General features: G+C 70.7%; 220 protein-coding genes, 1 tRNA gene, 5 pseudogenes and 1 riboswitch (1 of these 227 cut by a window edge). Of the genes and pseudogenes, 81 read left to right on the forward strand and 145 right to left on the reverse strand.

The features are described 5' to 3' along the window. Positions 1–67: 67 nt before the first annotated feature. The 5 genes from thpR to BMY89_RS16805 form a co-directional block, all read right to left on the reverse strand. Positions 68–649, reverse strand: coding sequence for an RNA 2',3'-cyclic phosphodiesterase (thpR, locus tag BMY89_RS16785; protein ID WP_092380938.1), 582 nt, complete (start codon positions 647–649; stop codon positions 68–70). A 21-nt stretch (positions 650–670) separates the two neighbouring features. Beyond that, complete coding sequence (locus BMY89_RS16790; RefSeq protein ID WP_092380939.1) at positions 671–1180, reverse strand: hypothetical protein; 510 nt, start codon at positions 1178–1180, stop codon at positions 671–673. Between the two features lie 129 nt (positions 1181–1309). Beyond that, complete coding sequence (locus BMY89_RS16795) at positions 1310–2587, reverse strand: MFS transporter (RefSeq protein ID WP_092380940.1); 1278 nt, start codon at positions 2585–2587, stop codon at positions 1310–1312. A gap of 79 nt (positions 2588–2666) precedes the next feature. Beyond that, a complete protein-coding gene (locus BMY89_RS16800; RefSeq protein ID WP_092380941.1) occupies positions 2667–3116 on the reverse strand; it encodes a MarR family winged helix-turn-helix transcriptional regulator in 450 nt (149 codons plus the stop codon). Between the two features lie 129 nt (positions 3117–3245). Next, positions 3246–4724, reverse strand: a complete 1479-nt coding sequence (locus tag BMY89_RS16805) for an NCS2 family permease (protein WP_092381204.1) — start codon at positions 4722–4724, stop codon at positions 3246–3248. Positions 4725–4855: 131 nt separating this feature from the next. On the opposite strand from BMY89_RS16805, the gene BMY89_RS16810 reads away from it, so the two are divergent. Then, positions 4856–5056: a DUF2530 domain-containing protein gene (locus BMY89_RS16810; RefSeq protein WP_232521401.1), complete on the forward strand. Its 201-nt coding sequence runs from the start codon at positions 4856–4858 to the stop codon at positions 5054–5056. A gap of 13 nt (positions 5057–5069) precedes the next feature. On the opposite strand, the gene BMY89_RS16815 is transcribed toward BMY89_RS16810, so the two are convergent. Continuing rightward, positions 5070–5906 (reverse strand): DUF3027 domain-containing protein, encoded by an 837-nt coding sequence (locus BMY89_RS16815; RefSeq protein WP_092380943.1) that lies wholly within the window; start codon positions 5904–5906, stop codon positions 5070–5072. Between the two features lie 87 nt (positions 5907–5993). Between BMY89_RS16815 and BMY89_RS16820 the strand changes: the two are divergent. Both BMY89_RS16820 and BMY89_RS16825 read left to right on the forward strand, forming a co-directional pair. Next, positions 5994–7395, forward strand: a pseudogene (locus tag BMY89_RS16820) (MFS transporter); the annotation flags it as partial. 268 nt (positions 7396–7663) lie between these two features. Next, a complete protein-coding gene (locus BMY89_RS16825) occupies positions 7664–8314 on the forward strand; it encodes a futalosine hydrolase (protein ID WP_092380945.1) in 651 nt (216 codons plus the stop codon). A gap of 34 nt (positions 8315–8348) precedes the next feature. Here BMY89_RS16825 and BMY89_RS16830 read toward each other — a convergent pair whose 3' ends face one another. Continuing rightward, positions 8349–9041 carry a GNAT family N-acetyltransferase gene (locus BMY89_RS16830; protein ID WP_111313831.1) on the reverse strand — a complete coding sequence of 231 codons (693 nt, stop codon included), beginning with the start codon at positions 9039–9041 and terminating at the stop codon, positions 8349–8351. 622 nt (positions 9042–9663) lie between these two features. On the opposite strand from BMY89_RS16830, the gene BMY89_RS16835 reads away from it, so the two are divergent. Then, complete coding sequence (locus BMY89_RS16835) at positions 9664–10512, forward strand: 1,4-dihydroxy-6-naphtoate synthase (protein WP_092380947.1); 849 nt, start codon at positions 9664–9666, stop codon at positions 10510–10512. On the opposite strand, the gene BMY89_RS16840 is transcribed toward BMY89_RS16835, so the two are convergent. Together BMY89_RS16840 and BMY89_RS16845 are read right to left on the reverse strand one after the other, a co-directional pair. Continuing rightward, positions 10473–10859 (reverse strand): cold-shock protein, encoded by a 387-nt coding sequence (locus tag BMY89_RS16840; protein ID WP_092380948.1) that lies wholly within the window; start codon positions 10857–10859, stop codon positions 10473–10475. The genes BMY89_RS16835 and BMY89_RS16840 overlap by 40 nt on opposite strands. Positions 10860–10887: 28 nt before the next feature. Further along, complete coding sequence (locus tag BMY89_RS16845) at positions 10888–11520, reverse strand: HAD family hydrolase (RefSeq protein WP_092380949.1); 633 nt, start codon at positions 11518–11520, stop codon at positions 10888–10890. Positions 11521–11602: 82 nt separating this feature from the next. Here BMY89_RS16845 and BMY89_RS16850 point away from each other — a divergent pair, with 82 nt between their 5' ends. Beyond that, positions 11603–14077, forward strand: a complete 2475-nt coding sequence (locus BMY89_RS16850) for a helicase-associated domain-containing protein (RefSeq protein WP_092380950.1) — start codon at positions 11603–11605, stop codon at positions 14075–14077. 9 nt (positions 14078–14086) lie between these two features. Here the strand turns inward: BMY89_RS16850 and BMY89_RS16855 are convergent, their stop codons facing one another. Beyond that, positions 14087–14326, reverse strand: a complete 240-nt coding sequence (locus tag BMY89_RS16855; protein ID WP_092380951.1) for a hypothetical protein — start codon at positions 14324–14326, stop codon at positions 14087–14089. A 471-nt stretch (positions 14327–14797) separates the two neighbouring features. Here BMY89_RS16855 and BMY89_RS16860 point away from each other — a divergent pair, with 471 nt between their 5' ends. Beyond that, positions 14798–16477: a DNA repair helicase XPB gene (locus tag BMY89_RS16860; RefSeq protein WP_092380952.1), complete on the forward strand. Its 1680-nt coding sequence runs from the start codon at positions 14798–14800 to the stop codon at positions 16475–16477. A gap of 11 nt (positions 16478–16488) precedes the next feature. On the opposite strand, the gene BMY89_RS16865 is transcribed toward BMY89_RS16860, so the two are convergent. Both BMY89_RS16865 and BMY89_RS16870 read right to left on the reverse strand, forming a co-directional pair. Next, a complete protein-coding gene (locus BMY89_RS16865; RefSeq protein WP_092381205.1) occupies positions 16489–16833 on the reverse strand; it encodes a type II toxin-antitoxin system HicB family antitoxin in 345 nt (114 codons plus the stop codon). Next, complete coding sequence (locus tag BMY89_RS16870; RefSeq protein WP_232521389.1) at positions 16833–17078, reverse strand: toxin HicA; 246 nt, start codon at positions 17076–17078, stop codon at positions 16833–16835. The genes BMY89_RS16865 and BMY89_RS16870 overlap by 1 nt, the downstream gene beginning before the upstream one ends. A gap of 235 nt (positions 17079–17313) precedes the next feature. Between BMY89_RS16870 and BMY89_RS16875 the strand changes: the two genes are divergently transcribed. Further along, positions 17314–19632: an esterase-like activity of phytase family protein gene (locus tag BMY89_RS16875; protein ID WP_092380954.1), complete on the forward strand. Its 2319-nt coding sequence runs from the start codon at positions 17314–17316 to the stop codon at positions 19630–19632. A gap of 23 nt (positions 19633–19655) precedes the next feature. Here the strand turns inward: BMY89_RS16875 and BMY89_RS16880 are convergent, their stop codons facing one another. Beyond that, positions 19656–20408: a TIGR03089 family protein gene (locus BMY89_RS16880; protein ID WP_092380955.1), complete on the reverse strand. Its 753-nt coding sequence runs from the start codon at positions 20406–20408 to the stop codon at positions 19656–19658. A gap of 137 nt (positions 20409–20545) precedes the next feature. Here BMY89_RS16880 and BMY89_RS16885 point away from each other — a divergent pair, with 137 nt between their 5' ends. Continuing rightward, complete coding sequence (locus BMY89_RS16885) at positions 20546–21553, forward strand: hypothetical protein (protein WP_092380956.1); 1008 nt, start codon at positions 20546–20548, stop codon at positions 21551–21553. A 54-nt stretch (positions 21554–21607) separates the two neighbouring features. On the opposite strand, the gene ligD (BMY89_RS16890) is transcribed toward BMY89_RS16885, so the two are convergent. Next, positions 21608–22519: a non-homologous end-joining DNA ligase gene (gene ligD, locus BMY89_RS16890; protein ID WP_092380957.1), complete on the reverse strand. Its 912-nt coding sequence runs from the start codon at positions 22517–22519 to the stop codon at positions 21608–21610. Then, positions 22509–23450: a non-homologous end-joining DNA ligase gene (ligD, locus tag BMY89_RS16895; RefSeq protein WP_092380958.1), complete on the reverse strand. Its 942-nt coding sequence runs from the start codon at positions 23448–23450 to the stop codon at positions 22509–22511. The genes ligD (BMY89_RS16890) and ligD (BMY89_RS16895) overlap by 11 nt, the downstream gene beginning before the upstream one ends. Before the next feature lie 85 nt (positions 23451–23535). On the opposite strand from ligD (BMY89_RS16895), the gene ku reads away from it, so the two are divergent. From ku to BMY89_RS16920, 5 genes are all read left to right on the forward strand, one after another. Further along, the gene (gene ku / locus BMY89_RS16900) at positions 23536–24540 is read left to right on the forward strand and encodes a non-homologous end joining protein Ku (RefSeq protein WP_092380959.1); all 1005 of its coding nucleotides are present in this window, start codon (positions 23536–23538) and stop codon (positions 24538–24540) included. Between the two features lie 193 nt (positions 24541–24733). Further along, positions 24734–25390: an FKBP-type peptidyl-prolyl cis-trans isomerase gene (locus BMY89_RS16905; RefSeq protein ID WP_092380960.1), complete on the forward strand. Its 657-nt coding sequence runs from the start codon at positions 24734–24736 to the stop codon at positions 25388–25390. 70 nt (positions 25391–25460) lie between these two features. Continuing rightward, a complete protein-coding gene (locus BMY89_RS16910) occupies positions 25461–26282 on the forward strand; it encodes an SCO6745 family protein (RefSeq protein ID WP_092380961.1) in 822 nt (273 codons plus the stop codon). A gap of 158 nt (positions 26283–26440) precedes the next feature. After that, positions 26441–27091: an HAD family hydrolase gene (locus BMY89_RS16915; RefSeq protein WP_092380962.1), complete on the forward strand. Its 651-nt coding sequence runs from the start codon at positions 26441–26443 to the stop codon at positions 27089–27091. A 41-nt stretch (positions 27092–27132) separates the two neighbouring features. Next, entirely contained in the window at positions 27133–28143 is a 1011-nt protein-coding gene (locus tag BMY89_RS16920) for an NADPH:quinone reductase (protein WP_092380963.1), read from the forward strand. Positions 28144–28325: 182 nt separating this feature from the next. Here BMY89_RS16920 and BMY89_RS16925 read toward each other — a convergent pair whose 3' ends face one another. Continuing rightward, complete coding sequence (locus BMY89_RS16925; protein WP_092380964.1) at positions 28326–29975, reverse strand: long-chain fatty acid--CoA ligase; 1650 nt, start codon at positions 29973–29975, stop codon at positions 28326–28328. 55 nt (positions 29976–30030) lie between these two features. Between BMY89_RS16925 and BMY89_RS16930 the strand changes: the two genes are divergently transcribed. Continuing rightward, positions 30031–30522, forward strand: coding sequence for an NUDIX domain-containing protein (locus BMY89_RS16930; protein ID WP_092380965.1), 492 nt, complete (start codon positions 30031–30033; stop codon positions 30520–30522). 48 nt (positions 30523–30570) lie between these two features. On the opposite strand, the gene BMY89_RS16935 is transcribed toward BMY89_RS16930, so the two are convergent. Then, entirely contained in the window at positions 30571–32247 is a 1677-nt protein-coding gene (locus tag BMY89_RS16935) for an MDR family MFS transporter (RefSeq protein WP_232521390.1), read from the reverse strand. A 110-nt stretch (positions 32248–32357) separates the two neighbouring features. Between BMY89_RS16935 and rfaE2 the strand changes: the two genes are divergently transcribed. Next, the gene (rfaE2, locus tag BMY89_RS16940; protein WP_092380966.1) at positions 32358–34163 is read left to right on the forward strand and encodes a D-glycero-beta-D-manno-heptose 1-phosphate adenylyltransferase; all 1806 of its coding nucleotides are present in this window, start codon (positions 32358–32360) and stop codon (positions 34161–34163) included. Beyond that, the gene (locus tag BMY89_RS16945) at positions 34160–35032 is read left to right on the forward strand and encodes a glycosyltransferase family 2 protein (RefSeq protein WP_092380967.1); all 873 of its coding nucleotides are present in this window, start codon (positions 34160–34162) and stop codon (positions 35030–35032) included. The genes rfaE2 and BMY89_RS16945 overlap by 4 nt, the downstream gene beginning before the upstream one ends. 91 nt (positions 35033–35123) lie before the next feature. Here the strand turns inward: BMY89_RS16945 and BMY89_RS16950 are convergent, their stop codons facing one another. From BMY89_RS16950 to BMY89_RS16960, 3 genes are read right to left on the reverse strand one after another with little or no spacing between them, the layout of a single operon-like run. After that, the gene (locus tag BMY89_RS16950; RefSeq protein WP_092381207.1) at positions 35124–36230 is read right to left on the reverse strand and encodes a glycosyltransferase family 9 protein; all 1107 of its coding nucleotides are present in this window, start codon (positions 36228–36230) and stop codon (positions 35124–35126) included. Positions 36231–36239: 9 nt separating this feature from the next. Then, a complete protein-coding gene (locus BMY89_RS16955; RefSeq protein ID WP_092380968.1) occupies positions 36240–36773 on the reverse strand; it encodes an Hsp20/alpha crystallin family protein in 534 nt (177 codons plus the stop codon). Next, on the reverse strand, positions 36770–37276 hold the full coding sequence (locus BMY89_RS16960; protein WP_092380969.1) for a DUF2231 domain-containing protein: 507 nt from the start codon (positions 37274–37276) through the stop codon (positions 36770–36772). Before BMY89_RS16960 ends, BMY89_RS16955 begins: the two co-directional genes overlap by 4 nt. Positions 37277–37428: 152 nt before the next feature. On the opposite strand from BMY89_RS16960, the gene BMY89_RS16965 reads away from it, so the two are divergent. Further along, a complete protein-coding gene (locus tag BMY89_RS16965) occupies positions 37429–38046 on the forward strand; it encodes a pyridoxamine 5'-phosphate oxidase family protein (protein WP_092380970.1) in 618 nt (205 codons plus the stop codon). Positions 38047–38163: 117 nt separating this feature from the next. Here BMY89_RS16965 and BMY89_RS16970 read toward each other — a convergent pair whose 3' ends face one another. The 4 genes from BMY89_RS16970 to BMY89_RS16985 form a co-directional block, all read right to left on the reverse strand. Continuing rightward, on the reverse strand, positions 38164–38574 hold the full coding sequence (locus BMY89_RS16970; protein WP_092380971.1) for a VOC family protein: 411 nt from the start codon (positions 38572–38574) through the stop codon (positions 38164–38166). 216 nt (positions 38575–38790) lie between these two features. After that, a complete protein-coding gene (locus BMY89_RS16975; protein ID WP_092380972.1) occupies positions 38791–39516 on the reverse strand; it encodes a GOLPH3/VPS74 family protein in 726 nt (241 codons plus the stop codon). Further along, the gene (locus tag BMY89_RS16980; protein ID WP_092380973.1) at positions 39513–40232 is read right to left on the reverse strand and encodes an ABC transporter permease; all 720 of its coding nucleotides are present in this window, start codon (positions 40230–40232) and stop codon (positions 39513–39515) included. The genes BMY89_RS16975 and BMY89_RS16980 overlap by 4 nt, the downstream gene beginning before the upstream one ends. A gap of 42 nt (positions 40233–40274) precedes the next feature. Continuing rightward, entirely contained in the window at positions 40275–41156 is an 882-nt protein-coding gene (locus BMY89_RS16985; RefSeq protein WP_092380974.1) for an ABC transporter ATP-binding protein, read from the reverse strand. Between the two features lie 108 nt (positions 41157–41264). Here BMY89_RS16985 and BMY89_RS30420 point away from each other — a divergent pair, with 108 nt between their 5' ends. Genes BMY89_RS30420 through BMY89_RS29920 form a run of 3 tightly spaced genes read left to right on the forward strand, consistent with a single transcriptional unit; the run spans position 41265 to position 42270 of the window. Further along, a complete protein-coding gene (locus BMY89_RS30420; protein WP_170147705.1) occupies positions 41265–41405 on the forward strand; it encodes a hypothetical protein in 141 nt (46 codons plus the stop codon). After that, positions 41402–42004: a response regulator transcription factor gene (locus BMY89_RS16990; RefSeq protein ID WP_092380975.1), complete on the forward strand. Its 603-nt coding sequence runs from the start codon at positions 41402–41404 to the stop codon at positions 42002–42004. Before BMY89_RS30420 ends, BMY89_RS16990 begins: the two co-directional genes overlap by 4 nt. A 38-nt stretch (positions 42005–42042) precedes the next feature. Next, a complete protein-coding gene (locus BMY89_RS29920) occupies positions 42043–42270 on the forward strand; it encodes a hypothetical protein (protein WP_139217960.1) in 228 nt (75 codons plus the stop codon). 141 nt (positions 42271–42411) lie between these two features. Here BMY89_RS29920 and BMY89_RS16995 read toward each other — a convergent pair whose 3' ends face one another. From BMY89_RS16995 to BMY89_RS17025, 7 genes are all read right to left on the reverse strand, one after another. After that, complete coding sequence (locus BMY89_RS16995) at positions 42412–43173, reverse strand: ABC transporter permease (RefSeq protein WP_092380976.1); 762 nt, start codon at positions 43171–43173, stop codon at positions 42412–42414. Between the two features lie 2 nt (positions 43174–43175). Next, the gene (locus tag BMY89_RS17000; RefSeq protein ID WP_092380977.1) at positions 43176–43937 is read right to left on the reverse strand and encodes an ABC transporter ATP-binding protein; all 762 of its coding nucleotides are present in this window, start codon (positions 43935–43937) and stop codon (positions 43176–43178) included. Positions 43938–44062: 125 nt separating this feature from the next. Beyond that, positions 44063–44593 (reverse strand): EXLDI protein, encoded by a 531-nt coding sequence (locus tag BMY89_RS17005; RefSeq protein ID WP_092380978.1) that lies wholly within the window; start codon positions 44591–44593, stop codon positions 44063–44065. A gap of 43 nt (positions 44594–44636) precedes the next feature. Further along, the gene (locus tag BMY89_RS17010; protein ID WP_092380979.1) at positions 44637–44942 is read right to left on the reverse strand and encodes a DUF1048 domain-containing protein; all 306 of its coding nucleotides are present in this window, start codon (positions 44940–44942) and stop codon (positions 44637–44639) included. Position 44943: 1 nt separating this feature from the next. Next, complete coding sequence (locus BMY89_RS17015; protein ID WP_092380980.1) at positions 44944–45300, reverse strand: DUF1048 domain-containing protein; 357 nt, start codon at positions 45298–45300, stop codon at positions 44944–44946. Continuing rightward, positions 45297–45623 (reverse strand): PadR family transcriptional regulator, encoded by a 327-nt coding sequence (locus BMY89_RS17020; protein WP_092380981.1) that lies wholly within the window; start codon positions 45621–45623, stop codon positions 45297–45299. The genes BMY89_RS17015 and BMY89_RS17020 overlap by 4 nt, the downstream gene beginning before the upstream one ends. Positions 45624–45997: 374 nt before the next feature. After that, positions 45998–46071: transfer RNA gene (locus BMY89_RS17025), tRNA-Thr, on the reverse strand. Between the two features lie 122 nt (positions 46072–46193). On the opposite strand from BMY89_RS17025, the gene BMY89_RS17030 reads away from it, so the two are divergent. Beyond that, a complete protein-coding gene (locus BMY89_RS17030) occupies positions 46194–47978 on the forward strand; it encodes a metallophosphoesterase family protein (protein WP_092380982.1) in 1785 nt (594 codons plus the stop codon). A gap of 166 nt (positions 47979–48144) precedes the next feature. On the opposite strand, the gene BMY89_RS17035 is transcribed toward BMY89_RS17030, so the two are convergent. Further along, complete coding sequence (locus tag BMY89_RS17035) at positions 48145–48648, reverse strand: AAA family ATPase (RefSeq protein WP_092380983.1); 504 nt, start codon at positions 48646–48648, stop codon at positions 48145–48147. 98 nt (positions 48649–48746) lie between these two features. Continuing rightward, positions 48747–49607, reverse strand: a complete 861-nt coding sequence (locus tag BMY89_RS17040) for a PSP1 domain-containing protein (RefSeq protein ID WP_092380984.1) — start codon at positions 49605–49607, stop codon at positions 48747–48749. On the opposite strand from BMY89_RS17040, the gene BMY89_RS30425 reads away from it, so the two are divergent. Further along, positions 49606–49746: a hypothetical protein gene (locus BMY89_RS30425; protein ID WP_170147704.1), complete on the forward strand. Its 141-nt coding sequence runs from the start codon at positions 49606–49608 to the stop codon at positions 49744–49746. The genes BMY89_RS17040 and BMY89_RS30425 overlap by 2 nt on opposite strands. A 208-nt stretch (positions 49747–49954) precedes the next feature. Here the strand turns inward: BMY89_RS30425 and BMY89_RS17045 are convergent, their stop codons facing one another. From BMY89_RS17045 to tmk, 5 genes are all read right to left on the reverse strand, one after another. After that, positions 49955–50659: a hypothetical protein gene (locus tag BMY89_RS17045; RefSeq protein ID WP_092380985.1), complete on the reverse strand. Its 705-nt coding sequence runs from the start codon at positions 50657–50659 to the stop codon at positions 49955–49957. Continuing rightward, complete coding sequence (locus BMY89_RS17050) at positions 50659–50964, reverse strand: hypothetical protein (RefSeq protein ID WP_092380986.1); 306 nt, start codon at positions 50962–50964, stop codon at positions 50659–50661. Before BMY89_RS17050 ends, BMY89_RS17045 begins: the two co-directional genes overlap by 1 nt. A gap of 1 nt (position 50965) precedes the next feature. After that, positions 50966–51295 carry a YbaB/EbfC family nucleoid-associated protein gene (locus tag BMY89_RS17055; protein WP_092380987.1) on the reverse strand — a complete coding sequence of 110 codons (330 nt, stop codon included), beginning with the start codon at positions 51293–51295 and terminating at the stop codon, positions 50966–50968. A gap of 155 nt (positions 51296–51450) precedes the next feature. Continuing rightward, positions 51451–52665, reverse strand: coding sequence for a DNA polymerase III subunit delta' (locus tag BMY89_RS17060; protein ID WP_092380988.1), 1215 nt, complete (start codon positions 52663–52665; stop codon positions 51451–51453). Beyond that, entirely contained in the window at positions 52665–55040 is a 2376-nt protein-coding gene (gene tmk, locus BMY89_RS17065) for a dTMP kinase (protein ID WP_372433248.1), read from the reverse strand. Before tmk ends, BMY89_RS17060 begins: the two co-directional genes overlap by 1 nt. 148 nt (positions 55041–55188) lie before the next feature. Between tmk and BMY89_RS17070 the strand changes: the two genes are divergently transcribed. Further along, positions 55189–56397, forward strand: coding sequence for an amino acid deaminase/aldolase (locus BMY89_RS17070; RefSeq protein ID WP_092380989.1), 1209 nt, complete (start codon positions 55189–55191; stop codon positions 56395–56397). A 3-nt stretch (positions 56398–56400) separates the two neighbouring features. Here the strand turns inward: BMY89_RS17070 and BMY89_RS17075 are convergent, their stop codons facing one another. Further along, positions 56401–57045: a TetR/AcrR family transcriptional regulator gene (locus BMY89_RS17075; protein ID WP_092380990.1), complete on the reverse strand. Its 645-nt coding sequence runs from the start codon at positions 57043–57045 to the stop codon at positions 56401–56403. A gap of 224 nt (positions 57046–57269) precedes the next feature. Between BMY89_RS17075 and BMY89_RS17080 the strand changes: the two genes are divergently transcribed. Then, positions 57270–58586, forward strand: coding sequence for a D-arabinono-1,4-lactone oxidase (locus tag BMY89_RS17080; protein WP_092380991.1), 1317 nt, complete (start codon positions 57270–57272; stop codon positions 58584–58586). Positions 58587–58660: 74 nt separating this feature from the next. On the opposite strand, the gene topA is transcribed toward BMY89_RS17080, so the two are convergent. The 6 genes from topA to BMY89_RS17110 form a co-directional block, all read right to left on the reverse strand. After that, positions 58661–61456, reverse strand: a complete 2796-nt coding sequence (topA, locus tag BMY89_RS17085; protein ID WP_092380992.1) for a type I DNA topoisomerase — start codon at positions 61454–61456, stop codon at positions 58661–58663. Between the two features lie 312 nt (positions 61457–61768). Further along, positions 61769–62554, reverse strand: coding sequence for a hypothetical protein (locus BMY89_RS17090; RefSeq protein ID WP_092380993.1), 786 nt, complete (start codon positions 62552–62554; stop codon positions 61769–61771). After that, positions 62545–63090, reverse strand: coding sequence for a hypothetical protein (locus tag BMY89_RS17095; protein WP_092380994.1), 546 nt, complete (start codon positions 63088–63090; stop codon positions 62545–62547). Before BMY89_RS17095 ends, BMY89_RS17090 begins: the two co-directional genes overlap by 10 nt. A 115-nt stretch (positions 63091–63205) precedes the next feature. Continuing rightward, a complete protein-coding gene (locus tag BMY89_RS17100) occupies positions 63206–65584 on the reverse strand; it encodes a sodium-translocating pyrophosphatase (protein WP_092380995.1) in 2379 nt (792 codons plus the stop codon). Positions 65585–65865: 281 nt separating this feature from the next. Then, the gene (locus BMY89_RS17105) at positions 65866–66300 is read right to left on the reverse strand and encodes an ATP-binding protein (RefSeq protein ID WP_092380996.1); all 435 of its coding nucleotides are present in this window, start codon (positions 66298–66300) and stop codon (positions 65866–65868) included. Then, on the reverse strand, positions 66300–66641 hold the full coding sequence (locus tag BMY89_RS17110; protein ID WP_092380997.1) for an STAS domain-containing protein: 342 nt from the start codon (positions 66639–66641) through the stop codon (positions 66300–66302). Before BMY89_RS17110 ends, BMY89_RS17105 begins: the two co-directional genes overlap by 1 nt. 234 nt (positions 66642–66875) lie before the next feature. Between BMY89_RS17110 and BMY89_RS17115 the strand changes: the two genes are divergently transcribed. From BMY89_RS17115 to BMY89_RS17125, 3 genes are all read left to right on the forward strand, one after another. Further along, entirely contained in the window at positions 66876–69185 is a 2310-nt protein-coding gene (locus BMY89_RS17115; RefSeq protein WP_372433258.1) for a DEAD/DEAH box helicase, read from the forward strand. A gap of 121 nt (positions 69186–69306) precedes the next feature. Beyond that, on the forward strand, positions 69307–69513 hold the full coding sequence (locus tag BMY89_RS17120) for a hypothetical protein (RefSeq protein ID WP_092380999.1): 207 nt from the start codon (positions 69307–69309) through the stop codon (positions 69511–69513). Positions 69514–69618: 105 nt separating this feature from the next. Next, positions 69619–70197, forward strand: coding sequence for an LURP-one-related family protein (locus BMY89_RS17125; protein ID WP_092381000.1), 579 nt, complete (start codon positions 69619–69621; stop codon positions 70195–70197). A 230-nt stretch (positions 70198–70427) separates the two neighbouring features. On the opposite strand, the gene BMY89_RS31355 is transcribed toward BMY89_RS17125, so the two are convergent. The 6 genes and pseudogenes from BMY89_RS31355 to BMY89_RS17155 all read right to left on the reverse strand — a co-directional run. Next, entirely contained in the window at positions 70428–70883 is a 456-nt protein-coding gene (locus tag BMY89_RS31355) for an Rv3654c family TadE-like protein (protein ID WP_092381209.1), read from the reverse strand. 47 nt (positions 70884–70930) lie between these two features. Then, positions 70931–71299, reverse strand: coding sequence for a TadE family type IV pilus minor pilin (locus BMY89_RS17135; protein WP_092381001.1), 369 nt, complete (start codon positions 71297–71299; stop codon positions 70931–70933). Further along, entirely contained in the window at positions 71296–71463 is a 168-nt protein-coding gene (locus BMY89_RS17140) for a DUF4244 domain-containing protein (protein WP_092381002.1), read from the reverse strand. Before BMY89_RS17140 ends, BMY89_RS17135 begins: the two co-directional genes overlap by 4 nt. 22 nt (positions 71464–71485) lie before the next feature. Further along, on the reverse strand, positions 71486–72205 hold the full coding sequence (locus tag BMY89_RS17145; RefSeq protein WP_232521405.1) for a type II secretion system F family protein: 720 nt from the start codon (positions 72203–72205) through the stop codon (positions 71486–71488). Positions 72206–72261: 56 nt separating this feature from the next. Further along, the gene (locus tag BMY89_RS31475; RefSeq protein ID WP_307818711.1) at positions 72262–73431 is read right to left on the reverse strand and encodes a type II secretion system F family protein; all 1170 of its coding nucleotides are present in this window, start codon (positions 73429–73431) and stop codon (positions 72262–72264) included. Further along, positions 73428–73877: pseudogene (locus BMY89_RS17155) on the reverse strand (TadA family conjugal transfer-associated ATPase); the annotation flags it as partial. The pseudogene BMY89_RS17155 and the gene BMY89_RS31475, both read right to left, overlap by 4 nt. On the opposite strand from BMY89_RS17155, the gene BMY89_RS17160 reads away from it, so the two are divergent. Continuing rightward, the gene (locus BMY89_RS17160) at positions 73859–75484 is read left to right on the forward strand and encodes a recombinase family protein (RefSeq protein WP_170147703.1); all 1626 of its coding nucleotides are present in this window, start codon (positions 73859–73861) and stop codon (positions 75482–75484) included. The pseudogene BMY89_RS17155 and the gene BMY89_RS17160 sit on opposite strands and share 19 nt — an antisense overlap. Here the strand turns inward: BMY89_RS17160 and BMY89_RS29925 are convergent. Further along, positions 75414–76163 carry a hypothetical protein gene (locus BMY89_RS29925; protein WP_139217961.1) on the reverse strand — a complete coding sequence of 250 codons (750 nt, stop codon included), beginning with the start codon at positions 76161–76163 and terminating at the stop codon, positions 75414–75416. The two genes, BMY89_RS17160 and BMY89_RS29925, sit on opposite strands and share 71 nt — an antisense overlap. 156 nt (positions 76164–76319) lie before the next feature. On the opposite strand from BMY89_RS29925, the gene BMY89_RS17165 reads away from it, so the two are divergent. Together BMY89_RS17165 and BMY89_RS17170 are read left to right on the forward strand one after the other, a co-directional pair. Continuing rightward, the gene (locus tag BMY89_RS17165; RefSeq protein ID WP_092381005.1) at positions 76320–76538 is read left to right on the forward strand and encodes a hypothetical protein; all 219 of its coding nucleotides are present in this window, start codon (positions 76320–76322) and stop codon (positions 76536–76538) included. After that, on the forward strand, positions 76535–76789 hold the full coding sequence (locus tag BMY89_RS17170; RefSeq protein WP_092381006.1) for a hypothetical protein: 255 nt from the start codon (positions 76535–76537) through the stop codon (positions 76787–76789). The genes BMY89_RS17165 and BMY89_RS17170 overlap by 4 nt, the downstream gene beginning before the upstream one ends. A gap of 28 nt (positions 76790–76817) precedes the next feature. On the opposite strand, the gene BMY89_RS17175 is transcribed toward BMY89_RS17170, so the two are convergent. Beyond that, complete coding sequence (locus tag BMY89_RS17175; RefSeq protein ID WP_092381007.1) at positions 76818–77102, reverse strand: hypothetical protein; 285 nt, start codon at positions 77100–77102, stop codon at positions 76818–76820. Between the two features lie 489 nt (positions 77103–77591). On the opposite strand from BMY89_RS17175, the gene BMY89_RS17190 reads away from it, so the two are divergent. After that, positions 77592–77792 carry a hypothetical protein gene (locus BMY89_RS17190; RefSeq protein ID WP_092381010.1) on the forward strand — a complete coding sequence of 67 codons (201 nt, stop codon included), beginning with the start codon at positions 77592–77594 and terminating at the stop codon, positions 77790–77792. Between the two features lie 65 nt (positions 77793–77857). Here BMY89_RS17190 and BMY89_RS17195 read toward each other — a convergent pair whose 3' ends face one another. From BMY89_RS17195 to BMY89_RS17250, 13 genes and pseudogenes are all read right to left on the reverse strand, one after another. Then, the gene (locus tag BMY89_RS17195) at positions 77858–78058 is read right to left on the reverse strand and encodes a YegP family protein (protein ID WP_092381011.1); all 201 of its coding nucleotides are present in this window, start codon (positions 78056–78058) and stop codon (positions 77858–77860) included. 874 nt (positions 78059–78932) lie between these two features. Further along, a complete protein-coding gene (locus BMY89_RS29930; RefSeq protein ID WP_139217962.1) occupies positions 78933–79505 on the reverse strand; it encodes a hypothetical protein in 573 nt (190 codons plus the stop codon). After that, positions 79502–79873 carry a hypothetical protein gene (locus tag BMY89_RS17200; RefSeq protein WP_139217963.1) on the reverse strand — a complete coding sequence of 124 codons (372 nt, stop codon included), beginning with the start codon at positions 79871–79873 and terminating at the stop codon, positions 79502–79504. The genes BMY89_RS29930 and BMY89_RS17200 overlap by 4 nt, the downstream gene beginning before the upstream one ends. 11 nt (positions 79874–79884) lie before the next feature. Next, positions 79885–80409, reverse strand: a complete 525-nt coding sequence (locus BMY89_RS17205) for a hypothetical protein (RefSeq protein WP_092381013.1) — start codon at positions 80407–80409, stop codon at positions 79885–79887. A 171-nt stretch (positions 80410–80580) separates the two neighbouring features. Beyond that, positions 80581–81198 (reverse strand): plant Invertase/pectin methylesterase inhibitor family protein, encoded by a 618-nt coding sequence (locus BMY89_RS17210; protein WP_092381014.1) that lies wholly within the window; start codon positions 81196–81198, stop codon positions 80581–80583. Beyond that, positions 81198–81413 carry a hypothetical protein gene (locus BMY89_RS17215; protein WP_092381015.1) on the reverse strand — a complete coding sequence of 72 codons (216 nt, stop codon included), beginning with the start codon at positions 81411–81413 and terminating at the stop codon, positions 81198–81200. The genes BMY89_RS17210 and BMY89_RS17215 overlap by 1 nt, the downstream gene beginning before the upstream one ends. Further along, a complete protein-coding gene (locus BMY89_RS17220) occupies positions 81410–81631 on the reverse strand; it encodes a hypothetical protein (protein WP_092381016.1) in 222 nt (73 codons plus the stop codon). Before BMY89_RS17220 ends, BMY89_RS17215 begins: the two co-directional genes overlap by 4 nt. A gap of 1115 nt (positions 81632–82746) precedes the next feature. Beyond that, positions 82747–84873: a hypothetical protein gene (locus BMY89_RS17225; protein WP_092381017.1), complete on the reverse strand. Its 2127-nt coding sequence runs from the start codon at positions 84871–84873 to the stop codon at positions 82747–82749. Next, on the reverse strand, positions 84870–85037 hold the full coding sequence (locus BMY89_RS30430; RefSeq protein ID WP_170147702.1) for a hypothetical protein: 168 nt from the start codon (positions 85035–85037) through the stop codon (positions 84870–84872). The genes BMY89_RS17225 and BMY89_RS30430 overlap by 4 nt, the downstream gene beginning before the upstream one ends. A gap of 419 nt (positions 85038–85456) precedes the next feature. Continuing rightward, positions 85457–85711, reverse strand: coding sequence for a helix-turn-helix domain-containing protein (locus tag BMY89_RS17235; protein ID WP_092381019.1), 255 nt, complete (start codon positions 85709–85711; stop codon positions 85457–85459). 1192 nt (positions 85712–86903) lie between these two features. Further along, positions 86904–87728: pseudogene (locus tag BMY89_RS17240) on the reverse strand (TadA family conjugal transfer-associated ATPase); the annotation flags it as partial. Continuing rightward, positions 87725–88828, reverse strand: a complete 1104-nt coding sequence (gene ssd / locus BMY89_RS17245; RefSeq protein WP_092381020.1) for a septum site-determining protein Ssd — start codon at positions 88826–88828, stop codon at positions 87725–87727. The gene ssd and the pseudogene BMY89_RS17240, both read right to left, overlap by 4 nt. 491 nt (positions 88829–89319) lie before the next feature. Then, positions 89320–89676 (reverse strand): hypothetical protein, encoded by a 357-nt coding sequence (locus BMY89_RS17250; protein WP_092381021.1) that lies wholly within the window; start codon positions 89674–89676, stop codon positions 89320–89322. 64 nt (positions 89677–89740) lie between these two features. Here BMY89_RS17250 and BMY89_RS17255 point away from each other — a divergent pair, with 64 nt between their 5' ends. Further along, positions 89741–89974, forward strand: coding sequence for a VHL beta domain-containing protein (locus BMY89_RS17255; RefSeq protein ID WP_092381022.1), 234 nt, complete (start codon positions 89741–89743; stop codon positions 89972–89974). Between the two features lie 383 nt (positions 89975–90357). On the opposite strand, the pseudogene BMY89_RS17260 reads toward BMY89_RS17255, so the two are convergent. Continuing rightward, positions 90358–90992: pseudogene (locus BMY89_RS17260) on the reverse strand (methyltransferase domain-containing protein). A 104-nt stretch (positions 90993–91096) separates the two neighbouring features. Next, positions 91097–92968: a DUF2075 domain-containing protein gene (locus tag BMY89_RS17265; RefSeq protein ID WP_198414031.1), complete on the reverse strand. Its 1872-nt coding sequence runs from the start codon at positions 92966–92968 to the stop codon at positions 91097–91099. A 165-nt stretch (positions 92969–93133) separates the two neighbouring features. Here BMY89_RS17265 and BMY89_RS17270 point away from each other — a divergent pair, with 165 nt between their 5' ends. The 4 genes from BMY89_RS17270 to BMY89_RS31545 all read left to right on the forward strand — a co-directional run bounded on the left by BMY89_RS17270 (position 93134) and on the right by BMY89_RS31545 (position 95852). After that, positions 93134–93490, forward strand: coding sequence for a nucleotide pyrophosphohydrolase (locus tag BMY89_RS17270; RefSeq protein WP_092381024.1), 357 nt, complete (start codon positions 93134–93136; stop codon positions 93488–93490). A gap of 258 nt (positions 93491–93748) precedes the next feature. Further along, complete coding sequence (locus tag BMY89_RS17275; RefSeq protein ID WP_092381025.1) at positions 93749–94333, forward strand: hypothetical protein; 585 nt, start codon at positions 93749–93751, stop codon at positions 94331–94333. Positions 94334–95028: 695 nt separating this feature from the next. Continuing rightward, positions 95029–95346: a hypothetical protein gene (locus BMY89_RS30435; RefSeq protein WP_170147701.1), complete on the forward strand. Its 318-nt coding sequence runs from the start codon at positions 95029–95031 to the stop codon at positions 95344–95346. Continuing rightward, on the forward strand, positions 95343–95852 hold the full coding sequence (locus tag BMY89_RS31545; RefSeq protein WP_170147700.1) for a sigma factor-like helix-turn-helix DNA-binding protein: 510 nt from the start codon (positions 95343–95345) through the stop codon (positions 95850–95852). The genes BMY89_RS30435 and BMY89_RS31545 overlap by 4 nt, the downstream gene beginning before the upstream one ends. Before the next feature lie 871 nt (positions 95853–96723). On the opposite strand, the gene BMY89_RS17285 is transcribed toward BMY89_RS31545, so the two are convergent. Beyond that, positions 96724–97119 carry a hypothetical protein gene (locus tag BMY89_RS17285; RefSeq protein WP_092381027.1) on the reverse strand — a complete coding sequence of 132 codons (396 nt, stop codon included), beginning with the start codon at positions 97117–97119 and terminating at the stop codon, positions 96724–96726. A gap of 1085 nt (positions 97120–98204) precedes the next feature. On the opposite strand from BMY89_RS17285, the gene BMY89_RS17290 reads away from it, so the two are divergent. Then, the gene (locus BMY89_RS17290) at positions 98205–99542 is read left to right on the forward strand and encodes an AAA family ATPase (protein ID WP_092381028.1); all 1338 of its coding nucleotides are present in this window, start codon (positions 98205–98207) and stop codon (positions 99540–99542) included. 1529 nt (positions 99543–101071) lie between these two features. Here BMY89_RS17290 and BMY89_RS17295 read toward each other — a convergent pair. Beyond that, positions 101072–101335: a GNAT family N-acetyltransferase gene (locus BMY89_RS17295; protein WP_332455100.1), complete on the reverse strand. Its 264-nt coding sequence runs from the start codon at positions 101333–101335 to the stop codon at positions 101072–101074. 53 nt (positions 101336–101388) lie between these two features. On the opposite strand from BMY89_RS17295, the gene BMY89_RS17300 reads away from it, so the two are divergent. The 4 genes from BMY89_RS17300 (at position 101389) to BMY89_RS17320 (ending at position 104564) form a co-directional block, all read left to right on the forward strand. Continuing rightward, complete coding sequence (locus BMY89_RS17300) at positions 101389–101841, forward strand: replication initiator (RefSeq protein ID WP_408631993.1); 453 nt, start codon at positions 101389–101391, stop codon at positions 101839–101841. A gap of 17 nt (positions 101842–101858) precedes the next feature. Next, positions 101859–102149, forward strand: coding sequence for a helix-turn-helix domain-containing protein (locus BMY89_RS17305; RefSeq protein WP_232521393.1), 291 nt, complete (start codon positions 101859–101861; stop codon positions 102147–102149). Then, a complete protein-coding gene (locus BMY89_RS30960; RefSeq protein ID WP_232521394.1) occupies positions 102146–103585 on the forward strand; it encodes a site-specific integrase in 1440 nt (479 codons plus the stop codon). Before BMY89_RS17305 ends, BMY89_RS30960 begins: the two co-directional genes overlap by 4 nt. A gap of 172 nt (positions 103586–103757) precedes the next feature. Next, a complete protein-coding gene (locus BMY89_RS17320) occupies positions 103758–104564 on the forward strand; it encodes an HAD family hydrolase (protein ID WP_092381029.1) in 807 nt (268 codons plus the stop codon). A 10-nt stretch (positions 104565–104574) separates the two neighbouring features. Here the strand turns inward: BMY89_RS17320 and BMY89_RS17325 are convergent, their stop codons facing one another. Then, positions 104575–105321, reverse strand: a complete 747-nt coding sequence (locus BMY89_RS17325) for a Fic family protein (protein ID WP_092381030.1) — start codon at positions 105319–105321, stop codon at positions 104575–104577. A gap of 332 nt (positions 105322–105653) precedes the next feature. Between BMY89_RS17325 and acs the strand changes: the two genes are divergently transcribed. The 4 genes from acs (at position 105654) to BMY89_RS17345 (ending at position 111862) form a co-directional block, all read left to right on the forward strand. Further along, on the forward strand, positions 105654–107648 hold the full coding sequence (acs, locus tag BMY89_RS17330) for an acetate--CoA ligase (RefSeq protein WP_092381031.1): 1995 nt from the start codon (positions 105654–105656) through the stop codon (positions 107646–107648). A gap of 263 nt (positions 107649–107911) precedes the next feature. Then, positions 107912–110317, forward strand: a complete 2406-nt coding sequence (locus BMY89_RS17335; protein ID WP_092381032.1) for an immune inhibitor A domain-containing protein — start codon at positions 107912–107914, stop codon at positions 110315–110317. Between the two features lie 120 nt (positions 110318–110437). Next, a complete protein-coding gene (locus tag BMY89_RS17340; RefSeq protein ID WP_092381033.1) occupies positions 110438–110872 on the forward strand; it encodes a DUF5818 domain-containing protein in 435 nt (144 codons plus the stop codon). A gap of 57 nt (positions 110873–110929) precedes the next feature. Further along, on the forward strand, positions 110930–111862 hold the full coding sequence (locus tag BMY89_RS17345; protein WP_092381034.1) for an alpha/beta fold hydrolase: 933 nt from the start codon (positions 110930–110932) through the stop codon (positions 111860–111862). A gap of 16 nt (positions 111863–111878) precedes the next feature. On the opposite strand, the gene BMY89_RS17350 is transcribed toward BMY89_RS17345, so the two are convergent. Both BMY89_RS17350 and BMY89_RS17355 read right to left on the reverse strand, forming a co-directional pair. Further along, positions 111879–112244, reverse strand: coding sequence for a hypothetical protein (locus BMY89_RS17350; protein WP_092381035.1), 366 nt, complete (start codon positions 112242–112244; stop codon positions 111879–111881). Continuing rightward, entirely contained in the window at positions 112241–115168 is a 2928-nt protein-coding gene (locus BMY89_RS17355) for an SseB family protein (RefSeq protein ID WP_232521395.1), read from the reverse strand. Before BMY89_RS17355 ends, BMY89_RS17350 begins: the two co-directional genes overlap by 4 nt. Positions 115169–115319: 151 nt before the next feature. Between BMY89_RS17355 and mycP the strand changes: the two genes are divergently transcribed. Beyond that, entirely contained in the window at positions 115320–116540 is a 1221-nt protein-coding gene (gene mycP / locus BMY89_RS17365; protein WP_092381036.1) for a type VII secretion-associated serine protease mycosin, read from the forward strand. 38 nt (positions 116541–116578) lie between these two features. Here the strand turns inward: mycP and BMY89_RS17370 are convergent, their stop codons facing one another. Together BMY89_RS17370 and BMY89_RS17375 are read right to left on the reverse strand one after the other, a co-directional pair. After that, positions 116579–116872 (reverse strand): WXG100 family type VII secretion target, encoded by a 294-nt coding sequence (locus BMY89_RS17370; protein WP_092381037.1) that lies wholly within the window; start codon positions 116870–116872, stop codon positions 116579–116581. A gap of 25 nt (positions 116873–116897) precedes the next feature. Continuing rightward, complete coding sequence (locus tag BMY89_RS17375; protein ID WP_092381038.1) at positions 116898–117218, reverse strand: WXG100 family type VII secretion target; 321 nt, start codon at positions 117216–117218, stop codon at positions 116898–116900. Positions 117219–117456: 238 nt separating this feature from the next. Here BMY89_RS17375 and eccE point away from each other — a divergent pair, with 238 nt between their 5' ends. The 4 genes from eccE to rarD all read left to right on the forward strand — a co-directional run bounded on the left by eccE (position 117457) and on the right by rarD (position 121349). Continuing rightward, on the forward strand, positions 117457–119337 hold the full coding sequence (gene eccE, locus BMY89_RS17380; RefSeq protein ID WP_092381039.1) for a type VII secretion protein EccE: 1881 nt from the start codon (positions 117457–117459) through the stop codon (positions 119335–119337). Between the two features lie 45 nt (positions 119338–119382). Beyond that, the gene (locus tag BMY89_RS17385; RefSeq protein WP_092381040.1) at positions 119383–119769 is read left to right on the forward strand and encodes a phage holin family protein; all 387 of its coding nucleotides are present in this window, start codon (positions 119383–119385) and stop codon (positions 119767–119769) included. A gap of 150 nt (positions 119770–119919) precedes the next feature. Beyond that, positions 119920–120417, forward strand: a complete 498-nt coding sequence (locus BMY89_RS17390; protein WP_092381041.1) for a GNAT family N-acetyltransferase — start codon at positions 119920–119922, stop codon at positions 120415–120417. Further along, positions 120414–121349 carry an EamA family transporter RarD gene (gene rarD / locus BMY89_RS17395; protein WP_092381042.1) on the forward strand — a complete coding sequence of 312 codons (936 nt, stop codon included), beginning with the start codon at positions 120414–120416 and terminating at the stop codon, positions 121347–121349. The genes BMY89_RS17390 and rarD overlap by 4 nt, the downstream gene beginning before the upstream one ends. Positions 121350–121375: 26 nt before the next feature. Here the strand turns inward: rarD and BMY89_RS17400 are convergent, their stop codons facing one another. Next, positions 121376–122068, reverse strand: coding sequence for an anti-sigma factor family protein (locus BMY89_RS17400; RefSeq protein ID WP_092381043.1), 693 nt, complete (start codon positions 122066–122068; stop codon positions 121376–121378). Then, positions 122065–122559, reverse strand: coding sequence for a sigma-70 family RNA polymerase sigma factor (locus tag BMY89_RS17405; protein ID WP_232521407.1), 495 nt, complete (start codon positions 122557–122559; stop codon positions 122065–122067). Before BMY89_RS17405 ends, BMY89_RS17400 begins: the two co-directional genes overlap by 4 nt. Before the next feature lie 246 nt (positions 122560–122805). Here BMY89_RS17405 and BMY89_RS17410 point away from each other — a divergent pair, with 246 nt between their 5' ends. Then, a complete protein-coding gene (locus tag BMY89_RS17410; RefSeq protein WP_092381044.1) occupies positions 122806–124926 on the forward strand; it encodes a PhoX family protein in 2121 nt (706 codons plus the stop codon). A gap of 76 nt (positions 124927–125002) precedes the next feature. Here BMY89_RS17410 and BMY89_RS17415 read toward each other — a convergent pair whose 3' ends face one another. Continuing rightward, positions 125003–125785: an IclR family transcriptional regulator gene (locus tag BMY89_RS17415; RefSeq protein ID WP_092381213.1), complete on the reverse strand. Its 783-nt coding sequence runs from the start codon at positions 125783–125785 to the stop codon at positions 125003–125005. 154 nt (positions 125786–125939) lie between these two features. Here BMY89_RS17415 and BMY89_RS17420 point away from each other — a divergent pair, with 154 nt between their 5' ends. Continuing rightward, a complete protein-coding gene (locus BMY89_RS17420; RefSeq protein WP_092381045.1) occupies positions 125940–127178 on the forward strand; it encodes an MFS transporter in 1239 nt (412 codons plus the stop codon). An 89-nt stretch (positions 127179–127267) separates the two neighbouring features. Here BMY89_RS17420 and BMY89_RS17425 read toward each other — a convergent pair whose 3' ends face one another. The 27 genes from BMY89_RS17425 to paaA form a co-directional block, all read right to left on the reverse strand. Next, on the reverse strand, positions 127268–128341 hold the full coding sequence (locus tag BMY89_RS17425) for a polyprenyl synthetase family protein (RefSeq protein WP_092381214.1): 1074 nt from the start codon (positions 128339–128341) through the stop codon (positions 127268–127270). A gap of 102 nt (positions 128342–128443) precedes the next feature. Continuing rightward, on the reverse strand, positions 128444–129994 hold the full coding sequence (nuoN, locus tag BMY89_RS17430; RefSeq protein ID WP_092381046.1) for an NADH-quinone oxidoreductase subunit NuoN: 1551 nt from the start codon (positions 129992–129994) through the stop codon (positions 128444–128446). Between the two features lie 88 nt (positions 129995–130082). Further along, positions 130083–131615, reverse strand: coding sequence for an NADH-quinone oxidoreductase subunit M (locus BMY89_RS17435; RefSeq protein WP_092381047.1), 1533 nt, complete (start codon positions 131613–131615; stop codon positions 130083–130085). Between the two features lie 79 nt (positions 131616–131694). Continuing rightward, positions 131695–133653 carry an NADH-quinone oxidoreductase subunit L gene (gene nuoL, locus BMY89_RS17440; RefSeq protein WP_092381048.1) on the reverse strand — a complete coding sequence of 653 codons (1959 nt, stop codon included), beginning with the start codon at positions 133651–133653 and terminating at the stop codon, positions 131695–131697. Positions 133654–133665: 12 nt separating this feature from the next. Continuing rightward, the gene (nuoK, locus tag BMY89_RS17445; RefSeq protein ID WP_092381049.1) at positions 133666–133983 is read right to left on the reverse strand and encodes an NADH-quinone oxidoreductase subunit NuoK; all 318 of its coding nucleotides are present in this window, start codon (positions 133981–133983) and stop codon (positions 133666–133668) included. Then, positions 133980–134750 carry an NADH-quinone oxidoreductase subunit J gene (locus tag BMY89_RS17450; RefSeq protein ID WP_092381050.1) on the reverse strand — a complete coding sequence of 257 codons (771 nt, stop codon included), beginning with the start codon at positions 134748–134750 and terminating at the stop codon, positions 133980–133982. Before BMY89_RS17450 ends, nuoK begins: the two co-directional genes overlap by 4 nt. After that, positions 134747–135388 carry an NADH-quinone oxidoreductase subunit NuoI gene (nuoI, locus tag BMY89_RS17455; RefSeq protein WP_092381051.1) on the reverse strand — a complete coding sequence of 214 codons (642 nt, stop codon included), beginning with the start codon at positions 135386–135388 and terminating at the stop codon, positions 134747–134749. The genes BMY89_RS17450 and nuoI overlap by 4 nt, the downstream gene beginning before the upstream one ends. A gap of 1 nt (position 135389) precedes the next feature. Continuing rightward, entirely contained in the window at positions 135390–136742 is a 1353-nt protein-coding gene (gene nuoH, locus BMY89_RS17460) for an NADH-quinone oxidoreductase subunit NuoH (RefSeq protein WP_092381052.1), read from the reverse strand. Beyond that, positions 136739–139207: an NADH-quinone oxidoreductase subunit G gene (locus tag BMY89_RS17465; RefSeq protein WP_092381053.1), complete on the reverse strand. Its 2469-nt coding sequence runs from the start codon at positions 139205–139207 to the stop codon at positions 136739–136741. The genes nuoH and BMY89_RS17465 overlap by 4 nt, the downstream gene beginning before the upstream one ends. After that, positions 139207–140523, reverse strand: a complete 1317-nt coding sequence (gene nuoF / locus BMY89_RS17470; RefSeq protein WP_092381054.1) for an NADH-quinone oxidoreductase subunit NuoF — start codon at positions 140521–140523, stop codon at positions 139207–139209. The genes BMY89_RS17465 and nuoF overlap by 1 nt, the downstream gene beginning before the upstream one ends. After that, on the reverse strand, positions 140520–141560 hold the full coding sequence (nuoE, locus tag BMY89_RS17475; protein ID WP_092381055.1) for an NADH-quinone oxidoreductase subunit NuoE: 1041 nt from the start codon (positions 141558–141560) through the stop codon (positions 140520–140522). Before nuoE ends, nuoF begins: the two co-directional genes overlap by 4 nt. Further along, entirely contained in the window at positions 141557–142882 is a 1326-nt protein-coding gene (locus BMY89_RS17480) for an NADH-quinone oxidoreductase subunit D (RefSeq protein WP_092381056.1), read from the reverse strand. The genes nuoE and BMY89_RS17480 overlap by 4 nt, the downstream gene beginning before the upstream one ends. Next, on the reverse strand, positions 142879–143610 hold the full coding sequence (locus tag BMY89_RS17485; protein WP_092381057.1) for an NADH-quinone oxidoreductase subunit C: 732 nt from the start codon (positions 143608–143610) through the stop codon (positions 142879–142881). Before BMY89_RS17485 ends, BMY89_RS17480 begins: the two co-directional genes overlap by 4 nt. Further along, the gene (locus BMY89_RS17490) at positions 143607–144284 is read right to left on the reverse strand and encodes a NuoB/complex I 20 kDa subunit family protein (protein WP_092381058.1); all 678 of its coding nucleotides are present in this window, start codon (positions 144282–144284) and stop codon (positions 143607–143609) included. The genes BMY89_RS17485 and BMY89_RS17490 overlap by 4 nt, the downstream gene beginning before the upstream one ends. A 13-nt stretch (positions 144285–144297) precedes the next feature. Continuing rightward, positions 144298–144663, reverse strand: a complete 366-nt coding sequence (locus BMY89_RS17495) for an NADH-quinone oxidoreductase subunit A (RefSeq protein WP_092381059.1) — start codon at positions 144661–144663, stop codon at positions 144298–144300. A 109-nt stretch (positions 144664–144772) separates the two neighbouring features. Next, a complete protein-coding gene (locus tag BMY89_RS17500) occupies positions 144773–146047 on the reverse strand; it encodes a geranylgeranyl reductase family protein (RefSeq protein WP_092381060.1) in 1275 nt (424 codons plus the stop codon). A gap of 194 nt (positions 146048–146241) precedes the next feature. Beyond that, positions 146242–146451 carry a DUF2267 domain-containing protein gene (locus BMY89_RS17505; protein WP_092381061.1) on the reverse strand — a complete coding sequence of 70 codons (210 nt, stop codon included), beginning with the start codon at positions 146449–146451 and terminating at the stop codon, positions 146242–146244. Between the two features lie 60 nt (positions 146452–146511). Next, positions 146512–147222 carry a demethylmenaquinone methyltransferase gene (locus tag BMY89_RS17510; RefSeq protein ID WP_092381062.1) on the reverse strand — a complete coding sequence of 237 codons (711 nt, stop codon included), beginning with the start codon at positions 147220–147222 and terminating at the stop codon, positions 146512–146514. Positions 147223–147357: 135 nt separating this feature from the next. Then, on the reverse strand, positions 147358–148527 hold the full coding sequence (locus tag BMY89_RS17515) for a hypothetical protein (RefSeq protein ID WP_092381063.1): 1170 nt from the start codon (positions 148525–148527) through the stop codon (positions 147358–147360). 301 nt (positions 148528–148828) lie between these two features. Beyond that, positions 148829–150019, reverse strand: coding sequence for a cyclic dehypoxanthinyl futalosine synthase (gene mqnC / locus BMY89_RS17520; protein WP_092381064.1), 1191 nt, complete (start codon positions 150017–150019; stop codon positions 148829–148831). Positions 150020–150111: 92 nt separating this feature from the next. Next, positions 150112–150522, reverse strand: a complete 411-nt coding sequence (locus BMY89_RS17525) for a type II toxin-antitoxin system VapC family toxin (protein ID WP_092381065.1) — start codon at positions 150520–150522, stop codon at positions 150112–150114. Continuing rightward, a complete protein-coding gene (locus tag BMY89_RS17530; protein WP_092381066.1) occupies positions 150519–150797 on the reverse strand; it encodes a type II toxin-antitoxin system Phd/YefM family antitoxin in 279 nt (92 codons plus the stop codon). The genes BMY89_RS17525 and BMY89_RS17530 overlap by 4 nt, the downstream gene beginning before the upstream one ends. A 31-nt stretch (positions 150798–150828) precedes the next feature. Then, positions 150829–151986 carry a 1,2-phenylacetyl-CoA epoxidase subunit PaaE gene (gene paaE, locus BMY89_RS17535; protein ID WP_092381067.1) on the reverse strand — a complete coding sequence of 386 codons (1158 nt, stop codon included), beginning with the start codon at positions 151984–151986 and terminating at the stop codon, positions 150829–150831. Then, positions 151983–152459 (reverse strand): 1,2-phenylacetyl-CoA epoxidase subunit PaaD, encoded by a 477-nt coding sequence (gene paaD, locus BMY89_RS17540; protein ID WP_092381215.1) that lies wholly within the window; start codon positions 152457–152459, stop codon positions 151983–151985. The genes paaE and paaD overlap by 4 nt, the downstream gene beginning before the upstream one ends. Positions 152460–152484: 25 nt before the next feature. Beyond that, a complete protein-coding gene (gene paaC, locus BMY89_RS17545) occupies positions 152485–153210 on the reverse strand; it encodes a 1,2-phenylacetyl-CoA epoxidase subunit PaaC (protein ID WP_092381068.1) in 726 nt (241 codons plus the stop codon). 55 nt (positions 153211–153265) lie between these two features. Next, on the reverse strand, positions 153266–153586 hold the full coding sequence (gene paaB / locus BMY89_RS17550) for a 1,2-phenylacetyl-CoA epoxidase subunit PaaB (protein ID WP_092381069.1): 321 nt from the start codon (positions 153584–153586) through the stop codon (positions 153266–153268). Then, on the reverse strand, positions 153583–154644 hold the full coding sequence (paaA, locus tag BMY89_RS17555; protein ID WP_092381070.1) for a 1,2-phenylacetyl-CoA epoxidase subunit PaaA: 1062 nt from the start codon (positions 154642–154644) through the stop codon (positions 153583–153585). Before paaA ends, paaB begins: the two co-directional genes overlap by 4 nt. A 360-nt stretch (positions 154645–155004) precedes the next feature. Between paaA and BMY89_RS17560 the strand changes: the two genes are divergently transcribed. Both BMY89_RS17560 and BMY89_RS17565 read left to right on the forward strand, forming a co-directional pair. Beyond that, the gene (locus BMY89_RS17560) at positions 155005–155982 is read left to right on the forward strand and encodes a hypothetical protein (protein WP_092381071.1); all 978 of its coding nucleotides are present in this window, start codon (positions 155005–155007) and stop codon (positions 155980–155982) included. Continuing rightward, positions 155982–156926, forward strand: coding sequence for a serine hydrolase (locus BMY89_RS17565; protein ID WP_092381072.1), 945 nt, complete (start codon positions 155982–155984; stop codon positions 156924–156926). Before BMY89_RS17560 ends, BMY89_RS17565 begins: the two co-directional genes overlap by 1 nt. Before the next feature lie 6 nt (positions 156927–156932). Here BMY89_RS17565 and BMY89_RS17570 read toward each other — a convergent pair whose 3' ends face one another. Genes BMY89_RS17570 through BMY89_RS17580 form a run of 3 tightly spaced genes read right to left on the reverse strand, consistent with a single transcriptional unit; the run spans position 156933 to position 159775 of the window. Then, complete coding sequence (locus BMY89_RS17570; RefSeq protein ID WP_092381073.1) at positions 156933–157784, reverse strand: menaquinone biosynthetic enzyme MqnA/MqnD family protein; 852 nt, start codon at positions 157782–157784, stop codon at positions 156933–156935. 34 nt (positions 157785–157818) lie between these two features. Next, entirely contained in the window at positions 157819–159153 is a 1335-nt protein-coding gene (locus BMY89_RS17575; RefSeq protein ID WP_092381074.1) for an MFS transporter, read from the reverse strand. Between the two features lie 40 nt (positions 159154–159193). Next, positions 159194–159775, reverse strand: coding sequence for a helix-turn-helix domain-containing protein (locus BMY89_RS17580; protein WP_092381216.1), 582 nt, complete (start codon positions 159773–159775; stop codon positions 159194–159196). A 171-nt stretch (positions 159776–159946) separates the two neighbouring features. On the opposite strand from BMY89_RS17580, the gene BMY89_RS17585 reads away from it, so the two are divergent. From BMY89_RS17585 to BMY89_RS17600, 4 genes are all read left to right on the forward strand, one after another. Next, positions 159947–161992, forward strand: a complete 2046-nt coding sequence (locus tag BMY89_RS17585; protein WP_092381075.1) for a HelD family protein — start codon at positions 159947–159949, stop codon at positions 161990–161992. 80 nt (positions 161993–162072) lie between these two features. Next, positions 162073–162957 (forward strand): ABC transporter ATP-binding protein, encoded by an 885-nt coding sequence (locus tag BMY89_RS17590; protein WP_092381217.1) that lies wholly within the window; start codon positions 162073–162075, stop codon positions 162955–162957. A 12-nt stretch (positions 162958–162969) separates the two neighbouring features. Beyond that, the gene (locus BMY89_RS17595; protein ID WP_092381076.1) at positions 162970–163707 is read left to right on the forward strand and encodes an ABC transporter permease; all 738 of its coding nucleotides are present in this window, start codon (positions 162970–162972) and stop codon (positions 163705–163707) included. A gap of 45 nt (positions 163708–163752) precedes the next feature. Further along, a complete protein-coding gene (locus tag BMY89_RS17600) occupies positions 163753–164580 on the forward strand; it encodes a VOC family protein (protein ID WP_372433247.1) in 828 nt (275 codons plus the stop codon). A gap of 50 nt (positions 164581–164630) precedes the next feature. Here the strand turns inward: BMY89_RS17600 and BMY89_RS17605 are convergent, their stop codons facing one another. The 7 genes from BMY89_RS17605 to mqnE form a co-directional block, all read right to left on the reverse strand. Continuing rightward, positions 164631–165431 carry an ABC transporter ATP-binding protein gene (locus BMY89_RS17605; RefSeq protein ID WP_092381077.1) on the reverse strand — a complete coding sequence of 267 codons (801 nt, stop codon included), beginning with the start codon at positions 165429–165431 and terminating at the stop codon, positions 164631–164633. Continuing rightward, positions 165428–166522, reverse strand: a complete 1095-nt coding sequence (locus tag BMY89_RS17610) for a FecCD family ABC transporter permease (protein ID WP_092381078.1) — start codon at positions 166520–166522, stop codon at positions 165428–165430. Before BMY89_RS17610 ends, BMY89_RS17605 begins: the two co-directional genes overlap by 4 nt. Before the next feature lie 35 nt (positions 166523–166557). Further along, positions 166558–167493 carry an ABC transporter substrate-binding protein gene (locus BMY89_RS17615; protein ID WP_092381079.1) on the reverse strand — a complete coding sequence of 312 codons (936 nt, stop codon included), beginning with the start codon at positions 167491–167493 and terminating at the stop codon, positions 166558–166560. Between the two features lie 110 nt (positions 167494–167603). Further along, a riboswitch (cobalamin riboswitch) is annotated at positions 167604–167664 on the reverse strand. 169 nt (positions 167665–167833) lie between these two features. Next, positions 167834–169714: a M14 family metallopeptidase gene (locus BMY89_RS17620; protein WP_092381080.1), complete on the reverse strand. Its 1881-nt coding sequence runs from the start codon at positions 169712–169714 to the stop codon at positions 167834–167836. Positions 169715–169936: 222 nt separating this feature from the next. Next, entirely contained in the window at positions 169937–170275 is a 339-nt protein-coding gene (locus BMY89_RS17625) for a DUF4229 domain-containing protein (protein WP_092381081.1), read from the reverse strand. A gap of 95 nt (positions 170276–170370) precedes the next feature. Further along, positions 170371–170793, reverse strand: a complete 423-nt coding sequence (locus BMY89_RS17630; protein WP_092381082.1) for a hypothetical protein — start codon at positions 170791–170793, stop codon at positions 170371–170373. 24 nt (positions 170794–170817) lie between these two features. Continuing rightward, positions 170818–171987 (reverse strand): aminofutalosine synthase MqnE, encoded by a 1170-nt coding sequence (mqnE, locus tag BMY89_RS17635; RefSeq protein WP_092381083.1) that lies wholly within the window; start codon positions 171985–171987, stop codon positions 170818–170820. A 248-nt stretch (positions 171988–172235) separates the two neighbouring features. Here mqnE and BMY89_RS17640 point away from each other — a divergent pair, with 248 nt between their 5' ends. From BMY89_RS17640 to BMY89_RS17660, 4 genes are all read left to right on the forward strand, one after another. Then, positions 172236–173792, forward strand: coding sequence for a C40 family peptidase (locus tag BMY89_RS17640; RefSeq protein WP_092381084.1), 1557 nt, complete (start codon positions 172236–172238; stop codon positions 173790–173792). A gap of 1636 nt (positions 173793–175428) precedes the next feature. Then, on the forward strand, positions 175429–175647 hold the full coding sequence (locus BMY89_RS17650; protein WP_092381086.1) for a hypothetical protein: 219 nt from the start codon (positions 175429–175431) through the stop codon (positions 175645–175647). Positions 175648–175848: 201 nt separating this feature from the next. Continuing rightward, a complete protein-coding gene (locus BMY89_RS17655; protein ID WP_372433246.1) occupies positions 175849–177450 on the forward strand; it encodes a DEAD/DEAH box helicase in 1602 nt (533 codons plus the stop codon). 330 nt (positions 177451–177780) lie between these two features. Then, complete coding sequence (locus BMY89_RS17660; protein WP_092381088.1) at positions 177781–178410, forward strand: putative glycolipid-binding domain-containing protein; 630 nt, start codon at positions 177781–177783, stop codon at positions 178408–178410. A 31-nt stretch (positions 178411–178441) separates the two neighbouring features. Here BMY89_RS17660 and cds1 read toward each other — a convergent pair whose 3' ends face one another. Then, entirely contained in the window at positions 178442–179533 is a 1092-nt protein-coding gene (gene cds1 / locus BMY89_RS17665) for an L-cysteine desulfhydrase Cds1 (protein ID WP_092381089.1), read from the reverse strand. Between the two features lie 74 nt (positions 179534–179607). Next, complete coding sequence (locus tag BMY89_RS17670; RefSeq protein WP_092381090.1) at positions 179608–180066, reverse strand: Lrp/AsnC family transcriptional regulator; 459 nt, start codon at positions 180064–180066, stop codon at positions 179608–179610. A 269-nt stretch (positions 180067–180335) separates the two neighbouring features. On the opposite strand from BMY89_RS17670, the gene BMY89_RS17675 reads away from it, so the two are divergent. Beyond that, entirely contained in the window at positions 180336–180602 is a 267-nt protein-coding gene (locus tag BMY89_RS17675) for a BldC family transcriptional regulator (protein WP_092381091.1), read from the forward strand. Positions 180603–180636: 34 nt separating this feature from the next. On the opposite strand, the gene BMY89_RS17680 is transcribed toward BMY89_RS17675, so the two are convergent. Next, positions 180637–181266: a UbiX family flavin prenyltransferase gene (locus BMY89_RS17680; RefSeq protein ID WP_092381092.1), complete on the reverse strand. Its 630-nt coding sequence runs from the start codon at positions 181264–181266 to the stop codon at positions 180637–180639. Between the two features lie 136 nt (positions 181267–181402). Here BMY89_RS17680 and BMY89_RS17685 point away from each other — a divergent pair, with 136 nt between their 5' ends. Beyond that, positions 181403–182443 (forward strand): terpene synthase family protein, encoded by a 1041-nt coding sequence (locus tag BMY89_RS17685; RefSeq protein ID WP_092381093.1) that lies wholly within the window; start codon positions 181403–181405, stop codon positions 182441–182443. Here the strand turns inward: BMY89_RS17685 and mqnP are convergent. Beyond that, on the reverse strand, positions 182394–183296 hold the full coding sequence (mqnP, locus tag BMY89_RS17690) for a menaquinone biosynthesis prenyltransferase MqnP (RefSeq protein WP_092381094.1): 903 nt from the start codon (positions 183294–183296) through the stop codon (positions 182394–182396). The genes BMY89_RS17685 and mqnP overlap by 50 nt on opposite strands. Further along, on the reverse strand, positions 183296–184756 hold the full coding sequence (locus tag BMY89_RS17695; RefSeq protein ID WP_092381095.1) for a menaquinone biosynthesis decarboxylase: 1461 nt from the start codon (positions 184754–184756) through the stop codon (positions 183296–183298). The genes mqnP and BMY89_RS17695 overlap by 1 nt, the downstream gene beginning before the upstream one ends. A 176-nt stretch (positions 184757–184932) precedes the next feature. On the opposite strand from BMY89_RS17695, the gene BMY89_RS17700 reads away from it, so the two are divergent. Then, on the forward strand, positions 184933–186345 hold the full coding sequence (locus tag BMY89_RS17700; RefSeq protein ID WP_139217964.1) for a hypothetical protein: 1413 nt from the start codon (positions 184933–184935) through the stop codon (positions 186343–186345). Positions 186346–186407: 62 nt separating this feature from the next. On the opposite strand, the gene BMY89_RS17705 is transcribed toward BMY89_RS17700, so the two are convergent. The 7 genes from BMY89_RS17705 to hemL all read right to left on the reverse strand — a co-directional run bounded on the left by BMY89_RS17705 (position 186408) and on the right by hemL (position 193046). After that, positions 186408–186599, reverse strand: a complete 192-nt coding sequence (locus BMY89_RS17705) for a DUF397 domain-containing protein (protein ID WP_092381097.1) — start codon at positions 186597–186599, stop codon at positions 186408–186410. A 274-nt stretch (positions 186600–186873) separates the two neighbouring features. Then, positions 186874–187875, reverse strand: a complete 1002-nt coding sequence (ccsB, locus tag BMY89_RS17710; RefSeq protein WP_092381098.1) for a c-type cytochrome biogenesis protein CcsB — start codon at positions 187873–187875, stop codon at positions 186874–186876. Beyond that, on the reverse strand, positions 187875–189527 hold the full coding sequence (locus tag BMY89_RS17715; RefSeq protein ID WP_092381099.1) for a cytochrome c biogenesis protein ResB: 1653 nt from the start codon (positions 189525–189527) through the stop codon (positions 187875–187877). The genes ccsB and BMY89_RS17715 overlap by 1 nt, the downstream gene beginning before the upstream one ends. Then, positions 189527–190420, reverse strand: coding sequence for a cytochrome c biogenesis CcdA family protein (locus tag BMY89_RS17720; protein ID WP_092381100.1), 894 nt, complete (start codon positions 190418–190420; stop codon positions 189527–189529). The genes BMY89_RS17715 and BMY89_RS17720 overlap by 1 nt, the downstream gene beginning before the upstream one ends. Next, the gene (locus BMY89_RS17725) at positions 190420–190995 is read right to left on the reverse strand and encodes a TlpA family protein disulfide reductase (protein ID WP_092381101.1); all 576 of its coding nucleotides are present in this window, start codon (positions 190993–190995) and stop codon (positions 190420–190422) included. Before BMY89_RS17725 ends, BMY89_RS17720 begins: the two co-directional genes overlap by 1 nt. A gap of 1 nt (position 190996) precedes the next feature. After that, positions 190997–191644 carry a histidine phosphatase family protein gene (locus BMY89_RS17730; protein ID WP_092381102.1) on the reverse strand — a complete coding sequence of 216 codons (648 nt, stop codon included), beginning with the start codon at positions 191642–191644 and terminating at the stop codon, positions 190997–190999. A 64-nt stretch (positions 191645–191708) separates the two neighbouring features. Further along, a complete protein-coding gene (hemL, locus tag BMY89_RS17735) occupies positions 191709–193046 on the reverse strand; it encodes a glutamate-1-semialdehyde 2,1-aminomutase (RefSeq protein WP_092381103.1) in 1338 nt (445 codons plus the stop codon). A gap of 140 nt (positions 193047–193186) precedes the next feature. On the opposite strand from hemL, the gene BMY89_RS17740 reads away from it, so the two are divergent. Further along, positions 193187–193522 carry an STAS domain-containing protein gene (locus BMY89_RS17740; protein ID WP_092381104.1) on the forward strand — a complete coding sequence of 112 codons (336 nt, stop codon included), beginning with the start codon at positions 193187–193189 and terminating at the stop codon, positions 193520–193522. Positions 193523–193539: 17 nt separating this feature from the next. Here BMY89_RS17740 and BMY89_RS17745 read toward each other — a convergent pair whose 3' ends face one another. Further along, positions 193540–194100: a response regulator gene (locus tag BMY89_RS17745; protein WP_092381105.1), complete on the reverse strand. Its 561-nt coding sequence runs from the start codon at positions 194098–194100 to the stop codon at positions 193540–193542. Further along, positions 194097–198467 (reverse strand): HAMP domain-containing protein, encoded by a 4371-nt coding sequence (locus tag BMY89_RS17750; protein ID WP_092381219.1) that lies wholly within the window; start codon positions 198465–198467, stop codon positions 194097–194099. The genes BMY89_RS17745 and BMY89_RS17750 overlap by 4 nt, the downstream gene beginning before the upstream one ends. 154 nt (positions 198468–198621) lie before the next feature. Between BMY89_RS17750 and BMY89_RS17755 the strand changes: the two genes are divergently transcribed. Continuing rightward, positions 198622–200691 (forward strand): SpoIIE family protein phosphatase, encoded by a 2070-nt coding sequence (locus BMY89_RS17755; RefSeq protein ID WP_092381106.1) that lies wholly within the window; start codon positions 198622–198624, stop codon positions 200689–200691. A 21-nt stretch (positions 200692–200712) separates the two neighbouring features. Here the strand turns inward: BMY89_RS17755 and BMY89_RS17760 are convergent, their stop codons facing one another. Then, complete coding sequence (locus tag BMY89_RS17760; RefSeq protein WP_092381107.1) at positions 200713–202059, reverse strand: FAD-binding oxidoreductase; 1347 nt, start codon at positions 202057–202059, stop codon at positions 200713–200715. A gap of 82 nt (positions 202060–202141) precedes the next feature. Here BMY89_RS17760 and BMY89_RS17765 point away from each other — a divergent pair, with 82 nt between their 5' ends. Beyond that, positions 202142–204238, forward strand: coding sequence for a S9 family peptidase (locus tag BMY89_RS17765; RefSeq protein WP_092381108.1), 2097 nt, complete (start codon positions 202142–202144; stop codon positions 204236–204238). 146 nt (positions 204239–204384) lie between these two features. Here the strand turns inward: BMY89_RS17765 and BMY89_RS17770 are convergent, their stop codons facing one another. Next, on the reverse strand, positions 204385–205035 hold the full coding sequence (locus BMY89_RS17770) for a DUF998 domain-containing protein (RefSeq protein WP_092381220.1): 651 nt from the start codon (positions 205033–205035) through the stop codon (positions 204385–204387). A gap of 132 nt (positions 205036–205167) precedes the next feature. Here BMY89_RS17770 and BMY89_RS17775 point away from each other — a divergent pair, with 132 nt between their 5' ends. Together BMY89_RS17775 and BMY89_RS17780 are read left to right on the forward strand one after the other, a co-directional pair. Then, complete coding sequence (locus BMY89_RS17775; protein WP_092381109.1) at positions 205168–206460, forward strand: sensor histidine kinase; 1293 nt, start codon at positions 205168–205170, stop codon at positions 206458–206460. Then, a complete protein-coding gene (locus BMY89_RS17780) occupies positions 206460–207110 on the forward strand; it encodes a response regulator transcription factor (RefSeq protein ID WP_372433324.1) in 651 nt (216 codons plus the stop codon). The genes BMY89_RS17775 and BMY89_RS17780 overlap by 1 nt, the downstream gene beginning before the upstream one ends. A 13-nt stretch (positions 207111–207123) precedes the next feature. On the opposite strand, the gene BMY89_RS17785 is transcribed toward BMY89_RS17780, so the two are convergent. The 9 genes and pseudogenes from BMY89_RS17785 to BMY89_RS17825 form a co-directional block, all read right to left on the reverse strand. Then, a complete protein-coding gene (locus tag BMY89_RS17785) occupies positions 207124–208551 on the reverse strand; it encodes an ABC transporter permease (protein WP_092381111.1) in 1428 nt (475 codons plus the stop codon). Further along, complete coding sequence (locus BMY89_RS17790; RefSeq protein ID WP_092381112.1) at positions 208548–209249, reverse strand: ABC transporter ATP-binding protein; 702 nt, start codon at positions 209247–209249, stop codon at positions 208548–208550. Before BMY89_RS17790 ends, BMY89_RS17785 begins: the two co-directional genes overlap by 4 nt. Next, positions 209246–209781 (reverse strand): annotated as a pseudogene (locus BMY89_RS17795) (PadR family transcriptional regulator). Before BMY89_RS17795 ends, BMY89_RS17790 begins: the two are co-directional and overlap by 4 nt. Positions 209782–209924: 143 nt before the next feature. Beyond that, on the reverse strand, positions 209925–211460 hold the full coding sequence (locus tag BMY89_RS17800) for a SpoIIE family protein phosphatase (protein ID WP_092381114.1): 1536 nt from the start codon (positions 211458–211460) through the stop codon (positions 209925–209927). 1 nt (position 211461) lies between these two features. After that, positions 211462–212808, reverse strand: coding sequence for a sensor histidine kinase (locus tag BMY89_RS17805; RefSeq protein ID WP_092381115.1), 1347 nt, complete (start codon positions 212806–212808; stop codon positions 211462–211464). Next, entirely contained in the window at positions 212805–213827 is a 1023-nt protein-coding gene (locus BMY89_RS17810; protein ID WP_372433323.1) for a SpoIIE family protein phosphatase, read from the reverse strand. The genes BMY89_RS17805 and BMY89_RS17810 overlap by 4 nt, the downstream gene beginning before the upstream one ends. Further along, the gene (locus BMY89_RS17815; protein ID WP_092381116.1) at positions 213815–214234 is read right to left on the reverse strand and encodes an ATP-binding protein; all 420 of its coding nucleotides are present in this window, start codon (positions 214232–214234) and stop codon (positions 213815–213817) included. The genes BMY89_RS17810 and BMY89_RS17815 overlap by 13 nt, the downstream gene beginning before the upstream one ends. After that, positions 214231–214644 (reverse strand): STAS domain-containing protein, encoded by a 414-nt coding sequence (locus tag BMY89_RS17820; RefSeq protein ID WP_092381117.1) that lies wholly within the window; start codon positions 214642–214644, stop codon positions 214231–214233. The genes BMY89_RS17815 and BMY89_RS17820 overlap by 4 nt, the downstream gene beginning before the upstream one ends. Further along, a complete protein-coding gene (locus BMY89_RS17825; protein ID WP_092381118.1) occupies positions 214644–215504 on the reverse strand; it encodes an STAS domain-containing protein in 861 nt (286 codons plus the stop codon). Before BMY89_RS17825 ends, BMY89_RS17820 begins: the two co-directional genes overlap by 1 nt. A 164-nt stretch (positions 215505–215668) precedes the next feature. Between BMY89_RS17825 and BMY89_RS17830 the strand changes: the two genes are divergently transcribed. Further along, positions 215669–216025, forward strand: coding sequence for an STAS domain-containing protein (locus BMY89_RS17830; RefSeq protein ID WP_092381119.1), 357 nt, complete (start codon positions 215669–215671; stop codon positions 216023–216025). A 10-nt stretch (positions 216026–216035) separates the two neighbouring features. Here BMY89_RS17830 and BMY89_RS17835 read toward each other — a convergent pair whose 3' ends face one another. After that, the gene (locus tag BMY89_RS17835) at positions 216036–217325 is read right to left on the reverse strand and encodes an MFS transporter (RefSeq protein WP_092381120.1); all 1290 of its coding nucleotides are present in this window, start codon (positions 217323–217325) and stop codon (positions 216036–216038) included. Between the two features lie 50 nt (positions 217326–217375). Here BMY89_RS17835 and BMY89_RS17840 point away from each other — a divergent pair, with 50 nt between their 5' ends. The 4 genes from BMY89_RS17840 to BMY89_RS17855 all read left to right on the forward strand — a co-directional run bounded on the left by BMY89_RS17840 (position 217376) and on the right by BMY89_RS17855 (position 219427). Continuing rightward, positions 217376–218059, forward strand: coding sequence for a FadR/GntR family transcriptional regulator (locus BMY89_RS17840; protein ID WP_092381121.1), 684 nt, complete (start codon positions 217376–217378; stop codon positions 218057–218059). Positions 218060–218097: 38 nt separating this feature from the next. Beyond that, the gene (gene mscL / locus BMY89_RS17845; RefSeq protein WP_092381122.1) at positions 218098–218559 is read left to right on the forward strand and encodes a large conductance mechanosensitive channel protein MscL; all 462 of its coding nucleotides are present in this window, start codon (positions 218098–218100) and stop codon (positions 218557–218559) included. An 81-nt stretch (positions 218560–218640) separates the two neighbouring features. After that, a complete protein-coding gene (locus tag BMY89_RS17850; protein WP_092381123.1) occupies positions 218641–218892 on the forward strand; it encodes a hypothetical protein in 252 nt (83 codons plus the stop codon). Positions 218893–219067: 175 nt separating this feature from the next. Further along, positions 219068–219427 carry a hypothetical protein gene (locus tag BMY89_RS17855; RefSeq protein ID WP_170147714.1) on the forward strand — a complete coding sequence of 120 codons (360 nt, stop codon included), beginning with the start codon at positions 219068–219070 and terminating at the stop codon, positions 219425–219427. Here BMY89_RS17855 and BMY89_RS17860 read toward each other — a convergent pair whose 3' ends face one another. After that, positions 219428–220576, reverse strand: a complete 1149-nt coding sequence (locus BMY89_RS17860) for a benzoate/H(+) symporter BenE family transporter (protein ID WP_092381125.1) — start codon at positions 220574–220576, stop codon at positions 219428–219430. It abuts the gene before it with no gap. A 173-nt stretch (positions 220577–220749) separates the two neighbouring features. On the opposite strand from BMY89_RS17860, the gene BMY89_RS17865 reads away from it, so the two are divergent. Then, a complete protein-coding gene (locus tag BMY89_RS17865) occupies positions 220750–221262 on the forward strand; it encodes a helix-turn-helix domain-containing protein (protein ID WP_092381126.1) in 513 nt (170 codons plus the stop codon). 95 nt (positions 221263–221357) lie between these two features. On the opposite strand, the gene BMY89_RS30970 is transcribed toward BMY89_RS17865, so the two are convergent. Beyond that, entirely contained in the window at positions 221358–222617 is a 1260-nt protein-coding gene (locus BMY89_RS30970) for a response regulator transcription factor (RefSeq protein ID WP_232521396.1), read from the reverse strand. Positions 222618–222680: 63 nt separating this feature from the next. On the opposite strand from BMY89_RS30970, the gene BMY89_RS17885 reads away from it, so the two are divergent. The 5 genes from BMY89_RS17885 to BMY89_RS17905 all read left to right on the forward strand — a co-directional run bounded on the left by BMY89_RS17885 (position 222681) and on the right by BMY89_RS17905 (position 226560). Next, the gene (locus BMY89_RS17885) at positions 222681–223400 is read left to right on the forward strand and encodes a PP2C family protein-serine/threonine phosphatase (protein WP_092381127.1); all 720 of its coding nucleotides are present in this window, start codon (positions 222681–222683) and stop codon (positions 223398–223400) included. 72 nt (positions 223401–223472) lie between these two features. Next, complete coding sequence (locus tag BMY89_RS17890; RefSeq protein WP_092381128.1) at positions 223473–223811, forward strand: PadR family transcriptional regulator; 339 nt, start codon at positions 223473–223475, stop codon at positions 223809–223811. Next, the gene (locus BMY89_RS17895) at positions 223808–224626 is read left to right on the forward strand and encodes an ATP-binding cassette domain-containing protein (protein ID WP_092381129.1); all 819 of its coding nucleotides are present in this window, start codon (positions 223808–223810) and stop codon (positions 224624–224626) included. Before BMY89_RS17890 ends, BMY89_RS17895 begins: the two co-directional genes overlap by 4 nt. Continuing rightward, complete coding sequence (locus BMY89_RS17900; protein ID WP_092381130.1) at positions 224623–225315, forward strand: hypothetical protein; 693 nt, start codon at positions 224623–224625, stop codon at positions 225313–225315. The genes BMY89_RS17895 and BMY89_RS17900 overlap by 4 nt, the downstream gene beginning before the upstream one ends. Before the next feature lie 39 nt (positions 225316–225354). Next, positions 225355–226560: a hypothetical protein gene (locus BMY89_RS17905; RefSeq protein WP_372433322.1), complete on the forward strand. Its 1206-nt coding sequence runs from the start codon at positions 225355–225357 to the stop codon at positions 226558–226560. Between the two features lie 97 nt (positions 226561–226657). On the opposite strand, the gene BMY89_RS17910 is transcribed toward BMY89_RS17905, so the two are convergent. Both BMY89_RS17910 and BMY89_RS17915 read right to left on the reverse strand, forming a co-directional pair. Then, positions 226658–227707, reverse strand: a complete 1050-nt coding sequence (locus BMY89_RS17910) for an NAD-dependent epimerase/dehydratase family protein (protein WP_092381131.1) — start codon at positions 227705–227707, stop codon at positions 226658–226660. Between the two features lie 197 nt (positions 227708–227904). Further along, positions 227905–227972: the end of an anthrone oxygenase family protein gene (locus BMY89_RS17915; RefSeq protein ID WP_092381132.1), read on the reverse strand. The gene runs 418 nt beyond the window's last position; the window shows 68 of its 486 coding nt (coding positions 419–486); its start codon lies off the right edge, out of view; it ends in the stop codon at positions 227905–227907.

A 227972-nucleotide genomic window follows, 5' to 3' on the forward strand; every position in this document is an offset into this window, starting at 1 on the left:
TCGACGCACATGTCGATTTGCCGGGCCCTTGTGTCGGTGTCCTCGGTCGAGGAGGTCGGCACAAGGGCTACCCGAGCGGCCAGGCCGCGAGCCGATGGTAGGCGGGGTGCGGGCCGGGTTCGCTGTGGGTGAGGACGAGCTCTCCTGCCGGCCACTCCGGGCCCTCGTAGTCCGCCAGGGCAGCGAGGTCAGCCTCGATGTCGGCTGGCGGTAGCCGATCTCCGGGGCGGGCGATGGTCAGGTGCGGGCGGAGCGGCCTCTCGTCGTACGGGAGGCGGGCGTGGCGCAACCGGGAGCGAATCAACCGGCTGAGCACCTGCAGCGCCTCGACGTCACCACCCACGTCGGCCCAGAGCACGGTGAACCGGTCGCGTCCGAACCGCCCACCCCCGGTCAGTCGCAGCCGGGGCGCGGCGGTACGCGTGTCACGTGACCATCTGGCGGCCAGCCCGAGGGCGCTCTCCACCTCGACCAGCCGCCCAGGGGCGACGTCGCCGAGGAAGGCGAGGGTGAGATGGGCCTGGGCCGGGTCCACCATCCCGACTTTCGTCCCGGCGGCCGCGGCCGCACCGAGCCGCAGGCCGGCCACCCGGGTGGTCAGGTGCTCGACCGCCTCGGCCGGCGGGTAGATCGCGGTAAAGAGTCGCACCTGCCACAGGGTCGCAGGTAGCTAGTGGTGCCGCTCGTGTTGCCCGGGGCGGGCCGCCCGCAGCCTTAGGCCCGCGGCGTCCAACTCAGCCTCGACCCGTACCCGCTCGATCTGCCGGTCGAGCCCGGTCAACTCGCCGAGATGCTCGGTGATGCCCAGCGCTCGGCAGGCCAGCCGGAGCCGGCCGTCGTACGCGTCCAGCACGCTGCTGTGCCACACCACCGCAGGCCCGGCACCGCCGGCCCGTTCTCGGCGCAGGCAGCGCAGGTCGGCGGCGATCTGTTCCAGCGGACGCCGGTCGACTCGGTCGAGGGCGTCGAGGGCGATCCGGGTCGCGACCTGGTCCGCGTCGACCGCCTGGTTCAACCGGGCGATCAGACGCCGCGCCCGGCGCCGCTCCCGCCACTCGGTGTATCCGCAGTTCAGCCGGTCGACAACCTCGTCGGCGCAGACCACGAGCGCGATCAGCACCGGCAGGGCGACCACGGCGGCCAGCGCCAGGGCGAGCAGCAGTAAGCGTAGGACCTCCACCCACCGAAGCTATGCCGACGCGTAGCGTCACGTAACCGATTTTCCCGCATCCACCCGGAGCCCCGGCGCGGACACGGGCAGCGGCGCGGACACGGCGCGGGGCGGCGACACGGACACGACGCGTCCGGCTCACGCCTCGGTTACGTAGAAGCGGGGCATCGGCAGGATCCGGAACCGCAGTCGGGCCCCGGCCCGGCGTAGTTGCCAGGCCAGCGCGAGCAACGCGGTGGTCAGGGAGAGCAGGCCGCCCGCCCAGATGCTGGCGCCGGCACCGAAGGTCTCCGCGATCCAGCCGATGATCGGCGCGCCGACCGGGTTGGTACCCAGGAACACCAGCACCCACAGCGCCATCACCCGTCCCCGGAAGGCGGCGTCGGTGCCGAGCTGGACCCGCTGGTTGGCCGCCTGGGCGAAGTAGACCATGCAGAAGCCGGTCGGGGGCAGCAGGACCAGCACCATCCAGTACTCGGGCGCGAGCCCGACGAGCGTGCCGAAGGCGGCGCAGGCGATCGCGGCACCGAGCACGAGCCAGACCGAGGGGCGGCTGCGCCGCCCGGTCCCGGCCAGCGCGCCGACCAGCGCGCCAGCGGCGAGGGTCGTGCTGAACAGGCCGAACGAGGCCGCGCCGGTGTTGAACACGGTCTTGGCCAGGGCGGCCAGGGTGAGCTGGAAATTGAACAGCGACATCCCGATGACCGACATCACCACCATGGGCAGCAGCAGGTCGGGACGGCGGCCGACGTAGCGCAGCCCGTCGAGCACGGTCGCCGCGGCCCGCTCGTCGCGCGGCAGCAGGGGCTCGCGGTGCAGCTCGGCCGGACGCATCTGGATCACCGTGATCAGGGGCCCGATCGAGCTGAGCGCGGTCACCATGAAGACCGGCCCGACGTCGACCAGGGCGATGGCGAGGCCCGCGATGGCCGGGCCGACGATGCGGGCCGAGTTGAACACGGCCGCGTTGAGCGAGAGCGCGTTGGGCAGCAGCGACGTGCCGACCAGTTCGGAGACGAACGCCTGCCGCACCGGGGTCTCCACCGCGTTGGCCACGCCGAGCAGGGCGGCGAAGACGAACACGTGCCAGAGCTGAACCAGGCCGGTGAGCACGAGCACGCTCATCGCCAGCGACAGCACGGTCCAGAACGCGTTGGCGACGAAGAGGAGCATCCGCTTGTCGTACCGGTCGGCGAGCCGGCCCGAGAGCAGGGTGAGCAGCAGGACGGGGGTGAACTGGAGGGCAACGACCACACCGAGAGCGGTGGCCGAGTCATCGGAAAGCTCGAGGACCAGCCAGTCCTGCGCGATGAACATCATCCAGACACCGATCAGCTTGACCAGTTGCCCGGATGCGAAGAGCCGGTAGTTGCGGACCTGTAGGGACTGGAACATCGTGCTCAGCCTCGCGTGCACGCTTGGTGCGCCTCCTCGCGGTCGTACGCGTCGTCAACGACGGACGGCACGGCGCGGGGCACACCAGGTGTGCGCGGCGTCAGGCTCGGGAGAGTCGCTGGAGAATCTCCGCGGCGTGGTGCAAGGTCTCCCGGTCGGCATCGCTCAGTTCGGTCAGCCGGCGAGCCAGCCACTCGTCCCGGACCCGCTCGAACTGGTCGAGCACGGCCCGGCCCCCCTCGGTCGTCGCAAGGATGACCTGCCGGCCGTCGGTCGGGTGCGGGGTCCGCTGCACGAGGCCGCGTTCCTCCAGCTTCGCGACGATCTTGGTCATCGTCGGTGGCTGTACCCGTTCGACGTCGGCGAGCTCTCGCGGCGTGAGCGCGCCCGCCAGCCGAAGGCTGGTGAGCGCGGACAACTGGGTGACCGTGAGGTCACCGACCGGCCGGGCCTGTCGGACCCGCCGGTTCAGCCGGGTGATCGCATCACGCAGCTGAATGGCCAGCTGCGCCGGTGGCATGCTCTGAGCCGTCACCGTCCGCTCCGTCACGATAGTTAGCCTAACTAATTAGCTGACCGGGCGCAGCGAATATGAGCATGCTCACCCCGACGTTCCCCCTGCTCCGGGCCGGGATCACGAACCGCCTGACGCGGCTCACCCACCCGGCCCGGGCTGGCGTCAGAAGAGCAGCGCCTCGATCGGACCGCGCAGGAAGTACACCACGAACAGCGCCGCCACCGCGTACAGCAGTGGGTGGATCTCCCGCGACTTGCCCTTGGCGAGCTTCACCACCACGTACACGATCAGGCCGGCGCCGATTCCGTTGGAGATCGAGTAGGTGAACGGCATCAGCACGATGGTGAGGAAGGCCGGGATGGCGATCTCGTAGTCGGACCAGTCGATGGTGCGCACCGCGGTCATCATCAGGAACCCGACCACCACCAGCGCGACGGACGCCGCCTCGAACGGCACCACCACCACCAACGGCGCCAGGAACATGGCCAGCAGGAACAGCACCCCGGTGACCAGGTTCGCCACCCCGGTCCGGGCGCCCTCCGCGACACCGGCGGCACTCTCGATGTACGACGTGTTGCTGGAGACGCTGGCCGCACCACCGCTGGCCGCGGCGATCGAGTCCACCAGCAGGATCTCCCTGGTACGCGGCGGGGTGCCCTGCTCGTCGAGCATGCCGCCCTCCTGACCGACGGCCACCATCGTGCCCATCGTGTCGAAGAAGTCGGTGATCAGCAGGGTGAAGATGAACATCAGCACGACCAGCCAGCCGGCCCGCTCCCAGGAGCCCAGCACGTTGAACTGGCCGAGCAGCGACAGGTCCGGCACGCCGAACGGGTTGCTCGGCAACGTCGGGACGTTCAGCGACCAGCCCTTCGGGTTGGGCTCGCCGTCAACGAAGGACGGGCCGATGTTGCCGAGCGCCTCCACCACCATCGCCAGCGCCGTGGAAGCCAGGATGCCGACCAGGATGGCGCCCTTCACCCGCCGCACCACCAGCACCAGGGTCACCAGCAGACCCACCACGAAGACCAGCATCGGCCAGCTCACCAGCTTGCCGCCGATGCCGAGACCGACCGGGACGGTGGTGTTCGCGTCGTCCGGGATCCGCCGCACGAAGCCGGCGTCCACCAGACCGATGATGGTGAGGAACAGGCCGATGCCGACGCCGATCGCCGTCTTCATCTGGGTCGGCACCGAACGGAACACGGCGGTACGCAGCCCGGTCAGCACCAGCACCGCGATGATCAGACCCTCGATCACCACCAAACCCATCGCATCGGCCCAGGTCATCTCCGGCGCGATCTCGTACGCCACCAGGGCGTTCACGCCCAGACCGGCGGCGACGGCCAGCGGGAACCGGCCGACCACGCCCATCAGGATGGTCATCAGGCCGGCGACCAGGGCGGTCGCCGCCGCGATCGCCGGGATCGGTAGGGAGTTCCCGTCACCGTCGAGTGCGCTACCGAGAATGAGTGGGTTGAGCACCACGATGTACGCCATCGTGAAGAAGGTGGCCAGACCACCGCGTACCTCGCGGCTCAGCGTCGAGCCACGGGCCGAGATCTCGAAGTACCGGTCGAAGCCGTTCCGCGGCCGGCTGGAGTCGGGTGGGGTGCCGTTGTCGGGCGGCGCTACTGCCATCAGGAACCTCACAGCGGATCATCGGGTTGACGCGCGCATCGTCGCAGATGACCGACCGGCGGGGAAGCACGGTCGCGTACCCTGGCCGGGTGCCGACGCAGCAGCCCCGCCCCGAGCCGCTAGACCCGCCGATGGTGCCGTTTGCGCTCGCCGGCATGGTCGCCTGGGCGGCGGCCGGGCTCGTGCTGCTGCTGTTCCGCGACCGGCTGGTCGCCGACGGCCATGAGAACTGGCTCTGGATCTGCCTGGCCGGCTTTTTGTGGGGTTTCCCGGGACTGGCTGTGATGATGCGCCACGACGCCCACCGACGTCGCCGTCGCGCCGCAGGTTGAGCGACCGCGGCGCTCAGGAGTGGCCGTACGGCTCCGCCGGCTCGCCCGCCTCGACCGAACCGAGCGCACGGCTGACCGACATCGGCTCCATCGCGCTGTCGTCGTACACGGTCGGCATCTCCTCCACCGCCGTCTCGGCATCCACCAACGTCTCGGAGTGGGCGCCGCAGCCATGGTCGACGCTCACCACCCGGCCGTCGTCGGGGGCGTAGAAGTTGCCGCAGACACCGAAGCACTGCCGCAGGTTGCCCGCGAGCGGCAGGTAGAAGCCGCAGGTGCCGCAGCGGGCGGCGGTCGGCGCGGCGGTCGAGATCGGCGCCGACGGGCCGTGGTCGCCGTCGTACCAGCGCTGGGCCGTCTCGATGCGCCCTTCCCGCGACATCACCCGGGACCGGCCGAGCCCCAACTCCCAGGCGAGATCCTCGACGGCCGGGTCGTCGGACTGGAGGTAGCCGGGCTGGAGCCGCTCGTCGTCCGCCGGCGTCGGCAGCAGGTCGCCCGGGCCGAGGTCGCCCGGCTTGAGACGCTCCTGCCAGGGCAGCCAGCCCGGTGCGAGCAGCGCGTCCGGCCCGGGCAGCAGCACGGTCTCGCAGATCGTCACGGTACGGCTGCGCGCGACCCGGGTGACGGTGACGGCCCACCGCCAGCCGCGATAACCGGCCAATCGGCACTCGAAGTAGTGGGTGACGGTCCGGTCACCTTCGGCGACCACCTGGAGGTGATCGCCGACGTCGTCGGGCCCCACCTCGGTGATGCCGGTGCGCGCCACCTCGACGGCGGCGGCGCAGACCTGGTCGAGACGAACGGCGCGGGCGGAGGCGGGCCTGGTCACCCGACCATTGTCCCCCATCGGTGCGGTCGGCTGTGAGGCACTCCCCAGAGGTGTTCTGCGGAAGTGGCGCGGCATCTGTCGGGCCGATGGTTCAGGATGGTTCCCATGCCGCTGTTCTCCCGCTCCGAGCGGTCCCTCCTCGGGCGGACCGTCGGCACCGGCATCCGCGCCGTTCGGCTGCTGCTGCGGGGTTCGCTCAGTGGGGGGCGCTGGGCGACCCGCAGTGCCGCCCGGGCCCGGGCCCGGGGCGCCGGCGGCGAGACCGGCATGGTCCGCCTGTTCGATCTGCACGCGGTCTCCTGCGCCGGGGACACGCTGATCGCCATCGGACTGGCCGGCACGATCTTCTTCAACGTGCCGCTCGGCGAGGCGCGGAGCAAGGTGGCGCTCTACCTGCTGGTGACCATGGTGCCGTTCGCGATGCTCGCCCCGGTGGTCGGGCCACTGCTCGACCACTTCCGGCACGGCCGCCGGTACGCCCTGGCCACCACCATGCTGGGCCGGGCGTTTCTGGCCTGGTTGATCTCCGATTACATCCACGGCTTCGGGCTGTACCCGGCGGCCTTCGGCGTGCTGGCGCTGTCCCGGGCGTACGGAGTGGCCCGCTCCGCGGCCGTACCCCGGCTGCTGCCGGAAGGGCTCGGCCTGTCCCAGGTCGGCGCGAGAGCCAGCGTGTACGGCACGGTCGCCGGGGCCCTGGTCGCCCCGATCGGCCTGGCCGCGTTCTGGTTCGGACCGCAGTGGCCGCTACGGGTCGCCTCGGTGATCTTCCTGGTCGGCATGGTGATCTCCCTCCGACTGCCGCCGAAGGCCGATTCCGAACCACCGGAGCGGGTGCCGCGACCGCTACGGGCGCTGCGGCGCGGCACCGGCGAGCGACCACTGGGCCGGGGCCGCCCCGCCGGACGGTTGGTGATCTCGAACCTGATCGGGGCGGCCACGCTGCGCGCGGTCTACGGCTTCCTGCTGCTCTTCCTGGCCTTCACCATCAAGGCCGGCGACCTGACCACCGTGGTGTTCGGGCGCGACCTGGGTGACGAGGGAGCACTCGGCCTGGTGGGCGGGTCACTGGCCATCGGCACCTTCCTGGCCACCGCGATCGGTACCCGACTGCGAATCCACCGGCCAGCCGCCCTCCAGTCCAGCGGCATGGTCATCGTCGCCGGTGTGGCCGTGCTCACCGTACTGAGCTTCTCGCTGCCGATGGTCGCCCTACTCTGCGTGGTCGCGGCCATGATGAGCGGCATCGCCAAGCTCGCCGTGGACGCCTCGATCCAGGAGCGCATCCCGGAACGGCTACGGGCCAGTTCCTTCGCCCACTCCGAGACGGCGCTGATGCTCGCCTTCGTGGCCGGCGGCGGTCTGGGGCTCGTACCCTTCGACGGCCGGGTCGGCATAGCCGTCGCCGCCGGTGTCGGCACGCTGGCCGCCGCCCGTGCGCTGGTGATGGCCCGACGGCTGCGGTCCGAGCGGCTGCGCGGCCGGCCGCTGACCGATGACGAGCGGGCCGCCGAGGAAAAGGCCGCCGACGAGCGCGCCGCCGAGGAAAAGGCCGCTGACGAGCGGGCCGCCGAGGCACGGGCCGCCGACGAGCAGGCCGCCCGGGATCGGGAGGCCGCCGAGGCCGCCCCCACCTCCCCGGCGCCCTTCCACGGCGGAGCGAGCACCGAGGAGCCCGGCCTCGCGCCGCCCGGCTTCCACATCTACCGCCCGTCGTCGGCGGTCAGCGGGGCCGGCGACGACGAGACCCGGCGCAGCTCGCCTGGTTCCATGAAGTGACCGGCCTGCTCGTGGTCACCGCGGTCCCCGCCGAGGCGGAGGCGATCCAGGCCGGCCTCGCCGATCCGACGGTGGCGGTGGTGCCGGTGGGTGTGGGCCCGGCCGTCGCCGGGGCGGCGACGGCCCGGTTGCTGGCGCTCGCCGAGATGGCCGACCGACCGTACCGAGGGGTGATCAGCGCGGGCGTGGCCGGCGGTTTCGTGGGCCGGGTGGCGGTCGGCGACATCGTGCTCGGCACCCGTGCCGTCGCCGCCGATCTGGGCGCCGAATCACCCGACGGCTTCATCCCCGTCGACAAGCTGGGCATGCCACCCGAACTACTCGGCGGCGGCACCGACGTCGCCGTCGACTCCACCCTGCTGGCCGCCCTACGCGCCGCACTGCCGGACGCCACCGTCGGGCCGGTGCTGACCGTGAGCACCGTCACCGGCACCACCGCCAGCACGGACGCACTGAGCCAGCGCCACCCGGACGCGGTGGCCGAGGCGATGGAGGGGTACGGCGTGGCCGTGGCCGCCAGCCACGCCGGCGTGCCCTTCGCCGAACTGCGCGCCATCTCGAACCCGATCGGCCCACGCGACCGCGACGCGTGGCGGTTACGCGACGCCCTCGCCGCCCTGACCGCCGCAGCTGCCGCCCTGCGTTGACAGCCGGCAGCTGCCCCGACGCTCGAACGTTCCGTCACCGGTGGTCGAGGCGCAGGGACTGGGGCCGGGTCCGCTCGATCCGGTAGCCGCACGCGAGCAGGAAATCGATGCCGCCGAACTCAGCCACGGCGCAGACTGTGCTCAGTCCGGCCCGACCGGTCTCCTCGGTCAACCTGGCCACCAGCCGCCGCCCGATGCCGAGCAGACGGAGCCCGGGAGCGACCAGCACGCCGTCGAGCACCACCTCCCGCTGGTCGCCCAGATCCTCGCCAAGCAGCAGATCGAGGCTGCGCTGATGAGCACGCAGTTCACCCACGACATCGCCGTCAGGCAACTCGGCTATCAGCCGCCAGCATCCGTCCGGCACGCCGTCGGTGAGTCGACGGATCCGTACCGAGTCGCGGAGCCTCTGCCGTAGTCGTCGCTCATCCCGGCGGCCCCGGTCAAGGTCGTAGGTCACCTCGGGAACCCGCAGCGGCCACCGGTCGGGCGGCAGCGAATACGAGTGCGCCCACCAGGCACCCGGCCAGTCATGGAGCGTCCGCACCTTTCGTACGTCAAGATGGGCCGGATAACGGCGGCCCGCCTCGTCCCGCCGGGCGTCGTCGGAGACAGCGTCGCCCACCAGGGCCGCAAGGGCTGGGGCGCCGGCAAGGCCTGGATCGCTGGCTGCGGCAATCCGCAACGTCGCGCCCAGATCCACCGAGTCACCGCTCCCATCCCCCATGCCACGATGCTCCCGCTCCGCCGGCCGACCACTCAACCCCCGGCGCGCATCTGTGGATAACTCTCTGGAGAGATGCGGACGCTCGCGGTCGACGTGGGCGGCGGAGCGGGAGGGCGGGGGGTTCGGGGCTCGGCGGCCACAAGAGGCGACGGTCTGGTGTTCGGACACTGTCGAGCTGAACCGTTTGTGCTATCACGTCCGATGGCACAGCGGTCGGAGCTAGACCGTCCCAACCACCGGCAGCGGGCTCACCCGGCCAACCCCGCAACGCACGGGCACCACCGACCTGACACAGCCGACCCGAACGCACCTCCGGCCGACGCGCTCGCGCCGCAGCTCGGCCGGGTCCCCGGGCCATGTCCAAGGGGGCACGCCTCCTGCACCCTCAGGTGGCAGCCCCCACCCCAGTAGTTTTTCCCACCGATCCGTCTGCGCTCTCAGCTCGACAGTGCTCGAACCCACCTACTGACCTCCCCGACTTCCGGGCCACACCTTTCTTTCCGGGCCTGGCCTCGGGGGCCTCGGGCCTCCGGGGCAGGGGCGGTCGGGGGAGGGCGGAGAGGGCGGGGCGGACCGTCGGGGGCGGGGCGGAGCAGGTCGGGGGCAGGGTTACGGTGGGGGTGTGGCGCTCTCGCTGGCGATCTCGCCCTGTCCCAACGACACGTTCGTCTTCCACGCCCTGGTGCACGGGCGGGTGCCCGGCGCGCCGCCGATCGAGGTGACGTACGCCGACGTCGATGTCACCAACACCGCCGCCGAGCGGGGCGCGTTCGACCTGGTGAAGGTCAGTTACGCGGCGTTGCCGTGGCTGCTGGACGACTACCACCTGCTGCCCTGCGGGGGTGCGCTGGGGCGGGGATGCGGCCCGTTGGTGCTCACCCGGTCCGACCGTGACGGCGGGCCGGCCCGAGTTGATCTTACCGGTGCCACTGTGGCGGTGCCTGGTGACCGGACCACGGCCTACCTGCTCTTCCGGCTCTGGGCCGCCGGCCGGACGCCGCGACGCATCGAGGTGGTGCCGTTCCACGAGATCATGCCGGGCGTCGCCGCTGGACGGTACGACGCCGGGCTGGTGATCCACGAGGCTCGGTTCACCTATCCGCGGCACGGCCTGACCGCCCTGGTCGACCTGGGCGAATGGTGGGAGGCCGACACCGGCCTGCCGATCCCACTCGGCGCCATCCTGGCCCGCCGGGGCGCGGTCGATCCGCAGCAGGCCGCCGGCTGGATCCGGGACTCCGTCCGCCGGGCCTGGGCGGACCCGGCGGCCAGCCGGGCGTACGTGCTGGCGCACGCCCAGGAAATGGAGCCCGACGTGGTGGACCGGCACATCGGCCTCTACGTCAACGAATTCACCGCGGAACTGGGGGAAGCGGGATTCGCCGCCGTCGAGGCGCTGCTGGGCCGGGCCGCCGACGCCGGGTTGGTACCTCAGACCTCCAGCTCGCGGGCGACCGCGTGGACCAGCTGAGCGATCTTCTGCGCGCTCTTGCGATCCGGGAAACGGCCCCGGCGCAGATCCGGCTGGACCTTCGCCTCCAGTACCTTGATCATGTCTTCGACCAGGCCGTGCAGCTCCTCGGCGGGCCGACGGCGCAGCTCCGCCACGGACGGCGGAGCGTCCAGCAGCTTCACCCCCATCGCCTGCGCACCCCGCCGGCTGTCCACCACGCTGAAGTCGACCCGCTGGCCGCCCTTGAGGTCGGTGACACCCGCCGGCAGCGCGCCCTTCGGCAGGAACACGTCGCCACCCTCGTCACTGGTGACGAACCCGTATCCCTTGGTGGCGTCGTACCACTTCACTCGACCCGTAGGCACGTGAGAACCCCTGCTTCGTTCGAACCGTCTACTGCTTCAAGGCTAGCCGGATCATGCCGTCGAGCGCCGCCGGGAATCCGGTGAGATCCGCCAGCACCGTCGCCGCGCCGGCAGCTCGCAGGTCGTCGGCCGAACACGGGCCCGTCGTCACCGCGATCCCGGGCACCTGTGCCGCCTGTGCGGCGACCATATCCGCGACGTGATCACCGACATAGTGGGTCGCACCGTGCTCCCGCAGTGCGGTCGCCTTCTCCTCGGCGAACAGGTCGCCGGCCAACTCGTCCACCACCAGGCCGAGGTGGTCCAGGTGCAGCCGGGCCAGCCGGCCCAGCTTGGAGGTGACCACGAGCACCCGGCCGCCCCGCTCCCGCACCGCTTCGAGCGCCTCCCGGGCACCGGGCAGCGGGACGGTCGGCGTGATCGCGTACGCGGGATAGAGCTCGCGGTAGACGCGGACCGCCTCCTCGACCTGCTCCGGCGGGAACCAGTGGGCGATCTCGGTACGCAGCGGCGGGCCCAGCCGGGACACGGCGGCCTCGGCGTCGACGGGCACCCCGGTCCGCTCGGTCAACGCGTGGAACGCCGCAGCTATGCCGGGACGCGAGTCGACCAGAGTCATGTCGAGATCGAATCCGACCGTCAGTGCACCCGTTGGAAGCATCCTGCGAAGCTACCCGGCTACCGGACCGACCGGTACGTCCCAGGGGCACAAGTGGCCCCGGCCGGGCTAGCGTGGAAAGACAATGAGCACCTCACTCGCCGATCACCTGCGTTCGCTGCCCGACGAGTCCCTCGCCGCGCTGCTCCAACTGCGGCCCGACCTCGTCGTACCGGTCCCCGCCGATGTCGACGCCCTGGCCATCCGGGCCCAGTCCCGCGTCTCGGTGTCGCGCGCCCTGGACGAGCTGAACCAGTTCACCCTCCAGATCATGGACGCGGCCCGGTTGACCCGTGACCCGGCCGACGGCACCACCTCGGTCGACGAGGTCCTCGCGCTGGCCACCACCGGCCCGCACCCGCCCGCACCGACCGCCGTCCGGGCGGCCGTCGACAGGCTGCGCGCCCGATTCCTGCTCTACGGGCCGGAGAGCGCCCTGCAACTGGTCGGCGGCATCGACGAGATCTCCCCGTACCCGGCGGGCCTCGGCCGGCCAGCGGCGGAGTTGGACCCGCGCACGGCCGCGCTCTGCGCGGACCCGGCGAAGCTGCGGCGAACGCTGCTGTCCGCGCCGCCGTCGGCCCGGGCGATCCTGGACCGGCTGGCGGCCGGTCCACCGGTCGGCAGCGTGCCGCCCGGCGCGCTACAGGCGCCCGCGGTCGGCGCCGACGACGACCTGCCGCCGGACGACACCAACGGCGGCGCACCGACCGGCTCGCCGATCCGTTGGCTGGTCGACCATCGCCTGCTGGTGCGGGTCGCCGGCGGCAAGGGCGGCACCACCGGGATGGTGGAGCTGCCCCGGGAGATCGGCCTGCTGCTGCGGCGCGACACCGGACCGCTGGGCCCGCTGAGCTCAAGCCCACCCCCGGTGACGGCCACGCCACGCGAGCCGAAGGCCGTCGACTCCGCCGGGGCCGGGCAGAGCATGGAGGTGGTACGCCACACCGAGGCGCTGCTGGAGCAGTTGGCCACCGAGCCCGCGCCGGTGCTGCGCTCGGGTGGCATCGGCGTGCGTGACCTGCGCCGGTTGGCGCGCGTCACCGGGCTGGACGAGTCGACGGCGGCGCTGCTGCTGGAGGTCGCGTACGCGGCTGGGCTGACCGGCGAGGTGGAGCTGCCCGGTGCCGTCGGCCGGTACGGCGCCGACCAGCAGGTGCTGCCGACCGCCGGATACGAGATGTGGCGAGTTGGTTCGCTGGCCCAGCGCTGGGAGCAGCTGGCCCGGGCCTGGCTGACCATGACCCGCCAGGTGGGGCTGGTCGGTCAACGCGACGATCGGGACCGGCCGATCACCGTGCTCTCCGCGGAGGCGGAACGGGCCGGCTCGCCGGCCGCCCGCCGGGCGGTGCTCGGGGTACTCGCCGATGTGGAACCGGCCACCGCGCCGAGCGTCGACGAGGTGCTGGCGCTGCTCGACTGGCGGGCACCCCGGCGCAGCCGGGGCCGGGAGCCGGCGCACCGGGAGATGCTCGCCGAGGCGGCCACGCTGGGCGTGACCGGGCTGGGGGCGCTCACCTCGTACGGGCGGCTGCTGCTGGCCGAGACGGCGGCGACCGACGGACGCGACGCGGACGACCCGCTCGGTCTCCGGGCCGACGCCGAGGACGCCGAGGCCGGCACCGCAATCCGGGCGCTGGACACCCTGCTGCCGGCTCCGGTGGATCACTTCCTCGTCCAGGCCGACCTGACCGTGGTGGTGCCCGGACCTCCCGAGCCGGCGCTCGCCGCCGAGTTGGAGATCCTCGCCGAGCCCGAGTCGGCCGGTGGGGCGAGTGTGCACCGGGTCACCACGGGCAGCGTGCGCCGGGCGTTGGACGCCGGATACTCCGCCGACGACCTGCACGAGCTGTTGCGGCGCCGGTCCCGCACCCCGGTGCCGCAGGGGCTGACCTACCTGGTCGACGATGTGGCCCGCAAGCACGGTGGGCTGCGGATCGGTTCCGCCGGGGCGTACCTGCGCAGCGACGACGAGGCGCTGCTGGCTGAGGTGCTGGCCGACCGGCGGGTGGAGCCGCTGGCGTTGCGCCGGCTCGCACCGACGGTGCTGGTCACGCCGTATCAGGCCGGCCGGCTGCTGACCGTGCTGCGCGAGGCCGGCTACGCCCCGGTGGCCGAGGACGCAACCGGTTCGACGGTGCTCAGCCGGCCGAAGAACCGCCGGGCACCGGCCCGGGTGTCGGTGGCCACCCGGGCGATCGATCCGCTCGCCACCGCGCGCCTGCCGCTGCCGCGCCTGCTCGGCGTGGTGGATCAGATCCGCCGGGGTGACGCGGCGGCGCGGGCGGCCCGCCGGGCCCCGGCGGTGGTGCGGGGTGCGGCACCGGGCGGGCCGGTACCCGTACCCAGCCACAGTGACGCCCTGGCCGTGCTCCAACAGGCGGTACGCGACAAGGCGCTGGTCTGGGTGGGTTACGTCGACGCGCACGGGGCGACCGCGTCGAGGCTGGTGCGGCCGGTCTCGCTGGGCGCGGGTTACCTACGCGCGGAGGACGAACGCACCGAGATGCTGCACACCTTCGCGCTGCATCGGATCACCGCGGCGGTGCTGGAGAAGTGATCGAGCCGGTCAACGTCGGCTGCGCCGCACCGATCCGATGATCGCCACGACCAGCAGCAGCCCGAACGCGGTGCCGAGTGCCTCGCCGACCGAGTCGATAAAGCCCTGTTGGAGAACCAGCCAACCAAACAGGAACCAGCCGAATAGGATCAACCCGACGACCGTGTACGCGACCACGGTGGCGGTGGAGACCGGTTCGGGTGACGTTGCCTGCTCGCGTTCGAGGATCACTTCCTGATCGACGGTCATGCGCCCTCCCCCGTACGGTCCGGCCCTCGACGTCAAGAGTGTCATCCCGGGCGGCTGCCGACCAGCACCACCGGGTACCTAACCGGCCCAGCTCGTACCCTGCACGGGCGGCCGGCGAAACGAGGGCGGGGGTGCCGGTGCGGGCCGCTCGCCCCCGTTGGCTGTCCGCGATGACGGGAACGGCCCCCGCTTCCTGGCCCGTCTGACCGCGGATCGAACGCACACGCACCGGCACCCACCCGGCGGGACGCATGCGAGGGCGGTGTGGCGGCCCGATCACGAACTCGCCGGTTCGCCGCCCTCGACAACTCGTCCCCCTACAGCTAGACGTTCGGCGGTGCCGGCAGGGTTGCGCGCGCTGAGCTCTTTCTTGTCGTCCGGCTGTGCGTGTAACACTGGATGGTCGCCCTGAGGCAGGTCAGCTCCCTGTCGTGGTGAGACGGATCAGCCGTACGGAGGAGAGGATTCGGCGTGAGTGGTGGACCGCTAATCGTGCAGTCGGACAAAACCCTGCTGCTGGAGATCGACCACCCCGACGCGCAGGCCTGTCGAATGGCCATCGCGCCCTTCGCCGAGTTGGAGCGCTCCCCCGAGCACGTGCACACGTACCGGTTGACCCCGCTGGGGTTGTGGAACGCCCGGGCCGCCGGACACGACGCCGAGGGCGTGGTGGACGCGCTGCTCAAGTACTCCCGTTACCCCGTCCCGCACGCCCTGCTGGTGGACGTGGCCGAGACGATGGACCGGTACGGGCGGCTCCAGCTCGCCGCCGATCCGGCGCACGGTCTGGTCCTGCGCGCCCTGGACCGGGTGGTGCTCATCGAGGTGGCCAAGAGCAAGAAGCTCGCCGGGATGCTCGGCAACTGGATCGACGACGACACCATCGCGGTGCACCCGTCCGAGCGGGGCCGACTCAAGCAGGCGCTGCTCAAGCTCGGCTGGCCGGCGGAGGACCTGGCCGGGTACGTCGACGGCGAGGCCCACCCGATCGAGCTGGCCGAGACCGGCAAGGCGGGCGGCAGGCCGTTCACCCTGCGGTCGTACCAGCGGGAGGCGGTGGAGGCGTTCTGGGCCGGCGGGTCCGGCGTGGTGGTGCTGCCCTGCGGGGCGGGCAAGACCCTGGTGGGCGCGGCGGCGATGGCCGAGGCGAAGGCGACCACGCTGATCCTGGTCACCAACACCGTCGCCGGCCGGCAGTGGAAGCGGGAGCTGATCGCCCGCACCTCGCTGACCGAGGAGGAGATCGGCGAGTACTCGGGCGAGCGGAAGGAGATTCGCCCGGTCACCATCGCCACGTACCAGGTGCTCACCTCGCGGCGCGGCGGCGCCTTCACCCACCTGGACCTGTTCGGCGCCCGCGACTGGGGCCTGGTCGTCTACGACGAGGTGCACCTGCTGCCCGCACCGATCTTCCGGTTCACCGCGGACCTGCAGGCCCGTCGCCGCCTCGGGCTGACCGCCACCCTGGTCCGCGAGGACGGCCGGGAGGGCGACGTGTTCAGCCTGATCGGCCCGAAGCGGTACGACGCGCCGTGGAAGGACATCGAGTCGCAGGGCTGGATCGCCCCGGCGCAGTGCACCGAGGTCAGGGTCACCCTGACCGACGCGGAGCGGATGTCGTACGCGACCGCGGAGGCCGAGGAGCGCTACCGGATGGCGGCCACCGCCCGCACCAAGCTGCCGGTGGTGCGGGCCCTGCTGGACCGGCATCCGCAGGAGCAGACGCTGGTCATCGGCGCGTACATCGACCAACTCCACCAGTTGGGGGAGTATCTCGACGCGCCGATCGTGCAGGGGTCGACCACCAACAAGGAGCGCGAGCGGCTCTTCGACGCGTTCCGCTCCGGGGAGCTACGTACGTTGGTGATCTCGAAGGTCGGGAATTTCTCCATCGACCTGCCCGAGGCGGCGGTGGCGATCCAGGTCTCCGGCACCTTCGGTTCCCGCCAGGAGGAGGCGCAACGCCTGGGCCGGGTGCTCCGCCCGAAGGCCGACGGCCGGCAGGCGCACTTCTACACCGTGGTCTCCCGGGACACCATCGACACCGAGTACGCCGCCCACCGGCAGCGCTTCCTCGCCGAGCAGGGGTACGCGTACACCATCGTCGACGCCGACGACGTCCTCGGCCCACCCCTACCCACCGTCGACTGAATCGGCGCCACTCAGGCGGCCCTCAGTCTCCGCAGAATGTACTGGTTGAGGCTCAGGCCGTCCTCAGCGGCCTGGATGCTCAGTTCACGATGCAGGCTCTCTCCTACGCGGAGGTTGAACTTGCCCGAGTAGCTGCGTTCCGCGAACGGCTGCGGCACCTCCTCGCCCTGCTCCTCCATGTCCGCGATCACCTCGAGCAACAGAGCCTGCAACCCTTGCAGCGCCTCGATCTGAGAAGACGCCAGCCACGAGAGGGAAGGGAACTCGACACAGGTGGCGACGAACTCGTCGTCCTGGGCCGACCACGTCACTCGGTAGGTGTAGTGGAAGATCTCAGCGCGGGCATCGCTCTCCATCACATGGCCTCCTTCTTGTCGATCGCCTTGAGCACCTGCCGCACCTGGTACGCCTTGGCCTTACCTTTGTCGTTCTGGATATTGACGCGTGGGTCGCCGGCCCAGGGCATCTTGAAGACCGCGTGGGAGGTACCAGCCTGCCGTGGCTTCCCGAAGTAGTGCTCGCACACCCCGTAGAGATCGTTGTAGGCGACGTTCTGCTGGTTCTTCCGCATCGCTTCAATGAGCTTCTTCAGGGACGGCACCCACGAATGGTACCACGGGCGGTACCATTCTAGCTTTCGGATCGCCGTCTGGATAGGCGCCGCCGGCCGAGAAATCCGGCAACCGGTCGTCGACGGCGACCCGCAGCGGTCATCGGCTTGTGCTGGTCGTCGCACCCTGCCGCCCGTGCTGTTCGTTCGCCGTTAACGATCACGACAGTCCGTGCTCGATCGCGGCTGCCAGCCTCCGTCCCGTGTCTGCACAGACGGAGGACCAATGACCAGCAAGAAATCCATTCCCGTGCTGGCGGTGGCGGGGGCCGCCGTCGCCGCTCTCGCCATCACCGGTACGGCGCACGCCGGTCAGCTCCACCACGGGCCGACCAAGCCGGCGGCGAAGAGTTTCGACCGCACCGCCACCTACCCGGTGTTCCTGAACCGTCCGGCCGGCGAGGACCCCGCCACCGAGACGGTGGCCGAGATCTCCGACGTCAGCGAGGACGGTCGCACCCTGGTCTACACCGACGCGGCGGCCCGTCGGATCGGCTTCCTCGACATCTCCCGCGCCAACCAGCCGCGCGGGCTCGGCACCCTCTCCCTGGCCCAGCTCGGTGCCGCCGAGGACGAGCCGACCTCGGTGGCCGTGGTCGGCCGCTACGTCCTGGTGGTGGTGAACACCAGCGCCAGCTACACCGACCCGTCGGGTCGCCTCGACGTGATCGAGCTGGCCACCCGTAAGCGGGTCCGCAGCATCGACCTCGGCGGCCAGCCCGACTCGATCGCGATCAGCCACGACCAGCGGTACGCGGCGATCGCCATCGAGAACGAGCGGGACGAGGAGGCCACCCCGCCCGGCGGTGCGGAGGGCGACCTGCCGCAGGCCCCGGCCGGCTTCGTGCAGCTGGTGGACCTGCACGGCAGTGGTCCGCACCGCTGGTCGTTGCGCACCGTGCCGCTGACCACCGCTGGCGGACGGGCGCTGCCCGCCCTGGTCGCCGCCGGGATCGTCGAGCCCACCGACCCGGAGCCGGAGTACGTCACGATCAACCGGCGTAACCAGCTCGCGGTGACCCTTCAGGAGAACAACGGCGTCGTCCTGATCGACCTGCCCACCGGCCGGATCACCAGCGCTTTCAGCGCGGGTACCGCCTCAGTGCGGGGGATCGACACGGTCGAGGACGGCGTCATCGACCTGACCGGCTCGATCAGCGAGGTGCCGCGCGAACCGGACGCGATCGCCTGGGTCGACGACCGCTACCTGGCCACCGCGAACGAGGGCGACTGGCGGGGCGGCACCCGGGGCTGGACGGTCTTCGACAGCCGCACCGGCCGGGTGGCCTGGGACGCCGGCAACAGCTTCGAGTGGTTGGCCGTCCGGCACGGCCTGCACAACGAGGACCGGGCGGAGAACAAGGGCACCGAGCCGGAGGGGCTGGCCATCGCCGAGTACGGCGGCACCCGGTACGCCTTCGTCGGCTCGGAGCGCAGCAACTTCGTCGCCGTGTACGACGTGACCAAGCCGACCGCGCCGGTGTTCAAGCAGGTCCTGCCGGCCACAAACGGGCCGGAGGGGCTGCTGCCCATCCCGTCGCGCGGCCTGCTCGCCGTCTCCAGCGAGACCGACGAGGCCGGCGTCGGCGTCCGCGCCGCGGTGTCGCTGTACCAGCTCGGCAAGGACACCCCCGGCTTCCCGAGCATCGTCTCCGGCCCGGACGCCACCGGCACGCCGATCGGCTGGGGTGCGCTCGGCGCCCTCTCGGCCGACCCGAGGCAGCCGCACCTGCTGTACAGCGTGACCGACGCGGCGTACGCCAGGACCCAGATCTTCACCGTCGACGCCCGCAAGAGCCCGGCGGTGATCACCAGGGTGCTGCCGGTCCGCGACGAGCGGGGCGAGCCGGCGGGCTACGACGCGGAGGGCATCTTCGCCCGTCCGCAGGGCGGCTTCTGGTTGGCCGTGGAGGGTGCCAGCGGTCCGGAGAACAAGCTGGTCCGGTTGGACGCCGCCGGGGTGACCCGACAGGTCGTGCCGCTGCCCGCCGACGTCGCCGCCGGCCTGGGCAAGCAGGGCTTCGAGGGGGTCACCGCGACCACCGACAAGCGCGGCCGGGAGATCGTCTGGGCGGTGCTCCAGCGGGAGGTCGCCACCGACCCGGCAGGTGTGGTCCGGATCGGCCGGTACGACGTGGCCGCGGGCTCGTGGAGCTGGTTCGGGTACCGGTTGGAGCGGACCAGCGTCGCTGGTGACTGGATCGGGCTCTCCGAGATAACCGTGGTCGGTGACCGGCTCGCGGTGATCGAGCGGGACAAGCTGAACGGTCCAGCCGCCAAGATCAAGCGGATCTACACGGTGGAGCTGCCGGCCGGCCCGGCCACGCCCGGCCCGCTGCGGGTGCTGCCGAAGCGGCTCGCCCTGGACGTCCTGCCGGCGCTGCGCGCCACCAACGGCTGGACCCAGGAGAAGCTGGAGGGGTTGACCGTGGCCGGCAACGGCCAGGTGTACGCGGTCACCGACAACGACGGCGTCCAGGACGCCACCGGCGAGACGGTGCTGCTGCGCCTCGGCCCCGGCACCAAGGTCTTCGGCAACCGCTGACCCACCGAAGCAGGTGACCCGGGTCAGAGGACCCGGGTCACCTGCTCGGCGGCGATCACCGCGTCCCGGCCCGCCGGGTCGAGGTTGGCGCAGAGCACCACCGACGCGCCGGCCGACAGCGGGGCGAGCAGCCACTTCAGCGGCTGGTCCTGCTCGGCGGCGTCGACCAGCAGCCGATCGCCGACCCGCAGGTCGAGCTGCTCGGCCACCGCCCTGGCCACCCGGCCCCACTCGTCGTAGCTGGTGCCGTCGGGGCTGGCCGGGTCGGACGCGAACAGCGTGGGACGGTCGGCCGGGGCCGCACCGTGCCGCAGTACCTCCACGGACCAGTCGAGCCAGCCGATCGGCACGTCGGCCAGCCGGTCCGGCCCCATGCCGACGAGGTAGCGGTGCACCCCCTCGGGTACGTCCTCGAGCCAGTCGTCCAGACGCTCCGGGGTGACCAGGACCGCGTCGTACGGCCGGTCGCCGCCGGGCTCCAGCACCGGCAACCCGGCGGTGGCGCGCGGCCGGAACGACACCTCCAACCCCACCGACCAGGCCCCGAGCAGCACAGCGGCGGTACGCCAGTGCGGTGGCAGCAGCACCGCCACCCGGCTGCCCGGGGTCAGCCCACACCCGTCGCGCAGCAGCCCGGCGGCCCGCGCCGACCACCCGCCCAGCTCGGCAGCGGTCAGCTGCTGACGATGGCCGGTCCGGTGGTCAAGGTAGGTGAGCAGGGGCTGGTCCGGCTCGGCGAGGCCGACGAAGGACAGCACGGGCGCGGCAGAATGCATACGGTACGTCCTACTCCTGCTGCCCGGCCCTGTCCATGCCGACCCGCCCGTCTCGGCGGACGCCACTGGTCCTTGGTCGGCGGGGAGTAGCCCGATGGCAGTACCGGCGTACCCCGCGCCGCCCGGACAGTCGGGACATGACATCCCACGGGGAACCGATGTGGCGGCGACTCCTGCCGGTCGTGGCGCTCCTGCTGCTCGCCCCCTGGGCGGCCGAGTGCTCATGGGGCGGCTTCGCCGGGGCGGACATGCTGCTCGTCGTGATCGTCCTGGCCCCGATGTACGGGGGTGCGGCGGTACTGATCCGCGAGGCGGCCCGGCGTACCGGCGGAGGCTGGCCGATGATCGTGCTGCTCGCGGCGGGTTTCGGCGTGGTACAGGCGGGGCTGGTCGACCAGTCGCTGTTCAACCCCGACTACCTGGCCGACACCGAGTTCGCCGAGCTGAGCGCAGCGGACCGCACCCGGATCCCGGTGCTGGGCGTCAGCGCGCAGGAGGTGGTCGGTTTCCTGGGCAACCACGTGGCGCTGACCATCTGCGCACCGATCGCCGTCGTCGAGTCGTACCTCTCCCCGACGCGCCGCCTGCGCCCGTGGTTGCGGACCCCTGGCCTGATCACGGTGACGCTGCTCTACCTGCTGGGCAGCCTGGCCGTCTTCGCCGACGACAGCGGGCGTAAGGGCTTCCTGGCCAGTCCCGGGCAGCTCGCCGGGGCGGCTGCGGTGGTCCTCACCCTGGTCGTGGTGGCGGCCCTGCCCCGGTGGCGGCGTCGACCGGCACCGGCATCGGCCACCGCGCCGCGTCCACGCCGCCCAGCGGTGCTGGTCCTGGTGGTCTACCTGGGGGTGAGCATGCTGTCCGGCTGGGTCGGGGTCGTGGTGGCGGTGGTCGCCATCGCCGCGCTGACAGCGCTGCTCATCCGCTGGTCCGGGCGCACCGGGTGGGGGCAGGCGCACGTGCTGGCCTGCGCCGCGGGTGCGCTGGTCGGCGCGGCCACGCTGGCGTACCTGGTGCCCCCGTACGCGCCGGCGTCGCCCACCGAGGCCCTGGCCAGCGACGTGGTCGTCAGCCTACTCGCGGTGGTCCTGCTCACCGGCGCGTACGCGCGCCTACGCCGCTTCGGCGAGCTGGGTGCCGCGCGTTGATCGCGTTAACAGGGGGCCCTTGCTCTACCGCAGGCGTTAACAAGGGGCCCTTCCTTACGTCGGTAGCGGCGGGCCGCCGTGGAGCAGCGGGGCGAGCAGGTCGCCGTGCTGTTCGATCCGGTCGAGCACCTCGCCGGCCGTGAACGGCCGGGTCGACGGCCGCTGACCCGCTGCGCCGGCCGCCACCTCGTCCCAGGTCAGCGGCGTCGACACCGACGGGACCTGCTGGGCGCGCAGCGAGTACGGCGACACCGTCGTCTTCGCCGCGTTGTTCTGACTCCAGTCGATGAACACCTTGCCCGGTCGCAGGTTCTTCGCCATCTTCGACACGGTCAGCTTCGGGTGTTCGCGTTCCAGGTCCTGGGCGATCCGCCGGGCGTAGGCCGACACCTCGTCGGCGGGCTGGGCACCGGCGATCGGGCAGCAGAGCTGCATGCCCTTCTTCCCTGACGTCTTCGGGTACGCGTCGATCCCGTCGACAGCGAGACGGTCCCGCAGCAGCAGCGCCACCTGGCAGCACTGGCGCAGCGACGCCGGTGCCCCCGGGTCCAGGTCGACCACCATCAGGTCCGGGTGCGCACCGATCGTCCACTGCGGGGTGTGCAGCTCCAGGGCGGCCAGGTTGGCCAGCCAGACCAGGGTGGGCAGGTCGTCGGCGACCACGTAGTCGATGGTCTCCCGGCCCTTGGTGGAGCCGGGCGCGGGCAGCGTCTCGACGCGTACCCAGGACGGGGTGGCGGCGGGGGCGTTCTTCTCGAAGAACGAGTTGCCCTCCACACCGTTCGGGTAGCGGATCCGGGTGAGCGCCCGGTCGTGCAGGTGCGGCAGCAGCACCGGCGCCACCCGGGTGTAGTAGTCGATCACCTCGCCCTTGGTGAAGCCCGCCTTCGGGTAGAGCACCTTGTCGAGGTTGGACAGCTCCAGCGTGCGGCCCTGCACCTCCACCGGGAAGCGGTCAGCTGGCATCGTCGACCTCCTCGGCCGGCTTGTCGGGCCGCAGTCGCAGCACCCGGGGGAACCGCAGCCGACCGTCCGGGGTCCGCTGGCCGTACTTGACCTCCACCACCACCCGGGGGGTTACCCAGATCGCGCCTCGGGCATCCTCGCGGGGCACGTCGCCACTGAACGGCGCGCCCGTGGCGCGCAGCGGCTCCAGCTCGCGCAGCAGCTCGCGTTCGAGGGCGGCGCCGATGCCACCGCCGACCCGGCCCCGGTAGATGAGCCGTCCGTCGGCGCCCGGCACCCCGATAAGCAGGCCGCCGATCTTGCGTGCGCCGGGCCGCCAGCCACCGACCACGAAGTCACCCGTCACCTCCAGCTTGACCTTCACCCAGTCCGGCGAACGCACGCCGGGCCGGTAGGCCGCCCCCACCTGCTTGGCCATCACCCCTTCGAGGCCGTGTTCGCCGGCGGCCTCGTAGGTGGCCGGGCCGTCGAAGAAGACCGGGGGCACCGCCCACCGGGCCGCGCCGAGCCCCAGGCCGTCGAGGGCTTCCCGGCGCCGGCTGTAGGGCCAGCCGGTGAGGTCCTCGCCGCGCAGCCGCAACAGGTCGAAGATCATGTACGTGACCGGGACGGTGGCCGCCAGCCGGGCCGCCTTCGCGGGATCGCGCACGTGCATCCGCTCGGCCAGGGCGGTGAACGACGGCCGCCCGCCCGGGTCGAAGAGCACCACCTCGCCGTCGAGCAGCGCGTCGTCGATCTGTTCGCCGAGCATGATCAGTTCGGGGTACGCGGTGGTGATCTCCACGCCGGAGCGGGCGTACAACCGCGGTCGTCCGGCGGCGATGTCGGCCAGCGCGCGTACGCCGTCCCACTTGAACTCGTACGCCCAGCCGGCACCGGCCGGGAGCGGCCCGGTCATCGCGAGCATCGGCTTGAGCGGCGCGCCGGGCACGAATCGACTGTAGTAGCAGACCGAACACGTAGCGACAGGTTCGCCGTGATGCGAGCATGGTCGATATCGGGGAAGGGAGGGCAGGATGCGGGCCATCTGGAAGGGAGCCGTGTCGTTCGGGCTGGTCTCGATCGGGGTCAAGCTGTACTCGGCGACCGAGGAAAAAGACATCCGGTTTCACCAGGTGCACCGGGAGGACGGCGGGCGGATCCGGTACAAGCGCACCTGCCAGGTCTGCGGTGAGGAGGTCAGCTACGACGACATCGCCAAGGGCTACGACATCGGCGGCGGGGAGATGGTCATCCTGACCGACGAAGACTTCGCCGACCTGCCGTTGACCAGCTCCCGCGCGATCGACGTGCTGGAGTTCGTGCCGGCCGAACAGGTCGACCCGATCCTCTACAACAAGGCGTACTTCCTGGAGCCGGAGGGCACCGCGACCAAGCCGTACCTGCTGCTGCGGGACGCGTTGGCCGACTCCGAGCGGGTGGCGATCGTCAAGGTGGCGCTGCGCCAGCGGGAGCAGCTGGCCACCCTGCGGGTCCGCGAGGGGGTGCTGCTGCTGAACACGATGCTCTGGCCCGACGAGATCCGTAAGCCGGCCTTCGGCTTCCTCGACGAGGACCTCAAGATCCGGCCACCGGAGCTGGCGATGGCCACCTCGTTGGTCGACTCGATGGCCGGAGACTTCCATTCGGACGAGTTCACCGACGACTACCGGGCGGCGTTGCAGGAGGTCATCGACGCGAAGGTGGAGGGCCGTGAGGTGGTCCAGCCGGAGGAGGTCGAGGAGGCGCCGGCCGCCGCGGTGGACCTGATGGCCGCGCTCAAGGCGTCCGTGGAGCGGGCTCGGGCGGCCCGGGGCGAGGGCGGCGCGGCTGAGCCGACCCCGATCTCGTCGGCGCGCTCGGCCCAGCAGAAGGCGGCCAAGGCCCCGGCGAAGAAGGCCACCGCGAAGAAGGCCGCGTCGAAAAAGGCCGAAAGCGCCAGAAAGGCAGCGGACACGAAGGCCGAAGGCGCGAAGAAGGCTCAGAAGAAAGTGACCACCAAAAAGGCTGCTCCGAAGAAGGCCGCCCGCAAGACTGCCTGACCGCGAACTGCTGCGCGGGCCCTTGTCCGCTCAGCAGTTCGCCTGGTCGCAGCAGCACAGCCGGCGCCTCGGCCGCCCCATCATTCTCACTGGTAGCAATCGATCGTCGGAAGTGCGCCCACCACCAGGTACCGTGTGTCGGCGACGGCGTCTGCGCCCGGACGCACCCACCTCTCAACAGGGAGTCGACGACGTGAGCGAGAGCACGGAGAACCGGTCCACGAAGTCGCAGCGGCGGCTGGCCGAGCAGTTGGCCGCCCAGAAGGCGGCCGAGGCCAAGCGCCGCCGGCAGGCGTGGGCCGGCGCGTTCGCCGGCGTCGCCGTGGTGGCGGTGCTGATCACCGTGTTCGTGATCGTCGGCCAGCGCGGCGGTGACGACGCTCCCGAGCAGGCCGCCGGCACCCCGTCCGCCCCGGCGGAGGCGCCGGTCGATCCGGCCTCGCCGCCCGCTCCGCCCGCCCCGCAGTTGCCCGAGGGCGCCGACCCGGCGCTGGGCAGCAAGCCGACCGTCACTCCCGGCGAGGGCGAGCTGTCCAAGCTCACCGTGACCCCGCTGATCGAGGGCACCGGGCCGAAGGTCGAGGCCGGCCAGTCGATCACCACCAACTACGTCGGCGTGTTCTACGCCAACGGCGAAGAGTTCGACTCCTCCTGGGAGCGGGGCGAGCCGGCCACCTTCCCGATCGGCGTCGGTCAGGTCATCCCGGGCTGGGACAAGGGCCTGGTCGGGGTGACCGTGGGCAGCCGGGTGCAGCTCGACATCCCGGCCGAGCAGGCGTACGGCGACGGCGAGGGTGGTCGTCCGGGTGGCCCGCTGCGCTTCGTGGTGGACATCCTCGCCGCTCAGTGACCGTACGGTCGGCACGAACACGGAGGTAAGGGTGACGGCACGCGACGCTGCCGGGCGGACCGCCCGGTTGATGTGGACGCACTACGAGCCCGTGCACGCCGTCACCTACTTCCACCCGCGCGCCCGCGCCGCCTACGAGGCGGTCGGACTGCGCGGGTACTGGCGGGGCTACTTCGCCGGCCGGGCCGCGCCGCTCGGACCGACCGGTCCGGCTCCGGTGATCGCCGCCTTCTACAGCTTCGCCCCGCACATGGTGACCCGGGCCCTGCCGGCGGTGTGGCAGCTGGCCGCCCCCGAGGAGGCGCTGCGTGCCCGTCTGACCGGGGCGGTGCAGGCGCTCGCCGAGTTGACCTACGAGCTGCCCGAGCGGCACCTCACGGAGGCCGCCGAGCTGCTGGAGGCCGCCGCCGACGGGATCGAGGTCGCCGGCCGGGTGTTGGGCGCGGCCAACGCGGCCCTACCTCGCGGCGAGTATCCGCTGGCCCGGCTCTGGCAGGCCGCCACCACGCTGCGGGAGCACCGGGGCGACGGACACATCGCGGCGCTGGTCGCCGCCGATCTCGATCCGGTGGAGACGCTGACCTGGCGGGTCGCGGTCGACATGTCGCCGGCGAATCTGCTCGGCCGGAGCTGGTCGGAGCAGGAGTGGGCGCAGGCCCGTGAGCGGCTGGCCGGCCGGGGCTGGTTGACCGCCGACGGCGAGCCGACCGACCGCGGACGGGCCGGTTTCCAGGCGGTCGAGGAGGCCACCGACGAGGCCGCCGCCCGACCCTGGCGAGCGCTGGGGGCGGACCGGACGCAGCGCCTACGCGATCTGCTCGACCCCATCGCCCGCGCCGCCCACACGGTCATTCCGGAGGGCAGCCCAATCGGCCTCCCCGCCCTCCCCTAACCTCGTCTCCAGGTCGCCCCCGCGCCGACCCCGCGCCAACCCCGAAGAGTTGATCAAGAAGTTTTGGTCCAGTTTGATCTCCGGACTGGACCAAAACTTCTTGATCAACACGCGCCCGGGCAGCGGGGTGGCGGGTACGCGAGGATGGGGGTGTGGCGATGGATGCGGTGGTTTTCGACCTTGACGGTGTGATCGTGGATTCCGAGCCGGTGTGGGAGGAGGTGCGGCGGGGGTACGTCGCCGAGCACGGAGGCAGCTGGCAGGAGGACACCCAGCGGCGCCTGATGGGGATGAGCACCGGCGAGTGGGCCCGGTACCTCAGCGGCGAGTTGGGCGTGCGGCGCACCGCCGAGCAGGTGGCCGCCGAGGTGGTCGAGGAGATGGCCCAGCGATACGCGGCCCGGGTACCGCTGATCGACGGTGCGGACGAGGTGGTGCGCCGGCTGGCGGCGCGGTGGCCGCTGGGGCTCGCCAGTTCGTCGCCGACCCGGCTGATCGCGGCGGCGCTGGCCGCCACCGGTCTGGCCGACGCGTTCCGCACCACGCTGTCGACCGAGGAGACCGAGCGCGGCAAGCCCGCGCCAGACGTCTACCTGACCGTGGCGCGACGGCTCGACGTCGACCCGGCGCGCTGCGCGGCGGTGGAGGACTCCTCCAACGGGGTCCGGTCGGCGGCTGCGGCCGGGATGGCCGTGGTGGCGGTGCCGCACGGGGCGTACCCGCTGGATCCGGACGCGGAGCGGCTGGCTGCGACGGTGCTGGGTTCGATCGGCGAGTTGACCCCGAAGGTCGTCGACGGGCTCGGCTGAACCGCCACCGGGCGGTCCCCGCCCCGCCTACCGTCGACGGCATGAAGGCGATCGTGTACGAGCGCACCGGTGACCCTGCCGTGCTCCAACTGGTCGACCGGCCGGCGCCGGAGCCCGGTCCCGGTGAGGTGCTGGTGCGGGTCGCGGTGTCGGGGGTCAACCCGACGGACTGGAGGTCGCGTCGGCAGGGCACGCTGCCGGCCGGGTGGCAGACGCCCGGCCAGGACGGCGCCGGGGTCGTCGAGGCGGTCGGCGAGGGTGTCGACCGGGAGCTGATCGGCGAGCGGGTGTGGGTCTGGGAGGCCGCCTGGCAGCGGCCCTGGGGCACCGCCGCCGAGTACACCGTGGTGCCGGTCCGCCAGGCGGTACGCCTCGGCGACGCCTCCTTCGAGCTGGGTGCCTGCCTGGGCATCCCGTTCCTGACCGCGCACCGCTGCCTGACCGCTGGGGAGTTCCTGCCGGACAACCTCGGGCCGGGCGCGTTGAGCGACCACACGGTGCTGGTGCAGGGCGGGGCCGGTGCGGTGGGCAACGCGGCGATCCAGCTCGCGGCCTGGTCCGACGCCTGCGTGATCGCCACGGTGAGCAGCCCGGAGAAGGCACAGCTGGCAGCGGCGGCCGGCGCCAGCGTGGTGATCAACTACCGGGAACAGGACGTGGTGGAGGAGGTCCACAAGGTCGCGCCCGACGGGGTGCACGGCATCGTGGAGGTCTCCGCCGCGTGCAATGCCGCCACCGACGTACGGCTGTTGCACGCCGGCGGGGTGGTCAGTGTCTACGCCGACAACGGCGGCGGTGAGGTGACGCTGCCGATCGGACCACTGCTGGCGCCGAACGCCCGCTGGCAGTTCGTGCTGGTGTACACCATGCCGAAGGCGGCCAAGGCGCAGGCGGTGGTGGATGTCGCGGCGGCCGCCGCACAGGGCGGGATCCGGGTGGGCGCGGCGGCCGGCCTGCCGCTGCACTCCTATCCGCTGTCGCAGACCGCCGCCGCGCATCAGGCGGTGGAGGAGTCCGTGGTCGGGAAGGTGCTGGTCAGCGCCAGCGAATAGGGCCTGAGCAGGGCAAATTCTCCATCCGCCGGACAGAGGCGAACAAGTTTCGCAATACTGGCGTTGCGGGTCGCCCCGCAAGGAACGGGCGGCCCCGGCGCGGTGCGAACGCCGGGGCCGCCCACCGGAGAGAGGTCTGTGCGAGGCCGCTACTCCTTACGGCGATGATGCGCCGAAAAACGTTACGGCGTGGCCAGTTCCCGGACATCCAGGTCGCCGTCGGCGTACCGGGAGCGCACCACCTTCTTGTCGAACTTGCCGACGCTGGTCTTCGGCACCACGTCGACGAACGCCCACCGCTCCGGCAACTGCCAGCGGGCCACCGCCCCGGCCAGGAACTCGCGCAGCTCCTCCGCGGAGGCCGACGCACCCGCCCGGAGCACCACCGTGGCCAGGGGCCGCTCGTCCCAACGCTGATCCGGTACGCCCACCACGCAGGCCTCCAGCACCGCCGGGTGGGCCATCAACGCGTTCTCCAGCTCCACCGAGGAGATCCACTCCCCGCCGGACTTGATCACATCCTTGGCCCGGTCGGTGAGGGTGATGTAGCCATCCGCCGAGAGGGTGCCGACATCACCGGTACGCAGCCAGCCGTCGCGGAACTTCTCCGGATCCGGTGCCTCGTCCCCGACGTACCGGCCGGTGATCCACGGCCCGCGCACCTCCAACTCGCCGACGGAGCTCCCGTCGGCGGGCAGCGGCTGCCCCGCCGGGCCGACGATGCGGGCCTGCACCCCGGCCGGCACCCGGCCCTGCGTGTACCGGTAGCGCCAGGCGTCCTCGCCGGACGCGCCGGCCGGCGGGCGGGCCACCGAACCCAGCGGCGACATCTCGGTCATCCCCCAGGCGTGGATCACGTCGACGCGGTGCCGGTCGTCGAACGCGTGCATCAGCGACGGCGGGCAGGCCGAACCGCCGACGATCACCTCCTTCAGCGAGGAGGTGTCGACGTCGTTGCCGTCCAGGTGGGCCAGCAGGTCGGTCCAGATGGTCGGCACCGCGCCGGCCAGGGTCGGCCGCTCCGCGGCGATCATCTCGGCGATCGGCGCGGCCTGGAGAAAACGGTCCGGCATCACCAGCGACGCGCCGGAGAGGAAGGCCGCGAACGGCAGACCCCACGACATCGCGTGGAACATCGGCACGATGGCCAGCTCGCGATCGGTCGGCCCGAGCCCGAAGCCCTCCGGCATGCAGATCTGCAACGAGTGCAGATAGATCGAGCGGTGCGAGTAGGCGACCCCCTTGGGGTTGCCGGTGGTGCCGGAGGTGTAGCAGAGGGCGGCGGCGTCGCGCTCGTCGACCTCGGGCCAGTCGTACACCTCCGGCCGGTCGGCCAGCAGCGCCTCCCAGTGGTGTACGGCGATCCGGTCGCCGGCCGCGGCCGTCAGCGGGGCGGGATCACCGCCGCCGACCACCACCACGTGCCGGACGCTGGTCATCCCCCCGATGGACTTCGCCAGCAGCGGGATCAGCGTCGAGTCGACCAGCACCACCCGGTCCTCGGCGTGGTTGGCGATGTAGCTGATCTGGTCCGCGAAGAGTCGGATGTTCAGCGTGTGCAGCACCGCGCCCATGCTGGGCACGGCGAAGTACGCCACCAGGTGCTCGGTGTTGTTCCACATGAAGGTGGCGACCCGCTCGTCGCCGGTCACCCCGCACTCGGCGCGCAGGGCGTGCGCGAGTCGGGCGGCGTCCCGCCCGATCTGGGCGTACGTGCTGCGGCGCGGTTCCGCGCCGGTCCACGTCACCACCTCGGCCGTGCCGTGCACGGTGGCGCCGTGTTCGAGGATCCGGGAGACCTGGAGCGGGGCGTCCATCATCGTGCTACGCATGGGTAACAAGTTAGTGTCGCCGGTCACACGTTGGGAACCCCCGTAAATTGTCCGGGTGAGCATCTCCTGGGCTGATTCGTACGTCGGGCAGCTGCGTGCCCTGGCCGGCGACCGGACGCTGATGTTCGTCGGTGCCCGCGCCGTGGTGCGCGACAACTCGGCTCGCGTCCTGCTGATCCGCCGCTCCGACAACGGGCAGTGGGCGATGCCCGCCGGCGCGATGGAGCTGGGCGAGTCGATCGCCGACTGCGCCGTGCGGGAGGTACGCGAGGAGACGGGGCTACGGGCCCTGCGGGTGAACGCCTTCGCGCTCTACACCGGGCCGGATCGCACCCACACCAACATGTACGGCCACACGTACCAGATCTTCACCACCGCGTTCCGGGTCGAGGAGTGGGACGGCCAGCTGGCCCGGGTCACCGACGAGACCACCGACGCCGGCTTCTTCCACCGCGACGCGATGCCGCACCCGCTCTCCACCAGCGTCCGGGAAACCCTGGCCGACCTGGACGTCTTCGAGCAGACCAACCGCCTGATCTTGAAGTGAGCCGGTGCAGCGACCACGATTCCGTCGGAACCGCCCCTGGATCTGCCGTCAGAGCATCGTCTGGGACTTCGCCTCCATCTCGGCGGCGGCCTCCGGTTTCGACTCACGGTCGAGCGGCTTGCCGCCGGGAGCGGGCCCCTCACCACCCAGACCGTCGGTGCCGCCGGTCGCTCCCTGCGGACCCGCACCGCGCAGCATCTCGTTCGGCAGAGCCAGGGTGACCAGCACCGCCACGATCGCGATCAGTCCCGTGATCAGGAAGACCAGGTGCAGTGACTCGACGAAGGCCGCCTGGACGGCGGCGCGCACCGGGGCCGGCAGCGCCAGGATGGTCGCCGGGTCGTCGACCGAGACGCCGGCGCCACCGGTGGCGCCCGTGGTGGCGCGCTGCTCCGGGGTCAGTTGGGCGACGGCACCAGGTAGCCGGTCGGCCATCTCGGAGGCGAGCCGGGAGGAGAGCACCGCGCCGAGGATCGCCACCCCGAAGGACCCGCCGAGCGAGCGGAAGAAGGTCGCCGAGGAGGTGGCGGCGCCCAGGTCCCGCGTCGAGACCGCGTTCTGCACCGCGAGGACCAGCGACTGCATGCAGAGCCCCAGCCCCACGCCGATCACCACCATGAAGCCGAACGCCATCCAGAGTGAGGTGCCCACCTGCAACCGGGTGAAAAGCAACATCCCGACCAGCAGCACCGCCGACCCGGCCACCGGGAACCACTTGTAACGGCCGATCCGGCTCATCGCCCGCCCGGTGAGCACCGAGGTGACGATGATGCCGGCCATCATCGGCAGCATCAGCAGACCGCTTCGGGTCGGCGAGGCGCCCTTGACGATCTGGAGGTAGAGCGGGATGAAGATGATCGACCCGAACATCACCAGGCCGAGCACGAACCCGGCGCTGTTGGCCAGGGCGAAGGTCGGGCTGCGGAACAGGCGCAGCGGCAGGATCGGTTCGGCTACCCGGCTCTCCTGGAGCACGAAGAGCACCCCCAACGCCGCTCCGGCGGCGAGCAGCCCGATGACCACCCCGGAGCCCCAGGGGTAGGTGTTGCCACCCCAACTCAACGCGAGCAGCAGGCAGCTCACCCCGGCGACCAGCAGCATCGCGCCGAGCCAGTCGATCGCGTGGTCACGGCGGTTGAACGGCACCAACCGCATCACCCGCGAGCAGACCACGATGGCCAGGATGGCCAGCGGTACGTTGATGTAGAAGATCCAGCGCCAGTTGGTCTCGGCGAAGTAGCCGCCGACCAGCGGCCCCGCAACCGAGGCGATCCCGAACACCGCACCGAAGACACCCTGGTACCGACCGCGTTCGCGGGGCGAGACCACGTCGGAGATGATGGTGAAGGCCAGGGTGATCAGGCCACCGGCGCCGAGTCCCTGCACCCCGCGGGTAATGATCAACTGAGTCATGTCCTGGGACAGCCCGGCGAGCAGCGAACCGAGCAGGAACGTCCCGATGGAGAAGAGAAACACCGGGCGGCGGCCGTACAGGTCGGCCATCTTGCCGTAGAGCGGGGTCGAGGCGGTCGAGGCGAGCAGGTACGCCGTCACCACCCACGAGTAGTGGCTGATCCCGCCCAGTTCACCGACGATGGTCGGCAGCGCGGTCCCGACGATGGTCTGGTCGAGCGCGGCCAGCAGCATCCCGGTCATCAGACCGAACATCAGCAGCCGGATCTGCCCCTTGCCCAACACCGGCGCCGCGTTCTCCTCCGTGGTCACTCCGCCTTCTTTCCCCGATCACCGCAAACATGCCCGCCGACGCGGAATGCCGCTCCGCCCGCGGGCCGGGCCGCAGGTTTGACCCCGCCGGGCGGAGGGGAACCGCCGGCATGGCACGAGCAGCAGCTGAACAGCTCCGGCTCGCCGACGTCGTGCAGAGCTGGCTCGGGCGCCCGGTCCTGGTGATCGGCGACGCCATGCTCGACGAGTGGCGGTTCGCCGACTCCGACCGGCTCTGCCGGGAGGCCCCGGCCCCGGTCCTCACCCTGCGCCGTCGCATCTCGGCGGCGGGTGGCGCGGCCAACACCGCGGTCAACATCGCCACGCTGGGCGGACGCTCGGTGCTGGTCGCACCCGTGGGCGCCGACGCGCCCGGTGACGAGCTGCACGACTGCCTGGACCGGGCCGGTGTCTGGGACCGTACGGTCAGCCAACCCGGCCGGCCCACCGCGGTCAAGCGCCGGATGCTGGCCGGCGACCAGATCCTGCTACGGGAGGACTCCGGCGACCCGGATGACCCGCTCAGCGACGCGGGCGTGGACTGCCTGCTCACCGCCCTGGACTGTGCGACCGAGGAGCTGCGGGCCGCCAGCGGCGGCGACGACCCGACGCTGGTCGTCTGCGACTACGGTCTCGGTGCCCTGTCCGCACCGGTACGCGCCTGGCTGGTCGCACACCGGGACCGGTACGCCACGGTCGCGCTGGACGCCCATGACCTCGCCGACTGGCGGGGCCTCGGCCCGACCGTGGTGACCCCCAGCTTCGCGGAGGCGACCCGGCTGCTCGCCCGGGCCGGCACCGCCGGACTGCATTTGGAGCATCCCGAGGCCGACCCCGCCGACGGGCCCTCCGAGTTGACCGTCGGCGCGGCACCGGGCGAAGCCGGGATGCGACGTACCGACGGACCGACCGGGGAGCCCACCCCGGGTGAGAACCGGGTGGCGATGACCGGCGACGGACTCAGTGTGACCGGCACCGGGGTGACTGTGAACGCCGAGGCCGGAGCCGGGGTGGACCGGGCGGTACTGGCCGAGTCCCGGCTCGCCGAGCTGCGTGCGCACACCGGCGCGGCGGTGGTCGCGGTGACCCTGGACACCGAGGGCGCGGTGGTCGGCGGCGCCGACGGGAAGCCGGCCCGCAGCCACAGCACACCCGTCCCGGCGAGCCACGCGGTCGGCGCCGGTGACGTGTACCTGGCGGCAATGACACTCGCGCTGGCTGCCGACGCCCCGCTGTCGACCGCCGCGCAGCTGGCTCAGCTGGCCGCGACGAGCACCGTCACCAGCACCGGCACCTGTGTCTGTCGCCGGGAGGATCTGCTGGCCGCGCTGGGCCGCCCGAGGGCCGACGGCGACGGGCGGCAGGTGCTGGTCGGCACCGGGAACCTGGCGGAGATCGTCGCCGAGCAACGCCGCGCGGGACGCGCGATCGTCTTCACCAACGGCTGCTTCGACGTGCTGCACCGGGGCCACGTGCGCTACCTGGAACAGGCCCGCGCCCTCGGCGACCTGCTGGTGGTGGCGGTCAACTCCGACGGCAGCGTACGCCGGCTAAAGGGGCCGGACCGGCCGGTGAACCCGGTAGAGGACCGCACCGCCCTGCTCGCCGCCCTCTCCTGCGTGGACCACGTGGTGGTCTTCGAGGAGGACTCGCCGGCCGCATTGATCGAGGCGATCCGCCCGGACGTCTACGTCAAGGGCGGCGACTACCCGCCCGAGCTGGTGCCGGAGGCGCCGCTGGTGCGACGGCTGGGCGGTCAGGTCCGCACCCTGGGGTACGTGCCGGACCGTTCCACCTCCACGATCATCAACCGGATCCGGGCGTACGGCCAGCCGGGTGCACCGCAGGCCACCAGCAGTGACCCGCAGCCCGCGACCGGCGCGAACGTCCCGCCGCTCACCGGCAAGGCGCCGTGAACCGACCACTCGACGCCGGCGCACCCGAGGAGTTCCGCGCGGACCGCCCGGTCGACGTGCTGATCCCGACTCGCAATCGTCCCGCCGAACTCGCCGTCACCCTCTCCGGGCTCGCCGCGCAGGAGGGCGTGCCAGGGTTCGGGGTGGTGGTCAGCGACCAGTCCGACGGCGACCCCGGGTACGCCCATCCGGCGGCCGCCACCATGGTCCGGGCGCTGCGCCATCGGGGGCACCCGGTGCTGCTGACCCGCCGGCTGCCCCGGCGCGGCCTCGCCGAGCACCGGGCCTTCCTGCTCGCCACCTCCGCCGCCCGGTACGTGCTCTGCCTCGACGACGACATCTGGCTGGAGCCGGGCACGCTGCGTCGGCTGGTGACCGCGATCGGCGAGCTGCGCTGTGGGTTCGTCGGCAACGCGGTACACGGCCTGTCGTACCTGGACGATGTGCGGCCACACACGCACCGGCACTACCGGGAGTGGACGGGCCGACCGGTGCCGGAACGGGTCCGTCCGGGCAGTCCCGAGTGGGACCGCGCGCAGATCCACTCGGCGGCGAACCTGCTGCACGTCACCGAGGCGTTGGCGCTGCCCGCCGGGAGCTGGCGGGCGTACCAGGTCTCCTGGATCGGCGGATGCGTCCTGTACGACCGGACCAAGCTCATCGACGCCGGCGGCTTCGAGTTCTGGCGCCGGGTGCAGGAGCGCCACCAGGGTGAGGACGTGGCCGCCCAGCTCGCCGTGCTGGCGCGCCACGGTGGCGCCGGGGTGCTGCCCAGCGGCGCGTACCACCTGGAGTCCCCCACCACGGTCACCGAGCGCGACGTGGAAGCCTGGGAGGTCGTGCTGGCCGAGGCGGACGCGGACGCCTGACGCCCGCCGCGAACACCTGGCGCCGCCGCGTTAACAGGGGACCCTTCCTATACACGAGGCGTTAACAGGGGGCCCTTCCTTACTCGAATCCTTACTCGAATAGCAGTTCGCGGGAGGCTTCTGCCACCTCGGCCACCGGGACGTCGGCGACGAAGGAGTCCCGGTGCGGGCACTCGCCGTCGCCGGGACGGTGCGGGTAGACGCCGGGGGTGCAGTCCACGCCGCAGACCGGGCAGTGCACCGTCCAGGAGATGATCGGGCGGTGCCGGCCACGGAGTGCGGTGGCGGTGGTGATCAGGTTGCCGACCCAGAAGATGCCGACGGTGGGGGTGCCGACGGCGGCGGCGAGATGCAGCGGGCCGGTGTCGTTGGAGATCACCAGCGCGCAGCCGGCGTAGCAGCCGACCAGCCCGCCCAGGCTGAGCGTGCCCACCTGTGGCCGGACCGGCACCCGCGCTGCCGCGACCACCTGGTCGACCACGTCCTGCTCGGCGGGGGTACCGGTGACCAGCACCTCGTAGCCGTCGGCGTGCAGCGTCCGAGCCAGTTGGCCGAAGCGGTCGGCGGGCCAGCGGCGACGGGTGTCGGTCGCGCCCGGGTGCAGCGCCACCCGGGGGCGGTCCGGCTCGCCGAGCACGGTCCGCGCCTCGGCACGGTCGGCGTCAGTCACCGCCAGCGTCGGGGTGATCGTGGTGGCCGGTGCGCCGACCAGCGCCACCGCCTCCAGATAGCGGATCACCTCGGGCTGGTAGTAGACGTAGCGCAGCCAGCGGTCCAGCGGCGGCGCGTCCTCGGCCCGCAGCCCGGCGGTGACCCGGGCGCCGAGCGCGGCGACCAGCGGGTTCGAGTTCGCCCCGCCGCCGTGCAGTTGGAGCGCCAGGTCGAAGCGTTCCGCGCGGGTGGCGGCCAGGAAGTCGACCATGCTCGACTCGGGCTCGCCGGCGGTCACCTCGCGGATGCCCGGTGCGGGCGGCACCACCAGCACCCGGTCCACCGGGCCCGGCCGGTCGCGCCACAGTCCCTGGTGCCAGGGCGCGCCGAGCAGCACGATCTCCGCCTGCGGGTACCCGGCCCGCAACGCCTGAAGCGCCGGCAGCACGAAGATGAAGTCGCCGAGCGCGTTGGCGCGCAGCACCGCGATCCGGGCCACGTCGGGCACCGGCTCGGCGGCCTCGACCAGCAGCGGCGTCGCGGCCAGGGCCACGTGCTACCGGCCCGACTCGCCAGCGGCGACGTCCGGCTGGTGCAGCTCCCGGTCGGCGGCCGGGTCGACGCTGCTCGGCGTACCGCCGGACGGGCCGGCGGGACGCGGGCCGGTGCGACCGACGGTGATGGTGCGCGACGCGCCCCGGGTCGCCCGGGGCAGCCGTACCCGCAGCAGCCCGTGGTCCATCACCGCGTCGATCTCGTCCGGGTCCACCCGTGACGGCAGCTGCACGCGGTACTCGAAGCCCCGGGTCTCGAAGCCGCCGGGGATGCCGTGGTCGGCGTTGACCTCGGCCTCGGTCCGCGCCCGTACGCACAGCTCGCGGTCTTCCAACTCCACCGCGACCTCCTCCGGCGCGACGCCGGGCAGCCGGACGACGACCTCCCACCCGTCGGCGGTCTCACCCAGCTCCACCTCGGGTGGACCTGGCCGGCCACCGACCAGCCGACTCAGCTCGGCCCGCAGCGACTGCAGTTCGCCCATCGGGTCCCAGCCCTGCTGCCCACCCCGCCAACCTCGGCCCGGCCTGGTCATCGCACATCTCCCATCCGTTGGCTGGCGGCCGCCGGCCGCAGGGAACTCGGAGCGTCCAGGTTCGCGTCGCGGTCGATCCCGACACCGAGCCGGTCGACGAGTTCGCCGCCCAGCCAGGCGCCGATCCCGAGGATGCCGAGCGCCACCACCTCGATGGCGATCAACGCGCCACCGGCCGCCCGTGAGTCGGCGTTGAGCCGCACCACCCAGACGGCGGCGAAGAGCAGGATCACCGCGACGTTCGCGGCGGCGTGGGTGAGCGCCACCCGCTTGGCCCGGGTGCCGGTCGGGATGGCCAGCAGGTCGAACACTCCGGCCGCCGCGGCCAGCAGCCCGCCGATCAGGCCGATGGTCAGATTCCAGTACGCCACCTCGCCGAGGAAGTCCGGCCCGCCGACGGTGTCGACGATGTCGAACAGCACGGCGGTCACCAGCAGCGCGACCGGAAACATCACCAGCATCGGATGGACGGGATGGCCCAGGATCTTGAGTCGACTCTCCATCGCCGGGCCTCCACTGTCTGTTTGGCGGGCGCTGCTTGTGGCCGTACCCCGGTCACCGGGGGACAAACCTCTCGGCGGGCGCGACTAAACTGACGGTGGCGGTTTCCCGCCCGGGTGCCGTCACCACGGTCAACTCCACGGGGAGGCACACAGTGACGGTGGAGATCACATCAACGGCCGAACTGACCGAACTACTCGGCACACCTGGGCCCCGCGCGGTCGCCAAGGAACGCCCCAGGCTGCACGAACGTGACCGGCAATGGCTCGCCGCGTCGCCGTTCTGCCTGGTCGCCACCGCCGGGGCGGACGGCACCTGCGACGTCTCCCCCAAGGGCGACCCGCCCGGCTTCGCGCTGGTGCTGGACGACCAGACCATCGCGCTCCCCGAACGCCCCGGCAACAAGCGGGCCGACGGCTACCGCAACATCCTGGCAAACCCGCACATCGGGTTGATCTTCATGATTCCCGGGCGTACCGACACCCTGCGGATCAACGGTCGGGCGCGGCTCCTGCGCGACGCGCCCTGGTTCGACGAGATGGTGATCAAGGGGCATCGGCCGGTGCTCGCCGTGGTGGTCGAGATCGAGCAGATCTTCTACCACTGCTCGAAGGCGTTCCTCCGTTCCGAGCTGTGGCAGCCGGAGACCTGGCTGCCGGATCAGCTGCCCAGCCGGGCCCGCCTCATCAAGGAGGTGGAGTCCCCGGCGGAAACCCTCGACGACCTGGAGCGCCGCTACGGGCCTGAGTACGCCACCACGCTCTACGCCTGACCTCGCCAGCCACGCCCCCTGGGCCCGGGCCCGCCGCCCGGCGATTGCGGGGATACTGCGGCCTCACGTCCTCCCGGACACGGCAGTATCCCTGCGGTTGTGCACCCGCTGTCGGGGTCAGGTGCTGGACGGAGCGGCAGCGATCATCCACAGGTGACCGTCCGGGTCGGCGAAGGTGCCCGCGTATCCCCAGGGCTGCTGACCAGGTTCGGTGACCACCTTGCCGCCGGCAACCCGGGCCCGCTCGACGAGCGCCTTCACCTCGGCCGGGCCGGTCGCGTCCAGGCCGAGCACGCACTCGCTCTGCCGGGAGTCCGCCACCTCCCGACCGCCCAGCACCCAGCCGAACCCGCCGGTCGGCACCAGCATCAGCCGCAGCCCGTCGTTGACCTCGAACTGCAACGGCTCGGGCAGACCGTCCTCGGCCGGCTCACCGACGGCGGTCAGACCGAGCGCGGCCCGGTAGAAGTCGTGGGAGATCTGCCGATCGACGATCGGCAGGCTGACGACGACCGACGCAAAAGGCACGGGAACCTCCGGTGCTCGTAAGGGACTCCATCGGATCCCTCGGAACCTACCGGTGACGTCCGACAGAAGGGGCCGGATCGACACGGCCACCAAGGCGAGCCATCGGATGAGCCGACCACGGTGACCGGACTACGAGTGGGATGAGTGTCGTCCAGGTGGTGCCCGCAGGGTGACTCAGCCTCCGGCACCCGGGCCGTCGACCACGCTGATGGTCCACTAGCTGCGGGGTAGCACGGTAGCGGCGATGATGGCGTTGTTGACGATCGTCGCAGTCACGGTGCGGGTCACGGCATCCGCGGCGGCTCCGGCTCCCCAGTTGCCCCGCTCGAGCTCCTTTGCCCGCTTGATCACCGGTGACGTCCACGGAATCTCGCGGTGGAACTGTGGGAGCGTTCCGCTACCCGAGATCAGTGCCACGAGTGCGGCGACCCGCGCCCGCGGTTCGGCGCCGTCCACCAGGACCTGCCGGACTTCGCCGAGGAGCCGGGCCCGGCGTCCGTTCCCACCGACCCTGAGGGCGGTCGTCCGGAACAGACCGAGCACCTTACGATCCCCTCGGTCGATGTCGCCGCGTTCGACGAGTCGTTCCAACACCGGTCCGCGCAGCGGGGGGCCGATTGCCGCGAGTGCCGTCTGGACACCCCGGGGTTTCTTGGCAAGGTAGTCCCACGCGGATCGGAGGATGTCGTCCGACGGTGCCTGGCCCTCGACGATCGCCACCCTGCCGCGGGCCGCCGTGGTCACGTGATCGCCAAGGGCGAGGTCTGCGAGTACGGCTCCCGCGAGGACGTAGAAGAGGGTGTTCTCCCCGGCGATGGTGCCGGAGTCGGGCTGGAACAGCAGGAGCAGCAGGTCCTCCACCAGAGTCGGGGCGTCGGGCTGCTCCGCCTCGGCGGGCGTCTCGGCCCGCCCATCGAAGGAATCGTCAGGTTGCCAGGTCATCGGCGGGGCTCCCAGCGGAAGAGTCGGGTGGCGAGGGCGGTGGCGATGACGACCCAGCCCAGGGTGGGTGCGAGCAGGAGGAGGGAGTCGGTGACAGCGACGCCGCCGTTCCAGGCGTTCATGATCAGCTCGGTGGCGGAGCCGCCGGGTAGCAGCCGCTTGAGCAGGGTGAGGTCCTCGGTGCCGCTGACGCCGACCCAGCTGGCGACGGCGACCACGCCGAGGGTGACGGGCAGGGTGGTGACCTGGGCGTGCTCGGGTGAGTTCGTCAGCCCCGCGGTGGCCAGAGCCAGGCCGATCATCATGGTCAGGGTCGCGAGGGCCGCCACCACGAGCAGGACGACGTTGGCCGGTTCGCTGGCGACCACGGCCAGCGCGGTCAGGATCGCGGCCACCTGCACCAGGGCGAGGACAGTGACGGGTAGCAGCAGGCCGGCGAGAATGCTGGCGTCTCCGGTGGCGGTGGAGCGCAGCCGTTTGAGGAAGAGGTTCTGCCGCCGGGAGGCCAGAGTGGTTACCGCCGTGGCGTAGAGCCCGAACGCGGCCACGGTGAACATCACGATCGCCGCGATGTAGCCGAGGCTGCCGATGGCCGCGAAGGTCTCGTGCTGGCGGACGAAGAACACGCAGACGGCCACCGGGATGATGAGGCTGGTGATCAGCACCAGCCGGTTCCGGAAGATTTGGATCAGCTCGCTGGCAGCGATGGGAAACACGGGTTTCTATTCCTCTCGGGAACGGTCGGGCAGTGGGGCGATTCAGCTGCTGAGGGTGCGGAAGACGTCGTCGAGTCGGGTCGGCCCGGCCTCCAGGTCCGGCAACTCCACGGCCTGATCCTGTGCCCACCGGAGCAGGACGTGCAGGTCCTTCTGCAGTTCGAAGGTCTCGATCACGACCTTCCGGTCACCGTCGACGGCGGCCTGCAGCGGCAGCGCCGGTGCCGGTGCCGGTAGCGAGAAGCGGATGACTGCCGGCAGGGTGCGCGTCAGTTCGGAGACCGTGCCCTCCCGGTGGAGGGTGCCCTGGTGCATGAGCCCGATGCGGTCGGCGCGCTGCTGCGCCTCCTCCAGGTAGTGGGTGGTGAGCACGATGGTGGCGCCGTTCTCACGTAGCCGGTCCACCGTCGCCCAGAGGTCGTCACGGGACTGGATGTCCAGGCCGGTGGTCGGTTCGTCCAGGAAGATCAGCTCCGGCGTCCCGTAGACAGCGGTGGCGAAGTCCAGCCGCCGTTTCTCCCCGCCGGAGAGCTGCGCCACCTTCCGGCCCGATCGGTCGGTCAGAGCGACGAGGTCGAGCACCCGATCGACGTCGTCGACGCGTTGGGTGAGCTTGCCGATCAGGCGGACCGACTCGCGAACCGTGAGATCCGGAGAAAATCCGCTCTCCTGGAGCATGACGCCCATCCGGGGACGCACCTCCCGTCGCTCGCGCGGGCTGTGCCCGAAGGCCCGCACGGTCCCCGAGGACGGCGTCCGGTGTCCCTCGATGGTCTCCAGCGCCGAGGTCTTCCCCGCCCCGTTCGTGCCGAGCAGCGCGTAGAGCTCCCCGCGGCGTACCTCGAAGGAGAGATCCTTGACGGCGTGGAAGTCGCCGTACTTGACGTTCAGTCGTTCGACTTCGATAACTGGCGTAGTGGACATGCCCCAATGACAGCAGCGGCCGCACCGACCCGGCAGTGGCACCACGTCACCGCAACGTGTGACGTGGTGTCACTGAACGCGGCCCCGGACCTGCCGGATACTCGGAGGGTGATCGCAAGATCGGTGCGCTTCACCGATACGACGCAGGGACGGCTGAACCCGCAGGACGGGCGGTTCCGCACCACCGCGCTCTTTCCCCGCACCCGTACCGACACCGCTCCGGCGACAGCGCGGGAGGCCGACCGATGACCACCATCGTGCTCGCCGACGACGAGGCGCTGCTCCGCAAGGCCCTCGCCGCGCTACTCCCCCTGGAGGGCGACATCACCGTACTCGCCGAGGCGTCCGACGGTGAGACAGCCGTCGAGGCCACCCTGCGGCACCAGCCCGACGTGCTGGTCATCGACCTGGAGATGCCGGGTCTGGACGGACTCGGGGCTGCCGCGCAGATCCGCCGGGCACGCCCGGAACAGGTGATCCTCATGCTGACCCGACACGCCAGGCCCGGCGTGCTGCGCAAGGCTCTGAAACTCGGCGTCCAGGGTTTCGTCAGCAAATCCGCCGAGCCGGCACACATCACCTCGGTCATCACCACCCTGCACACCGGCAAACGCTGGATCGACCCGGAGGTGTCCGCGCTCGCCGTCATCGACGACTGCCCACTCACCGACCGCGAACTAGACGTGCTGCGGGTGACCGGCGAGGGCTACTCGGTCGCCGACATCGCGGCCCGGCTCCACCTCGCACAGGGCACCGTACGCAACTACCTCTCCAACGCCATGCAGAAGACCCAGACCCACACCCGGCACGAGGCGGCCCGCTACGCCCGCGAACACGACTGGCTGTAAGCAACGGCTGATCGTCGAATACTGACGACGTTCGGTACATGGGCGAACGCGAGGCCCTGACCAGCGATTCAGACCGCCACCAGGCGGGTCTCGGCGGTGCCGATGATCTATCCAGCGGCTGGCCGGCACGGCCGGCGGCGACGCGGTCGAGCGTGGAAAACGGCGAAGCCCAGGCCGATGACCTGGGCTTCTGTTCCGAGCCGCCTGACGGAATCGAACCGTCGACCTACGCCTACCGAACGTCACGAGACGCGGCTTGTTATTAATCGCCAGCGCCCGTCACTGAGCGGCCCGGACACTATCGTCAGATCATCGACGTTAGTCACCAATAGTTGTTGATTAGCAGAGGTTTTCGGGGGGTAAGCGGGGGCACTGTCGACCCCTTGCAGAACCTGCAGAACTCCGGTTCAGGTGATCTTGCGACGGTAGGCGGCCATCGCGAGCGCGTAGGCGATGACCAGGATTCCGGCGCACCAGGCGAGCGCGATCCAGATGTCGTTGCCGACCGGCTGTTGCTCGAACAGTGCTCGGATGGCGTTGACGATCGCGGTGACCGGCTGGTGCTCGGCGAAGGCTCGCACCGGGCCGGGCATCGTCTCGGTGGGGACGAACGCCGAACTGATGAACGGTAGAAAGATGAGTGGATACGAGAAGGCGGATGCTCCGTCCGGGGTGGACGCGGTCAAGCCAGGGATCACTGCGAGCCAGGTCAGGGCGAGGGTGAACAGCGTGAGCATGCCCGCCACGGCGAGCCAGGCCAGCAGGCCGGCGGAGGAGCGGAAGCCGATCGCCAGCCCAACTCCGATGATGACCGCCACAGAGATGGCGTTGGACACCAGAGAGGTCAGCACATGACCCCACAGCACTGACGACCGGGCGATCGGCATCGAGTGGAACCGTTCGAAGATGCCGCTCTTCATGTCCGTGAACAGCCGGAATCCCGTGTACGAGATGCCGCTGGCGATCGCGATCAGCAGGATGCCGGGCATCAGATAGTTGACGTAGTTGTCGGTGTTGGCCTGGATCGCGCCGCCGAACACATACCGGAACAACAGCAGGAACGCGATGGGCATGATCGTAACGGTGATGATGGTGTCGAGGCTGCGGGTCACGTGCTTGATCGAGCGGTCGAGCATCACGCCGGTGTCACTGAGGACGTGAGTGGTCATGATCAGGCCTGCTTTCCGACGACGGAGAGGAACACTTCCTCGAGGGTGGGCTGCCGTTCCACGTACTCGACCTTGGCTGGCGGCAGCAGTTTCCGCAGTTCGGCCAGGGTGCCGGAGACGATGATCGTGCCCTCGTGCAGGATCGCGATCCGGTCGGCGAGCTTCTCGGCCTCTTCCAAGTACTGCGTGGTCAACAGCACCGTCGTCCCATCGCCGGCGAGCTTCTGGATCTCGTTCCATACCTCGATGCGGCCCTCTGGGTCGAGGCCGGTGGTCGGCTCGTCGAGGAAGATGATCGGAGGGTCACCGATGAGGCTCATCGCGATGTCGAGCCGGCGGCGCATGCCTCCCGAGTACGTCCCGACGCGGCGCCCGCCGGCGTCGGCCAGGCCGAACCGGTCGAGCAGTTCGTCCGCGGTCTCGCGGGGGTTGCCGAGCCGGCGGAGCCGGCCGACCATCACCAGGTTCTCCCGGCCGGTGAGGATGTCGTCGACGGCGGCGAACTGCCCGGTAAGGCTGATCGATTCGCGCACCCGCAGCGGCTCGGACCCGACGTCGAACCCGTTGACGCTTGCCGTGCCGCCGTCTGGCTTGAGCAGGGTGGACAGGATGCGTACGACTGTGGTCTTGCCGGCGCCGTTCGAGCCGAGCAGCGCGAAGATGCTGCCGGGCGCCACCTCGAAGTCGACGCCCTTGAGGACGGGTAGTTCCTTGTAGGACTTGCGTAGTCCGTCGACCCGGATCGCCGGGCTGGCTGTTGCCATGTGCCGCCTCCTATGTTTGGGCATGGGGCATCGTCGGGCGGCCGCCGTCGGCTCCGTCCGTGATGTGGGGATGTGTGTGATCGACGGGCGAGCCGGCGGCTCTTCCGTGGCTGGTCAGGCGTGGATCAGATGTCGAGATCCTCGATCGTCGGTTCGTGGACGGCGTCGAGAACCAGCTCGTAAAGCTCGGGCGGGATCATCTCGCGCAGCGCGTCCAGGTCGTCAGCGATGCGCAGGCTGGAGTCGGCGGGGATGCGTGTCCAGGACTGGTTGGCGCTCCAGTCGCCGACCCAGGCGCGCCAGCCGGTGCGGTATTTCTCGGCGTTCGGTGCGTTGTTCACGTGCGCCTCGGACCGCTCGAGGTGAACGACGTACTTCCCGCTGCGGGTCCGGTAGATCCGGTAGGTCTCGTCGCGCTCGTTGCCGGTCCGCTCCATCTCTGCCATCAGCATTCCGGAGAACCGCTGTTTGCGGCCGAGCCCGGGCCCGACGCGCACGACGACGTCGTCGTACCCCTGCTGCCGGCCTTCCTCGACCTCGACGTAACGGCGTAGCGCGGCGGCGATGGCCGCCGAGAGGGTGCCGCCGGCGAGTTCCTGGGCGCGCTGGAACAGCGGCAGGTCGTCGTCGGACACGTAGATGGTCTTGTTGGGCATGACCCGACTATACGCACACCTATACGTACACGCAACGCCTGGTCTACTGGCTGAGGGACTCCTGATAGACGTCGGCGTGGGTGGGCGAGTCCTTGATCAGGTCATCGCAGAAGGCGGCAACGTCGGTGCCGGTGACCTCCAGAACGCCCTTGCCGGCGGCGACGCCCTCCTCGAAGAAGTCGAGAATTCCACGAAGCAGGTCCCCGTCGAGCAGATCGATCGGCCCGACCTTGAACAGGTAGCGCTGCATCTCCTGGTAGACGATCCGATAGTCGGGCGGGAGAGCCTTGACCCGAGCGACATGCGCCCGCCACTGCTTCTTGCCCTCGATGATGTCCTGGATGCTCATGTCAGTCTCCCAACCGGGCCAGCTTGCGTGCGACGTTCCGGTTCAACTGCTCCCGCCACCGGTCGCGGTAACTGCGGGCTCCCACTCCGCCGGCCAGCGCCGCCGAGAAGCCGGCGATGTCGTCGCCGAGCACCTCGTCGATGCCCTGGCCGTCGGCCGCGGCTTCCTCGAGCAACCCGAGAGCGGCGTCGGCGATGGGGGTCAGGTTGCGGCCCGTGAAGCTCCCGTACGGGAAGAGGTGAGCCACGATCTGTCCCCACGCGGCCTGATAGTCGGCCGGCAACGCCTGCGCCCGGCCTTCGAACGCTTTCCACTCTCGGGTCAGATCGCTGCCCGTGATGGTCTCCCAGAAGCTCATGCCCCGCCCTCCTTGAGTTTGTCGATCCGCGAGGAGACGTACTGCCATTTCGTCCAGAACGTCGCGAGCTCCCTGCGCCCGGCGTCGTTGAGCGTGTAGAACTTGCGCGGCGGACCTACCTCGGACGGCCGCTTCGACACCTGGACGAGCTTGTTGCGCTCCAGGCGCAGCAGGATGGTGTACACCGTGCCGTCGATGACATCGGCGAAACCGAGCTCGTTCAGGCGGCGCGTGATGGCGTAGCCGTAGGTCTCCTCACGGCCGATGATTTCGAGCACGCAGCCCTCAAGCGTGCCCTTCAGCATCTCGGTCAGATCCTCCACCCCAACCCCCCAATCCGGTATCTAGTACGACCGGGTACTGGTACACGGTATCACCGAGTACCGCTAGGCGGTAGTACCGAGTACTGAAGACTTCTGCCGGTCAGGAGTGGAAGCGGTAGCCCAAGCGAGACTCGGCGAGAAGGCGGGTCCAACCGCGCAGGCCCCGGTCGAACCGGACGGCCCCATCCCCGCCAGCAGAACCCGCTAGCCGGCGCGGCGCAGCAGGTCCTCGAAAGTTTCCCGTCGCACCAGGGTCCTGGTCAGACCATCGGCGATGCCAAGTCGCGTGGCGGAGTTTTCGGGGGGTGACTCAAATCTTCATCGATACAAACGATGCCCCGACCTGCGTCTCCGCTGGTCAGGGCATCATCCCGAGCCGCCTGACGGAATCGAACCGTCGACCTACGCATTACGAGTGCGTCGCTCTAGCCGACTGAGCTAAGGCGGCAACGGTGGTCAAGTGTACGGCACGCGTCGGCCCGGGCCCGAGCGGGATTGCCGAGCGGCGAACCGGACACCGGTGCGTTTACGGCTCGGCACGCCCGGCCGGACGGCACTAGGCTCCAGCGGGTGACCGACGATCACCCCCGCTCCGACGAACCGGTCGACACCCCGCCCCGGCAGCCCGCCCCGGCGGATCCGTACGCCGAGGAAGCGACCGGCGGGCGGGCGTCCCGGCGGCCACGCAGCACCGATCCGCTGGAGCTGGGCTTCACGCCCCGCAAGCCGGTGCCGTGGCTGGCACCGTTCCTACTGATCAGCACCGGCCTGCGTACGCTGCTGGCGCTGCTGTTCGGCGCATACCTGGACAAGCGGGAGTTGCAGAAGGCGCTGGACGCGGAGATCGCAAAGCAGGTCGGGCCCGACGGCGGGCTGTGGCTCGACTACGTGGCCGATCTGGGTGACGGCTTCAACGCCACCTACTCGGTCGCGTACCTGCTCGCCCAGCGGGAGCTGGAGGTGGACGGGCACCGGCTGCCCCGGGCGCAGACCCTGGTGATGGGCGGCGACCAGGTCTACCCGTCGGCGGACTACGAGGCGTACGAGGATCGCTGCAAGGGGCCCTACCAGGCGGCGCTGCCGACCACACCGGAACCGTCGGTGCAGCCGACGATCTTCGCGGTCCCCGGTAACCATGACTGGTACGACGGATTGACCGCGTTCCTCCGGCTTTTCGTCCGCACCCGGGACCGGCACTTCGGCGGCTGGCGTACCGGCCAGTCCCGCTCGTACTTCGCCGCCGAGCTGCCCGCCGGCTGGTGGTTGCTCGGGCTCGACGACCAGTCCGGGTCGTACGTCGACGACCCGCAGCTCACCTACTTCGACGCGGTGGCGAAGAAGCTCGGACCGCAGAGCCGGGTGATCCTGGCGGTGCCGGCCCCGCAGTGGGTCAAGGCCGTCGACCAGCCCAAGGCGTACGACTCGATCGACTACTTCATCCGGACCATCATCGCGCCCACCGGTGCCCAGGTACGGCTGCTGATCTCCGGCGACCTGCACCATTACGCCCGGTACACCGGGCCCGACGGCCGGCAGTTGGTGACCTGCGGCAGTGGCGGGGCGTACCTCTATCCGACCCACAAGCTGCCCGAGCGGATCGAGGTGCCGCCTCGGGACACCATGGCCCGCCGGTCCAGCCCCTCCCGGACGTACGAGTTGGCCGGCCGCTACCCCGATGCGGCCCGGTCCCGCCGGTACGGCTGGGGGATCTTCGCCCGTCTGCCGCGCCGCAACCCGGGCTTCTCGACGTTGCTGGGCATCCTGCAGACCCTGCTGATGCTCTCCATGGCCGGCGTGACCGACTTCCGGTCCGAGGCCTCAGAGCAGCGGCTGTTCAGCGTACCGCTGGTGATGATGGTGCTGGTCACGGTGCTCGCGGCGGCCCTGTTCGCCAAGCCGCCCAGCTCCGGTGGCAAACGGCACGCCCGGCACTGGATCCTCGGCGTCGGGCACGGTCTGGCCCAGGTCGGGTTGGCTGCCGCCGGCACCTGGGCCTGGCTCGCCCTGCCGTTCCACGACTGGCCCTGGCCGCTGCCGGCGGTCGCCGCGGCGGTGGTCTACCTGCCGGTGATCGGACTGGTGGCCAGCCAACTGGTGGCCGGGTATCTGCTGATCGCCAGCGCGTTCGGGGTGAACGTCAACGAGTTGTTCGCCGGGCAGGGCATCGAGGACGCGAAGGGCTTCGTACGCCTGCGCATCGACCCCGACGGCACGCTCACCCTCTACCCGGTCGCGGTCGATCGGGTGGCCCGCGACTGGCGGATCAACACCGACCACTCCCCCGACGCCTCCTGGCTGACCCCCACCACCCCGCTGACCCCCCACCTGGCCGAACCCCCCATCACCCTCACCTAACCCCCCACCCCACCCCCACCCCCACCGGGGTGATCAAGAAGTTTGCGCCCTCCGCCGGGCCGATCCAGGGCGCAAACTTCTTGATCAACATGGTCAGGGGGTGGGGGCGTGGAGGCGGCTGCGGATCTCCGGGGCCGACTCCTGAGATCTGGTCCAGCGGATGCTCTCACTTGCTCGGAGACAGCATTACTTGACGAAGGATCTCGTCGACGACGCTCGCGAGAGGTGGGGTGGCGTCGATTACGGTACCGCTTCTCGGAATGTCTTCCTTCGTTCGCTGCAATCGAAAGATGAGTTCGCGCTCCGCCGGTTTGCCACCCCACTCGTCTTCCGGTCGCCCGTCAAGCCGCCGATGCAAAGTGCGCAAGTCGACGTCAAGGACAAAGACGCCATCAAACAAGTCGATGAACTTGTGAAAGTTTCGTGAGCCCCCGCAGAAGAAGGTCACCGGCTCGTCGTGGTTGGCGACCAGAGCCCTCACGTCGTCCACGCGCCAGATGTGGTGCTCGTGCCCGAGCCCTTCCAACGGCTCACCAGTCTCCGGGTCGCCCTGATAAGCCAGTTCCCGGTCACCATTGATGGCATGATAGCCGCGCCGCTGCAACTCTTTGCAGACCGAAGTCTTGCCGGTGCCGGAGACGCCCTCAATCAGATAGTTCCTCATGCCCATCGCTGGATGGTAACGAGCAAGGTGAGACGAATGCTGTCCCGCACGGCTGCGCGGTCATCCGTGCCGGGTTCACCGCCGTGAGTGACGAGGCACGTCGATCATCTCGCTGCACCCTCCGGGCCTGACAGGTCACGGCTTTCGTAGTCGCGGCGGGAGCCGCAGACGTCGGCGCGGGAGCACATGGAGCGCGAGCCGTCGGCGTCCAGGCGAACGGTCACCGCGTCTCTCGGGACGCTGTGACCGACCACGCGGCCCTCCCCTTCCGGCGTGGTGACGCGGGCGCCGATTGCCGGAGCTGATTCGGTAAAACGGGCATACAAAGGATGTTCGTATTTGAGGCAGCACATCAACCGGCCACAGGCACCGGAGATGCGCAGCGGGTTGAGCGGGAGATCCTGGTCCTTGGCCATCCGGATGGTGACCGGCTCGAAGTCGTTCAGGAAGGTGGCGCAGCACAGGTCGCGCCCACAGGAACCAATGCCACCCTGCACCCGGGCCGAATCCCGGGCCGAGAGCTGGCGCAGCTCCACCCGGCAGTGCAGGGTCGCACCGAGGTCGCGTACCAGGGAGCGGAAGTCCACCCGATGCGGGGCGGTGAAGTAGATGGTGCTGCGCTCGCCGCCGCTCTCACCGTTGCCGAGCACGTGGTCGACCGCCACCACCTTCATCGGCAGGCTGTGCTCGCGGATCAGTCGCTTCGCCGCGACCTTCGCCTCGGCCTTGCGCCGCCGCAGCGCCTCGTCCCGTCGCAGGTCCTCATCCTGGGCCAGCCCGGCCAGCCGGGGGAAGCCCTCGGTCTCCTCGGTGACCCACTGCGCCGCCCACACGCACTCCGCCACCTCGGGACCGTCGTCGGTGGGGACCAGCACCTTGTCGCCCACCTGCGGCCGCAGCTCGCCAGGGTCGAGGTAGTAGAGGCGCCCGTACCGCTGGAAGCTGACCGCGCAGAGCATGCCCATGCCCTCACCCTACGTCGCCGGCACGGCGGCGTGTCCGGTCGGCATCATCGGCGAGTACGCCGTGCAGGCATCCATGATTGTCGACTCGACCGATCCCCATCCCAACCGCCGGTACGACGATGCCGGCCCGGACGGTTGAAACCTGCGCGGCAGGCGGGACAAAGCAGCTTCGACCGCGTTGAGTAGGGGCAGACCTGCGGGGGGTGCAGGGATGGCACGGCGTCGCCGACAGGCAGCCCGGACGGGTGCCCGTGGGCGACGCCGTGCGCCCGTCCGGCCGGTTCACCAGCCGAAGCCGTGCCTGTCCGGCCGGTTCACCAGCCGACGCCGTGCCCGTCCGGCCGGTGTCACCAGCCGACGCGGGTCGTCCGGCCACCCGGTGTTCCGCCACCGGGGTCGGGACGGAAGCGGGCGCCGGCCGGCCGCCACGGAGACTCGGCCAGGCTCGGTGACCACTGCCGCAACAGGTTCTCCGCACCGTCGTAGGCGACACAGAGCACCGCCAGCACCCGCGCGCCGACTTCGGCGGCGGCGATTCGACCCGGCGAGGACGGGCCGGCATCTGTCGAGGCACGACTGACCGAGGTGGCCGCGACGACGGCGACCGCCTCGGCCGAGCCGATCACCTCGGCCAGCGCCCGGGCCACGGCGAGCCGGCTGCCCTCCACCCAATCGGCGAGCGCGTCGGCGTAGCCAGCGGTGGCTTCCAGCCGCCCGACCAGGCTCTCCGGCCCCTCGTCGAGGTGGCGCAGCAACGTGGCCCGGGACTGGCTGTAGGCCAGTGCCGCCGACCCCGACCAGAGGATCGGGTCGGTCAGCGCGGCGCAGGCGTGGTCGTACCCGTGCACGTGCCGGCGCACGGCGTGCCCGGCGGTGGCCAGCGGTGCGGCCCGCAGGTCGAGAAAGCTGCGCAGCGCCTCACCGGGCAGCACCTGCATCCGGCGCAGCAACGGCCAGACCCGGTGCCCCTCGGGGGCACCGGCGGCCAGCAACGTGTCGACGCGGTGCAGCAGCTCGACGCCGGGCTCGGCGAGCCGGTCCAGGGCGTCCATCAGCTTTCGCCGATCAACCGACGGGAGGCGACGGAATCGGTGTCGGAATACCGGTCGGCCGCCTCCCGCAGCGCGGCGGCCACGGCCGCCACCTGGGCGGCGGCGGAGTGTGCCTCCCGCGCCCGGTCACCGGTGGCGGCCACCCACTGTCGGTGCAGCGCCCGGCCGATCTCGCCCGGCCGCCCCGGTGCGTCGGCGCCGAACGCCACCTGAGCCGGGTCACTGGCGGTGACCGAACGGGAGAGGGCGGTCAGCGTGGCGCTAGCCTCGTCGAGGCGGCCGGCCAGAGCGCGAAGGCTGTCCATCTCAGGCCCCCGCCAACGGTCGGTAGGCGGTGAAGGTCTCGTTGTGCAGCTTCTCCCTCGCCCACTCGGCGGCGTCGGCAGCCGCGGCGACCGCAGCCCGCACCGAGTTGGCCACGTCGCGCGGAGCCCGGGCGTGCAGGGGCCCGAGGAACCGCACGTCGGTGATCCGGCCTCCGGCGGTGACCACCACCTCCACCAGGCCGTCCGGCGATCGAACGGTGACCTCGACCGTCGCCACGGCCTGGTCGAACTCGGCCTGGAGGGACTCGATCCGACGGTAGCGCCGGATCGCCTCCTCGATCCACGCCTCGTCGATCTCACCCCGCGGCATCGCCGGACTCCTCCCGAGCGCCATCACTGTGCGTGCCGCCACCGTCACCACGGCACACCGGACCGTACCGCACGCGAATTGCGCCTGTCGATGGCTGTGGATAACGGTCCGGAGCGCGGGACGGCTGGCACGCCACCCACCGAACGGCGGTTGGGTCAGCCCTTCCAGAGGGCGAGCATCATCGCCTCGACCGCGATCCGGGGCTTGACGTTGGCCTCGATCGCCGTGCGACAGGAGAGCACGGCCTCCAGCCGCCGCAGCGTCCCCTCCGCCTGCCAGCTACGGGCACCGGTGTCGGCCAGCTCCGCGGTGTCGGCGTGCACCGGCGCCACCGGCGCACCCAAGGCCGTCATGAGCGCGTCCCGGTAGAAGGCGGCCAGGTCGACCAGGGCGCGATCCAACGCGTCCCGCTGCGCCCGGGTCGCCCGGGACTTCTGGCGCCGCTCCAGGTCCTTCAGCTGCCCGGCGGATCCCCGCGCGGCGCCGGCCGCGCCCCGACCGGTGCCACCCGCACCGAGCGCCGTCTCCAGCGCCGAGCGTTCCGTCGCGTCGATCTCCGCGACCGATGCCTCGGCCTCCGCCTCGGCCGCCTCGATCAGCGCGGACGCCGCGTCGAAGGCCGCGCCCACGCTGGTCAGCCGCCGCGGCACCGCCAGTACCGCAGCACGCCGGGCGCGGGCCTGTGGATCGCCGGCCAGCCGGCGGGCCCGTCCCACATGCCCCTGAGTGGCCGCCGCCGCCCACCGCGCCACGTCCGGCGCGACGCCGTCCCGGCGGACCAGCACCTCGGCCACCGCGTCGGCGGAGGGCTGGCGAAGCGGTACGACCCGGCACCGTGACCGGATGGTCACCGAGATGTCGTCCGGGTGGGTGGACGGCGCGCAGAGCAGGAAGACGGTACGCGGTGGTGGCTCCTCGACCGCCTTGAGCAGCGCGTTACCGGCCGCCTCGGTGAGCCGGTCGGCGTCTTCGATGATCACGACCTGCCATCGACCACCGGAGGGGGTGCTGGCCGCCCGGAGCACCAGGGCCCGCATCTCGTTCACACCGATGGAGAGCCCATCGGGCACCACCAGCCGAACGTCGGCGTGGGTACCGGCGAGGGTGGTGTGGCAGCCGGGGCACGTCCCACAGCCGGTGCCGTGCACGCACTGGAGCGCGGCGGCGAAGGCACGTGCCGCGACCGACCGTCCCGACCCGGGCGGGCCGGTGAAGATCCAGGCATGGGTCATCCCGCCACCCGGGCCGCCGCCGGCCTCCGGCGCCGGCTCGCCGGCCGTGCGCAGCACGGCAGCGGCCGCGGCGGCGGCCCGGCGCAGGGTCTCCACCGCCTCGTCCTGCCCGACCAGGTCGAAGAAGGCGTCCGGCATCACGTCCGCTCCGTCACCACCAGCTCCGACGGGGATAACTCGGGCTGCACCGAGGTGTCCGGGCCGTTCGCCGGCGGCGGGTGCTCGATGTTGCCGCGGTCGCCCAGCATCTCCTCCACCCGGCGGGAGACCTGCTCCGCGATCTCCTCGACCGGGCGGGCCGCGTCCAGCACCAGGTAACGCTTCGGGTCGGCGGCGGCGAGATCCAGGAAGGCGTAGCGGACCCGCTCGTGGAAGGAGACCGACTCGGCCTCCAGCCGGTCGGCGGTCTCGTTGCGGGCGGCCACCCGGGACAGCCCGGTACCCGGGTCGACGTCGAGCAGCACCACCAGGTCGGGCTTGAGCCCGCCGGTGGCCCAGGAGGAGAGCCAGGAGACCTCGTCGACCGGCAGCGTACGCCCGGCGCCCTGGTAGGCCAGGGACGAGTCGACGTACCGGTCACTGATCACCACCGCGCCGCGGACCAGGGCGGGCCGGACGACGGTGGCCACGTGGTGCGCCCGGTCGGCGGCGTAGAGCAGCGCCTCGGCGCGCGGCGAGGGCGCCTCCCCGGCGGCGGTGTCGAGCACCAGCGACCTGATCCGGGCCCCGATGCCGGTGGCGCCGGGCTCCCGGGTGACCACCACGTCCCGCCCCTCGCCGCGCAGCCGCTCGGCCAACTGGGCGAGCTGGGTCGACTTGCCCGCGCCCTCGCCGCCCTCGAAGACCACGAAGAGCCCGGCCGAGACGAACGGTTCGGCCGGCATCAGCGGCCGACCCCGGATCGACCCCCACAGGTCGGCCAGGACCGGAACGCCCTTCTTGTCGTCCATCTGACCGAACGCGCTGATCCCGGCGAAGATCCCGGCCGCGCCGGCGGCGAGCAGCAGCAGGCGGGTGGAGGAGACGGAGATGCCGAGGTCGGCGATGGTCAGCATGCGAGATCCACCGACGCCGGCGAGCAGGCTGCCCAGCGCGATCGCCAGGATCAGCACGAGCCGGGTGCCGATCTGCACCACGGCGAAGACCCGACCGCGTACCTCGTCGGCGACCTCGCCGCCGAGCAGGGTGGTGCCGGAGAGGAAGGCCATCCCCGCGCCGGCGCCGACCAGGACCGCACCGACCAACGCCATGGACAGGTGGATGGCGAAGGCCAACGTCATCACCGAGGCGCTGGCCAGCACGATGCTCATGCCGAACCAACGCCGCCGGGACATGTCCCGCACGATCATCGGCCCGAGCCCGATGCCGATCGCCAGGCCGATGAAGATCGCGCCGAACAGCAGGTAGAACGCGGCGTCACCGGCGCCGAGCGAGTCGGCGAAGAACCGGGCGGTGCCGATCACGATGCCGCCGCCGGCGAAGGCGCCGAGGATGCCGAGGACCAGTCCCCGGACCAGCGGGGTCTGCCCGATGAACCGCCAGCCCTCGGTGAACTGGCGCATCATGCTCTGCTCGGTACGGTCCTGCTCGTCGGTCTGCCCCTGGCTGATCTCCTTGATGCCGAAGGCCACCACCACGGCGGTGGCGAGCCGGGAGAATGCGTTGAACCAGAGCGCGAGCTGGGCCGGCTGGGACCAGGAGGGGATCTCACCTCCGGTGGCGCCCCGGATGATGCCGTCGAGCGACGACAGCACGATCGCGGCGAAGACCGGGGTCAGGCCGTACGTGGTGATCAGGGTGAGCTGGTTGGCCGTCTCCAGCCGGGCCCGCGGGATGAGGTTCGGTACCGCGGCTTCCTTGGCCGGGATCCAGAGCAGGGTGACCGTCTCGATCAGGAAGGTGGCGATGGCCGCCCAGCTGACCACCCGCGCGCCGCTGGCGCCGGTCAGCGCGTACAGCGGGATGGAGGCGAAGAGCACGAATCGCAGCAGGTCGCAGATGACCATCGTCCAGCGCCGGTCGAACCGGTCGGCGAGCACTCCGGCGAACGGGCCGAGCAGCAGGGCGGGTAGCAGCCGAATGGCGATCACGCCACCGAAGGCCGCGCCCTTGGCGGTGCTCCCCTCCACCTGGGCGGCGGCGAAGACGCTGGTGGCGAGCAGTCCGAGCCAGTCACCGAAGGAGGCCGCGCCGAGCACGATCCAGAGCCGGCGGAACGGCCGGATGCGCAGCACCGAACGGATCGCACCGTACCCGGTCAGGTCGGGTTGGCCGCCGGGTCCGCCCGACGGGCTCTGCGCCCCCGCCTTGCCGGGCTGGTTGGTGGCACCGCCGGGCTGGCCGGTCGCGCCGCGTCCGGCGGTGCCGGCGGGCTGTCCGGCTGAGTCGGCTTTGCCGGCCGGCTGTCCGGCTGTGCTGGCGGGCTGGTCCGCGGACGGCGACACGCCGGACGACTCGCCGTTGAACTCGCTTTCGATGGCCGTACCTCCACGTGCCGGCCCATCGCTGGGCACCCCCGGTGGAACACTCTAGACCTGACAGGGACGTCGTCCCGTCCTGCATCGCCTGCTCGCCGCAGCCTAGGCCGCGGTGGCCAGCCCGACCCAGGCAGGCAGACGCGAGGGTATTTCGCATTAACCGTTTCACAGTTAGCGTGCACACGTGGCCACCGACAGCGAGAACCTGCGCCACCGCCTCGACCGGGCGACCGCGCACCTCGACCCCCCGTACGCGGTGGTCGACCTCAGGGCCTTCGACAGCAACGCCGCCGCGCTCGTCGACCGGGCCGACGGCAAACCGCTGCGGATCGCCAGCAAGTCGCTGCGTAGCCGCGAACTGGTCGCCCGCGCGCTGGCCCGGCCGGGCTGGCACGCGGTGATGGCTTTCACGCTGCCTGAGGCGATCTGGCTGGTCCGCACCGGCGTCAGCGCCGACGTGCTGGTGGCGTACCCCACGGTCGACCGGGGAGCGCTGGCGGAACTCGTCGCCGACCCGACGCTCATGGCGGCGGTAACCCTGATGATCGACGACCCGGAGCAGCTGGACTTCTGCGACGCGGTGTCGCCCCCCGGTCGCCGGCCGGAGCTGCGGGTCTGCCTCGACCTGGACGCCTCCTGGCGGCTGCTGGGCGGCCGGGTGCACGTCGGTGTGCGTCGCTCACCGGTGCACAGCGCGCGGGCGGCCGGCCGGCTCGCCGCCACCGTCGTCCGCCGGCCGGGCTTCCGGCTGGTCGGACTGATGTCGTACGAGGCACAGATTGCCGGCCTGGGCGACGCACCGCCCGGAAGGACGGCGCTCGGCACCGCGATCCGGCTGGCTCAACGCGGGTCGTACCGCGAGTTGCTGGCCCGCCGGAGCACGGCGGTGGCCGCGGTACGCGAGCACGCGGACCTGGAGTTCGTCAACGGTGGTGGCACCGGCAGCGTGGCCGCGACCAGCGCCGATCCCGCGGTAACCGAGGTCACCGCGGGATCCGGGCTGTACGGGCCGACACTCTTCGACGCGTACCGGGCCTGGCAACCCACCCCAGCGGCCTTCTTCGCCTGCTCGGTGGTCCGCCGGCCGGCACCCGAACTGGCCACCGTGCTCGGCGGCGGCTGGATCGCCTCCGGCTCGGCCGACCGTAGCCGGCTGCCCCGACCGTGGCTGCCTACCGGGCTCAAGCTGCTCGGTGCCGAGGGGGCCGGCGAGGTGCAGACGCCGCTGACCGGGTCGAGGGCCGCCACCCTGCGCATCGGTGACCGGGTCTGGTTCCGCCACGCCAAGTCCGGCGAGCTGTGCGAGCGGGTCAACGAGCTGCACCTGGTGGACGGCGACAGCGTGGTAGCCACCGTGCCGACCTACCGAGGTGAGGGCCGTGCCTTCCTCTGAGCGTCAGGCGGGCTGCGCGGCCGGCTGGGCGGGCTCGACGATCTGGTCGTCGGCCGGCTTCGCGGGCTGCACGACCGGCCGGTGACCGGAATCGCCCCGCGCGTTCACCTGACGGTGCAGGTACTCGCGGATCAGCGCCTTGGCCTCGGTCAGCACCCGGTCATCCCCGTCCGGCTTCCGCCGGAACGCGAGCTTGATCAGGGCGTCGGCCGCCTCCACCGCGATCTCCAGATGGAAACGCAGCTCGGGGACGTCGGCCAGGCCGAACCGCTCGGTGAGCACCCGGCCCAACTGGTCGGCGATCACCCCGTTGTTGTCCCGCTGCTCATCGAGCAGATGCAGGTCGACCACGTCGCCGAAGTGCAGGGTACGGAACCCGGGAACGGTGCGGTGCATCGTGATGTATTCATCGATCCCCGCGTCGACTCCGTCCCACCAGTGGGTCAGATCGTCCGAGGCGAAGCGTTCATCGAGCCGCTGGAGATAGGACTCCATCGTGCGCAGCGTCAGCGCCTGCACGATCGCCCGCTTGTCCGGAAAGAACTGGTAGACCGACCCGATCGCCACCTCAGCCCGCTCGGCGAGCAGGGTGGTGGTCAGCCCCTCGTACCCCACCTCGTCGACGAGTTCGGCACAGGCGTCCAGCATCCGCTGAACGCGCGCGACACTACGACCCTGCACTGGTACACGGCGCAGCGGCCCGGTCGTGGCGGCTGAAGTGGACACTCGCCACCCCCTCTCGACGGATGAACATATCTGCACGTCACGAGACCGTGACTACCGGTACAACGAGCGGACCTCGATTGCGGTGTTTACCAGGAACAACGTTCCTGATATGAATTCGGTTCATATTCATCTTGAGGAGCGCGCCGATGGCCGGAACCGGACCCGCCGATGCCGCCACCTGGTCCAACTGGGCCGGAAACCAGCACAGCCGCGCCACCGCCGTCCTGCGACCGTCCTCCGTCGCCGAGGTGGCCGAGCAGGTCCGCGCGGCAGCCGAGGCCGGTGAGCGGATCCGCCCGGTCGGCAGCGGCCACTCCTTCACCCCCGTCGCGGTCGGCGACGGGAGGCGGATGGACCTGGCCCGACTCGCCATCGACGTACGCGTGGACATCGATCGGCGCCTCGTCACCGTACCGGCCGGGATGACGCTGCGGGAACTGAACGCCCTACTCGCCGGTCATCAGCTGGCGCTGCCCAACCTCGGCGACATCGACGCGCAGACGGTGGCCGGAGCGATCTCCACCGGCACCCACGGCACCGGCGCGGCACACGGGGGCCTGGCCACCTTCGTCGAGGCGCTGACCCTGGTCACCGGGGCCGGCGAGGTGCTGCGCTGCTCGGCCGACGAGCGGCCCGACGTCTTCGACGCCGCCCGAATCTCGCTCGGCGCGCTCGGCGTACTGGTCGAGGTGACGTTGCGTTGCGTGGACGCCTTCGTGCTGCGGGCACAGGAGCGCCCGGCGTCCCTGGACTCCGTGTTGGCGGAGATCCCCGCACTGGTCGACGCGCACGATCACGTCGAGTTCTTCTGGTTCCCGTACACCACCCGGGTGCAGCTGAAGACGAACGACCGGGTGGCCGTCGACGACCGGCCGTTGTCCCGCTGGCGCAGTTGGCGCGACGACGACTTCCTGGCCAACACCGTCTTCGCCGGGGCCTGCCGGCTCAGCCGGGCGATGCCGAACCTCGCGCCGGGGATCAGCGCCCTCTCCGCCCGGGCGCTCACCGAGCGGATCTACACCGGCCGCTCCGACGCGGTCTTCTGCAGTCCGCGCCGGGTCCGCTTCCTGGAGATGGAGTACGCGCTACCGCGCGAAACCCTGGCCGACGCGCTCGACGCGCTGCGCCGGATCATCGACGGGCTGCCGTTCAAGGTGCTCTTCCCGGTCGAGGTGCGGTTCACCGCCGCCGACCGGATCCCGCTGTCGCACTCCTACGGACGCGAATCCGCGTACCTCGCCGTGCACCAGTACGTCGGCATGCCCTACGAGCCGTACTTCCGGGCCTTCGAGAAGGTGGCGACCGCGCTGGGTGGCCGGCCGCACTGGGGCAAGCTGCACTGGCGCGACGCCGAGTCGCTGGCTCCCGCCTACCCCCGCTGGCACGACTTCCAACAGATCCGCGCCCGTCTGGACCCCCACCACACCTTCACCACCCCCCACCTGACCACCCTCCTCGGCTAGCCCGGCCAACACCGGATCTTGGTCCGAAACGCCCCTGGAGGGGCGCTCCCGTACCAAGATCACGCGGGGAGAGGTCAGTCGGTGGTGCGGGCGGTGCTGGTGGTCTTCTTCGCGGGGGTGGCCTTGGCGGCCTTGGCGGGGGTCTTCTTGGCGGCCTTGGCGGGGGTGGCCTTGGCGGGGGTCTTCTTGGCCGGGGCCTTCTTCGCGGGGGTCTTCTTCGGGGCCGGACCCTTTGCCCGCTTCTCGGCGAGCATCTCGGAGGCCTCCGCCAGGCTCAACTCCTCGGGAGTCTGACCGCGCCGCAGGGAGGCGTTGGTCTCCCCGTCGGTGACGTACGGGCCGAACCGGCCGTCCTTGATGACCAGGGGCTTCTCGGTCAGCGGGTCGGCGCCCATCTCCCGCAACGGCGGGGCCGCGGCCCGACGCTGGCGGGTCTTCGGGGCGGCCAGCAACGCCAGCGCCTCGTCCAGCGTGACGGTGAACATCTTGTCTTCCGAGTCCAGCGAGCGGAACTCGTCACCACGCTTCACGTACGGTCCGTAGCGGCCGTTGTTGGCGAGCACCTCCGCGCCGTCCGGGCCCACCCCGATCAGCCGGGGCAGGCTGAGCAGCTTGAGCGCCTCGTCGAGGGTGAGCGAGTCCGGCGACTGCGAGCGCAGCAGCGAGGACTTCCGCTCGCCGCTGGCCACGTACGGGCCGAACCGGCCGGACTTGAGCAGGATCGGCTCCCCGGTGGCCGGGTCGTCACCCAGCTTGCGTTCGCCACCACCGCCGAGGAACAGCTCGTGCACCTTCTCCGGGGTGAGCTCGTCCGGCGCCAGCCCCTCCGGGATCGGCGCCCGGTCGCCCGGGGTGGTGCCCTCCTCGCCCTCCGCGGCGGGGGTCTGCTCCTCGCCGGGCACCGAGCGTTGCAGGTACGGCCCGTACCGGCCGACCCGCACCACCACCTCACGTCCCTCGTCGTCGGTGTGCAGCGGGATGGAGTTGACGCTGCGCGCGTCGATGTCGCTGAGGTTCTCGGTGACCAGCTTCTTCAGCCCACCGGAGCGGGCGATGTCCTGGTCCCCGGCGCCGTTGGTGGTGCCGAAGTAGAACGCGGTGAGGAAGTCGACGGCGGCGTGGTCGCCACCGGCGATCTCGTCCAGCTCGTTCTCCATACTGGCGGTGAAGTCGTAGTCGATCAGGCGCGGGTAGTGGCGCTCCATCAGCCCGATCACCGCGAACGCGAGGAACGACGGGATCATGGCCTGGCCGCGCTTGAAGACGTACCCACGGTCCTGGATCGTCTGCATGATCGAGGCGTACGTGGAGGGGCGGCCGATGCCCAGCTCCTCCAGGGCCTTGACCAGCGACGCCTCGGTGTAGCGGGACGGCGGCTGGGTGTGGTGGCCCTGCGCGGCCAACTCCTGGGCGGTGAGCGGCTGGTCCTTCACCAGGTTGGGCAGGCGACGCTCGGCGTCCTCCGCCTCGGCGTTCTCGTCGTCGCTGGACTCGACGTAGGCGCGCAGGAAGCCCGGGTCGGTGATGGTCTTGCCGGTGGCGCCGAAGTCGGCCTCCTCGCCGGCGGTGGTGGTCGCCCGGATGCGAACCGAGACGCTGGAGCCGACCGCGTCGGTCATCTGCGAGGCGATGGTGCGCCGCCAGATCAGCTCGTAGAGCTTGAACTCCTCGGCCGACAATTCCTTGGCCACCTCGCCCGGCGTACGGAAGTTGTCCCCCGCCGGGCGGATCGCCTCGTGCGCCTCCTGCGCGTTCTTCACCTTGCCGGTGTAGCGACGCGGCTCCGGCGGCACGCTGCGCTCGCCGTACAGCTCGATGATCTGCCGACGGGCCGCCGCGATGGCGGTTTCCGACAGGTTCACCGAGTCGGTACGCATGTAGGTGATGTAGCCGTTCTCGTATAGCCGCTGCGCCGTGCGCATCGTCTGCTGCGACGAGAGCCGTAGCTTGCGGGCCGCCTCCTGCTGGAGGGTGGAGGTGATGAAGGGCGCGTACGGCCGGCGCCGGTACGGCTTCTCCTCGACCCGGGTGACGGCGAACGGCCGCCCGGCCAGCCGGGCGGCGAGCCCTCGGGCGCCCCCCTCGTCGAGGTGCACCACACCCGCCCCGGCGCGAACGCGACCGGTGGTCGGCTCGAAGTCCTTGCCGGTGGCGATCCGGTCACCGTTCAACGCGACCAGGGTGGCGTTGAAGTTGCGCGGCCCCTCGCCCGGGTTGGTCACGGCGAGCGTGGCGAGGATGTCCCAGTACTCGGCGGTGCGGAAGGCCATCCGCTGCCGCTCCCGCTCGACCACGATCCGGGTCGCCACGGACTGCACCCGGCCCGCCGACAGCCTCGGCATGACCTTCTTCCACAGCACCGGGGAGACCTCGTAGCCGTAGAGCCGGTCGAGGATGCGCCGCGCCTCCTGGGCGTCGACCAGGTCGCGGTCGATCTCCCGTGGGTTGGCCACCGCCGCCTGGATCGCCGGCTTGGTGATCTCGTGGAAGACCATCCGCCGGACCGGCACCTTCGGCTTGAGCGTCTCCACCAGGTGCCAGGCGATCGCCTCGCCCTCCCGGTCCTCGTCCGTGGCGAGGAAGATCTCGTCGACCTCCTTGGCCAGCTTGGTCAGCTTGCTGATCTGCTGCTTGCGGTCGGCGGAGACGACATAGAGGGCGTGGAAGCCGTTGTCGACGTCGACGCCGAGCCGGGCCCATGGCTCGCCCTTGTACTTCGCCGGCACATCGGCGGCGTTGCGCGGCAGGTCGCGGACGTGCCCGAAGCTGGCCTCCACGACGTACCCCGGGCCGAGGTAGCCCGAGATCGTCTTGGCCTTCGCCGGAGACTCGACGATGACCAGACGGGTGGTTCCAGCGTTGCTCGGCACGTCTGCTTCGACCTCATTCCTGACTAAATGGCCGCGCCTGGCCGGCTCCGGGCGCACTCGACCCACCGGTACCCGGCGGTCCGGATGTCCAACGTAACGCGCCGTCCGTGTTTCAGGTTTCGCGGGCGGCAATCTGCCCCGGACGATCTGTGGTCACGCAATCGGCGTCACCGTACACCCTGGGTAGGGCGTCGAGCGGGCCGCTGTAACCATCGCAGCCCCTCGTGGAGGTTGAACTGCACCGATCCTCCCTGTGTTCCCCGACACCCGGGCTGTCCCCGATCAGACAGCCGGACAGCACCCCGGCCGGCCTCAGCCGCGGGTCGGCCAGGCTGTCGACGGGGCCGCGGACGGCCGCTCACCGACCAGCTCGGCCAGCCGCAGCGTCCGGCGACGTCCCCTGATCAGGTACCCGGGACCGCCCGGCCCCGGCTCCACCAGCTCGCCGGCCAACCCCGCCCGGGCCAGGGCGGCACCGACCACCGACCACCGCTGCGCATCGACGCCGCCCAGCCGGAGCAGGAAGTCCGGTGGTTCGGCGATCCCCGCCGCGGCGAGCCAGAGGCGCAGCCGCCGGCCGTCGAGCTGGAACCCCGGTGGCGGGTGCTGCGTCGGGCCGCGCAGCCAGGCCGCCGCGAGCGGCACGATCGCCCGGGTGTACGCGGTACGGACCGCGTACCGCTGGTCCTCGGTGGCTGCCCAGCTGGCCCGGACACCCCGTTGGGCCAGCTCGCCGACGAGCACGTGCACCCGCCACGCGGCGTCCACCACCACCGACAGCCGGGCGGTTCCGCCCATCCGGTGCACCTCGCCCGGTCCGGCGAGCAGCCCGGCAAGATCGGCAACCGAGGGTTCGCCGGTCTCGGCACCGAAGAAGACCAGTTGCCGGTCGGTGTTGGCCGGCTCCGCCGGGACCGGTGCCGGGGCATCGTCGCCGGCCAGCGGCTCGGCCTCCGGCTCCCCGGCGCTTGCGCTCGCGGTGGCCCGCCGACCGCGGGAGGATCGCCGGCGTGCCGCCGGTGGGGCCGGGTCGGGCACCGGGAAGGCTACCGGCAGCGGCTGCGCCGCCGGTGTCTGCCCGGAACCGGTCAACGGCATTCAGGTACCTCGTCGAAGGCGCGCTTGAGCTCCTCCGAGTCCAGCCGGCTGGTGTCCAGCGCGCTCGCGTCGTACTCCTGCTGGAGGGTCTCCACCGTGTCCTGGACACCGTCGTAGAAGGTGCTGGCCTCGCCGGTGGCCAGCCCGTCGATGGCGGTCCGAGCCCGGCCGTAGGCGTCCCGCATCGACGCGAGCGAGGCCCGGAAACCGGCGGAGACCTCCTCACCATGCTCGACCTCGGGCACCCCCGCCTGCTCCACCTTCTCTCGGGCGGTCTCGCTGGCCTGCTCGGCCCCGCCGAAGAGCCGGACCAGGTTCTCCTTGGCCTGGGCGGGGGTGGTCTGCGCGGTCATCTGCTGGTTCGTGCTGCTGGTCAACTTGCTGATCTCGGCCCGCCAGGGGGTCAGCGCCGAGCACACCGAGGCGGCCCAGGCCCGGGGGCTCGGACCGCTGGAGCCACAGGCGGCGACCAACAGGACCAGCGTGGCCAGGACCACCGTGAGCTTTCCGGCGGTTGCCGCCCGGCACGTACGCATGCGTTGCAGGGTACGGCGTCTGCCGCGGCTCGGCACCGGTCAGGCGTACCGGTCCGGAAAGGCGACCGGTCCCCGGCCGGCGGTTGCCGACCGGGGACCGGGGGTGCTGCGCCGATCAGGCCTTGATCGACTCCGGACGCGGGTCCGCGGTGCCGGCACCGCTGTCGGTGTCGTCACCCATGGCGATGCCCTTGCGCTTGCTGAACACCACCGAGGCGACGATGATCGCCGTCGCCACCGCCGCGATGGTGATCCGCAGGCCGACGTTGCGGTCGTCGCCCACGCTCCAGGCCACCACGGCCGGCGCGATCAGCAGCGCGACCAGGTTCATCACCTTCAGCAGCGGGTTGATCGCCGGGCCGGCGGTGTCCTTGAACGGGTCACCGACGGTGTCGCCGATGACGGTCGCGGAGTGCGCCTCGGAGCCCTTGCCGCCGTACGCGCCGTCCTCGACCATCTTCTTGGCGTTGTCCCAGGCGCCGCCGGAGTTGGCCAGGAAGACCGCCATCAGCGTGCCGGCGCCGATCGCACCGGCCAGGTACGACGCCAGCGCGCCGGGCCCGAGGCCGAAGCCGACCGCGATCGGCGCCAGGATGGCCAGCAGGCCGGGGGTCAGCAGCTCGCGCTGCGCGTCCCGGGTGCAGATGTCCACGACCTTGCCGTACTCCGGCCGTTGGGTGCGGTCCATGATCCCGGGCAGCTCACGGAACTGCCGGCGGACCTCCATCACCACGGCGCCCGCCGAGCGGGAGACCGCGTTGATGGCCAGGCCGGAGAAGAGGAACACCACCGCCGCACCGATGATCAGGCCGACCAGGTTCTGCGGGTTCGACACGTTCAGCGCGTTGAGGATCATGTCGTTGACGTCGCCCACACCCGCGTCGGCGTACGCGCTGCGCAGCGTGTCGGTGTAGGAGCCGAACAGCGCGGTCGCGGCCAGCACCGCAGTGGCGATCGCGATGCCCTTGGTGATCGCCTTGGTGGTGTTGCCCACCGCGTCCAGCTCGGTGAGCGTACGGGCGCCGTGCTCGTCGATGTCGCCGGACATCTCGGCCACGCCCTGGGCGTTGTCGGAGATCGGACCGAACGTGTCCATCGCGACGATCACGCCGACGGTGGTGAGCAGGCCGGTGCCGGCCAGCGCCACGGCGAACAGCGAGAGGGTGATGGAGCCGCCGCCCAGCAGGAAGGCGCCGAACACACCGGCGGCGATGAGCAGCGCCGAGTAGACCGCCGACTCCAGGCCGACGCTGATGCCGGCGAGGATGACGGTGGCCGCGCCGGTCTGCGAACTCTTGCCGATGTCCTGCACCGGCCGGCGGTTGGTCTCGGTGAAGTAGCCGGTGAGCGCCTGGATGGCGGCGGCCAGCACGATGCCGATGACGACCGCGCCGATGACCACGCCGCGCGGGCCGAAGAGCGGGTCCCCGCCGTTGACGTTGAGGGTCTCCCGCCAGTTGTCGCCGAGCTGCGCCGCCCAGGACGGCTGGAGGTAGGCGAACGTGGCCACCGCGACCAGCACCGCCGAGATCAGCGCGGAGAGGTAGAAGGCCCGGTTGATCGCGGTCAGGGCGTTGCGGTCGGAGGCGCGCAGTCGGGTGATGAAGACGCCGATGATGGCGACCAGCACACCGATCGTGGAGATGATCAGCGGCAGCACCAGGCCGTCGGAGCCGAACGCGGCCCGGCCCAGGATCAGCGCGGCGACCAGGGTGACCGCGTACGACTCGAACAGGTCGGCGGCCATGCCGGCGCAGTCGCCGACGTTGTCACCCACGTTGTCGGCGATGGTGGCGGCGTTGCGTGGGTCGTCCTCGGGGATGCCCTGCTCCACCTTGCCGACCAGGTCGGCGCCGACATCGGCGGCCTTGGTGAAGATGCCGCCGCCGACCCGCATGAACATGGCCAGCAGCGCGGCACCGAAACCGAAGCCCTCCAGCACCGTCGGCGCGTCACCCCGGAAGACCAGCACGACCAGCGCGGCGCCGAAGAGACCGAGACCGACGGTGAGGAAGCCGACCACGCCACCTGTCCGGAAGGCGATCTTCATGGCCGTCTCCCGGCCGCCTTCGCGCTCCCGGGCGGCGGCTGCCACCCGCAGGTTGGCCCGGGTGGCCAGCCACATGCCCGCGCCGCCGATGAAGGCGCTGAACAGGGCACCGACCACGAAGAAGAGCGAGCGACCGATCTTCACCGCGATCTCGCTGCCTTCGGTGTTGTGCACCGGCAGCAGGAACAGCAGCACCACGGCGATCACTACGAAGATCGCCAGGGTACGGAACTGTCGGAAAAGATAGGCCGAGGCGCCCTCCTGCACGGCCCCGGAGATCTCCTGCATGTTGGTGGTGCCCTTACCGGCCGCCAGCACGGTCTTCGTCAACGCGGCGGCGAAGGCGAGCGCGACCAGCGCGATCACCGCGGCGATGACGACGTACGTGACATTGGCTCCGGTTAGGGAGAGCCCGCCGCCCTCGGCGGCCAAGGTGTCGGACATCTGTGTCCTCCTGTGCCGAACAACGCGCCGGCCGATGGAGACGCACCGACCGGCGCCTGGATGCGAATTAGCAAGCGCGCCGACCGACTCCGGCAGACCGGCGTCGGACGCCTATCTGCGCTGGTGGATCACTTGCTGACAACCCGGGTACTGTAGCCGTCCCCAGTGTTGGAGGTCACACCGAGGTGGCGGGATGTCTCGATGATCTACGTCGCTGTGTTATGAACCGAAATCTGATATAGGAACAGGTCCATGACACGCGGTCAGCACGCGAGCGGCCGTCAGCGCGCGACCGGCCAGACCATCCGCACCTCGGTGCCGATGCCGTCGTCGACGGGACGCACCTGAAGGTCCTCGACAAAGCCGGCGAGCAGGGCGAAGCCGACACCGGTGGTCAGGTCGTCCTCGTCCAGCGACTCGTTGGCCAACTGGTCGGCGTCGAGCGCGGCGAGTCCGATGCCCGCCTCGATCGGCGCCCGGTCCACCACCCGCACCGCGTACGCCCCGGAGTCGGACATCTCCACCAGCACCGGCTCGGAGAGGCCGTACTGGCGGTGCAGAGCGACCGCCCGGGTGCACGCCTCACCGATGGCCAGCCGCACCTCGTCGAGCAGGTCCTCGCGAACGCCCGCGCGCCGGGCCACCGCGACGCCGACCAGACGGGCGGTGCGCACGTGTACCGGCGCGGGCGAGAAGGAGAGCCGGACCGTGGCCATCACTTGCCGGCACCGGTCGCCGCTTCGACCGTCCGATGCAGCGGAAAGACCTGGTCCAGCGCCGTGATCCGGAAGATCTTGAGCAGTGGCTCCTTGTCGCAGACCAGAGCGAAGGTGCCGTCGGCGGTGCGCAGCCGCTTGAGTGCGCCGACCAGCACACCCAGCCCGGTGGAATCGAGGAAGTCCACCCGGCCCAGGTCGACCACCACGTGCCGAACCCCGCCGTCGATCAGTTCGAGGAGCCGCTCGCGCAGCCGGGGGGCGGTGTAGACGTCCACCTCACCGCCGACCTCGAGCACCGTGTGCTCCCCCACGGTGCGGGTCGCCAGCGACAGCTCCATCGGTCCTCCCTCGCACAGCCGTAAACTCTCTGGGCATCTAACCACTACCCGGAGGACCGGCTGACGACTCACCTGGGCAGGCCCTCCCGTACCCGGCACGCCGATTTCCCATTCCCGAACACCAGTGCGAGAGTGCAGGACGTGACCTCGGCAGCCACCGTATCCGCCGGCAGCAGCCCCGAGCGGGGTCCGGGCACCGCCCCGGCCGGACCGCCGGCCCCGGCACCGGGAGACCTGCTGCGCCGGTTGCGCCAGCGGCACGGCACCGATCCGGTCACCCACGTCGAGCGGGTGCCGCCCCGGGACGGGGTGCCGGCGCAGTGGCCGGACTGGGTGTCGGAGGAGCTGCGGCTGGCGTACGGCCGGCGCGGTGTGAACTCGCCGTGGCGGCACCAGGCCGAGGCGGCCGGCCTGGCGTTCCACGGCCAGCACGTGGTGGTGGCCACCGGCACCGCGTCCGGCAAGTCCCTGGCGTACCAGCTGCCCGCCCTGGCCACGCTGCTCGCCGACCCCCGCGCCACCGTGCTCTACCTGGCACCGACCAAGGCGCTCGCCGCCGACCAGATGCGCGCCGTCGCCGCACTGGAGATCGAGGGCGTACGTCCGGCCTGCTACGACGGAGACACCCCGCGCGCCGAACGGGAGTGGATCCGGCGGCACTCCCGGTTCGTGCTGACCAACCCCGACATGCTGCATCACGGCATCCTGCCCGGCCACGCCCAGTGGTCGGGGTTCCTGCGCCGGCTGGCGTACGTGGTCATCGACGAGTGCCACGTCTACCGGGGCGTGTTCGGCTCGCACGTCGCCCACGTGCTGCGCCGGCTGCGACGCCAGTGCGCCCGCTACGGGCGCGCCGACGGCCCGACGTTCGTGCTGGCCTCGGCGACCTCGGGCGATCCGGCCGCGGCGGGCGGCCGACTGACCGGCCTGTCGGTGGCCGCCGTAACCGAGGACACCTCACCGCGGGCCGGGGTGACCTTCGCGCTCTGGGAGCCACCACTGCTTCCCCCCGACCCGCCCGCCGCAGCGGCCGCCCCCGCGCCGGTCGCCGAGCCCGATCTCACCCAGGTCCGTCGGTCGGCGCTGCGCGAGACCGCCGACCTGCTCGCCGACACCGTCGCCGCCGGGGTACGCACGCTGGCCTTCGTCCGGTCCCGCCGGGGCGCCGAGGTGGTGGCGACCAGCGCCCGGCGCAGTCTCGACGAGGCGGTACCCGGGCTCGGCGGCCGGGTCGCCGCGTACCGGGCCGGCTACCTGCGCGAGGAGCGCCGCGAGCTGGAGCGCGCACTGCTGCACGGCGACCTGCTCGGGTTGGCCTCCACCAACGCCCTGGAGCTGGGGGTCGACCTGATCGGCCTGGACGCGGTGCTGATCTGCGGGTACCCGGGTACCCGGGCGTCGCTGTGGCAGCAGGCCGGCCGGGCCGGACGTTCCGGCCAGGAGGCCCTGGCGGTGCTGGTGGCCCGGGACGACCCGCTGGACACCTACCTGGTGCACCATCCGGAGGCGGTCTTCGGGGCGCCGGTGGAGGCGACCGTGCTCGACCCGGCCAACGCGTACGTGCTCGGCCCGCAGTTGGCCTGCGCGGCGGCCGAGGCGCCACTGACCACGGCCGACCTGGAACTCTTCGGTGCCGGCGCCAAGGAGGCCGTCGAGGCGTTGGTCCAGGCGGGTGCGCTGCGGCAGCGGCCGACCGGCTGGTACTGGCGGCACCGGGAACGGCCCGAGGTGGACCTGCGCGGCGCGGGCGGCGCCCCGGTCTGCGTGGTGGAGGCGGCGACCGGTCGGCTGCTCGGCACGGTCGACGGGGGCTCGTCGCACTTCCTGCTGCATTCTGGCGCGGTCTACCTGCACCAGGGAGTGTCGTACGTGGTCGACTCGCTCGACCTCGCCGACGGGTGCGCGCTGGTGCACCCGGCGGAGCCGGACTGGTCCACCCACGCCCGCGACGTCACCTCGCTGTCGGTGGTGTCGGTGCGTTCGTACGTCGACGCCGGCCCGGTCGGGATGTTCCTCGGTGAGGTGGACGTGACCAGCCAGGTGGTGTCGTACCAGCGGCGGCGAATCGCCACCGGCGAGGTGATCGACACCCGCCCGCTGGACCTGCCGGCGCGCGAGCTGCGCACCGTCGCGGTCTGGTTCACCCTCTCACCGGAGTCGCTGGCCACCGCCGGGGTGGACCCGGCCGATGTGCCGGGGGCGCTGCACGCCGCCGAGCACGCCGCGATCGGGCTGCTGCCACTGGTGGCCACCAGCGACCGGTGGGACATCGGCGGCCTGTCCACGGCGGTGCATCCGGACACCGAGGCACCGACCGTCTTCGTCTACGACGGCCATCCCGGGGGCGCGGGCTTCGCGGAGCGGGCGTACGGCATGGCCGCGGCCTGGCTGCGGGCCACCCGCGTCGCGGTCGCCGAGTGCGGTTGCGAGACCGGCTGCCCGTCCTGCGTGCAGTCGCCCAAGTGCGGCAACGGCAACAACCCGCTCTCCAAGCCGGGCGCGATCCGGGTACTCGACGTGGTGCTGTCCAACCTGCCGGAATGACCGGCCGGCCCGGGTGACCGGGCAGGCATGAAATCCGTGCTTCCCGGGCAAGAGATGGGAGCGCTTCCATAGAGCGTCATTTTTGCGTTCGCCGTCTTTGCCCACACATGGAGGAGGGGCCGTGGCCGACACCATCGCCGAGACCGTCGACCTGCTCTACACCATCGACCAGGAAAAGCTCGACATCGACCAGCAGATCGCGCTCGGTACGGCGCTCGCCACCCTGGCACAGGCGGAGCGACTGGATCAGATCAACGAGCGACTGCGTACGATTCACCAACTGCTCACCACCTGGACTCACCGGGCTGCCACCGACAGCATCCGCTGACGGCGAAATCGGCGGCCCGCTGCCCAGCTCGGGCCGGACCGGACCTGCGGACCGATGGTTGCCGGGCTGTGCGACACTCCGGCGCACCACAATCTAGGAGTTTTCATGCAGCCCGACAGCTTGCAGGCGCAGCAGCAGTTCCACATCCGCCAGCGGGTGCGGTTCATGGTCAACCAGTACGAGGTCCACAGCGTGGCGCCGGACGGCTCCGAGGGCGGGCTGCTGGCGTTCGCCCAGCAGAAGCGACTCGCCTTCAAGGAGCAGGTGACGATCTACACCGACGACTCCAAGCAGCAGCCCCTGCTCGGCTTCAAGGCCCGCCAGCGCCTCGACCTCGGTGCCACGTACGACGTCACCGATCACGCCGGCAACCCGATCGGTCTGTTCCGCAAGGACTTCGCGCAGTCGCTGCTCCGCTCGACCTGGCACGTCGAGCAGGCCGGCCTGCCCAACGTCACCGGCCAGGAGCGCAGCATGCCTGTGGCGCTGGTACGCCGGTTCGTCGAGTCGCTGTCCTGGCTGCCGTACCACTTCGATTTCGTCGCGGACGGCCAGCCCATCTTCACCGTGGTCAAGAAGTGGGGCCTGCGCGACCGGTACGTCGTCGAGATCCAGAACCCGCAGATCGACCGGCGACTGGTGATCGCCATGGCCGTCGCCCTCGACGCCCTCCAGGGCCGCTGACCCCAGCTGACCTTCGCGGCACCGGCTCGTCACGCTGACCACAGCCGGCCTCCGCGGCACCGGCTCGCGGGCTGGCTCTCCGATCACGGCGAGCCGGCCCGCTGGCCGGTGCCACGACATCGTCACCGCCCGCGGGCATCGCACCCGCCGTTCGCTCCTGACAGCGCCGCAACGAGCTGGCCCGTTGCCGGCGACACGCACCGACGGCGCGTCATGCCCATCGGTTGCGGTCAACCACGAAGCGGCCCGGCGCGGCTGGTGGCCCGGGCGGTCCGGGCCATCCCCGGCAGCGGGTCCACGATCACCTCCGCGGTGACCAGCACGTCGAGCCCGTCGAGCCGGCACCAGACCAGTTGGGCGCCGTTCGCGGCGACCAGCTCGGCCGCCCGGGCGCAGGCCGCCGGCTCGTCCGCCAGCGCGCGGGCCGTACCGGCCAGGGCACCGAAGTCGGCGGCGACGCGGGCCTGCTGACGCGCCACCCGGGCCGCGCCCACCCCGGCACCGAAGAGACCGGCCACGACGAAGAGCAGCCCCACCGCGAGCAGGCAGATGGTCGCCCCACCACGGTCGTCACGCCACCCCGCCCGCCGGGTGCCGGCCGGCGCGCCAGCCCAGTCGTCCGCTGTGCCGCTGACGGCTGCGACTCCGCCGCGACCTGCGGCTCCGGCTCCCGCCACGGCCGTCATGCTCACGACTTCACCGAGACCCATGGCGGTGGCTCCCAGCACGACCGTCATGGCTGCGGCTCCGGTGGGCCCGGCTCGACGGCCGCGACGGCCGTGGCCTCGACGGTGACAGCGGGAAGGTTGGCGCCGAGCGCACGGACGGGAGCCCGGACAGTCGCCCGGACCCGCTCACCGTCGAAGACAACGTCCACCTCCGCGCCCACCGGGGCTTGCCGGCTGCCCGCCGTGGAGCCCTGCTCGCCCCGGGAGGCGGCGAGTGCCGCCTCCCGGGCCGCGTCCAGGCAGGCTGCCCTGGTACTCACGGCGTTGACCGCGGTCAACCCGGCGAGCAGGAGCAACACCAGCGCCGGCAGACCGGCCGCCATCTCGGCGGTGAAGGATCCCCGGTCGCGACCGGCCGGCCGGCGCCCGGTCACTTCAGTGCCCGGTCGATGACCGCAGTCAGTGCGGACTGCACGCCGTCCGAGGTCAACACCTTCAGCAGGACGCCGCCGAAGGCGACCGCCGCGAGCGTCCCGACGGCGTACTCGGCGGTGTTCATCCCGGCGTCCCCGCGAAGGCGGGCGAGGATTCTGCGCATGTTTCGTCCTTTCTCGATGGGTTCACAACACGTCGCCGAGGACGGCGACGATCACCGGCACCAGACCGGCGAGAATGAAGGCGGGCAGGAAACAGAGGCCCAGGGGCAACACGATCAGTACGCCGGCACGCCGGGCGGCCGCCTCGAGCGCGGTGGCACGGTCTGCGCGCAGATCGTCGGCGAGCCGGCCGAGGGCACCCGCCAGCGCCGCCCCGCTGCTCGCCGAGCGGACCGCGGCGGTGGCGACGCGATCCGCTCCCGGCACCATCGCCAGGTGTGCCCATGCCTCCTGCGACCCGCCGCCGAGTTGCAGGGTGCGGCCGACCCGGCCCAACTGATCCGCCAGCGGGCCGCCGAGCGCATCGGCCACCGCGAGCACCGCCCGTTCCACCGGCGCTCCTGCCCGCAGCGCTGCCGCCAACAGGTCGGCGGCGAGGGGAAGGTCAGCTGCGGCGCGCAACCGCCGGCGCCGCACGGCCGGCTGCTCGATCCGCCGCAGCAGCCGGTCGAGGAGCACCATCGTGGGCAGCGCCGCCCCCAGGCCGAGCGGGCCCTCGATGAGCACCGCAACCGCCACCCCCGTCAGCGCGGCGGCGATCCGGACCAGGTCAGGCCGCCAGCCGCCGGGGAGGCGAGACGGTGCATCACCGCCACGACCCGCGAGGCGGGCGACCGGCGGCGGCACCCCGCTGGACAGCCGCCGCAGCCGACGCTGCGGCCGGTAGCGACCAACCACGACCATGACGATCGAGGTGGCACCGGCCAGGCAGCCGGCGGCGACCAGGGTCACGGCGGCCATCAGCTGTCCCCACCCGGGACGGCCGCGAGGCGCTCCGCCCAGAGCAACCCGATCGCCTGGAGGATCACCGCGGCGATCGCGCAGCCACCACCTACCGGGGTGTGCAGCAGCACCTGGAGGGGATCCACCCCGATTCCGTAGCCGAGACCGATGCCGCCCAACGGCAGGGCGGCCAGCAGCCAGGCGGTCGCCCGAGCCCCGGCGCCCTGAGCCGCAGCGGCAGCCAGCCCGCGCTCCGTCGACCGCGCATCGGACTCGATCCGCTCGACCAACTCGGCCAGCGGAGCCCCGGTACGGTCGGCGAGGCGTATCGCGGCCTGAGCCAGCCGACCAGGGCGGTCCACCGGGGTCGCGGCCCTCGGCGACCTGTCGACCGGGACGGCACCGTCGACAGTGCCATCGCGGTCGCCGTCCGCCGCGGCCCCCACTACGGCAACCGCCTGGCCCGCCGCGGAGACGACGGTCGACGCCACACCACCGAACCCCAGCACCTCCGCGGCCACCGGCACCGGCAGTCCGACCCGGAGGTCCGCCGCGAGGGCGCACAACTGGTCCAACCGCTCCCGGCGGGCCTTTGCCACCCGGACCGTCGTACCGCGCCGCAGCAGCGCCCGCACGCCGAGAGTGCCATATCCGGCCAGGGCAACCGCCGCCACCGGACCGCCGAGGAGCCCACCGGATCCCGCGCCCAGCAGCGCGGTGAACAGCAGGGTGCGCCGTGGCCCAGCCGCCCACCGCCCCGGGCCGGTCGCGGGCGCCGCACCCGGCAGAGCGGTTCGGGTCGGGCCACGACTGCCTCGCCATCCCGGCGGACGAGACACGACGGGCGAGTTCGGCGGAGCCGGCAACGACGCCCGGGACACGGCAGCTGAGCTCGGCGGAGCCGGCATCGGCCCAAAGGTGCCGGCCGACCGACGGACCACGCCGGTGACCACCGGCCACCCCACACCCGTCCGGTACCGCTCGACCCCACGCAGGTCACCGGGACCGTCGCCATCGGTCTGCCTGCCCGCCGCGCGCAGCTCGACGACCCAGTCGATCAGTGGATCGTCGGCCTCCACCCGGCCAGCCGTGACCCGGCCCCGAACGAGGCGAGCACGGATCGGGCGCAGCACGATGGCCAGCAGGGTCAACAGCGCCACCGCCACAAACCAGTACCCGCCGCTCACGTCGGCGCTCCGCTGCGCGCTGCCGATCCGGGCCAGGGCTCACACAGGATCGGTGGTACCGGCACATCGCGGCTTCGGATCAGATTGCCGAGAGCACGGGCAGCCAGCCCCAGCCCACGGCCGCGGACCCAGGCGGGGACAGCAGTGACCAGCCGGTCGGGCCCCTCGGGCAGCAGCAGGCAGATCGACTCCAGCACGCGTCCCTGCGGCGTACGGCGAATCTGGAAGACCACCTGCAGAGCAGCAGCCACCTGCGCGTGCAGCGCCAGGCGCGGCAGCCCGCCGAGCAGACCGAGCGCCTCCAGACGGGCGGGTACGTCCGATGGGGTGTTGGCGTGCATCGTCCCGGCACCGCCGTCGTGACCCGTGTTGAGGGCCGAGAGAAGTACCAGTGGCATTGTTTCAAACACCGGGGTACGGTCCGGCCGTGGAGACGAAACGCGCCGCTATCTACTGCCGGATTAGCCGAGACAAGGAAGGCCGTGAGCTGGGCGTCGCCCGGCAACGGCAGGACTGTGAAGCCCTTGCCCAGCGGCTCGGCTGGGATGTGCTGGAAGTGTTCGTAGACAACGACATCAGCGCATCCACCCGGTCAACCAAACCACGTCCCGGCTTCGAGGACATGATCCGGCGGGTCGAGGCGGGCGAGTTCAACGCCATCTTGTCCTACTCCACTTCCCGCCTCACCCGTCGGCCGATGGAACACGAGCGGCTGATCCCGCTCTTTCAAGAACGCAAGATCCCTATCTCTACGGTCAAGGCCGGCGACATCGACTACACCACCGCCCGGGGTCGTAGCCGCGCTCGTGACGACGCTCGACGGGATGCGGAGGAAGCGGAAGAGATATCAGAACGAGTGTCACGAGCGGCGCAACAGCGGGCCGAGAACGGCGAATGGCACGGCGGTACGCCCCCGTTCGGCTTCCTGGCAGTTAAGGAAGTGGTCAGGGGCCGGGAGCGTGTGGTCGATCTCCGGCCACACCCGGAGCACGCCGCCTGGGTGACGGACGCGATCGATCGGCTACTAGCGGGTGAATCGCTGTACGGGATCTGCACTGACTGGAACAGCCAGGGACGGCGTACGGGCTGGAAGCGATACGCCCGGACCGAATCGGGCGGGTTCCTCCGCGACGACAACGGAAGACGTCTCAATGCTGACGACAACTCCGGATGGCACCCCCGCACTCTGAAGCGGGTCGTAACCTCCCCCACGATAGCCGGATATCGGGAACTCGATGGCCAGCGGTATGAGGCGACGTGGGATGCAATCGTAGACCGGGATGACTGGGAACGGGTCCGTACCCTGCTCGCGGCACCGGAGCGCAAGCTACGGGGGTTCAACAACGGCAACGCCAGGAAGTACGCCCTGTCGGGTCTGGTGTTCTGCGCCGGGGCGATGAAGGACAAATCAACTTGCGGACGAGTCATGGTGTCGATGAGTAGCACCCGAGTCGTCAAGGGTAAGCGAATGCGGCGACTGTCATTCGTGTGCAACCAGTTGGCTACCGGCGGCTGTGGCAGCATGCGTATCGAGATGGCGCACTTGGAGCGGTACATCTTTGAACAGGTGTTCCAGGCCGCTGACTCCCCCGAATTGCGCGCGGCCATGTCCGACCAGGCCGACGACATCGACGAGGCGGAAGAATCCCTGCGCAAGTCGATCGCTGACGGCGAGCGCCGGCTGGTACGAGTCGAGGACGAGTACGACGCAGAAGAGATCACCAAAGCTGAGTACCGCCGACGCCGAGCCAAGATCATGAAACAAGTCGAGGCCGATCGGGCAGCGCTCGCCAAGGCCACGCGGTCACGGGTCCACACCCGCCTGCCGTCCGGTGCCGAACTGCGCGCGGTGTGGGCGGACAAGGACGACACCTGGAAGCGGACCATCTTGGCCTCGGTCATCGAGCGCATCGAGGTTTCGCGGCACCCGGCGGGTGTGGCAAGCAACCTCACCCCCCGCCGAGGCGAGGATCCCGAGGCGTTCAGTCAGCGGCTTGACCTCCACCGCGCCCGAGTGCTCCGCCAGCGTGTGTCGGTGCAATGGTGGGCGTAGCCTGGCCCGTCAATCGATGACCCTGCTCACGTTCGAAGACTTTCCCTCGCATATGCGACTCAACCTTACGCCTGATGTTTTGGTGCCACTTCCGCATCCAACTCACCGCGCCTGATAGCGGCCACAGATACTGCCACGCCAGCCCAAGAAGACCTGGCTGAAGATCGAATGGATCAATGATCCTTGCCGGATGCTCACTACCCTTCCTATCCCAATTTAGACCGGCGGCATCGAAGAAGGAGACCGCAGCCCACATGTAGCTCCGCCGCGCGCGAGGCGGTAGCCAGGATTGATCGAACACTACCCGGCCATACCCGGTTTCCCCGGGCTGCAGAATCTCAATCGGCCTACTCGAAGAGCCTTTGAACATACCCTTGTGCTCTAATTGCCAGTTCGTTACATACAGGTATACGTCAAAGACCGGAGCATCGCTGTGGTTGACGACAGTCAATTCCGCGCCAACGACCCGGCCACCCTCCTTCACGACTTCCGCGATAGTCGCAATGATCAACCTAGCCTGCGCCGCTTCGTTGTCCCGCCGCTCCTCGCGACGTACGCGGATCTCATGGCGGAACAGCAGACCCGTGAAGAGCACGGCGGCTGTTGACATCACCAGACCGGCGATGCTCCCCCACGCCTGCATCCAGTCGGTGATCTTCGGAGCTTCGGCAGCAAGCACTCGGCCAGGGTAGGGCCTCGATGCGACATGCCCAGGTCACGCGGCAGTCCCACCAGATGAAGACGAAGTCTCAGACCAGATGGGAAGGGGGTTAGGACTGGTCAGGAGTCCTCTTACGTTGGCTGGGCAACGGACCAACCGACCACGGAGGACACCATGACGGAGCCGACCCCCGCCACGACCATCACCGCCAAGGCCACCGGAGCTTCCACCCGCAAGACGCCGGCCAAGAAGGCTGCGCCGGCCAAGCCCGAGTTCGCGCCGACGGTCGCCGAGAACGGTCGGCTGAACCACGCGGGGTGTGGACACCCCCGTGACCTCAAGGGCAGGGCTGCTTGCCGGGCGAACCACGCCAAGGCTACGGAGGCCAAGTGACCGCCGACATACTCGCCGCGTTCGATCGGTTCAAGGCGCTGGTCGATCGGGTGCATGATGCGGCCAGGGACCGCCTGGCACATCACGACCTCACCGGTGCTCAGGCAATGCTGGCCCGTATCGGCCACACCCACGCCAAGGCGGCGCTGCTCTTGGGGAAGGTGACTCCCCCATGCATCACCTGCGGTAAGGACGAACACGACGGGACCGAGGATCACCCGATGGCCCGCACAGACACGCTGAACGATTGACCCATGCGGGGATACCCGCCGATACGGCTTAGGCCGTCACGCGACGGCTGGGAGCCCTCTTCCGCCCCGGTTGCCCGACCGCCACGGGTACCGGGGCAACCCGCAGTCCGGCCGGCTGGACGAAGATGGCCCGCCGATCCACTGCGTCGCCCTTGTCGTTGAGCTGGTACCCCTCCAACCACATCCATCCGTCGTAGGTGGTCCGGTCCAGCACCCGAATCACGCGGAACAGGATCGGCCGGCAGAACTGCACGCTTGCCTCAGGCCCCACGCGGAGCAGGTCACCCGCGCAGGGTGTGGTCACGGCAGCCATCCGAGGAACCTGCGGTGCAGCAGCCCGGCCGGAGCCCATCCCATGTCCTGGCTGGCTGCCAACATGCAAGAGCCCAAGTACAACGCCAGGGATACCGGGGCCTTGTCGTACTCGGCTTGCAGCTCGGCGCGACGTGTCCGGCAGGGCCAGGGCGATCCACACCCGCCACAGGTCCAGATCGGGAGTACCGGCCCGTGTGTGGTCACCGGTCCTCACCTGGCCAGTGCCCCCGGTTGATCGGGATGCGGTGTCTCGTCCGGCAGGGCAGCTCGTTCCCGCACTTGCAGACGTTCCGCCACTTGATCCACGACCACACGGGCTGATGTCGACGGGCCAGGGTCAGGGCTACTGCCGTCAGATACTCCGCAAATGTGACGCGTCGGGCCATGTGTCCATGGCATCACGGGGAGTTGTACGAGGGCAACCCCCATAGGCGTTGCCTCATACTGTTCCCCCTAGGGCACCACCCTGGGACCATGCCGTCAGGTTGTGGAGCTGCTTGGGCTGGATGAGATCCGTGATCTGCTTGGCGGGATCAGCAAGCAGCGCGCCACGATCATCGTCGGGCGCAAGGGATTCCCTGACCCCCTCGCCACCTTGAGCATGGGCCGCGTCTGGGATGGCAAAGCCGTCCGGGCCTGGATCGCCAAGAACCGCCCCAGCCCGACTGACGAAGACACGCCGGGCTGACCGATCCAGAACGGGAAGCGCCCCCGGCGCAAGGAAGTTCTCACGCCGGGGGCAGCCCCATCAGGTCACCAGCGGCCGTACGAGCTGGTCCCGGTGTGGTCCACGATCGGGGCCGAAGCAGCGTTCGACTTGACCGACTGAGCGGCGGTCTGCGCGTCGCTCTTGTTGTAGTAGGTCTCCGACGTGGCGAGCACCTGGCCGTTGCTGGCGACGATCCGCCAGTAGTACCGCTGATTACCCTGCGCGTTGCGGATCTGGAACTCCATCGAGATATCTCTCTACGCCCACCGACTGGAAGCGGCGGATGCGCGGTGAGGCGAGCCATCCATTAACAGAAATGTGACAGGGGCCGAGACCACTGCCAGGCCATTCCAGTTGTAGAGTTCAAGTGCAGCCGCCAAAGTTGCACTGAGCCCCGGACGGATGTCGAACCTCGGCATCTGGCCGGGGCTCTACTCGTCTCGTCGCTCACAGTAGGGGCGATCCTCGATGGCGTCAAGCTGAACTACACCGGCGTACTTACTAGATGTTGAGTCTGTTTGGCCTTTGGGCCACGATATCTAGTAGAAGAGAGATATCCACCGCCGCAGGGGTGATCATCACCCTCACGTTCTTCGCAACTCTATGTAGTCGCCAACGGCGACGATGAGTCAAGATCGCTTCGTACGCAGCAGCGACCGCCGGACTGCCAGGTCCACCCCTCGCGCCCGCGTGCTGAACGAAGCTCCCCCCGGGAACTTGATCTTCGAACAATCCTCCTGAAAGCCAGAACCCTTCCGCCCCCGACCCCGGCAGCGCATAGCACGTTGCCCCCGGCCAAGCGGCCGGTCCTCCCCAAGCGAGTCGATGCCCAAGAGTACCGCACTCCCCGGACGCCCCGCCGACAGCAGGGCCCCAGACGCCCTGAGAGCCACGCTGACGCCCGAAATCGGCCCGGGGGTAGTGGCGCGTACCCCTAGCCGATGCGACGGCACTGTGCGGCGGATCAACGTGGAGGGTATTCAGATCGTTACGAAGGCACCGCTGCCAGCCGACGCCTGTACTGAAGACGTCATGCCCATCGACTGGCCAACACCCCCCGACCGGTGACGGCGGGAGGCGCTGGCTAAGGGCATTCAGTTGGCCGCAGACGGGGCAAAGTCAGTACGGGAACACCACGATCCGCCGAGACTCGAACCGGACTGCGTTCGAGCCCTCAAGGTTGCGGTACTTCAGGGTGAAGGTGTTCAGTCCGGGGTTGAGATCCTCGAAGAAGGTCATCATTGCGCCCTGCCAGGAGCCGGAGCAGAGGGCGTTACCCGGGTTGGGGGAGGCTGGGAACTGGAGCCTTGGCCCCAGCGAATAATCTCCATCAGCCGCGATCGTCGTAGCCCCTGAGACAGCCACCGAGATTCCACCAGTGACATGAGTTTCCCAGTCACCGGTAGACCCCATCGAACCCGACCAGAAGACCATCGCGCGGCCAGTATCGCCGATGGCGACTGTCACTGCCGGCCCCACGGCCGAACCGGTTAGGTCTCCAAACGCCGATGAGCTGCGAGTCCCCATTCCGGAGATAGCCGCTGCGCGGGGGCCAAAGATGAAATCGGTGAGCTTGGTGGTTTCCGCCGTTGCCGGGTTGATGACCGCCACCCCTTCGTCACCGCCCCCGAGCTCACCCCCGGCAAAGACAGTGGCCCCATCAGAATTAAAGATCCGGATTCCGTAGCTCACTGCTGAACCCCCTTCAGTCGTTCATAGGCCGCCTGAAGCTCGCGCTGAAAGACGGGACCATCCCCTGCGTGGTATTTGCCTTTGACTTCCGCGACATACTGGTGCGCCATCTCGTGCAGCAGCACGTGCGCGGAACTGCCTAGCGCCTGTGTGTAGTCGCCATCGGCCACGGCCGCGCCGATCCGGATAGTTCCCGGGCTGCCGTTGTTGTTCCAGGTATACGAACTTTCCTTGCCCGGTACGACCTCGATCGTTGGCATCCGCATCTCACCGTTGAAGGCGAGCCGGTTGAGCCGCTCCCATGCAAGGGCAAGCAGGTCGGGCATGACTTCCTGAAGCGTCACTTCCTTAGCACTCGGTTCATTCACCGATTCCCTCCTCACAGGATCCGCCCTTCCTTGTGCGCTTCACGCAGGGGTCGGGGCATCCGGTTCTCCTCGTCGTCCACACCCGGCATCGGCGCGTCGCCAGGGTCGTCTTCCTCCTCAGTAAACTCACCCTCAAGCACGAGGGGTGCATCCTGGGGCAACCCGTCGTCCAGAACGATCGCAGCAGCGATAGCGTCACGCGGCCCGACCTTGGCGTCTACGTCAACGTGAGCCTTCGCCTTGCCGTGTAGCTGCTCGTAAATGAACTTGCCAATGTCTGCCCGGACGCCAGCCGGAGTCGCGGGGTCGTTGACCAGCAGGCCGAGGACCTTCATCGCGTCGCTCGCGTGGGTCATCAGCGCGTCGTGACTTGCCTGCTTGAGCCTCTTCATCCGCTCTGCCTGGACGGCCGGGGCCAGCCAGTCAGTGGCACGCCTACGGGCGAAGGTTCCGTCCTTGTTCCGGGGGTAGCCGCGGCCCAGTTCCTCTAGGTCCCACTCCGATACCGGCTTGATGTGGCCCTCCTCGGCCATCATCGCGAGGTCTCGTTTCGGGTCGGTGCCGTACCGAAGCCGCCTACGGATCTGTGCCGGATCACGAGACAGTTCCCGATTGCCCACACCACACCTCCATTGCGTGATCTACGGAGGGAGGACCGAGCGCGCCGCGAGGGAGTGCAGCAGCGGCCCGGTCCTCCCGGTCCTTGGTCAGCTCTCAGACCAGTTGATGTCGTCGGCCGAAGGCGCGTCGGTGCTGCCGACCGGCGCTGAGAGGGACGACGGGCTTTGGCAATCGAGACGAGCCTCTTCCTCCAGAACGCTGCCCAGCGTCCGGTATGGCCCAGCCTCGGAATCCAGGACCCGGAACCGGTTCGGCAACTCCCGCTGGTACTCGTCCGGGGTCAGGGCCTCAAACTTCTCCAGCTCAGCCTCTCGACATCCGGGATGGCAGTCCTCGTCCGGGTCGCACCGGCAGATGAGCTCGTTGTGCAGGTCGGTGATCCGGCCGTGCTCGGCCTCAGTGTTCCGGCACTTCACGAGCACGTCTGACGGGCTGACCCGGCCCGACTCCATGGCATCGATCAGGTCTTCCAGGTCCTCGATCAACTCGTCGCACCGCCCGATGACCCCTTCGTTGCGCTTGGTGTTCCGCACCTTCAGCTTCTCGCGGTACGACTGCCGGTGCTTCGTCTTGAGGCCGGCCTCGGCCTTCTGGATTGCTCGTTTGGTCAACCGCCGCACCCTCGGCGAGACGTTCTCGGCCTCGTCGTAGAACTGCCGCCAGTCGGATAGCCAGGGGGACTGAGTGAGGTTGTCGTAGATCATCAGATGCTCCGGTGAGGGGAAGGCGCTTGCTGGTCGGTGTCGACGTGCGCCAGGTGATCGGTCGGGTCGGTCTGGTAGATCGCCCGGAGCCTCTCCGAGGCGGTCGGCTCGTGCGGGTACGGCTGCGGGTCGGTGCCCACACCGCCGAACTCGCTTTCACCCGTGCGGTCCACGAGGGAGTCCAGGTGGTCGGTGGCCGACTGGTAGGGGTTCATCGGCCCTGCCGCAGCGCCGGGAACCGCTTCGCCACGTCAGCCCTGACGCTCGGCCCGTTGTCGACCTGCAACGCGGCGAGCGCGGTTGCCTTCTGCTTGGCCTCGGTGATCTTCCGGTACAGGTCCGCGAGTGCCCGATCACCCTTGGCGGGGTTCAGTCGCTTGTGCCCGCCGGCCTCCTGGATCGGCTTTATTCGACTGTCCTTGGTTTTCTTCATAGTCCCTCCCGTAGTTGTCGATTAGGTAGCGCATTGCACCGGCCAGCGATAGCTCCCTGTCAAGGGCGATCGCTTGTAGTCGGTACTGCTGCGCTTCTGACATGTGCAGCGGAAGCCGGATAGGGAATTCCACTGCTCGACCTCGTGCGCCCATCACTCCTCCGAGCCGTCACGAAACGTCGGCACAACCATTTTGCCGCACGATCGAACTCCGACTTGGACACGAACGAGGCGGGACCTAGAAGAGACACCATAATACGCATTGTGTTGTATCTATATCTTGCCTGCAACGCTGACGGTACCCTCAGCCGATTGGTTACTCTTCCCTCGTCGTTGGGTATCTGAATGCGAGGTCAGGCGTGGTGAGTGCCGACCGACACGGCCACACGTCCGGGCGGCGCGGCTATCAACTGTGTAGCGTGCCTGGGCATGACTGAAGGATTGACGAAGATTAACCCGCTGGTCTGGGTGGGCGTGGGCGGGGCATATGTCGCAACCACACTGGGCCTTGCTGTCGTCGGCAGTGTGCACCCGGACCCCGCGATACGCCAGGACTCCCGCGCTATGGTCGATCGACTGCTGCCGCTCGTGCCCCTTCTTTCGTTCTTCGGCCACACGGCAGCCCCCGCCGGCCCACTGGTCGAGGAACGCCCTCCAGTTCCACCCAGAGCCACCCGGGCACCCCGATCCCGCACGCACGCACCCACCCGGCACGCCGGGGCCTCTGTGGACGATTAGAGACCCTTCCCGTGCGTGCTGGTGGGCCGGGCGGGTGTGTCGATAACCAGCGTTCCAGGGGCGTGAGACAACTGCGTCGGCTTCCCTGCGAACCGAGAGCACAGATCACGCCACCAAACCTACGGACGCAGCCCCCACACCCGAAGGCAAGAGGGCCGTCCGTCGTCGTACATCCACACCGGCCGTTTGGACGTCATATCGACGTTCAGCATTGGATGGGGTGGACAGGGTGGACATGTCCACCCCACCCCGCAATCGGTAACCCCATATAAGATCAAGCGTGCTGTTGTTGAACAGGCAATATACACGTTGGTTGATTATTTGTTTTCCGTTCATGGGGTGGACAATGTCCACTTGTCCACCCCACCCGACCCGGCTTAACTCCCGGCTGTGGTCCGGTACGACCGACCGCCGTCCCTCGCCTCACGCGCCTCAACCTGCCCGGCTTCGATCAGGCGGTCCATCGCATCATCGAAGTGGGGTCGGTCGCGCGACGACGCATCCCGCCTCAGCTCGCTATGCGGCACCCAGCCGCGCCCGACAAGCTTCTTCGCTGCCCACTTGGCTGTGCGCCTGATCGCGTAGTCGTCCAGGCTTTCCGCTACCACCGCTGCCCGCGCGGCTTCGGCTCGCGCACCCTGGTGGTTGACCGACGCGGACCGCCGGGCCAGCGCTTCGACAACCCCAGCCCGCGTGTGGTCCGACTTCGCCATTACCAGTCCTGCCAGCCACCAGTCCTCACCCGTCGCGGCTGTCCGCCGCGCTAGGAGCGCCAGCGCCAGCGCGACCTTCAATCGCATCAGCAGCGAATGACCATCGAGCGAACTGCGCCCGGTCTTCAACTGCTCCAACCTCGCCCGGTCGATCACCTTCCGGACCTCGTCCGGCACGCCCATCTCATAGAGCTGAGCGGGGTCTGCGCTGTTGAAGGATGGGGGACGCCACGCCAGCCGGTCAGGCAGGTCCGGTCGTTCATCCGGAGCGTCGGGGTCGGCGGTCGGCATCCACAGGAAGCGTTGCGGCGTGCCGCCGTCCGCATCTTCCAGCAGCACCCCCGCACGGGTCGGCTGGATGCCCGCGATCAGGCCAGCCCGGTAGGTGTGCGGCTCCACCGGCAGTCGCTTGGTCTTGTCGACGTAGTGGAAGCCCAGCCGCTCACCCATGTACATCTTGCGCAGCTCAGGCATGAGGGTGGCCCCTTTGCGCTGGGTCAAGCTCGCGAAGGTGTCAATCTCCCCTACCTGGAACAGGACGCTGCCCGTGCCGTGAGGTCGCACCTTGTCGCCGTCTCGCTCGACGAAGGCGTGAGCGATGGCCTCGCCGCTGCCGATGTTGAGCACGGTCACGCTTCCGTGTTCTTCGATCGCGTCCTCGGCTACGCCTACTGCCGAGTCCTTACCCGCGCCCGACTCGCCCACCAGCCCTACGAACAGATTCAGGCTGACGGCCTTGCCCACCAGCGGAGGTACGACGACATATGACGGAACCTCTCCAACCACGCGGGTAAGCACCACGCCGAAAACTGCCCACGGTGACACCCGGCGCGCTCGGGCGAAGGTACGGATGCGGTCTAGTTCGGGCCGTGCGGTCCAGAACTCGTCGTCGGTCAGCGGCACCGGGAGTCCGGCGTCGTCCTGCCACCGCTTCTCGATGTCCTGGTGCACGCGGTCAGGGTTGTCACGGGCCAGAGCCATCGGCGCATCGTCCATCAGCGTGTGAATCTCATCCTTAGTAAGTCCCGCCTTGATGAGGTCGCCGATGATCGCCCAGAGGGCTTTAGATCTGTCCGCGATCGGGTGGCACCCCGGCAGCGTGTGGGCCAGCCGCTTCCACCGCTTCGCGACGTGAGACACGTCGACCCGTTCCCACTCGGCTGGGGCGGTTGCCCGGCGCATCGCCCGTGTGCGGAGGCGGTTCAGATCGTCGTTGGAGATTTGCCGGCCTGTGCCCTTGAACATTCCCACCGGCACGGGGTCGGATGTCTTGTGGTTGAACGTGCCGGGCAACCGTAGGTAGGACACGTCGCTCTGCTTGGCGTCCGCGTACAGATACTCCTTGAGTCCGGTGTTGAGCTGGTAGTGCTCGTCGCCCGACACCACACGGGGCAGCTTCACGTAGACGTGGACGTTCCTGCGCCCGTCGTGAGTCGATCCCGACCGGACCTTGAAGGTAGCCAGTTCCTTGATGCGGACTTCGACCTCCGCACGCTTGGTCTCAGGCACCGTCTGCCAGTCGACCTCGGCCCATAGCCACCGCAGGTTGACGCCAGCCCCTGCCTTGGGCTCGCCCTCGTTGTCGCGCAGGGCCGGGCAAACGAAGACGTTGTAACCCTTGGCGGACTCGGCTTCGGCCCAGTCGAGGATGGCGTTTTGCTGCCCCGGCCACCTGAACCGCTTCCGGTCGGACATCCCCTTCTGATCGGTCCGCTTCGCTGCTAGCGCGACGTAGCCGGTGTGGCTGCCGAACATCCGGCGCAGATAACGCGCGGCCCGCTCGCGGTTCACGACAGGCCGCCCAGGAAGTGGTGCCACATCTCGGCGTAGATTTCGTCGATCAGGGCGGTGTACTTGGGGACGTGGGCGACGTACGGACGCAGCGCCCGGTAGAACATCTCCAGATCCGCCGGGGTATCTACCTGGTTCAACTCCCACAGGACGAACAGGATCAAGCCCTTATCGCCTGCTCGCTTGGCCCGGTCGGTCAGGAGCCGCTGAAACGCTCGGTCTTCCTTCGTCTTAGGCGTTCGGCCAGTCATGCGGATGGCCTCAACAACCATCGGCTCTAGCGGTCGCGGGTAGGAGTTGATTCGCTTAGGGGTGCCAGGCATAATGGTTCACATATCCTTTTTGCTAGTTTCGGGGGCCTTCGCATGGGTGTGCGGGGGCCCTCACCTTTTGCGAACCAGGACGGCCAAGTCGCGGACGGTCGCCGGGTCCTGGATGACCGGCGGCAGACCCTGTGCACGTCGAGAACGAACGGCGTCTTGCACGCAGCCCTCTTCGAACGTCTCGGCCTGCGGCCATTCGCTCTCGGGCCAGCAGGTGACGATGGTCCGGGGACGGAAGTCGAGCCTTTTCCTTGAAGCACTCACGACAGGTCCCGCCACGGGTTCTTGCTCGCGTCGTACGGCTTGGCCAGAACAACCTCGGTGAACAGCTTCGTGAGCGGGAGGCCGACCACCGCCGGCAGATCGCTGATGATCTCGGGCCTGGGGCGGATGTGGCCCGCCAACGCACGACGGAAGTGCATCTCAGGAACGCCGATCTGCTCGGCAAGATCCTTCAGCTTGTAGCCGCGACGCCGTAGCAACAGACGCGCCGGCTGGTGTCCGAACTTGGACATGAGGGGTATTCCTGTCTCTCGTCCCGAAGGGGACGGACCGAGGAACCACCAAGCGCCGGTAGACGAGACGTATCCCGCTGATGGATCTCCTCGGTTTGAGACGAGGGGGCGTCGATCCAGCGCCACCCGCCACCCCGGAACAACCGCCGATACGGCGTCCGGTGTTGGATCAACAATACGTCAACATGCAACTAGTCAACGAGGGCTCTGAGTTCGTCACAGCCCGTAGCGGGATGCCCACACCACCGGATACCGCGACCCGCACGGGTCCGCGTCTCTCGGACGATCTGAGGAGCCTCTATATGCGGTCGTCGCATCCGTGGCGTGGGTCGGGTATCCTGTCACCTGTCGCCAAACACCCTGGCCGTGTGGCCGGGGAGACATTAACCCTCAGCCAGCGTCCGCAATGGAAGCAACGGCGCAATGCCGGGCACGAGGAGGGCTCTCTGTGCTCCGGCGGCAGAGCAGCCAAAGTTAGACGTTATACCGAGTTGGTAGGCACCACCCGCAAGACCCGAGAGGCAAGTGCATCTCGGTACTGAGATCCACGATCGCCGGAACGCGGACTCAGCCAGACCAGTGTTGACGCACTGGCCGGGCTGGGTTGACGCGCCCTCGCCCGACCAGGGAGGAGGGGAAGAGATGTGGATCGTAAATCTTGAACCATTCATCAGCGCAGAGCCGACGGCAGTAGCTGCCGCCCTCGGTGTGCCGGTAGCGGGGATCGTCTTGATCATCGCGATTGCCTTGCGTGGAACTGACCCGAAGGACCGGCCCGCCATCATCAAAGCGGTGGCTGAGCTGTTTCGGTGGCGTCGTTAACAGTCACCGCTGGGTGATGTGCAACCCGCACGCCATCAACCGCAGCGCTAGCCGGGCTTCCTGCTCTGCCGCGATGCGCCGGACCTTGGTACGCACGTCAGGATCCCGGATGTCTTTCAGCACGAGGGGCGGACCGTCATTGATCCAAACCCGCTCCTCACGCTTGCGCCTGTTGCAGGCTGTCCGCGCTGCCGATGTCGCCGGGTGGTCGCACTTCCGGTGGCGGTCCTGGGGATCGGACTGGGGGAGTCCAGCCCTCCCCCTACGGCACAGCGTTCGGCTTCTCTTCGTTCGGGGATGGTCGCAGCTTCTGTGATCTATCGAAGGCTTCCGCATGGCCACTCCGGTGTTTGAAACGGTGTCATGTCGTCAGGTCGACCACCTCCCCGCCGCGGCACTCGCCGACCACCAGCCGATCCGGCCGCATCCGCAACGCCTGCCGGACCAGCTCGCTCAGGCCGACGGCACCCGTCCCCTCCACATTGGCGGTACGGGCCTGCAACCCGACCACGTGCGGATGCACCGGCCGCACCTCGGCCGCATCCTCGACCAGCACGATCCGCTCGGTGGCCGGCACCAGTCCGAGCAGCGTGTTCAGCAGGGTCGTCTTGCCCGAACCCGTGCCGCCGATCACCAGGTAGGCGAGCCGGGCCGACACCACCGCGGCGAGCACCGGTGCCACCGGGCGGGCCACGGCACCCTGTGCGACCAGTTCGTCGAGGGTGAATGGTCGCTGCCGAAAGGTGCGCAGCGACAGGTAGGGACCGTCGGTCGCCACCGGCGACAGCACCGCGTGGAGTCGCGTACCGTCGGCCAGCCGCGCGTCCGCGCACGGCGATCCGTCGTCCAGCCGACGGCCGGCACCGGCGGCGAGCCGCTGCGCTAGCCGGCGTACGTCGTCGGCGGTGCCCACCGGCACCGCGACCTGGTGCAGCCCCTGCCCCCGGTCGACCCACACCCGGGCCCCGTTGACAAGGACGTCCGTCACCTCGGGGTCGGCCAGCAGCGGTGCCAGCGGACCGGCCCCCACCAGGTCGTCGCGCACCTGGCCGGCTATCCGCAGCAGGGCGTTGTCACCGAGCACGGCGGCATCGGGCTCGGCGCGTACCGCGGAGACGATTGCGGCCGGGGTGACCGGCGTGGTGCCGGCAGCGATCCGTTGCCGCACGCGGGCTGCGAGGTTCTCCCCGGTCACGCCACACCCGCCGCGGGCTGGCCGGTGAGGTCGGTGACGATCCGCTGGCAGAGCTCGGCCAGCGGGCCACGTCCGCCGGCGGCCGGAGCCTCGCCCCGTTCGAGACCTCGGCAGAGCCCCGGCTCCGGCCGCAGGGTGCCGGCCAGCGGCAGGCCGAGTGCTCGGGCAACCTCGGCGGCACGGAGCCGGCCGGGGGCCGGACCACGGACGATGACCGACAGGTCGCGACAGTGTGGGGCGGCGGTTGCGACCACCCGGGCCGCGGCAGCGGTCGCCCGCAGCTCGGCGGGCACCACCACGAACGCTCGATCGGCCGCCTGGAGAGCCGTCACGGCCGCGTCGTCGAGTTGCCGGGGCAGGTCGACGACCACGAAGTCCCGCCCTCGACGGGCCGCGTCCAGGGTGGCCGCCATCGCCTCGGCCGGCACAGCGATCAGGTCGCCACGATCCCAGGAGAGCACCACCAGGTCGCCCCGGCTGGGCAGCGCCCGCACCAGGGCTGGGGCGTCAACCCGCCCGTCGGTCCCGGTCAGTGCCGGCCAACGCAGCCCTTCCAACTGCTCCCAGCCGAGCACCAGGTCGAGGCCGCCGCCGAGCGGGTCGGCATCGAGCAGCAGCGTCCGCAGCCGCGCCCGGGCGGCGCAGACCGCGAGACCGCCGGCCAGGATGCTGGCACCTGCGCCGCCCCGGCCACCGACCACGCCGACGATCCGGGCCCCGGCTGCGGGCACTCCCTCGGACCCACACTCGGCGAACCGGTCGACCAGCCACGGCTCGGCAGCCGGCAGCACGGCGACGTGTTCGGCACCGAGCAGGTCGGCCACCTGCCAGCCGGACTCGACGTCGCCGGCCATGCCCACCAGGACCAACCGGGAGCGGCGCGGCAACCGTGCCCGCAGGCAGGGCTGCGCCTGGTCGTTACCGACGAGGACCAGCGGGGCGGGTCGCCAGCGGGTCCGGGCGGCTGCCGGATCGGCGGCCACCTCCACCTCGACACCGCCGGCCGCAGCGAGCCGGAGCAGGTCGTCGAGCAGGTCGGCGTCCGAGGTGACGACCAGCGGGGGATGCCGGTGCGGCGAGACGGAGGTACGGGGTGGCATCGTGGCCTCCAGGTGGTCGGCGCGGGTTCACTTGTCGAACCCTGCCGCCGGCCGCACCACTGATGTCGCCCCGACGGGCCGACCTGTGGACAACCAGCTCCCCTGTGGACAACACCCACCACGCTCGTTGATCTGTTATGCGAACCAGCCGCACCCGCGTACATTTCGACCCTCGTCATCCATGGCGGGACGTGACGCGGACCACGCATAATCGACGTCCCGTGCCGTCGGCAGAACGGCATTCCTCGCCGGATCGAGGTCATGAAGCAGCCCCCAGATCACGACGACGCCAATACCGAGCCGAGGCTTCGGATCGGGCCGTGGCTGTTCGACCCGCGCTCCTACCGCCCACCGCCGGTACCGCCGACGGCCCCGGCCCCAGCGACGACACCGCTCCTTCGGGCCAGCGAGCCGCCGTCCCCACCGCCACCTGGGCAGGAAACCGACCTCACGCCCGTCGAGCCCACCGGGCCCGGCACCGGCCGCAAAGGTCACCTGCTCCTGTTGGTAGGCACTGCCGGCGCGGTTGCCAGTCTCATGGTCGCCGTGCTCTGGCCGACGGCCGAGCCGCCGTCGGTCGCCGACCCGCAGCCGCCCAGCGGATGGGTCATCCCGCCGCCGATCACCCCGGCCTCCAATGACCAGTCATCCCTCGGCACGCCGTTGTCACCGTCCACCCCGGCCGCCTCGTCGTCCGTCGCCGGAGTCTCGTCCTCCCGTCCGGTGGCACCCAGCCGGACGCCGACAGCACGTTCCTCTGCCACTCGGGAATCCACGCCGCGCCCCGGCCCGACCAGCGCCAGCCCGAGTTCACCGACCAGCCGGCCAGCGAATCCGCCCCGGACCACCCGTCCACCCGAGCCGCGGGAACTGACACCGCTACCGGCCTGGCGGGAGCACGGCCTCCGCTCGGTGAGTGGTGGCACCGAGACAAGCATCGAGTTCGTCAACCGCAGATCACGGTCGGTGATCATCTACTGGCTGGACCACCGCGGCCAGCGCAGGCAGTACGCGGTGCTGCGACCGGACGCTTCGTACCGGCAACACACGTACGTCGGTCATCCCTGGGTGGTCACCGACGGACGGGGCCGGGCCCTGGTTTGCTTCGAACCGACCCGCACGCCCGCGCGGGCCGTGATCCGGTAGAGCGCTTACCCGGCAAAGGGACGACCCCCGTCGGGGGGAAAGTGACCTGCCGTCGTATCGAGTGTGATCGAGCGGCGTATCGCGTGGTCAGGCGTACCGGTCGTGCTGTCGAGCATGATCGAGAGTCGCCACGTGGTAAGGCGTTCGCTGACGATCCGCTGACGGTGCGAGTGAAAGGCCGAGGGCTTCCGATAGCTTGGTCGTCTGTCGTCCGTCCGAAACCCTCCCACGCTTTCGAGGTCTTCGATCAGGCGTCGCAGCCGCCGGTCCCCGCCTAGTCCTCTACGCTCGCTGCCTAGGAACCTTGACCGTGGCATCGCCCTAGTCCTGACCGCAGCCTGAGGTCCTGACGCGGCTCTGACCCGCCCATAGACCATGGTCCGCTACTCGGGGTCCGGGCAACGCAGCGTCAGTGACTGAAACCGGTGGCCGCGGCCGACGCCGACGGAGTGGAAGTCCACGACGTCGAACCATGCGGCGGCGAAGCCGAGCAGTTGCTCGTCGGTTCGCCAGGAGAAGAAGCGCGGCGGCCCGTGCTCGTCGTCGCTCTTGGGCCTTCGGCGCTCTCGTTGCCGCCGTACACGCCCACGAAGAACAGCCCGCCGGGGCGCAGGACCGCCCGGATCGCCGCCAGCACCGCAGGCAGGTCGTGGTTGGGTACGTGCAGTAGGCAGTTCATCGCGAACACCGCGTCGAACGAGCCGGCCGGGAAATCCAGGTGCAAGAAGTCCATGACGTGGGCCTCGATGCCCTTGGCCCGGCAGTGTTCGACCATCACTGGTGAGAGATCAGTCGCGACAACGGTGAAGCTCTCCTGCTGGAAGTAGACGCCGTCCTGTCCGGTGCCGGCACCGATCTCCAGCAGCCGCGCGCCCGGTGCCAGCCGGTCACGGAACGCCTGCCGTTCCGCCAGCTTCCACGGCTCCTTGGTGAGCGCGTCACGCTGGGCCGCGCGCGCGTCATACGCCTCACGTAGCGGTCTGAGCACATCGGCGTATCGGAGGGGCATGTCGATCATTATCGACGGGCCGAGACGGTCGCGGTAGCCCGCCGTGACCGTCTCGGCGGCGTGGCTGAGCCCAACAGCCGGGCGTCCTCCCGACGCCCGGCTGCCGTGATTGTTCAGATCTTTGGGACGCCGAGGCTGGCGAGCATGGAGCGTGTTTCGGGGTCGACGGAGTAAAGGACGGCTCCGCGCATACCGCGGGTGGCGAGCACCTTGTAGGTGTTGCGGACCAGTTGGTCGAAGTTGGCGGCGCCCTTGACCTTGCTGTCGTGGCTCGCCCTGGGGTTGGCCGCCCAGGCTCCGGAGCGCCAGACGAGGTCGGGGCCGAGGATGACGCCGGCGTAGTCGTACTCCAGTCCTTGGGCGGTGTAGACGCAGCCGATCTGCCCCTCACCCCCGGGGTGGGTGGCCCAGAGGTCGGCTGGTGGGATGCCGTTGAGCGTGCGGTTGGCCCGGGAGTTCCAGGGTCGTTTCCATTCGCCGATCACGACATCGTCGATGAGGCTGCCGTCCGGGCGGGCATCGCTCCAGGGCCAGCAGTACCCGGCGGCGATGCGTGCCTGCAGACCCCGGTCAAGCTGGGCCTTTAGGTAACGTTCCATCGACTCGGGGGTGTCGGCGAGCCAGAGTTCGAAGCTGTCCAGCGGCTCCCAGAATCGGGGGCCATGACCGGCAAGGCCCAACAGCTCCTCCACCCAGTCGACGTACTCCTGGCAGCCGCCACAGCGGAACTGGTCGCGTAGGTGCACCTCTGTGACGTTGACACCCAAGTCTTTGGCTGCTTGCTTGATCAGGTCGATGGAGCCGACCTCGCCCTTACGGACGATCTGGTGTTCGTCGAGGAGGAAGACCGGGACCCGCGCTGCGCGGATCAGCTCCTCGATCTGGGGCAGGGTGGATTTGCGGTCGCGGGGGGTGAAGCGGGTGTTCGAGGTCTGCCTGATCCGATGCGCCTCGTCCGCGATGAGGACGTCAATCCGGTTCTGGTCGACGTGGGCGTAGTTGTTGAAGTAGGTGAAGACCTGCTTCGCGCGGCGGTTGGTGGTGCCGAGCTGGTCGCGCAGGGTTTCGGTGAACGACTTGCTGCCGGTGGTGTGAACCACCGGGGTATTCATTCGGCTGAGGGCTCCGAGCACCTCGACTGCGATGACGCTCTTGCCCGTACCAGGACCACCGACCACAAGAATGATTTCCTTGTGGTCGTTGGCGTTGGCTTCATGAACTGCTCGAAGCACGTGGTCGTACGCGAGACGCTGGTCATCGAGCAGGGTGAAGACGGTGCGACGCAGCACGGCGTCGCTGACCGCGGTCATCAGAGCGCGGGTCGGCCGCACGGGCGACTTGAGCAGGTAGTCGGCGTTGGTGGCCGCATCAGTGGCGGACAGCACGGAGCGGAAGAATCTGGCGAGGTCGTCGCGCTGGTCGTCACCGAAAATCCGGACGTTGCGGCATACCTCCGGGTCGAGCCCCATCGTCATCGGCTGCACCGGGCGCAGGTCAGCGCTGGAGGCGTTGTGCATGTTGACGATCCCGTAGACGCGGGCGTTCTCCAGCGCGGTCAAATAGTTGGAGAGTGTGTTGCAGTACGCCCAAACCTGGTTCGCGGGATGGACCTGGTCCCTTGGCATGCCCGGCACCTTGACCAGTTCGGAGGCGGGCACCGGCTCCACCTTCGACCACTGCTTGTTCTCGACCACGACGACGCTCGGCCGGCCGTCCGTCGGATGAGATCCGACCAGGACCAGGTCCATCCGACTATTGGTCAACGGACCCCGCAGCTCGACGAGGACCACGACCTGGTGGAGCCCTTCGGCGGCCAGTGCCTGGGTGATGGTGGGGATGCTCCGCCGCCAGGAGTTGATTTCGCTCTCGGTCGGGCGCTTGCCCAGCTGGAGGCGAAAGGCGTGCTCCAGTTCGGCGATGAATGTGTTGCTGTCGGTCGCGAGGATCTCAGCGACGGTACGGCGCAGCAGACAGCGTGAGCCCACGGCTCTGCTCCTTCTCATGGTGGCGTGAAGCCAGTCGGATACCGGAGGTACGGCCGGAACCGTACACGCATCTACCGACATCCCATCGACGGCGACCGTGCGCGGCATGTCGTGGGACAGGGCACGTGACCACGGGCGCCGGCGGCGGGATGGTATCCATGGCGGATGACCCTCCACGAGCTGCAAGAACAGGTACGGCGCTTCGCCCAGGAACGCGACTGGGAGCAGTTTCACGACCCCAAGAACCTGTCCATGGCTCTGGCCGGCGAAGCAGGGGAACTCCTGGAGATCTTCCAGTGGCTCACCCCGGCGCAGTCCGCAGCGATCATGGCCGACCCGGCCCGCGCCGACGCCGTACGTCACGAACTAGCCGACGTCCTCGCCTACCTGCTTCGCCTGGCGGACGTACTTGAGGTCGACCTGGCCACGGCCCTGCGCGACAAGATGGACCTCAACGCCCGCCGCTACCCCGTCGACCGGTCGCGTGGTCGCAGCGACAAGTACGACACATACGAGAACTAGCTCTCAGCGGCAGCACGACACCATAGCTAGCCCTCACTGACAAGCTCTGTGCGGCTCGCCCGAGAACGTCCGTCGTTGTAGCTGAGCTTGGGGTTCCACACTCGCCCGGCTACTGGCGGTTGGCGTCGTTCCACCCCGTTGCTCTCACTGTTGCTGTCGGCAAGAGGGCACCGGCTGGTGCTGTGATTACGTGCGACCGGCCGAGAGGACGAGCCGGCGGGTTGATCTGCCAATGCTCGGATCTTGGATACTGCATGAGTGGACTGGGGCACATTGATCGGCACTCTTGCCGGGGCGGTCGTGGGCGGAGGGCTCACCATCTTCGGCAAGTCATTCGAAGGGCGTCAGCGGAGACGGGAGGCAAGGGACGCCAGAGCGGCTGAAGCCGGGCTTGCCATCCGCGCATCGCTGCTCAGCTTCCGACGCATCTTCGTCAAAGCTCAAGACCCTCACAACGAGCCACTAGACACCTCGGAGCCCTGGTGGAGCGAGGAAGTCGATGGGCTCCGCTCCGAAGTTCTACTCGTGACAGAGGCAGACGCCCGCAAGCGGTTCGAGCAGGTAACCGAGGTGCTGTCTCTCATCGAGTCGGCTCCGCGATTCGTTGACAACGGGGAGGAATTCGAAGAGATCGGATACGACGTGATCGAGGAGGCGCTGCAGCTCCTTGGTGCGTACATCCGTGGAGACCGCCTACCCGACGAGTCGGACACGATGCGCCGATGCCGAGCGGCCGCAGAGACGACTCGCACCAAGAACCTTGAGCGCTGGCGCCAGCACGTCGCGCAGCGCGCGAAGGACAGACCGCGCTGCGGGCTTCCTCAAGCACCGCCCAGGGCATAGAAGAGGCCTGATCGGATTCCCGCGCCCGGGACACACGGTTTAGGATGGCGACTGAGGCAAGCCACCCGCTGTGGCCGCTACCTGCGCGTCCGGGATTCCTGCCGGCGCGGCGATCCAAGATCATTGCTGGCACTCTGCACGGCGCTGCGGACGCCCGAGGACGGCCGGAGGCCGCCCGCAGGGCGGGCCGCGAGCGCGCTACCCCTGCCTTGCAAGGATCAAGCCTGCTGTCGGCCAGTGTCGGTGACTGCCGCTGGCCTGCTCGCCCTGTCGCCCGCCGTCGACCCCGGACTGGGTCCGCCGGTGGGCTTGGCTGTACGGATGGCTGTATAGCCATGCTGACTCTGGGCTACGCCATGATCTTGTGAAGTAACGCAGAGCAGGACTGCAACGTAAGCACTGGCAAGAGGCGGTTCCCGCAGGGCGTTACGAAACCTCCGACAACTCTCCAGCCCTCCGCGTGCGTCGGGCACCGTGCCGGCTGACCAGCAACCCGCCGCATCAGACCGACCCACCAAGCATTGCCCGTCACCGATGATCTTGCTAATGTAGGTCTCACAACAGGGCACCACTGTGTCTCCACATCGCCAGAACCCTTGTCGAGCAGGCAGGGGTTTTTTTGTGCCCGAAATAGACCGGAAGGCCCCAACGCAACCCCGCGTTGGGGCCTTCATCGTTCACGAAAGGGACCGCCGTTGAGCATCCACCCCGACTTCTTCAACCTCGGCCTCCTGTTCCTCCTGGCATGGACCGCTACCCTCGCCGCCCTCGTCGTCTTGGTTCTCGGGGTGGCCCGGTTCGCCTTCAAGAAGGCCCGCGCCCAGGATGTTCCGGAGGTTCTGCTTGCGCTCGCCCGTATCGTTGGGTTGGTGCCTTGGCTGGGGCAACTGGCTTCGGTGGCACGGGCCCTGCCGAACGGTCCCAGCAATTCGGCCACGCCTCAGCTGCCGCCCACCAGCCACGGATCATCGACTCCGCCCGGTGCCGATCAGTCCACCGGAGGCATGTTGTGAAGCGTGCTCGCGTCCACCGTGATACCACGGCAGATCGTGCGCTTCGCAGCCCTGAGGACTTCATTAATGCTCTGGAGCAGCTGACTGTTCATGAGCGCAACGTCCTGCTCCTGCGGTTCTGGGGGTACCAGACTCTCGATGAGTTGGGGAAGCGCTACAGCGTGACCCGCGAGCGTGTGAGGCAGATCGAGCAGCGGGCGATGTGGAAGATGCAGGGCCACGACGACGTGGCTGACATCGTGCAATCGGCGTTGAGGCGAGGAACCTGGCAGGCCGTGCTTGAGCGGTACAGCGATCTGCTGGAGCCATACGTCAGAGACCGAGACATGGAGGAGCTTGAGTACTTCGATCGGATTTACAACAAACGTCATGGCTCATGCGAAGTCTGCGGTGATGAGTTCGGACGCACTCCGAACGGGCGACCCCGTCGCTACTGCTCCGACTCCTGCCGGCAAAGGGCTTACCGGGGTCGGCGCGCATGTCGCGATCAGCCAGCCTCCTCGTGAGGAAGCTCGGCCCCAAACTGCCGTCCGGAACGAGATGTCATCCCGTCTGCCGCCGACCCACACACCGTGGAGCGGGCCAGGGCCAGGGTCTGCTCGGCTTGCCTGGGTCGGCGGTGGACGGGATGGCATCCCCCAACCACTACCACCCACGGCCGCAACCGTTCGGCAACTCCATCCTGGAGTCGTCTGGCCCCCGCCGGAGGCACAATCTCTGACCCCAACCCCCGCCCCACCCACCGCCCCTCTCCACCCTCACCTCTTCCCCACCTCGGACCCGCGAGCGGTCGACGTGATTCCGTTCGGCAACTCGTCCGGCCCGGCCGTTGACCGGTCCGCGCTTTCCTGTCGTGAGGCTGATTGAGCGACGTGAGGTAGGACGTTGTCGTCCTGGTCCCGGTCGACCTCCGAGACTCGTCACCGGTTCCCTTCACGGAACCACGGGTGACGCGCGGGGCGGGCGTGGCTCTCGGGCCGGCTGACTTACCGCCCCGCCGCCGAAGGCGGGCGGGGCGGCGGCTCCGTCAGGAGCCGGTTACCGCGCCCGGCCCGCGCCGCGCGGAGCGCGCTTGATCCAGAAGAGAGCGTTTCGGCAGTGGTGGAACTAGATGGGGACTAGACATGAGACCCGAGCTTCTTGGCGAGACTTGAACCCTGAACCCCTCTCGCTCGGCGCCGGTCGCCTTCAACCAGACGGATCGGCTGGTTGAGCTTGGGCGGGGCTCTTCCGACACCTGACAGTGGTTGACAGCCCGTGCCGGCGCCAGTTGTGCCCGACGATCTTGGCGATCCATCGTCTGATGTCTCCCTAGAACTGGTGCAGCTGCTCCCAGGAGAACTCGTGGCACAGTCTGGTTGGCCGCGAGTCGACCGACTACTTGAAGAGGCCCGCGACGCTCACCACGGTGCCGACAGCGAAGCTGAGGGTAGCCAGCTTCGCTTGGCCGCCGCTCCAGAGTCCCTGGGTTTTCTCGCGCCAACTGAGAGACCACCAGTCGCTTCCCAGCTTCTGCCACTCGTGCTGCCGTAGGTGGCAGCCCAGGAACAGGCCGAACGAGTTGTTGCGGCAGAACTCGACCACGCTGCCGCGCCTGCGGTTGATCGCCCCGCTGTACACCGGTGCCTGGAAGAGGACGAAGAGAAGCAGAAGGCCGAGGAGCACCGCGTAGACAGCCGGCCCGAACGCAGTGCTACCAAGAGACAGTAGGAGTACTGCTAGGACGCCGTAGCCCCAGTACTGCCACAGCTTCGACTTGCCGCGTGACGCCATGGACGCGAAGAGTACTCAAGCGTGAACCTGCCGTGGAGATTGTCTGTTCGTCGATGATCCGACAGGAGGCCACTTCCAGCGGTATTGATCTAGCCCAGGGTCGTAGGCGACCAAACCGGGCGACCGGGCTTCCGAACTGCTACTAGACCTGACATGGATGGTCAACGATGGTCCATGCTGGCTCTCCTTAGACGGCCTGAGAAGGGCATGATCTTGATTTGGTCACGTCGAGCAGGGACTAACCCCCGAGGCTGCGAGATCGGGGCGACCTTGGGGCTCGGCCCCCCTCGCTATGGTGAGCGACATGAATCTCCGGTACACCCGTAGCGGATCAACCCGAGTCGGCGGCAACGTAGCGCTTGGAGCCGGTCTGCTGATCGCTCTACTCATGGTCAGTCCGGAAAACCCTCAAACCGGCGGGTACGTCCTGGCTGGCCTGCTCATGCTGACGGGTGTGGGACTACGAGTCGAAGCCGCGCTCATCGCCTTGCACGAACAGCGCGGCGACCGATGATTCAGGGATTTGAACCTCATACACCTCGGCTTCGATAGATCATTCTCTATCGGGCGAACTGGCAAACTGACCTGCGCAACCGTCGCCAATGCCTCTCGACGTTTGACACGGCTTATCGATCCCGGTTGTGCCGGATCTGTGCCCAGTGATCTTCGTCCCAGGGCGACCGCTTGACCCCCAGAACTCGGCAAGGTGGTCCGGTGAGGCCCGCACTGCTGCACACCAGCGGGATCGGCGTCGTAGCAGTCTCATGGGTTCCGTCGGTTGCTGCACCTCGCTGCTGTACTGCCGGACAGCTGCTACAGGTCGACCCACTCCCCGCCGTCCCTGCTACCACGTCGGCCAGCGAGGGGTTTGAGCCCGATACACCTTGGACTCGAATGGATCGTCCGCCCGAACACGGTCGAACTACCCGCAGTCGCGCCCCACTACACGATTAAAGGCACCAAGGCAACCGTGCGTCAGGCACTCGACAGATCCAACTCGGGCCGCTAAACCCTAGCTAGAGTCGGCAGTTCCGTGCACGAAACCTGCAGCAAGCACCTGGGCATCATACTTACACGGAGGGAACATGCGGCAAATCCGCAAATTTGTGGTCGGAGGGCTGTTTGATAGCGCCCTCACCCATGAAATTGACTTCTCCAATGATGGCCGGGTGACCATTATTGCCGGACCAAACGGTGTAGGCAAGACACACATCCTTAGACTTATACACGCCATTCTTGGCCTGCAGACGGTCACCCTAACCCGGATGCCGTTCCATAACGCGCAGTTGAAGTTCGCAGATGGTCGATCTCTGATCGTTCGACGAGTCACTGGAGATCATCCGCGCGAGTCCCGTATTGTGATGGAGGGTTACGGACCGCGGGGCGGGAAACTGGGCGTCGCCGAATTTTCGACCGATTTCCACATCGAGGGCGGGCTAGACCGCTTCGCACCTCGCGGCGACGGAATGTTTCTAGATCGACGCAGCGGGCAGGTTCTTACCGCTCGCGACATAGACGATTACATAATGGCAATGCGCAGGCGACGGGCACATCGCCGAGCATCGAATGACAATCAGACAATTTTGTTCAGCGATGAGATCTTGACCGATAACGGTTGGCTTGGCGAGTTAATCGAAAGCCGCAACCCAATTTTCATCGATACAAAGCGCTTGGACACGCCACAAGCGAAGAGCGGATCTGACGGGTCGCCCCCAACTAGACCCCGCATTGATGAGTACATAGAACAAGTTAAACTTCAGGTTGCCGACGCTAGGCGAACCTCTTTGGCCGTCACTCAGGAGACGGACCAGACCTTCGCTAAGCGGGTGCTTACGCGATCAAAGAAGTCGAGACTGATCCGGGAAGAAGATCTCAAGCGCCGATACGAGGACATTGCCGAGCGAAGCGCAGAGCTATACAGCAGCGGCTTATCGCAGACCCTGGTGGACGTACAGTTCCCATCGAGCGCAGTCGACTCCACTGAGACCCGAGTACTCTCGATCTTCATCGATGACTGGCAGCGTAAGCTAGAGCCACTTCTTCCCGTGAATGACAAACTCAAGGCCTTGCAAAGAATTGTCAACGACAAGTTTATCGGCAAAAAGCTGCGACTAGACAAGACCGGAGCACTCGTCTTCGTTGCGGACGACGATCAGTCAACCATCTCTGTCACGTTACTCTCGTCCGGCGAACAACACATCCTCGCGCTATTTACAATGCTGCTCTTTTCCGCTCAACCTGGCTCGGTTGTGCTAATCGACGAACCAGAGATCTCCCTCCACGCGGCCTGGAAGCACGCGTTTCTCGACGACATCACTGATGTAGCCAATATTGCGGACTTGCAAATTATCCTTGCTACTCACTCAAGTGGCATAATCAATGGGCGCTGGGATCTGGTCCAAGAACTCAGCGCAGGCAGGTGACCAGTGATTACGTCAATTAAGGCATACGACCGGGTAGCGGATCGCATCAGGCAGCATAGGCAAGCAGATAGCCGGCCAGTTATCGTTGTCGAGGGACCAGCGGACTCCCGATTCCTGCGCGCAGGGTTTGACGACGAGTACGTCATATTCCCCACCGGCACCCGCAGCAGTGCTATTAATGTGACCGAACAACTCTCCGCATGGCGGATACCGGATGCGGCCTGCGTTGTCGATCGTGATTTTGACGACGAAGTCAGGAGCCGGGAGTTGAGCGGCTTCCCAGTGTTCGCATATGAGAACGCTGACCTTGAAGCGATGGCCTCCAAGACAGACGCGTTCGATCTAATGATTTACGAATTGGGCAGCGAGCAAAAGGTCAGGGACAATGGCGGCCCAGAAGCAATTTCCCGCCTCATACATATGGTTGTTGAGCCTATCGCTCGCCTTCGGGCGGCCAATGCGGCGAAACGTTGGGGCTTGGCCTTCGACAAAGTAAACGTTGCCGACAAAGTCTCCCTAAAGACACTCGAATTCAACCTTGACAGTTATTGTGCCGCTTTGCGCGGCGAAAGCATTAGCCCTCCATCGATGGCAGAGCTTATCTCTGTCGCGAACGGCTCGGTTCCGCTACCTTATGTGCCGTTATGTCCACGTCGGTCCTCTCCCTACTATCGCGGTCGAGACTTCCTAGCGGTCGCCGGGGTAGCTTTAAGGCGACGTGCCGGATCTTGTCAGAAGGCGGCAACGGATGCAGAACACCTAGGCGGCGTTATTAGGGCAATAGCATGCAAGAACGTAAAGAACTCGCCGTGGGGAAAGGACCTTCGAACGTTCTTTACCGACCTGCGGTCCAGCTCTGGGGCCAGGATCCCTAGGCCTCGATAAGGGGTACGGACCTCTAAGCTGCAGCCGATACCCTTCTCGCCAGCTTAGCCATCCCGTCGGCCTTCGTCCGCACACTGTGGAGTGGCTGGGGCCTGCCCGGACGGAGGTTGTCGGGATGGCGCCAACCATCCCAGAGCGCCTGAGCGCCCCGCCAGAGGCACGCCCTGGTCGTCGTCCTCAACATCGAAGCCCCGGATCAGAAGCTCTGCGCGCCGCCCGCTCATTGGCAGATTTGTTGAAGCCGCTCGACCGCAACGAAGATTTGCTGTTCGGGACCTGGTCGGCTCGGTCGCCACTCAAGGAGTAGGGGGCGGACGGTATCGAGGAGTCCTGCCAGTTCATCCGCTGTCGTAGGCTCGGGCAACGCAGTAAGGGCGGCGATTGCGCTCACGGTCGCCTGATGTCGATGAGCGTTGATGGGGGTGTCCTGCCAACCGGGCGCGCTCCGCCACTCTTGCACGCGTTCGTACACCTCGGCTGCGGCAGCTCGGGTGAGGGCTGCTCGCTCGCGAGGTGTGAGTCTTGGGGTGTGGGGGCGGTCGGCGGGTTCCTGCGGCGGCGTATCGGCGTCGCGCATGGCGGCGATCGTACCGGCGGCTTGATCGGAGCCGGTTCGGGCGTGGTGGCACTGAACTGACGGGCGGTCAGCCAGGGGCGGCAGTCCACTCCGGAGCGAGGATCGAATAGAGCAGCGAGTCGCGCCAGGCACCGTTGGTGTAGACGTGGTCGCGGAGTCGGCCTTCGTACTGCATGCCGAGTCGTTTGACGACGGCGATGGACGCGGCGTTGTCGGGGCCGATGGCTGCGGTGATGCGATGGAGCTTCAGCTCCCGAAAGCCGTAGTCGATGATCACGCGAGCTGCGTCGGTGGCGTAGCCGTAGCCCCAGTGGTCGGCATTGATGGCCACGCTCCGACGCGCAGCAGGCGCACTTCGACCGGCTGCACGCGGAACTGTCGGTACTGCCGTGCTCACCGACCTGCGCCAACTGGCTGCTGTACGGCGTCCAGCCCGACGGCGTCAAGGCCGGCTTGACGCCCGGACGGTGCACCGGGAAGGTCCACCAACGCTCCACCCTCGGCTTCACCGGCCGCCGCGTCCTCGTCTCCCGCCAATGGTCCGGCAAAACCCTCGCCGACCACCGCGCCGACAACCGGGCCTGGGTCCGCGCCATCGTGGCCGGCGGCATGGCCGACACCGAGGAACACCACCAGGCCGCCGACGAAGTAGACGGACCGAACCGCTACCGGTTCGAACTCGCCCGACCCGAAGACCCCGACGTGCCACCCCTGGAACACCGCCTCCTCCGCGCCATCTCCGCCCGCATTCGGTGGCGCACCGACCTCGACACCGCACGACAACGAACAGCCGCCACCGTTTCGGCAACCGATCAACCCGCCGCCCTCGCGGCCTGAACCCCTGGGAGGAAATCTTGTCCATCGTCGTGCCGTTCGCGCCCCGGCAGGCCAGGCCCCGGGGTGGCGAAGTCACCCCCGATGACAATTCACCTCGACCGGTCCGGGCCGTCTACACGGTCAAGGAAGTCGCCGTGATGTTGTCCCTGTCGGTCAGCTCGGCCTACACCCTGGTTCGGTCCGGGCAGATTCCCGCCGAGCGCCTGGGGCGGCGCTGGGTCGTCCCACGTAGCCGTTTCCACGCCTGGCTTGACGGTGCCGGCGACCTCGCTGCCACCGGGACCGACGCGCCGTGTAGGAGCTGGTGACCGTGGGCTTTGTGGTCAGGACTCCGGCGGGCACGTACCGGGCGAACTGGCGGGACTCGGCGGACCGGCAGAAGGCCAAGACTTTCCGTACGAAGAAGGAGGCGAACGCCTACCTCGCCGAGGTCGAAGGTGCCCTGAACAAGGGCACGTACGTCGACCCGCACGCGGGCAAGATGCGATTCGATGAGTTCGTGACGCGGTGGCTGGCCGGGCGGTCGGTGGAGGCTCGCACAGCCGAGCGGACGGATTCCATGCTGCGGGCTCACCTGCTGCCGCAGTGGGCGGACTGGCCCTTGGCAAAGATCGACTACCTGGCGGTGCAGGAGTGGGTTACCAACCTTGGCCGAACTTTGGCACCCTCGACGACGGCGAAGCACCTTGGGCTGCTGTCGATGATCATGCAGACGGCGATCCGGGCGCGGCTGATCGCGGTGAACCCGTGCGAAGGGGTGCGGGTGCCGCGCAACCGGGCGCGGGAGGCACGCGCCGGCACGATCAGCCGGGAGGCGTTCCTCCGCCGGTTGCTGCCCGCCGTCCCGACCGAATACCGGGGGATCGTCTGCGCCGCCGCTGGGGCGGGGCTGCGCTGGGGTGAGTGCGCGGGCCTGCCGTGGGAGGCGGTCGACCTCGACAGGGGTCTTCTCCACGTCGCCCAGGTGGCGGTGGAGACCCACGGCGGAATCGTGCTGCGGGCGTACCCGAAGAGTCGGGCCGGCATAAGGGCGGTGCCGATGCCGCCGTTCCTTATTGACGAGCTGCGTCGGCGGCGCGGAACCGGCGCATCGCCGGATGGCCGGGCGCTGGTCTTCGCCGACCGGGACGGTGGGCCTCAGCGGCGGTCGAACTTCCGGCGGCGGGTGTGGCTGCCGTCGCTGGTGCGGGCCGGCTTGCTCGGACGGGTCGCCCAGGTGGCATCGGGCCGGTGGCTGGCGGTGTGGCCGGACCGGGACGGCCGGGCGCATCGGGCCGAGTTCGCGATGGAGGCGGCGGCGGTCGCGCACGCGGCGGCATCGGCGTTCGGTGGGCTGCGGTTCCACGACCTGCGGCACTCGTACATCACGTGGCTGGTGACGGACGGGGTGCCGGTCAACATCGTGCGGCGGGTGGTGGGCCACGAGAAGGCGTCGACGACGCTGGACCGGTACACGCACACGCCCGAGGACTACGCCGACCGGGTCCGGCTGACGTTCGCTGACGATTCGCTGACTCTCCGCCCGTCGCCCAGCCCGGCTGAGCCGGGAGACGGGCCAACAACCTGCGGTAGAGCGCTTACCTGGGAAAGGGACGACCCCCGTCGGGGGGAGACGGGGGTCGTCGGAGGTTCGGCTCCGGGGGGGTCGAGCCGAACCCACTCAGCGGTCACGGGGGGTGCAACCGCCGAGGGTCTGCCAGTTGTACGAGTCGTGAATACTCGTCCTGTAAGCAAGTCTGCCTGAGCGGACCTGTGTACGTCGAGTGGTGTAACCTCCACTCCCTGCGAAATCATGTCCGCAGAGTGTGACCGCAGTCACTGTTCGCAGGCGTGGTGGTGGTCGACCCGCTGGTCCGAGCGCTCTTCGGCACCCAGGCACCCGCCGACCATAGACCATCGGGCTAGACTTTCGCGCCGTGGGCCGAAGTGCCGCTTTCTTCGATCTGGACAAGACCGTCATCGCCAAGTCGAGCGCCCTGGCGTTCGGCAGGCCGTTCTACCGGGACGGCCTGATCACCCGGCGTGACGTGGTCAAGTCTGCGTACGCCCAGCTGATGTTCCGGCTGGGCGGCACCGACGAGCAGACCATGGCCCGGACCCGCGACTACCTTGCCACCCTCTGCAAGGGGTGGCCGGTGGAGCAAGTCCGCCAGATCGTCGCGGAGACGCTGCACGAGCTGATCAATCCCTACGTGTACGCCGAGGCGGCCGCCCTCATCGAGGAGCACCAGGCCGCCGGCCGCGACGTGGTGCTGGTCTCTGCGTCCGGTGAGGAGATGGTGCGTCCGATCGGCGCGCTGCTCGGGGTCACCGACGTGATCGCGACCCGGATGGGCGTGGTCGACGGCCGGTACAGCGGCGAGGTCGAGTTCTACGCGGCGGGCCCGAGCAAGGTGGAGGGGGTCAGCGAACTCGCCACCGAGCGTGGGTACGACCTCGCCGACTCGTACGCCTACTCCGACTCGTACAGCGATCGGCCGTTGCTCGAATGCGTGGGTCACCCGACGGTGGTCAATCCGGACCGGCAGCTGCGCCGGCTGGCCGTCGAGAACGCCTGGCCGGTGCTGGAGTTCCGGCATCCGATCCCGTTGGGCCGGCGGCTGCGGGAGCGGCCCGCCGTGCCGGTCGCCGCGGCCGCGCTCGGCGTGGGTGTCGGGGTGGCGATCGGCATCGCCTGGTACGGCCGGCACCGCCGTACCCGCGCCAGCTCCTCCCCGGCCTGATCGCCGCAGGTCAGGTGCTCGCCAGCACCTCGTCACCGACCGCGATGAGCTGGTCGGCGCCCGCCTCGACCGCAGCGGTGTAGTGGCGCAGCCAGGATCGCAGGCCGTCCGGTGTGCCGGTGGCGAAGGCGCCGGCCGCACCCACGTACTCCGGCTCGCGTTCGCGGTGACCGACGTCGACGGCGAGCAGACCGCGCGGGTCGAACCCGGTGGAGAGCAGCACCAGGCGGGCCGCGCCGCGGGCGACCACTCCGGAGGGGCCGGCGAACGGACGCAGGTTCAGCAGTTCCCCGTGTACGACGGCGGCCAGCACCAGCGGGGTGACCCTGGTGCCGCCGGCCACCAGCCCGGCCAGTCCGTCCAGCCGGGCGGCGACCACCGGGTCGTCGATCGGGCGGCCGAGTTCGGCCTCGGTGACGACGTCACGGGCGGCGAGCACGTGGAGTTTCGCCAGCGCCTGTCGGGGAGCCTTCGGCCAGAGCTCGCTGAGCCCGGGTAGCGCCCCGGCCACCCGCAGCGCCCCCTGGAGCACCGGTTCGGTGACGGTGCCGGCGCGGACGGCCTCCTGCTCGTGGACGCGGCCTTCGAGCGCGGCGCTGGCCACCGCGGAGCGCAGGCTCACCTCGGCCACCACGGGGCCGCCGTGGCGGCGCAGCGCGCGGTGACCGAGCGCCTGGTCGAATCGGGTACGGGCGCGCTCGACGGCTTCGGCGATGTCGGCGAGTTCGAGTAGCGGCGCGAGCGGGTCTGCGGTCACCCCGTCACGCTAGCGACCGGGTCGGCCGGACCGGGCGGGAGTGGCCGGCAACGCGACGCGCACCACCGACCTGCAGTGTTAACAGGGGGCCCTTGCTCTACCGGAGGCGTTAACAAGGGGCCCTTCCTTGCACCTCGGCGCGTGGGAGGGGCCGTTTGGCGACGGGGGCGGAGGGGATCGGTCGCCGAGGCTGGCCAGCCGGACTAACCTGCCGGGGAGACGCAGGTCACCGGAGCGACGAGGAGTCACCGCATGAGCGAGCGGCAGCGAGCGAATCATCAATGCAGCGCACTGGCGCCTCATGCTGGCACGGAGCGAAGCGGGGTGCTGGCATGAGCGAGGCGTTGGCCAATCTGCTGAACGAGACTCGCCAGTTCCCGCCGCCGGCTGAACTCGCCGCGCACGCCAACGTCACCGCCGACGCGTACGCCGAGGCGCAGGCTGACCGGCTGGCCTTCTGGGAGCGCCAGGCCGGGCGGCTGAGCTGGGCCAAGCAGTGGGATCAGGTGTTGGACTGGTCCACGCCTCCGTTCGCGAAGTGGTTCGTCGGCGGGCAGTTGAACGTGGCGTACAACTGTCTCGATCGGCACGTCGAGGCCGGCCGGGGTGACCGGGTGGCGATCCACTGGGAGGGCGAGCCGGGCGACACCCGCACCATCACCTACGCCGACCTGCACCGGATGACCTGCCAGGCGGCGAACGCGCTCACCGACCTGGGCGTGGTCGCCGGTGACCGGGTGGCGATCTATCTACCGATGGTCCCGGAGGCGGCGGTCGCCATGCTGGCCTGCGCCCGGATCGGCGCCACGCACAGCGTGGTCTTCGGTGGCTTCTCCGCCGAGTCGCTGACCAACCGGATCCAGGACGCCACGGCCAAGGTGGTGATCACCGCCGATGGCGGCTACCGGCGGGGCAAGCCGTCCGCGCTGAAGCCGACCGTGGACGATGCGGTGGCGAACTGCCCGTCGGTCGAGCACGTCCTGGTGGTGCGGCGGACCGGTGAGGAAGTCGCCTGGTCGGAGAAGGACCACTGGTGGCACGAGACGGTGGAGCAGGCGTCCGCCGAGCACCAGGCGCAGCCGTTCGACGCCGAGCATCCGCTGTTCATCCTGTACACCAGCGGCACCACCGCCCGTCCGAAGGGCATCCTGCACACCACCGGCGGCTATCTGACCCAGACGTCGTACACCTCGCACGCGGTCTTCGACCTGAAGCCGGAGAGCGACGTCTACTGGTGCACGGCGGACATCGGCTGGGTGACCGGCCACTCCTACATCGTGTACGGCCCGCTCTCCAACGGCGTCAGCCAGGTGATGTACGAGGGCACGCCGGACACGCCGCACAAGGGCCGGTTCTGGGAGATCGTCGACAAGTACGGCGTCACGATCCTCTACACCGCACCGACGTTGATCCGCACCATGATGAAGTGGGGCGAGGACATCCCGGCCGGCTACGACCTGTCGACGTTGCGGCTGCTCGGCAGCGTCGGTGAGCCGATCAACCCCGAGGCGTGGATGTGGTACCGGCAGTACGTCGGGCGGGGCGAGTTGCCGATCGTGGACACCTGGTGGCAGACGGAGACCGGCAGCATGATGATCTCGCCGCTGCCGGGGGTGACCGCCGCCAAGCCGGGCTCGGCGATGACCCCACTGCCGGGCATCGTCGCCGACGTGGTGGACGACCAGGGGCAGGCGGTGCCGAACGGCGGCGGCGGTTACCTCGTGCTGCGCGAGCCGTGGCCGTCGATGCTGCGCACCATCTGGGGCGACGACAACCGGTTCATCGAGACGTACTGGTCCCGGTTCGGAGCCGGCGCGAGCGGTGGCTCCGGCGATCCGTGGATCTACTTTGCCGGTGACGGCGCGAAGAAGGACGACGACGGGCACGTCTGGCTGCTGGGTCGCGTCGACGACGTGATGCTGGTGTCGGGGCACAACATCTCGACCACCGAGGTGGAGTCGGCGCTGGTCTCGCACCCGTCGGTGGCGGAGGCGGCGGTGGTCGGTGCCACCGACCCCACCACCGGTCAGGCGATCGTCGCGTTCGCCATTCCCCGCGGCAGCACCGACATCTCCGGTGCGGCGGGCGAACAACTCATCGCCGACCTGCGCAACCACGTGGCGAAGACGCTCGGTCCGATCGCCAAGCCCCGGCAGATCATGTTGGTGCCGGAGTTGCCGAAGACCCGATCCGGCAAGATCATGCGCCGGCTGCTGCGGGACGTGGCGGAGAACCGCTCGCTGGGTGACGTGACGACGTTGCAGGACTCGTCCGTGATGGCGCAGATCGCCTCCGGCATGGGTGGGGGCCGCTCCGACGAGGACTGACGCAAGGCGTACGACCTGATGGGTGGTGGTCCGGCGTGGACCGCCACCCATCGTCGTATCCGGCGGCGCCTCGGCGGCCCGGTGTGACAGTGAAGACCTCTCCCAACAACTACCTGAAACAAATCCACGTCCAACCCTTCCCACCAGCCCCAGCAGTGCCTAAATTCACCAATGGCCCCATTCATGGCGGCCGTTTTCACCGGCCCACAACCCCCGACGGGCCGGTTCCCTCAATCCGGAGGTACCACGTGCGGAAAGTCGCAGTGGGTCTGCTCGGGCTCTCGTTGACCGCGACAGGACTGACGGTCGGCGGATCCGCCACCGCCGCGCCGCAGCCGGAAACGCCGGCAGCAGCGTCGTCGAGCGCGGAGCCCGCCCACGCCGAACACGACCTGCCGAACCCGCTGGAAGCCAAGCGCCGCGCCCTGCGTCAGGAGGGCCTCAGCGAGGTGCTCTCGGGCCGCGCCGAGGCGGAGCGGATCAACGGCAGCATGGTGGTCGAGGTCGGCGAGCGGGCCACCCGTGGCGGTAAGGCCGGTCGCAACGCCAAGACCACCAAGGGCGGCAAGGGACCCACCGAGAAGCAGTACGTCGAGTTGTCCCGGGAGAAGACCGATCGGATCTTCGTGATCCTCGCCGAGTTCGGCGACCAGCGGCACCCGGACTACCCCGACCAGGACACCGACCCGGAAGTCGCCGGCCCGGTCCGGTTCGACGGGCCGATGCACAACGAGATCCCCGAGCCGAACCGGTCGGTGGACAACTCCACCGTCTGGCAGCCGGACTACGACGCCGACCACTACCGGAAGCTCTACTTCGGCACCGGGCCCGGCGACGAGTCGGTGAAGCAGTACTACGAGGCCCAATCCTCGGGGCGGTACAGCGTCGACGGCGTGGTCACCGACTGGGTGAAGGTCGACTACAACCAGGCCCGATACGGCCGCTCCAGCGGCTACCCGTGCGACGGGATCGTCTGCTCCAACGTCTGGGCGCTGGTGCGCGACGCGGCCAACCAGTGGGTGACCGCGCAGCAGGCGGCGGGCCGCAGCGACGAGGAGATCGCCGCCGACGTGCGGGCGATGGACCAGTGGGACCGGTACGACCACGACGGTGACGGCGACTTCAACGAGCCGGACGGCTACATCGACCACTTCCAGATCGTGCACGCCGGTGGCGACATGGCCGACGGCGACCCGATCTACGGCGAGGACGCGATCTGGAGCCACCGCTGGTACGCGTACGCCTCCGACCAGGGGCGCACCGGCCCGCCGAACTTCCCGGCCGGCGGTACCCAGATCGGCAGCACCGGCATCTGGATCGGTGACTACACCATCCAGCCGGAGAACGGCGGCCGGAGCGTCTTCTACCATGAGTACGCCCACGATCTCGGCCTGCCGGACGACTACAACGTCATCAGCGGCGGTGACAACAACAACGAACACTGGACCCTGATGGCCCAGAGCCGGCTCGGCGCCAAGAACGACGGCGGCATCGGCGAGCGCGGCGGCGACCTCGGCGCCTGGAACAAGCTCCAGCTCGGCTGGCTCGACTACGAGGTGATCGTGGCCGGGCAGAAGCGGACCATGACCCTCGGTCCACAGGAGTACAACACCAAGGAGGCCCAGGCCGCCGTGGTGGTGCTGCCCGAGCGGGAGTACACCTTCGACAACGGCGCACCCTTCGAGGGTGACAGGCAGTTCTTCTCGGGCAACGCCGACGACCTGAACAGCACCATGACCCGGGCGTTCGACCTGACCGGGAAGTCCTCGGCCGACCTGTCGTTGAAGGGCCGCTACAGCATCGAGGCGGACTACGACTACCTCTTCTTCGAGACCTCGGTCGACGGTGGACAGACCTGGGCGTCGCAGCCCGGCAGCGTCGACGGCCGACCGTTGAAGGAGATCTCCCCGGGCCGGTTCGCGCTGGACGGCAGCTCCGAGGACGAGTGGGTGGACATCGAGATCCCACTGGACTCGGTGGCCGGCGGCGATGTCGCGTTCCGGCTGCGCTACCAGACCGACGGTGGTGTCTCCGAGGGCGGGTTCTTCGGCGACGCGGTCACCCTGACCGCTGACGGCGAGACCGTCTTCACCGACGGTGCCGAGTCCGACCCGGCCGACTGGGCGCTGGCCGGCGGGTTCGAGGTGGTCGAGGAGAGCTACACCCGGAGCTTCGCGAACTACTACATCGCGGGCACCCGACAGCACATCTCGTACGACAAGTACCTGAAGACCGGCCCGTACTTCTTCGGGTACGCCAACACCAAACCTGACTACGTGGACCACTACGCGTACCAGGAGGGCCTGTTGATCTCGTACTGGAACACCCGGTGGGCGGACAACGACACGTTCGCGCACCCGGGCGAGGGCCGGAACCTGATCATCGACGCCCACCCGCGGCCGATCTACAACCTGACCGGGCAGCCCTGGCGGGCCCGGATCCAGGTCTACGACGCGCCGTTCAGCCTGAAGAAGGCGGACTCGTTCACGCTGCACCTCAACAGCCAGCCGCAGTACATCCGCGGGCAGGCCGCGCAGCCACTGTTCGACGACACCAGGCAGTACTGGTTCCCGGAGCTGCCGAACCACGGCGTCAAGCTTCCGGCCACCGGTACCAAGATCAAGGTGCTGGAGCAGGACGGCATATACACCAAGGTCCGTTTCTCCTGAACCGCTGAGCAAAAGGGTTGATGCCCCGGGCAGGCCAGCTGCCCGGGGCATCACTTCGCCCGAGGGGCATCGCACTGCCCCGGCCGGGAACCGGCCCGACGGTGGTCGCGTCGTACCGTCATGCCCACCACCGTCCGCGTCCGCGTGCCGGCGGCCCTTCTCACCGCGCTGCTGGTGCTGGCCGGGTGCGGCGACCGCAGCGCAGACACCGTGACCGCCGAGCAGAGCCCCACCGGCCAGCCGCCGGACGGGCGTACCAACGAGACGCTCTCCCCCACCGAACCGCCCCTGATCGGCACCCCGACGGCACCACCGAGCCAGCCGACCGAGCTGCGCAAGTCCAACGTGCTGGCGGGCCGGCTCAGTCGCGGCGGTGACGGTCCGTGCTACACCCTGGTCACTGACGACGGCCGGGAGTACGCGTTGCACGGAGCCGACCACGGCACCTTCGCCACCGGCAGCTGGGTGCGGGTCACCACCGGGCCAGCGACCGCCGACGTGGACTGTGGTCCCGGAATCCCGGTCAGCATCCTCAAGATCAGCCCGGTCGGCTGACCGCTGCCGAGCCCCGTCGAGCCGAGCGACCGGCGTCGGGGTCCTAGGCTGTCGGTCATGACCGAGCAGCGTGGCGACGCCGTCGACGAGTCCTGCGTCCTCACGGAAGGACCGTGGACGCACCGGTTCGTCGGTGCCAACGGCAGCCGGTTCCACGTCGTCGAGGCGGGCACCGGCCCGATGGTGCTCTTCCTGCACGGCTTCCCCGAGCACTGGTGGGCCTGGCACCAGATGCTGCCCGCCGTCGCCGACGCCGGGTTCCGCGCCGTCGCCATGGATCTGCGTGGCTACGGCGCCAGCGACAAGCCACCCCGGGGGTACGACGGCTACACGCTGGCCGCCGACGTCGCCGGGCTGATCCGCGCCCTGGGCGAACGCTCGGCGACCGTGGTCGGCGCCGGTGCCGGCGGGATGATCGCCTGGACGGTGGCGTCCTTCCACCCGGCCCTGGTCCGCCGGCTGGTGGTGCTCGGCGCACCACACCCACTGCGGCTGCGCGCCGCCCTCTTCGCCGATCCGCGCGGCCAGTTCGCCGCGTCGACTCCCGCGCTGAAGTTCCAGCTTCCCCGCTACGAGCACCTGCTGACCCGCGACGAGGGGCGGGCCGTGGACGAGATCCTGCGCCGGTGGGGCGGCGACCGCTGGGTCACCGGACCGGAGTTCGCCGGCTACGCGCGGCGCTACCGGGAGGCCATGCGCATCCCGCAGGCGGCGTTCTGCGCGCTGGAAGGCTACCGCTGGGCGTTCCGGTCGGTGCTGCGGCTACACGGCTACCGGTTCGTCAAGCTGATGCAGCGCCCGCTGGTCACTCCCACCCTGCAACTGCACGGCGCGCTCGACGTGGCCTCGCTACCGCGTACCGCCCAGGGTTCGGGGCGCTACGTCAGCGCCCTGTACGAATGGCGGCTGCTCGACGAGGTCGGACACTTCCCGCACCTGGAGACACCGGAACTGGTGCTGGGCGAGATTCTCCGCTGGGCGAAGTCCTGAGCCGACGCCGCTGGTCTCAGACCCGCTTCTCACGCACGTCGGTGACCTCACCGACGGGTGCCCACCCCTGGTAGACGCCGAAGTCGAAGGCTTCCAGCCGCATCGCCTGGGCGACCGGCCAGCGTCCGCCGGTGTACTCGACCCGCAGCCACCCGTCGTGCTCGGCCAGCACTATGAACGGCTGCCCCTTCCAGGTGCAGGTCGTCCGCACGTACGCCAACTCCTCCACCTCGGCGGCCGGAACGACTCGGACGTGCCGGCCGGGACGCACCTCCGCGAAGCCCTCAGCCGCCTCCTGCTGGTAGAGCCGGATCTCCCCGCCGTCCGGGCTGGCCGGGTACTCCCGGCCACGCCAACGGGCCACATAGCCGTCCCGCATCACCGCTCACCGACCTGCTGCCAGGAGTACGTGTCGGCGTCGAGGACGGCGACCAGCACTTCGGCGCCCTCGGCGTCGATGCGCAGCAGCTGCGCGCCGTGCGGCAGCCGGACGCTGTCCACCTTGAACTCGGCCAGCACGTCGCTGCTCTCGCCTGGGGCGAAGCCGTTGCCACGGAACGGTGGGCGTTCGATGACCCAGCCTTCCATCGCCCGCATGGCGGCCTCGTTCTGGCCGCCGTACGGGATGCGGTAGAGGCTCGGCCGGTACGCCGGCCACCTGAGCACGTAGATCTGCTCGGCGTCCGGCGCGAAGGGCGACTCCGGGTGACTCAGACCGAGCGCCTGGTAGAGCGCGGTCGGCGTGGTGAGGTGTGCCAGCTCGCTGGCCCGGTGCACGAACCCGGAGACCCGGTCGTAGCCCCGTTCCAGGTAGTAACCGAGCTGACTGGGGGCGATCGCCTTCTGCATCACGATCGGGCGCGCCGGGTCGGCCGGCGGCGCCGCCGACCGTGGACCGCTGGCCGGCGCGGACGCCGTGCCAGCCGGCTCGGGCTCGCCCTCGGAGTCGTCGCCGAGGCCGAGTTCAGCCGCCCAGGTGGCCAGTCCGATGATCTGCTCGCCGGGCAGCTTCGCCCCGACGGGTGTGCCGGGGTTCACCGCGAACGACCACGAGGTGTCGGGCCACCGGCGGATCAGCTGCACGAAGCGGACCTGAACCGTCTCGGCGGTCGGGTCGGTGTGGTCGGCCAGGCGCTGCGGCGAGGTGTAGGCCACCACGAAGGTCTGGCCGTCGAGCTCGACGGCCGGCCAGACGAACCCCGGATCGCCGGGCCGACTACCCGGGGCGGAATCGGCCGCGACCGGCATCAGGACCCGGGCCAGCAGCAAGGTGGACAGGAACGTGTCGGTGCTGCCAGCACCCGCGGCACCGAGCAGGTCCTCCTCGACCTCGTTGGCGGGTTGGAAGGGCGGATCAGCGGTGGCCGGGGCGGCCGGATCGGGTGCGGCGGAGGGTGCGCCGCCGGCCGGTGGAACGGCTCCCGTGGCCGGCGCGGCGATCGCCGACGGCACGATCGCCGGAGGCGCGGCCGGGACCGGCGCGGCGGGCGACGGCGCGGCAGGGGCCGGCGCGGCAGGGGCCGGCGCGGCAGACGACGCTGCGGCGGGCGACGGCGCGGCCGGCGACGCATGCACCGGGGCGGCAGCCGGGGCCGCCGACGCGTACCCCGGCTCCGCACCGACCTCCGGCTCCGCAATCACCGTGTGGACCGGGACGGTCGGCTCGGGCGGCGCAGTCACGATTGGGACCGTCGGCTCGGGCGGCGCAGTCACGATCGGGACCGTCGGCTCGGGCGGCGCACTCGCGATCGGGACCGTCGGCTCGGATCCCAGCGTGGGCCCGGGCACCGTCGGCTCGGATCCGGCCGTCGGGATGCGCGCCGTCACCTCCGGCGCATCGTCGCCGGTGGGCCGGTGCGGGCGCGGAGCGGGCATGGCTGGGACCCCGTTGGTGGGGATGAGGTCACGGGCCTCGATGATGGTGCCCTCGATGACGATCGGCGTGAAACCGCGACGCGTCGCGGGCGGGCCGGAGACCGGCTCGGCCACCGACACCGGCAGCTCCTCCTCGTCCGTGCCGTCCGTCGGCCGGCGACGAGGTAGCCCCTGGTTAGCCTCTCCGCCGCCAGCGGTGGGATCACCGCCGGCGGGTGCGGCCCAGCCGGCCGGCGTGGTCACCCGAAGCGGCCGGGTCGTCTCCTGGTCGGCTGGACCGGGTGGGGGCAGCGGCTGGGTAGCTTCCTCGCTCGCCTCGGTCGAGATCCGGTTGGCGGATTGGTCGTCCTCGGCGAAGACGAAGGCGCGCGAGTTTCCCTCGGACGACGGATCGCCTGCCGCCCCCCGCCGAGGAAAAGGCTGACCGCCGCGGAAGCGGGACGGCGGTGCGGCCCGATCGGCCAGGCGGTCGCCACGATGGCTGGGACGACCGGCCGCGGGTTCGAAGAAGGATCGCGGAGGGCTCTGCTCGGCCCCGGTCTCGGCGGGACGGCCGTTGGTCGGCGATCCCGGCCGCTCGGACGTCGTCGGTCGCCCCCGGCCGGAGAGGCCGGGATCCTCGCTGCGGAACGGCATCGGTCGGCGTAAGGGTGCAGCGCCCGGACCTTCCGGCCCGCCACCGAAGCCGCCCCGCCGGTCGCCGCCAACGGCACCAGGACGACCGCCACCGGCGCTCGGTGAACTGTCCGGCGTCGCCTGGCCGGGCCGCGCGGGCGCCCATCCGGCGGGCTCCTGCCGGGCCGCTCCGCGGGCCGGGGCCGGCGCCACCACGGGCACCTCGGGAAGATGGATGGTCGCGGGGACCGACGGAACCGGTGACGGCGCGGTGGGTCGGCTCGGACGGATACCGGGCGGTCGCTGTTTCGGCGTCCCGTTCGCCGCCGCCGGGGCGGGCGGAACAGGCGTGCCCGGGGTCGCCTCGCGGGACCGGTTCAGCGCCTCGACCCGTTCCAGCCGGGCGCGGGCGCCCAGGGTGCGTCCCGGTAGCCGGACGTCACCGCGGGACAACTGGGAGACATACCACGCGGGCAGGTAGCCCTCGATGGGTAACCCGGGATTGACCGCCAGCCACCACTCGTGGTCGGGCCAGGCCGTGGCCAGCTCCGCGTAGCCGGTGCGTCGACTCGGGCCGGCGTGCTCACCGAGGCAGACGCGCATCGCCTCGGCGGAGGTGAACGCCAACACGTGGGTACGGCCGCCGGTGGTCCAGGTGCCCCAACCCACCGGCGCCTGCCCTGCCGCCGCCTGTGCGGAGACCGGCAGCAGCAACTCGACGCTGGACAGGATCCGGAAGTAAAGCTGCTGGTCATTGCCGAGCAGCGCGTCGCGTAGCGCCGCCTCGGCCTCGGTGGCCGGCTCCCATTCGGTCACGGCCACCCCCCTCCCGGACACAGGTCATAGGTATCGCTTACAACCTACAAGGTGCCTTCAAGATCACAATGCCAGGCCGACAGTGGTACGCCCGGTGCGGCGGGAAGCGATAACATCCCGTTCCGGTACCGACACGATACGGAGGCGGTCGATGTCCCGGTACCCCACACGTCCCCTCCTGGCAGGTTTGACCACCCTGCTGACCGCTCCGACGACGGCGGTGGCGTTCGCGGCACCGGCTCCGGCCGCACCGGCCTGCGTCGCGCCGCCGGCCCCGGTCGGGCCCGTGTCCGCCGCCCCCTGGCCCCAGCAGCGGTACGCCCCAGAGCGACTCGCTCCGCTGGCCACCGGGGCGGGGGTGACCGTGGCGGTGATCGACTCGGGCGTGGACACGCGGCATCCTCAGCTCGCCGGCCGGGTACTCGCCGGCACCGACCTGCTCGACCCGGGCGGTGACGGCAGCCGCGACTGTGTCGGCCACGGCACCGGCGTGGCGAGCATCATCGCCGCCGCCCCGCACGACGGGATCGCCTTCCGCGGGTTGGCGCCGAATGCCCGGATCCTGCCGGTCAGGGTCAGCGAGCAGCAGGTCGTGGATGGTCGCGGGACGGGGCGCACGGTCAGACCGACGGACTTCGCCCGGGCACTGCGGTGGGCGGTGGACCACGGTGCCGACGTGCTCAACCTCTCCGTCGTGTTGTACCGCGACCATCCGGCGGTCCGCGCGGCGGTGGCCCACGCGGTCGCCCGCGACGTGGTCGTCGTTGCCGCTGCCGGCAACCTGCACGGCAGCGGCAACCCGCGCGCCTACCCGGCGGCGTACGACGGGGTACTCGCAGTGGGCGCGGTCGCCGCGGACGGTCAGCGGGCCGACTTCTCCCAGACGGGCGCCCACGTGGACCTGGTCGCGCCTGGCACGGACGTGCTCATCGCCGCCCCCGGGCAGGGCCACCACCTAGCCGAGGGGACCAGTTACGCCGTGCCCTTCGTCGCCGCCACGGCGGCGCTGCTACGCCAGTACCGCCCCGACCTGACCGCGGTCGAGGTGACCCGGCGGATCGTCGGCAGCACCGACCCGGCGCCCGACGGTGGGTACGGCGCGGGGTTGCTCAATCCGTACCGGGCCGTCACCGAGGCCGGCGGCGGCCAGCCGGCGCGCTCCGAGCCGGTGGCGGCGCTGGCCGACGACCGGCCGGGCCCGGCGCTGCTGGCACAGCAGGACCGCCGGGCCACCGCGAGGCGACGCGCGGTGCTGCTGGCCTCCGCCGGCATGCTGGTGGTGGCCGCAGTCGCACTGGCGGCCCTGGTCCTGCCCCGGGGAACCCGACGGCGCTGGCGCCCGGCCGATCCGGACGAGCAGCACGCGGGGTGACGCCGGCCGGATCGACCGACGCCACCACGCGACGGAGGTCACTGGAAGAGGCCAGCGTTCCGCTTCTCCGTGTCGAGGTAGTCGGACGCCGACTCGTCGACCGCGAGCTTGATGTCCCGCAGCATCGCCTGGAGGTCCTGCGAGACAGTACGCCATCGGGTCTGCCGCTGCTCGTACGCCTGCCGGGCCGCGCCGGACCAGCTGGCCACCAGCGGTGCCGCGTCGCTCTCCAGCTGACCGAGCTGCGCGTCGAGCGTGTTCAGCGCCCGCTGAATGTCCGCGCTGGCCTGTTGCAACGCGGCGAAGTTGACGACCAGTACACCGTGCTCCATCGGATCCTTCCCCCTCGGTCGTGGCCTAGAGCGGCAGCTGGATGCCGCCGCGGTTGGTGGCGGCCACCCGACTGGCCGCATCGGTGTCCGACGCGTCGTAGTGCGTGCCGGCGGTGCGGATCGCACCCGCCGTCTCCCGCAGCGCCTGCTGCAGGCTCGCCTGGTCCTGCGCCCACTGCTGTTTGACCTGCTCGAACGACCGGCCGCCAGCCCCGCGCCAGGCCTGTTGAAGAATCTCCAGGCGGGTCAACAGTCCACTCAGCATCGACTGCAACGACTGGTCGGTCTGCTCGAACTTCGCCGCGGTCTGCTGCATCACCGCGGCTTCTGCCTGGGTCTGGGACACCCCGGACGTCACCTCGTCTCCTCGATCGTGGCTGGCCCCTTGCGCTGGAATGCACCACCCACACCGCCGGAGGACCAGCGCGACGCGGGACGGGCCAACGAGAACTCGTCGCTGACAGTAGCGACACGATCGCAATAGTGCTACCCCATCCCGCTCCCCTGTGGACAACGCGGACATTCGACGGTAACTACTATGGGCGTCATCAGGGTCGCGGCGAGTGACCGGCGGAGGAGGCGCGATGGCGACGACCGGCACGCCGGCCCGGCCGACCCCGATCCAGTCGCCCTCGCCGGACGAGCCCTCGACCGACGAGCCCTCGCCGGACGAGCCCTCGCCGGAAGCCGGACGCCGGATCCCGCCCGGGACACCACAGTGGAGACGCGGCAGGCGGTGGCGGCTGCACCGGCCGGGTACCGGTCAGATCGTCACCACACAGGTGGCGCTGGCAGGGCTCGTCGCCACGCTGGGCCGATCTCCGCTGGCGACGCTGGCCGCAACCCTGCTGGCTGCGATGCTGCTGACCCTGACCTGGTGCCGGGTCCGCCAGCGCTGGCTGCACGAGTGGCTGCCGGTCGGCCTGGGCCATCTCGCCCGCCGACGGAAAACCACGCCCACAGCCGGCCCGGCGGCCCTGCTCGGCCTGGTGGACCCGGGCTTCATCATCCACCCCGCCGAGCTGGCCGGCGCCCCCGCCGCGGTACTGGACGACCCGGCCGGCCTGGTGGCGCTGCTGGAGATCGGTGACCCTGCCGACCTGCTCGGAGACGGTGCGCGTCCGCTGCCGTCTCCCGCGTCGCTGCTGCCGGCGGGCGCCGGCCAGTCCCCACCCGTGCGCCTGCAACTCCTGCTGACCGGTAGAACGGCACCGGCGGTCGCCTCCGGCGCCGGCCTGGCGGCCACCTCGTACCGGCAGCTCACCGACGGGCGGCTGGCCGGCTGGGAGCGGGCGGTGCTGGCCGTCCGGGTGTCGCGGGCCCGGGGCTGGCCGGAGGAGGTGCTGCACCGCACGCTCGCCGGCACTGTCCACCGGATCATCCGACGGCTGCGGCCACTGGCCGTGCGACCGTTGGGCGAGCAGCCGACCCTGCGGATGCTGGCCGAGTTCGCCCACCTCGACAGGCGAGGGGTGCGGGAGTCCTGGCAGGCGGTGCGGTCGGGCGGGCTTTTGCAGACCACCTTCCGGCTGTCCCGGTGGCCGACGACGGACGCCGCACCCCAGCTCGTACCTCAACTGCTGGGTCTGCCGGCGACCGCGACCACGGTGTCGCTCGACGTCGGGACGGACCCGCCGGCCGGTACCGGCCTGACCGTACGGCTCAGCGCGGTCTCCGCCGCCGAACTCTCCGCCGCCGCCCAGGCGCTACGCCGGACGGTGACGGCGGCCGGCGGGGCGGTACAGCGGCTCGACGGCGCACACCTGAGCGGGCTTGCCCGCACCCTGCCGCTGGCCCTGCCCGGCCCGCCGCCGACGCTACCCGGCGGCGCGGACCTGGACCTGCCGTACGGCTCGGCGGGACTGATGCTCGGCGTCAACCGGCACGGCAGCGCCGTCACCGTCCGGCTTTTCCGCCCGGAAAGCACCCGGGTGATGCTGGTCGGCGGGGTACGCGCCGCGCAGTTGATCACCCTGCGCACGATGGCACTCGGCGCCCAGGTGGTCGTCCAGACGACCCGCCCACACGCCTGGGAGTCGTTCGTCCGGGGCGCGGTCAGGCCGGGTGGGACGATCCCCCTGCTGCCGCCGGGTCGGCCGCTGCCGGGGCATCCGGCGACGCCGCTGGCCCCGATGCTCGTGGTGCACGACGCGCCTTCGCCGCCCGCCGGTCCGCGGCCGGGCACCGCCTGGCAGGCCACCCTGCTGGTACGCGACGAGCTGATCCCGGCCGACGCGGACGCGTTGGGCCGCGCCGACCTGGCCGTGTTCCAGCCGTTGAGCCCGGCCGAGGCGGCGGTCGCCGGCACCGCGCTGGGGCTCGGCGACTCCGCGCAGTGGCTCACCCGGATCCGGCCCGACATGGTCGCCGTGGTCAACCGGCGGGCCCTGCGCTGGGCGCTGCTCGCCGGCACGCCGATCGAGACGCAGCTCATCGGTCACCCGGTGCGCGACCGATGTGGATGATCTCGCGGGTTCCGCCCACGCGCCGGCCATGGCACCATGCCCGCCATGGGTTTTCTGAAAGGTCTACTGATCCGGGTCGGCGCCACGGCGGTGGCCTTCTGGCTGGCCACACTGATCATCCCCGGCATCTCTCTTGAGTCGAGTTCGGTCTCCGAGACGGTGCTGACGCTGATCCTCGTCGCGGTCATCTTCGGTGTGGTCAACGCGGTGCTCCAGCCGATCATCAAGACCGTCGGCTGCGGTTTCTACCTGCTCACCCTCGGCCTGATCGCGCTGGTGGTCAACGGCCTGCTGTTCCTGCTCACCGGCTGGATCGCAGACCAGGTCGGGCTGCCCTTCGACGTCGACGGCTTCTGGCCCGCCGCGGTGCTGGGCGCGCTCTTCGTCGGCATCGTCACCTGGATCCTCGGCGCGATCCTCGACCGCGACTGACACCTGCCAGCCGGCAGGGTCACCACGTGGACCCGGGCAGTTGCCGTTCGATCGGTGGCTGCCCGGGGCCCGCGCGCCACCCGAGGTGACCGGCCATATCGCGGGAATTGGCCACTGAACCGGGCAGGTGGGCGCACTAGCGTCGCAGGCGTGTTCTCCACGACCCGCAGCGACGGCTACACGATCAGCACCGATCCGGACCGGCTCGATCTGGACCTGGTGCACACCTGGCTCTGCACGGACGCTTACTGGGCGCTCGGCCGGGACCGCGAGACGGTGGTGCGGGCATTCGCCGGCTCGATCGGATTCGGCGTCTACCACCCGGTGGACGGCCGGCAGGTCGCCGTAGCCCGGGTGATCACCGATCGGGCCACCTTCGCCTATCTCTGCGATGTCTACGTCGACCGGGCCGAGCGGGGCCACGGGCTGGGCACCTGGCTGGCCGGGGCGGTCCGCGACCATCTGGGCGGGCTGGGCGTACGCCGGATCCTGCTGGCCACCAACGACGCGCACGGGGTGTACGAGAAAATCGGCTTCTCGCCGGTACGGGCCGACCGGTGGATGGAGTTCGACCGCCGTTACCTGGCCGTGAGCCCGCTCACCAGCAAGGACCAGCCGGTGGATCCGCCCCTTACGGTGGAGGCGTGACGCCGCTCCGCCTCGGATACCTCTACGGCCTCGGTGCGTACCTGCTGTGGGGGTTCTTTCCGCTCTACTTCAAGCTGCTGCGCCCGACCGGCCCGCTGGAGATCCTCGCCCACCGCGTGGTGTGGTCCGTCGCGTTCGTCGCCCTGCTGCTCGCCGCGCTGCGCAACATCGGCTTCCTGCGGGCCCTGCTGCGCCGGCCACGCACGCTTGCCGGCATCGCCTGCGCCGCCACGCTGATCGCCGTCAACTGGTTCACCTACATCTACGGCGTCAACTCCGACCGGGTGGTGGAGACGGCCCTCGGCTACTTCATCAACCCGCTGGTGGTGGTGCTGCTCGGGGTGCTGGTGCTGCGCGAACGGCTGCGTCCGGCGCAGTGGGCCGCGCTCGGCGTCGGCGCGCTGGCGGTGGCCGTGCTCACCGTCGACTACGGCCGGCTGCCGTATCTCGCGCTCACCCTGGCTTTCACCTTCGGCGGGTACAGCCTGGTCAAGAAGCGTCTGGGCCTGCCCGCGGCGGAGGGCCTGTTCGTCGAGTCGGCGGTGCTGGCGCTGCCCGCGCTGGCCTTCCTCGGTTGGCTCGCGGCCACCGGTGACGCCACGTTCGGCCACGTCTCGGCCGGGCACACGGCGCTGCTGGTGCTCGCCGGCGCGCTGACCGCCATCCCGCTGCTGCTCTTCGCCGGGGCGGCCAACCGGCTCCCGCTCACCGCCCTCGGCATGCTCCAGTACGTGGCGCCGATCCTCCAACTCGGCTGCGGCGTGCTGATCTTCCACGAGCCGATGCCACCGGCCCGGCTGGCCGGTTTCGTGCTGGTCTGGCTCGCCCTGATCGTCTTCACCGGCGACGCCCTGCGGCAGGCGCGACACAGCCGCCGCCTGCGCCCGGGCACCGACGTGCCGTCCCCGGCCGCCGTCGCCCCCACCCCCTGACCGCCCGCTCGCCGGCGGGCAGCCGCTCAGCGGACGTCGTAGGCGAGGACGGGAGTGCCGTCCGCCCGGATCAGTTCCAGCCGGACCAGTTCGGCGTTGGTGAATCGGGTCGCGCCACTGATCCGCAGGTCGTCACCGGGGGCCGCCAGCCAGGAACCGATCTGCTCCTGCGAGCCGTCCCCGGCGTGGGCCACCAGCCGGAAGGTGTTCGCCTTGCCGTACCCGGTCCGCTCGTCGTACCCGCAGTGCATGGTCACCTCGGTGCCCCAGTTGGTGCCGGTCAACCCGATCTCGGCGTGCACCGGCACCGACCCGGCCACCGGCTGCATCTCGACCATCCGCACCTGGGCCACCGGTGCCGTCGCCCCCTGCCCCGGCAGCAACGTGGCCACCCCGAAGCCGACCACCAGGGCGAACGCGGCCGCAGCCAGGCCGGTGACCGCGTACCGCAGCCGGTTGGCCTGTCGTTCGCGGCGCCGACGGTCCCGGGCGGCATTGAGCAGTTCGGGCACCCGGGGGTTCTCCGGCGGCGGCAGGAACTGCTCCAGGCTGGCCGGGTCCAACCGGCCGAGCAGGCCGGGCAGGACGGCTATCTCGGAGACCGACTGCTGGCAGGCCGGGCAGTCGACAAGGTGCCGCTCGTAGGCCGCGCGATCGGTCGGGGAAAGCGCACCCAGCACGTACGCGCCGTCGTCGTACATGAACTCGCAGCGCTTCATCCGGTCACCCCCATCTCGGCCAGGACGAGACGTAGCGAACGCAGCGCGTAGTGGGTCCGGGACTTCACCGTGCCCGGCGGCACCCCCAGGCGGGAGGCGGCCTCGGAGACCGATCGCCCCTGGTAGAAGCACTCGACCAGCACGTCTCGGTGCGAGGGGCTGAGCCGGTTCAGCGCCTCCGCGACCGTCCACGCCTCGACGGCGCGTTCGGTCTCGTCGACGACCTCCGGCGGCTCGGGGAGCTCGTCGGTGTAGATCTCACCGACCCGGGTCGACCGCCGCCGCCAGGCGTCGATCGCCAGGTTCCGGGCGGTGGTGAAGAGCCAGGCGCGGACCGATCCGCGCCGCGGATCGAGCGACTCCGGATGCCGCCAGGCCCGCAGCAGCGTCTCCTGCACCAGGTCCTCGGCGCGCTGCCGATCACCGTTGACCAGTCGCAACGCGTGCGTGTACAGCGCGTCGGCATGCTCGTCATGCAGAGCGCGCAGCAGGTGGGCGTCGTGGTCGCTGATGGTGCTCTCCTCGCACTCGACGCGAGCGGGCGCGGCGTTACGACCTGAGATACGTGCGGTCACGCCGATCGGTTCAGTCCCAGCTCAAACCCGGGATTCCCGGCGCGGAGTTCATCGCTGGTTCACATCGACGCTGACCCACGCTCACCACGCTCTCCTAGCGTCCGGCGGGTACGCGTCGGTGAGCTGCACCGGCGTGCACCGACCCTCAGGAGGATCCTCCCCATGAGCGACCGTCCCCGGCTGCTCCCGTTGCTGCGCACCCCCCGCCACGGCAGCCGCGATGCCATGACCTGCCTGTACCGCTGCGGCAACGCCTGTGACCACCCGGTACCCAACACCTCCGACAACGCGTACTTCGGCGACGTGGTGAACGCCGAGGTCTCCCGCCGAGGCGTGGTCCGCGCCGGGGCGGTCGGTGCGTTGGTGCTCGGCTTCGGCGGTGCCGCCGCCGGTGCGCTGGCCGGCGCGGCTCCCGCCGCCGCGGCCCCGGTGTCCGCCGCGCCTCTCGCGACCCCGGCCACCGCCGGCCGTCGCCCGGGTAGCGGCGCGCTGAGCTTCAAGCCGATCCCGCCGAACACCCTGGACACGTTCGTCGTGCCCAACGGGTACGACCACGCAGTGATCATCCGCTGGGGCGACCCGGTGCTGCCCGGCGCGCCGGCGTTCAACCTGCACCGGCAGACCGCCGCCGCGCAGGCCAAGCAGTTCGGCTACAACAACGACTACGTCGGCGTGCTGCCGCTGGACAAGGGCGGCAAGCGGGCGCTGCTCGTGGTCAACCACGAGTACACCAACGAGAACCTGATGTTCCCCGGCTTCACCAGCCAGGACGCGCTCAGTGTCGAGCAGGTGAAGGTGGCGATGGCCGCGCACGGCATGTCCGTGGTGGAGATCGAGCGGGTCGCCGGCACCGGCCAGTGGCGCCTGGTCACCGCCGGCCGCCGCCCGTACAACCGGCGCGTCGACGCGCTGAGCAGCACCTTCGAGCTGACCGGCCCGGCCGCCGGCTCGTCGTTCGTGAGGACCGCGGCCGACCCGAAGGGACGCACGGTCATCGGCACGCTGAACAACTGCGCCGGCGGCACGACCCCGTGGGGCACGGTGCTCTCCGGCGAGGAGAACTTCAACCAGTACTTCGTCGGCGGTGACGGCGCGCCGGAGTCCGAGAAGGCCCGACTGGCCCGCTACGGCATCAGCACCACCACCCGCTACCCCAGCGACAACCGCAAGTGGGACCGCGTCGCCGCCCGCTTCGACCTGGCCAAGCACCCCAACGAGGCCAACCGGCACGGTTGGATCGTGGAGATCGACCCCTTCGACCCGGAGAGCCGCCCGCGTAAGCACACCGCGCTGGGCCGGTTCAAGCACGAGGGCGCGAACGTCATCGTCGCCAAGAGCGGCCACGTGGTCGCGTACATGGGCGACGACGAGCGCTTCGACTACCTCTACAAGTTCGTCTCGGACCGGAAGTTCATGAAGGGTGACTCCTGGGTCGCCCGCAAGCACAACCTGACGCTGCTGGAGTCCGGCACCCTCTACGTCGCCAAGCTCGACCAGACCAGCGCCGGTGAGATCGACGGCTCCGGCACCCTGCCCAGCGACGGCGCCTTCAACGGCAAGGGCCGCTGGATCAAGCTGGTCAGCGGCAACCGTTCGTACGTGGACGGGATGACCGCCGCCGAGGTACTGACCTTCACCCGGCTCGCCGCCGACAAGGTCGCCCCGACCAAGATGGACCGTCCCGAAGAGGTCGAGATCAGCCCGGTCACCGGCAAGGTGTACGTGGCGCTGACCAACAACACCAACCGGGGCGTCGGCAGCAACCCCGGGCCGGACGAGGCGAACCCGCGTACCGGTAACCGGCACGGCCAGATCCTTGAGCTGGTCGAGAACCGGGGAGACAACACCTCGGACACCTTCACCTGGTCGTTGCCGATCGTCTGCGGCGACCCGGCGGACCCGTCGACCTACTTCGCCGGGTACGACAAGACCAAGGTGTCGCCGATCTCCTGCCCGGACAACCTGCTGTTCGACCGGGTCGGAAACCTCTGGATCTCGACCGACGGCAACGCCCTGGGCAGCAACGACGGCCTCTTCGCCACGCCCATCGAAGGGCCGGAGAGGGGCCGCCTGAAGCAGTTCCTGACCGTGCCGCTCGGCGCGGAGACCTGCGGCCCGTTCTTCACCGAGGACGAGCGTTCGCTCTTCGTCGCCGTACAGCACCCGGGCGAGTTGACCGGTGCGACGGTCGAGAAGCCGGCCTCCACCTGGCCCGACGGCGACTACGCCAAGCCGGGTGTGGTGGTGACCTGGCGGCTGGACGGCGGACCGGTCGGCAGCTGACCCCGCCCCGGCGTCCGCGCCGGCCGCCCGCCCGACGGCCCCCTCCCCACCAGGGCGGGGGCCGTCTCGGTGGGCGTCAGGTGTCGGCGGCGATGCCGTCGGCGATCGTGCGGGCCGCGGCGAGCAGTTTGGCCCGGACCACCCGGGCGGAGGTCATCATCTCGCTGGCCGGCAGGGCACAGGCCAGTACCGTCCGCCGTTCCATGTCCTTGTCCGGGTTGACCAGGACGGCGGCGCAGGCCACCCCCTGCCGGAACTGGCCCAGCTCCAACTGCATCCCACGCCGCTCCCCGGCCACCAGGTCGGCCTCGAACGCCTCCGGCGTGGTGAGGGTGGCGGTGGTGAACGGGCGCATTCCGTAGTCGCGCAGGTAGCGACCGCGCTGCTCGGCGGTGAGGGTGGCCAGCAGCGCCTTGCCGAGCGCCGTGGCGTGCGCCCCCTCGTCGAAGCCGGGCACGAGATCCTCCAGGTACGGCGACCGGTTGCCCTCCGCGACGGCGGTGATCGCCACCTGGCCGCCCACGAACCGGCCCAGATAGTGACTCCAGCCGGTCTCGATGGCGGCCCGGCGCAGGCTCTCGCCGATCGCCGGGGAACCGCGGAACGCCGCCACCAGCTCCCGGTAACGGTCGGCCACCTCCAGGCCCACGATGTACGTGCCGTCCTCCCGACGGATCACGTAGCCCTCGTACGCGAGGGTGCGCACCAGGTGGTAGGTGGTGGCGACGGTCAACTCGCAGCGGCGGGCGATCTGTTTCACCGTCAACCCGCGCGGGGCACGACCGACCGACTCAAGCACTCGAAGCGCGCGGGAGACACTCCGGATCAGGTCCGAAGGTTCCGCCAGGGGGTCACGCACAACCACCTCCGCCACCGGGGACTTACACCATATGAAAAAGTCGCCCGCCGCGAAACGCCTGATCGGGTGGAGGATCCAAGGTCATCGGAGCAGAGATGTGAGGTCGGACGCACTTTCCGTCGCCGAGATGCGGCTGACGTAGGTTGGCCCCACCATGACCAACAGCGCCCCCGCCCACGCTCGGGAAGCCGCCGCACGGCCCGTCCGGGCGAGCGCCGTGGCGGTCGCCGTCACCATCGCCTGCGTCCTGCCGGTCTTCCTGGTCGGTGGCCTCGCCGTGCAGATGCGGGCCGAGTTGGGCTTCTCCCCCGCCGGGCTGGGGCTCGTCGTGGCGGTCTACTTCGGGGTCGGCGCGCTCGCCTCGGTGCCCTCCGGTGCGCTGGTCGAACGGTGGGGCGGTGCCGTGGTTGCCCGGACCGGCATCCTGGTCTCCGCCGGCAGTCTGCTCGCCGTGGCGCTGCTGGCCCGGTCCTATCCGGTGCTGTTCGGCCTGCTGGCCGTGGCCGGCACCGCGAACGCCTTCGGCCAGCTGTCCAGCAACGTCCTGCTGGCCCGGCACGTGCCGCCACGCCGGCAGGGCCTGTCGTTCGGCGTCAAACAGGCGGCCATCCCGATCTCCACGCTGCTGGCCGGCGCGGCGGTGCCCGCCCTCGCACTCACCGTCGGCTGGCGGTGGGCGTTCGTGGCCGCCGCCGCTGCCGCTCTGGCCACGCTGCCGGCCGTACCCTCGCAGGGCCCGCAACCAGCCCGCCCGGCCGCCGCCAGGACCGGCAGCGCGAGCGTGGGGCTGGTCGTCGTCGGGGTGGCCGCGACCCTCGCCGCGGGCGCGGCGAACGCCCTGGGCACCTTCGTGGTGGACGCCTCGGTCGACCGGGGTCTCGAGCCGGGCCTGGCGGGACTCACCCTGACCCTCGGCGGTGCCGTCTGCGTCGCCGCCCGGATCGGGGTCGGCTGGCTGGCCGATCGCCGCTCCGGCGGGCACATCAGCGTGATAGCCGGCCTGCTGGTGGCCGGCGCGGTCGGGCTGGGCCTGCTCGCGGTCTCCGGCTCCGGGCCGCTGGTGGTCGGCGTACTGCTCGGCTTCGGGCTGGGCTGGTCCTGGCCGGGGCTGATGAACTTCGCGGTGGTCCAGCTACATCCCCAGGCGCCGGCCGCCGCCACCTCGATAACGCAGACCGGGGTGTACGCGGGCGGCTGCCTCGGCCCGCTCACGCTGGGCCCACTGGCCGCCGCGGCCGGCTACCCCGCGATGTGGCTCACGGCCGCCATCGCCATGCTCGCCGCCGCCGCCCTCATGCTCACCGCCACCCGCCTCCTCCCCCCTCCCGCGCCCTCCCCCAGCCCCAGCCCCAGCCCCTCCCCCAGCCCCAGCCCCAGCCCCAGCCCGAGTTGATCAAGAAGTTTGCGTCTGATTTTCGGGCGTGCGGCGACCAAAACCTCTTGATCAACGGACCGGGAGGGGGTTGGGGGTGGGGGTGGGGGTTAGCTGGTGCGGTCGGCGATGTGGTCGCAGAGGGACTCCAGGGCGCGGCGGGCCGGCACGTCGGGCAGGGGGGCCAGCCGGGATCTGGCGTCCTCGGCGTAGCTGCGGACGGTCTCCCGGGCGCGCTTGAGGGCGGGGGACTCGCGGAGCAGGCCGAGGGCCTCGGCGTGCAGGGCGTCGTCGGTCAGCGGGCCGGTGGAGAGGACCTCCCGCAACCGGGTGGACGAGGCGTCCGCGTCGTCCGACGCGAGAGCGTAGAGCACCGGCAGGGTCGGCACCCCCTCCCGCAGGTCGGTGCCGGGGGTCTTGCCCGACTCCGTCGACTCGCTGGCGATGTCGAGGAGGTCGTCGGAGAGCTGGAACGCCACGCCGATCGTCTCGCCGTACCCGGCCAGCGCCGCCACCTGCGCCGGGTCGGCACCGCCGAAGAGGCCACCGAAATGGGCGCTGGTGGCGATCAGCGAGCCGGTCTTCTCGGCGATCACCCGCAGGTAGTGCGCCACCGCATCGTCGTCGGCGCGCGGGCCGACGGTTTCGGCGATCTGCCCGTGCACCAGCCGGGCGAAGGTACGCGCCTGCAGACGTACCGCCTCGGGGCCCAGCTCGGCCGCGACGTCCGCGGCCCGGGCGAAGAGGTAGTCGCCGACCAGGATGGCAACCGAGTTGGTCCACCGGGAGTTGGCGCTGGGCGCGCCCCGGCGCACCGACGCCTCGTCCATCACGTCGTCGTGGTACAGCGTGGCCAGATGGGTCAGCTCCACCACCACGGCCGACGACACGACCTCCGGCCGGGTCGGATCGCCGAACTGGGCGCCCAGGGCCACCAGCAGCGGCCGGAAACGCTTACCGCCGGCCTCGACCAGGTGCCCGGCCGCCTCGGTCACGAACGGGTCGGCGCTGGCGATGCTGGCCCGCAGCTCCGACTCGACCGAACCCAGCACACCCAGCACGGACTCCTCGGTGGGCGGATCGGCGAGATGAAGGCCGAGCGCGCCGAACTGAGTCGCGCCGTGCCGGTTCCGGCGACCACCGGAGCCGGTGACACCTGAACCTTCGCCACCCCTAATCGCCACCACTCCACCATGCCACACACGTTCTACCTGCACCGGACCGGGGATACGAGGCGAGGGCCGGCCCACAGGCGGTGGGCCGGCCCTCGACGAACAGCTCCTGCCCTACCGGACGAAGTCCGCGGCCGAGGTGGCCAGGTCGAGCAGCGGCGCCGGCGCGACACCGAGCACCAGGGTGGCGAGCACCCCGATCACCAGCGCCGCCGAGGTCAGTCCGCCAGGAACGGCGACGGTCGGCGTCGACTCGCCCGGCTCGGAGAGCCACATCATCACCACGACCCGCAGGTACGGGAAGGCCAGCACCATGCTGCTCAGCACGCCGGCGATCACCAGCCACACCTGCCCGCCCTCCAGGGCCGGGCCGAAGACCGCGAACTTGCTGGTGAAGCCGCTGGTCATCGGGATACCCGCGAAGGCGAGCAGGATGAAGGTGAAGGCCGAGGCGTACAGCGGTGACTTGCGGCCCAGACCGGCCCAGCGGGACAGGTGGGTGGCCTCCCCGTCGGCGTCCCGCACCAGCGTCACCACCGCGAACGCGGCCAGCACGGTGAAGCCGTACGCGACCAGGTAGAACATGGTGCCGGAGAGCCCTTCGCTGCCCGGCGCCAGCACACCGACCAGCAGGTAACCGGCGTTGGCGATCGACGAGTACGCCAGCAGCCGCTTGATGTCGGTCTGGGTCACCGCGAACAGCGCGCCGACCAGCATGGTGAGCACCGCCACCACGCCGAGCACCGGGGTGAAGTCCCACCGCGCGCCCTCGAAGGCGACGTGGAACACCCGCAGCAGGGCCCCGAACGCGGCGACCTTGGTGCACGCCGCCATGAACCCGGTCAACGGCGTCGGCGCACCCTGGTACACGTCCGGCGTCCAGACGTGGAACGGTGCTGCCGCCGCCTTGAACAGCAGCCCGATGGCGACCAGAGCCATGCCGGCGAAGAGCAGCACCGGGCTCGCCGTCGAGTTCGCCACTGCCGCGTTGACGGTGGCGAAGTCGACGCCGGCCTGACGGTCGCCCAGACCGGCGGTGAAACCGTAGATGAGCGCCAGCCCGAACAGGAAGAACGCCGAGGCGTACGCGCCGAGCAGGAAGTACTTCATCGCCGCCTCCTGGCTCAGCAGTCGCCGGCGACGAGCCAGCGCGCAGAGCAGGTAGAGCGGCAGCGAGAAGACCTCGAGCGCGATGAACATGGTCAGCAGGTCGTTCGCCGACACGAAGATCAGCATTCCGGCGATGGCGAAGGTGGTCAGCGGGTACACCTCGCCGGCACCACCGACGTTCTCCGCCTGCCGCCGGTCCTCCGGGGAGTCGGCGGTCACCGCGGCGTGGGCGACGAACGCCCCACCCCGCTCGACCGCACGCTCGCCGATCAGCAGCAGCGCCACCGCCGACAGCGCCAGGATCGCGCCCTGGAGGAACAGCGTCGGCCCGTCGACGGCGATCACCCCGATGGTGATCACCCGCTTGTCGGCGTTGAACACCACCATGGTCAGCGCCGCGAGCACCGCCAGCAGCGCCAGCGGCAGCTGGACGGGATGCCGCAGCCGCCGGGGAACGAACGCCTCGACCAGCACCCCGAGCACCGCCGCGCTCAGCATGATCAGGATAGGTGCGAGTGCCGCATAGTCGATCGGCGGCAGTTCAAGCTCGGTCACCGGACCAGCCTTTCGTTCGCGACTGCGGGGCTCGCAAGCTCACTCCTCGCGCTCACCGGACCAGCCTTTCGTTCCGCGACTGCGGGGCTCATCGGCTCGCCTCCTGGAGGGTGTCCACCGTCGGGGCCGGGTCGGACCGACCGACGTCCTCCAGGGTCGCCTGGATGGCGGGGTTGATCACATCCGTCACCGGCTTCGGGTAGAAGCCGAGCAGCACGATCAGCGCGATCAGCGGCGCGACCACGAACTTCTCGCGCAGGTTGAGGTCACGCTTCATCCCGTCGATCTCGGTCAGCGCCGGGTTCAGCGTGCCCTGGGTGGTGCGCTGCACCATCCACAGCACGTAGGCCGCCGCCAGGATGATGCCCAGCGTGGCGATGATGGCGACCGGCTTGTTGACGGTGAAGGTGCCGATCAGTACGAGGAACTCGGAGACGAACGGTGCCGTGCCGGGCAGGGCCAGCGAGGCGAGGCCGGCGAAGAAGAGCACCCCGGCCAGCACCGGCACGAGCTTGCCGGCGCCACCGAAGTCACTGACCAGCGCCGAGCCCCGGCGGCTGATCAACATGCCGACCACCAGGAAGAGCAGGCCGGTGGCCAGCCCGTGGTTGACCATGTAGAGCACCGCACCGGTGCCCGCCTGGGTGGTGAAGGCGAAGATGCCCACGCCGATGAAGCCAAAGTGGGCGATCGACGTGTACGACACCAGCCGCTTCAGGTCGTTCTGCCCGACCGCCAGCAGCGCGGCGTAGATGATGCCGATCACCGCGAGGCCCAGCGCCCAGGGCGCGAACCACTGGGCCGCGTCCGGGAACAGCGGCAGGCAGTAGCGCAGGATGCCGAAGGTGCCGACCTTGTCCAGCACGCCGACCAGCAGCGCCGCGGCGCCGGCCGGCGCGGCACCACCGGCGTCCGGCAACCAGGTGTGGAACGGGAAGAACGGCGCCTTGATCGCGAAGGCGATGAAGAAGCCGAGGAAGAGCCAGCGCTCGGCGCCGGTGGAGATGTCCACCTCGGACAGCGCCACCCAGTCGAAGGTCTTGCCGCCGACGACCCACAGGCCGATCACGGCGGCCAGCATGAACAGGCCGCCGACCAGCGAGTAGAGGAAGAACTTGACGGCCGCGTACTGCCGCTGGTGGCCGCCGTAGCTGCCGATCAGGAAGTACATCGGCACCAGCATGACCTCGAAGAACACGTAGAACAGGAAGACGTCGGCGGCGGCGAAGACACCGAGCATCGTGCATTCGAGGACGAGCAGCAGCGCGAAGTAGACCGGCACCGAACGCTTCGAGGACTCGGCGTCGTGCCAGGAGGCGAGAATCACCAGCGGCACCAGCACCGCGATCAGCATCAGCATGACCAGCGCGATGCCGTCGGCGGCGAAGGTGAAGCTGACCCCCCAGTTCGGGATCCACGGGTACGACTCACGGAACTGGAAGCGCTGACCGTCGACCTGCCAGCTGACCCACATGACCACGGACAGCGCCAGCACCAGCAGCGACCAGCCGAGCGCCACCTGCTTGGCCAGCGTGGGCCGGCTGCGCGGCAGGAGGGCGACCACCACGGCGCCGACCAGCGGTGCCACGGTGAGCACCGAGAGGAACGGGAAGTCGGACATTATGCGGCCTTACCTCCGTCGTCACTGTGCGGTCCGCCGGCGACGGCCGCCTGAGAGGCTGTCGGCCTCTTGAGGTCGATCACGCCAACCACCCCGCCTGTACGGCCAGGAAGGCGGCCACCACCAGCAGCGCGCCGGTCAGGATCGAGGTGGCGTACGACCGGACGAAGCCGGTCTGCAGCCGCCGGAGCCGGCTCGAACCGCCGCCGACGCCGGCCGCCAAGCCGTTGACCAGCCCGTCGATCCCCCGGTTGTCCAGGTAGACCAGTGCCCGGGTGAGGAAGACGCCCGGCTTCTCGAAGACCGCCTCGTTGACCGCGTCGGTGTACAGGTTCTTGCGGGCGGCGGTGACCAGCACCCCGGCCGGCTGCGGCTCGATCGCCGTGCCGCCCCGGAACAGGAACCAGCCCAGCAGGGCACCGAGCACGGTGACACCCAGCGACAGCGCGACGATCGCCCAGTGCGGAAGCACCGCGTCGTGGTGTGCTTCGGCGACCGCGAGGCCGGAGGTGGCGGTCAGCCAGTCCGGGACGGAGGTGGCCAGCAGCCAGCCGGCGCCCAGCGAGCCGATGCCGAGCAGGATCAGCGGGATGGTCATCAGCGGCGGGGACTCGTGCGGGTGCTCGATGTCCGTGGTCCAACGCTTCGGGCCGTGGAAGGTGAGCACGAAGAGCCGGGTCATGTAGAACGCGGTCAGCGCTGCGCCGAGCACCGCCGCCCCGCCGAACAGCCAGGCCGTCCAGCCCTCCCGCTCGAAGGCGGCGGCGATGATCGGTTCCTTGGAGAAGTACCCGGAGAACGGGAACATGCCGATGATGGCGAGCCAGCCCGCGCCGAAGGTCAGCCAGGTGATCTTCATGTACTTCGACAGCCCGCCGAACCGGCGGATGTCCACCTGGTCGGACATGCCGTGCATGACCGAGCCGGCGCCGAGGAACATGTTCGCCTTGAAGAAGCCGTGCGCCAGCAGGTGCACGATGGCCAGCGCGTACGCCCCGCCGCCCAGACCGACGCCGAGGAACATGTAGCCGATCTGGCTCACCGTCGACCAGGCCAGCACCCGCTTGATGTCGTCCTTGGCGCAGCCGATGATCGCGCCGATCAGCAGCGTCAACGCGCCGACGCTGACCACCACCAGTTGCAGCGTGGCGTTGGCCGAGAAGATGATGTTGGAGCGGGCGATCAGGTAGACACCCGCGGTGACCATCGTCGCGGCGTGGATCAGCGCCGACACCGGGGTCGGGCCCTCCATCGCGTCCGGCAACCATGCCTGGAGCGGGAACTGGCCGGACTTGCCGGCCGCGCCGAGCAGCAACAGCAGGCCCATCGCCAGCACCGTGCCGCCGGCCAGCGCGCCAACCGAGTTGAACACCTCGTCGTACTGGGTGGTGCCCAGGGTGGCGAACATGATGAAGATGGCGATCGCCAGGCCGGCGTCGCCGACCCGGTTCATCAGGAACGCCTTCTTACCGGCGGTGGCGGCGGCCGGCTTGGTGTACCAGAAGGAGATCAGCAGGTACGACGCCAGACCGACGCCCTCCCAGCCGAAGTAGAGCATCACGTAGTTGTTGCCGAGGACCAGCAGCAGCATGGCCGCGACGAACAGGTTGAAATAGGCGAAGAAGCGCCGCCGGCCCTCGTCGTGGGCCATGTACTCGACCGCGTACAGGTGGATCAGGAAGCCCACGCCGGTGATCAGCAGGACGAAGACCCCGGCCAGCGGGTCGAACAGCAGGCCGAAGTCCACGTGCAGACCGCCGACCACGATGAAGTCCCAGAGACTCAGCTGGACCGACTTGTTCTCCAGGCCGCGCAGGCCGATGAAGTAGGTCAGACCGAGTAGGAACGCGGCACCGATGGAGGCCACCCCGAGCCAGTGTCCCCAACGGTCGGCCCGCCGCCCGAGCAACAGCAGGACCATCGCGCTGACCAGCGGGATCGCCACCAGCAGCCAGACGCTGCTCAGCAGCCCGTCGGCCGTCGCATACGTGACGGTCCCGGCGGGAGCAGCCTGGGCGTACGTCAAGATTTCGTCCACCGGTGGGCCCCTCTAGTACTTCAACAAGTTGGCGTCGTCGACGCTGGCGGAGCGTCGGGTACGGAAGATCGCCATGATGATGGCCAACCCGACCACGACCTCGGCCGCCGCCACCACCATCACGAAGAACGCCATGATCTGGCCGTTGAGGTCACCGTTCATCCGGCTGAAGGTGACCAGCGCCAGGTTGGCCGCGTTGAGCATCAGCTCGACACACATGAACAGCACGATCGCGTTGCGCCGAACCAGCACCCCGGCCGCACCGATGGTGAACAGCACCGCCGAGAGGACCAGGTAGTAGTTCGGTTCGACCGAGAAGAAGTCGCTCACTTTTCAGTGCCCTTCAACGTGGTCTCCTCGGCCGTCAGCTCCCGCACCGGCAGGATGTCCGGCGTGCTCCGGTCGCTGAGCCGACCGTCCGGCAGGCGGGCCGGGGTGGCGACCGACGAGGAGGTGGCGAAGACGCCCGGACCGGGCCTCGGTCCGGGGTAGTTGCCGGGCGCGAAGCGGGCCTTCATGGTGGCCACCTGATCGCGCTTGTCCTCCTTGCGCCGCTCGACGTGCGCCAGGATCATGCCGCCGATGGTGGCGGTGATCAGCAGCGCCGCGGTGAGCTCGAACGCGAAGACGTAGTCGGTGAAGAGCAGCCGGGCGATTCCCTGCACGTTGCCGCCGGAGTTGGCTTGCTCCAGGCCCACCGGCACGGTGCCCTCGGTGGCCCGGTAGACCCCGCTGCCGAGCAGGACGGCGAAGCCCACGCCCAACCCGATCGCCGCGATCCGCTGGCCGCGCAGCACCTCGATCAGCGAGTCGGACGCCTCGCGGCCCACCAGCATCAGCACGAACAGGAAGAGCATCATGATCGCGCCGGTGTAGACGATGATCTGCACCATGCCGATGAACGGGCCGGCCTGCAGGACGTAGAACACGCCCAGGCTGAGCATGGTCAGCACCAGCCAGAGCGCCGAGTGCACCGCGTTGCGGGACGCGACCATGCCGATCGCGCCGGCCAGGGCGAGCGGGGCGAGGATCCAGAAGGTCACCGCCTCGCCGCCGGAGACCGCGCCGGAGGCGGCGAGCAGCGTCGAGGTGTTCATGCCGACTCCCCCTTCTCCGCCTCGGCCCGCGCGGCGGCCTGCTCGGCACCGGGGAAGGTGACGCCCGGGTGCTCGTCCACCTGGTAGTGGCCCGGGCCCATCGGTGACCGCTCCGCCCCGGCCGAGGTGCCCGGGTTGGTGAGGCTGCCGATGTAGTAGTCCTTCTCGCTGTCACCGAGTCGCATCGGGTGCGGCGGCTGCTCCATCCCCGGCAGCAGCGGCGCCAGCAGCTGCTCCTTGGTGAAGATCAGGTCCTGCCGGTTGTCCCGGGCCAGCTCGTACTCGTTGCTCATCGTCAACGAGCGGGTCGGGCAGGCCTCGATGCAGAGCCCGCAGAAGATGCACCGGGCGTAGTTGATCTGGTAGACGCTGGCGTACCGCTCACCGGGCGAGAAGCGCTGCTCGTCGGTGTTGTCGCCACCCTCGACGTAGATCGCGTCCGCCGGGCAGGCCCAGGCGCACAGCTCGCAGCCGATGCACTTCTCCAGCCCGTCCGGGTACCGGTTGAGAATGTGCCGCCCGTGGTAGCGCGGCGCCGGCGTCGGCGGGGTGAACGGGTAGTCGGTCGTGACGACCTTCCTGAACATGTGCGAGAAGGTGACCCCGAAGCCCTTGAACGTTCCGGTAATCGCGCCCACGTCACACCTCCTCAGAGTCCTGGCCGGCGGGAACGTTGGCCGGCTCCCGCTCGGCGACCATGCGCCGGGTACGCGGGCTCGGTGGTACCTGCAGATCCATCGGGGGCAGCGGGAAGCTGCCCGGCGGCCGGTTCTCGACCTGCTCGGCGAGGCTCGGCTGCGGCTGTGGCTTGCGGCTCGGCCAGAACAGCGCGGCGAGCAGCACGATGCCGGCCGGGATGCCGATGGCGTACATCCGGCTCTGGGTGTCCCAGTCGTCGATGGTGCGCAGGCCGGCGAGGACCACGATCCAGACCAGGCTGATCGGGATGAGCACCTTCCAGCCGAGGCGCATCAGCTGGTCGTACCGCAGCCGGGGCAGCGTGCCGCGCAGCCAGACGAAGACGAAGACCATCAGGATGACCTTGGCGAAGAACCAGAGCAGCGGCCACCAGCCGGAGTTGGCGCCCGACCACATGGTGATCGGCCACGGCGCGTGCCAGCCGCCCAGGAAGAGCGTCACGGTGAAGGCCGACATGGTCACCATCGCGACGTACTCGCTGAGCATGATCAGCGCGAACTTGAGCGAGCTGTACTCCGTCATGAAGCCGGCGACCAGCTCCGACTCCGCCTCGGGCAGGTCGAACGGCGGCCGGTTGGTCTCGCCGACGATCGAGATGAAGAAGACGACGAAGCTGGGGAAGAGGAGCACGGCGTACCAGCCCGGTGCCTGGATGTCGAAGCCGAGCAGGCTCAGCTGGGTGCCGTTGGCCTGCGCGGCCACGATCTCACTCGTGGACATCGTGCCGGCGAGCATGAAGACCGCCACGATGGACAGCCCCAGCGCCACCTCGTAGGAGATCAGCTGCGCGGTGGAGCGCAGGCCGCCGAGCAGCGGGTAGGTGGAGCCGGAGGCCCAGCCGGCGAGCACGATGCCGTAGACCGCCATCGACGAGAGAGCGAGCACCACCAGCACCGCGACCGGCACGTCGGTGACCTGCAGCGGCGTCTGGTGGCCGAAGATGCTCACCATCGGGCCGAAGGGGATCACCGAGAGCGCGGTGACCGCGCAGATCACCGAGATGGCCGGGGCGAAGAAGTAGATGACCTTGTCCGCCGAGCGCGGCAGGATGTCCTCCTTGAAGGCCATCTTCAGTCCGTCGGCGAGGGTCTGCAGCAGCCCGAACGGGCCGAGCTGGTTGGGGCCGGGCCGGACCTGCATGAAGCCGACGACCCGCCGCTCGAACCAGACGCCCAGCAACGTGCCGAGCAGGGCGACGAGGAAGGCGAAGACAATCTTGCCCAGCACCAGCCACCACGGGTCGTGGCCGAAGTCGCTCAGCGACGGCGCCTGAGCGAGGTAGCTCGTGGTCACTGTGCCCGCCTCTCGTTCGCGTCGGCGTCGGCCGGCCCCGTCGTGCCGGGTACGGAGACCCGCACCACCGCGCCGGAGGTCGCGCCCAGGCTGCGCCGCACGGTCGCGCCGGGCGAGTTGGTCGGCAGCCAGACCACGCCGTCCGGCATCTCGGTGATCGCCGCCGGCAGGGTCAGCGCACCCCGGTCGGTACCCACCGTCACCGGGTCGCCGTCGGCGACGCCGAGCGCCTCGGCGGTGCCCTTGCCCAGCCGGACCACCGGCGGACGGGCGGTGCCACCCAGGTGCTCGTCACCGTCGGTCAGGCTGCCCAGGTCGACGAGCTGGTGCCAGGTCGCCAGGACCGCCTCGCCGGGGCCGAGCTGCCCGACGGTGCCCGGCTCGACCGTGGGGACGGCCGGGCGACTCACCCGGGTCGCCGGCAGGCCGCCCAGCTCACGCCGGACGGACGGCACGTCACCGGTACCCAGCCGGACGTCCAGCTGGGCCGCCAGCGCGTCGAGCACTCGGCCGTCGGTCATCGCGGCGGTGTCGAGCACCGCGTCGAAGGGACGCAGCCGGCCTTCCCAGTCCAGGAAGCTGCCGGCCTTCTCGACCACCGGCGCGACCGGCAGGACGACGTTCGCCCGACGGGTCACCGCGCTGGCCCGCAGCTCCAGGCTGACCAGGAACGGCACCGCGTCCAGGGCCTGCTCGGCCAGGCGCGGGTCGGCCAGGTCCGCCGGGTCCACCCCGGCGACCACGAGAGCGCCGAGCTGACCCGCGGCGGCGGCGGCGAGGATGCCGTCGGTGTCCCGGCCCGCCTGGCTCGGGATCGCCCCGGCCGGCAGGTCCCACGCCTCGCCCAGCTCCGCGCGAGCGGCCGGCTCGGTCACCAGCCGCCCGCCGGGCAGCAGGTTCGGCAGGCAGCCGGTGTCGACTGCGCCGCGGTCACCCGCGCGCCGCGGCACCCAGGCCAGCTTCGCTCCGGTACGCGCGGCCACCTCGGCGGCGGCGGAGAGACCACCCGGCACGGTGGCCAGCCGCTCACCCACGATCAGGATGGCGCCCTCGGTGCTGAGCGCCTCGGCGACCGTGGCGTGCTCGGCGAGCACGCCGGCCTCCTCACCCGGCACCACCCGGGCCAGCTTGGCACCGAGCTTCTCCAGGCCACGGGTGGCGAACGGCGCGATCGCGTACACCGTCAGCTTCTTCTTCAGGTACGCCTTGCGCAGTCGCAGGAAGAGGATCGGGCACTCCTCCTCCGGCTCCAGGCCGACCAGCACCACGGCGGGAGCGTTCTCGACGTCGGTGTAGGTGACGTCGGTGCTGCCGGCGACGTTGCTGGCCAGGAAGTCGGCCTCCTCACGGGAGACCGGGCGGGCCCGGAAGTCGATGTCGTTCGTGTGCAGGGCGACCCGGGCGAACTTGGCGTACGCGTACGCGTCCTCGACGGTCAGCCGACCGCCGGTGAGCACCGCCGCGCCCTGGCCGGTGTCCCGGGCGGCGCGCAGTCCCTCGGCGGCGACGCTGAGCGCCTCGCTCCAGGACGCCTCCCGCAGCTCACCGGTGCGCTCGTCGCGCACCAGCGGGGTGGTCAGCCGGTCGGCGGCGCGGGCGTACTGGAAGCCCCACCGGCCCTTGTCGCAGTTCCACTCCTCGTTGACCTGCGGGTCGTCGCCGGCCAGCCGGCGCATCACCTTGCCCCGCCGCCAGTCGGTGCGCTGGGCGCAGCCGGCCGAGCAGTGCTCGCAGACGCTCGGGCTGGAGACCAGGTCGAACGGGCGGGCCCGGAACCGGTACTGGGTGCCGGTCAGCGCGCCGACCGGGCAGATCTGCACGGTGTTGCCGGAGAAGTACGAGTTGAAGGGAACATCCCCCTCCTCGCCCTCGGCGCCGTACTCCTCGTCCCGGTAGATGTTGATTTCCTCGGCGGAGGAGCGGTTCATCAGGTCGATGAACTTGTCGCCCGCGATCTCCTCGGTGAACCGGGTGCAGCGCTGGCAGAGCACGCACCGCTCGCGGTCGAGCAGCACCTGGGTGCTGATCGGCAGCGGCTTCGGGTACTCCCGCTTGTGCTCGTGGAACCGGGAGTCGGTGCGGCCGGTCGACATCGCCTGGTTCTGCAGCGGGCACTCACCGCCCTTGTCACACATCGGGCAGTCGAGCGGATGGTTCACCAGCAGCAGCTCCATGATCCCCTCTTGCGCCTTCTTGGCGACCGGGGAGGTGAGCTGGGTACGGACCACCATGCCGTCGGCGACCGTCTGGGTGCAGGAGGCGACGGGCTTGCGCTGCCCCTCCACCTCCACCAGACACTGCCGGCAGGCGCCGGCCGGGGCCAGCAGCGGGTGGTCGCAGAACCGGGGGATCTCGGTGCCGATCTGCTCGGCGACCCGGATCAGCAGCGCCCCCTTGGGGGCGGTGACCTCGACGCCGTCGATGGTGAGGGTGACCGTGTCGGTCGACTTGGCAACGTCCGTCATTAGTGGGCTCCCACCAACTGCTTGTCGGACAACTTCGGCGCGGTCCGTCCCTCGATGTAGTCGAGGTAGTCCTGCTTGAAGTACTTCAGCGACGAGGTCACCGGGCTGGTGGCACCGTCACCCAGGCCGCAGAACGAGCGACCGAGGATGTTGTCGCAGGTGTCCAGGAGGGTGTCCAGGTCGGCCTGGGTGCCCTGGCCGGAGAGGATGCGCCGGTAGACCCGGACCATCCAGTAGTTGCCCTCCCGGCACGGGGTGCACTTGCCGCACGACTCGTGGTGGTAGAACTCCAGCCACCGGTAGGTCGCGTAGACCGGGCAGTCCTGGTCGGAGAAGATCTGGGTGGCGGTGGTGCCGAGGATCGAGCCGGCGGCGGCCACCCCCTCGAAGTCCAGCGGCACGTCCAGATGCTCGGCGGTGAGCAGCGGGGTCGACGATCCGCCCGGGGTCCAGAACTTCAGGTTGTGCCCCGGCTGCATCCCGCCGGCCAGCTCGATCAGCTCGCGCAGCGTGATGCCGAGGCCGCACTCGTACTGGCCGGGGTTGGCGATCCGTCCGGAGAGGGAGTAGATCATCGGGCCGGCGGACTTCTCGGTGCCCATCGACTTCCACCAGTCCGCGCCACCGAGCACGATGTACGGCACGCTGGCGATGGTGCCCACGTTGTTGACCACGGTGGGGCTGGCGTACAGGCCGTGGGTGGCCGGGAACGGCGGGCGCAGCCGGGGCTGGCCCCGGAAGCCCTCCAGCGAGTCGAGCAGCGCCGTCTCCTCGCCGCAGATGTACGCCCCGGCGCCGGAGTGCACCACGAGGTCCAGGTCGAAGCCCGAGCCGAGGATGTCGCGTCCGAGGTAGCCCTTGGCGTACGCCTCGTTCACCGCGTTGCGCAGCCGGCGCGCGGCGTGCACGGCCTCGCCCCGGATGTAGATGTAGGCCCGGCTCGCCCGGATCGCGTACGACGCGATGATCACGCCCTCGACCAGCGAGTGCGGGTCGTGGGTCATCAGCGGCAGGTCCTTGCAGGTGCCCGGCTCACCCTCGTCGGCGTTGACCACGAGATAGTGCGGCTTGCCGTCGCCCTGCGGGATGAAGCCCCACTTGAGACCGGTGGGGAACCCGGCACCACCGCGACCACGCAGCCCCGAGTCCTTGATCAGCTGGATCAGGTCGTCCGGGTGCGCCTTGATCGCCTTACGCAGCGCGGCGTAGCCGTCCAACTTCTCGTAGGTGCCGATCCTCCAGGCGTCCGGCGACAGCCAGCGCTTGGTCAGCACCGGCGTCAGCTTGCCCAGGATTTCCGCCGCAGGCATGGTCACTTCTGAGCCCCCTTGTCGTTCGCGGAGCCCCGGCCGTGGCCGCTGGACTCCGCTTCCCTGAGGTTGCGCTCCTGCGCCTGCGCGTCGTCGCCGGCCGGCTTGCCGTCACCGGCCGGCCGGTTGGCCGCCGCACCGGCGTCCTGCGCGGCCTGCGCGTCACCCGACGACGGCGCCGCGCCGTCGACCGGGACCTTGGTGCCGGGAGCGTCCGGCACGGCGGTCTTCGCGTCCGGCTGCCGGGTCTCGGCGGCACGTACCTCCGGCGACTTGCGGTCCGGTGCCGGCACGTCGGGTGCGGTGCTGCCGGTCGGCGTCGCCTTCGCCGGGGTGGCCGGGGCGGGCTTGTCGCCCGCCTTGCCGCTGCGGATCGGGGTGTTCGGGTCGAAGCCCGGCGCCGAGACGCCGTGCTGCTGGGCCAGCCGCAGGCCACGAAGGCTCGGCTCGCCTGGCACGCCGTCGGCGACGGCGCCCTCCCGCTCGTCGGCGAAGCCGGCGAGCTGGATCGCCATCTCCTTCAGCGTGCAGAGGCGGGCGCCCCGGCTCGGCGTGGGCCGGCCGCCAGCGCGCAGCTCGTCGACCAGTCCCACCGCGGTCTGCGGGTCGACGCCATCGAAGAAGTCGTAGTTGACGGTCAGCACCGGGCCGTAGTCGCAGGCGGCCAGACACTCGGCGTGCTCCAGCGTGACCTTGCCGTCGGCGGTGGTCTCGTCGTGCCCGACGCCGAGGTGCTCGGCGAGGGTGTCGTAGACCTCCTGGCCGCCGAGCACGTTGCACATGGTGTTGGTGCAGACGCTGACCAGCCAGTCACCGGTGGGCCGGCGCTTGTACATCGTGTAGAAGCTGGCCACCGCGCCGACCTGGGCCTTGTTCAGGCCGAGCACCTCGGCGCAGAACGCGACGCCGGCCGGGGAGACGTAACCCTCCTCGGCCTGCACGAGGTGCAGCAGGGGCAGCAGGGCCGAACGGGACCGGTCCGCCGGGTAGCGGGCGATGATCTCCCGCGCCCTGGTCCGCGTCTCGTCAGTGAAGACAGTCACCGGTCACAACCTCCCATGACGGGGTCCAGCGAGGCGCCGCCGGCGATCACGTCGGCGATCAGGCCACCCTCGGCCATCGCGGGCAGGGCCTGGAGGTTGACGAAGCTGGGCTCGCGGTAGTGCACCCGGTACGGCCGGGTACCGCCGTCGGAGACGGCGTGCACGCCCAGCTCACCGCGGGGTGCCTCGATACCCACGTACACCTGGCCCGGCGGCACCCGGAAGCCCTCCGTCACCAGCTTGAAGTGGTGGATCAGGGACTCCATCGATTGACCCATGATCTTGGCGACGTGCTCCAGCGAGTTGCCCATGCCGTCGACGCCGATGGCCAGCTGCGCCGGCCAGGCGATCTTCTTGTCGGCCACCATCACCGGGCCGGGCCTGAGCCGGTCCAGGGCCTGCTCGACCAGCTTGAGCGACTCCCGGATCTCGGCCAGCCGCACCAGGTAACGGCCCCACACGTCGCCGTCGGTGTGCGTCGGCACGTCGAATTCGTACGTCTCGTAGCCGCAGTACGGCATGGTCTTGCGCAGGTCCCAGGCCAGCCCCGCCGAGCGGAGCACCGGACCGGTGACGCCGAGCGACACGCAGGCGGTCACGTCGAGCACCGCCACGTTCCGCGTCCGCTCCAACCAGATCGGCTGGCCGGAGAGCAGGTCCTCGTACTCCTTGAGCCGCTTCGGCATGAGCTTGAGGAAGTCGCGGATCTTGACGATCGCCTCGTCCGGCACGTCCTGGGCGACGCCACCCGGCCGGACGTACGCGTGGTTCATCCGCAGGCCGGTGATCAGCTCGAAGATCTCCAGGATGTACTCGCGCTCCCGGAAGCCGTAGAGCATGATCGAGATCGCGCCCAGCTCCATGCCGGTGGTGGCCAGCCACACCAGGTGCGAGGAGATCCGGTTCAGCTCCATCATGAGCACCCGGATGGTGTTGGCCCGCTCGGTCACGTCGTCGGTGATGCCGAGCAGCTTCTCCACCGCGAGGGAGTACGCCGTCTCGTTGAAGATCGGGGCGAGGTAGTCCATCCGGGTCACGAAGGTCGAACCCTGTACCCAGTTGCGGTACTCGAGGTTCTTCTCGATGCCGGTGTGCAGGTAGCCGACGACCGAGCGGGCCTCCCGGACGGTCTCGCCCTCCAGCTCCAGGACCAGCCGGAGCACACCGTGTGTGGACGGGTGCTGCGGGCCCATGTTGACGACGATCCGACCCTCGTTGATCGGGTCGACGCCGGAGACGACGTCGTCCCAGTCCCCGCCGGTGACGGTGAAGACCCGACCCTCGGTGGTATCGCGTTCGGTGGCGTAGTTGGACCCGGTCATTGGTAAGACCTCCGCTTGTCGGGCGGCGGGATCTCAGCGCCCTTGTACTCCACGGGCACGCCGCCGAGGGGGTAGTCCTTGCGCTGCGGGTGACCCTCCCAGTCGTCCGGCATGAGGATGCGGGTCAGCGCCGGGTGGCCGTCGAAGACGATGCCGAACATGTCGTACGCCTCCCGCTCCTGCCAGTCGGCCGTCGGGTAGACGGCGGTGACGCTGGGCAGGTGCGGGTCCTCGACGGAGACCGCGGCCTCCAGCCGGATCTGCCGCCGGTAGGTCATCGAGGTCAGCTGGTAGACGACGTGCAGCCGGCGCTCGTCGGCGCCCAGGTAGTCCACTCCGGAGACCGAGGCGCACAGCTCGAAGCGCAGCGCCGGGTCGTCCCGCATCACCTGGCAGACCTCGGCGATCCGCTCCGGGCGGATGTGCAGGGTCAGCTCGCCCCGGTCGAGGACCACCTGCTCGATCGCCTCGCCGAAGGCCGGGTACGCCTCCTCCAGCGCGTCGTACACCTCGTCGAAGTAGCCACCGTACGGCCGGGCCGCGTTCTCGACGGCGCGCTGCGGCCGGACCAGGCCACCGAAGCCGGAGACGTCACCGGTGCCCTGGTTGCCGAACATGCCCCGGCCGGCCGGGGCGGCCGGCGGGAACTCGGCGGGCGCACCGCTGGTCGCACCGGCGGGCGTCACCGGAATCGGTACGCCACCGGTGGTCGGCTTGGAGTCAGTCACTTGATCCCCCGGTACGGCTGGAGGTGGTTCTGGGCGTTCATCCAGTTCTCGATCCGCAACTGCTCCTCGCGACCCTCGCGGACGGCCTTCGTCCACTCGGCTCGCCGGGCCTTGTCGTTGCGGTACGACGAGGGCATCGAGCCGTACGGCACCACCGGCACGTCACCGCGCGCCTCGCGGGCCGCCAGCATCTTGCGGCCGTTCGGGCCGAGCGGCTCGTGGCCGATTTTCTCGCGCAGCTTGAGGATCGCGTCGATGAGCATCTCCGGCCGCGGCGGGCAGCCCGGGAGGTACATGTCGACCGGCACGACGTGGTCGACGCCCTGCACGATGGCGTAGTTGTTGAACATGCCGCCGCTGCTCGCGCAGACACCCATCGAGAGCACCCAGCGGGGCTCGGCCATCTGGTCGTAGATCTGGCGCAGCACCGGGGCCATCTTCTGGCTCACCCGACCGGCGACGATCATCAGGTCGGCCTGCCGGGGCGAGGCCCGGAAGACCTCCATGCCCCACCGGCCCATGTCGTAGTGCGGGCCACCGGCGGCCATCATCTCGATGGCGCAGCAGGCCAGGCCGAACGTGGCGCCCCAGACCGAGGACTTGCGCGACCAGTTGACCAGCTTCTCCACCGAGGTGAGCAGGACGCCGGCGGGAAGTTTCTCCTCGATACCCATTGCTGTTCCTCCCTCAGTCCCAGTCCAGGCCGCCGCGCCGCCACTCGTAGGCGTACGCGACGAAGACGGCACCGATGAACACCAACATGGCCACGAACCCGAAGACCGGCAGGATGTCGAAGGAGACCGCCCACGGGTAAAGGAAGATCATTTCCACGTCGAAGACGATGAAGAGCATCGCGGTCAGGTAGAACTTGATCGGGAACCGCGTTCCACCGATCGGCTGCGGGCTGGGCTCGATCCCACATTCATAGGCTTCGAGCTTGGCCCTGTTGTAGCGACGGGGCCCGGCGAACCGGGCGGCGGCTATCGAGAAAAGCGCGAAGGCCGCGGCGAGGGCGAACAGCCCGATGATGGGTACGTAAGGCGAGAGCGACATCTTCTTCTCCTGCTCGTCCTTCCCTGCCCTCGTTCGTTGGCAAAATTCACACTATTCACATCCCACCCGGCGACCGTCGGCGGGGGTGGACCTAACCGTGCCCACGCCCCTAAACGGCGGGCGCGACCCGGGTCATCGCATTGATCACCCGGTCCATCGCGTCACCGCCACGCGGGTCGGTGAGGTTGGCGAGCAGTTTGAGCACGAAGCGCATCAGGGTCGGATGGGGCATGCCGTGCTTCGTCGCCACGCGCATGATCTCCGGCCGGCCGATCAGCTTCACGAAAACCCCACCGAGCCGGTAGTAGCCGCCGAACCGGGCCTTCAACTCCTGCGGATACGCCATCAGCGCCCGCTCCCGCTCGACACCGGCCGGCCGGGCCAGCGCCTGGACCGCGACCTCCGCGGCCAGTTCGCCGGACTCCATCGCGTACGCGATGCCCTCGCCGTTGAACGGGTTGACCATGCCGCCGGAGTCGCCGACCAGCATGACCCCCCGGGTGTAGTGCGGTACCCGGTTGAACCCCATCGGCAGCGCCGCGCCGAGGATCGATCCCTCGGCGTTGGTCTCGTCGGTCATCCCCCACTCCGGTGGGGTGTTGGCCAGCCAGTCGGTCAGCAGCCGCCGGTAGTTGGTCTTCCCGAAGGCCGAGGAAGAGTTGAGGATGCCGAGCCCGACGTTCACCCGGCCGTCACCGAGGCCGAAGATCCAGCCGTACCCGGGCAGCAGCGCGTTGGTGTCCTTGGCCCGCAGTTCCAGCCAGGACTCCAGGTAGTTGTCGTCGTGCCGGGCCGGGGAGCGGTAGTAACGCCGCACCGCCACGCCGATCGGGCGGTCCTCCCGCTTGGCCAGCCCGAGGGAGAGTGGGAAGCGGCCGGAGACGCCGTCCGCGGCCACCACCAGCGGGGCGTGGAAGGAGGCGGGGGCCTTGTCCGGGCCGTCCTCGGCCTGCACGCCGATCACCCGGCCGTCGGCGTCGAGCACCGGACCGATGACGTTGACGCTGGTGCGAAGCTTGGCGCCGGCGGCCACGGCCCGCTGGGCGAGCAGGTCGTCGAAGTCGAGCCGGGTGCGGACCAGGCCGTAGTTGGGGAAGCTGGCGAGGTCGGGCCAGTCCAGCTCAAGCCGGACGCCGCCACCGATCACCCGCAGGCCACGGTTGTGCAGCCAGCCGGCCTCCGGCGAGGTGTCGACACCCATCCGGATCAGCTGGCGAACCGCGCGCGGAGTCAGCCCGTCGCCGCAGACCTTCTCCCGGGGGAACTCGGTCTTCTCCAGCAGCAGCACGCGTACGCCGTGCCGGGCCAGGTGGTACGCGGTCGCCGACCCACCGGGACCGGCACCCACGACGATCACGTCGGCGTCGTTCTCCACCGCGGCCATCCGAGCCTCCTCCCCGTCGCGCTCGTGAAATGCTTCACAAGCCAGCCGGGACGAGTCTAGGACCGACGGCATACGCTCGCCTTGTTAGGGCGACCTAACCTGCCCAGGAGGAAGGAAGGGCCCCCTGTTAACGCCTCAGGTAGAGCAGGGGCCCCTTGTTAACACCTCGGCCGAACATCGCTCCGAGTCGGCGCTCAGCGACGTACCGGGCCGGCGCTGTCCAGGCTGGCCCGGATGGTCTCCGGCAACTGCTCGCGCAACGCCCCACCGGCGGCCCGGTCCAGGGCCGCGAGCACCTCGGACACCACCTGGCGTACGTCGGCAGGATCCGCACCGGCCAGGTGCCGGAGCTGTTCGACCAGCTCTGCGGCGTCGCCGATGGCCACATCGTTCGGATCCGTCATGCCGGACAGCCTAAGGCAGAAAGCGGACCAAACCGGTCTAATTCTCCTAAATTGCGGAGGTCACTCCCGGATGGCCCGATGCAGGGCCACCACCCCGCCGGTCAGGTTGCGCCACGCCACGCGGCCCCAACCGGCCGACCCCACCCGCGCCGCCAGCGCCGGCTGATCCGGCCAGGCGCGAATCGACTCGGCAAGGTAGACATACGCGTCCGGGTTGCTGGAGACCGTCCGCGCCACCGCCGGCAGTGACCGCATCAGGTACGACAGGTAGACGGTGCGGAAGGCCGGGTTGACCGGGGTGCTGAACTCGCAGACCACCAGCCGGCCGCCCGGCCGGGTCACCCGGGCCAGTTCGCGCAGCGCCGCGTCGGTGTCGTTGACGTTGCGCAACGCGAAGGAGATGGTCACCGCGTCGAAGCTGCCGTCGGCGAACGGCAGCCGCAGCGCGTCCCCGGCCAGCAGCGGCACCCGAGGGCGGCTGCGCTTGCCGGCGGACAGCATGCCCAGGGACAGGTCGGCGCCGACCGCGTACGCCCCGGAGTGGGCGAGTTCCTCGGTGGAGACACCGGTGCCCGCACCCACGTCGAGCACCCGGTCCCCCGGACGCAGGTCGAGGGCGGCCCGGGTGGCGCGTCGCCAGTACCGGTCCTGCCCGAAGGAGAGGACGGTGTTGGTCAGGTCGTAGCGCGCTGCGACGCCGTCGAACATCGCGGCGACCTCGTGCGGCTGCTTGTCCAGGCTGGCGCGCTGGCCCTGCGGGGTACGGCTCACCCCTCCACTCTGCCAGCCCGGCCCTCGACCGCCCGGCCAGGGTCACCCACACAGTGCGGGCGGGATGGTTGCCCATCCCGCCCGCACTGCCTTGCGTTATATGAACGGCCCGCGCGGGCCGATGGAGAACGAACGTCAGGCGTTCGTCTTCTCGTCGCCCGGGGTCACCAGGACCACCCGGCGACGGCGGGAGACCAGGAACATGGCCACACCAGCGGCCAGCACACCCACGCCGACGCCACCGATCAGGCCGGCCTGCACACCGGTGACCGGCAGGCCACCGCCACCGCCACCGGAGCCGTCCTTGGCGGCCACGACCACCGCGAAGTCGTCGGTGTTGTCGCTCGGGTCGACGTCGACGGCCGAGAGGCCCTCGACGTTCTTCGGCAGGGCCGAGTTGGCCTGTGCGGTGCCGACGGTCTCCGGCTCGACCGCCAGCGAGTGGATGGTCACCTCGCCACCGGTCAGGCTGCTCGGCTTCACACCGTCAGCGACCTTGACCAGGTTGTAGAAGCGGGCACCGGAGTAGAGGTCGTCACCGTCCTTGTCCTGCGCGGCCGGGATGAGGACGGCCTTCTTGTACTCGCAGGTCAGGGAGGTCATCGCGTCGTTGTAGGTGCAGTCCGGCTCCTTCTCCGCGAAGGTGGCGCCCTTGGGCAGCTGCACCTCGATACGGAGACCGCTGGCGGCCTGGTCACCCTGGTTGAAGGCGCCGTAGATGAGCTGGCCGGTGTTGCCCGCGTACAGGTCGCCGGCCTCGGTGATCGTGCCACCGTCCACCTTGACGGCCTTGCGGACGTCGTCGGCGACGACGGTCAGGTCCGGCCCGGTGCCCTCGACCTTGACGTCGACGGTGACGAGGTTGTTGGACTCGTCCGGGTCGGTGCCGCCGTGCAGGATCATCGCGGTGATGGAGCCGGCCGGGCCGACCTCCGTGCCCTTGCGGGTCAGCGGGAAGAACCAATCGACGTCCTCGCCGGCGCGGATGGTGTCACCCTCGATGCCACAGAGGATCCAGCCGTCCTCGCGCGGGTTGCAGCCGCTCTCGTCGATGTCGACGAGAGCGGTCTTCAGGTCGCTGATGTCGAGGGCGACGAGCACGTTCTGGGCGTCGACGGCGCTCTTGTTCAGCAGCGAGATGCTGGCGTCCTTGCCCGGCGCACCGACCGCGATCGTGGTGCCGGTCGCCTTGATGGCGAGGTCGGCGGTGTCGTCCGCCAGAGCCGGCGCGGCGAAGGCGCCCGCCGCGAGGATGCCGGCAGCGCCAGCACCCAGATACGCGGCAGCCCGGTTACGGAAAATCATGAAGGTGTCTCCCCGTGGGGTGAAAGGAAACGTACGGGCGGGGACGTTAGCGCCTCAACGATCACCCACGCCACCCCGGAACACACCTGTCACAAGCTGCTCAGCTAATGGCCACTTAAGGATTGTCCGGATTGATGGGCCTTGCTGCCTGACCACGCCTCATCAGCCGGCCGAGGTGTTCCCAGGCTTCGAGCCAGAAGGATGATCCACGCCAGCCGTTCGGCTGACAACCGATCAGGACACGTCGTCCACGCAGCGTCAGAACGCTGAGGCGGACCGTGACCGATCGAGTGTGCGTCGGTCAGGTCGCTTCGACCAGCGGCAGCGAACGGCCGGCGCCGCCGCCGGGCAGCGCGATCGAGGAGAAGTGTGAGACGACCCGGTCGTCGCTGGGGTCGTCGGCCGGCGTGGTGTGCACGGCCAGCCGGTGGTAGAGCGTGTCCCGCTGGGCGGGGATCCGGTCGGCGGAGCGGATCATCCCGATCAGCTCGTGCAGGTTGGAGCGGTGCCGGGCACCGGCGGAGGAGATGACGTTCTCCTCCAGCATGATCGAGCCGAGATCGTCGACCCCCATGTGCAGCGCCAACTGGCCGACGTCCTTGCCGGTGGTCAGCCAGGACGCCTGCAGGTGCGGCACGGTCTCGAAGAACAGCCGGGCCACCGCCACCAGCCGCAGGTACTCCAGGGTCGTCGCCTGGGTGCGGCCCTTGAGGTGGTTGTTCTCCGGCTGGTACGTCCACGGGATGAAGGCCCGGAAGCCGCGGGTGCGGTCCTGCACGTCGCGGATCATCCGCAGGTGCTCGATCCGCTCGGCGGCAGTCTCGCCGGTGCCCATCATCATGGTCGCGGTCGACTCGACACCCTGCCGGTGGGCCAGCTCCATGACCTCCAGCCAGCGCTCGCCCGACTCCTTCAGCGGCGCGATCGCCCTGCGTGGGCGTTCCGGCAGCATCTCGGCGCCGGCACCGGCGATCGAGTCCAGGCCGGCGGCCTTGATCCGGGCGATCGCCTCGTCCAGGCTCACCCCGGAGACCTTGGCCATGTGCAGGATCTCGCTCGGCCCGATCGAGTGGATGGCGAGCTGCGGGTACGCCTTCTTGACCGAGGAGAACAGCTCCTCGTAGTACTCCACCCCGTAGTCAGGGTGGTGGCCGCCCTGGAGCATGACCTGGGTGGCGCCCAGCTCGACCGCCTCGCCGCAGCGACGCAGGATCTCCTCGGTCGGGTGGGTCCACCCTTCCTTGTGCTTGGGCGCACGGTAGAAGGCACAGAACTTGCACGCCGTCACGCAGACGTTGGTGTAGTTGATGTTGCGGTCGATCAGGTACGTGACGATGTTGTCCGGGTATCGCCGCCGGCGCACCGCATCGGCCGCCTCGCCGAGGGCGTGGAAGGGCGCCTCCGTGTAGAGCAGCAGCGCCTCCTCGGGCGTGATCCGCCCGCCGTCCGCGCCGCGCTGCAGGATGTCGTCGATCTCCCGGCTAACCATCACGCCCCCGAGCGTACGCCGACCTGCCGCCCAGCTCTGCGGGGCGCACCTGACCTGTGATCCATCCCCCGTCGGTGCACTTCGAGCGGAAGCGCTCAGCTGGCTCCGGGACTTGCCACCGGAAGCCCCACACCCTTGGCCGCGTCCAGCAGTCGACGGTCGTACGTCACGAAGGCGACAAAGTCGGCACCCGCCTGGTGGGCCAGGATCTCTGCCGTTGCCAGGTGGATGGCGTCGAGGCTGCGCAGCAACGGTTCCGGGTAGGCGCCGGCGGCCGCCCGGATGCCGCCGTCGATCTCGATCCGGTACAGCCGCGACAGCACGGTGGGCACCCCCACCAACGCCTGCGGCGCGGCGCGGCGTAGCGCCCGTGGCACTTCCACCTCGGCCAGCACCGACGAAACAAGCGAGGCCGAGCTGTGGCCGTTGAGCCAGCTGACAAGCTCCTCGGTCTGCTGCTCTCGGCGGAGCAGCTTGATGACGGCCGCCGAATCGAGGTAGATCACCAGCGTTCCTCGTCCCGTGACGCGACAAGCGCCGCTGCCACGTCGACCGTGGGGTCACCGAAAACGGGGGGCAGAGGTAGGGGCCCGGCGGAAGCCGGAGCGGTTGCCCGCCCCTCTGCCACCAGCCGTCCCAGCAAGACGTCGCCCGCCACCACCGGCACCAGACGAGCGATCGGTTGACCTCGATCGGTCACCTCGACCGTCTCGCCGGCCCGCACCCGCGCCAACACCTTGCTCGTGTGCTGGTTCAGCTCCCGCACTGCGATCTGCTCCACCCGACGAGTGTAGAACGAAATGTTCTACACGTCACGCGTCGTAATCGATGGTGAGGGTATCGGTGGTCGGACTGGACTGGCAGGTCAGCACGTAGCCAGCGGCCACCTCGTCGGGTTCCAGCGCGTAGTTGCGGGCCATCGTCACCTCGCCGGAGACCACCTTCGCCCGGCAGGTCGAGCAGACCCCACCCTTGCAGGCGTACGGCAGCTCACTGCGGATTTTCAACGCGGCGTCCAGCACCCGCTCGTCCCGGCGCATGCTGAAGTTCGACGAGCGTCCGTCGAGCATGATCGTCACGTCCGTGCCACCGGCTGACTCGCCGGTACGGCGTACCGGCTCGGGCGGTGCGTCGACGTGGAAAAGCTCGGCGTGCACCGCCGAGTCCGGCACGCCCCGTTCGGTGAGCACCGCTCGGGCGTCGACCACCAGCCCGTACGGGCCACAGAGGAACCACTCGGAGATCGCGTCGCCGGGCACGATGGTGTCCAGCAGCCGCCCCAGCCGCTCCGCGTCGATCCGGCCGGAGAGCAGCGGCGATTCGCCCTGCTCCCGGGAGAGCACATGCACCAGGTGCAGCCGGGTCGGATAGCGGTCCTTCAGATCGGCCAGCTCCTCGGCGAACATCACGCTGTTGGCCGTACGGTTGCCGTACACCAGGGTGAAAGTGCTGGCCGCCTCGACGGCCAGGGCGGTGGCGACCAGCGACAGCACCGGGGTGATGCCGGAGCCGGCCACGACCGCGCCGTAACGGCGCACCCGGTCCGGCGCGAACGCCGTGCTGAAATGCCCCAACGGCGGCAGCACCTCGACGGTGTCGCCGTGCCGCAGCGCCCCGCAGGCGTAGCTGGAGAAGGCGCCGCCGGGGATCTCCCGCACCCCGATCCGCAAGCGCCCGTGCCGGTCCAGCTCGTCGGGCGTGGAGCAGATGGAGTACGACCGGCGAACGTCCTCGCCGTCGGTGCCGGCGGCGGCGCCAGCGGAGTGGGTACCGGTGCTCGTGGCGGTGCGGGTGGCCGGCAGCCGGACTGTGAGGTGCTGGCCGGCGCGGAAGGCGAAGGTCGCGCGCAGCTCCTCGGGCACCGCGAAGGTGATCACGACGGCGTCGGCGGTGAGCCGGTCCACGGCGATGACGGGCAGCGGGTGGAACACCGGCCGGCGGCGGACCGGGCGGGTGATGGTGACAGTCACAGTGCCTTCACATGGTCGAAGGGTTCGGCGCAGGCGCGGCAGCGCCACAGCGCCTTGCAGGCGGTCGAGCCGAACCGACTGATCTGCTCGGTCTCCGGCGAACCGCAGCGAGGGCAGCGAACGGCCAGGGCCAGCGCTACGACCCCGTCGCGCCGGACGGGGGCCGGTGGGGCGATGCCGGCGGCGGCCAGCTTGGCCCGCCCGGCGTCGCTGATCCAGTCGGTGCTCCACGCCGGGCTGTGCACGGTGCGCACCTCGGCATCCGGGTGACCGGCGGCGGCCAGCGCGCGGCGGATGTCGGCCCGGATGACGTCCATCGCCGGACAGCCCGTGTAGGTGGGGGTGATGGTCACCACCACCCGGCCGGTGCCCGGATCCTCCTGCACCGACCGTAGGACGCCGAGGTCGTCGATGGTGACCACCCGGATCTCCGGGTCCACCACCGCCGCCACCGCCTCCCGTGCCCCGGTCACCGGAGCCACCACCCGGCTGCGGGGCTCACCAGTGCGCCCCGGGGTGGGCACGGTGCAGCACCTGCATCTCCGCGAGCAGGTACGACAGGTGTTCGGTGTGTACCCCGTCGCGACCACCGGCCGGCGCCCAGCCGGAGTCCGGCACGGCGATCGTCGCCTCGGCGAGCACGGCGCCGACGGCGGCGTCGAATTCGGCCCGCAGGGTGGCCGGGTCGACCGGTGTGTCCGGCCGCGCGGCGAACAGCTCGTGGGCGTACGGCCAGACCTGGTCGATGCCGGACTGCATCCGCCGGTGCGACTCCTCCGTTCCGTCGCCCAGCCGCTTGACCCAGAGCGTGGCGTGGTCCAGGTGGTACGCGGACTCCTTGCGTGCCTTCGCGCCGATCGCGGCCAGCCGCTCGTCCGGGCAGCCGGCCAGCGCGGTGTAGAGCGGCAGCTGGTACGCCGACAGCACGAGCAGCTTCGCCATGGTCACCGCGAAGTCGCCGTTCGGCAGCTCGACCAGTAGGCAGTTGCGGAACTCCCGGTCCTCGCGCAGGTAGGCCAACGCGTCCTCGTCCCGGCCGGCGCCCTCCAGCTCGCCCGCGTACGACAGCAGGAGCCGGGCCGCGCCGAGCTGGTCCAGGGCGATGTTGGCCAGCGCGATGTCCTCCTCCATCTCCGGCGCGCGGGTGGTCCACTCGGCCAGCCGCTGCGCCGCGATCAGCGCGTCGTCGCCGAGGGCGAGGGTGAAGGCGAAGGGACCGTTCACAGGGTCGCCTCCGTTCGCGACTGCGGGGCTCGCAAACCCGGCTCACTCCTCGCGCTCACAGGTGGGCCGCCCCTTCTGGCACCTCGTAGAACGTGGGGTGGCGGTAGACCTTGTCGGCGGCCGGGTCGAAGAAGGCGTCCTTCTCGTCCGGGCTGGAGGCGGTTATCGCGCTGGCCGGCACCACCCAGATCGACACTCCCTCCTGGCGGCGGGTGTAGAGGTCCCGGGCGTTGTGCAGGGCCAGCTCCGCGTCGGGCGCGTGCAGGCTGCCGACGTGGGTGTGCGCCAGACCGCGCCGGGCCCGCACGAAGACCTCCCAGAGCGGTGCCGGACCCTCCGCGCCGAGCCGGTCGGTTCGCTCGCCACGCTCGCTCACGCCGCCACCATTTCCTTCTTCTTGTTCCGCTGCTTCGCCGCATAGGCCGCGGCGGCCTCCCGCACCCAGGCACCCTCGGCGTGGGCGCGACGCCGGTGCGCGATCCGCTCCCGGTTGCACGGGCCGTCGCCGGAGATCACCCGCATCAACTCGGCGTAGTCGGGCTGGGTGAAGTCGTACGCCTGGCGTTCGTCGTTCCAGCGCAGGCCCGGGTCGGGGATGGCCAGCCCGAGCACCTCGGCCTGGCCGACGCACATGTCCACGAAGCGCTGGCGCAGCTCGTCGTTGGAGAATCGCTTGATCTTCCAGGCCATGGACTGGGCGGAGTGCGTCGAGTCGCCGTCCGGCGGGCCGAACATGGCCAACGACGGGTACCACCAGCGGTCCACCGCGTCCTGGGCCATCGCCCGCTGCGCCGGGGTGCCGTGCGCCAGGACGTGCAGGATCTCGTAGCCCTGGCGCTGGTGGAACGACTCCTCCTTGCAGACCCGGATCATGGCGCGGGCGTACGGGCCGTAGGAGCAGCGGCACAGCGGCACCTGGTTGACGATCGCGGCGCCGTCCACCAGCCAGCCGATCGCACCCACGTCGGCCCAGCTCAGGGTGGGGTAGTTGAAGATCGAGCTGTACTTCTGCCGGCCGTCGAGCAGCAGGTCGACCAGCTCGTCCCGGCTGATGCCGAGGGTCTCGGCGGCGGCGTAGAGATAGAGGCCGTGGCCGGCCTCGTCCTGCACCTTGGCCAGCAGGATCGCCTTGCGCTTGAGCGACGGGGCGCGGCTGATCCAGTTGCCCTCCGGCTGCATGCCGATGATCTCGGAATGCGCGTGCTGGGCGATCTGCCGGATCAACGTCCGCCGGTACGCCTCCGGCATCCAGTCGCGCGGCTCGATCTTCTGGTCGGCGTCGACGACCTGCGCGAAGTACGCGGCCAGGTCCGTGCCCGGCCCGGCCGCGTCACGGTCCTGCTGAGCAGCGGCGCGCAGCGCCGCCTCTGCTGCCTCGACCTCGCCGAGCAGGCCGCCGGGCGGGTCCTCGCCCGGGAAGTCATTGCCATACATGCAGTAAGTGTTACAGCTATGCCTTAAGGAAGCCAGAGGGTGTCACACAAATCCGAGATTCCCCAGCGTTACGCGCCGACCTCCATTCGTAACGCCGGTACCTATGAGTTGGGTCACAAATCACGGACAAATCCTCGCAACGACCACATAGCGGTTTGTTGTCCCGCCTTCACCGCGTGTTGCCCAGTGTCGGGTCCTGGCATCACGCCGATCCGCACGTAGACTTCCCCCGTCACACCGATCGGTCGACAACGATCGCCAGCTCACAGGGCCACTTCCCCCGGCACCGGGCGATCCGCAACGGTCAGTCCTGGCAACAAGCCGGTCCCCCCGGCCCCGACATCTGGAGTTCACCCGCTCATGCGATCTCGCGTGATCATGGTGCTCGCCGTCACGGCGGTGCTACTCGGCGGCGTCATGCTGGTGCCGGCCGCGTACGCCCGGCTCTCTCCGGGCGAGGCGAACGCCGCCCAGGAGAGCGTGGCCGCGCCCACGCCCGCCCCGCCCCCGCCGCCGACCCTCGCCGCCGGCAAGGTCTCGGTGAACTTCAAGGGCGAGTTCTTCTCGTGGGCCCTGCTGGACCGGGAGTCCGGTGAGATCTCCGGCGCCAAGAACATGGCCGCCACCAGCTCGACCGAGTCGATGCTCAAGGTGTGGTTCGTCGCCGACTACCTGCGCCGGCTCGGCGACAAGGAGCCGCCCGCGGCGATGAAAAAGGCGGCCAGCCTGGCCATCCGGGACAGCGACGACGACGCGGCGAACCGGGTCTACCGGGCCGCCGGTGGGTCGTACGCGGTGCCGGCCGGCGGTCAGCCCGGTCCGGTGGTCAAGCGGGCGATCAGCATGTGCGACCTCACCGACACCAAGCGGGGCAACGTCAAGGGTTACGAGGGCTGGTGGAGCTTCACCCGGATGTCCCCGCGCGACGCCGTGCGGCTCGGCGACTGCATCGCCGACGGCACCGCCGCCGGCCCGAAGTGGACCGAGTGGGTGCTGGCCGAGATGAGCAAGGTTCGCGGCAGCACCGCCGCCAAGGACCAGAAACTCCGCTCGGGCGGCGGTAAGTGGGGCATCGTCGACGGCCTCCCCGAATCGATCACCAGCCAGGGCCCGGTCAGCATCAAGAACGGCTGGACCCCCCTCAACTACGACGGCAACTGGCACGTCAACTGCCTTGCCGTCACAGAGAAGTGGAGCCTCGCGGTGATGCTGCGCTACCCGCAGAGCAGCGGTCTCGACTATGGCTCCGACGTCTGCGCCAGCGTCGCCGCCCAACTGGTGACCCCGCAGCCCGGCGGCGCACTCAAGGTGCCGCAGCAGCCGATCGGAAAGCTCTGATGGCCAGCCGGGGCCGTCGCGATCGACGGGGTGAGACATCGCCACTGCGACTCGTGGCCGTCGCGGCCGTGCTGATCGGGCTGGTCCTGGTGTCGCTGCGCCTGCTGCCCGGTTCGCCCTTCGAGTCCACCGCCGCCGCCCAGTGGGGTCGCGGAGAGTCGCCGGCGGCGCGCGGCGACGCGCTCACCGACCGCAGCGCACGGACCTCGCCGTCGCCGAGCCCGTCACCCGAGCCCGAGCCGCTGCCGTTCGAGGCCAAGGAGCTCGACCTGGACATCGACGGCTGGTACGGGTGGAGCGTGCTGGACCGCCGCTCAGGCGAGATCATCGGCTCGGAGGAGATGGCCGAGACCAGCACCACCGCGTCCCTGATCAAGTCCTGGATCGTCGCGGACTACCTGCGCCGTACCGCTGACGCCGGACAGACGCCGAGCGACGCGAAGCTGGGCGACCTGACCAGGATCATCCGGGACAGCGACAACACCCGCACGGAGCAGCTCTACACCCAGATCGGCCGGACCAACTCGATCGAGCGCCTGCTGTCGACCTGCGAGCTGACCGACAGCAAGGTCGCCAGCGATCGCGGGTGGAGCCGCACCGAGCTGTCGCCGCGCGACACCGCCCGGCTGGGCAACTGCATCGCCGACGGTACCGCCGCCGGCCCGAAGTGGACCAAGTGGCTGCTCAACGAGATGCGCCAGGTACGCGGCGCGGGTGACTTCGGCATCCGCAAGGCGTTCCCCGCCGCCGAGGCGAAGAAGATCGCCATCAAGAACGGCTGGGTCGACCGCACGCGTGAGCAGGAGATGCACGTCAACTGCCTGGCGATCGGTGACACCTGGACGATGGGCGTGATGCTCCAGTACCCCATCAACAAGGGCTACGAGTACGGCATGGACAACTGCCAGAAGATCACCGAAGCCCTCCTCACCACCGCCCCCTGACGGGGGTCAGCGGGTGAAGAAGTGCGGTCCGTCGGCGGGCAGCGCGGGGACCTCGTTGAGGGCGGCGGCGCGACGAGCGAACTCGCGTAGGCCCGCGACCTGCCGGTCACCGAGCGAGAAGTCCAGGGCCCGGAAGTACTCGGCCAGGGTGGCCGCGTCGAACGGCTCCCACCGGGCCGCCGACTCGGCGACCTGATCCAGCTCGGCCAGGCACAGGTCGCGCGAGCGCAGGAACGCCTCGTGCACCTCCTTGACCAGTCCGGGGTGGGCGGCGGCGAAGTCGCGGCGTACCGCCCAGACGGCGAAGACCATCGGCAGGCCGGTCCACTCCCGCCAGGCCTGCCCCAGGTCGGTCACCTCCAGCCCAAGCTGCGGCGCCTCGTAGTGGGCCCGCAGGGCCACGTCGCCGATCAGGACACCGGCGTCGGCCTCCAGCAGCATCTGGGTCAGGTCGGGCGGGCAACGGAAGTACTCGGGACGGACTCCGTACCGCTCGCGCAGCAGCAGCTGGGCGAGGAGCACCCCGGTCCGCGAGGTGGAGCCCAGCGCGACGCGGGCGCCGTCGAGGTCGGCCAGCGGCCGGGTGCTCACCAGGTTGACCGACAGCACCGGCCCGTCGCTACCGACCGCCAGGTCGGGCAGGAGCAGCAGCTCGTCGGCGTGCCGCAGGTACTCGACGTGGGAGATCGGCCCGATGTCCAGGTCACCGGCGACGAGTTGGGCGCTGAGCCGGTCCGGCGAGTCCTTGTGCAGGTCGACGTCGAGCAGCGCGCCGGAGCGCATCAGCCCCCAGTAGATCGGCAGGCAGTTGAGGAACTGGATGTGCCCGACCCGGGGGCGGGCGACGCTCTCGACCATGTCCCTGACCGTATCCCCGCCGCCGGTGACCTGCTCAGCGGGCCGCTGCGGAAGTGGCGAACCCCGCACCCGACGCTCCCGCCGGGCCCGTGGTCGTGTCCGCCTGCGGGCAACGGGCGCGCTCGGCCCGGACCGCCCGCCGGACGGGCCGGACGAAGACGGCCAGCACCAGCAGCCCGGCGACGCCGCAGCCGACGATCAGTGGGCGCGGCTCGGTCACCTCCAGCATGAGGCCGCCGATCAGGTAGCCGACCATCGCCGCGCCCTGCACGGCGGCTCCCATCGCGGCGAAGGCCCGGCCGCGCGCCGCCTCCGGCACCCGACGGGCCAGCACCACGTTGTTGAAGACGTTGTCACCGCCGTTGCAGAGGCCACCGACGAGCCAGATCGGCACCAGCAGCAGCGCCACGGGCACGGTCACCGAGACCAGCACCATCAGGCAGCAGCCGGCGAGCAGGAGCAGGCCGCACTGAACCAGGGCGCCGTCGTCGGTGAACCGCCGGGCCAACCGGGCGAAGATCCAGGCGCCGCAGAGCACCCCGAGTGTCCAGGCCCCGGTCACCAGGCCGTAGACGGAGGCCGAGGCACCGAGGGTCTCCCGTACGTAGAAGACCTCGATGACGTTGATCGCGCCGATCGCCGCGATCACGCCCGCCAGGGTAGCCACCATCGCGAGCAGCAGCGGATCCCGCCGCAACCGCCAGTTCGCCGCCGTTGCGGCGTGCTCGGTTGCCGGTGCGGCGTGCCCGGTTGCCGGTGCGGTGCCACCGGAGACCGACGCCGCCGTGCGCCGCGTGCCGCCTCGGCGGGTACGGATCAGCACTCCGGCGAGGACGAGCGCGAGGTAGCTGACCGCGCCGATCTGTAGCGGCACCCGGGTACCGAACCCGCCCACCAGGAAGCCGGCCAGGGCCGGGCCGGCCAGCACGCCGAGCAGGCCGGCGGTCTGGTTGAGTGCGGTGGCCTTCGGCAGGTCGGCGGGGCGCACCATCGACGGCACCAGGGCGGAGAGCACCGGCTGGGTGACCGCCAGGCCACAGGCGAGCAGCGCGACCAGGCAGATGACCAGCAGCGGATGGCCGGCGTACGCCAGGCCGAGGCAGATCACCGACTGGGCCAGACCGGCGCCGATCAGCAGCGTCCGGCTGTCCACCCGATCGGCCAGCCGCCCGGTCAGCGGGGCGAGCACCACCAGCGGCAGGGTCGCCGCCAGCAGCACGCCGGCGACCGCGCGACCGCCTGCCCCGGAGGACTGGAGGGCCAGCGTCAGGGTGGTGGCGGCGAGGAAGTCTCCGCAGGTGGCGATCCCTCGGCCTGCGGTGGCGAGGCCGACGTCCGCCCAGCGCGACGGGGCAGATGCGAAAGACATACTTCGAAAATAATGCTTCACATCTGTCGTACGCAAGCCCTCAGTCCAGCGGCAGCGCCTTGTACTGGATGGCCACCCGACGGGCACCCGCCGGTGGATCCGTCCGGGTCCGCCGGCGATACGGCCGCAGCAGGGCCAGCACCGCCTTGTTCAACTCAGCCAGCTCCTGCGAGGTGAGCAGCAACAGCGATTCGTTGAGGATCCCGTTGCGGTACCACTCCTCCGACTCCTGCGGCGCCCGGCGCAGCCAGTCGCGGCTGCGCTCCAACTCGCGCGCGAGGACGACCTCCACCACCGCCTGCTCGGCGTCGCGTACCGACGGGTCGGCGTTCCGGCCGGCGTCCACGGACCAGGACTGGACCGTGCTGCGCCACAGCCGTTCCCGGGCGTCCCCCCGGCTCGGCGCCTCCTCCACCAGCCCGAACCGGGCCAGCGCCCGCAGGTGGTAGCTGGTCGCGCTCGGCGACAGACCCACCACCTCGGCACACTCGGTGGCGGTCACCGCCCCCTCGGTCGAGCCCAGATGTTCCATGATCGCGAGCCGGGCCGGGTGGGCGATCGCCCGCAGTGTCTGCGGGTCGCTGATCGTCACCCGGGGCGGCTCGGGGTGCGCCTCCGTCATGACCACCATGATCCCCGACCAGCGAAAACCGGTTGCCGCCCGGCTGGCGGGGCGTAGGCTTTCCGTTCCGCCCGACGGCCGCGGTGACAAGCACCGCAGCGGACGTCCCGCGCCGACCCACGCGTCGGAAACGCGAGCGGCAGCCTTTCTCCCGTGTCAAGGAGTCCGTGGATGAGCCTGCACGCCCGTGAGAGCCCGCCCGCCGCACCGGCGCTCGCCGACGAACTGGCCGCCGAACGGGCGCACCTGTCCCGCTCCCGGGCGGCGCTGCACCGGATGCGGGAACGCGCCGAGTCGCTCTTCGCCACCGGCGACAAGGTCGCCGGGGACGCGTACACCGCCGAGCAGCTCGGCCGACACCTCGCCCGGCGGGTGGCCGAACTCGCCGACGACCCGCGTACACCGCTCTTCTTCGGTCGGCTCGACTTCGGGGCCGCCGACGCCGAGCACGCCGGGCGCCGCTACCACGTCGGCCGCCGGCACGTCACCGACGAGCAGGGCGAACCGCTGGTGCTGGACTGGCGTGCCCCGGTCTCCCGATCGTTCTACCGGGCCAGCGCCCGCGACCCGCAGGGCCTGGCGGTACGCCGCCGGTTCGGTTTCGGCAACGGGGTGCTGACCAGCTTCGAGGACGAACACCTGGACCGGGGCGAGGAGCTCGGCACGGCCAGCCGGATCCTCACCGCCGAGATCGAGCGCCCCCGCGTCGGGCCGATGCGCGACATCGTCGCCACCATCCAGCCCGAGCAGGACGAACTGGTCCGGGCCGACCTGTCCGACTCGATCTGCGTGCAGGGTGCGCCGGGCACCGGAAAGACCGCCGTCGGGCTGCACCGCGCGGCGTACCTGCTCTACCTGCACCGGGAACGGCTACGGCGATCGAAGGTGCTGGTCGTCGGGCCGAACCGGGCGTTCCTCGGATACATCGCGGCGGTGCTGCCGGCGCTCGGCGAGGTGGAGGTCGACCAGGCCACCGTGGATGAACTGGCCGATCGGGTGCCGGTACGGGCGGTGGACCCGCCGGTCGTGGCCACGCTCAAGCACGGCGCGCGGATGGCCGAGGTGTTGCGCCGAGCGGTGGACGCGTACGTCGCAGAGCCGGCCGAGCCGATCGTCGTCTCCGACGGCTCGTTCCGCTGGCGAATCGGGCTGGAGCCGTTGCACCGCCTGGTCCAGGAGACCCGTGCGGAGCGCCTGCCGTACGCCGTCGGTCGGGAGCGGGTCCGTGCCCGGGCGGTCGGGCTGCTGCAACGGCAGGCCGAGGCGCGCCGGGCGGAGTCGCCGAGCGAGTCCTGGCTGCGCCGGATGGCCAGGTCGAAGCCGGTCACCGCGTTCCTGGACGCGGTCTGGCCGGCGCTCACCCCGGAGGGCCTGCTGCACACGCTGTACGCCGACCCCGGCCGCCTCGCGCAGGCCGCCGAAGGCCTGCTCACCCCCGACGAGCAGGCCCTGCTCGCCCGGTCGGGGCGGACCCCGAAGGCGACCCGGTGGACGGCCGCCGACGCCGTCCTGATCGACGAGGCGGCCGGGCTGATCGAGCGCCCGAGCGGCTTCGGGCACATCGTGGTGGACGAGGCGCAGGACCTCTCCCCGATGCAGTGCCGGATGATCGCCCGGCGCAACGAACACGGCTCGCTCACCCTCCTCGGCGACCTCGCCCAGGCCACTGCGCCGTGGGCCGCCACCGACTGGCGGGAGACCCTGCGTCACCTCGGTAAGCCGGACGCCACGGTGGTGCCGTTGACGGTCGGCTTCCGGGTGCCGGCGGACGTGCTCGACTTCGCCAACCGACTGCTCCCGGCGCTCGCGGTGGACGTACCACCGGCCGAGTCGCTGCGCGCCGACGGCGCGCTGGAGCTGCGTACCGTCACCGATCTCTGCGGGGCGACGGTGGCCGAGGTGCGGGCGGCGCTGGCACACGAGGGCTCCATCGCGGTGATCGCCGCGGACGACGCGGTGGATCGACTGCGGACGGCGCTGACCTCGGCGGGGTTCGAGACCGCGACCGCCGACGACCCGGCCGGCGGGGCGCGCGTCACCGTGATGCCCGCCACCCTGGTCAAGGGTCTGGAGTACGACCACGTCATCGTCGCCGAGCCGGCCGACATCGCGGCGGCCGAGCCACGCGGGCTGCACCGGCTGTACGTCGTGCTCACCCGGGCCGTCTCCCGCCTGTCGGTGCTGCACGCGAAGCCGCTGCCCGAACCGCTGCGCTGATCGGGACCGTGGCCCCTACCGGTGGGTTGCGTCCGTCGACTAGACCGGTAGTCGAACCGGAGACCGTGAAGGAGCAGCGGATGATCCTCGCCCACGCCCACCGGGTCAGCCGGCGGTACGGCACCGTCCTCGCCCTGGACGAGGTCGACCTCGACGTGCGTGCCGGGGAGCTGGTCGGCCTGCTCGGGCCGAACGGAGCCGGCAAGAGCACCCTGATCAACCTGCTCGTCGGGCTGCGCCGGCCCAGCTCGGGCCGGGTCGAGTTGAACGGCGGCGACCCGCGCGACCCGGCGAGCCGACGGCAGCTCGGCGTGACCCCGCAGGAGACCGGGCTGCCCGGCACGCTGCGGGTCGGCGAGGTGGTGGACTTCGTCTCCGCCCACTACCCGGATCCGATCCCACGCGACGAACTGCTCGACCGGTTCGGCCTCGGTGCGCAGGTCCGCCGGCAGTGCGGCGGACTCTCCGGCGGCCAGAAACGCCGGCTCGCGGTGGCGCTCGCCTTCGTCGGCCGGCCCCGGCTGGTGGTGCTCGACGAGCCGACCACCGGGCTCGACGTGGAGGCTCGCCACGCGCTGTGGGACGCCATCCGGGCGTTCCACGCCGACGGCGGCACGGTGCTGCTGAGCAGCCACTACCTGGAGGAGGTGGAGGCGTTGGCGCAGCGGGTGGTGGTGATCGGTAAGGGCCGGGTGCTCGCCGACGACAGCGTCGACGCGATCCGGGCCGTGGTCGGCGTACGCCGGGTCAGCCTGACCGTCGACGCGGTGCCGGCGCTGCCCGGCGTGGTCCGCACCGAGCAGGTCGACGGTCGGACCCACCTGCTCACCGCCGACGCCGACCAACTGGTCCGGGATCTGGTCGCCAGCGGGGTCGCGTTCCGCAATCTGGAGGTCCGCCCGACCTCGCTGGAGGAGGCGTTCCTCGCCATCACCACCGCCGACGCCGAGCCAGCGCCCGCCTGAGGAGACCCTGCCGTGCAACTCGTCCTGACCCACGCGCGCTACCAGCTGCTGGAGACGATCCGCATCCCGATCGCGATCTTCGGTAGCGCGTTCTTCCCGGCCGTCGCGATGCTCTTCTTCGTGGTGCCGTTCGCCGGGAAGGACCCGGTGGGCGCCACCTTCGCCACCGCCTCGATGGTCACCTTCTCGGTGATGAGCGCCAACATCTTCCAGTACGGCGTCGGTGTCGCCGAGGATCGGGCTCAGCCCTGGGATCCGTTCACCCGTACGCTGCCGGTCGGGCCGGCACCGCGCTTCGCCGGACGGATCGGGGCCGGGCTGGTCGTCACCTACCTGTCGCTGATTCCCCTGGTGGTCATCGCGGCGACGCTGACCGACGCCCAGATCACCCCGGGATCGTTCCTGCTGGCGCTCGGCACCGTGGGGGTGATCTCGGTGCCGTTCACGCTGATGGGGTTGAGCATCGGGTACGCGCTGCCGAGCAAGGCGGCGATCGTGGTGGCCCAGATCGTCTTCTTCCCGCTCGCCTTCGGTGGTGGCCTGCTCTCCGCCCCCGACCAGGCACCCGGCTTCGTCGAGACGATCGCCCCCTTTCTGCCCACCCGGGGCGCGGTGGAGCTGGTGTGGGCGGCGGTCGGCGACTACTCGGTCAATCCGCTGTCGCTGGTCATGCTCGGTGTCTGGGTGGCGGCGCTGGCCGGGCTGGCCGGGTGGGCCTATCGCCGGGACGAGGGTCGCCGGTTCAGTTGACGTTCGAGGCGTTTGCACCCCGGGCAGCCACCGGGCGGTGCCACGATGCCGGAGACGGCGGTCGGTCGGCGGTCGCCTGAGTCGAGAGGGGTGGCCGTGGCCAGCGTCGCACCGGGTACGCCCTGCTGGGCCGACCTGGCGACGCCCGGACTCGACGCGGCCCGCCGGTTCTACCCGGAGCTGTTCGGCTGGACCGGCCGGGTGGATCCCGAGCCGGAGGCGGGCGGGTACACGGTCTTCCTGCTGGGCGGCCGAGCGGTGGCCGGTGCCGGCCCGCCGGCCGTACCGGACCAGGTGCCGATCTGGTCGACGTACGTCGCCACCGACGACGCCGACCTGGTCGCCGGCCGGGTGGAGCGGGCCGGCGGGCAGGTGGTGGTGCCGCCGTTCGAGGTCTTCGACCGGGGCCGGATGGCGGTCTTCACCGACCCGGCCGGCGCGGCGTTCAGCGTCTGGCAGCCGTTCGCCTTCGCCGGCGCCGAGGTCTTCGACACCCCCGGCGCGATGAGCTGGACCGAACTGGTCACGCCCGACCCGGAGGGGGCCCGCGTCTTCTATGAGCTGGTCTTCGGGTGGCAGCCCGAGGAGGAGCCGATGGGGCAGGTCGCCTACACCGGCTGGCGGCTCGGCGACCGGATGGTGGCGGGGATGATGCCCCCGCTGGGCGTGGAGTTCCCGGCAGACTCGCCGGCCTACTGGACGGTGTACTTCTCGGTCGCCGACGCGGACGCCACCGCGGCGCACGCCGCCGAACTGGGCGGCACCATCCTGGTCCCGCCCCGCGACATCCCCGCCGGCCGCATAGCCGCCCTCCGCGACCCAACTGGCGCCCTCTTCTCCCTGATCTCCCTAACCCGGACCGTCCCGCGTTGATCAAGAAGTTTGCGTCTGGATTCGCGGCTTTCCAGACGCAAACTTCTTGATCAACTTAGCGGAGGCGGGGTGGGGCGGGTGGGGAGGACCAGGGGGCCGTGCGGGCCGGGGATGACGCGGACGTGGGCGCGGTAGTGGTGGGCGAGCAGGTCCTCGGTGAGGACCTGCTCGGGGGTGCCGCTGGCGGCGATCCGGCCGGCGGCGAGCAGCACCATGCGGTCGGCGTACTCGCCGGCGATCGACAGGTCGTGCATGGTGGCCAGCACGGTCAATCCGTGCGTACGACGCAGCTGATCGACCAGTTCGAGGACCTCCTGCTGGTGGCCGATGTCGAGCGCGCTCGTCGGCTCGTCGAGCAGCAGCAGGGTGGCGCCCTGGGCCAACGCCCGGGCCAGGAAGACCCGCTGCCGCTCGCCGCCGGAGAGGGTGGCCAGCTCGCGGGTGGAGAAGCCGGCGAGGTCCAGCCGGCCGAGCACCTCGTGCACCACAGCCAGATCGGCGACGGACTCCCGGCCCAACGGCGCGATGTACGGGTTACGACCGAGCAGCACGTAGTCCAGCACCGCCATGCCGGGCGGCACCACCGGGGACTGGGCGACGGTGGCCACCACCCGGGCCCGTTCCCGGCGACGCAGGGCGCCGAGCGGCGTACCGAAGAGCCGTACGGCGTCCGGCGCGGGCAGCAGGCCGCCGACGGCGCGCAGCAGGGTCGACTTGCCGGCGCCGTTGGGGCCGATCACGGTGACCCACTCGCCGGCGGCCACGGCCAGGTCGATGCCGGTGAGGATGGGCACCCCGTCCAGGCTGATCCGCAGGTCACGCACCTCGACGGCGGGTACCGGCGGGGTCACGTCAACACCCGCCGGGCGGACCGCAGCACCAGCACGAAGAAGGGGCCGCCCAGCAACGCGGTGACCACGCCGATCGGAATCTCCTGCGGTGCGGCGGCGGTCCGCGCCACCACGTCGGTCAGGGCCAGGAAGGCACCCCCGAACAGCAGCGACAGCGGCAGGATGACCCGGTAGCTCGACCCGGCGAGCAGCCGTACGGTGTGCGGCACGATGATGCCGACGAAACCGATCAGGCCGGAGGCGGAGACCGCGGCGGCGGTGCCCAGCGAGGCGGCGGCGATCAGTAGATACCGGGACCGCTGCGGGTGCAGGCCGAGACCCGCCGCCTCGTCGTCACCGACGGAGAGCACATCCAGCTCGCGCCGGAGCAGCAGGATCACCAGGCTGGTGACCAGGAAGTACGGCAGCACCAGTCGGACGTCCTGCCAGCCGGCGGTGGCCAACCGCCCGAGCAGCCAGGAGTACACCTGCTGGATGCTGTCCGCGTGCCGCTGCAACAGGTACGTCTGCCCGGCACTGAGGAACGCGGAGACGGCCACCCCGGCGAGGATCAGCGTGGCCGGCGAGCGGCTGCGCCCACCGGCCACGCCGAGCAGGTACGTCATGGTGACCGCGCCGAGCGAGCCGACGAAGGCGGCCAGCGGAATCGTCACCGGCAGCTCGCCCAGTGACCCGCCGACCCCCACCCCGAGGGTCAGCACCACGGTGACCGCCAGCCCCGCCCCGGCGGCGACGCCGAGCAGGTACGGGTCGGCCAGCGGGTTGCGGAACACCCCCTGGTAGGCGCCGCCGGCCAGGGCGAGCAGCCCACCGACCAGCAGGCCCAGCACCACGCGGGGCAGCCGCAGCTCGGTGACGATGGCGATCTCCCGCTCGGTCAGCCCGCTCTCCAGGCGTACCCCGGGGAGCAGGTTGAGCAGTTCGATCGCGACGCTGCCGGGCGGCAGGCTGACCGGGCCGAGCGAGACGCCGGCCACCAGGGCGAGGAGCACGGCGAGCACGGCCGCGGCCAGCCAGCGTTTCCGCAGGCCCACCGGGCGCGACGGCACGCCCGGTGGGAAGGAAGGGCCCCCTTTTAACGCCTGGTGCATAGGAAGGGCCCCTTGTTAACGACTGCCGTCCGGCGTCACTCGGACACCTTGGCGGTGGCCTCCACAATGGTGCGCAGCAGGTCCACCACGCGCGGCCCCCAGCGGGAGGCGATGTCGTCGTCGAGCTCCACGATCTGGTCGTTGCGTACCGCGTTGATGCTGGACCAGCCGCTGCGGGCCTTGACCGTCGCGGCGCTCTGCTGGCAGCACGTGACGTCGGAGAGGAAGACGAAGTCCGGGTTGGCCTCGACGATCACTTCCTGGGACAGCTGCGGGTAGCCGGCGCTCTTTCCGTCGGCGTCGGCGGCGTCGGCGATGTTCTCCAGGCCGGCGAGGGTGTAGACCGAGCCGATGAAGGTCTTGCTGGTCGCGGTGTACAGCTCCGGGCCCAGCTCGTGGAAGTAGGTGGGCGCCTGCACCCGCTGCGGTACCTCGGCGACGATCTTCGCGATGTCGTCCTTCATCCGCTGGACCACGTCGGCCGCCGCGTCTGTGTTGCCGGTCAGCGTGCCCAGCTCGGTGAGCTGACGGTACGAGTCGTCAAGGGTCTGCGCCGCCGGAGTCAGGTAGACGGGGATCTTGAGCGCGGTGAGCTGGTCGACGATCTTGTTGGTGTCGTTGGCGAGCACCACCAGGTCCGGCTCCTTACCGGCGATCGCCTCGGCGTTCGGCTGGTAGCCGGACAGGTCCGTCTTCGGCGCGTCGGCCGGGAAGTTGGACTGGTCGTCGACGGCGGTGACCTGGGGGCCGGCGCCGATCGCGAAGAGCATCTCGGTGCCCGTCGGCGAGAGAGAGACGATTCTCTCGGGCCGCTGCTCCAACGTCAGGTCGCCGACGGTGACGGGGAAGGCGGCAGCGGTCGGGCTACCGCTGGGGGCGGGGGTCTCGGCGGTCTTCTCGGCGCAGGCACCGAGCGCGAGCGCGGCCACCGCGAGGGTGGCGGCGAAGACCCGGGGGGTACGTCTGAACATCGGTCCTCCTGTCGGTCGAGGATTGCGGTGCTTCGCCGACAGGGAGCCTGAGCACCCGTCCGCGAGGCGCCCTTCCTCGAGAGCGCGGATCGCGACCGCGCCCCAGGCGACCTGGCTTGTCCCCGGTGTCGGGGCATCACAGTTGCGGGACAGCGCCGGTGTCGCACCGGCTTCGCTGTGGCGGGTCGGTAAGACCGTAGCGCACGCCGGGACAGCGGCCCGTTGAGCAGGCCAGCGCGCTCGGGTGCGGCCCGCCGGGACAACGACCACTCGACAGCCTTTGTCCGTTTGGTCCTTGAGACGGGGCCCCGCGCGAGGGGGTGGCGGGGCCCCGTCCCGCTCAGGAGGAGGTGATGGTGACGTTGTCCACAGCCGCCTCGACCAGGCTGGCCGTCGAGGCGTCCGCAGCCTCCACCAGGATCCGGATCGACTGTCCGGCGTACGGGGTGAGGTTTAGGTTCGACACCGTCCAGGCACCGTTGCGGTTGCTGGCCGCACCGGCCTGGGTGAGCAGCGCCGTGGTGCCGCCGTTGTGCACCACACTGACCCGGAAGTAGTCCGCCGTGGACGAGTTCGAGCCGTGCGCCAGATACCAGGCCAGCGACAGCGTCAACGTGCCGCTGGACGGCAGTGCGACGGCCGGTGACCGGGCACTGGTGACGCCGCCGTCGACGTCGTGGTCACCCGCGCCGCTGCCGGCGAGCCGACCGGTCACCAGGTCGTTGCTGCCCGCGTACGGAGCGAGCTGCTTGGCCCCGCTGGAGTTGGTGGCCTGCGCGGCGCCGCGCTCCCACTGGCCCAGGGTCGCGGCGTCGGTGCCGCTGGGGTTGATCGTCCAACCGGTCGCGGTCTCGAAGGTGTCCGACCAGACCGTGGTCCCGCCGCCACCGCTGCCGCAGTAGTCCGCCTGCTTGCCGATCGCCCGGTACGGGCAGTCGGCGTACTCGGAGAGGATCAGCACCGCCTCGCGGTTGCGCGAGGTCTGCTGCGGGATCACCTCGTCGGGCGGGTAGAAGCCGCCACCGGAGGCCGAGCCCGGATACAGCTCGAAGGTGTACGCCCAGATGCCGTGCGTCGCCCACATCCAGTCGATGCTGCTGCCGTCGGTGACGTACAGGTCGCTGGACTGCTGCGGGGTGAAGCCGTTGGTCGCCGCCATCTGCTGGCCGATGGTGGCGAAGGTGTTGTACTGGTCGGTGGTCATCCCGGGCGCGGTGTTGTTGTACGTGTAGCCGTACGGCCACAGCACCAGTTGCGAGTAGGTGTGGAAGTCGATGTTGGCCTTGATCTGCTGTACCCCGCCGACCACGCGGCTGTTGACGAAGTTGCGCAGCGCCTGCGTCTCCGGTGCGGAGAAGGCCGACGGACCCCGGTAGGTGTCCGACGAGGTCGAACCGGACGAGCCGCCGCAGCAGCCCCAGTTGTAGCTCCAGTTCCGGTTCAGGTCGGTCCCGACGTACGACGATCCGCTGTTGGGTTGGCGGTTCTTGCGCCAGGACCGGTAGGAGCCGGTGGCGATGTCGTACTCGCTGCCGTCCGGGTTGACGGACGGCACGATCCAGATCTCCCGGTTGTTGACCAGGCTGGTGACCCGGGAGTCGGAGCCGTAGCTGTCGGTGAAGAGGTTGAGCAGGTAGATCGCCATCTCGACGGTCAGGTGCTCACGGGCGTGCTGCTGCGCGTTGAAGAGGATCTCCGGCTCGTTCTCGTCGGTGGCGACGTTGTCGGAGATCTTCACCGCGACCAGGTCGCGGCCCTCGTACGAGGTGCCGATGCTGATCTTCCGGGCGATCGTCGGATGGTCGGCGACCACCTTGTTGACCGCCGCGATCATTTCCGGGTAGTCGTGGTAGTTGGAGTCGGCCGCCGGGAAGCCGAAGATCCCGACATCCCCCTCCGCCTGACCACGGTCGGTCGGCAGCGCGGCGATCGCTTCCAGCCGGAACCCGAGCCGGGTGATGGCGGCAGCCTCGGCACGGGTGGCCGAGATGTGCAGCACGCCGTGCTCCGAGTAGTCGATGGCGGCACCCGTACGGGCAACCGCGTTGCGGTCGGCGAGCGTCTTCGGTCCCAGCACCCGGTAGGGCACGGCGGCCGGTTGTTCGTCCCGGTTAGGGGCGGGTTCGGCGGAGACGGGTGGCGCGGCGATGGTGAGCAGGCCGAGCCCGGCGGCGACGATGAGCGCCAGTGCACGGCGGATAGGAATGGTGCCGAAGGCCATGGAGACAACCTCCTCGAGGCGCGGGGATCCCCCGCTCGGTAGCAGACAGCCCACCACCGGTCACATGGTCATATCAATATTGATCGTTGCATGGCCCATCCCAGCCGGATCCTCATGCCGGCAACATGTTTCCTCCGGCCCGTACGCGACGAAGCCCGGCACCGTGCCCACGAGGTCACGCCACCGGTGCCGGTACGGCTCAGGCGGCCGGTCCGGGACCGCTCAGGCCGACGGGCCTCGACCCGGCCCCGGGGTGTCGCCGGGCTGGTCGGCGGCGGAATCGACCTGGCCACCGGCGGGCGCGTCGCCCTCGGTCTGGTCGTCGCCGGCCAGCGCGGCCCGCAGCCGCTCCTTCTCCGTGCGGCGACGCTCGGCGGCGGCGGCCATCTCCTCGGCCATCTCGTCGCGCCACCCCTTGAGCAGGAAGAAGGAGACCGCGGCGGAGAACAGCAGGGCCAGGATCAGCTTGAGGAAGATGTCCAGGTCGACCGGCCAGAGGGCCGCCACCACGACCACGAACAGTCCGATCCGGCCGAGCGTGTATTTGACCGCCGCGCTCACGTTCGTACGCTCCGCTCGCTCACGTCGCCACTCCGTTCCTCGCCGTCCGGCGGACGGCGTTCTCAGTCCTGCTGCCGGCCGGCCGGGGGCCGGTCTCAGCCCGTCCGGTTGGTCAGCCAGCGGACGCCGGGGAACCAGACCATCGCATACACCACGGTAAAAGTCGTCGCGGCGAGCACACCGGAGACCAGCGGCGGCAGCCCGGTCGCCAGGCCGGCCAACAGCAGCCCGGAGACCACCGCCACGGCGACGGCCACCAGAGCGGCCACCACCCGGGGCGCGCCGAACTCCCAGGCCCGGAAATCCTCCCAGAACAGCCAGGCGGGCAGGATCACGGCCAGCCAACCGTTGGCCTGGCCGAAGTCGCCGGCGCCGAGCCAGGCGAACGCCCCGTCGAAGAGCACCAGCACCAGCAGCCCGACGACCACCCCGGCCAGGCCGAAGCCGACCAGGTCACCAAGGGTGCGGATACGGCCCTCTGCGTCCCGGCGGGGAAACGCGCTCTGCTGCTCGGTCATGGTCGTGCCAGAGTACGCGGTGACTCAGGCCCAGACCTGCTGCGGCTCAGCTCGGCGCTGCGCCAGCGTCGGCGCGGCGTCGTACTCGCGGACCACCTCGTAGCGGGTGTTCCGCTCGACCGGACGGAACCCGGCGTCCCAGATCAGGTGCAGCAGGTCGTCCCGGTGCATGGTGTTCGGCGTGCCGTACGAGTCGGCGTCGTGGGTGATCTTGTATTCGACGACCGAGCCGTCCAGGTCGTCCACGCCGAAGTTGAGCGAGAGCTGCGCCACCGAGAGCCCGTGCATCACCCAGAAACACTTCACGTGCGGCACGTTGTCGAACAGCAGCCGGGAGACCGCGAAGGTCTTCAGCGACTCGGCCGGGGAGGCCATCGTCGTCCGGGCCTGGATCCGGTTACGGACCTTGCCGTCCGCCGAGTCCACGAAGTCGTGCTGGTAGCGCAGCGGGATGAAGACCAGGAAGCCGCCCGTCTCGTCCTGCAGCTCACGCAGCCGCAGCACGTGGTCGACCCGGTGGCGTGGCTCCTCGATGTGGCCGTAGAGCATGGTCGACGGGGTCTTCATGCCCTTGCTGTGCGCCAGCCGGTGGATCCGCGACCAGTCCTCCCAGTGACAGGCGTGGTCGACGATGTGCTGGCGGACCTCCCAGTCGAAGATCTCCGCGCCGCCGCCGGTCAGCGACTCCAGGCCGGCGTCCATCAGCTCGTCGAGAATCTCGTCCGCGGTGAGCCCGCTGATCTTCTCGAACCACTGCACCTCGGTCGCGGTGAACGCCTTGAGCTTGATGTTCGGCAGCGCCGCCTTCAGCTCGCGCAGCACCTTCGGGTAGTAGCGCCAGGGCAGCGTCGGGTGCAGGCCGTTGACGATGTGCAACTCGGTGAGCTGCTCGTCCTCCATCTCCTTGGCCTTGCGGACCGCCTCGTCGATGCGCATCGTGTACGCGTCCTTCTCGCCCGGCTTGCGCTGGAACGAGCAGTACGCGCAACTCGCGCTGCAGACGTTCGTCAGGTTCAGGTGCCGGTTGACGTTGAACATCACCCGGTCGCCGTTCATCTCGGTGCGCTTGTGCTGGGCCAGCCGACCCAACCAGGTCAGGTCGTCGCTGGAGTAGAGGGCGATCCCGTCCTCACGGGTCAGCCGCTCCCCCGCGTACACCTTCGCTTCGAGCTCACGCTTGAGTCCGGCGTCCATCGAAAGCCCCGTCCCCTTCCACCTGCGGTCGCGACCGGAGCCCGGTCGCCACCCGAGCCTACGTCGGCCGCTCGCGCAGCTCACATCATGGTCCGCCGCCAGCTGACTCTCAGCCTCCCGTTACCCGGCCAGACATCGACATCGCTGCACCAATTGAGGTAGACAAGAGTGGGGCACGACACACACTGGTAGCGTGCCGAACCGCCGCGCCCACCCGGCGCGGCACAGCAAGCCGGACGGGGAGCGGAATGGTCGACAGCGCGGACGGACGGCGGCAACCGCGACGGAGTCCGGTGGTCTCGCCGGTGTTACGGCCGATGCTCTGGTCCGCACTGCTCGGCGCCGTCGCCAGCGCGGTTCTCGCCGCACCCGCCTACGCCGAGCCGGGCGTGCCCGTCACGGTGCCCGACACCGGCTCCCGCCCGGCGATCAGCGGCCCGTTCCAGTTGCCGGGTGGTGCGCCCGTCGGCGGCACGCCGGGTCTGCCGGCGAATGTCGGCGCCCCCGGTGCCAGCGCACTCGAGACGCAGATCAATGCCGGCGAGGCACGCGTCGCCGAGCTGGGCACCCAGCTGCTCGAACTGGAACAGCAACGCAACGAGGTCGAGGCGCAGTTCCGCACCGCGGAGCGCGACCTCGAATTCGCCCGGGGCGCGGTTCAGCAGGCACAGCAGCGCGCCGACCAGGTCGCCGCCGAAGCGATCAAGGTGGCCGCCGCGCTACCACCCGGCGGCTTCGCCACTGACCTGCGGGATCTGGAGCTGCTCCGGCGGGCGAACCGGGGCGAGAAGGCCGAGCACGCCACCGGACCGGCGGCCGGCGAGATGGCCCGTACCCGCGCCGACGAGCAGGCGGCCACCCAGGCGCACGCCGCGGCCCAGTCCCGGCTACAGGGGGCGCAGCAGCAGTACACCGCCACCCAGCAGGCGCTGCGTGCCGAAGAGGCGAAGCTGATCCAGCTGCGCGAGGAGAACGCCGCGCAGCTGATCGAGCTGGTCCGCCAGCAGGAGGCCGCCGAACAGCAGCTCGGGGCCGGCTACGTCGACCAGTCGGCCGGCGGGATGGTCGCGCATCCCAAGGCGCTGGCCGCTGTCGCCTACGCCCGCAAGCAGCTCGGCGACCCTTACGTCTGGGCAGCCGAAGGGCCCAACTCGTTCGACTGCTCGGGCCTGATGTGGGCGGCGTACCGGTCGGCCGGCCACTACCAGCTGCCCCGGGTCTCTCGGGACCAGTACCGGGCGACCAGTTCGCGGACCGTGCCGCGGACCGCGCTGCTCCCCGGCGACCTGCTCTTCTTCGCCTCCGGCAGCAGTTGGACGAGCATCCACCACGTCGGGATGTACGTCGGTGGCGGCAAGATGATCCACGCGCCGACCACCGGCGACGTGGTCAAGATCTCGACCGTCCGCTGGTCCCGGCTCTACGCCGCGACCCGGGTGGTCGGCGCGGTGCCGGCACCGACGTCGTCGCCGACCCCGACCCCGACCCCGACCCCGAAGCCGACCCCGAAGCCGACGAAGACGCCGAAGCCGACCCCCACGCCGACCAAGACGCCGAAGCCGACGCCGACGTGGACGGCGACCCCCTCGCCGACGCCGTCGGGCTCCGGCTCACCGTCACCGACGCCCACCGGCTCCACCTCTCCCTCAGCGACGCCCACCGGCTCCGCCTCCGCGGCGGCGACGCCGTCGAGCACCACGTCACCGAACGTCGGTGCCAGCAGCGCGGGCCCGACCACGGCGGCCAGCAGCTCCACGCCGCAGGAGAGCGCCTCGGTCAGCCCCTCCACGGTCGGCGGACGCTGACTGTGACGCGCCGGCCCTGACCGGCGCCGACGGCCTTCGAGGACCGATGACACCCGCAGCGCTCTGGACGCTCCGGGTGTGCCGCACGGGCGGAATGTGGCACGGTGTCACTCAGGCACTCCCGGTCCGGCGCTACGGTCCGGGCGCAAGCGTGGCGCGGAGGGCGACGATGACCGAGCACAAGGTTCCGGCGGGGCCGGCCGACCCTGGATCCGCGCCCGCCCCAACCGCCACCGCCGGGCCTGAGCCGACCCGCGTCGACAGCACCGAACCGGCTCGGGGCGTCGCCGCTGCCACTGGTCCGGCGGTCACGGCCGAAGCCCCCGCCCCGGCCACCAACGGGCCGACCACACCAGACCCGGCCATCAGCGGGTCGGCCGCGGCCAACGCGACCGACTCGGCCGCCGACGTTGCGGCCGTCAGCGCCGAGGAGGACCGACCGGCGGGGCCGGCCCGCGGCCGGGCCGGCGTCGCCCGGGTGGCGGTGCCCGCCGGTGGGCACGACCATCGCCCCCCGGCCGATGCGGCCGGCGCTGGTCTGCCCGGATCCGCCAGAGGCACCATGTACCGGGCCACGGCCCCCGCTGGGCCGGCGAGCGCGAGCAGCGCGGGTGCGGGTGGGACGACGGGCATGGCCGGTGTCCCGGGTCAGCGAGAGCCAGGGTCACCCACGCCGGTACGGGCCAGCGTCCGGATGCCGAGCCTGAGCCGGGTGAGCGTGGACGAGGCACAGTCCGCCGGTGCCGGTGCTGGCGGTAAGGGCTCCGGTGTCTACCGCTCCGCTCCGGTCGACCGGGAACCCGCGATGCCACCGGAGCCCGCGACGCCACCAGAGCCCGCCCGGCCTCCGCAGCCGGCCCAACCACCGTCACCACCGGCACCCGAGCCGGAGCCCGCACCGCACCCACCGGCGCCCGTACCCACCCCACCCTCTCCCGGACCGGTGCCGTACCCGCCGGGGCCGGTGCCCGCTCCGCCCCCCGGCCCCCGTCCTTCGCCACCGGCGCCGGTGCCGGGGCCGCCGACGCCGCTGCCCGGCCCACCCGTGCCGGCACCCCCGCCACCACCCGGCCCGATGCCCGCACCGCCGTTCCCGCCCCCACCGGCCTCCGCCGGCACCCGGGCCTCCGCCGCTGCGACCCCGGTGTCACCGGGCTGGGCCGCAGCCCCGTCGACCGGCGTCTCCGCCGGGCCCGGCGGGACCGCTGGCGTCACTTCCCTGTCGGGCGGGACCGCTGGCGTGACGTCCAGGTCGGGCGGGTCCACCGCCGCCACGTCCAACGCGGTGCCGACGGCCGAGCCGCTGGCAGCGGCATCCGCCGGACCGGGCGTCCCGGCGGCTGTCGTACCGGCCCCGGCACTGCCGGCCTGGCCGCCGCCGACCAATCCCGGCGGGCGACGGGACGACCCCGCCCCGGGTTCTCCGGGTGCGGCTCCACGGCAGTCATCGCGCCCGGGCCTGCTTCCGGCATCGGGTGAGCCGGCCGGCGTCGGTAGCGGCACCGCAGCACCAGCGGCAGTGCCACCAGTAGCGTCGGCACCGGGGGCGACAGCCGGGGTTCGGGGAACCGACGCGGACCGCCCGGGCGGTTCGGACCTCAGCGCCTACTACGCCGGCGCGGGGAGCTCGGCCACCGTGGCCTTCCCTGCCGGCGAGCAGGAGACCTCCGGCTCGTTGACCGGGCACATCCTGGCCCAGGGGTGGACGGAAACCTCGGCCGAGAGGTCGCGCGGCACCATCCGCGTCGTGATCGTGATGGCGGTCGCGATGGTTCTGCTGGTGGCGATGAGTGTGCTGGTCGTGCTGCTCGCGAACGACGCATTCAGTGACGCGACCGGGGCCCTGCCGCGGTGACGAAGCGAGGGTGATTGTGGGTGAGTCCGCCCACTACCCCGGTACGGCCCCGGTGGGAACGCCACGGTCGCCGTACACTGGTCGGTGATCACTGACCCGGCGCGTGACCAACGCGCGCCCATGGGCCTTCTTGCGGAAGATCCGGCGGCAGCCTGTCGCGGCGGGACATCGCGAAGATGCGCCCCGCTCGAAAGGCTTTTCTTGACCATCTCCGTTGACCCCGGTCTGCTCCCGCTCTCCCTCGACCTCCCCGCCGACCCGCAGTCGGCCGGCACCACCGCTCCGGACACCTCGATCACCTTCGAGTCGCTCGGGCTCCCCCTGCCACTGGTCCGTACCCTCGACCGGCAGGGCATCACCACTCCCTTCGAGATCCAGCGCGCCACCGTGCCGGACGCACTCGCCGGACGCGACGTGTTGGGTCGGGGGCAGACCGGCTCCGGCAAGACCCTCGCTTTCGGGCTGCCGATGCTGGCCCGGATCGCCGCCGGCGGGCGGGCCCGGCCGCGGCACCCACGGGCTCTCGTCCTGGTGCCTACCCGGGAACTCGCCATGCAGGTCAACGACGCGCTGCTGCCGCTGGGCAAGGCCGTCGGCGTATTCCTGAAGACCGCCGTCGGCGGGGTGCCGTACGACCGCCAGATCGACGCCCTGCGGCGCGGCGTGGAGATCGTGGTGGCCACCCCGGGCCGGCTCGCCGACCTGATCGACCGGGGCGTCTGCCAACTCGACGACGTCGAGATCACTGTCCTCGACGAGGCGGACCAGATGGCCGACATGGGCTTCCTGCCCGAGGTCACCGAGCTGCTGTCGAAGACTCCGGCGAACGCGCAGCGGCTGCTCTTCTCGGCCACTCTGGACGGTGACGTGGACGCGCTGGTGCGGCGGTTCATGACCGACCCGGTCACCCACTCCACCGCGCCGGCGACCGCAGCGGTCTCCACCATGGAGCATCACCTGCTGCTCATCCCGCCGCACGACAAGTTCCCGGTGACCGCGTCCATCGCGGCGCGAGCCGGACGGACCATCGTCTTCGCCCGCACCCAACTCGGCGTGGACCGGCTCGTCACGCAACTCGCGGCCGTCGGCGTACGCGCCGGAGGGCTGCACGGCGGCAAGACCCAGCACATGCGTACCCGCACCCTGGCCGAGTTCCGCGAGGGGCGGACCAACGTCCTGGTCGCCACCGACGTGGCGGCCCGAGGCATCCACGTCGACGGGGTCTCGCTCGTCCTGCACGTCGACCCGCCGAAGGACTCGAAGGACTACCTGCACCGTGCGGGGCGTACCGCCAGGGCGGGTGAGACGGGCGCGGTGGCCACCCTGGTGCTGCCGAAGCAGCGTCGCACCACTCTGGCGATGATGGAGAAGGCCGGCGTGGAGCCGGCCCAGGCGCGGGTTCGCGCCGGTGACCCCGCCCTGGCCGAGCTGACCGGGGCGCGGGAGCCGAGCGGGGTGCCGGTACGCGAGGAGCCCGAGCAGGCCCGCCGCAGCGGTCGGCCGGCCGGCCCTCGCCGTTACGGGGACCGCCCCACCGGCGAACGCCGCTACGGAGACCGCCCGACCGGCGAGCGTCGCTTCGGGGACCGCCCTGCCGGCGAACGCCGCTACGGGGACCGTCCCACCGGCGAACGCCGCTACGCGGAGCAGGCACCCAGCGAGCGTCGTTACCACGACCACCCGCGCAGTGAGCGCCGCTTCAGCGGTGATCACGCCAGCCGCTCGGAGGGCTGGAGCACGCCCGACCGGCCGCGCGAGGAGCGGCGCGGAGCAACCGGACGCCCACGGGCACGCAGTTACTGACAGCAGTCACCCGCTCCGCCCTGCCGCTGTCCGGCCGCCCCGTCGCGGCCGACCGCACCACGCGACCGCATCACGCGACCGCATCACGCGGCAAAGATCGTGCTCGATCATGGATCGAGTGGCATCCAAGCGACTTGGACACCACTTCATCCAGGATCGAGCACGATCTTGCGTTGGACCACCAGGGCGCAGAGCGCAGGGCCACAGCGCAGGGGCACAGAGCACGGGGGCACAGCACGCAGGGGCACCGGTGTCGGCGCCCGCAGATCGACGTCACGGTCTTCGGCGCATCCGCTGCCCGGTCCGGCCGGGTGGCGTAACGTCCCGCTCATGTCGACCACGCCGAAGTCGCTGCTGTGGACCCGCACGGACACCGCTGGCGCCGAACACGCCCTGGTCGACGACGACCACGGGCTGACCGCGCACGGCACCCAACTGGCCGTCGACCCGATTCCCTACACATGTCGCTACCAGGTGGCCACCGATTCCGGCTGGGGCAGTGTCCGGCTGGAGGTCGAGATCGAGGGGGCCGGGTGGCGGCGCAGCGTACGCCTGGAGCGGGCGACGCAACGATGGCGGGTGACCGCCGCCGAGCAGGGCGACCTGGACGCGGCCCTGACCCGTGCCGGGCACGCGCCGGCCGGGCTGCCCGGAGTCGAGGACCCGGATCGGCTGGCCGAGGCCCTCGACGTGGATCTGGGCGGCTCACCGTTGTTCAACACCCTGCCGCTGCGCCGGCTCGGGCTGACCACCGCGCCCGTGGACACCTGGCACCGGATCAGCGTGGCCTGGGTGCTGGTGCCGAGCCTGACGGTGCTGCCCGCCGAGCAGGTCTACACCGGGTTGGGCCCGGACCGGTTCCGGTACGCCAACGAGGGCTTCAGCGCCGAGGTCGAGGTGGACCCGGACGGCTACGTGCTGCGCTACCCGGGGCTGGCGGAGCGGGCACCCACCCGGTGACGGCCGGGCCGGTGACGGTACGGCCGGAGGCTCAGGCCGGCCAGGTGCCGCTGGCCAGGAAGCGCTCGACGGTGGCCCGGTGTGGGGCCAGGTCCAGGGCCTGTCCCGCCACCCACTCGTCGGCGTAGTACGTGTCGGCGTACCGGTCACCGGCGTCGCAGATCAGGGTGACCACCGAACCCGTCCGGTTCTCGGCCAGCATCTCGGCGATCAGGCCGAAGGCGCCCCACAGGTTGGTGCCGGTCGAGCCGCCCACCCGCCGGCCCAGCACCGCCGAGGCGACCCGCATGGCCGCGAGCGAGGCCGCGTCCGGTACCTGCACCATCCGGTCCACCACCGAGGGCAGGAACGACGCCTCGACGGTCGGCCGGCCGATTCCCTCGATCCGGGAGCCACGCCCGGTGCGTGCCGACCAGTCCGCCGCCAGCCAGGCGGGGTAGAACGCCGAGTTCTCCGGGTCGACCACACAGAGCTTGGTGGGCAGCCGCTGGTACCGGGCGTACCGACCGATGGTGGCGCTGGTGCCGCCGGTGCCGGCACCGACCACGATCCAGGCCGGTACCGGGTGCCGCTCCAGGGCGAGCTGCGCGTAGATCGACTCGGCGATGTTGTTGTTGCCGCGCCAGTCGGTGGCCCGCTCCGCGTAGGTGAACTGGTCCATGTAGTGCCCGCCGGAGTCCTCGGCGAGCCAGCGCGCCTCGATGACCACCTTCGCCGGGTCCTGGACCAGGTGGCACCGGCCGCCCTGGAACTCGATCTGGGCGATCTTCTCGGGCGAGGTGGAGGCGGGCATCACCGCGACGAACGGCAACCCCAGCATCCGGGCGAAGTACGCCTCGGAGACCGCCGTGGAGCCGGACGACGCCTCGATGATCGTGGTGTCCGGCCCGATCCAGCCGTTGCAGAGCCCGTAGAGGAACAGCGAACGGGCCAGCCGATGCTTGAGTGAGCCGGTGGGGTGGACCGATTCGTCCTTGAGATAGAGGTCGATCCCCCACTGCCGGGGCAGCGGGAAGGGCAGCAGGTGGGTGTCGGCCGACCGGTTCGCGTCCGCCTCGACGGCCGCGATCGCCTCGGTCACCCATCGCCGGCCTGCCTCGTCGCACCGGTCGAGATGTGTCACGCCCGGAAACCTAGCAAGCCGGCCCTGCGGAGCCGGTGCCGCACCCGGGGACCGGCGGAGCCGGTACGCACTGGTCAGGCCGGCGGCGGGGCCACCGCCTGCGGGCGGTTCTCCCATTTGGTCGACAGCGCGATACCGGTACGGGTGGAGGCGACCCCGGGTGTCCGGTTCAGCCGCACGATCAACTGCTCCAACTCCGCGATGGTGCCCACCCGGGCCTTGAGCAGGAATGACTCGACCCCGGCCATGAAGTAGCAGGACTCGATCTCCGGGATGCCCCGGAACGCCTCCAGCACGTCGTCGGTGTCCGCTCCGGAATCCTCCACGATGCCGATCAGGGCGGTCACGCCGAGGCCGATGGTCTCCGGCTCGACCTCGGCTCGGTAGGCCCGGATGACACCGCTGGACTCCAGTTTGCCGACCCGTTCGTGCACCGCCGGAGCGGAGAGGCCGACCTGGCGGGCCAGCTCGGCGTAGGAGAGGCGGGCGTTGCCCCGGAGCAGGTCCACGAGGTTGAGGTCGATGGCGTCCACGGACTGTAGACCCTAGTCGGCAGGGCGTAACACCCGGACTCCGGCATGCGTTTGACCTGGCAGCGGGTAACAGTTCGCATACCCGGGCTTCGGAGGGCGTCTCGCCGGTACCATTTACTAACTTCCCACTCAGTGCGTTTTTCGCGTTTGGCGGACAGGCCTGGTCGCCGGTGCTGTAATTGCCATACGTCCCTCATGACGGCTCTGGGCTCGCACCGGCCGGGGGCAGTGTGTTCAGCCGGGGGCTTCGTCGATGCGAGGAGGGGGCTGTGGACACTGGAGATCGCCTGCTGACACCGGGTGAAGTCGCCGCGCTGTTTCGGGTTGACCCGAAGACTGTGACGCGATGGGCGGCGGCGGGCCGGATCGGCAGCATCCGGACTCCAGGAGGGCATCGCCGGTTTCGGGAATCCGAGGTGCGGGCCCTGCTTGAAGGGGAGGGCATGCTGGAAGAGGCGGACGACATGGGTAGACCGCGAAACGCGGGCCCGGCGGCCTCGACCGGCCCTGGCCCGGCAAACGCCGGCATGTACTGACTTCAGTGGTGCGGGTCGGGACGCGGACCGGTCGTCAGGTCCGGTCCGCGTTCAGCCTTCCGGCCCAACGCCGGAACAGGGTGTGGGGTACGCCCAGGGCGTCGAGCACCTTGCCGGCCACGAAATCCACGAGCTGTGCGGCAGAGGCGTCGGCTCCGGCACCGTAGAAGCCGGGGCTGGCCGGTAGCACCACCGCGCCGGCGTCGTGCAGTGCGATCAGGTGCTCCAGGTGACTGCGGGTCACCGGCGTCTCGCGGGGCACCATGACCACCCGTCGGCGTTCCTTCAGGTTCACCTCGGCGGCGCGTTGCAACAGGTCCTTCGACAGGCCGATGGCGATCCCGGCGCAGGCCGCCGTGCTGGCCGGTACCACCGCCATGCCGCGGACCGGGTAGGAGCCGCTGCTCGGCCCGGCCGCCAGGTCACCGGCGGGCCAGTGGCGGACGTCCGCGTCGCCGAGTGCCCGCCCGAGCCAGGCCGCCAGATCGTCCCGCCAGTGCGCGTCGCGGAACGGACGACCGGTCTCGTCGAGGACGGTCAGCCGGGCGGCCCGGGACACGATCAGGTCCACCGGCTCTCCCGCGTCGAGCAGCCCGCGTACGACTGCGGCCGCGTACGGCGTGCCGGACGCCCCGGACACCCCGACCACCCATGGTTCGCGCATCCCCACAGCCTGCCTGGTGGCCGCCAGTGCCGGTTCGGGTACCCCGGGAAAGAGCTCCGGTCGGGACTGCGGCGGTGAGGGTGACCTGGCATGCTGCCGGAGGCAGAGCGCCGTGGCGGTGGACGGGAGATCCGGGATGACCGACGAGATCATCCCGTCGCCGGGCGAGGGCGCCCGCCACCTCCTGCTGTCGCTTCGTGCCGCCTGCCCGCTGCCGCCCGGGCTCTCGCCGTACGCCGACGCGGTGCAGGAATGGTTGGTGTCCTGGCTGCCGACGAACGGGCCGCCGTTGGACGCGCCGACCCGCGACCGGTTGGACCGGGCGGGTTTCGCCCGTTACGCCGGACGGCTCTACCCGGACGCCACCGAGCCCGACCTGCGGGTGCTGGCTGCCCTGTTCACCTGGTTCTTCCTGGTCGACGACGCCTGTGACAGACCTGGCCGGCTCGACCTGGACGAGATCCGCGGCCTGCGCGACGGGGCGGTGGTGCTGCTGCGCGGCACCCCCCGGCTGCGGCACGCGGGTCTGGGCGGCCCGCTGCGCCGGCTGCTGGTGAGCGCGTGGCGGGAGCCCCGGCGGCGGATGCCGGCCCGCTGGCGGCAGCGCTTCGCCGACGCGGTCGCCCACCACCTCGACGGCACCTGGCGGGAGGCGGTGAACAAGGCCACCGGTCACGCGCCGGGCGTCGACGAGTACGTCGAGCTTCGCCGGGCCACCTCGGCGGCGTACGTGTCGTACCCGCTGGTGGAGTTCGTCAGCGGCCGACCGCTACCCGACCCGGTCTACCACCACCCGCTGCTGAGCCGGATCCGGGACATCGGCAACGACCTGCTCTCCTGGTACAACGACCTCGCCTCGCTGGAGCGGGACCAGATCTTCTCCGGCGGCCACAACCTGGTGCTGGCCCTGGCCGCGGAGCGCCGCGTACCGGTGCCGGACGCCGTCGAACTGGCGGCGCAGCGCTGGCACGGGTCGATGCGCCAGTTCGTCGCCCTGCGCGCGACGGTGCCCTCGTTCGGCCCGGCGTTGGACGCCGCCGTCACCGGGCACCTCGACGGGGTGGCCCGGGCGGTGCGCGGCACCATCGACTGGACCGTGGAGAGCGCCCGCTACGCGGCCGGGCCGGTCAGGGACGCAGTCCGAGCCGAATCACCAGGTCGAGCAGGGCGAAGGTGAACAACGCGATGCCGACGAAGCCGTTGGCGGTGAAGAACGCCCGGTTGACCCGGCTCAGGTCGGCCGGCGTGACCACCAGGTGCTGGTAGCCGAAGGCGACCGCGGTCAGCGCCAGGCCGATCCACCAGAGCCAGCCGAGGCCGATCAGCACACCGAACCACAGGAACAGCGCGAAGGTCACCACGTGCGCGACCGTGGAGGCGTGCAGCGCGAACCGCAGCCCGTAGCGGGCCGGCACGCTGTGCACGCCGATCTTCCGGTCCACCTCGGCGTCCTGGCAGGCGTAGATCAGGTCGAAGCCGCCGATCCAGAGGCCGACGGCGGCGCCGAGCAGCCAGGCCGGCCCGGAGCCGGCGAGGGTGCCGGTCACCGCGAGCCAGGCGCCGATCGGGCCGACCGCCTGGGCGAGGGCCAGGATGGCGTGCGGCCAGTTGGTGAACCGCTTGCCGTACGGGTAGACGACCAGCGGCACCACGGCCAGCGGCGCGAGCACCAGGCAGAGCGGGTTGAGCAGGGCGGCGGCGGCCAGGAAGACCACCAGGGCGACGCCCGCACCGGTCCAGGCCGTCCGCAGGCTCACCGCCCCGGTCACCAGCTCCCGATTCGCGGTACGCGGATTCCGCGCGTCGATCCGGCGATCCAGGATCCGGTTCGCGGCCATCGCGAACGTCCGTGCGCCGACCATCGCCACGGTGATCAGCAGCAGGTCGAGCCAGCGCACCGTTGCGCCGTTGACCTGCATCGCTGCAAACGCCGACAGGTACGCGAACGGCAGCGCGAACACCGAGTGCTCGATCGCCACGAGCTTGAGGAAGGACTTGACCCGGCCGGGCCGTTCCAGCACTGCCGTCATCAGATGCCGTACTCCTTCCAGCGCTTGTCGACCAGCGACACGACCTCGGGCGCCATGGTCATCTCCTCGGGCCAGCCCCGGTGGTAGCCCTCCTCGGGCAGCTTGCGGGTGGCGTCGACGCCCGCCTTGCCACCCCAGAACTGCTGGTACGACGAGTGGTCGAGGTGATCGACCGGGCCCTCGGTGAGCAGCAGGTCCCGGGCGTAGTCGACGTTGCCGAACGCGCGGAAGGCCACCTCCTGGTAGTCGTGCACGTCGCAGTCCTCGTCCACGATCACGATCAGCTTGGTCAGCGACATCATGTGCGCGCCCCAGATCGCGTTCATCACCTTCTGCGCGTGCTTCGGGTACCGCTTGCGGATCGAGACGATCGCGCAGTTGTGGAAGACCCCGGCGGCCGGCAGGTTGTAGTCGACGATGTCCGGGATGAGGAACCGCAGCAGCGGCGCGAAGATCCGCTCGGTGGCCTTGCCGAGGCCGTGGTCCTCCTGCGGCGGCTTCGAGGTGACGATCGAGTGGTACACCGGGTCACGCTGCATGGTCATCGCCTCGACATGCAGCACGGGGAACGGCTCGACCGGGGTGTAGAAGCCGGTGTGGTCGCCGAACGGTCCCTCCGGCAGCCGCTCGCCCGGCTCCAGGTAGCCCTCCAGCACCACCTGGGCGTGCGCCGGTACCTGCAACGGCACGGTCAGGCAGTCGACCATCTCCACCCGCTCGCCGCGCAGGAACCCGGCGAACAGGTATTCGTCGATGTCCGCGGGCAGCGGCGCACTCGACGCGTAGCTGACCACCGGGTCGCAGCCGATGGCGATCGCGACCGGCAGCCGCTGGCCGAGCCGCTCGGCGACGGCGTGGTGCGCGGTGGAGTTCTTGTGGATCTGCCAGTGCATGCCGAGGGTGTTGTGGCTGTGCTGCTGGAGCCGGTACAACCCGAGGTTCCGCTTGCCGGTCTCCGGGTGCTTGGTGTGGGTCAGCCCGAAGTTGTGGAAGATCCCGCCGTCGCCGGGCCACACCTGGAGTCCGGGCAACCGGTTCAGGTCGACGTCGTCACCCCGGTAGACCACCTGCTGGCAGGGGGCGGTCTTGACCTTCTTGGGCGGCATCGACTTGAGCTGCATCACCTTGCCCAGGCCACCCATCATGCCGGCGAAGCCCACCGGCAGTTCCGGCTTGAGCATCTCGCCGATCCGGTTGCCGATCTCGTCCAGCGACTCGACGCCGAGGGCCATCGCGGTGCGCTTCTCGGTGCCGAAGAGGTTGATCGCCACCGGCATCTCGCCCCGGGTGGGCCGCTCGAAGAGCAGCGCCGGCCCGCCGGCCCGGACCGCCCGGGTGACCACCTCACTGATCTCCAGCGTGGGGTCGACCGGCACGCTCACGCGGCGCAGCTCGCCCTCGCGCTCCAGCGCCGCGAGAAAGTCCTTCAGATCGGTGTACGGGAACCCACGAGCCGCCATGCCAGCAAGTCTCCCGCACCGCCTGACCGGTCCGCCAAGCCGGGCTGGCATTCGGGCGGAGATCACGTCGCACGGGGCACCGGGCGTCGTACCCCGCATCTAAACTCATGACTCCCGACCGGCCCGGCGCGCAGGGCGCCGGTGTGCCGTCGGGCCCCCTCGGTTTAAGGAGTCAGATGCGATCTGTGCGCAGTCCGCACGCCCGGGCGGTACGCGCCGCCGTGGCGCTGGCGGTCGCCACGTCGGCCGTGGCGTTCGGGGCCCCGGCCCACGCCGAGACCGGGTCCGGTTGGTTCCAGGCCCACCTTGACGATGTCGTGATCGGGGCGGCCGGCGCTCCCGGCAAGGCCAAGCAGCTCTACGTGTTCGCCCAGGAGGCGGTTAACCCCCGGGTCGTCGTCGACCTGACCGACCTGGCCGGCGTCGCCACCGCCGAGTTCCCCGCCTGGTGCGCCACCGCCGGCACCCAGGTCACCTGCCCGCTCCCGCCGGACGTCGACCCGACCGCCAGCCTCCAGGCCGGCAGCATCCCGGTGCTGTTCCGGCCGGTGGCCGGCGCCGCCGAGGGCGACAGCGCCACCGTCGCGTACCAGGCGCTGGCCGACAACGCCGAGCCCTCGGTGGCGACGGCAACGATCTCCGTCAGCGACGGGGCGGATCTGGTCAACCTGGGCGACGGCCGGGTGGACACGGCCGCCGTCGGCGACCGGTTGGCCGCACCGGTCCGGCTCACCAACGTCGGCAACCGCACCAGCCGGGGAGTCCGGGTCACCTTCACCCTCTCCTCCGGGCTGACGCCCTCGACGTGGTCCAACTGCTGGTACGCCCCGCTGACCGGTCACCGCACGTCGGTCGTCTGCGACCTCACCGCACGGGCCCGGCCGGGGACGACGATGGAGGTTCCGGGCGGTTTCGGGTTCGAGATCGGCGATTCGGCGTACGCCGGGGAGAGCCTCGACCAGTTCGTCGAGCCGCTGGCGGGCGCCGCGCCGCTGCCGTCGCAGCTGGGCTACCAGCGGCGGGAGGGTGGCACGGAGCTGATGCTGCGGCCCACCCGCGCCGCCATCGCCTCGGCCCGCACCCTCACCAGGGAGATCGACCCGAGCGACAACTGGGCGTCCTTCTACGTCGACGAGGTGCCGAACAGCCTGGACCTGGCCGCCCTGGCGGAGCCGGTCGTCGGTCCGGTCGGCGCTTCGGCCACCCTGCGCTTCGGGGTCCGCAACAACGGCGCGGGGAGCCTCGACGAGTTCCGCAACGGCGCGGGCGAGGTGGCCCCGTTCTACCTGAAGGTGCCGACCGGGGTGACCGTGGAGTCGGTGCCCGAGCCCTGCTTCGCCCTCCACGAGACGGCGGACGGCTGGTACGGCGGCGAGCCGCTGCTCGGTGCCTCCTGGTACCGCTGCGCGGTGCCCAGCTCGGTCTTCGCCGCCGGGGAGACCCACCAGGTGGACTTCGGTGTCCGGATCATCGCCGTGGCCGGCGAGACCGGTGCGGTGAGCCTCAACGCGCCGGGGCCGTACCGCTCCTGGTGGGATGACGACGCGGACAACGACGAGGTCCCGGTCGTCGTCTACGCCCAGTCCTGATCGTGGTCGTGCGGGGTGACCGGTGCCAGCCGGTCACTCCGCCGGCCTCGGCAGCCGTGCTGTCATTGCCGGCGGGTCGACTGCACGAAGGCGTGCCAGGCCGCCGGGCCGAAGATCAGCACAGCGCCGTCGCGGTCCTTGCTGTCGCGTACCGCGATCGTGCCGAGCAGGTTGTCGGCCACCTCGACGCAGTTGCCGCCGTTGGTGCTGCTCCGGGTGCTGGTGCGCCACCGGGCGCCGGTCAGCTCCGCCATGACTCCGCCACCTCCGTCAACAGCGCGGAACTGATGCGGGGCCGTCCGGCACGCCGGCGACGGATGGCCTTCGGAATCTTGGAGATTCTCCGTTCGCTGCGGACGGAAAAATCTCCAAGATTCCGAGCGTGCAGGAGGACAACCGGTCGTCGGGGCACGGCCGGTGGGCTGGTGGGCGGGGCGACATAACTCACCGGGTCTGGAGCGGCACCGACCACGACCGACAAGGTTGACGCATGTCGGATGTCGACCTCAGATCGGCAGTGCAGAATGGTCAGAGGCCGCCGTACGAGTGCAGTCCCTCGAAGAAGATGTTCACGCCGAAGAGATTCATCAGCACCGTCAGGAAGCCGAGGATGGCCAGCCAGGCGGCCACGTTCCGCTTCACGCTCGGTGTGGCCCGGGCGTGCAGGTAGCCCGCGTACACCACCCAGGAGATGAACGCCCAGGTCTCCTTCGGGTCCCAGCCCCACGGTCGACCCCAGGCCGCCTCGGCCCAGATCGCTCCGGCGATCACCGCGAAGGTGAAGATCGGGAATGAGAAGGCGTGCAGCACGAAGGTGAGCCGCTCCAGCCCGGCCGCCGCGGGCAGCCGCCTCGCCAGGGTGTACGGGAAGCTGCGCTTGCCGTCCTCGTACCCGGCCCGCATCAGGTACGCCACCGCCGGCACCACGCCCAGCAGGAAGAGCCCCGAGGCGAAGACGATGGTCGACACGTGCACGATGAACCAGTACGAGTTGAGCGCCGGCACCAGCGGCACGATCGGGGTGTAGAGCACCAACTCTGCGGTGGCCACCAGGAGCACCATCACCAGGGTCAGGAAGAGCCCGAGGCGGCGCAGGAACGGCCATTTCACCAGTACGACCAGCCAGGCGGCGACCCCGATGAACGAGACCGTGAGCACGAACTCGTACATGTTGCCCCACGGCATCCGGTCCGCCGCGAGACCGCGGGTGACCAGGCCGGCCAGGTGCAGCGCCGCGCCCAGGACGGTCAGCCCGACCGCGATCCGCCCGGCCCACTCGGCCCGCCGCGCGGTGCGCTCGGCCCGGCTGGGTACCTCGGTCGCCACCGCGCCACCGGCCGCCACGCCACCGCCCAGCGCGCCACCGGCCGCGCCGCCCGGGGAGGCGGCGGCGCCGACCAGTTCGCGCGCGGGTGCCGCGACGGCCCTGGCGCGCACGTTACCGAGGGCGTACTCGACCGCGTGGCTGATCATCGCCAGCAGGTAGACCAGGGTGGCGATCGACACCACCTGGTCGGAGAGTGCGGACATCACTCGGCTCCTTCCCGCGCCCCGGCCGGCGTGCCCGGGTCGGTGCCGGCGTCGCCGGGCCGCCCGCCGGCGCCGATGGCGGCGACCAGTTGGGCGAACTCGGCGGCGAACCCGGGGTGCTCGGTACGCGGCAGGCCAGCTACCTCGACCAAACTACTACCGCCTGTCGGAGATCCACTGTCGGGGGCACCGGAACCTGGCGGCAGCACCCGGACGAAGATCCGTCGGCGCCGGACGAACAGCGAACCCATCAGCCCGAGCACCAGCCCGATCGAGCTGACCAGCAGCAGCGTGGTGCCCGGGTCGTGGCGCACGGAGAGGGTGATGAAGGGCCGCGTACCCAGGAACTCGACCTTCGTGCCGTCGTCCAGCGTCCAGCTCTCGCCGGTCCGCAGCTGCTTCGCGCCGATCTCGGTGAGCCGGCCGTTGCTCACCTGACGCTGGTCGAGCTGGTAGACCGAGCCGGGGATGCCGGCGTCCAGGCCCAGGTTGCCCCGGTAGGCCACCAGGTCGAGCAGCGGGTTGCGTTCGGTCGGGTGCTCCGAACGCACGAACGGCGGCTCCTGCGGCGCGGTCGGCAGGTAGAGCCCCGAGAAGGCGACCTGGAGGTCCGGATCCCGCTCGCCGGTGTCCGGGTCGACGTTGGCGTCCGGGAAGGCGGCCAGGCCCTCGCTGCTCAGCCCGACGTCGCCGGTGCTGAGGAACGGCACCGCGCTGGTCTGGCTGCGACCGAACCGGTCGGTGTACCGGATCACCGGGGCGTACCCGTGCCCGAGCAGGTAGACGTTCGCACCGTCGAGGCGTAACGGCGAGTTGACCGAGAACTCGGCTGGCCGTGGCGGGCCGCCGTCGGAGTCCACGGTCACCTTCGCGTTGTAGAACGCGGGCTGGCCGGTCTCCAGGAACCGGGCGTCGAACTCGTCCAACTGCATGCAGAAGCGGGGCAGGTCGTCGTCGACACGCGGCCCGAGCTTCGCCTCGGCGTACTGCTGGCGGGTGTTGCAGAAGACCTGGTCCTCACCGGCGACCAGCAGCCGGTTGCCGTGCCAGCCGTACCAGGAGCCGAGCGCGACGGCGACCAGCACCACCAGCATCGAGCTGTGGAAGATCAGGTTGCCGGTCTCCTTCAGGTAGCCCTTCTCGGCGGAGATCTCGTCGCCCCGGACCGCCACCCGCCACCGTCGGCGGCGCAGCGTCTCGGCGACCGCCGCCGCACCGCCGTCCGGCGCGGGGACCACCGCGTGCTGCGGCAGCCGCTCCAGCCGCTTCGGTACGGCCGGCGGCCTGGCGCGCAGCGCCCGGACGTGGTCGCGGAGCCGGGGCGTGATGCACCCGATCAGCGAGGTGAACAGCAGCAGGTAGATCGCGGAGAACCAGGCCGAGCTGAACGCCTCGAACGCGCCCACCCGGTCGAGCAGCGGCGCCAGGTCGGGGTGCGCGGTGAAGAAGTCGCGCACGTCCTCCGGGTTGACGCCGCGCTGCGGCAGCACCGACCCGGGGATGGCCGCGACCGCGAGCAGGAAGAGCAACACCAGTGCGGTACGCATGCTGGTCAGCTGCCGCCACGAGTTGCGCAGCAGGGCCAGCAGCGGGTTGGGGCGACGCCGGGGAGCATCAGCCGGCGCGGTCGGCCGGTCGTCCACGGCGGTCATCAGATGCTCACCTCGCCGGTGCCGAAGGTGGTCTGCAGCCAGATCACCACGTTCGTCCAGCCGCCGCTGACCAGCGCCAGGCCGATCAGGATCAGCAGTACGCCGCCGACCCGGGTGACCCAGCGGCTGTGCCGGCGTACGGTGCGGAAGACGCCGAGCAGGCGCTCGAAGCCCAGCCCGAAGACGATGAACGGGATCCCCAACCCGAGGCAGTACGCCACGGCCAGCACCACCGCCCGGTCGGTCTGACCGCTGGTGGTCGCCATGCCGAGCACCGCGGCCAGGGTGGGGCCGGTGCAGGGGACCCAGCTCAGCGCGAAGACCGCACCGAGCACGGGCGCGCCGAGCAGGCCGGCGGTGGGCAGCCGGTTGATCCGGAACTCGCGCTGGAAGCCGGGTAGCACCCCGAGGTAGCCCAGCCCGAGTACGACGATGAGCCCGCCGACGCCGATCTCCAGCGCCCGCTCGTAGTCGAAGAAGACCCGGCCGATACTGCTGAACAGGATCGCGGTGGCGGTGAAGACGACGGTGAACCCGGCGATGAAGAGCAAAGTCCCGGCGAGTACCCGGCCCTTGACCGCCGCGCTGACCCGGGTGCCCTCCCGTACGGCGGTGCCGACGCCGCCGCCTGTCTGCTCGCCGCTCGTCTGCTCGCCGCCGGCTGCGGTGTTAACAGGGGCCCCCTGCTCTACCGGAGGCGTTAACGGGGGGCCCTTCCTTTCATCTCGGCCTTCCAGGTCGGCGCCGGCGAGGCCGGTGACGTACGAGAGGTAGCCGGGCATCAGCGGCAGCACGCACGGGGACAGGAAGCTGACCAGGCCGGCCAGGGCCGCCGCGCCCAGCGCCAGCAGCAGCGGGCCGGACTCGGCGAGCTGGCCGAACGTCTCGCCCATCAGCGCTGACCGGCCGGCTCGGGCGATTCCGCGGCGATCCGCTCGACGATGGGTTGCAGGCCCTCCTGCTTGACCGCCGCCCGGATGACGGTGGCGATCCGGCCCTCCCGGTCCAGTACGACGGTCGCCGGGATGGTGTTCGGCGGGATGTCCATGGCGAGGGCGAGCCGGCTGCCCGGGTCGAAGATGCTCGGGTAGCTGACCCGGCCCTCCTCGAAGGCGATCGCCTTGTCCCGGCTGTCCTGCACGTTGATGCCGAGGAAGGTGACGCCGGATGCCCTGGTCGCCTGGTAGGTGTTCTCCAGGTCGTCGGCCTCGGCCCGGCACGGCGCACACCAGGAGCCCCAGAAGTTGACCACGACGACCTGACCACGCTGGTTCGCCACGTCGTAGGTGCCGCCCGGGAGCAACTCGCCGGTGATCTTGGGGGCGGCGCTGCGCTGGTCCGGGGAGCACTCCACGATGCCGCCGGCGCTGTCGCAGGCCGACTCCCGGCCGTCGGCGGTGCAGCCGGCCAGGGCGACCGTGGCGGTCACGGCGCCGAGCAGGCCGGCGGCCAGCCTCCGGAGGCCCATCTCAGGCCCCCTTGGCTGTCCGTGCGGTCGGCGACATCGCCACCAGGTGCGCGGCCGGTTCGGAGTAGCCGATGCCGACGATCTTGGCGCCGTCGAAGTGGAAGGTGGTGAGCGAGGCCAGCGAGCATTGCCGGCGGCGCGGATCGTGCCAGAGCCGCTTGCGCTCGACGTGCCGGCGCAGCGTCCAGATCGGCAGTTGGTGCGAGACCAGCACGGCCTCTCGGCCATCGGCGGCGATCCGGGCGGCGTGCAGGGCGGCGAACATCCGCTCGGCGATCGCCTGGTACGCCTCCCCCCAGGAGGGGGTGACCGGGTCACGCAGCACCCACCAGTTGCGGGGGTCGCGGAAGGAGCCGTCACCGGGCGAGACCTTCTTGCCCTCGAACCAGTTCGCGCTCTCGATCAGCCGCTCGTCCACCCCGACGGGCAATCCGAACTGGGCGGCGATCGGCTCGGCGGTCTGCTGGGCGCGTTCGAGCGGGCTGGCCACCACGTGCACGACCTCGCGCTCGGCGAGCCCCTGCGCCGCCGCCTTGGCCATCTGGACACCCAGCTCGCTGAGGCGGAATCCGGGTAGCCGGCCATAGAGGATGCCGTCCGGGTTGTACACCTCGCCGTGCCGGAGCACGTGGACCACCGTCTTACTCACCGCTGTGCCCCCTTCGTTCGCGACTGCGGGGCTCGCAGAACCGGCTCACTCCTCGCGCTCACTGCTACCCCCCGTGACCTGCCGCTGCCGCCGCGTTGGCCGCCGCCGGAAGCGCGGCGGCGATCTGCTCCAGGGCGGCATCGTCGATCGCCGCCGAGACGAACCAGGATTCGAACGCGCTCGGCGGCAGGTAGACCCCGGCGGCGAGCATCGCGTGGAAGAACGCCTTGAACGCCGGCACCTGCTGGGTGCGGGCGCTGTCGTAGTCCACGACGTCGGCGTCGGTGAAGAAGATCGAGAACATGCTGCCGGCGTACGACAGCCGGTGCGGGACCCCGGCGGCGGCCAGCGCGTCGGCGGCGAGCTTGCCCACGGCGGCGGCGGTGGAGTCCAGCCGGCGGTAGAGCGCGTCGTCGGCCAGCCGCAGGGTGGCCAGACCGGCCGCACAGGCGAGGGGGTTTCCGGAGAGGGTGCCGGCCTGGTAGACGGGGCCGGCGGGGGCCAGTCGAGACATGATCTCCGCCCGCCCGCCGAACGCCGCGGCGGGCAGGCCCCCACCCATGACCTTGCCGTACGTCCACAGGTCCGCCTCGACCGGGTCGAGGCCGTGCCAACCGGCGCGGGAGACCCGGAAGCCGGTCATCACCTCGTCGATGACGAGCAGCGCGCCGTGCGCGTGCGCGATCCTCGCCAACTGCTCGTTGAAGCCGTCACGGGGAGCGACCACTCCCATGTTGCCCGGAGCCGCCTCGGTGATCACCGCCGCGATGTGCGGCCCCTCCGCCGCGAACGCCTCCTCGACGGCGGTGACGTCGTTGTACGGCAGCACGATGGTCTCGCCGGCCGCCGCGCCGGTGACGCCCGGCGAGTCGGGCAGGCCGAGGGTGGCCACGCCGGAGCCGGCGGCGGCCAACAGCGCGTCCACGTGCCCGTGGTAGCAACCGGCGAACTTGATGATCTTCGAGCGACCGGTGTACCCCCGGGCCAGCCGGATCGCCGACATGGTCGCCTCGGTACCGGAGTTGACCAACCGGACCTGCTCGACCGGGGTACGCGCGACGATCTCGGCGGCCAGGTCGACCTCGCCCGGGGTGGGCGTGCCGAAGCTGGTGCCGTTCGCGGCGGCGGCCTGCACCGCCGCGACCACCTCGGGGTGAGCGTGACCGAGGATCAGCGGCCCCCAGGAGCAGACCAGATCGACGTAGCGTCGGCCGTCGGCGTCGTGCAGCCAGGGCCCTTCGCCGCGGACCATGAAGCGCGGTGTGCCCCCGACCGCCCGGAAGGCACGCACGGGGGAGTTCACCCCGCCCGGCACGATGGCGCGAGCGCGGTCGAACAGGGCCTCTGAGGCCGGCGCGTCGACCGGGTAACGGTCGGATCCGGCGGGAAACACCTTGGTCACGATGCAGCCATTGTGTCAGCGCCCGGCGGCGGATCGGCAGGCACCCCGGATCGGGGTTACCAGGCTCACCCCCGGCACGCTGGTCCTGGTCGGCCCGCCCTCGACAGGCCGGGTGCCCGAGATCGCGATAGGCTGACCCGGTGGATCGTGCCGAACTGTCCATCACCGTGCACCGAACGGGCGACGAAGCAGTGCTGCGCCTCGCCGGTGAGATCGACATGCTCACGGCCGCCCAGCTGTCGACCGTCGTCAATGAGATCCTCACCGAGCCGCCGCCACGGATCGTGCTCGATCTCGGCGGGGTCACCTTTTGCGACTCGCAGGGGCTGGGGACGCTGGTCGTGCTCAGCCGCAAGGCCAGCCACGCGCAGGCCCTGCTCATCCTGACCAACGTGGGCGATTTCCTGCTCCGCGTCCTGGACATCACCGGCCTGCGCAGCGCCCTGATGATCCGCAACGACGCTCCCGCCCCCTGACCCCCTGTTCAGCTGGGTCAGTCGGGGGTGGTGCCCCAGCGGGCCTGCTCGAGGAGGGTGACCGCCCGATCGACCGCGTCGGGGGTGTCGGCGGCGCGGAGCAGGGTGGTGGCCTCGTCGACCGCATCGGTCAGCAACCGCCACTGGGTGTCGCGCTCGCGGACCATGTCCGACTGGGCCGCCAGCTGCCGGGTCTTGGTCCACAACTCCACGAAGACGGAGACCTTGGCCCGCAACACCCAGGGATCGAACGGTTTGGTGAGGTAGTCCACCGCGCCGACCGCGTAGCCGCGCAACGCCAGCTGCGCGTCCCGGTCGGCGGCGGTCAGGAAGATGATCGGGACGGCCCGGGTACGCTCCCGCCGCTTGATGTGGCTGGCCGTCTCGAAGCCGTCCATGTCCGGCATCTGGGCGTCCAGCAGGATCACCGCGAAGTCGTCCACCAGCAACTGCTTGAGCGCCGCCTCGCCGCTCTCCACGGCGACCGACTGCACCGGCAGCCCCTGGAGGATCGCCTCCAGGGCCATCAGGTTCTCCCGACGGTCATCGACCAGCAGCGCCTTCGCCACCTGCGTCACGAGCCCTCCTCGGTACGGCTGCCGCTGATCCAGGAGCTCATCAACTCGATCAACTCATCCAGGTCGACGGGCTTGGTGATGTAGTCGCTGGCCCCGGCGACGATCGCGGACTCCCGGTCGCCCGGCATCGCCTTCGCGGTCAGGAACACGATCGGCAGGTCCGCGAAACGGTGGTTGCGCCGGATCTGCCGGGTCGTCTCGTACCCGTCCTGATCCGGCATCATGGCATCCATCAGGACGATGTCCACCTCTGGGTGCTCGGCCAGCAGCCGCACCCCGTCGCTGCCGTTGTCGGCGTACAGCACGGTCATGCCGTGCAGTTCGAGCGCGCTGGTCAGGGCGAAGACGTTACGCACGTCGTCGTCGACGATCAGCACCGTGGCGCCGTCCAGCTGACGGGTCTTCGGTGCCTGCGGCGGCTCCGGCAGCAACTCCATCGGCGGCATCAGCAGCGACGCCGGCAGCCCGGCCCGCTGCGGCGACGGTGGTGACGGGGCCACCACCGCGTCCGGCGCGAGCACGTCGGGCAGGTAGAGGGTGAACGTGGAGCCCTGACCGGGCGCCGAGGAGACGGTGATCGTGCCGCCGATCAGCCGGGCCAGATCCCGGCTGATCGACAGGCCCAGCCCGGTGCCGCCGTACCGCCGGCTGGTGGTGCCGTCCGCCTGCTGGAACGCCTCGAAGATCAGCGACAGCTTGTCGTCCGAGATGCCGATGCCGGTGTCGATCACCGTGAACGCGATCACCTGCTGGGCGTTGGTCAACGCCGGCACGTCGAAGATCGCGTGCTCCGGGGCCTGGGAGATGCGCAGCGTCACCGCGCCGTTGTCGGTGAACTTGACCGCGTTCGACAGCAGGTTGCGCAGGATCTGCTGAAGCCGCTGGGCGTCGGTGACCACCGCCGACGGCAGGTCCTTGCCGATGCGTACCTGGAAATCCAGGCCCTTGTCGTCGGCCTGCGGCGCGAAGGCCTGCTCGACATAGCTGCAGATCTCGGCGAACCGGACCTCGGTCGGCTCGACGTCCATCCGGCCCGCTTCGATCTTGGACAGGTCGAGGATGTCGTCGATCAGGCGCAGCAGGTCGGAGCCGGAGCCGTGGATGGTCCGGGCGAACTCGATCTGCTTCGGGGTCAGGTTCTGCTCCGAGTTCTCCATCAGCAGCCGGGCCAGCAGCAGCAGGGAGTTCAGCGGCGTACGCAGCTCGTGGCTCATGTTCGCTAGGAACTCCGACTTGTACGCCGAGGCCCGGGTCAGCTGCTGCGCCTTGTCCTCCAGACCAAGACGGGCCAGCTCGATCTCCCGGTTCTGGGTCTCGATGTTCGCCTTCTGCTCGGAGAGCAGCTTGGCCTTGTCCTCCAACTCGGCGTTGGTGCGCTGCAACTCCGCCGACTGCTCCTGCAGTTCGTGCGCCAGCCGCTGCGACTGGGCCAGCAGCTCCTCGGTACGCCGGTTGGCCTGGATGGTGTTGACCGCGATGCCGATGGTGGAGACCAGCCGCTCCAGGAACGACAGGTGCAGCTCGGAGTAGGGAGTGACGGTGGCGAACTCGATCACGCCGAGCAGTTCGCCCTCGAAGAGAACCGGCAGCACGACCAGGTCGGCCGGTGGCGTGTCGGCCAGGCCGGACCGCAGCGTGATCCGGCCGTCGGGCACCGCGCCGACCCGGATGGTGCGTCGGGAGAGAGCGGCCTGACCGACCAGCCCCTCGCCCGGCCCGAAGGTCACGTCGTGGCCACGCGAGACATATCCGTACGAGGCGGTGAGTCGCAGTCGCATCACCCCCTCGGAGTTGTCCGCCAGGAAGAACGCGCCGAGCTGCGCGTCGACCAGCGGAGTCACCTCCTGCATGATCATCCGGCAGACCTCGCCGAGGTCCCGCTGGCCCTGCAACAGGCCGCCGATGCGGGCCAGGTTGGAGTCGAGCCAGCCCTGCTCGGCGTTCTTGTGGGTCGTCTCCCGCAGGGTGACGATCATCTGGTTGATGTTGTCCTTCAGCTCGGCGACCTCGCCCTGGGCCTTCACCGCGACCCGTTGGGTGAGGTCGCCCCGGGTCACCGACGTCGAGACCCGGGCGATCGCCCGCAGCTGGGTGGTCAGCGTCGACGCGAGCTGGTTGACGTTCTCGGTGAGATCCCGCCAGGTGCCGGAGACCCCCTTGACCTGGGCCTGACCGCCGAGCTTGCCCTCGGTGCCCACCTCACGGGCCACCCGGGTCACCTCGTCGGCGAACGACGACAGCTGGTCCACCATCGTGTTGACGGTGTTCTTCAGCTCCAGGATCTCGCCCTGCGCGTCGACGGTGATCTTCTGGGACAGGTCGCCGTTGGCCACCGCCGTGGTGACCGAGGCGATGTTCCGCACCTGACTGGTCAGGTTCGACGCCATCGAGTTCACGTTGCCGGTCAGGTCCCGCCAGGTGCCCGAAACGCCCTTGACCTCGGCCTGACCGCCCAACTTGCCCTCGGTGCCCACCTCACGGGCTACCCGGGTCACCTCGTCGGCGAACGACGACAGCTGGTCCACCATCGTGTTCACCGTCGACTTCAACTCCAGGATCTCGCCCTGCGCGTCGACGGTGATCTTCTGCGACAGGTCGCCCTTGGCGACGGCGGTGGAGACCTGCGCGATGTTCCGCACCTGAGCGGTCAGGTTCGACGCCATCGAGTTCACGTTGTCGGTCAGGTCCCGCCAGGTGCCGGCGACCCCGCGCACCTGTGCCTGGCCGCCGAGGTTGCCCTCGGTGCCCACCTCACGGGCCACCCGGGTCACCTCGTCGGCGAACGACGACAGCTGGTCCACCATCGTGTTCACCGTCGACTTCAACTCCAGGATCTCGCCCCGGGCGTCGACCGTGATCTTCTGCGACAGGTCACCCTTCGCGACCGCCGTGGTGACCGAGGCGATGTTCCGCACCTGACTGGTCAGGTTCGACGCCATCGAGTTCACGTTGTCGGTCAGGTCCCGCCAGGTGCCCGAGACGCCCTTGACCTGGGCCTGACCGCCGAGCTTGCCCTCGGTGCCCACCTCGCGCGCCACCCGCGTGACCTCGTCGGCGAACGACGACAGCTGGTCCACCATCGTGTTCACCGTCGACTTCAACTCCAGCATCTCGCCCCGGGCGTCGACCGTGATCTTCTGCGACAGGTCACCCTTGGCGACCGCCGTCGAGACCTGCGAGATGTTGCGGACCTGGCTGGTCAGGTTCCCGGCGAGCTGGTTGACGTTCTCGGTGAGATCCCGCCAGGTGCCGGAGACGCCGCGCACCTGGGCCTGGCCGCCCAACTTGCCCTCGGTGCCCACCTCGCGCGCCACCCGGGTCACCTCGTCGGCGAACGACGACAACTGGTCCACCATCGTGTTGACGGTGTCCTTGAGCTCCAGGATCTCGCCCTGCGCGGCCACGGTGATCTTCTGCGACAGGTCGCCGCGGGCGACCGCCGTGGAGACCTGGGCGATGTTCCGCACCTGGGCCGTGAGGTTCGACGCCATCGAGTTGACGCTGTCGGTCAGGTCCTTCCAGGTGCCCGCGACGCCCGGCACCTCCGCCTGACCGCCGAGCTTGCCCTCGGTGCCCACCTCACGGGCCACCCGCGTCACCTGCTCGGCGAAGAGCCGCAGCGTGTCGGTGAGCGAGTTCATCGTGTCGGCCAGTTCGGCGACCTCACCGCGAGCGCTGACGGTGATCTTCTGGGACAGGTCGCCCTTCGCCATCGCCGTGGCCACCTGGGAGATGGACCGCACCTGGCCGGTCAGGTTCGACGCCATGGTGTTCACCGAGTCGGTGAGGTCCTTCCAGGTGCCGGCGACGCCACGTACGTCGGCCTGGCCGCCGAGCTTGCCCTCGGTGCCCACCTCACGGGCCACCCGGGTCACCTCGTTGGAGAAGGACGAGAGCTGGTCGACCATGGTGTTGACCGTGCGGCCGATGCGCAGGTACTCACCACGCAGCGGGCGACCGTCGATCTCCAGCGCCATGTGCTGGGAGAGGTCACCGTCGGCGACCGCCACGATGACCCGGGCGATCTCGGTGGTGGGTCGGCCCAGATCGTCGATCAGGGAGTTGACCGCCCGCTGGCCGTCGGCCCAGGAGCCGTCCAGTCCCTCCTCGTCCAGACGCTCGGTCAGCCGGCCGTCGCGGCCGACGATCCGGCTGATCCGGCGCAGGTCCAGATGCTGCCGCTCCTGGAGCGACACCACGTCGTTGAAGGCGTCCGCCACCTCGCCGGCGGTGCCCGAACGTCGGGGCAGCCGCACCTTGAGATCCCCGCGACGGACCCGTCGCAGCGCCTCCGCCAGCTCGGTGAGGACCGCCTCGTGGTCGGCGGCGGAGGTGTCCGCGGTCACCGACTGTTTCGCCGTGGTCATCATTCCTCACTCACCTCGGGGTTCACCGGCTTGCGCCGGCCACCCCATCATTGTCCCCGTGACCTGGAAACCGCCACGCCATGCCACCGGCCGTCATCGAACAGCCAAGGGTGATCAGCTTGGCAGCGGACGGGTGTCGGTGCAGGATACGAGGGTGTCAGCGGAGGCGGGGCCCGCGACGGACGGGGGCCCAGAGGAGCATGTGCGGCGCGTCCGGCTTCCCGCCGACCGCCGTACGCCGGCTGCTGCGCGGGCCGTGGTCCGGTCCGTGCTCGCCGAGGCGGACCTGGACGAACTGCTCAACGAGGCACTTCTGCTGACCACGGAGCTGTCCACCAACGCGGTCGAGCATGCCCGCACCGAACTGGACATCGAGGTCACCGCCGACCAGGTGGGGCTGACGGTGACGGTCTCCGACTTCGCCTCCGGCCCGGTCGACGAGTTGACCGTCGGGGTACGCAACCTGTCCGAGGACATCACCGAGGTCGCCGAACGGGGGCGCGGACTGCTGCTGGTCGACCATTTCGCCAGCCGCTGGGGCACCACCTATCTGCCCACCGGCAAGGGCGTGTGGTTCCGGCTGGACCGTGCCGGGCGGGACGGGACGGGGTCCGCCCCGTTCGTGCCACCGGCCGCCGGTGATCCGGACGGCATCGGACAGACCGTCGTACCGAGCGCCGGTGCGATGAGCGCGCTGATGCAGACCACCCCCGACCCGTACGCCGACGATCCGCTGCCGGATTTCGCCGCCAGCCTGCTGACCCGGGTGGCGGAGATGGTCGGCGCCGCCGGTGGTGTGGTCCGACTGGACCGGGGCGACGGCCAGGGCTCCCAGGTGCTCGCCCGGTACGGGCGGCAGCCCCGGGCCGGCAGCGACCTGCTCCGGGTGCCGCTTGCGGTGCACCGCCCGTACGCCGGTGAACTGGAGTTGGACGCCGCGCCCACCGCGTACGCCCAGCCGCTGGCCCTGCTGACCGCCGAGCGACTCTCGTTGCACCTGGAGAACGACCGGCTGCGCCGCGCCGACGTACGCCGGCAGGCGTGGCTGACCTTCCTCGCCGAGGCCAGCGAACTGCTCGCCCAGTCGTTGGACGTGGAGCTGACCATGGCGCTCGTCCCGCAACTGGTGGTCCCCCGCCTCGGCCAGTGGTGCGCGATACACACCACCGACGAGTGGGGTCGGCTCCGGCTCGCGGCAGCCAGCCACGCCGACGAGTCGATGCTGCCGCAGCTGCACGCCACCCTGCGTGAGGCCGGCACCGACTCGATCCAGGCGCGGCTGCGGGAGGCCAGCCGCAACGGCACCCGCACTCCGCTCGGCTCCCCGATGGAGGGTTTCGCCGTGCCGTTGATCGCCCGGGGCCAGCGCCTCGGCACGCTGGCCGTCGGCCGGCACCAGCGACACCGGCAGGACCCCGACGAGATCGGCGTGCTGGAGGACGTGGCCCGGCGGGCGGCCCTGGCGATCGAGAACGCCCGGATCCACGCCGAGCGCCGCCGGGTGGCGCAGACGCTCCAGCAGTCGCTGCTGCCGCCGGTGCTGCCGGTCGTGGAGGGCATCGGATTCGCCGCCGAGTACGTCCCGACCGGCGGGGACGCCGAGGTCGGTGGCGACTTCTACGACGTGGTGCCGATGCCGGACGGTCGCTGGCTGGTGGTCATCGGCGACGTCTCCGGCAAGGGGGTACAGGCCGCGGCGGTCACCGGGCTGTGCCGGGACGTGATCCGGGTGCTGGCCGGAGACGGCAAGCCGCTGCCCGAGGTGCTGGCCCGGCTCAACGAGACGCTTGTCGAGCGGGGCTCCGGCCGGTACTGCACGCTGGCCCTGGCGGCGGTCGGGCCGGGTGACGGAGACCAGCTCGACGTGGGGCTGCACCTGGCCGGGCACGATCGGCCGGTGCTGGTGCACTCGGCGGGCGGCCCGGCGACCTTCGTCGGCACCGGCGGCACCGCGCTCGGCCTGCTCGACGCGATCACCACGCCGACCTCGCAGATCGCTCTCGACCCGGGTGACTGCCTGGTCTTCTATACCGATGGGGTGACCGAGCGCCGCCGGGGCCGGGAGCTGTTCGGCACGGGCCGGCTGCGGGACGCGGCGGCACCGCTCGCCGGCTACTCGGCGGACGTGGTGGCCGCGCGGCTGCGCGCGGCCACGATCAACTTCTCGGTCGAGGAGCCCCGCGACGACATCGCCATCCTCGTCCTGCGCAACGACGCCGTCTGACCTGCGCCCACCTGTTCCCGGTCAGAGTCCGCCGGGGAGGCGGCCGGGCGACAGCCGGTGGCCGGGGTCGAGGTGCTGCTTGACCGCCCGCAGCCGGGCCAGGTCGGCCAGCTCGCCCCAGAGGTCGACGGCCCGTCGGACAGCGGGCGGCGCGGCGAGCACCACGCACCGGCCCTGTCGGGCGAGCAGCACGCTCCGGACCGCCGCCAGAATCGTCGCCACCCGGTCGGGTGGCATCCCGCCGGGCAGGGCGGCGTGCACCACGCCGAGCCCGGCCGAGCCACGGACCGGCACCGGCCCGCCGGTCGCGTCACGTAGCGCGTACACAGCGGCGTGCAGGTCGGTGATCGGCACCTCCAGCCGCAGCGCCGTGTCGCCGGGGGCGAAGGGGTAGCTGCGCCACCACGGCGGTGCCGACCGGGCGACGGTCGACCGGCCGCCGAACAGTCTCACCAACCGATCGGAGCGCTCCGCCACCTCAGCGGGCCCGCCCTCCAGCAACACCACCAGGGAACCGGCACCCGTCGAGCCGGTCGGCGCGCGCCCGGTCATCGACGGATGGCAGGCCATCGCGGCGGCCCGCGGATCCCAGTGTGGCCGGGATGCCGGGCCGACCGGCAGGTCGAGTTCGACCGCGGCCGGATCGAGCCGGGCAGCGAGCAGCGCCTTGATCAGGTCGTGCACCTCCAGCGGGGTCCACACCGGCCGGGTCACCCAGACCCGGGTGGCCGGCACGGCCTGTACCCGTAGCACCGCGCTGACCAGCACACCGAGCGCCCCCTCCGAGCCGCACAGCAGCCGCGCCTGGGCCAGCCCGGTCGCCCCGCCACCGGCCTCGGTCAGCTCGCCGTCGGCGTCCAGGTAGCGCAGCCCGACCAACTGGTCGCAGGCGGTGCCGTGGCGGTGCCGCAGCGGGCCGGCCTCGTCCGCGGCGAGCACCCCGCCGAGGGTGGCGCCCGGCGACGGGGCGTCCAGCGCGAGCCGCTGGCCGGTGCGCTCCAGGGTGGCCTGCACCGCCCGCAGCGGGGTGCCCGCGCCGACCTCGACGGTGCCCCGGTCGGGCGCCTGGTGGCCGATGCCGGCCAGCCGCCCGGTGTCGAGCATGATGTCGAGCCGTTCGGGCGCGGCGCCCCAGTCGATTTTGGTGCCGGCTCCCCTCGGCACGACCGTCAGCTCATGCCGCGCGGCCAGCCGCAGCACCCGTGCTGCGGCGCGTGGCCCGCCGGGCACCGCCACCCAGCGGGCCGCGCGTCCGGCCACCTCGTCGGCCGGCCCGGCGAGGCGGGCGAAGCGCGGACCGCAGATCTCGGTCAGCCGGTGGGCGATGTCGAGGGCACCGGACGCGCCGGTGGAACGGGCTGGCACCATGCCGGCGATCGTACATGTGTTCGAACGATCGGGTAGGGATTTGCTCCGTACCGGAGACCTCGAAGGCCGGTAACGTGGCGCCGTGACCACCGAGACCCCCGTTCCCGCAGCTAAGCGGGTGCCGACCGAGCGCGTCCACCACGGCGACACCGTCGTCGACGAGTACGCCTGGCTGGCTACCAAGGACGATCCGGAGACCATCAGCTATCTCAACGCCGAGAACGCCTGGGCCGCAGCCCGGACGGCACACCTGTCCGGGCTGCGCACCGAGTTGTTCGAGGAGATCCGGCGGCGCACCCAGGAGACCGACCTGTCGGTGCCGACCCGCAAGGGCGGGCACTGGTACTACACCCGCACCGTCGAGGGCCAGCAGTACGGCGTGCACTGCCGTCGGGCGGTCCGCGACGGCGAGACCGAGCCACCGATCAGCGCGGCCGGTGCTCCGCTCGACGGGGAGCAGGTGCTGCTCGACGGGAACCTGCTCGCCGAGGGGCACGACTTCTTCGCGCTGGGCGCCTTCGACGTCAGCCCGGATGGTCGTTTCCTGGCCTACTCGACGGACTTCTCCGGCGATGAGCGGTTCACCCTGCGAATCAAGGACCTCGACTCCGGGGAACCGCTGCCCGACGAGATCCCCGGCACCTTCTACGGCACCGCCTGGTCCGCCGACGCCTCGGTGCTGTTCTACGTCACCGTGGACGAGGCGTGGCGGCCCAACCGGGTCTGGCGGCACGTGATCGGCACGGCCACCGCCGACGACGCGGTGGTGCACGCCGAGGACGACGAGCGGTTCTGGGTCGGGGTCGAGCTGACCCGCTCGGAGCGGTTCGTCCTCATCGACATCGCCAGCAAGATCACCAGCGAGGTGCTGGCCATCCCGGCCGGCAACCCGACCGGCGAGCCGGCGGTGATCGCGCCGCGCCGGCAGGGCGTCGAGTACTCGGTGGAGCACCACGGGCACCGGTTCCTGATCCTGCACAACGACGGCGCCGAGGACTTCGCGCTGGCGTACACCTCGGCGGACGCCCCGGGCGACTGGGTGCCGCTGATCGACCACTCGCCGGGCACCCGGCTGGAATCGGTCGACGCCTTCGCCGACCACCTGGTCCTCACCGTACGCAGCAACGGTCTCACCGGACTGCGGGTGCTGCCGGTCGGCGGCGGGGACACCCACGACATCGAGTTCCCGGAGCCGCTGCACACCGTCGGCCTGGACGCCAACCCCGAGTACCGCAGCGGACGACTGCGGCTGCGCTACACCTCGCTGGTCACCCCGGACTCGGTCTACGACTACGACCTGGTGACCCGCGAGTTGACGCTGCTACGCCGCCGGCCGGTGCTGCCCGGGCCGGACGGTCGGGCGTACCAGCCGCAGGAGTACGAGCAGCACCGGGAGTGGGCCATGGCCGACGACGGCACGAAGGTGCCGATCTCCCTGGTCTACCGGCGCGGCACCCCTCGTGACGGCTCCGCCCCCTGCGTCATCTACGGGTACGGCTCCTACGAGGCGAGCATGGACCCGTGGTTCTCGGTCGGCCGGCTGTCCCTGCTCGACCGTGGGGTGATCTTCGCGGTGGCCCACGTGCGGGGCGGCGGCGAACTGGGCCGCCGCTGGTACGACCAGGGAAAGATGCTGGCCAAGAAGAACACCTTCACCGATTTCGTCGCCTGTGCCCGGCACCTGGCGAAGGCCGGCTGGACGGCCCCGGACCGGCTGGTCGCCCGGGGTGGTTCGGCCGGCGGGCTGTTGATGGGCGCGGTGGCCAATCTCGCACCGGACGCCTTCACCGGCATCGTCGCGCAGGTGCCGTTCGTGGACGCGCTCAACACGATCCTCGATCCGTCGCTGCCGCTGACCGTGACCGAGTGGGAGGAGTGGGGCAACCCGCTGGCCGACCCCGAGGTGTACGCGTACATGAAGTCGTACACGCCGTACGAGAACGTCGCGGCGCTGGACTACCCGGCGATTCTGGCGATGACCAGCCTCAACGACACGCGGGTGCTCTACCACGAGCCGGCAAAGTGGATCGCCCGGCTGCGGGCGGTCGCGCCGCAGGGCGACTACCTGCTGAAGACCGAGATGGAGGCCGGTCACGGCGGGCCGAGCGGGCGCTACGACGCCTGGCGGGAGGAGGCGTTCGTCAACGCCTGGACGCTGGACCGGTTCGACCGCGCCTGACCGCCACCGGACCGGCCTGATGTCACGGTGACATATCCATGTCGCTGTGACATCAGGCCGGGAAGGCATGACACTCCTCCGCTCGTTACTCGGTGTGACTTCTACGGTCACGCCGGCGCCTGGGCTGCCCGGGTGAGCGACGCCGACTACGCCGAGGGCACGGGGCAGCCCGGGCCGGGACCCAGTTGGCTGCCGAGCACGACCGTCCAGAGCAGGAATGGGGCCACGACCACGCGTTCCATGCCGCCGACGCCGAAGCCGAGATCCACCTGGGCGAAGAAGAGAAGCGTCGCGAGGACCCCGGTCAGCCCCAGCACGAGGCCGAGCCACCGCACCGGCCCGAGCACCGCGGACCGCCGGGGTAGCGCCGACAGCAGCAACGCGATGTTGCCCGCCCCGAAGACCAGCAACGCGGCGAGGAAGTGCCGATTCTCGTCGACGTCCGCCGGATAGACGCCGGCCAGGACATACCCGCTGGCACCCGCCAACGCAGCCAGCTGGGCGGCCCGCACTGCGGCCCCGCGACCGAGCGCGGTCCAGGTCAGCAGCAGACCGACCACGATCAGCAGGCCAGTGGCGATCATCGTGCCGTTCATCAACGGGTGCCAGGGCGAACAGACCGGTCGCGGCCGACTGGTGTCCCACATGCCGCAGGTGACGTTCCCCAGGTCACTGATGTTGTGGGTACGCCAACTGAACGGCGGTTGCCGCCAGCCGAGGGCGGTCACCGCGTTTCCGGCGACGAACAGCGGTGCGGCGAGCAGCAGGGCATAGGAACCCAGGCGGTACGCGGGCATGAAGCCATCCCAGCCCGAGCAGGCCGGCCGGCGCACTACCACTGCCCCGACGACCGGGGTAGGGCTGGGTATACCGCAAAGGTGGAGCCAGCCGGCTGGGGTCGACGCCGCCTCGTCACTAGCGTCGGCGGCATGACACCGGTCTCGTCCAGCCACCTCGCGCAGGCCCTGCGCCATCCCCGCTACCTGCGCACCGCGTGGCCGTGGCGCGCGCTGGCCTACCTGCTCACCACCGCGCCACTGGCCGCCGTGCTGTCGATCGGCCCGCTCGTCGTGGTCGCACCACTGTTCGCGGCCGTCGGCGCGGTACAACGACACGACCGGCCCGTCCCACTGGCGCTCGCCGCCTTCCTGGCGGTCTGCGGTCTGTTCGTGGTGGCGCTGGCACCGCTGCTGAGCGCGCCGGTCGCGGCGTTCGAGCGGTACCGGCTCGGCCTGGTCGACGGCCGGCCGGTGGCCGGGCAACCGTGGCGCGGCGTCGCCGCGCGGTACGTGACGGCCGGGGCCTGGCGGGAGGCCGCCTACCTGTTCTGGCTCGGCGGCGTCGTCCCCGTCGTCTACTGGATCTTCGCGGTGCTCGTGATGCTCGACGTCCTGCTGATCGTGAGCCCTTTCGTGGCCGGTACCGGCGGCGAGGTGGTCCTGGTCTGGGCCACAGTGGACTCGCCCGCCCAGGCCGTGCCGCACGCGATCGTCGGCCTCCTGCTCGCACCGGTGCTGTGGTACGCGGCCGGCGCGCTCGCGGCGGCGCAGGCCGTGGTGGCGCGCTGGCTACTGCGGGGCACCCTGGACGGTGCCGCGCTGCGCGAGGTGACCCGGTCACGTGCCCGACTGGTCGACGCGTACGAGGCGGAACGTCGGCGCATCGAGCGCGACCTGCACGACGGTGCGCAACCCCGACTGACCAGCCTCAGCCTCCAGATCGGCCTGGCCCGGCTGGACGTACCCGACGACTCGCCGGCCGCCGGGCCGCTCGCGGTGGCCCACGAGCAGGCAATGGGCCTGATGACGCTGCTCCGGCAGATCGTGCGGGGCATCCGTCCGCAGAGCCTCACCGACCTCGGGCTGGCCGGCGCGGTCCGGGAACTCGCCGACGAGGCACCGGTCCCGGTGGAGGTGCACGCCGAGCTACCACGGCCACTGCCCGAGGCGGCCGAGACCACGGCGTACTTCGTGGTGTCGGAGGTGCTCGGCAACATCGCCCGCCACGCGCAGGCGACCCACGCCCAGGTCCGGCTCACCGACACCGGTGCCGGGCTGGTCGTCGAGATCAGCGACGACGGTCGGGGCGGCGCAGACCCGGCACGGGGCAGCGGCCTCACCGGGCTCGCCGACCGGGTCGCCGCCGCCGACGGCCGGCTGCTGCTGGCCAGCCCGCCCGGCGGCCCCACGCTGGTGCGGGTGGAACTACCGTGGTCGGCGTGATGCGCGTCGTGCTTGCCGAGGACGAGGTGCTGCTGCGCGAAGGGCTGGTGGCCCTGCTCACCCGGTTCGGCTTCGACGTCCTCGACGCCGTCGGCTCGGCCCCGGCGCTGGTGGCGGCGGCCCGGGCACACCGCCCCGACCTGGTGGTCACCGACATCCGGATGCCGCCCGGTCATCGCGACGACGGACTGCGCGCCGCGGTGGAGCTGCGCGCCGAGCAGCCTGGGCTGGCCGTGGTGGTACTGAGCCAGCACGTGCAGCCCGAGTACGCCTCGGCGCTGCTCGACAGCGCCGACGGCCGGCGGGTCGGTTACCTGCTCAAGGACCGGGTCGCCGAGGTCACCGAGTTCGTCGACAATCTGCGTACCGTCGTCGCCGGCGGCACGGTCGTCGATCCCGACGTGGTCCGCCGGCTGCTGCACCGCCCGCGCGACCCGCTCGCCACCCTCTCCGCCCGCGAACGGGAGGTGCTGGTGCTGGTCGCGCAGGGCCGGTCGAACGTGGCGATCGCCGCCGGGCTGCACGTCACCGAGGCTGCGGTCGGCAAGCACATCGGCAACATCCTGGCCAAGCTCGGGTTGCCGCCGGACGACGGCACGAACCGTCGGGTGCTGGCGACCCTGACCTACCTGCGCGCCAACGTCACCTGAGACCCGCGGCGGCTCAGGTGGCCCGTAGCTCCTCCACCGCCGTGTTCCCGCGCAGGAACAGCACCCCCAGCCCGACGGTGATCAGCACGGCGACCACCGCGCCGGCTCCCAGCAGCGCCAGCTGCTCCACCGGTACGCCGGGAGTGCGGCCATCTCGGCCGGTGCCGCCGGAGAACAGCCGACCGATGGTGTACCCGACGCCGAGGGCGACCAGCACGGCGGGCACCACGGGTGCCAGCACCTGCCAGAGGATCGATGCGCCGATGGTGGCCCGCGGCACCCCGTTCGCCACCAGCACGGCGTAACCGCGACGGCGGGAGACGATCCCCTCCACCAGGGTGACCAGCAGGCCCGCGGCGGCAATGGTCAGCGCCACGGCGACCGCCAGGTCGACCAGATCCATGGTGGTCAGGTAGAAGGAGTTCAAGGGACCGGCGTCATCGCCGTAGCCGGCCGCTCGGCTCTCCTCCCGTTCGATCTGGGCCATGAGCAGGAACGAGGCCCGGAATGCCGTCGCGCCAGCGCCGATGATCACCGCGGCGAGCAGGGCGGCGAAGGTCCGGCTGCTGGCCCAGGGGTCGTCGGTCAGCCGGCGCGCGGCCAGCAGCGCGGCCGGACTCGGGGCGTGCCGGTGCAGCACCCGCCCGGCCAGGTAGGAGATCCAGCCGGTCCCGAGGATCACCCCCATCACGGCGGCGAAGATGCCGATCAGGATGACGATGCCCAACCAGTCGACGCGGGCGCCCTTGAGGGCCCACTGGATCGGCTCGACCATCGCCGCGGCCAGTACACCGAGGCCGATCAGCAGTCCCGGCCAGGGGCGGGGTGATCCGGTGCGGCCGGCCCGCCGGAACACTCCGAGCGGTGTGGTGGTGACCCGGCGCAACATCACGCTGGTCGCCACCGCAGCCACCAGCGGCAGTCCGAGCACCACCGCCGCCATCGCCGGCATCCACGGCAGCACGTCGGTCGGCAGCGCCAACTGGCCGTTGGCGTCCGGACGGTGCAGTAGATTCCGCCCGACCAGGTAGGCGGCCAGCCCGGTGAGAGCGCCGGCCAGGCTGGCCAGGCCGGTCTCCAGCATCGCGATCCGGGTCACCTGACCCGGGGTCGCGCCGGCCAACCGCAGCGCGGCGAGCCGACGGTCCCGCGCCGGCGCGCCCAGTCGGGCGCTCTGACCGGCCAGGGCCAGCACGGGGATGGTCAGCAGCACCAGCGCGAACGCCGTGCCGCCACGCAGGCCCGGCTCCCGCAGCAGCCCGTTGACGTACTGCTCGGAGTGCTGCCACGCGTCGCCGGGCGGCTTCTCGATGGCCAGCACGGTCAGCGCCGCCAGCCCGGCGAGGGTGGCCAGGGCGGCGCTCAGCGCGGTCAACGTCACCCGGGCCGCGTCGGTGCGATTGCCGGCCATGGCCAGCCGCGCCAGGGTGCCGGGACTCACCGGGCTCCGCCGGACAGCGGAGCATCGAGGCCGAGGCCGGTGTGGTCGATCGCGCCGTCCCGCAGGACGATCTCGCGGTCGGCGTACGCGGCGATCCGGGGCTCGTGGGTGATCAGCACCACCGCCGTACGCTGCTGGCGGGCGAGCCGGACCAGCTGGGTGAGCACCTGTTCGCCGGTGACCGTGTCGAGCGCACCGGTCGGCTCGTCGGCGAAGAGCACCCGCGGCTCGGTGACCAGCGCCCGGGCGGTAGCGCAGCGCTGCTGCTGACCGCCGGACATCTCGCCGGGTCGCACGTCGGCGTACTCCGCCACACCCAGCCGCTCCAGCCAGTCGCAGGCCGCCGCCCGCGCCGCTCGCCGCCCCGTGCCGGCGAGCAGCAGCGGAAGGGCGACGTTCTCCGCCGCGGTCAGCTCGGCGACGAGCTGACCGAACTGGAACAGCACCCCGAACTCGGTACGCCGCAGCCGGGACCGGGCCGCCTCCGACCAGGTGTCGATCCGGTGACCGCGCCAGCTCACCTCACCGGCGTCCGGCCGCAGGATGCCCGCGAGGCAGTGCAGCAGGGTGGACTTGCCACAGCCACTCGGGCCGGTCACCGCGACGATCTCACCCTCGTCGATGTCGAGGGTGACGTCGCGCAGCGCGGGTGTCGGTCCGTAGGACTTCACCAGACCGCGGGCCTCAAGTTTCGTCACGCGCGCACCTCCCGGTGCCAGTCGGCGACCCGCTCCAGGGTGGTGCGCAACCACCGCAGGTCGGCATCGAGATGAGCGATGGCATAGTCGGCCGCGACGACCTCGTCGACGGTGGCCGACGGGGCCGTCTTCAGGGCGGTCAGTTCGCGCAGCCGGTCGGTGTGCGCCTGACGCTGCGCGATCAGGTACGCCCGGGCCTGCTCCACGTCGACCACCAGCAACGCCACCACCACCTTGGCGAAGAGCGCGCTGTTGACGTACGGCATCGGTGGCTCGACGGTGCCCAGCCACCGTTCCAGCGTGACCCGCCCGTCCTTGGTCAGCGAGTACGCCGTGCGGTCGGGGCCGGTGAGGCGTTCCGGGCCGGTCGACGCCACCAGGCCGTCCCGCAGCAGGCGGCCCAGCGTGGCGTAGACCTGCCCGAACGCCAGCGGGCGAACCTGCGGAAGCCGCTGGTCGTACGCCCGCTTCAGCTCGTACCCGTGCATGGCTCCGGTGCGAGCAGCCCGAGCAGCACATGCGGAGTGGACACCCCGACCACTATTCGCTCAGCGAATAGTTGATGTCAAGCACCGCCCCATGCGACAGGCGCTGAGCCGAGCCGGTGGCAGCGCCGGTGTTAACCGGGGGCCCTTGCTATACCTGAGGCGTTAACAGGGGGCCCTTCCTTACACCTCAACGGCGGCGGAGGGCTACGACGGCGACGTCGTCCTGGATCTCGTCCGGGGCGAGTTCGACGAGCAGTCGCTCACAGAACCGGTCGAGGTCGTCGTCCACCCGGGCGGCAGACGCGGCCAGGGCGCTCAGCCCCTCGTCGATGGTGGCGTCCCGGCGTTCGATCAGCCCGTCGGTGTAGAAGACGATCGTCGCCCCGGCCGGTACCACGAACTCCAGGTCAGTGGGGCGGGGTGCGCGCACGCCGAGCAACGGTGCGGCGTGCTGCACGTACTCGACCTTGCCGTCCTGGCTGATCAGCGGCGGCAGGTGACCGGCGCTGGCCAGTCGGACCCGCCCGGTGGCCGGCTCCAGCAGCAGTACGCAGATCGTCGCCAACTCGCTGGGCAGCAGCGTGAGCATCAGCTCGTTGACCCGGTGCAGGATCTCGCCCGGCTGGTGCCCCTCGACCGCGTACGCCCGCAGTGCGTGCCGCAGCTCGGCCATCACGGTGGCGGCGTGCAGCGAGTGACCGGCCACGTCGCCGATGGCCAGCAGCAGGTGGCCGTCGAGCATCACCAGCTCGTAGAAGTCACCACCCACCTCGGTGTCGGCGCTGGCCGGCTCGTAGCGCACGGCGAGATCGAGGCCCACGATCTCCGGGATGCGGCGCGGCAGCAGGCTGCGCTGCAGAGTCACCGCGATGCGGTGCTCCTCGTCGAAGGAGCGCTGCGCCTCCACGGCGGAGGCGACCGCCTGGGCGAGCTGGACCAGCACCGGCGTGCGGGCGGTCTGCGTCGCGGTGGGCACCACGACGTAGAGCGGCGCGCGGTCCTCGCGTAGCCGGGCGGCGGCAACCGTGACCGTGTCGCCGGCCGGCCAGTCGACCAGCCCCCAGTCGCCCGGCCCCTCGATCCGGACGGTCGCCCCGGTCGGCACCCCGGTGTCGTCGACGATCCACGGCACGACCCGCCCCGCGGTGCCCGGCCCGGCGCAGACCCCGGCGAGGCAGTCGCCGTCGAAGGTCTCGGCGATCACCGCGGCGGGGCTCTTGAAGATCTCCGCCGCGCCGGTGGCCGCCGTCTCCAGCAGCCGGGTGAAGCTCGGCGCGGCGTGCACCGCCACGGTGGTGTCCGCCAGGCCGGTGAGCCGTTCGGCGAGCAGTTCGGCGCGCTGCCGGGCCTGGTAGTACCGCAGCACCGCATGGGCGGTGGCGACCAGCTCCTCCGGCTCGATCGGCTCGGCCAGGTACGCGTCGGCCCCGCGGGTCAGCCCCTGCGTACGGTCGGTCACGTCGACGGCGTGCGCGGAGACGTGGATGACCGGCAGCGCCGGGTGCGCGGACTTGATCCGCTCGCACACCTCGAAGCCGCTCAGGTCCGGCAGCCGGACGTCGAGCACCACCAGGTCGATCGGATCCACCTCGACCCGACGCAGCGCCTCGCCGCCCGTCTCCGCCTCCAGCACGGTGAAGCCGGCGCGGGTCAGCCAGTTCACCAGGAGGTAGCGCTTGGTCTGACTGTCGTCGACCACCAGCACTGTCGCCGCGCCGTCCACGTCACGCCCCGTCCGCCGGCAGCCAGACCGTGAAGGTACTGCCCCGACCCGGCTCGCTGACCAGTTCGAGGGTGCCGCCGAGCAGGGTCACCAGCCGCCGGGCGTACGGCAGGCCGAGCCCGGTGCCGCCGACCCGGGACGGACCGGGTGCCTGGTAGAACTCCTCGAACACCCGGTCCTGCAGCTCCGGCGGGATGCCCGGTCCGGTGTCGGAGACGGAGAGCCGCCAGCGGTCGCCGTGCTGCTCGGCCCGCAACCGGACCTCGCCCCGGTTGGTGAACTTCAGGCCGTTGTGCAGCAGGTTGCGCAGCACCTGGGCGAGCAGCACCTCGTCGGTGCGCAGCGTGGTCGCCGTGGCCGGCTCCTCCACCACCAACTCGACCTCTCCGGCGGCCGGCAGCGCTCGGAGCGTGCCGCGCAACTGGCCGAAGAGGGCCCGCAGGTCCACCTCGGCCCAGTCCGGCTCGATCCGGCCCGACTCGGCCTTGGCCAGGTCGAGCAGCTCGTTGACCAGCGTGAGCAGGTCCGACGCCGAGGAGCGGATCAGGCCGACCTGGCGTTCCTGCTCGGTGGTGAGCGGGTCGGACGCTGAGTCGCCCAGCAGCCGGGCCAGCCCGATGACCGCGGTCACCGGTGCCCGCAGCTCGTGGCTGACGTTGGCCAGGAAGCGGGTCTTGGACTCGCTCGCCGCGCGCAGCTGCGCCGACTTCTCGTCCAGCTCCGCGTAGAGGGCCACCACACCCCGGTTGGTCGCCTCCAGCTCCTCGGTGAGCTGGTGGTAGAGCGCCATCACCCCGTGGTTGGTCTGCTCCAGCTCCTCGTTGAGCCGGGCCAGCTCGTCGCGCTGGCTGCGTACCTCGTCGAGGGCGTGGATGAGCTGCGAATTCTGCGTGGCCAGCTCCTCCTCGACGGTGCCCGGCGCGCTCTCGCCGAGTTGGGCGCGCAGCTCGGCGAGGCGCTCAGGGGTGAGCGCCCGGGCGGTGGCCGGGACACGTCGTGACATCCGCACGACCGTATCTCCCCGCACCGTCAGTACGCTCAATGTGTCCACCAGGCGCGCCACCGCGCCGGACTCCGGCTCGTACCGCCCGGCCGGCAGGGGCGCCACCGGCACCAGGTCGACGTGCAGGTGACAGCGAGCGTCCGCGGTTTCCGCGACAGCGAAGAGAACATCAGCGCCGCCGACGGCGCGGAGCAGGTCCCGGGCGACCTCGCTCAACGCGGTGGCGATCCGGACCTGGTCCTGGTGCTCCAGTCCGACTGCGGCGGCGACCTCGCGGCCACGCTGACGGACGACGAAAATGTCCTGCTCCACCCGCAGCGCCATCTGCAACAGCGGCGTGCTCATGCCCAGGACCTTGCCACCAGCACCCCGGCGTCGTCGCGCCGGATGCCGGCGTCGCGCATCAGCGTGGCGGCCACCACCAGCGGCGACCGCCCGGTGAGGCCGGGATAGTCGGCCAACTGCCACCGGTCGACCACTCCGTCGGTGTGCATGACCAGCAGGCTGCCGGCCTCGAACGGGTATTCGTACTGCCGGATCGTCGGTCGCTGGTGTCCGGCGATGCCGGGCAGCGAGACCAGCCCACGGCGGCGACCGTCACCGGTGGCCACGGAACCGCTGATGTTGCCCAGCCCGGCGTACCGCAGCACCCCGGCCGTCGGATCCAGCTCGGCCACGGCGAGGGCCGCGCCCCGGGTGTGCGACATCGCCCGGTGCAGGTGGCCGACCACCTCGGCGGGGGAGACCGCCGGGGCGTCCCGGAACGCGGTGAGCGCGGCGTCGGTGGCCGCGGTGGCCAACGGTCCGTGGCCCAGACCGTCGCTGACCAGTACCTGGCGGCGGTCGCCGACGATCCGGGCGGCGTGACCGTCCCCGCTGACCGTCTCCCCGCTCAGTGGACGGGTCAGCCCGCCGACCCAGGGAATCCCGGTTTCTGCCGCGGCGAAGACCCGGACGACGATGACCGTGCCACGGTCCGGCCGGGAGTACGCGTCGAACCAGCTGGCCTGCCGGACGATGGCGCCGAGGCCGATGCCGAGGGTGCCGGTGGTGGAGTGCCCGTCACGGGCGGAATCGGTGAGGTCGACCATGCCGGGCCCGTTGTCGATCGCGATCATCTCCACGCCGGCGTCCGACTCGCGTCGAACCGGGCGGAGCAGCAGCACACCGTCCTCGGCGTGTTTGATCAGGTTGCTGGTCAGCTCGGCGGCGACGATCGCCAGGTCGGCGATCCGGCCGGTGGGCAGTCCCAACTGGTCGCCCAGCCGCTCGGCGGCCCGCCGCACGGCGCTGCCGGTGCTGCCGTTCTCCACCCGGAACCAGCTGCCCCGGTCGGTTACCGGCTCGGTGGTCACCGGGACCACTTGATGACCGTGATCCGGGTGCCCTGGCCGGGTGCGGTCTGGATGTCGAACTCGTCCACCAGCCGCCGGGCACCGCTGAGGCCGAGGCCGAGGCCGCCGCCGGTGGTGTAACCGTCGGTCAGCGCGAGGTCCAGGTCGACGATGCCGGGACCGGAGTCGGCGAAGACGATCTTGATGCCGGGCTTGCGGCCATTGTCGACGGCGGTCACCTCGACGGTGCCGCCACCGCCGTAGACCAGGGTGTTGCGGGCGAGTTCGCTGGCCGCGGTGACCACCTTGGTCTGGTCCACGAGGGAGAGCTTGACCGCCACCGCCACCGTACGCACCAACTGGCGGACGCGTACCACGTCCTCGTCGCTGCCGACCGTCTGGGCCTGGGGACGACCCAGGTCGACCCCGCTCGTCATGGCAACGCCAACGGCTCGGTGTCCGGCCCGCCCTCGAACTCGTACTGGTCGTCGTGGACCCGGTCGACCGCGATCAGCTCCATGCCCCGCTCGACGTTCAGCGCGGTGCGGATGCCGTTGAGCGACAGCCCCAGCTCGACCAGCGTGATGGCGACCGCCGGACGCATCCCGACGACCACCGTCTCCGCGTCGAGCACCTTGGAGATCGAGGCGATGGTGGAGAGCATCCGCCCGACGAAGGAGTCGACGATGTCCAGCGCGGTGATATCGATGATCACGCCGTGGCAGCCGGTCGCGACGATCCGCTCGGCCAGGTCCTCCTGGAGCGCGACCGCCGTCTGATCGGACATGTCGAGCTGGATGGAGACCAGCAGAATGTCGCCGATCTTGAGGATCGGCACCCGTTCCATCACGCCTCCCGGCGCGGCTGGCGGCGGGAGGTCTCGACGCCGGTGAGCCGCAACACGTGCCGCAGCGCGTCGGCGAGACTGGCCTTGGTGGCGATGTCACCGAACTCGATGCCGAGCGCGACGATGGTCTGGGCGATCTGCGGCCGGATGCCGGAGATGATGCAGTCGGCGCCCATCAGCCGCGCGGCCACCACGGTCTTCAGGATGTGTTGGGCGACCTGGGTGTCCACCGCCGGCACGCCGGTGATGTCGATGATCGCGTACGGCGAGCCGGTGTCGACCAGGGTCTGCAGCAGCCGCTCCATCACCACCTGGGCACGGGCCGAGTCGAGCGTGCCGACCAGCGGCACCGCCACGACGCCCTCCCAGAGCTTGACCACCGGGGTGGAGAGCTCCAGCAGCTGCTCGGCCTGGTCCGCGATCAGGCTCTCCCGGGTGCGGACGAAGCTCTCGAAGGTGAACAGGCCCATCTGGTCGACCAGTCCGGAGAACGCGACGTAGTCGCGCAGCGTCCCGACGCTCTGGTCGGCCTCCAACTCGGCGAGCAACGCGTCCTTGAGCCCGAAGATGCTGCTGGCCGTCTCGGTGGCGGAGAAGCCCTGCCGGGCCTGCCCACGGGACAGCTCGGCGAGCACGGCGCGCAGCTCGGTGGCCTCCTCGGCGGTCAGGTCGGCGGCGCCCTTGCCGAGCGCGTCGGTCAGCGCGCGGTGCAGTTCCTGCACCTGCCGGACCAGCTCGGCCTGGCTGAGCCGGCCGCGCAGCTGCCCCGCCATGACCTCGGTCCACCGCTGGGTAACCTGCGTGGCCCGGCTGGTCAGCAGTTCAGCCAACCGGCTGCTCTCGTCAGCGCTCAGCGCCATGGCAATACCCCCTAGACCTGGACCGGCCGGACTCTATCACCGGAGACCCATCAACTACTTGCTGCAGGGCAAGGGAATGACGGGCGACACCTGATCCTGCTCCCGTTCTGCGTATCGTCCCCCGCGTGGGATACCGTTCCACCGATAAACAGGAGGTCTGGCGAATGTCCTTGACGGTACACACGGAACAGCGCGGTGACGTGGTCGTCGTGTCGGTCGCAGGCGAGCTGGACATGGCCACCGCGCCGCAGTTGCAGGACCAGATCACCGACCTGCTCGACAAGGGGCGCAGCCGCCTTGTGTTCGACCTGGCGAACGTCTCGTTCTGCGACTCCACCGGTCTGTCGGTGTTCGTTCGCGCCAAGAACAGCTGCGACGAGGCCGGCGGAGTGGTCCGGCTGGCCGCCCCGCAGCGTGGGGTGCTGCGCATCCTGGAGGTGAGCGGCCTGGTCGAGGTGCTGCACACCTATCCGACCGTCGATCAGGCGGTCGCCGGCGATCCCACGCCGGCCTCGTCCTGAGCACACCGGCTCACCGCTCGTCCTCGATGTAGCGGGGACGGGCGATCAGCACGCCCGCGCTGGTCTGCACCATGAGCGCGACCAGCAGGAAGCCGATCGGTGCGGTCCATCCCCCGGTGGCACCGTAGAAGATCCCGACCAGCAGCGGCCCCAGGGCCGCGATGAGATACCCCGTGCTCTGCGCGAAGGCCGACAGCGCCACTGTCCCGTCGGCGGTGCGCGCCCGCAGCCCGATGGTGGTCAGGATGAGCGGGAACGCGCCCTGCCCGAACGCCAGCAGCACCACCCACAGCACCGCCCCGTCCCGAGGCGCGAACGCCAGGCCCAGGTAGGCCAGGCTGGAGGCGGCGGTCAGCGCGAAGATCAGCGGACGCAGGGTGCCCAGCCGTCCGGCCAGCGCCGGCATCAGCAGCGCGATGGGCACCCCGAGCGCGGTCACCCCGGCGAGCAGCAACCCCGCGTCCTGCGGGCGGAAACCCGCGTCCCGGAACAACTGGGCCAACCAGCCCATGATCGCGTACCCGCTCAGCGACTGCGCCCCGAAGTAGACCGCCATCGCCCAGCCCAGTCGGGTGCGTCCCGGGCGGATGCCCGGCCGGGACCTGGCGTCACCCCGCGTCGCCCGCCGCGCGGTGCTACGGCTGCGCAGCGCGGCCGGCAGCCATGGGAGTACGGCCACCGCGGCCAGCCCCGCCCAGACGCCCAGCCCGGCCCGCCAGGAACCGAAGGCGTGCGCCACCGGCACCGCCGAGGCGGCGGCCACCGTCGCGCCCAGGGTCATCGTCATCACGTACGCCCCGGTGACCAGCCCGGTGCGGTGTGGGAAGTGCTGCTTGACGAGCATCGGCAGGAGGATGTTCGCCACCGCGATCCCGGCGAGCGCGAGCGCGCTGGTCAGCAGGAACATTGCGGCGGAGCCGGTGACCGCGCGCAACACCTGCCCGACGGTGAGGGCCAGCATCGCCAGCACCAGCAGCCGGGCCGGGGAGAACCGGCGGACCAGCCACGGGGTGGTCGCGCCCAGCCCGGCGAACGCGATCGCGGGCAGGGTGGTGACGAAGCCGGCCATCGCACCGGAGAGGGCCAGCCCGACCCGCACCTCGTCGAGCAGCGCGCCGAGGCTGGTCATCGCGGCCCGCAGGTTGAGTGCCACCAGCAGCATCCCGGCGAGCACCAGCAGTCCGCCGGTGGCGCGCGACGGTCCGGCGGCAGCGCCGGGCGGTTCGGCGGCCCGGGGCGGTTCTGCGGGTACGGCGTCGCCGGCGGTCGGGACGGGGGTGCCGGCGGGTGGCGGGGTCATGACCTCGAACCTACAATCATGGGATGAATTCGAGCGAGCAGGTGTAACCAGTGCCACCACCGGTTGATTCCGCCACCGTCCCGCCCCGAGGCCGCCGGGTGCGGGAGACGATCGCCCAGCTCCGCCAGCGGATCATGGACGGCGAGTGGCCGGTGGGCGGCCGGATCCCGACCGAGCCCCGACTGGTCGAGGCGCTCGGCGTCGGGCGCAACACCGTGCGCGAGGCCGTCCGGGCCCTGGCCCACGCCGGGGTGCTCGAATGCCGGCAGGGCTCCGGGACCTACGTGCTCTCCACCGACGAGCTCGCCCCGGTGGTGGCCCGCCGGCTCACCGACGACCGGATGACCGAGGTGATCGAGGTACGGCGCGCCTTCGAGGTGGAGGCCGCACGACTCGCCGCTCGCCGGCGTACCCCCGGGGACCTGGCCGCCCTCGACGATGCGCTGGCCGCCCGCGAGGCGGCCTGGCGCGGCGGCCGGGTCACCGAGTTCGTGGAGGCCGACGCCGCGCTGCACACCGCGGTGGTCGCGGCGGCGCACAACGCCATGCTCGCCGAGCTGTACGCCTCGGTCGGCGCCGCGATGCGCAGCACCGTCGCCCACGCCATGGGTGGTGAGCTGACCCCGGACCGCCACGTCGACCACGCCCGACTGGTGGCGGCGATCCGGGCCGGCGACCCCGAACTGGCCGCCCGGGAAGCCGGCGCTTTTCTGGAGCCCCCGCCCGGGGCATAGGTTGTCCCCGACGGAAACGGGACACCTCGGGAGTACGGATGCTCAAGGGCTTCAAAGACTTCATCATGCGCGGCAACGTCGTCGACCTCGCGGTCGGCATCGTCATCGGCGCCGCGTTCACCGGCCTGGTCACCGCGTTCACCAGCTCGTTCCTCCAGCCGGTCATCAACCTGATCGGCCCGGGCCCCGCGGGCGACGGAGCCCAGTTCAGTCTGGGCACCGAAAACCCTGTCACCTGGGGAGTCTTCATCAATGCGGTGATCACTTTCCTGCTCACCGCGGCCGCGCTGTACTTCCTGGTGGTCTACCCGATGAACCGGCTGGCGGAGCGCCGCCGACGGGGCGAGGAGCCGCCGCCGGCCGCGCCGAGCGAGGAGATCAAGCTGCTCACCGAGATCCGGGACGCCCTCGTCGCCAGCGGCCGCACCACCCCGGCCCAGCAGCGCGGCGCGCTGGACGACGTGCTCGGCCGGCGGGAGGAACCGCCCACCGGGCGCTGAACCACTCAGCTGCACATCGGCCCCTGCGGGAATCCCGCAGGGGCCGTCTCGTGTCGAACACATGTTCGATAGAGTCCCGCCATGGAGCAGCGAAAGCACTGGTGGAACGGGAAATGGGGGCGACTGGCCCGGCGGGACGTCTTCCTCCGGGCGGACGCCGACCGGTGGTACGTCGAGCAGCGAGCCGGCGGTGCCGAGGGGGTCTCCCGCTTCTACGAGTACGACACCGTCGACGACGCCGAGGAGACGGTGCGCGCGCTGCTCCAGGGCACCGACACCTGGCGCGAACTCTCCCCCCGCCCCCCATCCGGCTGGACCCCCACCTCCCCCTGACCCCCTCCCCCTCCCCTCCTCCGCCCGCGTTGACCAAGAGGTTCGGGTCAAGTTCAGCCCCAGTTCCAGACGCAAACCTCTTGATCAACGCTTCGGTGCCGGCCGGGGCGGCGCGGCCGGGTGGCGTTTAGCGGACGCGGGGGGCGGGAACCGCGCAAACATGGAGCAGCAGGGCATCGATCAGCAGACGACCGTCGCACGGGTCACCACCGGCATGCGGGTGGTCGACTCGGCCGGCATCGACGTGGGCACGGTGGACCTCGTCCAGCGCGGTGACCCCAACGCGGTGACCGTGCAGGCACCCACCACCGACCCCGGCAGCAGCCTGGACGAACTGATCGAATCCGCGACCGTCCAGGAGCCCGACGTGCCGGCGGACCTGGCCGCCCGGCTGCTGCGTACCGGCTATCTGAAGGTCTCCAGCGGCCTGGTCCCCACCGGCGCGGTCTACGTCCTGGCCGACCAGATCGCCACCGTCACCCCCACCGAGGTCCACCTCAACACCCTCGCCACCGCCCTACCCCCCGAAGACTGATCACGGGGCGGCGTTGGGCCTGGGGAAGAGCAGGAGCATCAGGCAGCCGGCCACCAGGCCCCAGAACGCGGCCAGCGACACCCCGGAGGCGGTGATCACCAGGGTGACCACCGCAGCCTCCCGGGTCGACGCGTCGGCCAGCGCCGAGGTCAACGCGGTGGCCAGCGCACCGATCAGGGCCAGCCCGGCCACCGCCTCGACCAGCACCGGCGGCGCCCAACCGGCCAGCGTGGTGGCCGCTCCGGCACCCAGCCCGAGCAGGGCCAGCCCGACCCCGGCGGTCACCGAGGCGATCCAGCGCCGGTCCGGGTCCGGGTGTGCGTCGGGGCCGGCCGCCAGCGCGGCCGTGATGGCTGCCAGGTTGACCGCGTGCCCGCCCGCCGGCGCCGCCGCCACGCTGGCCAGCCCGGTGGTACGCAGCACCGAGCCGAGCGGCGGCCGGTAGCCGTAGCCGACCAGCACGGCGGTGCCGGGCACGTTCTGCGCCGCCATGGTCACCAGGAACAGCGGCAATGCCATCCCGACCAGCGCCGGCAGGCTCAACTGCGGCGCGGTCAGTTCGATCACCGGGCGCATTCCACCGCCGCCTCCACCGCCGGAACTGGTCAGCGCGATCGCCCCCGCCGCCGCCACCAACGCTCCGGGGACCGCCCACCGGCGGGCGAACCGGTGCAGCAGCAACCAGCAGAGCAGCACCGGGACGGCCAGCCGGGGCACTTCGACGAGCGCCCGGACCGGTGCGGTACACAGCGGCAGCAGCACCCCGGCGAGCATCGCCCCGGCGACCGGCTTGGGGATCGCCGCCACGGCCCGACCCAACGTCGGCAACAGCCCGGTTGCCACGATGAGCAGCCCCGAGACGAGGAACGCGCCGACCGCGACCGGCCAGCCGCCGGAGACCGGGCCGGTCGCGACCAGCAGCGCTGCCCCGGGCGTGGACCAGGCGATGCTCAGGGGTAGCCGGTGCCGCAGGCCCAGCCAGACGGCGCAGAGGCCGGCGACGACACTGAGAACGAGCAGGCCGGAGGCGGCCTGCGTCGCGGAGGCACCGACCGCGCGTAGCCCGGCCAGCACCACGGTGAACGAACTGGCGAAGCCGACCAGCGCGGTCACCACGCCCGCCAGCACCGGCTGCAACCGTCCCGCCATGCCCCACCCCCCACGCGTTCCGTTTACGGAACGGTCGCGTGTTGCACCATAGCGGTGTGCCGAAGTCACCACCAGATCCCCCAGCACCAGATCCGCCGCCGGCAGACCACCCGCCGGCCGAGCCCGCGCACGCCGAAACCACGACTCAGGTCGCCGGCACCGAGGCGGACCCGGTGACGGTCGGACGGCAGGTCCGTGCTCTGCGTGAGGCCCGCGGGATCTCCCTGTCCGCGCTGGCCCGGCGGGCGGGCGTGGGCAAGGCGACGCTCTCCGGACTGGAGAACGGCACCCGCAATCCCACCCTGGAGACGCTGTACGCGATCACCGCGCAACTGGGCGTACCGCTGACGGCCGTGCTCGCCGGGGCGGCGGCCACGCCGACCGTGCGGGGCGCGGCGGTCAGCGCCGTCCTGCTGGAGGTGTTCAACGACGCGGACGCCACGTACGAGCTGTACCGGATGCGGGTCGCACCCGGCCCTGGTCAACTCTCCCCCGCACACCAGTCCGGGGTCACCGAGCATGTGACGGTCTTCGCCGGGGTGCTGTGCGCGGGGCCGGCCGACGCGCCGCTGACCGCCGGTGCCGGCGGGCACCTGCGCTGGAACTCCGACGTGCCGCACGTGTACGCCGCGATCAGCGACGAGGAGGTGGCCGCCACCCTGCTCCTGCGCTACCCCCGCAGGTAAGGAAGGGCCCCCTGTTAACGCCTGGTGTAGGTAAAGGGCCCCCTCCTAACACTCTGGTGCCCCGTCGTCGACCTTCAACGGGGCAGGGCCCGACGTCAGCCGTCGACCGGTGCCGGCGCGGCCGGCCGCTGCCGTACCGCCCAGAGCGCCACCTCGGTACGCGAGGCCGAACCGGTCTTGCGCAGCAGGTTGGACACGTGCACGGTGACCGTCCGCACCGAGATGCCGAGGGCCCGCGCCACCTGCTTGTTGGACATCCCGGCGACCAGGCATTCGAGCACTTCGACCTCCCGACCGGTCAGTCCGGGCGGGACCGCGGGCAGGCCGCCGACCGGAGGCGGGGCGTTGAGCGGGGACGGTCCACCGCCCGGGGGCGCGAAGATTGACGGAGGCGGGGACACCGGTGCGGACGCAGATCGGGGCGCCGGTGGGGACAGCGGGAACGCAGGCCGGGACTCGGACGGGGACGGGGACGACGGCGCGGACCGGGACGGGGACGGGGACGACGGCGCGGACGGGGACGGCACGGGCGAGGAGGACGGCACGGGCGGGGCGGAGGGCACGGGCGGGGCGGAGGGCGGGGACGGCGGGTCGAGCAGCGTCTCCGGGTCCTGGCCGGCGTGCGCGGCGAGCAGTTCGGTGAGCGCGTACGGGTTGCCGCCGGTGTGCTGCCAGACCTGCTGCACCAGCCGGGCGGCGAGGGTATGGCCGGCGTACACCTGGGTCAGCACCTCGGCGACCTCGGCGGGCCGTAGCGGCCCGAGGTGCTGGCGCACCACGCCGCGTACCCCGCAGAGGCGGGCCAGGGTGCGGCCCGCGAGTTCGGGTGCGACCGCGTGCGCGGCGGGCCTGGTCGCCACCACCAGCAGGGCCGGGAGCCCGGCGGCGGTGGCCAGTTCGCCGACCAGGTTGAGGCTGGCCGGGTCGAGGGCGTGCAGATCCTCCACGACGAGCACCGCCGGGCCGGCGGCGACCAGCGCCCGCACGGTGTGTACGGCGAGGCGGAGCAGGGCACCGGGGGCGTACCGCTCGCGCGGCGCGGTGGGCTGTTGGGCGAGCCAGGCCAGCGCGTCGGCCGGCAGGTCGAGCCGGCTCGTGTCGCGCCCACTCAGCACGGCGGCCAACCAGTCGTACGGGGCGGGGCTGTGCACCCGGGCGGCGCCGCCGAGGACCACCTCCGGCCGTGGGGTGAAGCCGTCCAGCGCGGCGGCGACCAGCAGGCTCTTGCCCACCCCGGCGCCTCCGGTGACGACCGCGACGGCCGGTGAGCGGCGACGACCGAGGACCACGGTGGACCAGGCCCGGTCCAGCTCAGCCAGCTCACCGACCCGCCCGACCATGGACACCGGCAACATTCCTCAACCCTACGCAGTAGTGCGTAGAGACGCGGGAAGGGTCTTCTTGGCAAGCTTGACCCCATGACGCTGATCCTCCGCTCGGCCATTCTCAACGACATCGGTCTGGTCCGGACCAACAACGAGGACTCCGCCCTCGCGGGCGAGCGCCTCGTAGCGGTGGCCGACGGCATGGGTGGGCTGCCCGCCGGTGAGGTGGCCAGCGAGATCGTCATCCGGATCCTCGACGAGTTGGTACCGCCGACCGCGCCGGACGCCGCCGCCGAGGCGCTGCGCGCGGTGGTGAGCACGGCCAACAAGCGCATCCATGCCGCGATCGTCGCCGAACCCGCCCGCGACGGCATGGGTACGACGCTGACCGCGGCCCTGCTCGCCGGTGACACGCTGGTGCTGGCCCAGGTGGGTGACTCCCGCTGTTACCTGTTGCACGACGCCCAGCTGCGCCAGCTGACCCGGGACGACACCTTCGTGCAGGCGCTGGTCGACCAGGGCGCGCTCTCCCCCGAGCAGGCCCGTCACCACCCGCAGCGCTCGCTGGTGACCCGCGCCGTCCAGGGCGCGGACGCACCGCCGACCATGGGCATGGTGACCGTTGCCGCCGGTGACCGGCTGCTGCTCTGCAGCGACGGGCTCTCCGACTACGTGACCGGCGACGCGATCGCTGCCACGCTGGGGATGCACGCCGACCGCCAGCAGTGCGGCGAGCAGTTGGTCAAGCTCGCCCACCAGGCTGGCGCGCCGGACAACGTCACCGTCGTGATCTCCGACGTCGTCGAGGGCTGAGCCGGGCTCGTTCCGCTCCACCCCGCCGCTAGGTAGTTGTGCCATCTAGATAGCACCGCTAGGGTTCGCCGGGTGGATTCCGACCGTCGAGGGCAGTGGCTACGCGGGGTGCTCGACCTCTGCGTGCTCGCCCTGCTGCGCGACGGCGAGTCCTACGGCTACCAGCTCGCCCAGTCGCTCGACGACGCGGGCGTCGGGCCGATCCAGGGCGGCACGCTCTACCCGGTGCTGCTGCGGCTGCAACGCACCGGGCTGGTCACCGCGCAGTGGCGGGAGGGCGGGTCCGGTCCGGCCCGCAAGTACTACCGGCTCACCGACGACGGGCGGGCGGCGCTGCGGCACGGCGGCAACGCCTGGCTGGCGTTCGTGGCTCCGGTGACCGGCATCCTCACGAAGGGGGTCGAGGGGTGAACGCCGACGATTGGCTGCGGGCGTTCGCGGCCGAGCTGCACCAGCGCCGGGTGGCGGTCGACGCCGCCCGACACGTGGTCGCCGAGGCCGCCACGCATCTGCGTGACGGTGGGGGCGATCCGTGGCTGGTCTTCGGCCCGCCGCAGACGTACGCGGCCGCGATCGTGGAGAGCATCGGCACCACGCCCGGCCCACGCACCGGCCCCGTCCGGCTGCACGCCCGGGGCATCACCAAACGGTACGGGCGGCGTACGGTGCTGCGCGACGCGTCGCTGACCGTACGGGCCGGGCAGATCGCCGCGGTGGTCGGCGCGAACGGCTGCGGCAAGAGCACCTTCCTGCGGATCTGCGCCGGGCTGGTCTCGCCCGACGGCGGCGAGGTGACCGTCTCCGGCCGGCTCGGCTTCTGCCCGCAGCAGGGTGGCACGGCCGACTTCCTGCTGCCCGACGAGCATTTCGTGCTGGTCGGCGCCGGTCAGGGCGTGGCACGGGGACCTGCCCGGCGGGCCGGCCGGGCGGCCGCCCGGCAGCTCGGTTGGGACGCCGAGGGCGACGTGCTCGCGCGGCACCTCTCCGGCGGTACGCGGCAGAAGCTGAACCTCACCATGTCCACCCTCGCCGAGCCGGACGTGCTGCTGCTCGACGAGCCGTACCAGGGCTTCGACCAGGGCAGCTACGTCAATCTCTGGGACCAGCTGCTCCGGCTGCGCGACGAGGGGCGAGCCATCGTCGTGGTGACCCACCTGCTCAACCAGCTCGACCGGGTCGACGTGGTGCTCGACCTGACCTCCGCCCAGCAGGGAGGCCGATCGTGAACCGGCTGTTCACCGTGGCCGAGATGACGCTGCGGGAGCTGGCGCGCCGCCGGGGCGTACTCCTGCTCCTGCTGTTGATGCCGTTGACCTTCTGGCTGATCCGGCGGGACGCCTATGTCGGGCAGTCGATCCGGGCGCTGCTGCTCGGCATCAGCTGGGCGGTCAGCACCGCCGCGCTCTTCGCCACCAGCGCCGCCCGCGAGTTGGAACCGCGGCTCCGGCTCGCCGGCTACCGGCCGCACCACCTCTACATCGGCCGGATGCTCGGCCTGTGGGGGCTCGGGTTGGCGATCTCGGTGCCGTTCTTCCTGCTCACCGTCTTCGACGCGGCCAACCTGCGGTACGCCGGGATCGCGGTGGCGATGCTCTGCTGCGTGGCGGTGGCCGCGCCGTTCGGCATGCTGATCGGCGCTCTGCTGCCCCGGGAGCTGGAGGGCACCCTGCTGCTGCTCACCGTGGTGGCGATGCAGATGCTGCTCGATCCGGCCGACGCGGGGGCGAAACTGACCCCGTTCTGGTCCAGCCGGGAGATCGCCACCTGGGCGGTGGACCACACCGACGACGGCTACCTGACCCGGGGCATCATGCACGGGGTGGTGGTCACCGGGCTGCTGATCGTGACGGTGGCGGCCGTGTTCGCCGTCCGGCTGCGCCGCCGCCGGCACCTGCACCACGTACCGCTGGTCTGAGGGCTCGCGCTGGCGGCCCGCTGCTCCTAGCATCACGGGGTGCGCCTGAGACTCTCCACCGCCGTGGTCGCGCTCGGCGTCATGATCGCCGTGGCCGGCTGCAGCCCGTCGGTGCCGCGCGCTGATCCGCGCAGCGCCCAGCCGCCGGTGACCGACGCCGCCTCGCCGACGGCGGCCGGTCAGGAGCCGGGCGGGCAGGCCACTCCGCCGGCCCGGGTCGGCCTGGGCGCTCCCGGGGGCAGCGCCAGCCCGAGCCCGGCCGCCACCCGGCAGGTACCCGACACCGGCAATCCGGGTGGTCGGGTTTCCGTGCCGGCCGCGGCCAAGGCCGTCGACACGTCGAAGCCGACCCGCACCATCGGCGACGGCTCCCCGGCCAGTTGCACCTCCACCGCCGTGGTCCGCGCGGTCGCCGCCGGTGGGATCATCACCTTCGACTGTGGCCCCGATCCGCTGACCATCCGGATGGCGGCGACCGCCAAGGTGCGCAACGCCAACGGCCCGAAGGTGGTGCTCGACGGCGGCGGCCGGATCACCCTCAGCGGCCAGGGCAAGCGGCGCATCCTCTACATGAACACCTGCGACGCGTTGCAGGGCTGGACCACCTCGCACTGCAACGACCAGGACCACCCGCAGCTGACCGTGCAGAACCTCACCTTCGCCGACGGCGACGCCACCGGCCAGCGCACCGACGGCGGCGGTGGTGGGGCGATCTTCGTCCGGGGCGGTCGGCTCAAGGTGGTCAACTCACGCTTCGTCGACAACCGCTGCGACCGGACCGGACCGGACCTGGGCGGTGCCGCCATCCGGGTCCTCGACCAGCACGACGACCAGCCGGTGTACGTGGTCAACAGCACCTTCACCGGCGGCTCCTGCGCCAACGGCGGCGCGTTGAGCAGCATCGGCGTCTCCTGGGTGGTGCTCAACAGCGTGCTGCGGGACAACGAGGCGGTCGGCAACGGCGCCAACCCGGCCCGCTCCGGCACGCCCGGTGGCGGCAGCGGCGGCGCGATCTACTGCGACGGCGACACGTTCTCGGTACGCGTCGCAGGCACGGTCGTCGAGGACAACGACGCCAAGGAGGGCGGCGGCGCGATCTTCTTCGTCAGCAACGACCGCACCGGCACCCTGCGGATCGAGAACTCGACCCTGCGCCGCAACCCCAGCCACGGCTTCGAGACCTACCCCGGCATCTTCTACCTGGGCTCCGGCAAACCCACCTTCGCCGCCACCACCCCCCGCTGACCCGCGCCCCCTGCCGAGTTGATCAAGAAGTTTGCGTCACGCGCAGGGGCGTTTCCCGACCGAAAGCTCTTGGTCAACTGTGCCTGCGGTACCGAGTTCAGTTGGGGTTGCTCACGCCGGCGGGAAGGGTGGGCGCGGCGGACATGGGTGGGCTGGGAGTGTGGGCACGCTCGGCCATTCCGCCGAAGAGTTCCCGTAGCGCGGTGACCGAGTCGACGCGCGGCCGCCAGCCCAGCTCGGTGGCGGCCCGTTCGCTGGACATCAGCGGCGCGTTCAGCGCCAGCTCCACCCATCCGGCGTCGACCGGTTGCAGCCGGGCCCGCCAGCTGAGCGCCGCGGCGGCACGCAGCACCGGGGCGGCCACCGGCACCGTCCAGCCATGGAAGTGCCGAGCCACCAGCTCCGGGGTCAGCACCGGGTCCGCGGCGAGGTTGAAGGCGCCGCGGGCATCACCCAGGATCGCCCGGGCGTACGCGTCGGCCACGTCATCGGCGTGCACCGCCTGCATCCGCAGCCGCCGGTTCGCCGGCACCAACGGCAGCCGGCCGAAACGCAGCAGCCGCACCGGTGCCAGCGGCCCCAGAAAATAGCGGGTGATCTCGGTGCCCGCGTCCCGCTGGAAGATCAGCCCTGGGCGCATCCGCACCAGCCGCAACGCCGGGTGGCTGCGCTCGATCCCGTCGAGGGTCTCCTCCACCGCCGCCTTGTGCTGGCTGTACGACGACCCGGGCACCCCGGTCGCCGGCCAGCTCTCGCTGATCGGCATGTCCTTCGGGCCGGGCGCGTACGTGCCGACCGACGAGGCGTACACCAGCGCGGGCACCCGGGCCCGCAGCACCGCGTCGATCACCGCCCGACTGCCGCCCACGTTGGTACGGCGCAGCACCCGCTGGTCGTGGCTGGGCTGGATCTGCCAGGCCAGGTGCACCACCGCGGCCGCTCCGGCGAAGATCTCGACGAGTTGGTCCACCGCCCCGGCCAGACCGATGTCGCAGGAGTGCCACCGCACCCCGTCGTACGGCTCGCCGGCCCCCGCGTCCGGCAGCCGCCGCGCCACCCCGACGATCTGGACGTCGCGCTCGCGCCGCAACCGGCGCAGCAGCGCCGTACCGACGTTCCCGCTCGCCCCCACCACCACGATCCGCATGCCCGGTCCGTACCCGGTCAGCCGCTTTCCAAGCGTGCCCACCGAACGCTGCCCACGACGGAGCGTGGCGGCAGGCGGCGCGACCCCTGATCCGGGCGGCGGGCGGCGGGCGGCGGGCGGCGGGCGGCGGGCGGCGGGGCCTACCGGACGGCGGGCGGCGGGCGGCGGACGGCGCGGGCCTACCGGGCGGCGCGGGCCTACCGGGCGAGCAGTGCGCCGATCAGGCAGGCGAAGGCGGCGATCGAGCTGGCCGTCCGGACCAGGT

The organism is Micromonospora phaseoli (assembly GCF_900109115.1).
In the GTDB taxonomy this organism is placed as follows: domain Bacteria; phylum Actinomycetota; class Actinomycetes; order Mycobacteriales; family Micromonosporaceae; genus Micromonospora; species Micromonospora phaseoli.

Coding starts and splice junctions, on each gene's coding strand:
- BMY89_RS16805 (WP_092381204.1), bottom strand. CDS start 4,724: ATGGCAGTAGCGCCGCCCGACAACGGCACCCCACCCGACTCCAGCCGG.
- BMY89_RS16810 (WP_232521401.1), top strand. CDS start 4,856: ATGGTGCCGTTTGCGCTCGCCGGCATGGTCGCCTGGGCGGCGGCCGGG.
- BMY89_RS16815 (WP_092380943.1), bottom strand. CDS start 5,906: ATGGGGGACAATGGTCGGGTGACCAGGCCCGCCTCCGCCCGCGCCGTT.
- BMY89_RS16830 (WP_111313831.1), bottom strand. CDS start 9,041: ATGGGGGATGGGAGCGGTGACTCGGTGGATCTGGGCGCGACGTTGCGG.
- BMY89_RS16845 (WP_092380949.1), bottom strand. CDS start 11,520: ATGCTTCCAACGGGTGCACTGACGGTCGGATTCGATCTCGACATGACT.
- BMY89_RS16850 (WP_092380950.1), top strand. CDS start 11,603: ATGAGCACCTCACTCGCCGATCACCTGCGTTCGCTGCCCGACGAGTCC.
- BMY89_RS16855 (WP_092380951.1), bottom strand. CDS start 14,326: ATGACCGTCGATCAGGAAGTGATCCTCGAACGCGAGCAGGCAACGTCA.
- BMY89_RS16865 (WP_092381205.1), bottom strand. CDS start 16,833: ATGGAGAGCGATGCCCGCGCTGAGATCTTCCACTACACCTACCGAGTG.
- BMY89_RS16875 (WP_092380954.1), top strand. CDS start 17,314: ATGACCAGCAAGAAATCCATTCCCGTGCTGGCGGTGGCGGGGGCCGCC.
- BMY89_RS16880 (WP_092380955.1), bottom strand. CDS start 20,408: ATGCATTCTGCCGCGCCCGTGCTGTCCTTCGTCGGCCTCGCCGAGCCG.
- BMY89_RS16885 (WP_092380956.1), top strand. CDS start 20,546: ATGACATCCCACGGGGAACCGATGTGGCGGCGACTCCTGCCGGTCGTG.
- ligD (WP_092380957.1), bottom strand. CDS start 22,519: ATGCCAGCTGACCGCTTCCCGGTGGAGGTGCAGGGCCGCACGCTGGAG.
- ku (WP_092380959.1), top strand. CDS start 23,536: ATGCGGGCCATCTGGAAGGGAGCCGTGTCGTTCGGGCTGGTCTCGATC.
- BMY89_RS16910 (WP_092380961.1), top strand. CDS start 25,461: ATGTGGACGCACTACGAGCCCGTGCACGCCGTCACCTACTTCCACCCG.
- BMY89_RS16915 (WP_092380962.1), top strand. CDS start 26,441: ATGGATGCGGTGGTTTTCGACCTTGACGGTGTGATCGTGGATTCCGAG.
- BMY89_RS16920 (WP_092380963.1), top strand. CDS start 27,133: ATGAAGGCGATCGTGTACGAGCGCACCGGTGACCCTGCCGTGCTCCAA.
- BMY89_RS16925 (WP_092380964.1), bottom strand. CDS start 29,975: ATGCGTAGCACGATGATGGACGCCCCGCTCCAGGTCTCCCGGATCCTC.
- rfaE2 (WP_092380966.1), top strand. CDS start 32,358: ATGGCACGAGCAGCAGCTGAACAGCTCCGGCTCGCCGACGTCGTGCAG.
- BMY89_RS16955 (WP_092380968.1), bottom strand. CDS start 36,773: ATGACCAGGCCGGGCCGAGGTTGGCGGGGTGGGCAGCAGGGCTGGGAC.
- BMY89_RS16960 (WP_092380969.1), bottom strand. CDS start 37,276: ATGGAGAGTCGACTCAAGATCCTGGGCCATCCCGTCCATCCGATGCTG.
- BMY89_RS16975 (WP_092380972.1), bottom strand. CDS start 39,516: ATGACCTGGCAACCTGACGATTCCTTCGATGGGCGGGCCGAGACGCCC.
- BMY89_RS16985 (WP_092380974.1), bottom strand. CDS start 41,156: ATGTCCACTACGCCAGTTATCGAAGTCGAACGACTGAACGTCAAGTAC.
- BMY89_RS16990 (WP_092380975.1), top strand. CDS start 41,402: ATGACCACCATCGTGCTCGCCGACGACGAGGCGCTGCTCCGCAAGGCC.
- BMY89_RS29920 (WP_139217960.1), top strand. CDS start 42,043: ATGGGCGAACGCGAGGCCCTGACCAGCGATTCAGACCGCCACCAGGCG.
- BMY89_RS16995 (WP_092380976.1), bottom strand. CDS start 43,173: ATGACCACTCACGTCCTCAGTGACACCGGCGTGATGCTCGACCGCTCG.
- BMY89_RS17000 (WP_092380977.1), bottom strand. CDS start 43,937: ATGGCAACAGCCAGCCCGGCGATCCGGGTCGACGGACTACGCAAGTCC.
- BMY89_RS17005 (WP_092380978.1), bottom strand. CDS start 44,593: ATGCCCAACAAGACCATCTACGTGTCCGACGACGACCTGCCGCTGTTC.
- BMY89_RS17010 (WP_092380979.1), bottom strand. CDS start 44,942: ATGAGCATCCAGGACATCATCGAGGGCAAGAAGCAGTGGCGGGCGCAT.
- BMY89_RS17015 (WP_092380980.1), bottom strand. CDS start 45,300: ATGAGCTTCTGGGAGACCATCACGGGCAGCGATCTGACCCGAGAGTGG.
- BMY89_RS17035 (WP_092380983.1), bottom strand. CDS start 48,648: ATGGGCATGAGGAACTATCTGATTGAGGGCGTCTCCGGCACCGGCAAG.
- BMY89_RS30425 (WP_170147704.1), top strand. CDS start 49,606: ATGCCCTCACCCTACGTCGCCGGCACGGCGGCGTGTCCGGTCGGCATC.
- BMY89_RS17040 (WP_092380984.1), bottom strand. CDS start 49,607: ATGGGCATGCTCTGCGCGGTCAGCTTCCAGCGGTACGGGCGCCTCTAC.
- BMY89_RS17045 (WP_092380985.1), bottom strand. CDS start 50,659: ATGGACGCCCTGGACCGGCTCGCCGAGCCCGGCGTCGAGCTGCTGCAC.
- BMY89_RS17050 (WP_092380986.1), bottom strand. CDS start 50,964: ATGGACAGCCTTCGCGCTCTGGCCGGCCGCCTCGACGAGGCTAGCGCC.
- BMY89_RS17055 (WP_092380987.1), bottom strand. CDS start 51,295: ATGCCGCGGGGTGAGATCGACGAGGCGTGGATCGAGGAGGCGATCCGG.
- BMY89_RS17060 (WP_092380988.1), bottom strand. CDS start 52,665: ATGCCGGACGCCTTCTTCGACCTGGTCGGGCAGGACGAGGCGGTGGAG.
- BMY89_RS17075 (WP_092380990.1), bottom strand. CDS start 57,045: ATGCTGGACGCCTGTGCCGAACTCGTCGACGAGGTGGGGTACGAGGGG.
- BMY89_RS17080 (WP_092380991.1), top strand. CDS start 57,270: ATGGCCGGAACCGGACCCGCCGATGCCGCCACCTGGTCCAACTGGGCC.
- BMY89_RS17090 (WP_092380993.1), bottom strand. CDS start 62,554: ATGCCGTTGACCGGTTCCGGGCAGACACCGGCGGCGCAGCCGCTGCCG.
- BMY89_RS17095 (WP_092380994.1), bottom strand. CDS start 63,090: ATGCGTACGTGCCGGGCGGCAACCGCCGGAAAGCTCACGGTGGTCCTG.
- BMY89_RS17100 (WP_092380995.1), bottom strand. CDS start 65,584: ATGTCCGACACCTTGGCCGCCGAGGGCGGCGGGCTCTCCCTAACCGGA.
- BMY89_RS17105 (WP_092380996.1), bottom strand. CDS start 66,300: ATGGCCACGGTCCGGCTCTCCTTCTCGCCCGCGCCGGTACACGTGCGC.
- BMY89_RS17110 (WP_092380997.1), bottom strand. CDS start 66,641: ATGGAGCTGTCGCTGGCGACCCGCACCGTGGGGGAGCACACGGTGCTC.
- BMY89_RS17125 (WP_092381000.1), top strand. CDS start 69,619: ATGCAGCCCGACAGCTTGCAGGCGCAGCAGCAGTTCCACATCCGCCAG.
- BMY89_RS31355 (WP_092381209.1), bottom strand. CDS start 70,883: ATGACGGCCGTGGCGGGAGCCGGAGCCGCAGGTCGCGGCGGAGTCGCA.
- BMY89_RS17140 (WP_092381002.1), bottom strand. CDS start 71,463: ATGCGCAGAATCCTCGCCCGCCTTCGCGGGGACGCCGGGATGAACACC.
- BMY89_RS17145 (WP_232521405.1), bottom strand. CDS start 72,205: ATGGTCGTGGTTGGTCGCTACCGGCCGCAGCGTCGGCTGCGGCGGCTG.
- BMY89_RS17165 (WP_092381005.1), top strand. CDS start 76,320: ATGACGGAGCCGACCCCCGCCACGACCATCACCGCCAAGGCCACCGGA.
- BMY89_RS17175 (WP_092381007.1), bottom strand. CDS start 77,102: ATGGCTGCCGTGACCACACCCTGCGCGGGTGACCTGCTCCGCGTGGGG.
- BMY89_RS17195 (WP_092381011.1), bottom strand. CDS start 78,058: ATGGAGTTCCAGATCCGCAACGCGCAGGGTAATCAGCGGTACTACTGG.
- BMY89_RS17205 (WP_092381013.1), bottom strand. CDS start 80,409: ATGATGGCCGAGGAGGGCCACATCAAGCCGGTATCGGAGTGGGACCTA.
- BMY89_RS17210 (WP_092381014.1), bottom strand. CDS start 81,198: ATGATCTACGACAACCTCACTCAGTCCCCCTGGCTATCCGACTGGCGG.
- BMY89_RS17215 (WP_092381015.1), bottom strand. CDS start 81,413: ATGAACCCCTACCAGTCGGCCACCGACCACCTGGACTCCCTCGTGGAC.
- BMY89_RS17220 (WP_092381016.1), bottom strand. CDS start 81,631: ATGAAGAAAACCAAGGACAGTCGAATAAAGCCGATCCAGGAGGCCGGC.
- BMY89_RS17235 (WP_092381019.1), bottom strand. CDS start 85,711: ATGTCCAAGTTCGGACACCAGCCGGCGCGTCTGTTGCTACGGCGTCGC.
- ssd (WP_092381020.1), bottom strand. CDS start 88,828: ATGCCACCCCGTACCTCCGTCTCGCCGCACCGGCATCCCCCGCTGGTC.
- BMY89_RS17270 (WP_092381024.1), top strand. CDS start 93,134: ATGACCCTCCACGAGCTGCAAGAACAGGTACGGCGCTTCGCCCAGGAA.
- BMY89_RS17285 (WP_092381027.1), bottom strand. CDS start 97,119: ATGGCGTCACGCGGCAAGTCGAAGCTGTGGCAGTACTGGGGCTACGGC.
- BMY89_RS17290 (WP_092381028.1), top strand. CDS start 98,205: ATGCGGCAAATCCGCAAATTTGTGGTCGGAGGGCTGTTTGATAGCGCC.
- acs (WP_092381031.1), top strand. CDS start 105,654: ATGAGCGAGGCGTTGGCCAATCTGCTGAACGAGACTCGCCAGTTCCCG.
- BMY89_RS17340 (WP_092381033.1), top strand. CDS start 110,438: ATGCCCACCACCGTCCGCGTCCGCGTGCCGGCGGCCCTTCTCACCGCG.
- BMY89_RS17345 (WP_092381034.1), top strand. CDS start 110,930: ATGACCGAGCAGCGTGGCGACGCCGTCGACGAGTCCTGCGTCCTCACG.
- mycP (WP_092381036.1), top strand. CDS start 115,320: ATGTCCCGGTACCCCACACGTCCCCTCCTGGCAGGTTTGACCACCCTG.
- BMY89_RS17370 (WP_092381037.1), bottom strand. CDS start 116,872: ATGGAGCACGGTGTACTGGTCGTCAACTTCGCCGCGTTGCAACAGGCC.
- eccE (WP_092381039.1), top strand. CDS start 117,457: ATGGCGACGACCGGCACGCCGGCCCGGCCGACCCCGATCCAGTCGCCC.
- BMY89_RS17385 (WP_092381040.1), top strand. CDS start 119,383: ATGGGTTTTCTGAAAGGTCTACTGATCCGGGTCGGCGCCACGGCGGTG.
- BMY89_RS17400 (WP_092381043.1), bottom strand. CDS start 122,068: ATGAAGCGCTGCGAGTTCATGTACGACGACGGCGCGTACGTGCTGGGT.
- BMY89_RS17410 (WP_092381044.1), top strand. CDS start 122,806: ATGAGCGACCGTCCCCGGCTGCTCCCGTTGCTGCGCACCCCCCGCCAC.
- BMY89_RS17420 (WP_092381045.1), top strand. CDS start 125,940: ATGACCAACAGCGCCCCCGCCCACGCTCGGGAAGCCGCCGCACGGCCC.
- BMY89_RS17435 (WP_092381047.1), bottom strand. CDS start 131,615: ATGTCCGACTTCCCGTTCCTCTCGGTGCTCACCGTGGCACCGCTGGTC.
- BMY89_RS17450 (WP_092381050.1), bottom strand. CDS start 134,750: ATGAACACCTCGACGCTGCTCGCCGCCTCCGGCGCGGTCTCCGGCGGC.
- BMY89_RS17465 (WP_092381053.1), bottom strand. CDS start 139,207: ATGACGGACGTTGCCAAGTCGACCGACACGGTCACCCTCACCATCGAC.
- BMY89_RS17480 (WP_092381056.1), bottom strand. CDS start 142,882: ATGACCGGGTCCAACTACGCCACCGAACGCGATACCACCGAGGGTCGG.
- BMY89_RS17490 (WP_092381058.1), bottom strand. CDS start 144,284: ATGGGTATCGAGGAGAAACTTCCCGCCGGCGTCCTGCTCACCTCGGTG.
- BMY89_RS17495 (WP_092381059.1), bottom strand. CDS start 144,663: ATGTCGCTCTCGCCTTACGTACCCATCATCGGGCTGTTCGCCCTCGCC.
- BMY89_RS17500 (WP_092381060.1), bottom strand. CDS start 146,047: ATGGCCGCGGTGGAGAACGACGCCGACGTGATCGTCGTGGGTGCCGGT.
- BMY89_RS17505 (WP_092381061.1), bottom strand. CDS start 146,451: ATGACGGATCCGAACGATGTGGCCATCGGCGACGCCGCAGAGCTGGTC.
- BMY89_RS17515 (WP_092381063.1), bottom strand. CDS start 148,527: ATGATTTTCCGTAACCGGGCTGCCGCGTATCTGGGTGCTGGCGCTGCC.
- paaA (WP_092381070.1), bottom strand. CDS start 154,644: ATGTATGGCAATGACTTCCCGGGCGAGGACCCGCCCGGCGGCCTGCTC.
- BMY89_RS17560 (WP_092381071.1), top strand. CDS start 155,005: ATGCGATCTCGCGTGATCATGGTGCTCGCCGTCACGGCGGTGCTACTC.
- BMY89_RS17565 (WP_092381072.1), top strand. CDS start 155,982: ATGGCCAGCCGGGGCCGTCGCGATCGACGGGGTGAGACATCGCCACTG.
- BMY89_RS17570 (WP_092381073.1), bottom strand. CDS start 157,784: ATGGTCGAGAGCGTCGCCCGCCCCCGGGTCGGGCACATCCAGTTCCTC.
- BMY89_RS17575 (WP_092381074.1), bottom strand. CDS start 159,153: ATGTCTTTCGCATCTGCCCCGTCGCGCTGGGCGGACGTCGGCCTCGCC.
- BMY89_RS17580 (WP_092381216.1), bottom strand. CDS start 159,775: ATGACGGAGGCGCACCCCGAGCCGCCCCGGGTGACGATCAGCGACCCG.
- BMY89_RS17585 (WP_092381075.1), top strand. CDS start 159,947: ATGAGCCTGCACGCCCGTGAGAGCCCGCCCGCCGCACCGGCGCTCGCC.
- BMY89_RS17590 (WP_092381217.1), top strand. CDS start 162,073: ATGATCCTCGCCCACGCCCACCGGGTCAGCCGGCGGTACGGCACCGTC.
- BMY89_RS17600 (WP_372433247.1), top strand. CDS start 163,753: ATGCCGGAGACGGCGGTCGGTCGGCGGTCGCCTGAGTCGAGAGGGGTG.
- BMY89_RS17610 (WP_092381078.1), bottom strand. CDS start 166,522: ATGCACCAGGCGTTAAAAGGGGGCCCTTCCTTCCCACCGGGCGTGCCG.
- BMY89_RS17615 (WP_092381079.1), bottom strand. CDS start 167,493: ATGTTCAGACGTACCCCCCGGGTCTTCGCCGCCACCCTCGCGGTGGCC.
- BMY89_RS17620 (WP_092381080.1), bottom strand. CDS start 169,714: ATGGCCTTCGGCACCATTCCTATCCGCCGTGCACTGGCGCTCATCGTC.
- BMY89_RS17630 (WP_092381082.1), bottom strand. CDS start 170,793: ATGACCGAGCAGCAGAGCGCGTTTCCCCGCCGGGACGCAGAGGGCCGT.
- mqnE (WP_092381083.1), bottom strand. CDS start 171,987: ATGGACGCCGGACTCAAGCGTGAGCTCGAAGCGAAGGTGTACGCGGGG.
- BMY89_RS17640 (WP_092381084.1), top strand. CDS start 172,236: ATGGTCGACAGCGCGGACGGACGGCGGCAACCGCGACGGAGTCCGGTG.
- BMY89_RS17660 (WP_092381088.1), top strand. CDS start 177,781: ATGTCGACCACGCCGAAGTCGCTGCTGTGGACCCGCACGGACACCGCT.
- BMY89_RS17680 (WP_092381092.1), bottom strand. CDS start 181,266: ATGCGCGAACCATGGGTGGTCGGGGTGTCCGGGGCGTCCGGCACGCCG.
- BMY89_RS17685 (WP_092381093.1), top strand. CDS start 181,403: ATGACCGACGAGATCATCCCGTCGCCGGGCGAGGGCGCCCGCCACCTC.
- mqnP (WP_092381094.1), bottom strand. CDS start 183,296: ATGACGGCAGTGCTGGAACGGCCCGGCCGGGTCAAGTCCTTCCTCAAG.
- BMY89_RS17695 (WP_092381095.1), bottom strand. CDS start 184,756: ATGGCGGCTCGTGGGTTCCCGTACACCGATCTGAAGGACTTTCTCGCG.
- BMY89_RS17700 (WP_139217964.1), top strand. CDS start 184,933: ATGCGATCTGTGCGCAGTCCGCACGCCCGGGCGGTACGCGCCGCCGTG.
- BMY89_RS17705 (WP_092381097.1), bottom strand. CDS start 186,599: ATGGCGGAGCTGACCGGCGCCCGGTGGCGCACCAGCACCCGGAGCAGC.
- ccsB (WP_092381098.1), bottom strand. CDS start 187,875: ATGTCCGCACTCTCCGACCAGGTGGTGTCGATCGCCACCCTGGTCTAC.
- BMY89_RS17715 (WP_092381099.1), bottom strand. CDS start 189,527: ATGACCGCCGTGGACGACCGGCCGACCGCGCCGGCTGATGCTCCCCGG.
- BMY89_RS17720 (WP_092381100.1), bottom strand. CDS start 190,420: ATGGGCGAGACGTTCGGCCAGCTCGCCGAGTCCGGCCCGCTGCTGCTG.
- BMY89_RS17725 (WP_092381101.1), bottom strand. CDS start 190,995: ATGGGCCTCCGGAGGCTGGCCGCCGGCCTGCTCGGCGCCGTGACCGCC.
- BMY89_RS17750 (WP_092381219.1), bottom strand. CDS start 198,467: ATGACCACGGCGAAACAGTCGGTGACCGCGGACACCTCCGCCGCCGAC.
- BMY89_RS17760 (WP_092381107.1), bottom strand. CDS start 202,059: ATGGTGCCAGCCCGTTCCACCGGCGCGTCCGGTGCCCTCGACATCGCC.
- BMY89_RS17770 (WP_092381220.1), bottom strand. CDS start 205,035: ATGCCCGCGTACCGCCTGGGTTCCTATGCCCTGCTGCTCGCCGCACCG.
- BMY89_RS17775 (WP_092381109.1), top strand. CDS start 205,168: ATGACACCGGTCTCGTCCAGCCACCTCGCGCAGGCCCTGCGCCATCCC.
- BMY89_RS17780 (WP_372433324.1), top strand. CDS start 206,460: ATGCGCGTCGTGCTTGCCGAGGACGAGGTGCTGCTGCGCGAAGGGCTG.
- BMY89_RS17805 (WP_092381115.1), bottom strand. CDS start 212,808: ATGAGCACGCCGCTGTTGCAGATGGCGCTGCGGGTGGAGCAGGACATT.
- BMY89_RS17815 (WP_092381116.1), bottom strand. CDS start 214,234: ATGACGAGCGGGGTCGACCTGGGTCGTCCCCAGGCCCAGACGGTCGGC.
- BMY89_RS17820 (WP_092381117.1), bottom strand. CDS start 214,644: ATGGAACGGGTGCCGATCCTCAAGATCGGCGACATTCTGCTGGTCTCC.
- BMY89_RS17825 (WP_092381118.1), bottom strand. CDS start 215,504: ATGGCGCTGAGCGCTGACGAGAGCAGCCGGTTGGCTGAACTGCTGACC.
- BMY89_RS17830 (WP_092381119.1), top strand. CDS start 215,669: ATGTCCTTGACGGTACACACGGAACAGCGCGGTGACGTGGTCGTCGTG.
- BMY89_RS17835 (WP_092381120.1), bottom strand. CDS start 217,325: ATGACCCCGCCACCCGCCGGCACCCCCGTCCCGACCGCCGGCGACGCC.
- mscL (WP_092381122.1), top strand. CDS start 218,098: ATGCTCAAGGGCTTCAAAGACTTCATCATGCGCGGCAACGTCGTCGAC.
- BMY89_RS17850 (WP_092381123.1), top strand. CDS start 218,641: ATGGAGCAGCGAAAGCACTGGTGGAACGGGAAATGGGGGCGACTGGCC.
- BMY89_RS17860 (WP_092381125.1), bottom strand. CDS start 220,576: ATGGCGGGACGGTTGCAGCCGGTGCTGGCGGGCGTGGTGACCGCGCTG.
- BMY89_RS30970 (WP_232521396.1), bottom strand. CDS start 222,617: ATGTTGCCGGTGTCCATGGTCGGGCGGGTCGGTGAGCTGGCTGAGCTG.
- BMY89_RS17885 (WP_092381127.1), top strand. CDS start 222,681: ATGACGCTGATCCTCCGCTCGGCCATTCTCAACGACATCGGTCTGGTC.
- BMY89_RS17910 (WP_092381131.1), bottom strand. CDS start 227,707: ATGCGGATCGTGGTGGTGGGGGCGAGCGGGAACGTCGGTACGGCGCTG.